Source organism: Aestuariibius sp. HNIBRBA575 (genome assembly GCF_040932005.1).
Classification (GTDB): domain Bacteria; phylum Pseudomonadota; class Alphaproteobacteria; order Rhodobacterales; family Rhodobacteraceae; genus CANLNM01.
In genome coordinates this window covers 560,432-791,117 of the sequence record NZ_CP162414.1, presented here as the reverse complement: position 1 = coordinate 791,117, position 230,686 = coordinate 560,432, and the positions used below count along the sequence as shown (strand labels likewise).

The window sequence follows — 230,686 nt, the reverse complement described above, 5'->3', positions numbered from 1 at the left end:
GCAGCCACCCCACTGTCCCACATCGCCGGAAACACCTCTCGCAATCGCCCACCCTCAAAGGCCGGATCGATGATCCGCCGTTGGCGGGCCCAGGTATCGCCGTTTGATATGAAAATAGACTCGCCCAGCAGCGGTTTTAACCCCACGCGAATGCGCTCAGACTTGGGGAAATCCGTTGCGCGTTTTTTCAAAACCAAATCAACGAGATCCGGATCATTGCAAAGGTATGATCGAAAAAACGGCGTGCGCATTTCCGCCATCCAAGCCCGATAAAGCCGTGCAGGCTGTGCTGACAGGATGTCGGTTTTGAACAACCGAAAATAGGTCCAGAGCGAAACCCTTTCTTCCCGTGAGGCAGGTTTTGGTGGCAATTCTGGCGCTGAATTGCGGGGGGCGTCAAACACGTGGAACTCCGTAGGATGGGAACATTTTATTGGTCCGCATTCCTTGCCCCCTGTCTGTCCCGCGTCATTGACGATCGTCAAAATTTGCCAAATTTCCGCACAATATCCGCAGGTAAGTGTTACCAAGCGCCGCAGTCGACAACGCGTCATAGCGCAGGGTATTCTGATGTCGTGCCCCCAAAGCACGTTTTGTGAATGGCCACCGAGGCATCAATGATCACCACACGCGACGCGCCACACCCTTGTGGGAAATGCGCCTTTTATTCCCAAAGTGTCTGGCAACCGGTCCATCCCGGATCGGTTTCTGTGCTTGCGCAGGGGTTTTCGCGCAAGGACCTGGAATCCGGGCAAATCCTATACCAACAAGGAAGCGAAAACCGGGGTGTTTTTTGTGTATCCAAAGGGTTGATTGCGCTCAGAGCACTTCATCTTGATGGGTCATCTACCCTTTTGAAACTGGTCTATCCCGGTGAAATATTCGGATACCGGTCCTTTCTGGGCAACGAATGTCACAAAACCGAAGCCCGCGCATTGCAACCGTCGCGTATTTGCACCGTTGCACATCGCGACGCAAACCGCGTCGTTCAAGGCAACCCATCGGTTCAGACACGGTTGACGCAACGCTGTATTTCCGAAATCGACAGCAGCCGCGCGCGGATTATCTCGGCGGCGACAACCTCTAATCGTGTGCGGCTTGCTGATGTGTTGCGCCGTTTAATGGAAACGCATGGCACCCGCATCGGCGACATGTTGCACATGCATTTGCCACTGTCGCGTTCCGACCTTGCGGATTTGATTGGGGTTCAGCCCGAAACGATGTCGCGGCTTTTCACACGACTAAAAGAAGACGGTGAATTTGTGATTTCTGGGCGTGTTATTCAAATGCCTGTTTCAGCGCTGAAACAGCGGGCAATGACGCCTTAACCGCGTAAATGTCGGGGTCGGCCAAAGTAGGCCTGCCATTTGGCACCTCGCCCGCATGCTCATCCGATTCCTTGCCATTGTTCACGCCCAAAAACCGCGTGTGTGTGACGCCCGAACCCCACATTTCGGGGATGTCGCTGCCTGTCATACCAAAATTTTTTTCACATCAAAGCCACGCCAAAACGCACAGTATCTTTGTGCAATTGCGCATAGTTAGGTCGCCCTGACAGCAAGATTGGTGCAATTGTATACCGCCGCATCCCGCTAAGTTATTAAAAACATTTGATTTTTTTGGCGGGGTAATTATAAGCCAAAACAACAGTTGCTTTTGAAAGAAAATTACCCATGCAAAATCCAGACGTCTCACAATGGACTGGACGCTGTGAAAAACAGCGCGGTGTGCTTGACCTGAGCGCCGCGCAAAAATTGGCAGCAACGCTTGGGGACCGGGCCGGGAAAATCGGGGACCCGATGCCGTTTCTTGCCCATTGGAGCGCCTTTGTACCGCAGAGTTTGACCTCAGAATTGTCCTGTGACGGACACCCCAAGCTCGGGGGGTTTATGCCACCAGTGCCGTTGGAACGTCGGATGTGGGCGGCGGGCGCATTGACGTTTCATTCCCCGCTGCACATCGGATCAGATATCACGCGCCAGTCAACGATCCGGTCTGTCAGCCAAAAAGAAGGGGCCGCAGGTCCAATGGTTTTTGTGACCATTGCCCATGAGTATTTTGAGGATGACACCCATGCGATCAGCGAAATTCAGGACATCGTTTACCTGAATATCCCACAGCAGTTTTCGCCCCCAAAGCCCAAACCAGTCCCTGTGGATGCGGATATCACAGAAGCTGTGCCAATGTCCGAAACGCTGCTGTTTCGGTATTCAGCCGCCACGTTTAACGCGCACCGTATCCATTACGATTTACCCTATGCGCAAGAGGTCGAAAAATATCCCGGGCTTGTTGTTCATGGCCCGCTACAGGCGACATTACTGATGCGCGCGGCGCTCAGACAGGGTGATCGCCAGCCAAAAAAATTCAGCTTTCGTGGCATTCATCCGATGTTTCATTTCGATGATCTGCACATTTTTGGCCACGACACTGACAACGGGATGACCCTGTGCACCGGCATCGTCGGTGGACATCAGGGCATGCAGGCAAATATTATTTGGGAGGAAAAACCATGAGCGGCATTCTAACAGGTATGCGCATCGTTGAAGGGTCCGCTTTTGTTGCGGTGCCGCTGGCGGGCATGACATTGGCGCAGATGGGGGCGGATGTCATTCGGTTTGACCGCTTGGGCGGTGGGCTGGACGCGACACGCTGGCCCGTTGCCCCCAATGGCAACAGCCATTTCTGGGCGGGGATGAACAAAGGCAAGCGGTCGATTGCACTGGATATGCGATCCCCCAGAGGGCGTGAATTGGTGACACAGATCATCACAGCCCCGGGCAAAGATGCGGGAATGTTTATGACCAACCTCAAGGTACGTGGGTGGATGGATCATGAAACCCTGTCCCAGCACCGCAAAGACCTGATCATGGTTTCGCTCAAGGGGGATCGCCATGGCCGTCCCGCGGTGGATTACACGGTCAATCCGGCGCTCGGCTTTCCGGCGATCACTGGTCCAGAAGGCTCGACCGATCCCGTCGCTCATGCGCTCCCTGCATGGGATTGTGTTGCCGGTCAGCTCATGGTGTCGGCATTGCTTGCTGCGGAACGACATCGTTTTAAAACGGGGCGCGGGCAGGATGTGGAGTTTTCCCTAAAGGATGTTGGTGCTGCAATGTTGGGCAATTTGGGCATCATTGGGGACACTGCGATGGGGGGGACCAAACGGCAGAAATCAGGAAACGCATTATATGGGGCCTATGGGCAGGATTTTATCTGCGCAGATGGGCAGCGCATTATGGTGATCGGGCTGACAGGTCGGCAATGGCGCGGGCTCATTTCTGCGACAGAAACACAGGCCCCTCTGGATGCGCTTTCGACATCTCTGGGCGTGGATTTTGACGACGAAGGAATGCGTTACATTCATCGCAATGCAATCACTGACCTCTTTAAACCTTGGTTTGCGGCGCGCGACGCTGCATCGATCGGCAAACAATTTGATGAACTGGGCCTGACATGGTCACTGTTTCGGGATTTCGAATCCGCATTATCAAATGATGATGATTTATCCACCGAAAACCCAATGTTTTCCGAGATTGAGAACCCCGGACTGGGCCGTTTCCTGGTTCCCGGTTCGCCATTGAATTTCTCAGACTATGATCGGGATGAACCCAGCCCAGCCCCCATCCTAGGGGCAAACACAGAAGAAATACTTGGGGATGTGGTGGGCTTACCGGATGTCGAAATCGCATCGCTCTTTGACGAAGGGGTGGTCAAAGGACCTGCAGGCAAAAACATGCGCCCAGCGGCCTGAAGTTGCGACAAAACCCACATACTATTTTCTGATTAGTTAGGTCACCAACATGCCCCCGTTCAAACCACTTGTGACGCCGCTTTTTGTCCCCGCGACGCGACCTGATCGCATTTCAAAGGCGGCGCGCAGTGGGGCCGACGCGATCATCGTCGACCTAGAAGACGCGGTGCCGCCATCTGAAAAAGTGAAGGCCCGATCAAATCTGGCAGACTATTTGCCTGATGCCACAATCCCAATCATTTTGCGGATAAATGCCGTAGATACAGATTGGTTTGAACAGGACGTACGATTTGCGCGCCATGCCGGGATCAGCGGCGTGATGCTGCCAAAGACAGAACACGCGGCCGATTGTGCAAAAATTGGGCTAGACCTGCCGGTGATTGGCCTGATTGAATCGGCCAAAGGTGTCGTGAACCTGCCTGATATCTGTCGGGCGACCAACCTGCGTCAACTGGCTTTTGGGTCCATTGATTATGCGTTTGACGTTGGCTGTGGCGAAACCCGTGATGCGCTGCTGCTTGCGCGTTTGGCTTTGGTGACGCATTCGCGGGCCCAAAACCTGCCACCGCCTGTGGATGGCGTGACAACATCCGTGACCGACGATGCTTTGATCCGTTCGGATGCGGACTATGCGGCCAATCTGGGATTTGCAGGTAAATTGGTCATTCATCCAAGCCAAGTGGATATCGTTCGCCGCGCAATGCGCCCAAGTGATGCTGAAAGGGCATGGGCTCAGGATGTTTGCGACGCAGATCAGGCCCATGGCGGGGCTGCCGTTTTAATCGATGGTCGAATGATTGACGCACCGATTGTCAAAAAAGCGAAACGTATCTTAGCCAGGGCTGGTCTGACCTAGGGGGTTATATGTTTCCAAATGCGCAATGTTATGAGCTGGCCAACGCTGCCAATTCCGTTTTGTTGCGACAATAATCCGGTGCAGCAGTGGCGCTGGGATTTTGATCCAACCAATGTTTACACCCTTGTGGATTATCACAGGTGCGACAGGCATTGATGATTTCTGCATAGCTGCGCTGGGTCAATTTACCATCGCGCAACGCATCCCCCAGATTGGCGCCAACGGCCTTTGACATACCGATGGTCAGCCAAAAATGATCACGTGGATTGCCCATTGGGTGCATGACTGGTCTCCTTTGTTGGGCGCAATATGATGCCAAACAAAGGGGGCCGTCTTTGCGTCAGATCAAACCTGATCGACGCTGCAATCAATCGCCGCCATTACAGGCGCGCAGCCACACGTTGCACCGCCGCGATACGGGCCGCATTGGGGGGATGGCTGCTTAGGAAATGGTCACCGGGATCGGGGATCCGGGTAAAGAACTGGGCCCCAATCAAGGGATCATACCCAGCGAGATGCGCAATCCGTGCGCCCATTTCATCGGCCTCTAGTTCAAATTCCTGACTAAAGGTGCGCGCGCCAACCAAAGCGCCAATTTCCTGCGCGGTTTCCAACGCTTCGGAGGAATCCGTGCCCAAGGTTCCGGCCAATTGGCCAAACACCTGTGCCCCGATGGCCGCATTGCGCCGCTGCACGTCCAGATGCCCCGCAATATGGTGAGCTGCCTCATGGGCCATGACAAATGCGATTTCTTCTTTGTTTTGAGTTTCCCTCAGCAAAGCCAAGGTAAACGCGATGATCGGCCGCCCGGTTTCATCCACCGTTTGAAACGCATTTGGCGGCGCGTTGGGGCTGTCGTCGACAACTATCAGAAAATCGCAATTGCCGCGTGACAATCGACGCCGGCATTCTGCCTCGGCCACAGGTTCCAGCTGGTTCACAACTTCGATGAAATCCCGCGCAAGTTGTCGGGCATCCCGACGCGGAACATTGGCACTGGCGCGCAATTGCGGTGTCTGCGGCTGGGTCGTCGGCGATGTTTGCGCAGGCGTATCGATCGGTTGTGTTGCATCAACACACGCCATCAAACCAAAGGCCATTCCCAGACCAAGAACCAAGTTACGCATATAAACTCTCCTGCGGGTTTGTCCCTATGTAACGAATGCAAAAGCATCGGGCCAGTCCCGATTGTGTGAACGCCCTTTGCACAACCCGGAATGCAGGCTAACATACAGATATGTTTACCATAGAACACGATTTCGACGCCTCGGTCATTACCCTCGTTGACGAAGGCGAAACCCCACTAAAAGAAGACGTGATCGTGAATGCATTTGCAGAAGTGATCACCGTGACCCAATACGATCCCCGCACGGATCGCGATGTGACAATTACGCTGTCTTTGTCGCAATTGCGGGATTTGGGCGCGGCGCTGGATCTACCAGAAGGTGTGTATCGCATCCGCCCCTTTCAGGACGGCGATCCCCCAGAGGACAGCGTCTAGCCCCCCGGCTGATTGCCCCCGGTTGGTTCCCTCGGCTGGATGACCTACCTTGTGGCAGGCGTCCAAACACAGATCGCAACCGCGAAATTCCCGCACGCCATCCGATTTGGGCGCAAAACGATGGCTTTTGCCGGGGCAAAGGGGTGGTATGCATGGCCAAGGACCCTTAAATCCGTTTCAACCTTTGAAACCGACAGGACATTTTATGCCCATCGCCAACCAAGCCGCACTTGAATTTTTGCTGTGTCGGCGGTCGCGCCCCGCCAAAACACTGACGACACCGGTTCCCGATCGCGCTGATCTGGACATTTTGCTGACCGCGGCCTGTCGCACACCGGATCACGGCAAACTGGAACCCTGGCGGTTCATCGTCCTGCAAAAGGCGGCCCTGTCGCGGTTGGGGGATGCCGTTGCGGCGCGCGGTGCGGCATTGGATATCGACCCTGACAAAATCGAAAAGGCGCAATTGCAATTTTCCAACGCAGATCTGGCCGTGGCAGTTGTCAGCGCACCGGTTGTGTCCCCTAAAATCCCTCAGATCGAACAGGTTTTATCGGCGGGGGCCGTGTGTGCCGCATTGTTGAACGCGGCTTTGGCTGCGGGTTGGGGGGCCAATTGGCTGTCAGGCTGGGCGTCCCATGATCGCGATTTTGTTGAACAAAATCTGGGATTAGCCCCAAATGAAACCATTGCGGGCTTTATCCATATCGGCACCGAACGCGTCGCACCACCAGAACGGCCCCGCCCTGATTTAGCCACCAAAGTCACATGGGTTCAGTCATGATCGTCACCGACTTTTTCAAGGCATTCGCCCAATTGCCCGATCCCCGCTTTCGGCGTGTATTGTGGCTGGGAATTGCGTTGACCATCGCGTTGCTGGTCGGGGCTTATGCCGTTTTGTTGTGGTTCATCAACAGCACGTCGGGCGAACCCATAACCATCCCCGGCATCGGTGAAATCTCATGGCTAGGCGACCTGCTGGGCTGGGGCAGTTTGTTGTTGATGTTCATCCTGTCGATATTCCTGATGGTGCCGGTTGCTTCGGCGATCACATCGATGTTTCTGGATGACGTCGCGCAGGCGGTTGAGGATGTGCACTATCCCCATTTGCCCGATATTCCCCGCACGCCATTTGGTGACGCGTTTCGCGACACTATCAATTTTCTCGGGGTTTTGATTGGCGCAAACCTACTGGCGATCATCGCATATGGGTTGCTGCCCTTTGCCGCGATTGTCATTTTCTGGGGGTTGAACGGCTATCTGCTGGGGCGGGAATATTTTCAGATCGCTGCCATGCGTCGGATCGGACGCCAAAATGCCAAAGCGCTGCGCAAACAGCATTCCGGTGAAATTTGGCTGGCAGGTTGTCTGATGGCAATCCCTCTGACGGTGCCGCTATTGAACCTGATCATCCCAATTTTGGGGGCCGCCACGTTCACGCATCTGTTTCATCGATTGAACAACAAGGCAGGCTAAGCCCGCGCTGCGATGGCCATTTGCAACACGTTCGCGACGTCTGCGCTCATGTTTAGATTGCCGTCCAGAACCTGTGATAGGGGCATCCAAGCCGCGTCAGAAACATCATCGGCAGCTTGGGGCGTGCCGCTGACATAATCGCAGTGAACCGCAGCCAGCAGGTAGTGATATTCCAGCGTGCCATCAGGGTGGTGACCGATGATGTCGAGGTTGGTTAAATACCCACCGGCGCGCACGGTCACACCGGTTTCTTCGGCCACTTCGCGCATAGCCGCCGCAAGTGCAGTTTCACCCGGATCAACATGCCCCCCCGGATAGCCCCACAGCCCGGCATCAGGTGGATTTTTGCGCCGCACAAGCAGGACGTGATCGCCCTGCACAACAACCGCAATGGCCGCAAGTTTTGGCCAATGCGTCATGTTTATTCAGCATCCAATACATCAGGGTGCATGGACGGGATATGCGGCGATGCCATCCGGTCAAACCAATCCATATCCCGAACAGAGATCACCCCAGACAGAATGGTGCCCGCAATGATGCCAAACACCCCCAACGAAACAACGCTGGTGATCTTGGCTTTGCGGGCGATATTCACGTCACTGGGCGCGGATTTATGGGTGCCGGGAACCACCTCTCCTGCTTCGCCTTGCGTTGTCAGACGCAAGGGCAGCACAATAAAGAACACCATGAACCAGATCACGGCAAATAATACCAACGCCGATGTGATTCCCATTGTTCGATCCTTTCACGTGCCGCGGATTGCGACGTTAAACCTGCTCTAATTCAACAAGACAGCCGTTGAAATCCTTGGGATGCAAAAACAGCACCGGTTTGCCATGCGCGCCGATTTTTGGCTCGCCAGATCCCAGCACACGTGCCCCGGTTTCCTGCAAATGGTCACGCGCAGCGATGATGTCATCCACTTCGTAACAGATATGATGGATGCCACCGGATGGGTTTTTCGCCAAAAAGCCGTTGATCGGGCTGTCTTCGCCCAGCGGATACAGCAATTCGATCTTGGTATTTGGCAATTCAATAAAAATCACCGTCACCCCGTGATCAGGTTCATCCTGTGGGGCGCCCACTTTGGCTCCCAATGCGTTGCGATATTGTGCGGCTGCGGCCTCCAAATTTGGGACAGCAATGGCGACATGGTTCAAACGACCGATCATGGCGGGCTCCTCTCTTTTGTTGCCTGCTTATCGCTGCTCTGGTCAGTCGGCGCAACGGGCCGCGCCTTTCGGTCGCGGTTACATGTTCGGCGATGAGTCCATTTTCTAGCGATGTGTCGCGGCCCGTTAACTTGGTCTTCACCATCAGGGTGCTTGTCTAGTCGCAGAACCAATACCTAACAGGAGGGGTAAAATGGACAATCTTGACGACTTTCTGATGACACGGCCACCAACGGCCAACCGTCCCTTGCTGGGGCATACGGTTCTGGCGGTTGAGGATAGCCGTTTCGCGTCTGAGGCTCTGCGCCTGTTATCGTTGCGATCTGGCGCACGGATTCGGCGCGCAGACAGCCTGCATCATGCGCGCCGCCATTTGCGGGTTTACCGCCCTTCGGTGATCATCATTGATCTGGGCCTGCCCGATGGCGCTGGCGAAGATCTGATTCAGGAATTGGCCAATACCAGCCCCCGCGTCGAGGTGATTCTAGGGATTTCAGGCGATGTGGACGCGGCTGAACGTGCGCTGAACGCTGGGGCTGATGGATTTATTGCCAAACCCATCGCATCCCTTGCGGCCTTTCAACAGGCGATTCTGGATCATTTACCCGCGGATAAACAACCGCCCATGCCCCGGAATGTGTCCGCCGAAATCATCCATCCAGATCGGCTGGCTTATCGGGATGATCTGGCGCATGTGGCTGAAATGCTGGGTGATGGGCAAACCGGTGAACAGGACCTGCCGCAAAAACTTGACTACGTGACACAGTTTTTGTCCGGGCTCGCCTTATCCGCCGATGATGCCGACCTGAGCGCGGCGTTGATCGATTTGGACCACGGCACATATAGCCGCGAACAACTCAGCACCGAAGCGATGCGCCTATCAAAATTGGTCCAAGACCGTATCGCGGCGCAAAGCCAGATTTAACAATATGGGGCGGTCTCGATTTTGCCCCATTTGGCCTGATTTTCACCATTCCGGCCCAAAAGCACCCTCTATTCGGCCTATTTGAGCCCCAATCCTTCGCCAAATTGATCCCATAGCTCGGGTGTGGAGTACGAAAGGATTAAAACATGGCGAATTTTATTGAACGCTTTTGGAGTGACGAAGACGGTAATACAACAATCGACTGGTTGGTTTTGACCGCTGGGATTGTGTTGCTGGGCGCGGCGATTATGGCGGCCGTTTCTCCGAGTACGCGCAATATGGCCGACAACACAGCCGATATTATCGAAGCTCGTCAAACCGACGGCGGCTGATCAATCTGCGGTCAACCGCACGACGTGCCGGGCCTTTCTTTCGTACAAAGGCCCGCCAAACCCTATTCGCCTTACAATATGATTCCAGGATTTTGCCCCAGTTCAACACCCGGAAACACGATATTTTCAATATTCGGCACCGACATCCCGATCATATCCCTCAGCGCCCAGCCGGCGATGGCCCGCACATCGCGTGTTGGCATCAAATCACGCCCGGCATATAAATCCGCGTCGGACAATCCCGGCCAATCCGTGACCACGCGCCCCCCCCGCACAGCGCCCCCGGCCAAAACCATCGCGCCACCGGTCCCATGATCGGTCCCATTGGTCCCATTTTCCCGGGCCGTGCGGCCAAATTCGGTCATGCAAATCACGGCCGTTTTGCCCCATTGCGCCCCCAGCCCCGCCTGCAAGGTCAAAATCGTTTCTGACAAGGCCCGCAATGCATTTCCGATGCCGCGTTTTTGCCCATTATGGGTATCCCACCCATTCAATGAAAACGAGGCGATACGCGTGTCGCCGCGCAGCCGGGACGCGGCAAATTCTGCCAGTTGAACATGTGCAATATTGGGGCGCACCGCCCCCATCATCGGATTGTCCGCCAGCATTTCTTCGGTTTCGCTGGCCAAATCCGCCTGCGCCGCCACGTCCCCCGCGATCAGCAACGCATCGCGCGATGCCTCTCTGAACAAGGGGTCGTCGTGATAGATCAGTTCCAATAAACGTTCGGCCTGCGGGCTCAGATCCAGCTCAGATCGCGGGGCCCAAGCCGAACTTGGTGCATCCCCTTCTAGGATCAGCATCCGTTCCCGCCCAACAGCAAAAGCGGTTTCCGTTTCGATCCCCGGCGTCACCTGCAGCAGCCGATTTAGCCACCCATCCCGCACGCCCTGTCCCAGATTTGTGATCCCTGCTTCTAGGATGTCCTGCCCGTCAAAATGGCTGCGTTTGTCGCGATAAGGCGTTGAAACTGCGTGCACAAATCCCAGCTGACCGGCCTGCCACAATGGATAAATAGGCGCCAGTGACGGATGCATCGCATAAAACCCATCCAGATCAAGCGCATCAGCCGCCTGTCCGGTTTTCAGGTTTGGCCGCAGCGCCGCCATTGCCGGATCACCATAGGGCTGCACGACGTCCAGCCCATCCATGCCACCGCGCAACACGATCACGACCAACCGCGTGTCCCATGGGGCATTGGCCAATGCGATCGGAGTGATCAACGGGCTGGCGGCCGCCGAACATCCAAGTGCTGCGCCGCGCATCAAAAATTTGCGTCTGCACACATCGTTTGTCATGCCATTTACCTTTTGTTGAACGCGGCTGACGCCAAAACAAGCCCGATCCCTTCGGATCGCGCTTCTGCGGAATTGGCTGCAAAAACAACCTCTTGGGGGGCGTATTTCCCAAGCGCCGTTTTCACAAAATCCCGTGGATCTGGCAGCGTGTTATTAAGGAATTGCGGCACGTTCATTGCCCAATTGATCCGGGCGGCCATGCCTCGTGGGGTGATCCAGGCCAGGGGCTCTTCTGGCCAGCCATCTGGTCCTAACGGGTGCTGCCAAGTTTGCCCCATCAGCTGCATCGGGTGATAGAATCCGCGCAAAATTTCCTGCCGGGTCAGGCCCAAAATCCGGTCTGCGGGCACCGCCAGCGCCCGCATGGATGCACAGATATATTCGAATGGCTGGCGGATTTTCACTGGATCGGGCGACCACGATTCAGGATGGTTGAGCATCGCTTCGTACATCTGCCCCATATCCCCGCCTGTTTGGTTAAACACGTGTTCCAATTCAGAAACCAACCGATCAGAGGGCGTGTCAGACACGAAATGCACCGCCAGTTTTTGGGCGATATGACGCGCGGTGGCCGGGTGGGTCGCCAGATCATCCAACACCTGCAAAATCGGGTCTAACGCGGCCGCGCCGCCCCCGTAATCCTGCCCCAAAACGGTTTCCGCGCCCGGTTCTGCAAAGGGCGGTCGAAACACGAAACCTTTGCTGGGATTGTAGCTAAGCCCGGTAAAAAGTTCGGCCAATTGGCGCACGTCATGCTGCGTATAGGGACCATCCACGCCCAATGTATGCAGTTCCAGCACTTCACGCGCGAGGTTTTCGTTCAGCCCCGCACCCCGTTCAAGTGCGGCTGGACTGTTGGGGCCCATCGATCGGATTTGATCCAGATATCGCAGCATCATCGGATGCAAAATGCAGGCGCGTAACATCTGCGAAAACGACCCCGTCAAATGCGGGCGAATTGCTTCTTCTATGTAGGGTTGCACCATATGGGCGGTTTGCCCATTGCGGGACACAACGGTGAAATGATCCCCCCAGAATGCGGCCAAACGTTCGCGAAATCCATCCGGGTTATGGGTCCAACGCGCCAGTGTCGCCCGAAAGTGACGTTCACGCACCGCCCGCCCTTGGGATCGCAATTCCTGAAACGCCTCTTGGGTGGCCTGTTCTTGGTCTGTGCCACGGGCCTGAACACGGGCGCGGTGCAGCCGCAAATAGGTGCTGACATGGGGCGTCACATCCGCAAATTTAGGGATTTCAAACGCTTGGGCCCCGTGATCTGGGCCGCGCAATTGCGTCATGATGTCAGAAACAGATGTCGGGGCCGCCAGATCAGGGGACAATCCGATCCCAAATCGGGTCGCGGCAAGTGTGGGATCAAAGGGCATCGTCGTTCCTATTCTGGATACGTATGGTGCCCTTATAACGTAATCCTGCAACAGGTCCGGCGCAAATTTTGCCAGAAATTCCCATCGGCTGATTTCCGCAAAAAGAAAGGCGAGCCATGGCCCGCCTTTGCTTGTTCATTGCGCAGTTGATTTAGGCCTCTGGTGGCAGGGACCGCAGGTTCAATTCGCGCATTTGTTCGTTTTGCGGCTCTGAGGGGGCGTTCATCATCAGATCCTCTGCGCGTTGGTTCATCGGGAACATCATCACTTCGCGGATGTTGGATTGTTCGGCCAGCAGCATCACAATCCGGTCGATCCCAGCGGCACAACCGCCGTGTGGTGGGGCGCCGTATTGGAACGCATTGACCAAAGCCCCAAAGCGGTTTTCGACCTCTTCTTTGCCGTAGCCTGCGATTTCAAACGCTTTGAACATGATTTCCGGGCGGTGGTTGCGGATCGCGCCCGATACCAATTCATAGCCGTTACAGGCCAGATCATATTGATAGCCCAGCACGTCCAGCGGATTGCCGTTCAGCGCCTCCATGCCACCTTGGGGCATGGAGAATGGGTTATGTTCAAAATCGATTTTGCCGGTTTCTTCGTCCTGTTCATAGATCGGGAAATCAACGATCCACGCAAAGGCAAACCGGTCTTTATCGGTCAGGCCCAGCTCTTCGCCGATCACATCACGGGCGCGCCCTGCAACTTTTTCGAATGCGTCAGGTTTACCGCCTAGGAAAAACGCCGCGTCCCCCACGCCCAGACCCAGCTGTTGGCGGATGGCTTCGGTGCGTTCGGGGCCGATGTTTTTGGCCAGCGGACCGGCGGCTTCCATGCCCTCGCCTTGGTCGCGCCAGAAAATATAGCCCATGCCCGGCAGACCTTCGCCTTGGGCAAATTTGTTCATGCGGTCACAGAATTTACGCGACCCACCTTTGGGGGCGGGAATGGCGCGGATTTGTGTGCCTTCGTTTTCCAGCAATTTGGCAAAAATCGCGAAACCAGACCCAGCGAAATGTTCGGACACAACCTGCATTTTGATCGGGTTACGCAGGTCGGGTTTGTCGGACCCATACCACAGCGCCGCGTCGCGATAGGAAATCTGCGGCCAGTCGGTGTCGACCTTTTTGCCGCCGCCGAACTCTTTGAACACACCGGCCAGAACCGGTTCGATTGTGTCGAAAATGTCCTGCTGCTCAACAAAGCTCATTTCCAGATCAAGCTGATAGAAATCAGTAGGCGAGCGGTCTGCGCGCGGATCTTCGTCGCGGAAACACGGCGCGATCTGGAAATATTTGTCGAAACCCGACATCATGATCAGCTGTTTGAACTGCTGAGGCGCTTGTGGCAGCGCGTAGAATTTGCCGGGATGCAGACGGGACGGCACCAGAAAATCGCGCGCACCTTCTGGGCTGGACGCTGTGATAATTGGCGTCTGATATTCGCGGAAACCCTTGTCCCACATCCGTTTGCGCATCGACGCCACAACGTCAGAACGCATTTTCATGTTGTCCTGCATCACCTGACGGCGCAGGTCCAGATAGCGGTATTTCAGGCGGGTTTCTTCTGGGTATTCCTGATCGCCAAACACCATCAAAGGCAGCTCTTCTGACGCGCCCAACACTTCCAATTCACGGGCGAACACTTCGATTTCGCCGGTGGGCAGGTTGGGGTTGATCAGGCTTTCGTCGCGCGCCAGCACATTGCCGTCGATGCGGATACACCATTCGCTGCGCACCTTTTCCAGATCGGCAAAGGCCGGGCTGTCGGCGTCGGCGATCACTTGGGTGATGCCAAAATGGTCGCGCAGATCGATGAACAGCACGCCGCCGTGATCGCGGACGCGATGCACCCAACCAGACAGACGAATATCATCGCCCACATTGGATTTGTTCAGGTCGGCACAGGTATGACTGCGATAGGCGTGCATGATAGGTCCCCTCGGGAAAAAACGGTCGTTGCGATAAAGGGCGATGGGCAGGGGAAGTCAAGCGCCGAGCAAGGCTTTGTTGCGCCAAATCACCTCTAAGGTGAGGAACATCGCCTCAAACTCGCCCGAATGCTTGCTCAAACCTTGGGAAACCGCCATCTTGGGTGAAATTTTTGCGCTTAGGTTGTCATATTGTCCACGGTTCGTTTGCCCATTTTATTGCTTTTGATTGCGTCTGTGACTGCGTTTGTCAGCCTGCAGGGGTTATGGCCCCCTGACCTCAGCGCGGTTTACTTTGGCGCGCGGGCCTATGGGCTTGGATTTGTGGATCACATTTACACCGCCCCCGAAGGTTTTTTCGGCCGATCCGTGGATGATCCGGTCTGGCGGCAAATGGCCACTGAATTGGGGCATGGCGATGAATTGATCCTGCCCTATATTTACCCACCGTTCACCGCAATGATCCTAAGTCCGATAGCAAAATTGGTGTCGCCAACGGCGTTTTTCACCGCGGCTTTGGTGTTCAACATTGCTTGTTCCGCCGCCACGTTTGTTTTGGCGTGGCGGATCGCGGCGCGTCGCCCGGATTTCATGACATGGACCAGCGTGAGTGTTGCGATCGCCTTGACCGCCTTTGCCTTTGTCTTTGCGCATTTTCAGCACCAGCCGCATATCTTTGTGACATTTCTGATCATGGCCGCGTTTGAACGATATAGTTTGGGCCGTATGGCCAGCGCGGGGGCGTTGCTGGCCTTTGCGGCGGCGATCAAACTCAGCCCGGCGTTTTTTGTGATCATATTCCTTGCGGATCGAAATTGGCGGGCGTTTTTTGCCTGTGCGCTGACAGGGGCGGTGCTATTGCTGGGCAGTATTCTGATTGGCGGTGTGGCGCTGCATCTGGATTTCGTCGCGCAGATTTCCCGTCTGGGTTCCGCGGATCAGGTGCTGAGCAATTCCAGCTATTCGATCGCAGGCGCGATCACGCAATTGCAGTATGTCATTGCCGGGATTGCGTTTGAAACGGGCCAGGAATTTCTATTGCTGCCCCATTCATCGGTCGGGCGTGGCGTGGCGTTGTTGCTGTTTGTGCCCGGTACTGCGCTGTTGCTGTGGCATACGCGCGATATCCCCGGTCGGCTGTTCATTCGTTTGCTGGGGCTTTGGCTTATTTTGGTGCTGGCGGATCCGCTGTCATGGGCGCTTTATGCGATTGGGCCGCTATCGCTGCTGCCGGGATTGATCACGCGCCTTCCCAAACACGTGGCGATTGGTGCAGTGGTGATCGCGGGCATTGGCCTGTCTTTTCAGCTGTTTCAACTGGATTTGGCCACGTCCCATATTCCTTTCCCTCAAAGCTTGATCGCGGTGATCACGCTGTTGGGGCTGTTGGGGCTGACGTTTAAACTAACGCCGCCGAAATAAACCCACGCAACGAATTGCCCATCATAAAGCCCCCATTCTGCAAATCTGACAGGGTCACAATCGCCTCTGAATACCCTTGTTCCAAGGCGATTTCCCGCTGGATCCCCGGCAAAACACCACATGTCAGCGCCGGTGTTCGTTTTTGATCCACCAGAAACAGGTTGGTGATGGTGCCTTCGCAAATCTCGTCGCGTTCATTGAGAAAAACCAGTTCGTCCACCCCGTCAGGGATATGCGCTCGCGCCGCGTCATAGATCGCACGGCGGCTGGTTTTATGGGCCAGCCAAGGGTCCTGTGAATGAAGCCGATTGGGGGCAATCGCGACACGCCAGATATCAGGATTGGCGGCCAGCGGAGCCTGTGTCAGATCGAACCGCCCATCAACCGTCAGTGTCAGACGGCAACGTGTCGGGCCATCCACATGCAATTCTACCAATTCTGCGATCCGGGCTTGGGCCGTGTTCAGATCAAACGGCAGGCCCAAAATCCCCGCCGACCGCGCCATACGTCGCAGATGCCGATCCAGATGGCGCGCACCGGAGTCGGGATAGATCCCAAAGGTTTCGATCAATCGAAAGTCTGGGTCGCCTTTTGGGCAAATCGGGTTTTCCATAGCGCCTCTTCGTATTCGCCAGCCGCCTGACTGTCATAGACCACGCCGCCGCCCACATTCAGCGTTGCGGTGCGATTATCCCCGTCACCTTCGACCATCAGCGTGCGAATGGCGACGTTAAATGTAGCCCGCCCATCCGGCGCAACCCAACCCACCGTGCCACAATAGGCATCGCGGGGCTGTGGCTCCAATTCGTCAATGATTTCCATCGCGCGAATTTTGGGCGCACCGGTGATGGACCCGCAGGGATAAATCGCGCGCAGCACATCCCCCAGCCCCAGATCGGGCATCAGCTGGGCGGTGACCCGACTGACCATTTGATGCACCGTTTCAAAGCTTTGCACCGTAAACAGGTCCGGCACTTTGACGCTGCCCAATTCAGAAACGCGGCTTAGATCATTGCGCAACAAATCCACGATCATCAGGTTTTCGGCCTGATTTTTTTCGTCACTTTGCAGGAATGCGATATTGTCCTGATCCTGCTGGGGCGTGTCGCCGCGCGGCTGCGTGCCCTTCATTGGCAGGGTTTCGATCTGGCCGTCCCGACCAAGGCGGAAAAACAATTCAGGGGATCGGCACAGTAAATCCGGCGCGCCGTCCTGTTCGATCAACACGCCGTAACCAACCGATTGCTGATCCATCAACCCCGTATAAAGCGCCTGTGACGTGCCCGTCACCGTGCAGCTCAGCGGGAAGGTCAGGTTCACCTGATAAATATCACCCGCCCGGATATAGGCATGCGCAGTGTCAAATGCGGCCCGGTACTGGGATTGGTCCCAATGGGGCTGCAACGGCCCAAATTGCCCAGGCCCATTTGCCAATTCCTGCATCTGCGGCGCGTCATAGACCCCAAACCGAATGAGGGGCACCTTGCGATTGTTTGGCATCAACCGGGTCAAACAGGATTCCAGCGCATATCCCAGTTCATAGGAACAATACCCCGCCAGCCAGTGCCCTTCCGCACGCGCGCGATCCAGCGCAGCCAAGGCATCAGGCACATCCGCCGCATCCCATGCCTCGATCAGGTGCAGGGGCGCGCGAAACCAATCGCCGGGGCCATTGGGGCCTATGTCAAACCGGATATCCAACGTCATTCATTCCTTGTTCTCGCCGACATATATTACGCCATGCGCCCAATGACAGGCCAAAGACGTAGCATCGGGTGGTTTTTCCGTCATTGCCAGCCTGCCCCCTGCCCCGGTATCAACATAAAAAAGAGGCCGCGCAGCTATGGCAAACCACACATTCCCCGCCCTGATCCTGATCGCAGCCTTTGCGGTCCTTAGTTTTATGGCCTCAGCACAGGCCCCGTCCTCTGATTTGTTGGCCACATGGTTGGCTGGCCATTTTTACGCAGAGGGCGCGCTGGATCAGATTTATCCCGCGGATAGTGGCCTATACACGATGTTGCCCCCTTCAGGCTGGGTGGAATTTATGACGGCCCAAGGATACAGCCATGATGTTTTTCCGTTTATTTACCCGCCTTTATGGGCGTGGGTTGCACAATTTTTCACCGACATTCTGCCCTTTCACAGCTTGGCGCGCGTGGCCAGCCTGATCAACCCAGCCTTGATCGGGGGAATGGTATTCATGGCGTGGCGCACCACCCGGTCAACCCTGCCCTCGGTGGTTTTTGTATCTGTCGGGATTGTCGCAATTGCCGCGACGAATATCGGCCAAGTGGCCCTGCGCGACAATCAACCGCAAATACTGGTCAGTTTTCTGACGGTTTGGGCCTTGTCGCGGCTTTATAATGAACAACCCCGATCAGGGGGCGCGGTGATGGCGTTGGCGGCGGCGTTGAAACTGACACCTGCCTTTTACGCGCTGCTCTGGGTGACGCGCCGAAAAACCCGCGCCTTGATTGGGTTCACAATCACCGGCGCTGCATTGGCAGGCCTGTCCGTTTTGGTGGCGGGCTGGCCGTTACATGCCACGTTCCTGCACCAGATCGGGGCGATTTCAGACACGGTTTTCCTCAGCAAATTGAACTTTTCCATAGATCCGGTGATCGCACAGCTTTGTTGCACGGATGCGTTCCTGTTTATCGACCCGGCCCTGTCCAATACGGCGCTTGTGGAGACACAAGCCGGTGGCTGGTACATCATGGCCAAGCCCCCCCTGTGGTCGGCCCTGTCGGGGTTGGCGTTGGTGATGGTACTGGCGGGCTGCACCTGGCTGGCGGCAAAATCGCAGGATGATCCACTGATCTGGCCCGTGCTGATGATCACCGTCAGCCTGATATCACCGCTGTCATGGGTCTATCACTACCTGGCCCCTGCCGCCTTTGCCCCGGTTTTGCTGGACCGATTCGGGCAAAAGGCCGGAACGTTGACCTTGTTGGCGGTGTTTGCCCCCCTTTCCTTGCCGATCATGGCGCAAATTGATGCCATTTCGCCCTCGCCTTTGCTGGTTCAGGGCACATCATTGGCCTGTCTGACCCTGCTTGCGACGGCGTTTGTCGTTGCAATCCTTCGCAAACAGGCAAAGATCAGCTAAAAACCCGCAAACCGGCGTCAACGCCCCCTTGCAACCGCCCGCGCCATCCCTATAACGCAGGACAATTTGGACACACGGGGGTGTCCGCCACAGACATCATAAAGGGGCCGCTGCCATGCCGAAGAGAACCGACATCAAGTCGATCATGATCATCGGAGCGGGGCCTATTGTCATCGGCCAAGCCTGCGAATTCGATTATTCCGGCGCCCAAGCCTGTAAGGCCCTGCGCGAAGAAGGGTTCCGGATCATTCTGGTCAACTCAAACCCGGCGACGATCATGACCGATCCGGGCCTTGCGGATGCGACCTATATCGAACCGATCACACCCGAAGTTGTGGCCAAAATCATCGAAAAAGAACGCCCAGATGCGTTGCTGCCCACCATGGGCGGCCAGACCGGGCTGAACACGTCCCTCGCGCTAGAAGAGATGGGCGTGTTGGAGAAATTCAACGTCGAAATGATCGGCGCGACCCGCGACGCCATCGAAATGGCCGAAGATCGCAAATTGTTCCGCGAAGCCATGGACCGTCTGGGGCTGGAAAACCCACGCGCGACCATTGTGACCGCGCCCAAATTCGATGACGGCAAAGCCAATCTGGACGAAGGTGTGAAAATCGCACTGGCTGAGCTGGACGATATCGGCCTGCCCGCCATTATCCGCCCGGCCTTTACCATGGGTGGGACCGGCGGGGGCGTGGCCTATAACCGCGAAGAATACATCCATTTCTGCCGCACAGGCATGGACGCATCCCCGGTGAACCAAATTCTGGTCGATGAATCCCTGCTGGGCTGGAAAGAATACGAAATGGAGGTTGTGCGCGACAAAGCCGACAACGCCATCATCGTGTGTTCCATCGAAAACATCGACCCAATGGGTGTGCATACCGGCGACAGTATCACCGTCGCCCCGGCCCTGACGCTGACGGACAAAGAATACCAAATGATGCGGACTGCCTCGATCGCAGTTTTGCGCGAAATCGGCGTAGAAACCGGCGGGTCAAACGTGCAATGGGCCGTGAACCCGGCCGATGGCCGCATGGTTGTGATCGAAATGAACCCGCGTGTGTCGCGCTCTTCTGCTTTGGCGTCCAAGGCGACGGGTTTCCCGATTGCAAAAATCGCCGCCAAACTGGCCGTTGGATTCACGCTGGACGAGCTGGACAATGACATCACCGGCGTCACACCCGCGTCGTTTGAACCCTCAATCGACTATGTCGTCACCAAGATCCCGAAATTTGCCTTTGAAAAATTCCCCGGTTCAGAACCGTATCTGACCACGGCGATGAAATCCGTCGGCGAAGCCATGGCCATCGGCCGCACATTCCACGAATCCATGCAAAAAGCGTTGGCCTCGATGGAATCTGGCCTGACCGGGTTTGACGAAATCGACATTCCGGGCGCGCCTGAAAAACCCGCCATCACCAAGGCATTGTCGCAGCAAACCCCCGACCGCATTCGCGTCATCGCCCAAGCCATGCGACTGGGCCTGAGCAATGATGAAATTCAGGCGGTAACGGCCTTTGACCCGTGGTTCCTGGACCGGTTCCGTGAAATCATCGACACCGAAGCCACGATCCGCAAAGACGGCCTGCCCGTCAGCGAAGAAGGTCTGCGCCACGTCAAAATGATGGGCTTTAGCGATGCACGTCTGGCCATTCTGACAGGCCGCGACGAAGGCCAAGTGCGCCGCGCGCGTCAGAACCTCGGCGTGAATGCTGTGTTCAAACGCATCGACACCTGTGCCGCCGAATTTGAGGCGCAAACCCCCTATATGTATTCCACCTACGAGGCGCCAATGATGGGCGAAGTGGAATGCGAAGCCCGCCCAAGCGATCGCAAAAAAGTGGTCATTCTGGGCGGTGGTCCAAACCGGATCGGCCAAGGGATCGAGTTCGATTATTGCTGCTGTCACGCCTGTTATGCCCTGACCGATCAGGGCTATGAAACGATCATGATCAACTGCAACCCGGAAACCGTGTCGACCGATTATGACACGTCTGACCGGCTGTATTTCGAGCCGCTGACCTATGAACATGTGATGGAAATCCTGCGGGTTGAGCAGGAAAACGGCACCCTGCATGGCGTCATCGTTCAGTTTGGCGGGCAGACCCCGCTGAAATTGGCCAACGCGCTAGAGGATGCAGGCATCCCGATCCTTGGCACGTCCCCAGACGCGATTGATCTGGCCGAAGACCGCGAGCGTTTTCAGGCACTTGTCAACGATCTGGGCCTGAAACAACCCAAGAACGGCATCGCATCCACCGACGCCGAAGCGCTGGAAATCGCTCAGGACATTGGCTTCCCACTGGTGATCCGCCCGTCCTATGTTCTGGGGGGGCGCGCTATGGAAATCGTGCGCGACATGCCTCAGCTGGAACGCTACATTTCCGAAGCGGTGGTTGTGTCCGGCGACAGCCCGGTCCTGCTGGACAGCTATCTGGCGGGTGCGGTGGAATGTGATGTTGATGCGCTCTCTGACGGCGAAAACGTCCATATTGCCGGCATCATGCAGCATATCGAAGAGGCCGGAGTGCATTCCGGCGACAGCGCCTGTTCGTTGCCGCCCTATTCCCTGCCCGACGACATCATCGCAGAACTGCATCGCCAAGGCGTCGCACTGGCCAAAGCGTTGAACGTGGTGGGCCTGATGAATGTGCAATTCGCGGTCAAAGACGGCGAAGTTTACCTGATCGAAGTGAACCCACGCGCATCCCGGACCGTTCCGTTTGTCGCCAAAGCCACCGACAGCGCCATCGCCTCGATCGCGGCGCGTTTGATGGCGGGGGAACCTTTGTCCAACTTCCCGATGCGCGCGCCTTATGCCGAGGCAAGCGATCCAATGGACGTCATGCCATTGGGCAATCCATTCACATTGGCCGATCCCAAAACACCTTGGTTCAGCGTCAAAGAGGCCGTCATGCCCTTTGCCCGGTTCCCCGGCGTCGATACGATTTTGGGGCCAGAAATGCGGTCCACCGGCGAAGTCATGGGCTGGGCGCGGTCATTTGATCGTGCCTTCCTAAAGGCGCAACTGGGCGCAAGCGTGGAATTGCCCACCAGCGGCACCGTGTTTATGTCCATCAAAGACGATGACAAAAACGCGCAAATGCTGGACGCATCCCGCATGGTCACCGATCTGGGCCTGTCCATTCTGGCGACCCGCGGCACGGCGACTTGGCTGGCTGAAAATGGCATCGACAGCGAAACGGTTAACAAAGTCTACGAAGGTGGCCGCACCATTGTGGATCGGTTGAAGGACGGCGATATTTCGTTGGTCTTCAACACCGTAGAAGGCGCGCAAGCGGTCGAAGATTCCCGTTCAATCCGCGCCGTCGCGCTATATGACAAGATCCCGTATTACACGACAGCGGCCGGATCTAACGCAGCGGCCATGGCCATGAAAGCCCAAGCAGAGGGCGACATGAAGGTCCGGTCCCTGCAAGGGGCCTAAATCCCTGTTTTACCAAATGAAAAGGCACCCAAACGGGTGCCTTTTTGTTTTAGCCCATCGTAAAGATACGGGCATCGCCGCCCGGTGGGGTGAAACTCACCTCAGATCCGTTGACGGAAACATCCTGACATTCATAAGGCAGTTCACGTTCGCCGATCGAACCGGACCGACAATATTGCCCATCCACGACGGTCCAAGTTCCCGCAAAAACAGCGCCGCCAAATTCCCCGGTAACGCGACCATCCGCATGCAACGTTGCATAACCCTGATCGTTTGAGAGCCGCTTGCCGACCAATGACTGAATGGTCGCCTCTTCGGGGCTGACCATGTCTTGTGTCATTTCAGTCTCGGTTTGCATACAGGCCGACAGGGTCAGCGCAGCGCAAGCCGCCACAATTGCTTTGTACATTATTCATTCCCCATTCTTACAATATGCAGAGCCTATTTATTTATTAGGTTGTTTTTCAAGGGAAAACCGCGCTGGCGGGTTAATCCAACGATTTAACCCGCTCTAGCCAATCACCTGCAAATGGTTCAAATGCACGCCAGGTTTGTGAACTTCCGGCATAGACTTGTTTGCGGACTTGCTGTGCTGAGGCGGTCCTGACCATATGATCCGCGCGTTCCGGGGTCAGGCAATTGTCATCCCAAGTTAGGCTCAAATCTTTGATCAAATTGCGCGTTGTTTTCTCTTGGTCGGCAACCAACGCTTCGTAATCCAACGTTACAATCCGATCCCCAAATCGATCCATCCAAAAATCCATCAGGTCCTTATACATATGATAATACTGAACAATGTCATCAGGATCATAGGCAAAGCCCATTCCCGTAGAACTAAAATAGTGATTGAAAATCGACCAGCAATTGGCCCGCGCATCGCGCTGGACATGGATAATCTGGGCTGTGGGCATCGCACTGGCGATGTAACCGATCAACCGAAAATTCAGCGGCATCTTATCGGTAAACATATCCGGCTTTTCATCGGTTTCTGGGATCGCAGCCAGGTATTCTGCGCGCAAATCTGCGCCTTGTTTGGCGCTCAAACCGGTCCGGTTTGTGTAGCAACGTCGCACCACCTGCGATAGCACACCCAATTCCCCCATCGGGGTCACGCGGGCATGTCGCGCCAAAATCGCTTCGGTTAAAGTGGTGCCGGATCGGGGTAACCCGGTGATAAAGATCGGCGTGGGATCGTCAGGGGATGATGTGGTGTTTGGGGTCACCTCGCCGTCAAATTGCGCCTTAATATCCTGAAATAGCGAGGCATCTTGGGAAATATCGTAGTTCAAATGAGCTTTGCGCAACCGATTTCCCGTTTTCAAAGCCTGATAAGCATCGGCATAATGCCCGTGTTGTTGCTCTATCTTGGCCAAGGCAAATTGCAGATAACCCAGGTCCGAGCTTTCTGGGTTCTGTTTCAACAGGGCACGCAGTCCAGCTTCGACCTTAAGGTATTCCTGTTGGGACGCGACATTTAGATAATTGTAAAATGCGCCCGAATTGTTTGGATCAAGCGAAATGGCGGTCAGATAAGCTATTTTTGCGGCCTCTTTTTGCCCCAGCGCCGCCAAAATCACCCCTTTGGCCGCTTGCAAAGACGCATCTTTTGGCCATTTTTCCTCGGCTTCGCTTAGGATTTCAAATCCGCGTGCCGCTTGGCCGATGCTATAGCAACTGCGGATCGAATTCAGGTAATGTACCACGTCATCAGGATCGAGCTGGCGAGCAATTTCGAAGCTGTTTAACGCCTGATCAGTCATCCCAGCATCCCGGAATGCCCGACCTAAACTGCTGAAATACTTTGGATTTGTGGGATCAATTTGCACCGCCTCGGCCAAGATAGTCAAAGCTTCCATGCGTTTGCCCGTTTGTGAAAGCACCTGCCCCAATCCATGACAGGCCCGTGCATCCTGTGGGGTTGTGCGCAAACGATCCGAAAAATGGGTGATGGCGGCGTCAAAGTCACCCATTTTGGCGTATAAATCAGCCAATTGGGTGGAATAAACGCCCCCTTTCCCTTGGATGGAAATCGCGGTTTTGTAGTGATTTATCGCCTCATCCACGTTGCCCACTTGAAACGCTGAATGGGCTGCAACCCCATGCAAATCCGGCCGTTCGGGCAAAAGTTTGAGCGCTTTTTTGCTTTGAAACAATGCCTTACGATATGACCCTTTTTCAAACAGCTTTTGAATATGAACCAGGTCAGGCTGGGATTTATGAAGCGATATCGGCGTGTTGGGCTGAGGCATAGTTCATCCTGCGAAAATCGGGGCAATCGCAGGATGTCGCATCTTGGCAAAGATTTCGTTAGCGGCTGTAACCGCCTATTCGACCCATTCCCATGGCCGGGTATAGGTGCCCAGCGCTTTGATCACATCTTCGTCGTTGACCGTGCCGGATTTCACCAATTGCGCGACCAATCCGCGCTTTTTATCATCGATGACGCCGCTGACTTCGGCGGCGACATCCGCATTGGCCAAGGCCTGACCATAAATCCGCGCGATCGCCAGTTTGCGCAGATCAGGTTTAAAGATTTTACCCACAGCGGTCTTGGGAAGTTCTGGTAGAATTTCCAGATACTTAGGATGTGCGGCACGTTCATGGATGCGATCCTTGGCAAAGGTGATCAGATCCTCAGAACTGACATTGCCCCCCTCGACCAGCTCAACATAGGCACATGGAATTTCGCCCGAATGGGCATCCGGCTGACCAATCGCGCCGGCAAAGGCGACCATCGGATGACCGGCCAGAGCCTCTTCTATTTCGGCGGGGTCGATATTGTGCCCCCCCCGGATAATCAAATCCTTGGCCCGCCCCGTGATCCACAAATAGCCATCCGCATCAATCCGGCCCAAATCGCCGGTGCGCAGATAGATATCGTGATGGAACAGATCGTGGTTTTTATCGACTTCGGTATAGGTGGAACCGGCGTAAACCCCCGGATTGTCGATACAAATTTCGCCGATTTCATCAGTTGGGCATTCTACGGGACCATCCGCAGTGTGCCGCAGAATTTTGACGTCGCAATACGGAAACGGAAGCCCAATAGAGCCGATTTTCTTTTCGCCATCGGGTGGGTTGATCGCCACCAGACAGGTTGCTTCTGTCAGGCCGTACCCTTCGCAGATTGTGACGCCTGCGCTTTCTTCGAACCGACGATATAGTTCAATTGGCAGTGGCGCTGACCCGGAAAAGGCCAGTCGCAGAGACGAAATATCAGCATCCACCGGGCGTTGCATCAGGGCCGAAATCGCGGTGGGCACTGTGATCATAAACGTCGCTTTGTAGCGTTCGATCAGTTTCCAGAAATTGTCAAAAACCCCATCGCCGCGATAGCCCTGCGGAGTTGGAAACACGACCTGCGCGCCCGATCCCAGCGATGCACCCAGCGACACAATCGTCGCAAAGACGTGGAAGATCGGCAAAGGGCACATTTGCACGTCTTTTTCGTCAAATAACAGCGTCGCACCCAGCCAAGCATTGTACACGATGCCGCTATAGCGGTGCTGTGCTACCTTGGGCATGCCGGTGGTGCCGCCGGTGTGGAAATAGGCCGCAACCCGGTCGCCGTCACTGTCTTTGAACGCCAGCTCTGATGGCTGTTTGACCATTTCTTTGTTGAAATCCAACACTTTGGCATTGTGCGTATGCGGGTTTTTGGGGCGGATCATTGGAACGATCAGTTTCTTCACCCCGGTCAAATACCGCAACAGGTCAACCTCGATCACGGTTTCCACATTGGGGGCCAGCGCAACCGCTTCGGCGGCTTTTTGGGGCACGTCGGTTTTTGGAAATGCCTTTAGCGTGACTAGAACCTTGGCGTTGGTTTCCCGCAGGATCGCGCCAATTTGTTCTGCATCCAGCAAGGGATTGATCGGGTTCACGATGCCGGCGATTGTGCCGCCCAAATAGGTCAGGATCGTTTCTGTGGAATTGGGCAACAGGAACGCCACAACGTCCGTTTCGCCAATGCCCAATGAGCGGAACAAGTTTGCGGTCTGCGTGGATTTGCGAAGCAATTCAGACCAGGTCAGGGTTTCGTCTTTGTCCTTTGGACCGGAAAACATCTGAAAGGTGACTGCTTTTCGGCCGCCAAATTTATGGGCCGTGCCGGACAACAGTTCATACATTGTGGATGGAACATCCCGTTCCTCCCAGCTCATTTCCTGCTCAAAGGCATTGCGGTCCGCGAGTGTTGCGTATGTCACTAAGATGTCCTCCCTAAAGTCGCAGCACCCAAAGATGCCACGGCAATTCCTGCCATAGACCTAAAGATCGAGCGAATTCTGACAAGTATGACGCAGCGATACATCATTCGCCAAGGGTGAATTACGCTGGGTCACTCAATTTAAAGATGTGGGGTTATTCTGCCGCCAAACCAGAGGTAAATTGCAGCCGCGCCAAACGGGCATATAACCCGCCCTCGGCAACCAGCGCGTCATGTGTGCCCTGAGCGACGATTTTACCGTCTTCAAAAACCACGATCCGGTCGGCCTTTTTGACGGTTGCCAATCGGTGCGCCACGATAATGGTGGTGCGATCTTTGGACATTTCATCAACGGCCTGCTGCACGGCCAGTTCGCTTTCTGCGTCCAGCGCAGATGTGGCTTCGTCCAGCAACAAGACCGGCGCATCGCGCAGGATCGCACGGGCAATGGCGATCCGTTGTTTCTGACCGCCTGATAACATCACCCCACGTTCGCCCACATAGGCGTCATATCCGTCGGGCAGCGCCATCAGGAAATCATGCGCAGCTGCGGCTTTGGCGGCCTGTTCAACCTCAGCATCGCTGGCATCGGGGCGTCCAAAACGGATGTTTTCACGGGCTGTATCGGCAAAGATCACCGGGTCTTGGGGCACCATGGCCAGATGGCGCCTAAAATCGGCCCGTTCCATGTGCCGCAGGTCAATACCATCCAACAAAACCGCCCCCTCTGACGGGTCATAGAACCGTTGCATCAGTTGAATAATCGTGGTTTTCCCAGCCCCCGACGGACCAACCAAGGCGATGGTTTCGCCGGGTTTTACGTGCAGATTGACATCCTGCAATGCCTGCGTGTCCGGGCGCGCCGGATAGCGAAACGACACGTTGTCAAAACGGATTTCCCCATGTCGGGTATCAGCCGAGGCCTGCGGGTTTTCCGGATCGTTAACCGCGTCTTGGGCATGGAGCAACTCAACCAGCCGTTCCGTGGCCCCAGAGGCCCGCTGCAATTCCCCCCAGATTTCCGTCAACGCCCCAACTGCGCCCGCGACCATCACCGAATAGATCACAAACTGAACCAAGGCCCCGATCGACATCAACCCGGCCTGAACATCCCGCGCGCCGATCCACAAAACCCCGACAACCCCTGAAAAAATCAGGAAAATAACGATGGCTGTCATCACCGCACGGGTCGAAATGCGCCGCCGCGCCGCATCAAAGCTTTTCTCGGTCAGATCCGCGAATTTATCACGGCTGCGGGCTTCGTGGGTAAAGGCCTGAACGGTTTGCGCAGACAACAATTGTTCGGAGGCATCACCAGATGAGGTGGCGATCCAATCCTGATTTTCGCGGCTCAGTTTGCGCAATTTGCGCCCCAAAACCACAATCGGCACGATAACGGCGGGAACAATCAGCAAAACCAACCCGGTCAATTTGGCCGATGTAAACAACATCAGCACCAAACCACCCAAGAAAATCAACACGTTGCGCAGCGCAACCGACACGGATGACCCGATGACAGACAGGATCAATGTGGTATCCGTTGTGATCCGGCTCAGCACTTCTCCGGTCATGATGTTTTCATAGAAACTGGGGCTCATGCCGATCATGCGGGTGAATACGGATTTGCGGATATCCGCGACAACCCGTTCGCCCAATCGTGTGACCAGATAATACCGGATCGCCGTGCCCACAGCCAAAGCCGCGGCAATCAGCAAGGCGGCGACAAAATATTGGTTCAACAGCCCCGATGCTGCGCCTTCGAAATTGTCGACAACCCGGCGCACGGCCAATGGCAGGATCAGCGAAATAAAGGCCGTGACGATCAACGCGATTAATGCGCCGCCCATCAAGCCTTTGTAGGGTTTCATAAATGGCCACAAGCCCCGCAAGGCACCAATGCGTTTTGACGACGCTCGGTCTTCGGTTGATTGGCGCGGGGTGTCGGTCATAGAGCGTCCTTTCAAGTCAGAAAGGCACATATAGGCGCGCGGCCCCGCAAACAAGCGTCGGGCCGTCGCAGATGCGGTTTATGCCGCTTGTTTTTGCCCCGCCCGACGTTCCAGAACCCGGTTCAGCCGGGTCTGCATCCGTTGATGGCGATTGGGCAGAATTTGCAGGCGACGCATTTCATCCAGCATATGCGACGACACATCCGGACGGCGCCATAGATTGGCAGAAAACATGGTCAGCAAATAGCCGGGCGTGTCGCGTTTTGCGCGGCGAAACTGCCCCATCAGATCCGCAACCCGTCGCCGGGCAATCAACCGCAACAACACCCGATCCAACAACCCGGTTTCCAGCAGGCAGCGCTGAATTCGTTGCGCGGTTCCGGAGGCTTTGTAATAGGCCGTGCGCGCGTCAGGCAGGTTCAGGATCTGGACATGGCGATGTTCGCAATCGGCTGAATCATACAGCACAGAATAGGCCTGTGCCTTGTGATCTGTCACGGCGTCTAATTCACCCAATTGTTTGAAATCTTTTGCGAAACGATTGTCCGCAGGCAGGGCATCGGGGTCCAATGCGGCCACAGGGGACATGGCGATCACGTGATCCGCGGCAATCCGTGTTGCGGCCTTTATCGCGCCATAGGCCCCCATGCCTGTGCCCACAAACGTCACATGTGTGAACCAGCCGCACATATGTTCCAACGCTTCTAGGCATTCGTCAAACGCCGCCCCCAGGAACCAATCGGCATTGTCCGATCGCACTGTGACGATGTTCAACCCAAATCTCGCACCAAAGGCCGTTTCAGCGGCCCGTTCGGTCGCCGCACCCGTTTCTGATTTGTTGGGAAAGAAGACAACAACCTGACGCGCATTCCGGCGTAGCTCTGCATGCAGAGAATAGCCATTATTGTCGAATAAAACTGCGTTTTCCATTTTGCCCACCTTGTCCATTTCCCAACGTGATTGTCGCTGATTTAGAAACTGACAGCTAAGAATGAAAGGAATTGGAAACGGATTGGCCCATTTCATGGCAAATTACGGCACAAATGTGGCGCACAAATGTGGCGATCGCCCCTGCGGGAATGACGGTTTGGTCTGTCTGGGAAATCTTGGAGCGGGCGGCGGGAATCGAACCCGCGTCATTAGCTTGGAAGGCTAAGGTCTTACCACTACACAACGCCCGCTCAAGAGAGTCTTCTACTATTTCATCGGATTTCTGGCGTCAAGACAGCCAACACCGATAAGCCGCCAAATATCAGAGAAAATTTTGCAACTAACACAGTGATTTCAATTTATTGTTTGGGTCCGCATTCACGTCCTGATCAACTGTGCATCCAATTTGGGATTGTGGTAAACGTCGCTAAACACCGATTTTGCCGCCCGCAAAAACACCCCTCATCGTGGCCGGGCGATGGCGGTGTCAATTTCCGACCTGATGGGTCGACAATTTGTCGCAACGTGACATACGATCCCCAAAACCAATCAGGAGAGATCGATGGCGCGTGTTATTCGATATTATGCCCATCCGGGTCATCGACATTCCAAGGTCAACGCTTTGATAGATCGGGCGGCCAATCAGGTCACCGGCGTCACGCATGTGGATCTTTATGCGCAATATCCACGGTTCAACATCGCCATCGACACAGAACAGGATCGGCTGCGGGATCACGATGTGATTGTGCTGCAATTCCCGGTTTTTTGGTATTCCTGCCCCGCTTTGGTCAAGGAATGGATCGATCTGGTGTTTGAACATGGTTTTGCATACGGCGCGGGTGGGGATGCCCTAAAGGGCAAAACCCTAATGCTGGCATTGACCACGGGCGGTGGTCAGGATGCCTATTCACCGCAGGGCTATCAGCATTATGACCTTAGAACGTTCCTCACGCCTTTTGAACGCACGGCCGGTTTGTCGCAAATGCAGTTCTGCGCGCCCTATACATTTTTCGGGGCCATAAATGCGGATGCACCCCAGATCGAGGCCCATATAGACGGGTTTTGCCAATTGCTGGGTGCATTGCGCGACGATCAATTTGACCTGACCCGCGCCGCACAAACCGACATCATAACCGCCGACACACTTCCTTTGCTAAGCGAGGCTTGATCCATGGGCTCTTTTCTTCTGACTGCCTTTTTGTTCCTCGCGGCGGGATGTCTGGCCGTTCCGATCGCGTCTGCATTGGGGCTTGGCTCGGTGCTTGGATATTTGATTGCCGGGATCGCATTAGGCCCTGTGCTTCTGAGCTTGGGCGTCGATGTGGTTGGCCTGCAGCATTTCGCGGAATTTGGTGTTGTGATGATGCTCTTTCTGGTGGGATTGGAACTGGAGCCCAAAATGCTCTGGGCGATGCGATCGCGATTGCTGGGACTTGGTGGGCTGCAAGTGGCCGGCACCACCGCATTGATCATGGGTGGGGCGATTCTGTTAGGGCAACCTTGGAATTTTGCGCTGGCTATCGGGTTGGTGCTGGCATTGTCCTCTACGGCGATTGTGCTGCAAACCGTGAATGAAAAGGGATTGATGCAAAGCGATGGGGGCCAGTCGAGCTTCTCTGTGTTGTTGTTTCAGGACATCGCCGTCATCCCCATGTTGGCGCTGATCCCGCTATTGGCGATCCCGGACATGGCCGATTTGGCACATGGGGGTGATATCAGCCACGCGGTTGAGGCAAGTCACACCGCTGTGGCGCATGCGGATCCACACGCCGCGCCACATGCGGATGATCACGGAAACGATCATGGACCGAACCTGAACCTAACCGAAAACCTGCCGGGTTGGGGCGTTGCCTTGGTGACACTAGCAGCCATCGGATTGGTGGTCGCAATTGGCTCTGTGTTAACGCGGCCCTTATTTGGGTTCATTGCGCGGGCGGGATTGCGCGAATTGTTCACCGCAACCGCCCTGATGATGGTGATCGGCATCGCGTTGCTAATGACGCTGGTGGGCCTGTCGCCCGCGCTTGGCACGTTTTTGGCCGGGGTGGTTTTGGCCAACAGCGAATACCGACACGAACTAGAAAGCGACATTGACCCGTTCCGAGGCCTGCTGCTGGGCCTGTTTTTTATGACCGTGGGCGCGTTGATCGATTTCAACCTGCTGTTTTCCCAATTCGGGACCATCATTGGGCTGACCTTGGCCGTGATTGCGGTTAAATCCTTGGTTTTGCTGGCGCTGGCCATCGTTTTCCGACTGCGCGGATCAGACCGGTGGCTGATGTCATTGGGGCTGGCCCAAGCCGGCGAATTTGGCTTTGTGTTGCTGTCCTTTACCGTTGCAAACAACGTGCTGCCCCAAGGTTTGGCAGATCAATTGTTGCTCGTTGTGGCATTGTCGATGTTGCTCACCCCCGGTTTGTTCATCTTTTATGATCGCATTATCGCGCCGCGCTTTGCCAATGATCAGGCCCGCGACCCCGATGAGATCGCCCCTGATGGCAAAATCATCATCGCTGGCCATGGCCGTTTTGGCGGCACAATCAACCGGATTTTGCGGGGTGCGGGCTATAAAACAACCGTGCTGGATCATTCATCGGCGCAATTGGATATGCTGCGCGCCTATGGGGTAAAGGTTTTCTACGGCGATGCGTCACGTCCTGATATGTTGCATGCGGCGGGCATTCACGATGCCAAGATGCTGATCATCGCAATCGATGACGAACACCAAGCCACCGAAATGGCGCGCCATGTCACGCAAAACCATCCGCATGTGCATATTGTGGCGCGCGCGGTGAACCGGCATCACGTTTACCACCTCTATGCGGCGGGTTGTCGGGATATCATTCGCGATACCTTTGACAGTTCAACCCGCGCGGGGCGCACCGCATTTGAAGCATTGGGAATGCACCCCCACGAAGCGGAAATGCGCATTCAGGACTTTATCGAACGTGACCGCAGCAATCTGGTTGAGATGGCGCAATTATACGATCCTGACATCCCCGCCCATGAAAACGAACCTTATGTGGCCCGCGCCAAAGAGCTGAATCAGGCGCAAGAGGCTGAAATTCGAGGGGATGCACGGCGTTTCACCAATCACACCGATCGTGGTTGGAACCCGCCCACCGACAAAGATGCCAAAGTGTTGAAGGATCAAAACACCGTTCCAGAAGGCAGCTAAGCTACACCCACTTCCCACCTTCGGGATCAAATTGGCCACCCTTTGCCAGATGGGCCATCAGATCAGCGTCTTTGGGATGTGATATTGCAAATCCCTGCAATTGGTCACATCCCAGATCGCGACACAGCCGAACGTGATCCTGGGTTTCGACCCCTTCGGCGACCACTTCGACATTTAGGGCGCGCCCGATATCAACGATTGCGCGGATCAAATCCTCATGCCCGGTGGCGGTCAGCGCTTGCATCACCAATGACCCATCAATTTTAATCGCCCGGGGACGCAGCCGCGTCACCGACAGGATCGACGCATGCCCCGATCCAAAATCGTCAATTTCCACACCGATGCCGAGGTTTTTGATCGCTTCAATCCGCTGCATGATATCGTCATTTGCATCATCCAAAAACGTAGATTCCAGCAATTCGAACCCAATGGAGCCAGGGGTGATGTTTTTTTGGATCAGGCTCGCTATTAGGTCCGGTTCCACCAAACGGCGATAGGAAACGTTGACGGTCACCCGTGAAATTCCGGAGCCAATCTTCTGCCATTTTGCCAAATCAGACAGGGATTGATCCAAAATCGCGTTGTCAATTTCCTCAATGACACCAATGTCTTCTGCGACACTGATGAAATGTTCCGGCGGCAAAACACCCAATTCGGGGTGATCCCAGCGCGCCAGGGCCTCAACACAGATCAAACGGCCGGTTTTGGCATCAATCCGGGGCTGATAAACAGGGCGAAACAGGTTCTGTTCCAACGCGGTCAAAATGTCATCGGCCAATTGTTTGCGATGCGACAGCTCTGCTTTCAATTCTGGGGAAAATACCTCTACCACACCTCGGCCAGCGTTTTTCGCACGGTAAAGCGCGATATCCGCGTCCACCAGCAACTGACCGGGATCGATATCTGCACCCTGATGATGCGCGATGCCGATACTGGCCCCGCACCGCATCACATTTTCCTCAAACACAATGGGTTTGGTCAATTTGCGTACAATCGACAGGCCAATTTCTACCGCAGGTCCAAAATCGCCGTCAATCGGCAATAGAATGACGAATTCATCCCCGCCGATACGGGCAACAAAACCGTCTTTACCCGCTTGTTTCGTCAGGATTTTCCCCACGTAAACGAGTAGGAAATCCCCTGCCGCATGGCCCAATGTATCATTGATCTGCTTAAAGCGATCTAAATCAATATGCAGCAATGCCAGCCCCATATCTTTTTGGGCCAATTCGGGCATGATTTTATCAAAATGCAGCCGCAAAAACCGTCGGTTTGGCAATCCTGTTAACGCATCATGCATCGATGCATGTTCAGAAACCTTTTTGGCCTTTTCTGCTGTATCCAACGCGGTTTGCAGCGCTTTGGTCCGGTTTTGAACTGTCTGTTCCAAATCATCATTCAGAGCAATCAGTGACGAATTTACTTTGAACAATTCCAGACTTTTTTCCTCCAGCAAACGCTCTGCCTCTTTGCGGGCGATGCGTTCGCGCGTCGCTTTGCGTTCCAGCCTAGATATTTTTTGCCGCAAATCGGAGTCAGAAGAAAAATTTGGGTCGGGCAGGTTCATTTTCGCCTAATTCCATTCACTTAGCAGATTGGACTATGCCGCGGCGGCCTGTTCACGCACGATCCGAATATCAAGCCCGTCTGCATGTGCGGTATGCGTGATCGACACGGTTTCATTGAAATGTGCAGCGCAACCTTCGATCATGCCAACACAAAGGTCCCCAAACGGACGGCAGGACGTGTAGCGAATGACCAGCACCCCGTCCCCATCTGGTCGGGTGTCCAGTTTTGGCAATTCCGCATCTGGATACAGTTTTTTCACTTCGACATGTATGTGATTTTCGACGGATTCCAGAAACGCAAACACGTCGTTTTGCCCCTCAAAAAAGGCGGGATATAGGGCAGAAAACCGGCCAAACAGGTGATGACCAAATGACGCCACCAAATCAGGGACCGGTTTTTGCGTGATGTGCGACAAGGCAACAACCATATCAACCAGTTCCTGCCAATCGTATTTCCCAACGGATGTATAGGCGCCGCCCGAACTGGGATTGGCATCCGTGATCATGTCATCGGCGACATCCTCGCCGAGCGCTTCTTCGACAAAATCGATGAATTCCCGAAAAACAATACCTTTCATCTGCGCCTCCGCGATTGGATTTGCATCTTGGGTAAGGGAAATTGATTGACAGGTCGTGAACCCGCCTATTGCGCGCCCGCATTTTTCAGAATTTCGGCCAGCACGGACACGGCAAGTGTGCGGGGATCGCGAACCGATGGGATCAGCCCAACGGGACCAAACAAACGGTCCAGATCAGCTTTCGAAACCCCCATTTCTAGAAGCGTTTTCAATCTGTTATCACGTGCACGCTGGCTGCCTTGGGACCCGATATAAAAGGCGGGCGTTGTCAAAGCGTCCTTTAATATTTGGGGTTCCCAATCGTGATCGTGAAAAAACAGAATGACAGCGCATTGATCATCGATGGTCATATCTGCCGGAATATGGGGGCGGGTCAGGTGGCGGGTCTGCACCCCAATATCATGTCCAAATTGCAGGGTTTCGTCATCTTGGGACAGCAGCACAATTGGATATCCCGCAGATTGCACCAACCCGGAAAAAGTGCTGGCTTCTGGACCTTTGCCAAAGACCAGAAACTTGAGCTGTGGCGGGAAGTGGACGTTAAAAACATCACCGTCCCAGCCGGTTTGCGCATGGTCGCTGGCGGACATCGTGCCGGTTTGTGCGTTCAGGGCCAGCGCCGTTGAAATACGACCACTGCGCGCGGTTTGGATATCGTTTATCGCTGATAAATCGGGCCGCGGGATCAGGGTAATCTGCAACCCACCACCGCAGGGCAGCTGAATGTCCACAAACGGCGATCCAACGCCATAAAGCACTGTTTTAGTTGCATTTTCCGCCGTGGCATTTTGTGCATGGATAGCAAGGTCGGCCTCGATGCATCCCGATGACAGGGTCCCGGCGCGGGTGCCATCGGGCAAAAAGGCCATCATCGCCCCCAATGGGCGATAGGAGGGGCCATCGACACCGGTGATCACGGCCAACACACCACCGCCAGACAGCAATATGGCCTCTAACGGGTCGCGGGTCGGGGCGGCGGGCGAAAACTGGGTCATGGGCGTTAATTAGGCGCTCGGGGATCGAATGCAACCACCCCTAGACAGGCGGCACCTTATTCCACAACCCGTTGCGCCACTTTTGCGCCATCCACCAGCCCGGCGGACGGGTAAAGAACCACGTTTTGACCAGCCATGACGCCATCTAGGACCTGGGCAGAAATCCCGTTCATTTTCCCAATGGAAACAAAGGTATGCCGGGCAATTCCATCCTCTACGACAAAGGTGGCCCAGCCGTCCTGATGCCGAAACAACGCGCTGGCTGGGATCGTTAACGTATTATCATTTTCCCAGACCACGATCCGGGCTTCGACGCGGAACCCGTGGCCCAACGCGGCGCGATCCGCCACATCGCTGTTTAGGTGAATGACGACACTGACGCGTTGCTTTTCTACGCCGAGCGCCGAATATTTCGTCACCCCAAAGGGATCAATCCGGCGCACAACCCCGGACAGATCAACCGGCCCGCCCCAATCCTGCACAATCACGCGATCCCCCACGCTCACTTGGACGGCATCGGACGAAATCAGATCGACGACCACCTCTAAGTCCGCCTGAACATTGCCGATTTCCATCACTGGCGCCCCTGCGGGTAGGATGGTTTCCGATTGTTGGATCACCCGCAAAATGGTGCCATTGATCGGCGAGAAAAGCGCAATCGTGTCCTGCGCCCCATCGCCCAGCGCATTGGCAAGCCCCTGATCATCAAACCCAATCAATTGCGCCTGCGCATTGGTGAGTTCCGCCTCGCGCATGGCAATCGCGGCCTGCGCCGTGTCGATCGCAGCCAAAGCCGCACGCGCCGCTGACTGAGCCCGATCCAAGGCCGCCTGCGACGCGGTGCCAGACCCAGCCAATTGACGTGTTCGGTCCAAATCTGATTGCGCTAAGTCATTGTTGGCCATTGCGGAATTCAAATTGGCCTGCGCCACCCGAAGCCCGGCCTGCGCGGCGGCAACCAGCGCCTGAGCCTGTTCACGGGTGCGCACATCCAGCACCGTTGGATTATGCGGACGCATATTGGCCACCACGGTTTCGCCGCGCGTCACCGGATCACCGGGCAAGCCTGTCACGCGTAACAATCGCCCGGCCACAGGCGTGGATACAATATAGGCGTCATGCACGCGCGTGCGCCCCTCTTCGTCGATGGTGACCATCATCGGGGCGCGGGTGATTTCGCCCAAATCCACCATGGTTGGGCGGGGCCAGAACGCCGCCGTCAGCGCCGCACCGATCAATCCGACCACCAGAATTGTCATCACGGCCCGTGACCGTTTTTTCGCCTTGGCCATATTCAAACCCCCATTTATTCGCGTGTTTTTAGGGCCAGAACCAATTCGGCCCGATCCAGATCACGTTTCACCAACACACCCGATACAATTGCAGCGACAATCACAACCAGCCCTGCAAATCCCAGACTTTCTGGGCTGAACAGCACCGGAATGTGGAACAAATCCCCCGAAAAGGCGCGCGCCAATAACAACGACAGGTAATGCCCGCCCAAGGCCCCAATCGGCAGGGCCATCGCGGTCACCAAGCCCAATTCGCCCAGCAAAACAAAGGCGGCTTCGCCTTTGGTAAACCCGATCACCCGCAAAGAGGCCAGATCGCGGGCCCGTTCCGCATAGGCGATGCGCGCGGCGTTATAGACAATGCCAAATGTGATGATAAACGCCATCGTCCCCATCACATAACGCACGGCCCCTGCCCCTTCGTTGAGCATTTTTTCAAACGCGGCCTGCGCCTGTGCATTCGGGCTGACCCCGGCCACAACCGGCAGATCCTTTAGCCAGCGATAAATGTCGTCGGCAAACGCGTCATCGATGCTCAGATACGCGCCCGACACATGCCCCGGTTCCCCCAAGGCCCGGCTGAGCGCGTCGATTTCCATATAGGCCGGCATGCCCAGGAATGCCTCGGCGATGCCAACGACAGGCAGGTCCAGCACGGGTTGGCGGCCTTCTCGGACCTCAACGGTTAACATATCGCCCGGCTCTATCGCCAATTTGCGCGCCAAAGTGGTCGACAGGATAATGCCGTCGCTGCGCGGCGCGATGGGCTGTTCATTCGCATCAATGGCGCGATACAGGTCCGCCCCCATCGATAGGCCCGTAATGGCGCCACGTTCGGAAAACCGCCCGTTGTGATGCACGACCGAAACGGACCGCATCGGTTCAACCGCGTGAATGCCCGGATGATTGCGCAGCTCAAACAGGGTTTTATCCGATACTGGCTGCACAAAGGCGACGGAAATGTCGGCGCGGTTTTCGACCGTGAATGTCAGATCAATTGTGTGGTTAAAGGCGGCAAAAATCGTCAACATCCCCGATGATAACGCCATCCCCGCCGCGATCCCAAACATCGCCCCCGCCATGCGCAGCGGCTGTCGGGTGATCCGGCGCAGCACCATGCGGGTGGGTTGATCCAGATAGCGCGCTAAAACGCCGCTTAGCTTTGAGGATCGGGAATAATCCGGCGGCGCAGGTGGGCGCATCGCCTGAGACGGGGTCAACGCAAAAACCTGCCGCAGCACCAAAATCCCCCCAGCAGAGGCGGCCAATACCGACACAGAGACGCCAATCACAAAGGATCGCGGATCAAGTTGAAACACCAAAAACGGGAATTTGAAATAGATCAGGTACTGCTCGACCATGCCGCGCCCGCCCGCAATACCCAGCAAACAACCCGCCAAGGCCCCTCCGATGGCGATGGTGAGGATCAGCTTGAAATAATGGGACCCAACTTCCCAATTTGTGTAGCCAAACGCCTTCATTAATCCGATTTCTTCGCGTTCGGCCTGCACCATGCGGGTGATGACAATGTTGAGCAGAAACGCCGCCACGGCCAAAAACACCGGCGGAACCCAAGTGGCGTTTTGTTCCAACTGGGTCAGTTCGTTTTGAATGAACATGTTGGAAAACTGATCCGCCACCCCATAGGCGCCCTGCCCGCCATAAGGGTCCAGCACATCATCCACCGCAGCCATCACCGCCTGTTCATCTGCACCGCGCGTCAAAGACAGCAACATTTCGTTAAACGCACCCTGCATGTCATAGGCAGCGGACAGCGCGGATCTGCTCATCCAGATGACACCAAACCGGGCATCATCGGGGACCATTTCACCGGGGGCCGTTGTGTATAAAAACTCTGGCGATTGTGCCAAGCCGACAACCACAAACGCGCGCTGTGCCCCGTTCATGGTGGCGCGCAACGTGTCGCCGGGGGACAGGTCATGGGCGTTTGCAAAACTTTCAAGCAACAGGATTTCGTCGCTATGACTAGGGTTTAGCAACCGGCCATCGGTCAGATACACATCGTTAAGCCGTGGCGCGCCGTGGTCAGGCAGGGACACAGCGCGCGCCTGAACCGGGACCGGCTGGCCGGGAATGTCGATCAGGGCCGCCCCTGTCACGCGGCCTTGGGCCCCTGCCACACCAGCAATTTCTGACATGCCCGCAATCAGCCGATCCGGCGCCCGCATCACCGGGGCAAACATATCCGCCAGACGATAGCGTTCATAATAGGCGCGGCGGGTTTCTTCGACCGAATTATACACCCCGCTCATCATCACTTGTAGGGCGACGCCAACGGCAATGACCAGACCAATGGCGATGGCTTGGCCTTTCATGCGCCATAGATCACGCAGCAATTTATGGGTCAGCGGACTTACCAATGGATGTCCTTGGGGTCGGTTTTTTCGGCGTTCACGACCACCTGTCGGATTTTACCATCCGCAAAGTGTATGACCCGATCCGCCATGGCCGCTGTGGCTGCGGCATGGGTCACGATCATGATGGTCGTCCCCAAGGTTTCATTGGTGCATTTCAGCACCTCTAACACGTCGCGGCCGGTTTTACTGTCTAGCGCGCCGGTTGGTTCGTCGCAAAACAACACGGTCGGCTGTTTGGCGATGGCGCGTGCGATGGCGACCCTTTGTTGTTCCCCACCCGACAATTGCGCCGGAAAATGATCAACCCGCTGAGACAGACCCACCAGCCCCAACGCCTGATCAGGGTCCATCGGATCGCGGGCAATTTCGGTGACCAATTCGACATTTTCACGCGCCGTCAGCGAAGGCATTAAATTGTAGAACTGAAACACAAACCCAACATGGTCGCGCCGATATTGGGTCAGCTGTGCATCGCTCATCGCGCTCAGTTCAACATCCTGAAACCATGCCTGACCGATACTGGGTTGATCCAGCCCGCCGAGGATATTCAACAACGTGGATTTGCCCGATCCAGACGCGCCCAACAGCACAACGATTTCGCCCTGCGGCACCACCAAATCCACGCCGCGCAACGCATGCACGGCAGCGTCGCCTTCGCCATAGATTTTCTTGATGCCTTGGGTTCGAAATGCGGGGGCTGGCATGATTACGCTCCTGTGCATAGCACAACAATTGCTATGTTTTAGCGGATGATAGCTAGCGTGCCCTTGATATGAATCAGGTTCTAGCGCGCCAAAATTTAGCGATACGCCTTGCGGGCCATATCTATTTTGGCCTCCATCATCGACATGTTTTTCATGATCTCGCGGCGTTTGGTGCGGTCATCCGTGTCGTTCAATTCGGCCCGCAACTTGGCCAATTCCCGCGACAGCGACACAAATTCGGGCGTGGCCCCGTTTTCTTTCATCAAACGATGGAACAGCGCGTTTTTTGGATCATCTGAGGGCGGCAATGGTTTGCCTGCGCCGGGCAGATTGTCAAATTCACCCGCCGCCTCGGCTGCGCGAATTTTAGCTGAAATCAGATCAATCAATGGATGGTCCATGCCCTATTTTAACAGACCAAGCGGCGGGATCAAATCGCCCTTTGGTCACACCCCATCCGCCAGCATCGCGCGGATTTTGAATGCTTTTTCAAAGTGATCCAATTGATGGGTTTCAATCCACCATTGCGCCACCTGCATCAGCGTCACCGGATCGTCGTTTTTGTTTTTGAAAAACGCATAAAAAGACAGGCCAACATTGTCGCCTTTCTGGGCGATTTTGGCGTCACAAATGGCAATGGCTTTGGCTCTGAAATCGGTATTCATATTCTTGCTTTAAATGAAAAAACCCCGACAAGATAGACACTTGCCGGGGAATTTGATCGCACTTTGAAACAGCTTATTTCAGCGTGATACGGCCGTCTGTATAGGGCTGATAGGGGCCCATTTCCGCCATGAATTCCGCTGTGACATCGGCCAGATCCGGCCCAAAGTCATAGGCGTTCATCGCGCTTTCAAACACGTCGTAGCCGTCGCCGCCATTGCGCACGTAATTGTTGGACACAACCCCGTAAACTTTGGCAGGATCGATGGCTTCGCCGCCGACCATCACATCAGAAATCCGCGCGCCTGCTTGGGCTGCGGGATCAACGGTGAACGTAATGCCTGCAACCTGCGGGAACCGCCCGGCGCCTTCTTCGATCTGGGACACACCATTTTCAAGCGCGACCACAACCTGTTCGCCGGTCACCTCGAAGGTGGACAATGTGTTCTGGAACGGCAGCACCGTCAGAACTTCGCCCATGGTCACTTCGCCTGCATCAATCGATGCACGAATGCCGCCGCCGTTTTGGATGGCAATCGACACGCCTTGGTCAGCCACACGGGCCAGCATCGCATCGGCGATCAGGTTGCCCATCGGGCATTCCATCGCACGACAGACCGACCGGTCGCCTTCGATTGCATCGCCGGATTCAGCCACCACGCGGTTGCGGATTTCTTCCAATGGGGCCGCCAGTTCTGCGATCCGCGCCACCACGGCTTCGTTTTCGGTGACGTTGCCATCCATCACAAGCGGTTCACCCGCGGCTTCGGTGATGACACCCTCATCATCAAATGTGACGTTCAACTCGCCCAGGAATTTCCCATAGGCATAGGCAGAAATGATCGCCGTATCACCAACCATGGTTGGATACGGACCTTCGGCACGGTCATTGGTGTTGGACAGCAACGTATTAGAATGCCCGCCCACGATCACGTCGACACCGGTGGTGTTCGCAGCCACCTGCTGATCCACAGCATAACCGGAATGAGAAAGCACAATAATTTTGTTCACACCTTCGGCAGTCAGACGATCGACCTCTTGCTGAACGGCCTCAGATGGATCGGTAAAGATCACGTTGGGTCCCGGGCTTGCCAGCTCATCGGTGTTTTGTGGTGTCAAACCAATCAGGCCCAGTTCTTCGCCGCCCCGTTCAATAATCACGGATTTCTGAATCGCATCGGCCAGCAACGCTTCGCCGGAATAATCGGCGTTGGACATCAGAACCGGGAAATCAACGCTGTCGACAAATCCGCGCAGCACTTCTGGTCCGTCGTCGAATTCGTGGTTGCCCACGGTCATTGCGTCATAGCCCAGCTGGTTCATGAACTCAGCAGCCATCGCGCCTTTGTAATAGGTGTAAAACAGCGTGCCCTGGAATTGGTCACCGCCATCCACAAGGATGGAATTGTTGCTGCGCGCGCGCGCCTCTTCTAGTGCGGTGGTCAGACGGGCCGTGCCCCCAAAACATTCGCCGGCGGCGTTGTCTTCGGATGAACATCCCGAATCGTATTTCGAAATCGGCTCAAACCGGGCATGGAAATCGTTGGTGTGCAGAATGGTCAGCGAATAATCAGCGGCGGCAGCGCCTGCTGTTAGGGCCAAAGCACATGTTGTTGTTAAAATACGGGCAATCATTTTCGTGTCTCCCTCGTTAGACCGGTTCACAGTGGCAACGGTTTGCCGTTTAGTCAAAGTTATCCTTCGGCATTGGGCCTAACTTTGCTGCGTGACAATAGCGTGACGCTTGAAAACAAAGCAGAAATACCCAAATGTGACGCTGGGTAAGCGAGGTTAATATGCACAGCCTGAATCGGATTTTTAGGGGACTCACCCTGATCAGCATCGCGGCAGGGCTGATGTATTTTGCCCTGCCCGGCCAACATCGCGCCTTAACGCCTCAGTTATTTGGCCTGACCCAAGTGCAGCCAAACCTGTTTATCGACGACGTTTCCCGCAGCGCTCAGGCGTTGGATTTGATCGCACAGGCCGACAGAACCAATCGCGCGTTCTTTGGTCCGTTAGAGGCAACGCCGACATTCCTTTTTTGCTATTCCGTCGAATGCGCGGATGATTTTGGCATCCACACCTCTGGCTTAACGCTGAGGGATCGGTTCATTTTACTGTCACCGCAGGGGATTAACCCGATGATTGTCACCCATGAACGCGCCCATGCGGAATTGCATGGATTTGGGTCATGGGTTGATTATTTCGACCCGATTTATCCCATGTGGTTCGACGAAGGTCTGGCATCGTTTATTTCGGCAGATTCCCGGCTGATGATCCCGCAGACCGTCGGGGAAGCGATCTGGACCACAGATTTACACACGTGGCGCGATTGGGGTGCGGTTGTGACGCGCGAAAACTGGCCGCAGGTTTATGGCGCGTCATTGGGTTTGGTGACCGATATCATCGATCAATCCGGGTGCTCTGGGCTATATAAACTGATCCAAGACGTCAGAAATGGTGCTGATTTTGATGTGGCTTTAGACGAATTACCGGGCACGGCGCTTGACCGCATGGACAGGAAACTGCATGTGAAGCCATGCTTATTTACAAGATCCTGACCGCCCCGCAATGGGCCCAATTTCAGGCGGATGGCCACTTTGACGGTGCCCCAATCGACCTGATCGACGGGTATATCCATTTTTCCGATGCAAATCAGGCCGCTGAAACGGCCGCCAAACATTTCACCGCTCAGACCGGATTGAAACTGGCCGCATGTGACGCGGATGGGTTTGGCGCTGATCTGAAATGGGAAAAATCGCGTGGCGATGCGCTGTTTCCGCATCTTTATCGACCGTCATTGACCATGGCGGATGTGGTGTGGTGCCGGGATTTGCCGTTTGAAAATGGCGCACATGTGTTTGGGGATCTGACATGAAGGTTTTGGAACGCATCGGCATGGCCGCAATGCATAAAATGGACCCCGAAGCCGCCCATGGCGCGGCGCTGACCGCGTTGCGCGCAGGATTGGGCCCCAAATCCGGGCCATTTACCAGCCCGCGTTTGGCCTGTTCGATTGCCGGTCTGGATCTGCCCAATCCGGTTGGGCTGGCCGCTGGGTTTGACAAAAACGCCGAGGCATTGCACCCGCTGGCCCGCTGCGGATTTGGCTTTGTTGAGGTCGGCGCTGCCACCCCACGCCCACAGCCGGGCAACCCGAAACCCCGCCTGTTCCGCCTGACCGAAGATCGCGCAGCGATCAACAGGTTTGGGTTTAATAACAAAGGGATGGAAGCCGTGGCCGACAAATTGTCAGCACGCCCTTCTGGCGGCGTGATTGGCCTGAACCTGGGGGCAAACAAAGACAGCGATGACCGCGCCGACGATTTCGCCCGTGTGCTGGCCCATTGCGGCGACTATTTGGATTTCGCAACGGTCAATGTGTCGTCCCCCAACACCGAAAAACTGCGCGACCTGCAAGGCAAAGCCGCGTTATCAGCGTTGCTGACCGGCGTCATGGACGCAAACTCAAAGCTGGCCAAACCGCTGCCAATTTTCCTGAAAATCGCCCCCGATTTGGACCCATCTGACCTGCAGGACATCGCCGACGTGGCCAGCCGAACCGGCCTGTCCGCGATCATCGCAACCAACACCACATTGGATCGCGTTGATTTGAAATCTGCAAACGGACCGGAAAAAGGCGGCCTATCGGGCGCGCCATTGTTCGAAAAATCCACGCGGGTTCTGGCGCAATTGTCCACGCTAACCGACCTGCCCTTGATTGGCGTCGGCGGTGTTGGCAGCGCCCAACAGGCCTATGAAAAAATCCGCGCCGGGGCCTCTGCTGTGCAGCTATATACGGCGCTGGTTTACGGGGGGATTTCGCTGGTGGATGACATCACGCGTGGTTTGGATGCGTTGTTGAAACGGGATGGATTTGCATCGGTTGCGGATGCGGTTGGCACCGGACGCGGGGATTGGCTATGATCCTTTGGCATAATCCACGTTGTTCTAAATCACGGGAAACACTGCAACTTTTGCAGGATAACGGCCATAACCCGGACATTCGCCTGTATCTAAAGGATGCGCCAAGTGCGGATGAAATCAACGCCGTGCGTGTGGCCTTGAACCTGCCCTTGGTGCAAATGACCCGGTCCAAAGACGCAGCCTTCAAAGAGGCGGGGCTGGCAAACGTATCTGAGGCGGAACTGTTGCAGGCCATGGCCGACAATTCCGCGCTGATTGAACGCCCGATCCTGATCAACGGCGACAAAGCCGCCATTGGCCGCCCGCCCGAAGCGGTTCTAGCCATCGTCTAAACCGGGCGAAGCGCTGCGTTTTCCAATGCACGATACCGCAGGCCCAGCGTGGCCCCGCGCACCACAAAGCTGATCAACAACGCGATCCACAGCCCATGATTGCCCCAATACAGCATTAAAATTGGGGCGATCCCAAAATAAATCACGGCGGAAATGATCATCATGTTGCGCATGTCGCGTGTGCGGGTCGCGCCGATAAATATCCCGTCCAACATCCATGCTGCACAGCCGAATATCGGCGCTAAGATCATATATATCAAATAGATACGACCGTGTTCGCGCACCTCAGCGGATGTGGCCATCACGTCGATCATCCACGGGCCGATCACCCAGAACACCGCGGATAATGCCAGACATAACACGATGCCCCATTGTGATGTGATGATGGCGGATCGGCGCAATAAACCAGGGCGGCGCGCGCCCATGGCTTGGCCAATCAATGTTTCCGCGGCAAAGGCAAACCCGTCCAGCGCATAGGCCGTGATGTGCAGGAATTGCATTAACACTTCGTTTGCTGCCAGCGTCACATCGCCCAGTTTCGCCCCCCAAAACAAGAAGCTGACAAACATTGCCTGCAATAACAGCGACCGGATCAGGATGTCGGAATTGACCAGCGCCATGACCCTAAGTCGGGCGACATCAAACACCCGCGCCACGTCACGCCAGGCCGGACCAACAAAGGCGGATCGGCATAGATAAAGGCCCAAGATCAGCCCCGACCATTCCGCCAAAAACGTCGCGATAGCAACGCCTTGAACGCCCCAACCCAGGTTCAGCACAAACACCAGATCCAACACGATGTTCAGCCCGTTCATCCACAATTGCAGCACCAAAACCGACTTGGTTTTTTCCAATGCAATCAGCCAGCCATTGATCCCATAAAGCGCAATCGCGGCGGGGGCGGACCAGACCCGAATTGCCAGATAATCCCGCGACAGATCTTCAACTTCGGCCGAGGCGGGCGAGATGTAGAAATAGGCGGTGAACAACGCCGCCTGAAACAGCAGGATCAACAGCCCCGCCACAAAACCGATCATCAGAACACGGGACAACAATGCGGACACTTCGGCGCTGTCGCCTGCCCCTTTGGCTTGGCTGGTCAATCCAACCGTGCCCATGCGCAAAAACCCAAAGATCCAGTAGATCGACGTCAGGATGATCGCACCCATGGCCACCGCGCCAATCGGCACGGCCTGCCCCATTTGACCGACCACGCCGGTATCCACCGCGCCCAAAATAGGCACCGTGGCGTTGGACAACACAATCGGAATGGCAATGGTGAGGACACGCCGATGGCTCAGATCGTCCTGAGGATGGTCCGTCGCGGTTTGTGTCACCCTTTGGGTTCGCGGCTTGGCATGAGGAAATGACCGGTGGCCTGCGCAAACAAGCGGGATCGGTTGTCTTGCCATGCTTCGACATGCACGCTGGCATAGCGGCGGCCAGATCGGTTCACCTTGGCACGGGCATAGGCATCACGCGGCAGGCCAGATCGCAGGTAATCCACTGTAAAATCGATAGTTTTGGGCATTCTAGGCGTTGGGATATCATCGTTGTGAACATCCGCATCAGCGCCTTCGATATCATCCCACAGACCGGCCCAAGCCAGTTCCATAATCGCAGTGATTTCCAAAAAGGCCGCCGTCGCGCCGCCATGAAGCGCGGGCAGCATCGGGTTGCCGATCAGTTTGTCATCATAGGGCAGCACCGCGGTTAATTCATCACCGCGACGGTCAATCTGGACCCCCAGAAACCGGATGAACGGCACCCCAGAAACAAGACTGCTGAGCGCGGCATCGCGACGCTGTTTGATTACTTGAACGGGTTCAGGACGTTTGCGCATCATTTGCCCCTGCTGATTGTAAAGGTTCCGGTGGCTGTGGCGACGGGTCGGTCGGTGTCTTCGTCCAGCGTGGTGGCGCGCACAAACGCCACCGTGCGGGTCACGTGATAGCATTCCGCAATGGCAGTGATGGCGTGCCCGGGCGTGGCGGATCGCATGTAATCAATGCGCAAATCCAGCGTCGCTGTGGAAAATGGCGTTTCGGGATGTGACATTACGGCCGCCCCGGCGCAGGTATCCATCAACGCAGAAACCGCACCGCCATGGATCACGCCGCTTTCGGGATCACCGATCAGGTCTTTGTTGTAAGCCATTGATATCACGGCGCGACCATCGCTGATCTCTTCTAGGTTCATCCCCAATTCCCGCGCATAGGGAATGGCTTCGATGAATTGGCGCGCAAGTTTGGTTGTGTCTTTGGGCACGGAATCAGTCATCACGTTTCTCCTTGGACACAAACTGGCACTTGCAGCTTTGTTGGCAAGTGGTATATCTGCAAATGAGAATAATTCGCAATTGCAGGTAGAGCCTCGTGGACAACACCATTAACCCGCCCAAAGCCATTTCGATTCCAGGAAATATCGGCCCGTTCCGCGGCCGACGTCTGCTGGTTGTGCTTGCTCTGTTGGCGCTGGCCATCTTTCCCGGTGGGCTGGGCACGCTGACCCGCGAATTGATGGTGGATGCCTATGTTCAGGTGTCCTCTTTTGTTGCGGCGACGTTGCTGTTGTTTTACGGCGCGGAAAAATTGTTCAAATTTGACATCGGCACGGCACTGGAAAATTCCAAAGGCTGGCAGGTGCCGATTGCATCCCTCATGGGGGCGACGCCGGGCTGCGGTGGTGCAGTTGTGGTCGTTGCGGCCTATTCATCCGGTCATGTTGGGTTTGGCGCGGTTGTGGCCACGTTGACGGCAACCATGGGCGATGCGGCGTTTCTGCTGATCGCGGTGCGGCCCGATGCGGCGGCGGTTGTGCTGCCTTTGTCCTTTGCGGTTGGCATCCTGTCGGGCTGGATCGTGGATATCTTGTCACGCGGCAAATTTGACGCAGACCCGTCACAACATTGCGAATTGGCCCCCCAGATCGGCAAAACCCGGATCAAAGACTACGCTTATTTTGCCTTTGCCGTTCCCGGTTTGGTGATCGGAGTGACCCAGATTTTAGGCAAAGATATCTTTGAAATTTACGGTGTTTTGCCCACCATTGTTGGGTTAGCGGGCACGGCTGTTGGGTTAATCGTGTGGTCCACATCCATCCTGCAGGCGATGACCAACCAAAAGGACAGTACCCTAACCCGGATGACCGAAGAAACGTCGTTTATCTCAATCTGGGTGATTGGGGCCTATCTGGCCTATGATTATCTGGCCGCCTATGCCGGGCTGGACCTGGAAACGATGTTTCAGTCCGTCGCGCCGTTGCTGCCATTGATTGCGATTGTGATTGGGTTTGTCCCCGGCTGCGGACCGCAGGTTTTGGTCGCAACGCTGTATATCAATGGCTTGATCCCGTTTTCTGCCCTGCTGGGGAATGCGATTTCCAATGATGGCGACGCGCTGTTCCCGGCCATCGCCCTCAACCCCAAAGCTGCATTCTGGGCCACTCTTATCTCGGCTGTGCCTGCATTGGTTCTGGCATATGGGTTCTACTTCTTTGCCCCTGCGTTCATGAATTGATCCTGTTGCTCGTCCTGCGCACACGCGCTAGGATTCGCAATAAGGGAGCAATCCATGACCGATACCACCAGATTGTCATTCAAAGAAATGTGCGCCAAGTACGACGTGACCCCGCGCACATTACGCTATTATGAATATATCGAACTGCTTTCCCCCGAAAAGGAAGGCCGGTCACGGTTTTATGGCAGCAAAGAACTGGCGCGGATGACCTTGATCCTGCGCGGGCGCCGCTGGGGATTTTCCCTAGAAGACATCCGCCAATGGCTATTGATCTATGAACACCAAGGCACCGAAGCCCAGATGCAGGCTTGGGTCGATATGGCCAGCACGCAATTGGTCGAACTCGAAGATCAGCGCCGCAATCTGAACGAAACCATCGAAGAATTGCGCAATATGCGCGATCAGGTGGCCACTGAGCTGGGCTAACGCACGGCCTGATTCTCTTTGACGGATTGCGGCGTCGGATTTGAATGGCCCGCGGATTTACGACCTCTCCTTAGGTAACTTTCTTGCGCTTGCCGCGGCGTCACCTTTCCTGACCTTTCGTCAGCTAAAAAATGACGCGGCGTTACATTTACGTTAACGTCACCTGTTCTTGTATGAATAGAACAACGCCCCTCATTTAGGTGCATCACGCACAACACGCGAAAGGACGAGGGATGACCACCGCAACGCTAACGATCCGAGAAATGTGCGACGCTTTTGATGTGACACCACGCACCCTGCGCTTTTACGAAGCAAAGGAGCTGTTGTTTCCCATTCGGGAAGGCCAGAAACGCCTGTTCACCAAACGCGATCGCGCCCGGCTTAAACTGATCTTAAGAGGAAAGCGCTTTGGCTTCAGCCTCGAAGAGATCCGCCAACTCTTGGACCTATACGATATGGGCGATCAGCAAGCGACACAGCTGGCCCGCACATTTGAACTGGCCAAAACACATCTGGCCGAAATGAAAGCGCAACGTGATGAGCTGTCCGAAGCCATTACCGAGCTCGAAGAACAGATGGATTGGGGCGCCAAGCGGCTCTCTGATTTGCAAACAGTCTAGGCGCGACGTCACAGCGTCCGCCGTTGAACACCACCGAGGAGGCCCACATGCCGAGCTACACCGCACCCGTTAAAGACATGCAATTTGTGTTGCACGAATTGTTGCAGATCAGCCAAAGCGATATCCCCGGATATAGCGATCTAGAGGCGGATTTCACCTCGGCGATCCTAGAAGAAGCGGGCAAGCTGACCTCTCAGGTTTTGGCGCCGTTGAATATCGTTGGCGATACCGAAGGCTGCCGGTTGGAAAACGGCATTGTCTATACGCCCACCGGGTTCAAGGATGCATTTGAGCAAGTCAAAGAAGGCGGATGGACAGGTCTGGACCTGCCCGAAGAGTTCGGCGGCCAGAACATGCCATATGTGATGGCCACGGCGGTGATGGAAATGTTCAGCGGCTCCAATCAGGCGTTTTCCATGTATCAGGGCCTGACGCATGGCGCGGTGTCGGCAATTTTGGTCCACGGAACCGACGCACAAAAAGCCACCTATGTGCCTAATATGACGTCCTGCGAATGGACCGGCACCATGAACCTGACCGAACCCCATTGCGGCACCGATCTGGGCCTGATGCGCACCAAAGCGGAACCTCAGGATGACGGGTCATATAAAATCAGCGGTCAGAAAATCTTTATTTCTGCGGGCGATCACGACATGTCCGAAAATGTCATCCATCTGGTGCTGGCCAAAATCCCCGGTGGCCCCGACGGCATCAAAGGTGTGTCGCTGTTCATCGTGCCCAAATTCAACATCAACGATGATGGCACTGTGGGCCACCGTAACGGCGTATCCGTCGGTAAAATCGAAGAGAAAATGGGCATTCACGGCAATTCCACCTGCGTGATGAACTATGACGACGCCAAAGGGTTTCTGCTGGGGGATATGCACAAAGGCATGCGCGCCATGTTCACCATGATGAACGAAGCGCGTCTGGGCGTCGGCATGCAGGGCATGGCCCAAGCCGAAGCCGCCTATCAGAACGCCGTGATCTATGCCAAGGACCGCCTGCAGGGCCGCGATGTGACCGGCGTGAAAAACCCCGATGGTCCGGCCGATCCGTTGATTGTTCACCCCGATATCCGCCGCAACCTGATGGAACAGAAAAGCTTTGTCGAAGGCGCGCGGGCCTTTCTTTATTGGGGCGCGCAACAAATTGATGCTGGCCACCGGGCCAAGGATGCAGATGCCGAAGGCCTGATTTCCCTGCTCACCCCCGTGATCAAAGGCTTTATGACCGACAAAGGGTTCGAATACGCCGTCGCCGCCCAACAAGTGTTCGGTGGACATGGCTATATCGAGGAATTTGGCATGTCCCAATTTGCCCGCGATGCCCGGATCACCCAAATCTACGAAGGCGCCAATGGCGTGCAGGCACTGGATCTGGTTGGTCGCAAACTGGCCACCGATGGCGGCAAACATGTCATGGCCTATTTCGACATGATCAAAACCTGGATCAAAGACAATTCCGGCGACGATGACTTTGATCAGGCGTTCATCAACCCGCTGAAAGACGCATCCAAAGCGCTGCAGGCGGCGGGAATGTATTTCATGCAAAACGGCATGAAAAACCCCAACAATGCGCTGTCTGGGTCCTATGATTTCATGCACATGATGGGTCATGTCACGCTGGGCCTAATGTGGGCAAAAATGGCCAAAGCCGCCCAAACCGCGCTGGATAATGGGGCGTCGGATCGTGAATTCTACGAAACCAAAATCGCCACGGGTAAATTCTATATGGCCCGCCAATTGCCCGCCTGCGCCATGCATCTGGCCCGGATCGAAACCGGGGCAGACACCGTTATGGCCCTAGACGCCGAGAGCTTTTAAGCTTCTGGTTGTTGGGCGCATCCCGCGCCCAACACACCCAAAGGAGAGCTAAATGCCCAAACGTTTCCGCCTCACCCGCCGCTTTCCGGTCGCCATGACCGAAGATGGCTATCGTCGCCTGCGCCGTTTTTCCCAAGAGGCCGGTCTGGACGAAGGCGAAGCCCTGTCATTTCTGTTCGAAAACTTCGACAGCATTCTGGACGAAGAAACCTTTGGCATCAAATTGCGCGCCTTTAATTCCGAGCTGGAGGCCCGCAAACGATGATTTCTACTGAGTACACCGCCCAGAAAGCAGCATCGGGCCCGCGATCCACACCGCGTTTATCACGCTTTGGTGGCCTACATCCTCAGCCGCGCTGCCTAAAATCATTTCTCAGCTCAAAGGTTATTCAATGATGAAACTCTATTGTTTTGGAGAAAGCGGCCATTCCTACAAAGTCGCCCTAGCGCTGACCCTATCCGGTACAAAATGGCAGGCCGAGCATGTTGATTTTTTCAACGGTGCCGCCCGCAGCGACGATTATAAGGAAAATATCAACGAAATGGGCGAATGCCCGGTTTTGGTAGATGGCGATCACACGTTGTCCCAATCCGGGGTCATTCTGGATTATCTGTCTGACAAAACCGGCAAATTTGGCGGCGAAACAGCCGATGACAAACGCGAAGTTTTGCGCTGGATTCTATGGGATAATCACAAGTTCAGTGCCATGATCGGCATGACCCGGTTTCTGTTAAATTTCCTGTCCGAAAAACACCGCCCCGCCGAAGTGATTGCATTCAATCAGGGCCGGATCAAATCCGCCATGGCGGTGCTGGATACCCATTTGACGGGACGTGACTTTGTGGTGGGCCGTAACGTCACCAATGCAGATATCAGCCTGTGTTCTTATCTGTATTACCCAGAGACCTGCGGTGTCGATGTCGCGCAATACCCCAATATTGTCGCGTGGTTAGACCGCATCAAAGCCCTGCCCAATTGGCAGGCCCCGTATGACCTAATGCAACCCGCGTTTCAGCGCGGGCAGTGAGGAGAGCATGTATGCAAGACGCCTATATCTATGACGCCCTACGCACCCCAAGGGGTAAGGGGCGCAAGGATGGATCGCTTCACGAAGTGACCAGCCTGCGGTTGTCAGCGGTGACGCTGAACGCCCTAAAAGAACGCAATGGTCTGGATGGCCATGCGGTCGAGGATGTGATCTGGGGCAATGCGACCCAAGTCATGGAACAAGGCGGCTGTCTGGCCCGCACGGCGGTGCTGGCGTCGGATTTGGACGAACGCATTCCGGGTCTGTCGATCAACCGGTTCTGCGCCTCTGGCATGGAGGCCGTCAATCTGGCCGCCAATCAGGTCCGCGGTGGCGCCGGTCAGGGCTATATCGCCGGTGGCGTCGAATGCATGAGCCGCGTGGCCATGGGATCAGACGGGGCGGCGGTGGCTGTGGATCCTACCGTGTCCATGGAACAAAACTTTGTTCCACAAGGTATTTCCGCCGATATCATCGCAACTGAGTACGGGATTTCGCGCGATGACGCCGATGCCTTTGCGGTCGAAAGCCAAAAACGCGCTGCGGCCGCATGGGACGCAGGCCATTTCAAGGATTCCGTGATTTCGGTCAAGGATGTGAACGGTCTGACCATTCTGGATCATGACGAATATATGCGTCCGGGCACCGATATGCAGACCTTGGGCGGGTTGAAACCTGCGTTTAAGGATCAGGGCGAAGTCATGCCCGGTTTCGACAAAATCGCCTTGATGAAATACCCCCATCTGGAATCGATCAATCACATTCACCACGCTGGCAACAGTTCTGGCATCGTGGATGGCGCGGCAGGCATCCTGATCGGGTCCAAGGAATTTGGCGACGCCCACGGGCTGAAACCCCGCGCTGTGATCCGTGCGACGGCGAAAATCGGCACTGATCCGACGATCATGCTGACCGGGCCAGTGCCCGTGACCGAAAAAATCCTGGCCGATTCAGACATGTCGATCAGCGACATTGACCTGTTTGAGGTCAACGAAGCGTTTTCATCCGTGGTTTTGCGGTTCATGCAGGCGTTCAACGTGGATCATTCCAAATTGAACGTGAATGGCGGCGCGATTGCCATGGGGCATCCTTTGGGCGCGTCGGGCGCGATCATCATCGGCACCCTATTGGATGAACTGGAACGCACCGGCAAAGGCACCGGGCTGGCGACGCTTTGTGTGGCATCCGGCATGGGTGCGGCCACGATCATCGAACGGGTGTAATCTAACATGCGCATCGCCTTTCCCTTCGTCTCTTTTCAGGATGCTGCGGATCTAAGATGCGATTTTATCAATAGAAAGGTGGGACTTCTTCAACAGCTCCGGCTAGTGTTAAGCAGAATGAAAACGGCTGAGGAAATATATCAAAGCGTGCTGGATGGCACGCGCACCCCTCTTTTGGAGGGGAATTTCCAAGCATTCCGTCGTTTCATTGCTCTGCCCCATTCCATTTCCACACGGATGGGCACGGTGACAATGCACACCGAAAAGCATCTGGAATCGACGTTCCAGACGTTTCACACATCCCTCAAAGATCAGCGGGTCACCGACTATATCCGCACAACGATCTGGGCGAAATTTGTGAATGACACGCTTATCCAAGGTGCACATTCCTGCTTGATGATCAGCGGATCTACCGAAGTTGCCCCGGCTTACGGCAATGAAATGTCACTGGAATTTGACGGGGAAACATGGCGTGTCGCCAGTTCCGTCAGTTCGGTTGCCAATATCCAATGGCCAACCATCGCCCCAGTGTCACCTAGGTAAACCGAATACGGGCTGCGGCCCGTTCAGCAAGGAAGAACACAAATTATGAGTGACTTCAGCTATGAAATGGACGGCGATGGCGTCGTAACCATCACGTGGGATACAGTCGGGAAATCGATGAATGTCATGTCTTTGCAGGGGTTTAGCGACCTGAGCGACATGATCGACCGCGCCTTGGCCGATGATGCCGCCAAAGGTGTGATCATCACATCCGGCAAAAAAGGGTCCTTTGCAGGCGGGATGGATTTGAACATCATCGCCAAAATGAAAGAAAGCGCAGGCGACGACCCGGCCCGCGGCCTGTTTGACGGCGTGATGGATATGCATGGTGTGCTGCGCAAAATCGAACGCGCGGGCATGGATCCCAAAACCAACAAAGGCGGCAAACCCATCGCCTGCGTGCTGCCGGGCACCGCGCTTGGCATCGGGCTTGAGGTGCCTTTGTCGTGCCATCGCATTTTTGCGGCCGACAATCCCAAGGCCAAAATCGGCCTGCCAGAAATCATGGTCGGGATTTTCCCCGGTGCCGGTGGGACCACACGTTTGGTGCGCAAAATGGGCGCCATGGCCGCGTCACCGTTTCTGTTGCAGGGCAAATTGTCCGATCCCAAGAAAGCCAAGGCCGCGGGCATCATCGACGAAGTGTCCGACGATCCGATGGCGGATGCGCGCGCCTGGGTTCTGTCAGAACCCAAAATCGTGAAACCATGGGACGAAAAGGGCTATAAAATGCCCGGTGGCGCGCCCTATCACCCGGCTGGATTCATGACCTTTGTTGGCGCATCCGCGATGGTCAATGGCAACACAATGGGCGTCTATCCCGCCGCCAAAGCGCTGCTGAGCGCCGTCTATGAAGGCGCGATGGTGCCGTTTGACACAGCTCTGAAAATTGAGGCGCGCTGGTTCACCAATGTGCTGATGAACCCATCATCCTCTGCGATGATCCGCAGCCTGTTCATCAACAAAGAGGCCTTGGAAAAAGGCGCAAATCGCCCGGCTATTGACGATCAATCCGTCAAAAAGGTCGGCGTTCTGGGCGCGGGCATGATGGGCGCTGGCATTGCGCTGGTTTCTGCTAAGGTTGGCATCGACGTGGTGCTGATCGACCAAACCCAAGAGGCCGCAGATCGCGGCAAAGCCTATTGCGAAACCTATTTTGACAAAGGCGTGGCACGCAAAAAAGTGACGTCCGAGCAAAAAGATAAGGCGCTAGGCCTGATCAATGCCACCTCTAATCTAGATGCGCTAAAGGGATGCGATCTGATCGTTGAGGCGGTGTTCGAAGACGTCACAGTCAAGGCGGAAATGACCCAAAAGGTCGAAGCGATTGTCGGTGAAGACTGTATTTTCGCCACCAACACATCGACTTTGCCGATCACCGAATTGGCCAAAGCGTCCAAACGTCCTGAGCAATTCATCGGCATTCATTTCTTTAGCCCTGTTGAAAAAATGATGCTGGTTGAAATCATCAAAGGCGCCGATAGCGGGGATCGGGCGGTGGCGAAATCGCTGGATTACGTCCGCCAGATCAAGAAAACCCCAATTGTTGTGAATGACGAACGGTTTTTCTATGCCAATCGCTGCATCATTCCCTACATCAACGAAGGCATTCGGATGGTGAAAGAGGGCGTGGAACCTGCGCTGATCGAAAACGCGGCCAAGCTGGTTGGCATGCCGTTGGGACCGCTGCAATTGACCGATGAAACCTCGATTGATCTGGGTGTGAAAATCGCCAAAGCCACAAAACTGGCGATGGGGGATGCCTATCCGAACGAACAAGTCGACGAAGTGCTGTTCTGGATGTTTGACGAAGGCCGGCTGGGTCGCAAATCCAAATCCGGGTTCTATGCCTATGATGACAAAGGCAAACGTCAGGGTCTATGGGACGGTTTGACCGCCAAATACCCCGTGGCGGACGATCAGCCTGACCTGACCGAAGTGCAGCATCGCCTGCTTTTTGCCCAAGTGTTGGAAGCGGTGCGCGCCCTAGAAGAAGGCGTGCTGGAAGACATCCGCGAAGGCGATGTGGGCGCTATTCTGGGCTGGGGTTTTGCCCCGTGGTCGGGTGGGCCGTTCAGCTGGCTTGATATACTGGGCACGCCTTATGCGGCGGAACGCTGTGATCAATTGGCTGCAACTTATGGCGACCGGTTTGCCTGTCCTGATCTGCTGCGCGACATGGCTGCCAAAGGCCAATCGTTCTACGGCCGCTTTGGTCCAGAGGCAAAATCAGCCGCCTAATCAGCGCGTAAACGTTTGAAAAAAAAGAAGGTCGCCTTTCGGGGCGGCCTTTTATTTTGGGGATCATGCCTGATCATATGCCGCGCGTGACTGGCGAATTTGGTCATGATTTGCCGCCGCCCAAAGGGTCAAATCTTTGATCCGTTGCATCAAATCCAGCCCCAATTCCGTCAATTCATAATGCACAGCGACGGGGGGGCCGGGGGTGACGGTGCGGGTTAAAAATCCGTCCCGTTCCAATCCACGCAGGTTTTCTGTCAGCACGCGCTGGGTGACTTCTCCGATGGTGCGTTTCAATTCACCAAATCGCAGCGCCCCATCTTCGAGCACCAGCAGGATCAACATTTGCCATTTGCCGGTCACCTTGGACAGGACCTGACGGATTGGGCAATTTTCGACCTCTTCTTTGGTCAAGGCGGTTACTGGAAGCATACCTGGTTCCTTTAAGGTGCGTAATTGATACTTGGTGCGTTTTTGATACCACTTATGCAGCACTGAAACAATCGATTCGAAAGATACTGATATGACCCCTACAGAACTTGTCCTGAACGCGGTTGCGGCTCTGTTCACAAACTTTGATCCAGAAGCAGCACAACAATTGCTGGCGCCCGATTACATCCAGCACAATCCAGTTGTGCCAACCGGCGCTGCGCCGATCATCGGGTTCATTCCCGCCTTGCAACAAAGCGGTCTCACCATGACAACCCACCGCGTGATCAGTGAAGGCGACTTGGTTGTACTGCACAATACCTTTGACAATGCGCAAGCCTTTGGCGCGCCCAGCATGGTCGCGTTCGACATTTTCCGCGTCGAGGACGGCAAAGTGGCGGAACATTGGGACAATCTGGCCCCCCTGACCGCGCCCAACCCGTCCGGGCGCACACAGACGGATGGCGCAACCCAAATCACCGATCTGGACGCCACGGCCGACAACAAGGCCTTGGTCACGGGGTTCATCCAAGACGTTCTGACAGATGGCAAAGTGGACCTAATCACCAACTACATTTCCACCGAAACCTACCTGCAGCATAACAGCCAGATCGCAGATGGGCTGGACGGTCTGGGCGTCGCACTGGGCGCCATGGCTGAACAAGGCATTTCGATGGTCTACACCGAAACCCATATCGTGGTGGCCGAAGGGAACTTTGTCTTTGCCGCATCCCAAGGCACATTGGGCGACACGCCTACGGCCTTTTATGATCTGTTTCGGGTGTCAGACGGATTGATCGTTGAACATTGGGATGTGGTGTCAGACATCCCCGCCGAAATGGCGCATGAGAATGGCAAATTCTAAGCTCATCCCCAAAGGAAAAGGTGCGCCGGGTTTCCCCGACGCACCCCCTGCGTATCTTCTCCGCGAGTGGTTAGGATACGCAGGATCCGGGGTCCCCTTTGGGGGAGGATACCCCGAATCCGGTCTCGTCCAGTTCCATCAGGCTCACTAAAATATCTGCCTGTGCGTCGCTCAAAGCAACATATCCATTAGTCTGTGGATCTATACCGACGAGTATATCGACAGCGGCTTGGCACAAAAACAAAGCCCCGCCATTGCTAAAGACGATCTGATCTTCGCTAAAATAAATGCACACCACATCTGTGCGACATGGGGGTGCAATACGTTCAATCCCACGGAAACCTTCCAATGCACTGGCTGCCATCAGCGCAAAGGCGTCTCCGTAAATGTTTTCTGCCGCATCGCTTTCGATCATCACAGGCTGATCGGGCAGAATGGTCATCCGGTCCTGATTGCCCAACGCACCAGCAGGAACATTCAGCGGCCAGCGGCTGGGATCTTTGTCGTGATGTGTGGACCAAACCGTAAACCGGCGCACTTCGACGACGGGTTGCATGCCACCATCAAATGTCAGCACCATATCCCCAGCCGCAATCGTTTCAACCGGGCGCCAGCCCATTTTAGTGGCAACTTTGGTGCCCGTCGCCAGCCCTACATTGACGTCAGCAAAGGATGTTTCCATCCGTTCAAAGCCTTCGTAGGTCCGTTCAGGTGCGGCAGCAGATTTAATCCAGTCGAACATTTTCTAAGTCCTTTTCACGTGGCAGCGGGCCTTTGACCCTCGCGATAGGACTAGATGCCGTGATTCTCTGGCCATGGATTGGGACATAAAAGGGCCGAATTGGGGCATTGGTGCGGCCGATTGGGTCAATTACGCCAATCCCAGCAGTTAATGCTTCGTTAAGAAACAATCAGGCAATTTTAATCGAAGGCATATCCAAATCGGTCGATGTCAGCAGCACAGATTTTGGCCACCAGATCCGCATCTGCTGTGGAATAATAGCTGCGCCAATCCGATATCCGCTTGGATTCGTTTGCTTTCCCTAAGGGCAGCTTGAACCCCAAATGGGTTTCCAGATCCGCCATATCCGCCACCAGATGTTCCAGTCGGATAAAATGGCAGGGATATTCCCGCCCCTGCGCATCACTGACATAGCGCCCATAGGGATGTGCATGCAGGCTGCGTCTGGTGTGGTCCGCATTCAGGAACCCGCTGAAATCCGTGGCTTTGGCCAGATGCACCGCCGGATGATCAAAGCGTTGATCCTGCAGCCAGTGATAATAGCTGACGATCCGGTCCCAGGGATTGCGCACCAATGTGAACACATAGGAATGTTCGATCTGATCGCGCCCTATCAGACCGATCACATCCGCCAAGGTCGAATGTTTCCACAACCGGCCCGCGGTTTGGGCATCTTTGATCCGATTGCGCCGCCGCACGGCCTTGGGGGTGTCGCCAATCAGGATGTCATCGGCCTTGGCCCGCTTTTCCAAGGCCAACGCCATCGACGTCCCGCCCGTTTTGGGGATATGCACAAAGATATAGCCGCGGCCCGGTGAAATGATCATCTGCCTAGTCTATCGCGACCTGAGCGCAATCACGACCCCCGAGGCGATGATCAACCCAACCCCCGCCACGGCCAGCATATTGGGCACAGCCCCAAACAGAACAAACGCCCACATCGCCGCGCAGATGATCATCCCATATTCCAGAATGGCAATATAAGACGCCTCGCCCAGCTGATAGCCACGGGTAATGCTGAACACGCCAATCGTGGCCCCCACCGCTTGGATCAGGCACAGCCCCAAAAACGTGTATGTGGGCGCCACATAGCCCAAGGTCACAAAATCCGGCACCGCAATGTCCGCAATCGTAAACCCGACCATGCCCAGCAGCCCCACCAATCCAAGCCCAATGAAGTTAAAGATCGTCAACACAATCGTACCTTCGCCTTCGCACCATTCGCGTGTCGCCAAATTGGCCACCGCATAAAAAGCCCCGGCCACCATCGGGATAAAGGATGTCAGGTTCAGGCTGTTTGGGTCAGGCTGTACCACCATGACCAATCCGGCAAAGCCAACCGCTGCTGCGATCCAACGGCGACGGCCGATTTGGCGTTTCAAAAATACCGCTGACAGGATCAGAACGAAAATCGGCGCGGTAAACAGCCCCGCCAGAACCACTTCGATTGGCATAAAGGCCAGTGACCCAAAATAGATCGTCATGGCCACTGTGACCGCCACAGTGCGCCCGATTACGGCCCAGAATTTGGTCGGCCAGACAGGCGCACCCGCAAAATAGCCGATTAACACCAGAGCCGGCAGAACCAGCGCGGCACGGGTCGCGTGGAACTGCCACAACCCTGCCTGTTGCGCGATGGCCGGGACCAAATTGTCGACAAACCCCAACGACATCATGCCCATCAACATGAACATCATCGCAGCAACCGGCCTTACATTCCTATCCACGGATTTTTCCTTTGAACATTTCTCTTCACAAGAATCGCAAACCGGCTACATACTCAACGCCATTCGCGACACAAAATGCGTTTCAGGGGGGAAAATCGACATGGGTTGGATGGCAGACGAGGCCGGGCTGGAAAAATGCGCCGCAAATCACGTAGCTTTGACGCCTTTGTCGCATCTTATACGGGCGGCGCGGGTTTTTCCCAACCACGAAGCGTTGGTCTATGGCACCATCCGCCACACCTATCGTCAATATTACCAACGCATCACCCAATTGGCGTCGGCCTTGGTCAATGCGGGGATCAAATCCGGTGATGTTGTGGCCACGGTTTTGCCCAATGTCCCCGCCCAAGCCGAAGCATCCTGGGCCATTCCCGCATGCGGGGCTGTTTTGAACACCATCAATGTGCGTTTGGATGTCGACACGATCGCCTATATTCTGGATCACGGCGGTGCAAAATTGGTGATCGTCGATTGCCAGTTTTTGCCCGTGGTGATGGATGCAATCGACCTGATGGACGGCCCCGCCCCCATCGTGATCGAGGTTCCCGATCCGCTTGCAGGCATTCCCCATATTGGTACCCAAACCGATTATGAGGATTTTCTGGCCACCGGTGATCCGGATTTTCAATGGATCCTACCCAAAGATGAATGGGAAAGTCTGGCGCTGAATTACACCTCTGGCACGACGGGTCGCCCCAAAGGGGTGGTTTATTCGCACCGTGGGGCCATGTTGATGACCTTGGGCACGCCGATTTCCTGGCAAATGGTGCGACATCCCAGATATCTGACCATTGTGCCGCTGTTTCACTGCAATGGCTGGAACCACACATGGATGATGCCTGCATTGGGGGGGACGGTGATTTGCTGTCGCGACATCAGTGCTGCGGCCATTTATAATGCCATCGCCGACGAAGCCGTGACCCATTTTGGCGGCGCTCCCATTGTTTTGAACATGCTTGTTAATGCGCCCGATGACGTGCGACGTCGCTTTGATCACGTGATCGAGGTGTTCACCGCAGGCGCCCCGCCCGCCCCGGCAACATTGGCGGCGGTTGGCAAATTGGGGTTCAACGTCACACAGGTCTATGGCCTGACAGAAACCTACGGCCATGTGACGGAATGCACGTGGGATGCGGGATGGGATGCTTTGCCAGCCGATGAACAGGCCGCCATCAAAGCCCGCCAAGGCGTGCCAATTCCGACGTTAGAATATTGCAGCGTGCAGGACGACCAAGGCCACCAGATATCTATGGATGGGAAAACGCAGGGTGAAATTGTCATGCGCGGGAATTGCGTCATGAAGGGCTATTACCGCAATCCCAAAGCCACAATTGAGGCGTTTCACGGCGGTTTCTTTCATTCCGGTGACATCGCCATTCAGCATCCTGACAGCTATGTGCAGATTGCCGACCGCGCCAAGGACATCATCATTTCGGGCGGCGAAAACATTTCTTCGGTCGAAGTCGAAGCCGCCTTGATGCACCACCCGGCCGTGAATCTATGTGCAATTGTCGCCAAACCTGATGACCGCTGGGGCGAAGTGCCCTGCGCCTTTGTTGAACTCAAAGACGGGGCCGATGCCGACGAAGCCGAATTGATCGCCTTTGCCCGCAGCCGTTTGGCCGGTTTCAAATGCCCCAAACAGGTTGTGTTTATGGATTTGCCAAAAACATCGACCGGCAAAATCCAGAAATTCGAATTGCGCACCCTTGCGCGCGGCCAGTCCGCTGATCTGACCTGAAACGGGGCTGTTGTCGCAACTCTTACAACCGCTCTATTCATTCCTGATTTGATCCCGTAAAGTTGCATAAAATTATCAGCTTAGATGACAGGCAATGCGTCCGCAAAAATGACGGCACTCAGGGAATATCAGCACCTCGAAAGCGGGGGATTGTGGCGCGCCGATACCGACGCCCAGCGTCGGGATGTGATTGTGTCCTTTGGGGATGCCACGCTGGTCATTTCTGACACTGCCAATCGTCCACTGTCGCATTGGTCCCTGCCCGCCGTCGCACGGCTGAATTCCGGCACCCGGCCCGCGCTGTATTCGCCGGACCCTAACGGCACAGAAACCCTTGAAATTGATGACGATTATATGATCGACGCAATTGAAAAGGTCCGGATCACATTGGGAAAACGCCAGCCACGTCAGGGGCGTTTGCGCTGGCTTAGCTTTGGGATTTCTACAGCGATTGTCCTGTCATTGATCCTGTTCTGGCTGCCAAATGCGCTGACACAGCACACGCTGACGGTGGTTCCCGCGGTCAAACGGGTCGAAATCGGCGCCAATCTGCTGGGCCATATTCAAAGCCTGACCGGCACGACCTGTCGCGCTCCGTTGGGCAATCAGGCGTTGCGCCGGTTGCAATTGCGCAGCCTTGGACCCGATGCGCCCGGTCAAATCGTGGTTTTACCGGCCGGACCCTCTGGGGCGTTATATCTGCCCGGCGGGATTATCACCCTCAACCGCGCCGTGGTCGAAGACCCCGAAGACCCCGCAACAGCAGCCGGTCACGTGGTTGCCGCTGCAGCGCGCATCATGGTGCAGGATCCGATCGAACCTATCTTGCGTCAGGCGGGCCTGCGCGCAACGCTTCGGTTCCTCACCACCGGGGATTTGCCGCCTGACACATTGCAATCTTATGCCGAAGTGTTGGTCGCCTCTTCGCCGGAACGGGTTTCTGATGATGTGTTGTTATCGGCCTTTGCAGCGGCCCGCATTCCCAGCACGCCTCTCGCCTATGACCTTGATATTACGGGCGAAAAAACAATCAGCCTGATCGAAGCGGACCCATTGCTGGGCCAGACTTTTCCTTTGATTTTGGCGGATGAAGACTGGATCAGTTTGCAGGGCATTTGCGGCAGCCGTTAATGCTGACCGCGCCACATTCCCCATCGCACACGAAGAAGACCCCGCCTAGCATCGCTATCGCAGAGCCTTCCCCGGGAGAACCCTATCGCCGGGTTGTTGCGTTGGTGTATCCAACGCCTCGTACCGTCTGAAGAGCACGGTTTAGCCGCGCCGCATCGTTGAACGGACCTGCCATCACAATCCGATATTCCTGCCCATTTCTGGTATAAACGCCGATCCGCATTGGCAATCCACGTGCCCGCAACTGGCGGGCCACGGTTTGCGCAGCTTCCCGCGTGTCAAACGTGGCCACATCAACATATGCATCTTCGATCACCGCAGGTGCAGATCGTGACGACATACGTGCATCCAGTTGCGCGGTTGGCTCTGGGCTGCGTTCCTGAGTGGCATAAGTCACCGAACCCCGTGGCAATCCCCGATTGGGGTTGATCCGCCCATCTTCCCAGACGCGCTGATACCCGGCGGGTGGATTGGGAATTGTGCGGTCATGACGTGGGTTTGACGCAGGCACTGGCGCAGGTCCAAAAACGTTGCGCGGCGCGGTTGCATAGGTTGTGCGTTCAGCACCGACCAGATTATACCCAGTTCCCCCCTGCATCCCCAGCGGCGCATGCGGCAGCTGCAATTGTGGCCCACAACGCACGGGATGCCGAGATTGGTTCAGATAATCATTTGCATAAGGTGTGTTCGCACAGGAATTGGCGGCAACCTGTTGCGCGCCTGTTTGGGTGCGATCTGTCCCCGGAAATCCAAGCGTCGGCGCATCCGCAGATGTCGCAATTTGTGTCACACGGGACGGTGCTGGTGCCGATTGCGGGGCGCAAACGATGGGCTGCCCGGTTGTGTGATTGATATAACTACGCCCGGTCTGCGCCATTTCTGCGCAGATTTCTGACAGGGTCACCCGGCGCAGATTGGACTGCTGGGGGGCGGGATTGGGGGCCAAGGCGGATAACGGCGCGGTCACTTGGGCGGTGGTTTGTGGCGCGGGCCCACAATCCAGCGCGCGACCAGTCCGCGCATCCCGATACCCACGTTGAATGCCAAACACACCGTCACAAGCTTCGGCGCGTGTAATCCGGCGGGGTTCGGCTACAGGTGGCACTGAGGGCGCTACTGGGGCAGATACCGGTTGCGGCGCAGGGCCACAATCAATCGGTTCGCCGGTTTGCGCGTTGCGATACCGACGTTGAATACCATAGACGCCGTCGCAGACATCCGCCCGCGTTAAACGCGGCGTTGCTGGCGCCGTTTGTGCAGGGGCGGCTGGTTCTGGCGTTGGCGCGGCAACAGGTGTCGGCGCAGGTGCTGGTGCGGGTGTGCGCACGATACGCGGCGACACAACTGGCGTTGGCCGTGGCGCGGGCTGTTCAGCCGGTGCTGCCGCAGTTTGCGGGGCCGGTTCGGGGGTCGAAATCACTGGTGCATCCCCTAGCGGGTTTGGGGCGGCGGCCAATTCAGACGCGCTGGCACGGGGGGACGCATTCGGGGCGGGGGCGTTGGCCTGTTCGGCGGCAACTTCTGCAGAAAGCGACGGCTGAAAGCCACACATCGCCCGGCGATCACGCGACACACGTGGCACCCAATTCACATTTCCACCGATCCCAGCACGGATGAAAACACAGCCATCGCTGTCCACATATTGGTTGCCCGTAAAGCTGGCAGGAGGCGTTTCCGCAGGTGGACCGATATCACGCAAATCCTGTGCCAAACCCATCTGGGATGACATGATCAAAGCTAAAACGGACGCGGACACTACCCGGGACATATCTGTATTCCCCCACAAGATATTGTGGGAGAATGCCGTACAATCTCAAAACTGTAAAGCTATTGTTGACGAAAACAGGGGATTTTGCCCCCTTATTTCGTACCAAACATGCGGTCACCCGCATCCCCTAGGCCCGGTACAATATATCCATGGTCATTCAGCCTTTCATCCACTGCTGCCGTGACAATTGGCACATCTGGATGGGCTTCTTTCATGCGTGCGATGCCCTCTGGGGCGGCCAAAAGACACAGGAATATGATGTTTTTCGCACCCGCCTCTTTCAGCAAATCAATGGCTGCTACGGACGAATTCCCGGTCGCCAACATCGGATCAACGGCGATGGTCAAACGATCCCCCAGCTCATCAGGCACCTTGAAATAGTACTGGACCGGCTTCAGGGTTTCTTCGTCACGATAAAGCCCGACAAACCCGACACGCGCAGCTGGGATCAGCTCTAAAATGCCGTCCAACAACCCGTTTCCGGCCCGCAGAATAGAAATCAAAGCCAGCTTTTTGCCATCAATCACCGGCGCATCCATTTTCTGCATCGGCGTGTCGATTTCACGGGTGGTCATCGGCAGGCCACGGGTCACTTCGTAGGCCAACAAATGGCTGATTTCACGCAGCAGACGTCGGAACGAATTGGTCGACGTATCTTTGTCACGCATGATGGTCAGTTTGTGCTGTACCAGAGGGTGATCAACCAGGGTCAGATGGGGATTCATGTTGTGGGCTCCAGTTTTTTTGCGATCATCGCACGTGTTGTGTCATCGCAAAATGCGGCATCAAGCGCCACCTTATTCAACGCGGCAAAATCGGTTTCATTCCAGCCAAAGGTTTTTTCCAGCATCTCGTATTCTTGGGTCATGGTGGTGTGGAAAAACGGGGGATCGTCGGTGGATACGGTGACTTTGACGCCCGCGTCGCGCAGCATTCGGATCGGGTGCGTGTCCCAACTGGGCACGGCCTTCAAAAACACGTTTGATCCCGGACAAACCTCTAATGTGATGCCTTTTTCGACGATTTCGTCGATCAAAGCAGGGTCTTTGGACGCGTTAATCCCATGGCCCAGCCGTTCGACTTTCAGGTCGCGGATTGTGTCCTGAACCATGTCCGCCCCACCCCATTCGCCGGCATGGCAGGTCAGCTGCAAACCTGCTTCGCGGGCCATATCATAGGAATAGGCAAAATCGCCCGGCCGGTGCATCATTTCGGCGCCACCCATGCCGAAACCCGTGATAAAATCGCCTTTGGTTTCCGCAGCGCAACGCGCGGCTGACTTTGCTTTCTCGGGTCCTTCGTGGCGAATACAGGTCACAATGCCCCGCAACGTGATGCCGTATTGGGCCTCACATTCGTCGGCGGCGGTTTTCATCGCGGCTACGTAGTCTTTCCATGCAGCCAGATCGCCATTTCCGCAAAAATCGGGACTGATAAAGGATTCTGTGTAAACCACCCCTTGATGGGCGCTGTTTTCCAGCACCGCGCGGGTCAAACGATAGAATTCCTCTGGTCCGGTCAACGTGGTGCAGGCGGCTTCGTACACTTCTAAAAAGTGGGTGAAGTCGCGATAGGCATAGCCCCCGTCTGGCGTGAATATCCCGCTGATATCCATACGTTTTTCCGCGGCAAGCTGATGGATAAATTCTGGTGGTGCGGCGCCTTCCAGATGCATATGCAGCTCAACTTTGGGAAGGTTCAGATAAGTCATAAAAACGTCTTTCCTGGTCCCTGTGACGGGATGTTTAGGTGGGATGCCACACTGGCCGCCACGTCGGGAAAGGCCACAAGGCCGAGATTTTTAGCACCAATTCCGTGGATCAGCACCGGAACGCGTTCGCGTGTGTGATCGGTCCCTACCCAGGTCGGGTCATTGCCGTGATCAGCGGTGATCAACAGCAAATCATCCGCGCACAGCTTTGGCAGTAGCTTGGATAGTTCAGCATTAAACCACTCTAGGTGTCGCGCATATCCTGACACGTCGCGTCGATGGCCATATAGGCTGTCAAATTCGACGAAATTGGCAAACACCAACGCGCCATCCTCTGCCTCTTCGACCAGGTCGTTCAGATGCTGCATCAAGGTAGCATCTGCCCCCTTGCGGTTTTCATAAATTCCGCGCATTGAGAAAATATCACCAATCTTTCCAACGGCATAGACGCGGCGGCCTGCCTCAGACACCCAATCACACAAGGTCGGGGCCGGGGGGGCAATGGCGTAATCATGGCGGTTCAATGTACGGGTAAACCCTGCCTCGGGCGTGCCAATAAAGGGGCGCGCAATAACGCGGCCAACCTTCATGTCATGCACATATGGCGCAAGGTCCTGACACAGCTTTAACAGGCGATCCAAGCCAAAGCTTTCTTCGTGGGCGGCGATCTGAAGCACGCTATCTGCCGAAGTATAGCAAATCGGATATCCGTTCTGAACGTGGCGCGCGCCCTCTTGTTCGATGATCGTCGTGCCGGATGAATGGCGGTTGCCCAAAATCCCGTCTGTGCCGGCCAATTCACAGATTTTGGCCACCAATTCAGGGGGAAAACAGGGGTCGTTGTCCGGGAATGTATGCCAATCCCACGGCACAGGCACGCCGGCCAATTCCCAGTGGCCTGTTGGCGTATCTTTGCCCGGTGACACCTCAGTTGCCGCCGCATAAGCCCCCATCGGTTGCGCGTTTAGCCCGATCACCGGATCCCCCGTTGCCAACCGGCAGGCTTCGCCCAGTCCCAACGCGTCCAGCACGGAGACATCCAGGGGACCGCTGCGCCCCTCTTGGGCGCGCCCAGCGGCGCATTCCGCCGCGATATGGCCGATTGTGTTGGCCCCGGAATCCGGTTCATCCCCGTTATAAAACAGGGCCGCATCCGGTGCCCCGCCGATCCCGACAGAGTCAATCACAACCATAAACGCGCGCGGCATCAATCGATCCTTTCGTGAACCAATGGCAGACTTTCCGGGGCGGTTTCCCCGATCGTGACGGCCTTTAGGATTGCATGGGCCGCCTGTGTGGCTTTGTCTTCGGTGCGGGCATGCAGGGTGCAAATTGGATCGCCCTTTTCCACCCATTGGCCGCGACCTACAACCTCTGACAGCCCAACGGCGGGGTCAATTTTGTCACTTTCGACCAAACGGCCGCCGCCCAGATGTACCACCGCCAGCCCAAGCGCTTCTCCGTCAATGTTGGACACGTAGCCGGACCGTGGGCTGGGGACGTCGCCCACAATGGGCGCTTTGGCCAAATGGGTGTGCCAATCGCGGTCCAGATCCGGAGGCCCGCCCATTTCCGACACCATTTTGGCGAAAATTTCCATCGCGCGACCCGATGCGATGGCCACATCCATGCGCTCTTCGCTTTCGCCTTCTGCTTCGCCGGACAGCGCCATCAAACGCCCGCCCAATGCGACGGTCAGGTCGTGCAAGCGCGGCGCTGCGGTGCGGTTGCCCGCCAGCACCTCCATGCAGATCGCCACCTCAAGCGCATTGCCAAGCGACGGCGCCAGCGGTTCGTTCATATCGGTGATCATCGCGGCTGTGCTGCACCCGGCCCCGTTTGCCGTATCCACCAAGGATCGGGCCAATGCGCGGGCTTCGTCGGGGGTTTTCATGAACGCGCCGGTGCCAACTTTGACGTCCAAAACCAGACCTTCCAGCCCGGCGGCCAGTTTTTTAGACAGGATAGAAGCGGTAATTAAATCAATGCTTTCCACGGTCGAGGTCACATCGCGCACGGCATATAGTTTCTTATCCGCCGGGGCGATCTGCCCCGTGGCACCTGCAATGATACAGCCCACATCGCGGGTAATCCGGCGCAGGCTGTCTTCGTCGGTTTGCGCGACCAATCCGGGGATGGATTCCATTTTATCCAGCGTGCCGCCCGTATGTCCCAGCCCACGGCCGGAAATCATCGGGACAAACACGCCACAGGCCGCCAATGCCGGCGCGAGGATCAGCGACACGCAATCGCCAATACCCCCCGTTGAATGTTTGTCCAGCACAGGCCCCGGCAAATCCCACGCCATCACATCACCGCTATCGCGCATCGCCATTGTCAGGCCCACCCGCGCGGCAGGCGTGATCCCATTCAGCAGCACCGCCATCGCAAAGGCACCGGCCTGTGCATCACTGACCTGACCATTGGCCAATCCCGCAGCGAACCAGCGCAGCTCTTCGGTGTCGGGGGTCTGCCCTTCGCGCACCTTGAGCAATATCGCGCGCGCATCCATTAGCTTCGCTCCATGTGGGCGGCGTCAAACACACCGGGCAGTAGGTCGGCGATTGTGGTCTCTTGGGTGACGCCATCAACCGTGGTCATGGTCACTTTGACCGATCCATCCGCAAATTCAGCCAGCTTTTGGCGGCATCCCCCGCAAGGTGACACAGGTTTGGGGCTGTCTGCGATCACCGCAACCTCTGCGATTGCGCTGTCTCCGGCGGCGATCATGGCCGCGATTGCCCCTGCTTCGGCGCAGGTTCCTTCGGGATAGGCCACGTTTTCGACGTTACAGCCTGCATAAACCACGCCAGATGTCGCGCGAATCGCCGCACCCACCTTAAAGTTGGAATAGGGCGCATAAGCATTTTCGCGCACAGTTCGCGCTGTTTGGACCAATGACATATCACTTCCTTTAAGCATATTTTACGCGGCGACGCGCAGATTCACGAACCTGTAACATCTAATATAATAGATGCAGCAGAGCCTGAGCAGCAGCAGTTTAAAAGACAGCCTGTCGGGCGCTAACGGGATTTGCAAGTGCTATGCGCCTTGGCTATGAGCGCATCAACCCTTCCCCCACGGCAGTAAAAATGGTTCAATATTGAACCAATCCAAAGGAGCGCCCCATGTCAGACACATCCAGAGAAGCCCTTCGTCAGGCGGCGCTTGATTACCACCGCCATCCAAAACCCGGCAAGCTGGAAATTCGCGCAACCAAACCTCTGGCCAATGGGCGGGATCTGGCGCGGGCTTATTCCCCGGGCGTGGCTGAGGCGTGTTTGGAAATCAAGGCAGACACAGCGACGGCGCAGGATTACACGTCGCGGGGCAATCTGGTTGGGGTTGTGACCAATGGCTCAGCCGTGCTGGGATTGGGCAATATCGGCGCGTTGGCATCCAAACCTGTCATGGAAGGTAAAGCCGTTCTGTTTAAGAAATTCGCCAATATCGACTGTTTTGACATCGAAGTGGACGAACCTGACCCGGAAAAGCTGGCCGAAATTGTCTGCGCATTAGAGCCGACCTTTGGGGCGATCAATCTAGAAGATATCAAAGCCCCGGATTGTTTCATCGTTGAGAAGATTTGCCGCGAACGCATGAATATCCCTGTGTTTCACGACGATCAGCACGGCACCGCGATTGTGGTGGGCGCGGCTGCCACCAATGCGCTGCATGTTGCGGGCAAGAAATTCGAAGACATTAAAATCGTGTCCACCGGGGGCGGTGCTGCGGGGATTGCCTGTTTGAACATGCTGCTCAAACTGGGGGTGAAACGCGAAAATGTCTGGCTGTGTGACATTCACGGTCTGGTCTACAAAGGCCGCACAGAGGATATGAACCCGCAAAAGGCCGAATATGCCCAAGACAGCGATCTGCGCAGTCTAGCAGACGTGATTGACGGCGCGGACATGTTTCTGGGCCTGTCCGGTCCCAATGTGTTGAAACCGGAAATGGTCGCCAAAATGACGCCTCAGCCGATCATTTTTGCGCTGGCCAACCCAAATCCCGAAATTTTGCCAGATATGGCACGCAGCGTGGCCCCGGATGCGATCATCGCCACGGGGCGCAGCGATTTTCCCAACCAAGTCAACAACGTGCTGTGTTTTCCGTTCATCTTCCGTGGGGCGCTGGATGTGGGGGCCACTGAGATTAACGACGAGATGCAGATCGCCTGTGTCGATGGTATCGCTGCCCTAGCCCGCGCCACCACCAGCGCCGAGGCCGCCGCCGCCTATCAGGGCGAACAGCTGACCTTTGGCGTTGATTATTTGATCCCCAAACCGTTTGATCCCCGCCTGATGGGTGTGGTCGCCAGCGCAGTGGCCAAGGCGGCGATGGAAACCGGGGTCGCCAAACGCCCCCTGCCCTCCATGGACATCTACAAAGAGCAACTCGACGGGTCGGTGTTCAAATCGGCGCTGTTGATGCGCCCCGTCTTTGAGGCAGCACGGTCCGTGTCCCGTCGCATTGTCTTTGCCGAGGGCGAAGATGAACGCGTGTTGCGCGCCGCCCAAGCCATGCTGGAAGAAACCACCGAACATCCCATTCTCATCGGCCGCCCCGACGTTATGGAAAAGCGCTGTGAACGGGCTGGGCTAAAGCTGAAACTGGGGGTCGATGTTCAGGTGGTGAACCCGGAAAACGACCACCGGTATCGCGATTATTGGGAAACATATCATCAGGTTATGGGGCGCCGCGGCGTTACCCCCGATCTGGCGCGTGCCATCATGCGCACCAACACCACCGCAATCGGCGCCATCATGGTCCACCGCAACGAAGCCGACAGCCTGATCTGTGGAACATTTGGCGAATTCCGCTGGCATTTGAACTATGTCACCCAATTGCTGGGCGATCAGGATTATTGCGCAACCGGGGCACTGTCCCTGATGATCATGGAAGACGGCCCCCTGTTTATCGCCGACACCCATGTCAATTCCCTGCCATCCCCAGAACAGCTGGCTGAATCCGCCATCGGTGCGGCTCGCCACGTGCGCCGTTTTGGTCTGGAACCCAACATCGCATTTTGTTCGCAATCCCAGTTCGGCAATCAGGCCGAAGGGTCCGGCAAACGCCTACGCGCCGCCATCGCATTGCTGGATCAGCAGCCGCGCGATTTCTGCTACGAAGGCGAAATGAACGTCGATGTGGCGCTGGATCCGGTGCTGCGGGATCGGATTTTTCCGGGCAACCGGATGAAAGGCGCAGCGAATGTGTTGATTTTTGCCCATGCGGATGCGGCATCTGGGGTGCGCAACATCCTGAAATCACGGGCTGGCGGGCTCGAAGTAGGGCCAATCCTGATGGGTATGGGCAATCGTGCCCATATCGTCACCCCGTCCATCACAGCGCGCGGTTTGCTCAACATGTCTGCCGTCGCGGGCACCCCCGTGACACATTACGGATAATTGATGGTTCCTTACGAATAGTTCACCATTTTCGGTCAATCCTTTTGCAACCTGCATGAGGAAACCCTCAAACATGCTCAAACGTGTGGCCCAATCACGATATGGCTCGTGGCTCAACCGGCGTGACGCTGCACCTGTTGACGTGGATGAAACGGAACTGGCTGATCCTGTGCCTGATCCGTTGGATGACGCGGCCCCGACAGAGGACAGCGATGCGTCCCAGCATCACGAACGGCTGCATCATCTGGCCCATAGCGCGTCGAAATTGGGCTACGAAGTCGTTGATATCGCAGGTTTTCTGGATGAACTCGAAAATCGGTCGGAACAGCAACTGGTCGTGCTGCGCGACGCCCGGCAATCGGCCGAACAGGTGGCCTCGGCCACCGATGCGGTCTGCGACACGGTGACAGAGGTTACCACTGCGGCCACGGATGCCCTCAACAAAGTTGAGGGGTCAGTCACCGCTGTTCGTGAAACCGCAACCCGATCCTCGGACGTGGCAGGCTGGGTTGAATCGGTCGCGGCTCAGGTGTCTGACGTCGTGGATTCCCTGATCGAAGTGCAAAGCAACAATGAACTGATCGGCGATATCGCGTCGCAGGTGAACATGTTGTCGATCAATGCGCGCATTGAGGCAAGCCGCGCCGGCGAAACTGGCAAAGGCTTTGCGGTGATCGCCCATTCCATCAATGAACTGGCCGCACGCACCAATGACGTGGCCGGGTGTATCCGCGAAAGTGTGACATCCCTGACCACCGCGATCACCGAACTCGCCAGTCAAAGCGAAGCCGTGCGCGGAAACGCAGAAAAAGTGATCCAAGACAATAAAGTGGCCGATGCCACCTTGGGCGAAATCGCCAGCCACATTCGGGACGTACACGCCAAGTCGGTGAAAATCGACACTGAATCCCAAAAGACCAAGTCGGCGACATCGCGGTTCATCCCTGCCTTTACCGATGTGGGCACCAGCATTAACGACACGTCCGAACGCATTCATGGCGTGACCAAACGCACATCCGATTTGGTCGACATGTCAGAAGAAATCGTTCAGTTTTCGGTTCAACTTGGCGGAGAGATTGAGGATTCAATCTATATTGATCGCGTTCAGTTGGATGCGGCCGCCCTGTCACAAGCGTTGGAACAGGCCGTTGCAACCAATAAAATTTCAGAAGACGACCTGTTTTCGCGGGAATATACGCCCATTCCCGGCTCTCGGCCGCAACAAGTTACCGCACCGTTCACCACGCTGACGGATGAATTGTTCACTTCGATCCAAGAAGACGCCATCGCGCAATCGCCCGACGCCGTGTTCTGCGCGGCCGTGAATGTTGACGGATATTTGCCCACCCATAATCTAAAGTTTTCCAAACCCCTCAGCAATGATGAGGTGTGGAACACAGCAAATTGTCGAAACCGGCGGATTTTTGACGACCGGGCGGGGCTGAAATCGGGCCGCAATACGCAGCCGTTTTTGTTGCAAGTTTACCGGCGCAACATGGGTGATGGTGTTTATAAACTTATGAAAGATGTGTCCGCCCCGATCTTTGTGAATGGGCGACATTGGGGTGGGTTGCGGCTTGCTTATGGCGCTTAGCGTGGGCACTGCGATTCTCCAAATTCGGTTTGCAACTTTGCAATTGCGACAAGCGCCTTGAATAATTTGCTTTAAATGTTGAGCTTTGCAAAAATTTGCAATCCATTTCGCCCGAAACTGCAAACAATACGCGGTAATCTGCCGCGCCTGATCCCAAGACGCTTGCCGTATCGCAGCCCGGCGCAATAGACATATCCTGACACAGAGGAGGAGCGTCACCATGGGATATAGCGACGTCTATGAAAATTGGAAATCCGACCCCGAAGCGTTTTGGATGGAGGCCGCTCAGGAAATCGACTGGATGCAGGCCCCGTCAAAGGCGCTGTTCGATGACGCGGCTCCTTTGTATGAATGGTTTGCCGACGCCAAGGTAAACACTTGCTGGAATGCGGTGGACCGGCATGTGGAAAACGGCCGCGGTGAACAGACGGCGATCATTTATGACAGCCCAATCACCCATACCAAACGCGAAATATCCTATGTCGAGCTGCGCAATCGGGTTGCCAATCTGGCCGGGGCGTTGCGGGCCAAAGGCGTCGAAAAAGGCGACCGCGTCATCATCTATATGCCGATGGTTCCCGAAGCGTTAGAAGCCATGCTGGCCTGCGCGCGCCTGGGGGCGGTGCATTCCGTCGTGTTTGGGGGCTTTGCTGCCCATGAATTGGCGGTGCGGATCGATGATGCCAAACCCAAATGTATCATCGCGGCATCCTGTGGTTTGGAACCGGGCCGGGTGGTGCATTACAAACCGCTGCTGGATGGTGCGATCGAACAATCCAGCCACAAACCAGATTTTTGCGTTATTTTTCAACGCGAACAAGAGGTTGCAGAACTGGTTGAGGGGCGCGATGTCAACTGGCATGGGTTCCAATATGGGGTAGAGCCCGCCGAATGTGTCCCGGTTGAGGGCAACCATCCGTCCTATATTCTGTACACGTCCGGCACCACTGGCCAACCCAAAGGCGTGATCCGCCACACGGCCGGGCAATTGGTGGCGCTGAACTGGACCATGAAAAACCTATATAATGTCGATCCCGGCGATGTGTTCTGGGCGGCCTCTGATGTGGGCTGGGTCGTTGGGCATTCCTACATTTGCTATGGCCCATTGATCGCCGGCAACACCACCATCGTGTTCGAAGGCAAACCCGTCGGCACCCCGGATGCGGGCACATTCTGGCGGGTGATTTCAGAACACAAAGTCAAAAGCTTCTTTACCGCGCCAACGGCATTTCGGGCCGTGAAACGGGACGATCCAACCGGTGAGTTCGTTAAAAAATATGATCTGTCAGGGCTGAAAGCCGTTTATCTGGCCGGGGAACGGGCCGATCCGGACACGATCAAATGGGCGCAGGATCAGCTGAACGTGCCAGTGATTGACCATTGGTGGCAGACAGAAACCGGTTGGGCGATTGCGGCAAACCCGTTGGGAATCGAAGAATTGCCGGTCAAGTTGGGCAGCCCTTCTGTGCCAATGCCCGGATATGACGTGCAAATTCTGGACGAAGCCGGGCACGAAGTGGCGGATGGCGACATGGGTGCGATTGCGATTAAATTGCCTTTGCCCCCCGGAACGTTGCCGAATCTGTGGAACGCCGAGGAACGCTACAAGAAGAGCTATCTAGACCATTTCCCCGGATATTACGAAACCGGAGATGCCGGGTACAAAGACGATGATGGCTATTTGTACATCATGGCGCGCACAGATGACGTGATCAACGTGGCCGGGCATCGCCTGTCCACTGGCGGCATGGAAGAAGTGCTGGCCAGCCATCCAGATGTGGCGGAATGCGCGGTGATTGGCGTGTCAGACAAGCTGAAGGGCCAAGCGCCGCTCGGGTTCCTGTGTCTGAATGCCGGAACGGATCGCCCACATGCCGATATCGTTAAGGAATGTGTCAAACTGGTCCGGGATCAGATTGGCCCCGTGGCGGCATTTAAACTGGCCTGTGTCGTGGATCGCCTGCCCAAAACGCGATCTGGGAAAATCCTGCGGGCCACCATGGTGAAAATCGCCGATGGTGAAACGTTTAAAATGCCAGCCACCATTGATGATCCGGCGATTTTGGATGAAATCAAGGATGCGCTACAGACGCTTGGCTTTGCAAAAACCTAAGCCAGACATGTGATCAAATTGAAAAACCGCGCAGGAAATTGCGCGGTTTTTTGCTGTACACTCACCCGTTTGGGTGATGCCATGCCCGGCACGTCCCGTCAGTATTTGCGACGACCAAATAGGGGACAGAAAGTGCTAAGAATAATTCAGAGAATAGCCGTTGTGATCACATTGGCCGTGGCGGGGTGCGGGATACCGGACATTTCACATCTGCCACCGGCGGAACAATTGGCCCAGTTAGATCAGTGGATAGCAGAGTCAGAAGCCTCTCTGCACGATCCCACCCCCGCGCCGTTTTATGTTTCCCCGGCGGAACAGGCGCTGTTGGATTTGGGGGAACAACAGCAGCGTCAAATCATCGATGATATGAAAGCCCAGCGCGCGCAATTGTTGGTGGCGCATCCGGAATTGGCCCCTGTGGGGACGTCATCTGGGCCATCTTCTGGTGCGGAGTTTGCAGGGGGGCGTTTGGGGGCAAATGTCAGCCGCGTGTCCCTGTCAGGCAATTGCGGATTTCCGGCCTCTGAGGTCAGCGAAGCCAATCGGCGACTGACCTATAACGATGCCGCATTGGGCACGTCTCAGCCTGCGTTTAACAGCCAATCCGCCCTGCGCGGAATGGCGACGGGCATTGCCTGTTCTGATGCCAACCTGCAAATGCAAGCCTATGAGGCGCCGCTAAACGGGGCGATCAATGCGGCGATCCAACTCAGAAACTCGACCGCGACCACCATTGATTTGCGCTGTGTTCCCGGGCCGGGATCCTGGAATGATAGCATATGCACCGCTGTTGCCCTGCTGCGCGAAGCACAGGATGTGGCGGTCGTCTGTCACCAAGCCTGTTCCGGCGGATAAGGATCAAAAACCCGGCGCGTTTGATCGCGCCGGGTTTCCAAATCAGAACCGCAGTGGTTTTGGAGAGGCCATAAATAGTGGAAATTGCACACCAAGCTCTTCGCCGGTATTGCCGTTGAAATCAACGATCAGGTAGCCGCCATTCGGGTTTCGATAATAGGCTTGGCAAGGTTTGAGAGCCTCATCAAAGATATCTTCGGCAAATGCGCTTTCCATTTCGGCCTGCAGCAATTCATTCATAAACTCACTGCCACCGATAAGTGAAAACTCAGTGTTTTCACGGTCAAAACAGACATGATCCCCTTCGATCAGCATCATCGTTTTGACCCGCAGGACCACATCTGAATCTTCTGCAACTCGTGTTCTTCCGACGGCATAATAGGACCCACGTGTGCGAACGATTTGTTCAACAAACCGACATGTATCCGACGCTGCTTCGTAATCCACACATTCGTAGGGTGTTGCGCTCAATTCCCGTAGATATTGTGCGGCTGGCACCTTTTCGCCTCTGGGGACGTCGGCAACCGGCGCAGCACAAGCTGTCAATCCAACCAAAGCCAGTGCAGCCGTGAATGCTTTGAAAATACGCATCGTTTTTCCTTACTTATACAAATTGCTCACTGATTAGCCGTTCCTCAAGCCCATGTCCCACATCAAATAACAATCGATGTCGAATTTCAGGCTCACTGCGGATTTCGACCGACACAACGTTTGACACCTGGCGGCTATCCGCATCGGCCATCACCGGGCGTTTTCGCGGTTCAGATACGTCAAACCGCACCACCGCGTTTTTAGGCAGCAACGCGCCGCGCCAACGCCGGGGGCGGAACGCAGCCATCGCCGTCAGGGCCAGCACATCGGACCCAACCGGCAGGATCGGACCATGGGCAGAATAATTATAGGCCGTGGACCCGGCTGGCGTGGCAACCAGCGCCCCGTCACAGACCAGTTCCTGCATCCGCAATTTTCCATCGACAGTGATGCGCAATTTCGCCGCCTGTGGACCGGCGCGCAGCAGGCTGACTTCGTTAATGGCCAGCGCTGTGTGGGATTCACCTGACACGGTCAATGCGGTCATCGACAACGGGTTGATCACCGTTTCTTCGGACAATGACAGACGTTCGATCAGGTTGTCTTCGTTATAGGCATTCATCAAAAACCCAACCGTGCCGCGATTCATCCCATAAACCGGCGCGGGCAAATGCTGGGTTCCGTGCAACGTCTGCAACATAAACCCATCCCCGCCCAATGCGATGATGATGTCCGCCTGTTCCAGCGGAACCTCGCCATATCTGGCGGTCAGGGTCGCGCGGGCAGTTTGCGCTATGGGGGCATCGCTGGCGACAAAGGCAAAAGTCAGGTCCGACATGACCGCTCCTTTTTGGTTTCCTTTTGGTTCTGGGCTGTCCCAATGCGAAACGCAAGTCACTGATGTCGACGCTAACAGGACGTCTTTGTCCCCAAACAGGTCGATTCAGGGGTTTTCCGATAGGAAACTTCCCTCTATTGAACCTCGGACTCTTACTGGACTGGAGCCCAAAATGACCAACGACATCCGTGACGCCGGTTTCTTTACCGAAGCCCTTGCCACCCGCGACCCCGAATTGTTCGGCTCAATCACCGGAGAGCTGGGCCGTCAACGCGACGAAATCGAACTGATCGCGTCTGAAAACATCGTGTCTGCCGCCGTCATGGAAGCGCAGGGCTCGGTCATGACCAACAAATACGCCGAAGGCTATCCCGGACGTCGGTATTATGGCGGCTGCGATTATGTCGACGTTGCTGAAAATCTGGCCATTGCCCGCGCCAAAGAATTGTTTGGCTGTGACTTTGCCAACGTTCAGCCCAATTCCGGCAGCCAAGCCAACCAAGGTGTGTTTCAGGCGCTGATCCAGCCGGGTGACACCATTCTGGGCATGAGCCTGGATGCAGGGGGGCACCTGACCCACGGCGCGCGTCCGAACCAATCCGGGAAATGGTTCAACGCGGTTCAGTATGGCGTGCGTCAGCAGGACAACACGCTGGATTATGATCAGGTCGAAGAACTGGCCAAGGAACATAAGCCCAAGATGATCATCGCTGGTGGCTCTGCCATTCCGCGCCAGATCGATTTCAAACGTATGCGTGAAATCGCCGACATGGTTGGGGCCTATCTGCACGTGGACATGGCGCATTTCGCTGGTCTGGTGGCCGCAGGTGAACATCCCAATCCGTTCCCTTATGCACATGTTGCGACAACCACGACCCACAAAACCCTGCGCGGTCCACGGGGCGGGATGATCCTGACCAATGACGAAGCCATCGCCAAAAAGATCAACTCTGCGATCTTCCCCGGCATTCAGGGCGGCCCGTTGATGCATGTGATCGCGGCCAAGGCTGTGGCCTTTGGCGAAGCGCTGCGCCCAGAGTTCAAAACCTATGCCAAACAGGTCATCACCAATGCCCAGGCCCTGTCTGATCAGCTGATCAAAGGTGGTCTGGACACGGTCACACATGGCACCGACACCCATGTTGTGCTGGTTGACCTGCGCCCCAAAGGCGTCAAAGGCAACGCCACCGAAAAGGCGCTGGGGCGCGCGCATATCACCTGTAACAAAAACGGCGTGCCATTTGATCCAGAAAAACCAACCATCACATCCGGTATCCGGCTGGGATCGCCTGCGGGCACAACCCGTGGCTTTGGCGACGCTGAATTCCGCCAGATCGCAGATTGGATCATCGAAGTTGTGGACGGTCTGGCCGCCAATGGCGAAGACGGCAATGCGGAAGTAGAAAGCAAGGTCAAAGCCGAAGTCGCCGCCATGTGCGCAAAGTTCCCGCTTTACCCAAATTTGTAAGGTAAACATTGCCTAAACGGGTTAAAACAAACCCGGAACAGAACCAGAATGCCGCCCCATCCGGGCGGCATTTATCGTTTTTAAACATGACTTTATGAATTCTAAATAGGACAATTTGAAATTTAAGACTCTGGTAAACTTCTGGGCGCAAATTCAGGGAAAGTTCATATTCCAGAGGTCCCCATGCTCAAGAAAATTCTCATCCCCGCAATCGCCGCTGTATCCCTGTCTGGCTGTGGCGCAGCCGTTGTTGAAATGACCGAAGGCATGGCCATCGGCCCCGTTCAAACCCTCAACAGCTTTCAATTGAACCGCGTATCACGTGACAGTTTTTCAGGCTCCGCCCCGGCATCTTGGAAACCCGCAGAAATTCAGCGACGCGCCCATGGCTATTATTGTGGTCCGTCCAGCCAAGTGACAAATTTCCGGATGCAGAATGCCGGTGGTGGTATGGTCAGCTTTTCTGGCAGCTGCATGTAATCACACCAAACCGCGCCAACGCAGCATGGCGATCACAATTATAAACACCAACAGCAAATTCAGCGCGATCCCGGCAAGCCAGTTCAGACGACGTGTCACCAACGCTTGTCGTGGATCGATCTGCTGAAGATATGCCACCACCCGTTGCTGGCCCATTTCGGTCATTTCCAGATTGACCATCCGGGCCAGTTTCGGGTTGCGCAGCAACAGATCCGCCTGTGCCAATGCATGTGCATCGCGCCGAATGTTTTTGGGCAATCTGCGCCCTGCCCGCGACAATTGGTGATCCAGATCCCGCCCGCGCACCCGCAGCTTTGCCTCTAGCAAATCGCGTACTTCCGTCACTTTTTCGTTTAGTTCATCCGGTCCCATTTTCACAGCTTACCCCCTGCCATCTGGGCTTTCAATCGACAGCATCGCCTCATAAACTGACCAAATGTTGAATGCGATACATCATGGCGAAGGCCATCCCGAAAACCTGCTGATTTGCCACGGACTTTATGGGTCGGCCCGCAATTGGGGGGTGATTGCCAAACGTCTATCCGACATCCGCAATGTCACCTGCGTGGACATGCGCAATCACGGCAACAGCCCGTGGTTTGACAGCCATTCCTATCCGGACATGGCGCAGGATTTGACCGATTTTGCTGATGGGGATGTGCTTGGGCATTCCATGGGCGGCAAGGCGGCGATGACCCTGGCGCTCACCCATCCGGATCGGGTGCGCCGGTTGATTGTCGCGGATATCGCACCGGTCAGCTACACCCATTCGCAACTGGAAAACATCCACGCGATGCGGGCGGTTGATCTGTCCAAAGTGGCCAAACGTTCCGACGCCAAAGCGTTGCTGGACGTTGATCCAGACATTAAGGACTTTTTACTACAAAGCCTTGATGTTGCGGGTAAAAAATGGCGTCTAAACATGGACGTTTTGGAACGCGAAATGCCCAAAGTCCTGTCTTTTCCGGACATAGAAGGCCAGTTTGATGGCCCGACATTGTTCCTGTCCGGGGCAGAATCCGACTATGTCAAACCCGAACATCGCGACCGGATCAAATCCATGTTCCCCAAGGCGCGGTTCGCCAAAATTCCCGGTGCAGGCCATTGGCTTCATGCCCAAAAGCCCCGCGAATTCGAAGCCACCGCCCGCGCCTTTTTGACCGCCTGACCCGCTATTGCGTGACGTTCAAATCAGCGACCACATCGGTGGCACAGCCCTGTTTCGCCAAGGATTGTGAGGTCGCAATTGTGCCAAGGCTGAGCCCGCCCAGCACAATCACAAAGACATAAGGTAGAAAACGCATCGAACCCTCCGTTGGTTGCCCGTCTTATACGGACGCCAACCGGGTTTCCGTCGCTCAGCCCATCAATGCTTTGGCCACGCCCCAAGACACGGGGATTCCCAGCGTGAAACCGATCAACGCCGCGATCAGGATCGGTTGCACGGTATCGTATCCCGTGACCAAGGCCACGACGATCAGGGCCCCGGCCAGCGAAGAGCCGATGATGGAATAAAGTGTGGATGCCAAACGAAGCATAAGCGCCCCCTATAGAAAGATTACATCGCGGTTTTGGCATATCCGACGCGGGGCAGGATTGATGTGGGTCAATCCCTATTTCTTTTTGACGAACTGAGTCAGGATCACGATGCGCTGCCCTTCGACGCGGCCCTCAATGTGGTTTGGGTTGTCCGCAACCAGCGAAATCCCTCGCACGGCCGTCCCCCGTTTGGCGGTGAACCCCGCACCTTTGACCGGCAGATCCTTGATCAGCACCACGTTGTCGCCCGCATTCAACGTCACGCCATTGCTGTCTTTGTGCTGACTTTGGGCGGCGACATTATCGGCCCAAGCTTGGGTGTCGTCGTCCAGATACATCTGATCGGCCAAATCCTGCGCCCAAGGCTGATCGCTCAGACGATTCAGCATCCGTGCAGCAATCACCTGAATGGCCGGAGTTTCGGACCACATCGCAGAGGCCAGCCCCCGCCAATGATTTGGGTCTGGTTCCCCGTCGATCTGATCCACACACGTGGCACAAATCGGCACGGATGCCGACGCAGCACCCCCCGGCACGTCATAGGCCGACAAAGGGGCATCAGCAGAGCAAAGCGGGCATGTCATGGCAACATCCTAAATCAGGTCCGCCGCGTATAGGTTGGTTATTCGGAAGGCACAACACAGGGCCACGCCCGACCCTGGGTGGGCATCCAACCGGTTTGTGCATCATAGGGCCGTACAAAGTGTGTGGCAGAGCGATCTATTGGTACGTTGCAAAACGCCCTCCCATGGGGAGGGTCGGGCGTGGCCCGTGCCGGGCATAAATTAACGAGCGTCTAATTCGCGGAAACGCAACTCAAACGAGTTTGAAGATAGTTCACATTTATACAAAGGAATTAGATCACCATACCTTTCGAATGCTTCATCTACCTGTTGTTGTTCGGCACGACAGCCAAAAATCAATCCTGAAGGCACCAAAGAACTAGACTTTAGATACTCCCCTTTTGCCTCATCTTTGCTAGCACCGAACAATCTCCACTCCTTTTCATGAGCCCAATCCGCAGATTTCTGAAGAAATAGCCTTTCCCCTTGCTGCATGATTTTCGCATCGTCAGGACCTACTTTATCGGATAACAACTCCTCCACTGAAAGGCTTGGTCTATTGGAACAGTATTCAACTGCCGAAACCAACCCTTCCCCTATGACATGTTCCTGCATAGCGACATCAAAGCAAATGCATATTCCCTTGTGGCTATTGCTGTATAGCCCCCACATTAAGATTGAATCATGCGCCTCTGAAAGACAAGCAATTTGAACTCGCTTTGCCAAGGATCTGTAAGATTTTGTAGCTTGTCTTGAATACTCTTCAACTAACTCAAAGTTATGTGCAGAGAAATGCTTGAATTCAGAGCGATACACTCGCCCTGAAATCTCTCGCCCAATTCTCTCTTCTATGATTTTTTTTGGAATTATTGGGCTTGAGCCGTGAATATCGATCAAAATTTCTTGAAGCCGAACTGGATCAACTTCGACAATACTGGGGCTACTTTCAAACGGATCATTTTGGATCGTAGCGGGTGTCATAAAAAACCGTCTTTCGAAAATAGCTTTATCTAGGTCATCCCAAAAGTATTCGGTTTCATTTGAGCGATATCTAAACAATTTCGACGGTGGTTTCCTGACATCATCTACCAATATTCAACTTCCTATCTTTAATCACCATTCTTAAACCTAACACTCGTGTGGGCCCGCCATTGGCTTTGCCAATCGCTTACGCCCACCGTCCCTAAAAATGGACTAGCTGTCCATTTTTAGGGCTGAAATAAACGCTTCTTGCGGGATATCCACCTTACCGAATTGGCGCATCTTTTTCTTACCGGCTTTTTGTTTGTCCAGCAGTTTGCGTTTGCGCGATGCGTCGCCGCCGTAACATTTGGCGGTTACGTCTTTGCGCAGGGCTGACAGGGTTTCGCGGGCGATGACTTTGCCGCCGATGGCTGCTTGGATCGGGATTTTGAACATGTGGCGCGGGATCAGATCCTTGAGCTTTTCGCACATGGCCCGGCCCCGCTGTTCGGCGCGATCCCGGTGCACCATCATCGACAGCGCATCCACCGGTTCGTCATTCACCAGCACGGACATTTTCACCAGATTATCCTGACGATAGCCGGTCATTTGGTAGTCAAAGGACGCATAGCCCTTGGTCACGGATTTCAGGCGATCGTAAAAATCAAACACCACTTCGTTCAGCGGCAGATCATAGACGGCCATGGCGCGCGACCCGGCATAGGTCAGGTCCATCTGAATACCGCGGCGGTCTTGGCACAGTTTCAGAACGTCGCCCAGATATTCGTCCGGCACCAGAATGGTCGCCTTGATCCGCGGCTCTTCCAAATGGTCAACCAGCGTCATGTCGGGCATGTCGGCGGGGTTGTGCAATTCTTCCATGCTGCCGTCTTTGGCATAGACGTGATAGACCACGGACGGGGCGGTCGTGATCAGTTCGATGTTGTATTCGCGTTCCACGCGGTCGCGGATCACCTCTAGGTGCAGCAGGCCCAGGAACCCGCAGCGAAAGCCAAAGCCCAGCGCCGCAGATGTTTCCATTTCAAAGCTAAACGACGCGTCATTCAGCGCCAGTTTTTCGATGGCGTCGCGCAGGTCTTCGAATTCGGCGCTGTCCACGGGGAACAGGCCACAGAACACCACCGGTTGCGCGGGTTTGAACCCGTCCAGCGCCACTTCTGTGCCGTTGCGATCATTGGTGATTGTGTCGCCAACGCGGGTGTCACGCACCTGTTTGATCGACGCGGTCAGGAACCCGATTTCGCCGGGGCCCAGCACATCAACCATATCCATTTCCGGGCGAAACACCCCAACGCGGTCCACGCTATGCAGGGTGCCATTGGACATGAATTTGACCCGCTGACCCTTTTTCAGGGTGCCGTCAATGATCCGCACCAGCACGATCACACCCAGATAGGCGTCATACCAACTGTCCACCAGCATCGCCTTGAGCGGCGCATCGCGGTCCCCGACGGGCGCGGGCAATTTATGCACAACCGCTTCGAGGGTGTCTTTGATCCCGACACCGGTTTTAGCGCTGACCCGAATGGCATCTGTCGCGTCGATGCCGATGACGTCTTCGATCTGTTCGGCCACACGGTCGCATTCAGACGCGGGCAAATCGATTTTGTTCAGTACCGGGACGATTTCATGATCCGCATCAATCGCCTGATACACATTGGCCAAGGTTTGCGCTTCGACGCCCTGGGTGCTGTCCACAACCAGCAGCGACCCCTCAACCGCGCGCATGGACCGGGACACTTCGTAGGCGAAATCCACGTGGCCGGGCGTGTCGATCAGGTTCAGAATATAGGTTTCGCCATTATTGGCGACATATTCGATCCGAACGGTGTTGGCTTTGATGGTAATCCCGCGCTCGCGCTCGATATCCATGCTGTCGAGCATCTGTTCCTTCATGTCGCGATCGGCAACCGTGTTGGTTTCCTGAATCAAGCGATCAGCAAGGGTGGATTTCCCGTGGTCAATATGGGCCACGATCGAAAAATTGCGGATATGAGCGAGGTCTGTCATGGATGAGGATATGTAAGGGTTTTGAAGCCCCGTCAATGGGGTGAAGGGCATTTGAGGCAGGTATGGTAGAGTTTACGGATCGAGAGAGTGTGGAAAGGTGGTTAGAGGAGCGACCACAGCGGGTTGCAATTGCACTGGCGTACCGGGCGGCGTTGCGGGTTGCGCCTGAACATTTGCAATTTCGTGACGAATTAGATGAGTTGTCTTTTTCAGAAAATGCACGACTTTCTGTTTTACGTGCAATTCTTATCTCGCAAGTCGCAGCGATTAGCCGGAGAAAGTCCGAATATCTTGCGAAAGCAGCTCGCAATGCGGCGCACAATGCCTATGTCGTGAAGGCAACGGTAGCGGCATATTCATCGGCGACCACAGCAACTTCGGACGTCGCTCAAGCTTCAGAGCTGTCAACCTATTTCATCGACTTTGCTGAAGGCCCCCTCGAGTTAGAAGCTTACATTAGCGATGCTACTTTTTTGGCCGGTCAAGATGTGACCATGGCAGAAAGCCGTGTCGCTTCGTTATTGAATAAGCCTGTGTACCTGAATGAGCAAAAAAAGAACGACAGAGTATTGTTACAATCCCTCTACAATTTAGCCATCCCTCCTAGATCTCAGTGGTCTTTTTGGGCGGGCTGGTTTGACAATGCTTGGAATGGAACGTCCTACTACCCAAGTACGCTTTTAGAGAAAATCGCTTCAATCCCAAATGAGCATTGGGAAGGTTCCGATGCTCCGGAAAAAATCGCAGCCAAAATTGAAGCTATACTCGGAGCGCATCGATTAGCTGAAGCCATCAACGCCCTCGAAGAACAGCTGATCACGTTGGCCAAGCAACCCATTTACCTTGGCAACAGCGACAATCATGACGGCCAACATCCCCTTGATGACACGGTGCCAATTCAGCGTGAACAATTGGCGCTATTGCGCGAAAAAATCGCAACGCTCAAAGAAGAGCTGCGCAAATTTGACGCCCCGGATGAAACGCCAGACCCGAGATTAATCGATCTGGTCGCCCACCAAATCTGGGACATCGCCAAAAAGATTGGCTTTTATTGTGGGCAAAAAATCGACATCGGCTTAGACGCTGCGGTTAAAACGGCCGCTGCCGCTGGCGCCACGATGGGCGTCGCCACATTAACTGTCGGACCAACAACAACGATTGAAACCGTCCAGAACGTCGCCAAAGCTGCGGCGCAATTCGCCAAAGCCTTGGCCGGAGGCTGACCTTGGGCCCAACGTTTTGCCAGCAATAATGATTATATGTCCCGCCGCCTTATCAGCCGGGATTTATACCATTTCTGATAGGGACGCTCGCCCAGTACATGGGCCGCACAAGACAGCACAATCGCCGCAACTGCCAACAGAGCCACCGACCATATATTCAGATATGGCGAGGTGCCGGTCACGATTTCATAGGTTTTTCCAACGACCAAAAACACCAGTAAGTGCACCAAATACAAGACATATGACCCATCCCCGAGCAACAGCACCCATTGCGGAAAACGTCTTTTAACCCCGAGCAAACCGTAAACGATCAACATCGCCGGCAGGCCGGTTGTTACCTCTCGACCGACGGGCCAGTTATGTCCTATTCCGGTCATGTTGAGGGTCAGCAAAAACAGCCCGACCCCAAGGGCGATGCGCCAAAAGCGTGTTCCAAAATGGACAAAGACGACCCCTAAGATCACGCCATAGAAAAATTCGAGCACCACCGAATTTAACACAAATGCCAACCATGGTGTGCGAAATGACAGGCCGTATGTGTAGCTGAGCGCGCAGATTGACCAAATACTCATCCCGGCCAACAGCATCTTGGTTCCGCCGCGAAAAAACGTTAGCGCAAAAATGCCGTAAAACAGAATTTCAAGTGACAACGTCCATGCAACAATCGGGACGTGACCGGGATAAGGGATCAACAACGCGGATCGCAGAACCGACATCCAGTCAGGCGATAGCGAAACATCCCCCAACACTTTTGCCCCAACAAAATAGACGATGACATACGCGAACAACACGGCCCAAAAAACGGGATAAACCCTTAGGAAACGGCCCTTTATGAATGTCCAGGCATCCCCGCCCGCCTGACGTTGTGACGCAAAATAAATGATGAAACCGCTGAGTACAAAAAACAGGTCGACACCGGCTTCGCCAAATTGGAAAACCCGCCAGATACTGTTTGGGTGCCCTTCAGACACCATCGCAGCCTGAAGGTGAAACCCGACGACCAATAGAGCTGCGATTGCACGAAGAACCTGTAGCGACGCCATAGATTTTTATCCAATGAGTAAATAAATGATCAAATCTACGATTTACGTGCTTTTTGCAATGGCGGTGCGGATCCCCCTAATATTTCTGCGGCACGTATAGCTCACGGGGCATTTTGGAGCGTTCATAATCCGAATTATACACCCGTTCGGGCAGGTCGATGTCTTCGTGGGGGACGTCGCCATAAGGGAACATCGTCAGCAGATGATCGATGCAATTCAGCCGGGCGCGTTTTTTGTCATTGCCGGGCACGATGTACCACGGGGCTTCGGGGATGTTGGTGCGGGCCATCATCTCTTCTTTGGCCAGGGTGTAATCTTCCCAGCGCACACGGCTTTGCAAATCCATCGGTGACAATTTCCACTGTTTTAGTGGATCGTGAATGCGCATCAGGAACCGCATTTGCTGTTCTTCGTCGGACACTGAAAACCAGTATTTCACAACCTTGATCCCAGAGCGTACCAACATGCGTTCAAATTCGGGAACATCGTTGAAAAACTCTTCGACTTGTTTTTCGGTGGCAAAGCCCATGACCCGTTCGACCCCGGCGCGATTATACCAACTGCGGTCAAACAGCACGATTTCACCGGCGGCGGGCAAATGCGGCACGTAGCGTTGAAAATACCATTGGGTTTTTTCCCGATCCGACGGCGCTGGCAGGGCCACGGTGCGCACAACCCGTGGGTTCAGGCGCTGATTGATCCGTTTGATCACCCCGCCTTTGCCCGCAGAATCGCGCCCCTCAAACAGGATCACAACCTTTTCGCCCGTATGCACAACCCAATCCTGAAGCCGGATCAATTCGGCCTGCAAACGCAGCAGATTGCGGAAATAATCGGGGCGCGGAATCGTGGGGCCGTGGTGGTCGCGGTAAATTTCGCGGATTTTCATCGACAGGATCGCGTCTTCAAGCTCGATTTCGTAGTCTTCGTCCAGCGTATCCGCCAGCTCCATTTCCAGCCAATCGCGCCCTTGTTCATCCTGTCCGAAATCCATCATCCGCTCCTTGTCGTCTTTGTCGTCAATCCGTCTGACACCGCATAATCCCCTTCTGTGACGGTTTTATTGACATGTCTCAAGGGGCTGCGGTGAAAGTTGAAAACATGTGAATTGCGTTAAGCTTAGGTTGCGGTCATACTGGGATCAACACTTGGCGCAGCACTGGGAAAACGGGCGGGCCAGTTCAACAGGTATAATTTCGAGACAGATCATGCGTATATGTATTGCCCTAATTGCCGCCCTTACTTTGACTGCATGTGGCAGTGGGGGGCGCGTTTCTGGGCCTTCTGGTCCGATTTCTCAGGCGTGTTTGGCGGCCAACCGCGATGCGGCTAATCGTCAGCTGTGTTCCTGTGTGCAACAGGCGGCCAATCAGACGCTGTCATCTTCCGAACAGGCCCGTGCGGCGACGTTTTTTGAAACACCGGATTTGGCACAGGCAGCGCGCACAGCAGATGGGCGTTCGGCAGAACGGTTCTGGCAGCGGTATCGCAATTTTAGCGACACAGCCCGCGGGATGTGCAGCTAAGCCAAATCGCGGATCAGCGCAGTGGCGCAGGTTTCAATCAGGTCCAGACATCCATCAAAGTCGCGCGTGTAATACGGGTCCGGCACATGGTCGGCCCCGGTTTCGGGCGCGTAATCGGTAAATACGCGCACGGGCGTGTCATTGCCGATCGGGCGCAACCCGTTGATGTCAGACAAGTTGGTCGCGTCCATCGCGATGATCAAATCAAAGCTGTCAAAATCCGCAGCCGTGAATTGCCGCGCCCGCAGCGGTGACAGGTCATACCCCCGTTTGAGGGCCGCCTCTTGCATCGGAGCATAGGGTGGATTGCCCACATGCCAGCCCGCAGTGCCGGCGCTGTCCAGCGTCAGACCAACGGTTTGCGCCATGGCGCGAGTCACGCCTTCGGCGGAGGGGGATCGGCAAATATTGCCCAGACAGACAAACAGAACCCGCATCAATAGCTCCGTTCGCCGCGCGACATGGCCATATGCATTTTGAACGACGGGAAAAAGAACAGGATCCAGCCCGCGAACACAAACAAGGCAATCATCGCCGGAATCCACAGGAAACAAAACACCAGCCCGACCTTGCCCGTGATGCGCAACGCCGCATCGGGGGGCAATATCCGCACCATCGCCAGATGAAACAGCCGCCCGCCATCAAGGGGCTGAACCGGCATCATATTAAACGCAAACAGCCAGATATTGACGACTTTGATCATCGCCAGCACCTTGAAGCTAAACGTCACAACCTCGGCCATGAATTGCGACGATACCCCGCCGCTCATGGCGAAACTAAACAGCGCCCATTGGGCAATCCCGGCCACGGCCCACAGGACCAGATTAACGATGGGCCCCATGGCCACGATCAGCTCCATCTGGCGGGGTTTGGCGCTGGCGGCCCCAAAACACAGCCCACCACCGCCATAAAGCAGGATCCGATCCACGGCCAAACCCTGAACGCGATATCCCCAGGCATGGCCGACCTCGTGCAGGTAGATTGATCCAAGGATCACAACCAAAAACAGAACGATCTGAAAAGGGTCACCAGAACTGGCGCCCAGCAAAAACATTATCAGCACAAACCCAAAGATGGATTGCCCGATTTCAACAGGGATGCCAAACATACCCCGGAACCGGAAGATCACGTTTTCCATCATAGTCGGCCTCCTTTGGGTGGCCCAAACGCCACCACGCCTGTCTAAGAAAGGATGCCCAGATGGACCAGAACAAAGCGGTGAAAAAGATCGTTATTTTAACCGGGGCTGGCATTTCTGCCGAAAGCGGGCTGGGCACGTTTCGTGACGAAGGCGGACTATGGGCGCAACACCGCATCGAAGACGTCGCCACCCCGGAAGGCTATGCCCGCAATCCGCAATTGGTGGTGGATTTCTACAATATGCGCCGCGCCGAGGCCGCGACAGCTCAGCCAAACGCCGCCCATCAGGCGATTGCCAAACTGCAGGCGGATCCGCGGTTTGACGTGATGCTGGTCACGCAGAATGTGGATGGCCTGCACGAGGCAGGCGGCAGTGACCCGGTGATCCACATGCACGGCGCGCTCAATTCCGCGCTATGTGCGGCCTGTGACCATCGCTGGGCCGCGCCGTTGGAAATGCATGTGGGACAGGCCTGTCCGTCCTGCAATCAACCGGCTGCGCGACCTGACATCGTATGGTTCGGGGAAATGCCCTATTTTATGGACGAAATCTATGATGCGCTGGCCGCGGCAGATCATTTTGTGGCGATTGGCACCAGCGGCGAAGTCTACCCAGCCGCCGGTTTTGTGCAGATCGCCAATCAATCCGGGGCGCAGACGTTAGAGCTGAACCTAGAGCCGTCCAGCGGTGTATCTGCCTTTGACGACGCTCGGTTTGGACCCGCCACCCAAGAGGTTCCCGCTTGGGTGGACGCGCTTCTGGCAACTTAGATCGGGCAGCAGACATAGCAAAAGGGAACGCAGCCCGATCCCGTTTCAGAATTCTCACACGGTGTTCTTAGTGGTCGTCGTGACCTTCGTCTTCTTTATCCATGTCCCCATGGTCCATCTCTCCATGGTCCATATCGCCGTGATCCATGCTGCCCATGGCGTCCCGCTCCAGATCAACAGGGACTTCGATCACCACCTCACCGGCATGTTCAAAAACCAAGGTCAGTTCAAAGGTTTCATCCTGTTCCATCGGGTCGTTTAACCCCATGAACATCACGTGTTTTCCGCCCCGTTCCATGACAATTTCACCCCCTGCTGGCAGTTCAAAACCGTCGGGCACATGGCGCATCAGCATAACACCGTCACCCGAATCGATATGTGTGTGCAGCTCGACGCGCGCAGAAACATCCGCATGTGCATCGATCAGGCGATCGTCGTGATCACCGTGATTGTGAATGGTCATAAACGCAGCGCCAGCCACGGCGGACATGCCAGACGAACGGGCATATTGATCGTGGACTTCGACGCCTTCGGCAAAGGCAGGAACGGCCAAAACGGTGGCAGAAAGGGCAGCGATAAGTGTAGATTTGAGCGACATTGGTCGTCTCCTATATGTATAATTTGATCCTTGTTTTATTTGAAAATCAAACGCTTACAGGAGGTGCGCGTGCGCGATAGCTAACGCGCGGCAGTGAAGTTTCTGATCGGGCAATTTCTGGCCAATTGAAAACGCCCCGCCCATCGGGTCGCGTTTGCAATGGGGCAAATTGCGCAACACAATCCAGCATCGCCAATGCGCAATCCGGGCAGATATGCGGCGCACCGGTTGGTTGGCCATTTTGGTCCATATACACAATCATGGGGCCGGTTCCGGTGCACAGAACCATTTCCCCAACCGCCGTGTTATGGCTGCGCAACATCGTCATCTGATATGTGGTCAAAACCATCACCAGCGACATCAACACAGCAAAAATGGGCGCAGTCCTATTCATGGGATTTGGCTAACACTGTCTGCAAAAAGTTAAAAGAGGGCCGCGACGTCGCAGGCAGAACCGGCCCAAAAGCGCCGTTTGTCAAACGAAAAAACCCCGGGCGCCGATGCGACCGAGGTCAATTCATTCGAAAGATCGAAAGCTTAAGCGGCTGCGGCTTGGGCTTTGGAGATTTCTTTTTTGATTTTCAGAGCTGTATCAGACAGTTCCGCGTCTTTGGCTTTGGCCATGAACGCATCCAGACCACCGCGGTGATCAACAGTCCGCAGCGCGGCATTGGAAATGCGCAGCTTGAACGAACGGCCCAAAACTTCGGATTGCAGGGTGATGTCCTGCAGGTTTGGCAAAAAGCGGCGCTTGGTCCGGTTTTTAGCATGGCTGACATTGTTGCCGCTCATTGGGCCTTTTCCAGTCAGTTCGCAACGACGCGACATAGTCTCTTCCTTGTCCAGCGGGGCCCTCGGACGGTGTCGGATGACACGGAGTGTCGGGGCGGCCCTTTCAAACGGCAAATACCCTGTCAAACAGGGTCTCGAATTCAGGTTCGGCGGGAATATTGGGATTCCCCGGCCACGTCAACCCGCATTCCCGGTTTGCGCCTCCAGTTTATCCAAATTTTCTTGGGCCTGCGCCGCCAATGCGGGCCAACGGGTCTTTAACGCATTTCTGCGCGTTGTCCAATAGCGCCGACTGGACCGCCGTGCCGCCCGATAGGCATGGATGATCTCCAGCGCCTCTGGATCATTGCGAAACGCTTGTTTTTGCAGCTGTGCAAAGCCGCCGCCCTGTCGCAGCACCAACCCAGCGGGATGATCCCCAAAGGACAACCGCACGATGTCCATGTTGGGATAAACCATTTGCAGCATGGTTGCGTGCATAAAGTCCAGTTTGTGAAAAGGATCCGTCAGAATCAGGCCGCGCAATTGATCATGTGGCACAGACAGCAAATTGCCCATGCTGTGATCCAATCCTTTGATGTCTGCACGATAGCGGTGATCAAAAGGAACCATAGCGGGATCGACGGAAAACTGCGGCGACACGGCGACCAGCGATGTCGCGTTTAGCGCCTTCGCAAACCGGAACCCGCCATAGGCCCCCATCGAAAACCCCATGATATGCACACTGTCATAGCGTTGCCCCAACCCGGTCAGGATGCGCTGCAAGTCCTGCGTGTCGTCGTTCAAATACCAATCATTTTGGCAGGTCGTGATCTTGAGATGGGCAAACCCATTTTTCAGCGCCTGTTTTGAGGGCGCATAAACCGCAAAATCGCGCGCGCCGACTTTTCGATGGTCAAACGTCACATATAATTTGGACCTGTCTGGATGGCTCAAATAAGCCCGCAGATGGGCGCCATCAAATATCCGCGTTTCGCTCACGGGGTTTCCTTAGGGGTTTCCTTGGCAAACAGCGCATCAATCACCTGCCGGGCGGCATCGGCTGGGGCTTGGTGCCCTTTTGAAACCTCATGCTCTAATTGGGCCATGCGATCATGCAAATCGCCCGCTTTTCCCAACCGCGACAAAAGCCCCATCCGGACCTCTTCGTGGAACCAATAGCGTGCCTGTTCTGACCGGCGTGTGTCCCAAATCCCGTTGGCTTTGCGCCACGCCACCAAGGTGTTGATTTCATCCCACGACGCGTCCAATCCCGCGCCCTCATAGGCCGAAACGGTCAACGCTTTGGGGAAATCATCCGGGTCCTGCGCCCGTTTGCGCAGCAACCGCAACGCGCCCGCGTAATCGGCGCAGGTGCGCGTGGCTTGGGATTTCAGCTCGCCATCAGCTTTGTTTACCAAAATCATATCGGCAATTTCCATGATGCCGCGTTTGACGCCCTGCAATTCGTCGCCCCCCGCCGGGGCCAACAGCAACAAAAACAAATCCGACATTTCCGACACTTGGGTTTCCGATTGCCCGACCCCAACGGTTTCGATCAAAACCACGTCAAACCCCGCCGCTTCGCATAGGGCCACCGCCTCGCGACTGCGCCGCGCCACACCGCCCAGTTGCGATTGGCTGGGGGATGGCCGGATAAAGGCGTTTGGATCGCGGCTTAGGCGTTCCATGCGGGTTTTGTCGCCCAGAATGGACCCGCCCGATCGCGCTGAGGATGGATCAACCGCCAGAACCGCAACCCGCAATCCCTGGCCCGTTAACATCAGGCCAAAGCTTTCGATGAACGTGGATTTCCCCACCCCCGGCGTGCCCGATAGGCCCACGCGCAGCGCCTGCCGTTGCGTGCCCAATATCGTCAGCAACTCTGAGGCTTGTGCGCGGTGATCGTCCCGGCTGCTTTCGACCAACGTGATCGCGCGCGCCAAGGCCCGTCGGTTTCCAGCGCGAATATCATCAGCAAGGGCGTGTAAATCCATAAAACTCTCGTGCGGCATCCGACATTTTTCTGTTCGAACCTGTTTACTGGCTCGCGCGGCCCTGTCTAGGGTCTTGACCCTTGCGATGATTTGCGAAACGACAAAACCATGGTCCAAACTCTGCCGATTGATCCGATCCTGCCCGATGTTGTTGCCGCGCTGCGTCAGCATGGTCGCGCTGTTTTACAGGCGCCTCCGGGGGCTGGGAAAACCACACGGGTGCCGCTGGCCCTGCTGGATGCGGATTTTGGCACCGGGCGTATCCTGATGTTGGAGCCGCGTCGTTTGGCCGCCCGGGCCGCGGCGGAACGGTTGGCGCAACAATTGGGCGAACCGGTGGGTGATCGAGTTGGCTATCGGATGCGCGGCGAATCTAAAACATCCGCAAAAACCCGGATCGAAGTGGTCACCGAGGGCATCCTGACCCGGATGATCCAGTCTGACCCGGAATTGACCGGCGTGGATGTGCTGATCTTTGATGAATTTCACGAACGCTCGTTGAATGCCGATTTGGGGCTGGCTTTGGCCTGGGAAGTGCGCGGCGCGTTGCGCGATGATCTGTCGATTTTGGTCATGTCGGCAACGCTGGACGCGGCCCCGGTTGCGGCGATGCTGGACGATGCCCCGATCCTGACCTCTCAGGGGCGGGCCTATCCGGTGGAAATCCGCCATTTAGACAGCCCAATCCGCACGCCCCAACGCGGTGCGGGGCGACGCCCGTTCAACGCATTTGAAACCAGCGTTGCCGATCTAGTGCGCCGCGCAGTCGGCGAAACCCAAGGTGGCGTGTTGGTGTTTCTACCGGGCGAAGGTGAAATTCGCCGGGTCGAAGCGTTGCTGGCAGGCACCTTGCCTGCGGATGTGGATATTCGCCCGCTCTATGGTGCCCTGCCCTTTGCTGCGCAGCGATCCGCCATCGCGCCGGTCACATCGGGCCGTAAGGTCGTGTTATCGACCTCTATCGCGGAAACATCCCTAACCATCGAAGATATCCGTGTGGTCATTGATGGGGGCCGCGCCCGACGCGCCCGGTTTGATCCCGGCAGCGGCATGTCGCGATTGGTCACCGAAAAAGTCACCCGCGCCGAGGCAACCCAGCGTGCAGGTCGCGCGGGCCGTGTCGCCGCGGGCACCACCTATCGTCTGTGGACCAAAGGCGAAGAAGGCGCGCTTTATGCCTTTCCGCCCGCCGAAATAGAAGCGGCCGATCTGACCGGGTTGGCATTGGAATTGGCCCTGTGGGGCAGCGACGAAGGTCTGGCGTTTTTGACACCGCCCCCCACCGGCACCTTAGCCGAGGCACGGGCATTGTTGCGCGATCTGGGTGCGCTGGATGACCTCAATCGCATCACCGCACATGGACGCAAATTGGCCGCGTTGCCCACCCATCCGCGATTGGGCCATATGGTGCTGACGGCGGGCGCGGATGCCAGTGATCTGGCGGCGCTTTTGGCGGATCGCGACCCGCTGCGCGGCGCGCCCAGCGATCTACAATTGCGGCTAAAGGCGTTGAAAACCCACTATTCCGGCCCCGGAGAGGCCAATAAAGGCGCGATTTCCCGGATCAAACAAGACGCCAAACGTCTGCGCAAAATGGCCGGTCCTGCGCAGGAATACACGCCTGCGCAGATGGCAGCGCTGGCCTATCCCGACCGGATCGGATTGCGGCGCAACGGCGATGAGCCGCGCTATGTTTTGTCAGGTGGCAAAGGCGCATACTTTGCCCCGACCGACCCGCTGGCCGGACAGCGATTGGTGGTGGCCTGCGATCTGGATGGCGACGCGCGAGAGGCAAAAATCAGACTGGCCCTGCCCCTGTCAGAGGCCGAATTACGCGGCGTTCATGGTGAACTGATTGCGTGGCGGGATGTCTGTGAATGGTCGCGCCGGGATCGCCGGGTTGTGACCCGGCGTCAGGAATGTCTGGGCGCGCTGGTGCTGGATGATCGCAGCTGGAAGGACGCGGATGATGCCGACATTGCCCGCGCCATGCTGACCGGTATTCGCGAATTGGGCCTGCGTCTGTCGCCCGCCGCATTGCGGTTTCGCGCGCGCGTTGACCTGATCCGTGACGCCCATCCCGATCTGCCGGACATGTCTGATGATGCGCTGTTACAGGGGCTGGAACATTGGCTGCTGCCCCATCTGAGCGGCGTGCGCGATGTGGATGGCTGGAAACGGTTTGATGCGCTGGACGCGTTACGCGGCATGCTGGATTGGACCCAGATGCAAGCCGTCGACAAAGCCGCGCCCGCCCATTTCACCACCCCGTTGGGGCGCAAAGTTCCGATTGATTATAGCGGTGATTTCCCCACTGCTGAACTGCGATTGCAGGAATTGTTTGGCCAATCCACCCATCCAATGATCGGCACCACTCCGCTGCGGCTAACGCTGTTGTCACCGGGGCGTAAACCGGTGCAGGTCACCATGGATTTGCCCGGTTTCTGGGCCAGCTCCTATGCGGATGTGCGCAAAGATATGCGGGGGCAATATCCCAAACATCCCTGGCCCGAAAACCCCACCGAAGCCGCCCCGACCCTGCGCGCAAAGCCCCGTAACAAACCACGCGAATAGCGCGACAGGTTGCGCGACGCCCCCCAGACCGCTAAAGCCATGCGCATGACAGATGAAGCCCCCAAAACACACCCGACTGGCGCGCCTTGGCGCAATTTCTATGGCCGTTTCAAAGGCAAGACTTTGCGCGGGACCCAACAGGAATATCTGGACGAAGATTTGGCCAAATTTTCGCCCGGCCCGGTGGAATGGGATGTGAATCCGGACCGCACCAATTTGGACCTAGAGGGTCTGTTTGACGACAAAGATGTCTGGCTGGAAATCGGCTTTGGGGGTGGGGAACATCTGGTGCATCAGGCGCAGCAGAACCCGGATGTGGGCATCATTGGCTGCGAACCTTATATCAATGGCGTGGCGATGCTTTTAGGCAAAATCCGCAAGGCCGGCGTTGATAATCTGCGCGTGCATCCCGGCGATGCACGGCATTTGTTTGACGTGTTGCCCGAGGCGTCCATTTCCAAAGCGTTCCTGTTATATCCCGATCCTTGGCCCAAAAAGCGTCACCACCGCCGCCGTTTTGTGACCCCAGATCACATCGCCCCCCTCGCGCGTGTGTTGAAACCCGGTGCGATTTTCCGTGTGGCAACGGATATTCCGGATTATGTGCGCCAAACGCTGGAAGTTGTGCCAAAACAAGGGTTTGAATGGCTGGCAGAGGGTCCAGAGGATTGGCGTGTGGCCTGGCCTGACTGGATTTCGACCCGCTATGAACAAAAGGCCCTGCGCGAAGATCGCACCCCCCATTACCTGACATTCCGTCGCTTGGCGGATTGAACCTGCCGCGACTGGCCCTTGAAATTGGGCGCGCCCTGCCCTTATGTGAGCGCAAACACATTCAGGAGCGCGCCCCATGACATCGCCCGAAACATCCCCGTCTTTTGGTCTGTTTGGACTTGGAACAATGGGCAGCGCGCTGGCGTTGAATATCGTAGATAACGGGTTTGAATTGCATGTGGCAAACCGGTCCGCTGCGCGGGTTGATGATTTCATCACTGAGGCAGGTGCGCTGGCGAACAAACTAACAGGTCACAACAGTTTGGTGGCCATGGCCCAAGCCATGCCAAACCCGCGTGTGATCATCCTGATGGTGCCTGCGGGTGCTGCTGTGGATGCATCCATCGCGGATTTGAAACCCCATTTGCAACCCGGTGACGTGGTGATTGATGCGGGCAATGCGGATTTCAACGAAACCCGCCGACGGACCGCCGAAATGGAACAGGCCGGGCTGGCATTCCTCGGGATGGGCGTGTCGGGCGGCGAAGACGGCGCGCGCAACGGGCCTTCCATCATGGTCGGCGGCACCCAATCCGTCTGGCAGGGCGTGCGCCCCTTGGTCGACGCGATTGCGGCCAAATTTGACGGCGCGCCCTGTGCGGACCGGCTGGGTACTGATGGGGCTGGGCATTTTGTAAAAACGGTTCACAACGGCATCGAATATGCCGATATGCAAGTGATCGCAGAGACTTACGGGCTCATGCGGCGCGGTAAATCCATGGACCCTGCCGCCATTGGTCAAGTGTTTGATCGCTGGAATACCGGCCCGTTGAAATCCTATCTGGTGGAAATCACTGGCGCGGTTTTGGGCGCCACAGACAGCGCCACAAACGCGCCTTTGGTCGATGTGATCGTCGATGCGGCCGGACAAAAAGGCACCGGGCGCTGGACCGTGATCGAAGCGTTGAAATTGGGCGTTGCGGCCTCAACCATCGAGGCAGCCGTGGGGGCGCGGGTCTGGTCTGCGGATCGGGACGGTCGGGCCGTGGGCGAGGCATTGTTTGCGCCAACACGCGGCGATGTTGACCTGTCAGAGGCGGATATCGAACAGGCGATGCTGGCCGCGCGCATCATCGGGCACAGCCAAGGCTTTGATCTGTTGACCGCCGCATCCGCGCAATTTGACTGGGCGCTGGACATGGCGCGGATTTCAGAAATCTGGCGGGCGGGCTGTATCATCCGATCCGCGTTGTTGGATGACATCGCCACAGCATTCCGCGCGGGCGCACCCGAGGGCAAACTGGCCTTTGCCCCTGCCATGGTGGATCAGCTGAACGCCACCATCCCCGCCCTACGCCGCCTGGTGGGTGCCGCCATCACAGCGGGGCATCCTGTGCCGGTCCTGTCCAATGCATTGCAGTGGTTTGACGGGATGACACAGGCGCGCGGGTCGGCGGATGTGATCCAAGGTCAGCGTGATTATTTCGGACGTCACGGATTTGACCGCGTGGACGGATTGCCCGGGCGGCATGGCCCATGGGCGGATTGATCAACGCGGCAAATGGGTGAAACGTCCGCTTAGGCCATTTTAAACGCGCGGCTAAGCAATTTATTGCACCGATAGGACAGATGCGACGACACCGCATCGGGCCCTAAATTGCGCCGTTGCAAAAACACCGATAACGCATAGGCGCGGGATTGCTGGCTCATGTAGCCTGACCAGCCCACATCATCGGCCGACTGCATTTGAAACACGCCAAATCCAGCGATGATACAACCCAAATCCGTGGCCAGTTCATGCGCCCCTTCACCACCGGGCACATCCTGCACATGCGGGGATAGGCGGGCATGCATCAATTCATGCGCCAGAGTATTGATAAACAAGCTGGGGCGTTTGATCAGGTCTGGATCAAAGCGGATAAATGGCACTCCTGCATCGTTCTGAAAAGTGCCAGATACCAATGACGTGGCCCGATAATCGATCCGGTACTCTTCTGAGACCTGATCCAATGGGGCCAGTTCAACTTGTTGATGGAATTCCATGTGGCGCTGGATGTCGTTTAGGACACCCCGGGCGGTTTCTATTCCGGTTCCGCCAGAGGCTTTGAAGAACGTTTTGGTCGGAAGGATGGGCTGTTTTGGGGGCTCAAAATGGTCATCAAACCACTCAAAACATTCCAAAATCCAGTCCTGCATATCCTCGGAAATCATTGGACGCGACCAAAACATAGCAAACTCCTTAACCCGATAGGGTTGAGATACGCGCCAACGCGCTCAAGTCAACACCTGTGGCACGTCAGATGACCTTGGCCTTTGCGTCAATAACCGGCCCTGACAACGAGAACCGGATGTTTGGGCAGAATGCAGCGAATGTCCGGTTAGCCCAGACCTTCCAGTTTGGTTGCCAGCAGCGAATGTCGGCAATTTGGCCTGCCGGGCCTGACAGATTGAATAGCGGACTAATCGTCTACCCAGAGTGGAGCACACGTTCCGTCGTCATTGTATGAGAACCGACGAACTTGACCAATGTTGACACTTACTATGCCAAACGAACGTGGAACCTTGGCGTCTACTTCAATAAAGGTTGGGGCTGCCAAGTCGTTTCGTTTTGCAAGTTGTGGGAGCACTTCTGGCGCGACCCCTTCGCAGATTTCCTGCGCCAGCTTGCTCAGTTGGTCTTCAGCAACCCATTCTGAAATATCGACTTTTATACCTAATCCGGGCACTTCATCCTCGAGAATGTACGTAATGTCCGTCACGTTTGTTTGGAGATCTTGGCCAAAAGCAAGTGAAGGCGCAAGGAATGAGAGGACAATGGCCAAACGACTCATATTGTTTTTTGATTTCCTATAACTAATTTTACGCCACTGATGGCAGCTTTTGAGGGCTACAACCAGCCGAGGAGTCAACGAACGCGCTCAGTTTTATCGTGGTGAACCTCATTTTTTGCCTTACCGAAGCAGACATCTAAGAGCAAATAGAGAACATCCGTTTTATCCCACAAAGCCGTCATTGAGTTTGAAATACCTAAGGATTGTGCCGGTATTGCTTAAAACGCGTCTCTGACACAATTCAGAAACTCTGCGGAGTCGCGTCAAACATTCGTGGCGTTTCACAATGCTCAACAAAAAAGCGCCCCAAAACCGGGGCGCTTTGTCGTCAATTTGGTCTGTTTAGACGGCTTTTTTCAGCGCCTCGACCAGATCGGTGTTTTCCCAGCTAAATCCGCCGTCCGCATCCGGTGTGCGGCCAAAATGGCCATAGGCCGCCGTGCGTTCATAGATCGGTTTGTTCAGACCCAGATGGGTGCGAATGCCGCGCGGTGTTAGGTCCATGACCTTTGGGATGGCCGCTTCGATTTCGGCGGCGCTGACGTTTGTTGCACCATGGGTGTCTACGTAGATCGACAATGGGCTGGCCACGCCGATCGCATAAGACAGCTGCACCGTGCACAGATCCGCCATGCCGGCTGCTACGATGTTTTTCGCCAGATAGCGCGCTGCATAGGCTGCGGAGCGGTCAACCTTGGTTGGGTCTTTGCCGGAAAACGCGCCGCCACCATGCGGGGCTGCGCCACCATAGGTGTCCACGATAATTTTGCGCCCGGTCAGGCCCGCATCCCCATCGGGACCGCCAATGACGAATTTACCGGTTGGGTTCACGTGCCACACCGTGTCGTCGGTCAGCCAGCCATCTGGCAGGACTTCGACAAAATAAGGTTCAACGATGGCGCGGATGTCGGCGCTGGTCAGGTTTTCGTCCAAATGCTGGGTCGACAGAACCAGTGAACTGACGCCAACCGGTTTGCCATCCACGTAATTCACAGATAGCTGCGATTTGGCATCCGGGCCCAGCGCAGGTTCTGTGCCGTTTTTGCGCACTTCGGCCAGACGACGCAGGATCGCGTGGGAATACTGGATCGGAGCAGGCATCAACGCGTCGGTTTCGTTGGTCGCATAGCCAAACATGATGCCCTGATCGCCAGCGCCTTCGTCTTTGTCTGCGGCCGCGTCCACGCCTTGGGCGATATGGGCGGATTGTTCGTGCAGCAGGTTGGTCACTTCCACGGTTTCGTGGTGGAATTTGTCCTGCGCATAGCCGATATCTTTGATACAGGCGCGTGTGATCGCGTCGATCCGGCCCATATAATCGGCCAACTTGTCCTGATCGGCCAGACCCACTTCGCCGCCAATCACAACCCGGTTGGTTGTGGCAAAGGTTTCACACGCAACGCGCGCCTCTGGTTCCTCAGCGATGAATGCGTCCAGAATGGCGTCTGAAATTCGGTCGCACACCTTGTCAGGGTGCCCTTCGGAAACGGATTCCGAAGTGAATGTGTAGTTCTTACGTGCCATGTATCGTGCTCCGTTGGTTTATTGTCCGCCACGTCAGGAAGCCGTTGTGGGGTGTTTTGCGGGTTTGGGTTACGCCGCAGGGGCGCGTGGGTCAATGATCATTCGGCGTCGCACTAAAACGGCACAACACAAGAGCCCGATCAGCAACAACGCGGGCTTATCGCCAAATCGTGCATAGATCGTCAACGGCGCGGGCGCAGGCAAGACAACATCGATCCAACCGGCCTGCCCCAACGGGATATGATCGCGGATCACACCATAGGGATCAATCAGCGCAGACACGCCCGTGTTGGCCACCCGGATCATCGGCAGCCCCTGTTCTACGGCGCGCAAGCGTGCCTGCGCCAGATGCTGAAAGGGACCAACAAATTCGCCGAACCAAGCATCATTTGTGATCATCAACAGGAAATCGGGGCGGGTGTCCCAGTTGTTCACTTCTTGCGCGAAAATGCCTTCGTAGCAGATCATCGGCAGGGCGTTTCCGACATTCGGCACCGACAGCACAGCCATTTGCCCCCTCGGCCCCTTGGCCCCGGCGCTGAACCCGCCGCCTTCGTTGGCAGCCAAACCGTGGATGCCAAACTGTCCCAGCAGGTCCGCAAACGGGACGTATTCGCCAAACGGCACCAAATGGGTTTTGTCATAGATATTCTGGACTTGCCCGCCGCGTCCCAACATCACCAAACTGTTGTAATACCGCGGTTCTTCTAGTCGCTGGATGCCAACGATCACCGGCACGCCTTGGGCGGCTTCGCCAATTTCTTCGAGTGCAGTGCCCGAATATTCAAGGAAATAGGGCACCGACGTTTCGGGCCAGACAATCAGATCGGGGGCAATGCCGGTTTCTGATTGGGCATTGGTAAAGCTCAATTGCCGTTCAAAAAACATCGGGGCCAGCTCTGGGTCCCATTTTTGGTCCTGCGGCGCATTGGGCTGGATCAACCGGATCACCGGCCCGTCCAATCGTGCTGTGTGGGCGGTTGTGGTCGTGGTCACCCCCCAAGCCAGCCCGACCCCGATCACCACAGCCCCCGTTTGCACAACCCAGCCAAGGCTGAACCGCACCTGCGCCAGCAAAACCGCCCCCGCCAAGGTCACAATCGTTAACCCATGTGGTCCGATCACCGACGCCAATTGCAGCAATGGCGTGTCAATCCAGATATGCCCCAGCAAAGCCCATGGAAACCCCGTGAAAATCACCGATCGCGTATATTCCAGAATGGCCAAACCCAGCGCCGCCCCCAGAATACCGGGCCCGATGAAACGGCGCGTGATCCCAAAGGCAATGGCCCAGAATAACCCCGCCCCCAGCGCCATAAAAAACAGGGCAAACGGGGCCATCCATCCATAGATTTCGGGCTGAACAAAAAACGGCTCTATGATCCAATTCAATGCAAGGGCGAAATATCCCCCGCCCAGCGCCCATCCCCATAACGCCGCCTGCCATGCTGTTTTTGCCGCCGGCACCATGGCCAGCGCCACCGCCAACGCCACCAACGTGATGGGCCATAAATCAAAAGGAGCCTGCCCCAATGCAGCCAGCGCACCAAGGACCGCAAATACAGTGATCCTAAGCCAGCCAGACCGCGCCGCCAGCCATGGGCCAAGCCCAGACATCAGATCGGCGCGCATCCTAGGCACGGCGCGGCAATTGAACCTTTAGGCGTTTGATCCGACGCGGATCCGCCTCAAGCACCTCAAATTCGATACCTGTGGGATGTTGCACAACTTCTCCGCGGGTGGGCACGTGACCGGCCAGCATAAACACCAAACCACCCAATGTTTCGATCTCTTCTTCGTCGATTTCTTCGTGTTCGGTCAGACCGGTGCCGATTTCCGCTTCGAATTCGTCCAACGGGGTTTTGGCCTGCGCAATATAACATCCCTGCCCTTCGCGCTGCCATAGATCCTCTTCGCCCAGATCGTGTTCATCCTCGATTTCACCGACGACCTGTTCCAGCAGGTCCTCAATCGTGACCAACCCGTCCGTGCCACCATATTCATCGATCACCAACGCCATATGGGTCCGTTCGGCCTGCATTTTCTGCAACAACACCCCAAGCGACATTGACGGTGGCACATAGATCAACGGCCGCAATGTTGCGCGTAAATCAAATGTGTTTTCGTCGCAGTGAAACCCATATTCCAGCGCGATGTCTTTGAGGTTCACAAAGCCGATTGGCGTATCCAGCGACCCATCAAAAACCGGCAAACGGGTTTTGCCGCTTTCGCGGAACAACTCGACCAGATCCGTCAGCGGCACATCCACTGGGGCGGCGACAATGTCAGGTTGCGGGACAGATACATCTTCGACGCGCATCCGGCGCAAATTCACAAGGCTGGGGGTTGGGGCGGCGGGCAAAACTTTGCCGTTCACATCTTCTGCGACGGCACCATTTACATCAGTCGGACTGAGGGCCTCTACGATGCGACTGAAAAAGCCGCGATTTGGTTCTTCTGTGTCTGGCCGCGCGCTTTGCGCAGCGTTAGACGACCCTTCTGTGGTCTCGCCCATGTTCTCCTACCGGTATGCAAAGGGCAAAAATGGCCCGCGCTTTCATTCTATGTCCTATATGGGTCCTTGATACCCAGTTTGCCAAGTATCTCTTGTTCCAACCGTTCCATCAGGGTGGCATCAAGGTCACGCTCATGGTCGTATCCCAGCAGATGTAGCACGCCGTGCACGATCAAATGCGTCACGTGATCATGCATGGATTTGTCTGCCTCGGCGGCTTCTCTCTGGCAGGTTTCAAACGCAATCGCGATATCCCCCAACTCAGAATCAGCGGCCGATGGCCAGTCTGGCTGCCCGCCATCCATCTCTGCGCCGCGTTCCGCACTGGGCCATGACAGCACATTGGTGGGCCTTGGCTTGCCCCTGAAATCAGAGTTCAGTTCGGCGATGCGGCTATCACTGCAGGCCAACACACTGACTTCAAACAGGTTTTCATCCAGTCCGATATGTGTCAACGCCGCGACGCATGCTTGGGTTGCGATGCTGTCTAGGTGTGCGTCCCGCCAACGCGGGTCTTCAATCAGAATATCTGCTGCCATGGCGCCGGTGTATCCCGCATCGCTGAATTACGAAAGGTATTGCGTTTATCAATTTGCATTCGGTAACACGACAACCGTTTAAAGAATGTGTTTAACACCCGTCAGGAAAATGATCGACGAATGTCAGGCATGACCCCGCCCAACAGCGAGATCACCAAAACAGCCAAAAATTATTTTTCGTCCGCCTCATAGGCATCAATGATTTTGGCGACCAAGGGATGGCGTACCACATCTTTGGAGGTGAAATAGTTAAAGCTGATCTTGTCGATATTCGACAAAAGCCGCTCTGCGTCACGCAGCCCCGATTGCACGCCGCGCGGCAAATCGATTTGCGACCGATCCCCGGTGATGACCATGCGCGATCCTTCGCCCAGACGGGTCAGGAACATCTTCATTTGCATGGTTGTGGCGTTTTGCGCCTCATCCAGAACAACAAAGGCATTGGCCAATGTCCGCCCGCGCATGAAAGCCAGCGGCGCGATTTCGATCTTTTTCTCTTCGATCAGTTTGGCCACTTGTTTTCCGGGCAAAAAATCATTCAGCGCATCATAAAGCGGCTGCATATACGGATCGACTTTATCCTTCATGTCGCCGGGCAGATAGCCCAGCTTCTCGCCCGCTTCGACGGCGGGTCGAGACAAGATAATCCGGTCCACATGCCCCCCCAGAAACAGGTTCACCCCTACAGCCACCGCCAAATAGGTTTTCCCGGTCCCCGCCGGCCCGATCCCAAAGGCCAGTTCATTGTCAAACAGCGACCGCACATAGGTTTTTTGCGCATCTGTGCGGGGCTCCACCAGCTTCTTGCGGGTCTTGATCTCAACCGAGCCGGGTTTGAACATCTCAATCTGGTCACCATCGCGGGTGCCGGTGCCTTTTTCGGATCCCCCCATGCGCAATTCGCGATCAATGTCAGCGTTTTCCACGGGGCGCCCCTGTTCCAACCGATTATACAGCGAATGCAATGTAGCTTCGGCGGCTTTGCAATCGTCTTCTTCGCCCATGACAATCAACAGATTGCCACGTCGCAAAATCTGAACAGACAATTTCTGTTCGATCTCTGCCAAATTGCGATCATGTTCACCGCAAAGGTCAATCAATAAGAAGTTATCGGGAAACTCGATCCGAATTTCAGAGCGAAGTTCAGTCCGCGTTTCTGTGTCATCCATCGGGGCGTCTTGGGGCGTGGTATTTGGGGCCAATCAGATCTCCTGAGTCTTGTGCCTAAAGGTATGGTGGCAACTTGTTGGCCTAACCGCAAGATGTCGTATGCGATTGTCACGCAATTGAGACGAAAAAGGCCGCAGCGTGGGGGCTGCGGCCTTAGATTGTCAGGATTTTCTTAACGTTTACAGAACGTCAGCAATCGGTGTGCCGTCTTTGAACGGGCCAACGGCTGTGTTGGGTTCTGCAACACCGGAACAAACCGGGGTCCCATCGGGTTGCAGGCGTTCTGACAGGTAACCTTCGACGCCATCGTCGATGATCCAGTGATCACAACCATTTGGATCAACCCAAACACCGGCAACCAAAGTCGACAAATGGTGGGCGTTGATGCCGCCATCAACAGATTTGTCAGGCCCGATGCGACGGATACCTTCGCCACCTTCACAGGCGGACAAGGCGAACCCAACAGAGACGAGGCAGAGAATTTTGATCGTTTTCATGGGTCGTCTCCTTAGCGCAGGCAATAGATTTCAACGCGACGGTTCTGCTGCATACCTTCGGCTGTGCCGTTGGTTGCGCGCGGCTGGCGTTCGCCAAAACCTTTCACGTCGACGATGCGTGCACCCGTTTGGGATGCAACAGATGCCACCATATTGGCGCGGCGATCGGACAATGCCATGTTGTATTCATCCGAAGCACGTGAATCTGTGTGCCCGTAGATGATGTAACCAAACGCATTGGTTTGATTAAAGAAATCCATCAGCCGGTTTTTGTTGGCATCCGAAATCCAGTGTTCATCCGTTACAAACAGCTGATCTGTTGGGATCACACCACAGATTTCGCTGCGTCGGCATACCGGGGATCCATCGCGGTTCCGGTGCGGGGTCATGAAACCCTCGGCGCCGTCATCCATCGCCCAATGTTCACAGCCATCTGGATCGATCCAGACAGTTGGTTCGTACCGCTCACCGTTTACAGTGCGCTGTTGGGCATTTGCCGCATCGCCCAGGACCGAAAGTCCCAGAACCGCTGCCATCAGGCCCCCCAGCGCGGTGCGTGCTGCATTATTAATCATGTTCGCCACCGCTTTCCTTACAAATATCATCCCGTGCCGGCGTCCAAACGCGCCAGCGATGCTATATCTTGCCAGTTTTAGACGAATTGTGCCAATTTAAAAGGGGTTTTGACCACATATTGTGGATCAACGGCAAACAATCCATAGTGATTTCCATGGATTGTTTCGCAGGTTAACGAAAATGAGCCATATTTTCGGGCCTTTATGTGGCGATCAATTGCCCGGCCAGAGAATTTGAGCTGCTGCTAACGATTCTTACCTTGGCGATTTTTCCGCGCAATTCAAGCGGCCCATCCACATGCACCGCGTGCAGATATTCGGATTTACCAACCATCTGCCCGGGCAAACGGCCTTCTTTTTCGAATAAAACATGCACATCGCGGCCAACCATCGCATCTTGTAGGTCACGTTGCTGTTGCACGATCTGTTGCTGCAACCGCGCCAGACGTTCCGATGCCACATCCGGGTCCACCATCAACGCTGTTTTCTCTGCGGCCGGGGTTCCGGGGCGCGGGGAATATTTGAACGAAAACGCCGTGCCATAGGCCGCTTCGCGGGTGATCGCCAATGTGTCTTCGAAATCCTGATCGGTTTCGCCGGGAAAGCCGACGATGAAATCACCCGACAGGTGCAAATCAGGGCGCACCGCGCGAATGCGTTCGATCAGTCGCAGATATTCCTCAGCGGTGTGTTTGCGGTTCATCGCCTTCAGAATGCGGTCGCTGCCCGATTGCACCGGCAAATGCAGATACGGCATCAGTTTTTCGCAATCCCCATGGGCGGCAATCAGGGCGTCATCCATGTCGTTGGGGTGGCTTGTCGTGAACCGGATCCGTTCCAGACCGTCGATTTTAGCCAGATCGCGGATCATACCCGCCAACCCGTTTTCGTGCCCATTATAAGCGTTCACATTCTGGCCCAGCAGGGTGATTTCCGCGACGCCCACCTCTACCAGATTGCGCGCCTCGGTCATGATGCGATCCGCCGGGCGGCTGACTTCGGCGCCGCGCGTATAGGGCACCACACAGAAGGCGCAGAATTTATCGCAGCCTTCTTGTACGGTCAAAAACGCCGTTGGGCCGCGCTTGGCCTTGGGGCGGGATTTCATCGCTTCGAACTTATCTTCCTCAGGAAAATCCGTATCCAGCGCCTTTTGGCCTTTACTCACGGCCTCTTCCATGGCGGGCAGGCGGTGATAGCTTTGCGGCCCCACAACCAGATCGACCATGGGCTGGCGTTTCATGATTTCCTCGCCCTCGGCCTGCGCAACACAGCCCGCAACCCCGATTTTCAGATCAGGATTGGCGGCCTTTAGACCTTTGTACCGTCCCAGTTCGGAATAAATCTTCTCAGCTGCTTTTTCGCGAATATGGCAGGTATTGAGCAGTATCATATCCGCCTCATCCGGCGATTTGACCTCTTCGTAGCCCTTACCGCCCAGCGTTTCTGCCATACGTTCACTGTCATAGACATTCATCTGACAGCCATAGGTTTTGATATAAAGCTTCTTTGGCGCGGACATGAGGATTCCTTGGGTTCACGGTCGATGGGTATCTAGCCCTTGCTTGGCTCTCTTGCAATGCACGCAGAATTAACCGACTTTGCGCCAAGCTGACGTGATGTGGCAAAGGGCAAGAACAAGATGCGGTATAACAGTCTGAACACGTTCAAAATGCAGGGCAAATCCAGCGTGTCTAAGGGACCCGTCGGACTGATCCTGATTGAGGATGACGTTGAGATTGACAGCACCATCCGCCATCATTTGGAATGTGGCTTTGCCCAGATCATCGTGTTTTCCGCGCCCCGCCACACAATTGATCCCGCGTTAGAGGCCAAAGTGATCCGTGTCGACCATGATATGCTGGCCGACAATGCCCTGACGGATGTCGTCAACACGGTCATCGATATGGCGCCCAAGGTTTGGCTTTATTATTGTTACAACACCGAATACCTGTTTTTCCCGTTCTCAGAACATCGCACAGTCGGTGAAATGGTGGCCTTTAGCACCGAAGAGCGGCGTTTTTCGATTCTGACCTATGTTGTTGATCTTTATGCCGGAAATCTGGATGAAAATCCCAATGCGGTATCAATCCAAGACGCGTATTTGGACAAATCCGGCTATTATTCGCTGGCACGTATGGATTCACAAAACAACGCGTTGGACCGTCAGTTGGATTTCTTTGGCGGCCTGCGTTGGCGGTTCGAAGAGCATATTCCAAAACCGCGCCGCCGTATTGATCGGATCGCGCTGTTTCGCGCCCAAGACGGGTTGCGCCTGAACGAAGATCACACCTTTAACGAGCCGGAATACAACACCTATTCCTGCCCATGGCACCACAATTTAACGGTGGCCATTTGTTCGTTCCGCACGGCCAAAGCGCTGAAACGTAACCCGGGCAGCACCTTTGAAATTCAATCCTTTCACTGGCACAATTCAGCGCCATTTTCCTGGCATTCCCAACAATTGCTGGATTTGGGTCTGATGGAACCGGGGCAATGGTTCTGATCCGCAATTAATGCAGGTCTGCCGTGTCCAGAATCACCTCTGATACAGGTCTAAAGCCGGGTTTCAGATGATCCCTATCGGATCGCGCAGCGCGTTGGGCGGATTGGGATCGGTTTCGCCGATAAAGGGATGAAAACGGCCAGTCGCCTGCACGTTTTGCCAGCCCTGCGGAAATAGGCGCGGTGATGGCCAGATGGCGATGCAATGCCAAATCGCCTTCGTCCTGGATCAGATGTTCCCAAAATCTCCGCTGCCAGATCGCATTTGCGCGCCCCTCGGATTGAGGCGTCACAGAATCAGGCAGGTTTCTGGAAAACGCAGATTTGATCAGCCGCCAGCGTTTGGCGTAATCCGCATCCTGATCCGGCAAATGCCAGATCATATGCATCCGATTTGGCAGGATCATCGCGGTATCAATCTCAAAGGCCCACCTTTTGCGGGCCAATGACACGGCTGACCGCAATATATCCACATGATCAACCAACAAAGTCGCATGTGGATCGCGCAGCCTGAGCGTAAAGAAATAGGTCCCCCCAGGGACCTTATGCCGGGATGGCATCTGGGATGAGGTCGTGAGCGAGCGTGACATAAGCTCAGCTTGGGCAAACTTAGTAAACAGGGCATTAACGCCCCATAAACCTTTGTGTATTCAGGTTTTTCTAAGCCGGATCACCACGTCAACCTTGGCGATTTCCATGCCATCAGGGGCATCTGGCAGCTGCGCGATCTTTAACTCGGCGGCCGGTGCATCGGTTAGACGTGCCTCGTCTTCCCAATAGAAATGCGGGTGATCGGACATGTTGGTGTCAAAATAGCTGCGCGACCCATCGACAACGATTTCACGCAGCAAACCGGCATCACAGAACGCACGCAACGTGTTATAAACCGTTGCCAAAGATACCTTTTCTTCGGTTTCAGAGGCCGCATCATACAGGCTTTCGGCGGTGACGTGACGGTCATTTCCATCCCCCACAAGCAACGCTGCAAGCGCCACACGCTGGCGCGTGGGACGAACACCGGCCTGATTAAGCCAAGCGCCTCCTCTGGTGGTTGCATCTGTGTTCATGGTCTGCCCTATAAAATGTCGCGCCACTTTACAGCGGTTTTGGGCCAGAATTCAAATGAATAGAAAATGACACGGTTTTGGGGTCACCAAGTCGGGCCAATTGCGCGGCAATTCTAAACAATTCTTACCCTTTATCCGCAATCGTGGCGCACTTGCCCTTGCAGCACCCCGAGTGATAGAGGGGATGAAGCAACCGAGATAAAAGGACCCAATGCCCATGGCCAACTTCCCAAGCAGTTTTGACCGCGACGACCTCTTGAAATGCGCCCGCGGCGAGCTTTTTGGCCCAGGCAATGCCCAGCTGCCAGAGCCGCCGATGTTGATGATGGATCGCATCACAGACATTTCCGAGGATGGCGGCGCACATGGCAAAGGCCATGTTCTGGCTGAGTTTGATATCAAGCCGGACCTGTGGTTTTTCGACTGCCATTTTCCGGGAAATCCAATCATGCCCGGCTGTCTGGGACTGGATGGATTGTGGCAGCTGACCGGGTTTAACCTGGGCTGGCGCGGCTGGACGGGACGCGGCTATGCCTTGGGTGTCGGAGAGATCAAGCTAAAGGCAATGGTACGCCCAGATGCGAAATTGCTGACCTATAAAATCGACTTTACCAAAGCGGTGCAAACCCGTCGTCTGACCATGGGCGTGGCCGATGGCATCGTCGAGGTGGACGGCGAATTGGCCTATGAAGTCAAAGACATGAAGGTCGCCCTGAGCGAAAGCTAAGGGCGCAGACCACCCCAGACTGTCGTAATACTTTCTTAACTCCTTTGCAGAATCGTTACGAAGGATTGGCAAAACCGCCTGAGCAATTTCGGTTGCTCAGCACACCCGCCACAAAGGCGGGCCACCGTTAGCATTTGCCAGCTTTAAGGAAGTACCCCCCATGTCTGACAAGACTTTGATCGATCTGTCCTGGGACGATTTCGACGAACATCGTGACCCACGTTCAAATAACAACCAGTTTGACGCCGTTGTAGAAAAAGCCATTTCCCGTCGCGGTTTTTTGGGCGGCGCATTGGCGTTTGGGTCAGGTGCAGCCGTGTTTGGCACGGGTCTGTTTTCAACCACAACATTGGCACAAGCGGCCGGTCATCAGAAATTCGCGTTTGAACCCGTAGATATCGCCACCGATTTTGATGTGCATGTGCCAGCGGGCTATGCCCATAACGTTCTGGTGCGCTGGGGCGATGCCCTGTGGTCCGAAGCCAACGGCGCCTATTCCGCAGAAACCGGTGTTTCCGTGGACATGTCAGACAAAGTCTTTGGCGAAAACACAGACGGCATGGAATTGTTCAACGTCGATGGCAAAGAAGTCATCACGGTGAACTCCGAATATGTGAACCCAAAGATCAACCTGCCCGACAGCTCTGAGGGTACGCCGCAAAACGCAGACGAAGTGAAACTGCTGAAAAACCTGCAAGGTGTGACCGTCATGGAAATCGCCCGTGGCGAAGCCGGTTATCAAGTGGTTGTCGACAGCCCGCTGAACCGCCGCATCACCCACGAAACCGAAATGGTGCTGGCAGGTCCTTTGGCCGGTCACGCACTGGTGCAAACCAATGCAGACCCTGATGGCATGACAGTCAAAGGCACCATGAACAATTGCGGGTCCGGGCGCACCCTTTGGAACACGTATCTGACCTGCGAAGAAAACTTTAACGGCTATTTCGGCGCAACCGGCGAAGAGCCAACCGGCGAAGGTTACAGCCGCTATGGCATCGGTGGCGAAGGCCGCTATGCCTATGAAAAGTTCGACACGCGCTTTGATATTTCGGTTGAACCAAATGAGCCGCACCGCCATGGTTTCATTACAGAAATCAACCCTGCGGACCCGACATCGACACCGATCAAACGCACCGCTTTGGGTCGTTTCAAACATGAAAACGCATCCATGGTTCACGCCAAAGACGGCCGTGTTGTGGTCTATATGGGCGATGATGAGCGTGGCGAATATCTGTACAAATTTGTGTCCAACGGCGTTTGGGAAATCGGTACGGATGGGGGCGACTTGCTGAATGACGGCACGTTGTTTGCGGCCAAATTCAACGATGACATGACCGGTGAATGGCTGGCACTGACACCAGAAACCACAGGCATGGACGCCGCTGAAATCCTTTGTTTCACCCGCATGGCGGCCTCGGCTGTTGGGGCCACAACGATGGATCGGCCGGAATGGGTTGCATCCAACCCGGTCAAAGTCGAAAGCTATTGCGCGCTGACCAACAACAAAAACCGCGGCGTAAAGCCAAATGCCGGTGGCGACGACACATCCGTGAACGCGCCAAACCCGCGTGAAACCAACCATTACGGCCAGATCGTGCGCTGGACCCCTGCGGATGAAAACCACGCTGCGGATGTGTTCGGCTGGGATCTGTATGTGATGGCGGGCAACCCGACCGTTTACGACAATGAATATGCCGGGTCTGACAACATCAATGCGGGCAACATGTTCAATTCGCCCGACGGGATGGTGTTTGATTCAACCGGCATGTTGTGGATCCAAACGGACGGCAACTACAAAAACGAAGGCGACTTTGAGGGCATGGGCAACAACCAGATGCTGGTTGGCGATCCTGAAAGCGGTGAAATCATCCGCTTTATGACCGTGCCAAACGGTGCCGAAGTGACCGGCCTGTGCTGGAACCTGGACAAAACCGTCGCCTTTGTCGGCGTGCAGCATCCCGGTGGGTCCTGGCCTGATGGCAACGGCAAACCCCGGTCGTCTGTGGTCGCCGTGTGGCGCGAAGACGGCGCCGTGATCGGCTAATCGGATCATCCGATTTATCTAGGGGGCATCGGCGCAATCCGGTGCCCTTTTTCTATTTGCGCCCATAAAGGTGGCGTTAATCGGATCGCATTGCAGGCAGAGGTCACTGTGTCTCATACCTATCTGCTTGCTGTTGTGCCCTCGCCTGCCTTACACAGGCAGTTAACAAACAGAGGAGAGCGCATGCGCCGCGTCGTCGTTACAGGTCTTGGCATTGTGTCCCCTATCGGGAACAACGCCGCCGAAGTCACCGCCGCCCTGAAGGCTGGCAAATCAGGCATCGAAGCCTGCGCGCCCATGGTCGAACACGGGTTTCGCAGTCAGATTGCGGGTACGCTGAAAATTGACGTCGCCGAACATGTGGACAAACGCACATTGCGGTTCATGGGGCCGGGTGCGGCCTATGCGCATATCGCCATGCAACAGGCGATCGCGGATTCCGGTCTGGAAGAAAGCGATATTCAAAATCCGCGCACAGGTCTGGTGGCCGGGTCCGGTGGACCATCCACATCCGCAATGCTGGCCGCGCATCAAACCGTACTGGAAAAAGGCGCGCCAAAACGCATCGGGCCATTTGCTGTGCCCAAATGCATGTCGTCGACCATTTCCGCCAACCTGTCGACAGCCTTTAAAATCAAAGGCATCAACTATTCCATCACATCCGCCTGTTCCACATCCCTGCACTGTATCGGCAACGCGGCCGAACAGATCATGATGGGCAAACAGGACGTGATGTTTGCCGGTGGCGGCGAAGAATTGGACTGGACCCTGTCCTGTCTGTTTGACGCCATGGGTGCGATGTCCAGCAAATATAACGACACGCCAGAACGCGCCTCGCGGGCGTTTGACGCGGATCGCGACGGGTTCGTGATCGCGGGTGGCGGCGGTATTGTGGTCCTAGAAGATCTGGAACATGCCCAAGCGCGCGGCGCAAAAATCTATGCCGAAGTCACAGGTTACGCCGCCACATCTGACGGTCATGACATGGTGGCCCCATCAGGCGAAGGCGGCGAACGCGCCATGCGTCTGGCGCTGCAGACCATCCCAGAGGGTCGCAAAGTCAGCTATATCAACGCCCATGGCACATCCACCCCCGTCGGGGATGTGGGCGAAGTCGAAGCGGTGCGTCGCGTATTTGGCGAAGGTCAGACCCCGCCGATCAGTTCGACCAAATCCATGACCGGTCACAGCCAAGGCGCCACCGGCGCCCAAGAAGCGATCTATTGTCTGTTGGCCTTGGAAAACGACTTTATCATTCCGTCGATCAATGTCGAAAATCTGGACCCGGCCCTGAACCCCGCTGAAATCGCCACGGATCTGGTGGAAAATGCAGGTTTGGACACGGTCATGACCAATTCATTTGGGTTTGGCGGCACCAACGGGTCGATGTTGTTGTCCAAATTCCGCGGCTAATTGGTTTCAAAAAACCTTTGAAATAAGTCTTAACACAGTTTAACGCCACGACATCCCCACGGGTTTCGTGGCGTTATGATTTAAAACAGGAGCATAACCATGACCCTTTCGATGGCAGGCAAAAGAGGCCTGATCATGGGCGTTGCCAATGAACGGTCTATTGCATGGGGCGTCGCCCGTGAAATGCACAAAGCCGGGGCCGAGCTGGCCTTTTCCTACCAAGGTGAAGCGTTCAAAAAACGACTGGAACCTTTGGCACAAAGCGCTGGCAGCGATTTTCTGGTCGACTGCGATGTGACGGATGATGCATCGATGGATACGTTGTTTGATGAACTGAAAACCCGCTGGGGCAGCATCGATTTTGTGGTCCACGCCATCGCCTATTCGGACAAAAACGAATTGACAGGTGATATCCGGGACACAACCCGCGACAATTTCAAAAACTCGTTGGATATCAGCTGTTTTTCATTGATTGACGTGTCACGCCGTGCGGCGGAAATCATGCCAAATGGCGGGACAATCCTGACCATGACCTATCAGGGCGCCAACCGCGTGACCCCCTATTACAACGTGATGGGTGTGGCCAAAGCGGCGCTGGAAAGTGCGACCCGTTATCTGGCCAACGATCTGGGACGCCAAGGTATCCGCGTGAACGCGATTTCACCCGGCCCGATGAAAACGCTGGCCGGTGCGGCGATTGGCGGCGCGCGACGCACGTTCAAACACACCGAACAAAACGCCCCAATGAAGGCCAATGCAACACTGGCCGCCGTGGGTGGCACGGCTGTTTATCTGGCGTCTGATGCGGGGGCCTGCACAACCGGTGAAATCATCCGCGTGGATGGTGGGTATCATGTGCTGGGCATGCCTCAGATTGAGAACATGTAATCACATGGGCCGCGCAACACGCGGCCCATTTTTCACACGCATTTATGCGGTGATTTCAACCATTTCGATGGCAAAGGTCAGGTCCTGACCTGCCAGCGGGTGGTTTGCATCCAAAACGATTTCTGTTTCGTTGGCTTCGACGATGGTCACAGGAATAGCTTGGCCATTTGGGGCCTGCATCTGCAATTGTGTGCCCGGCTCGGTTGGGATTTCGTCGGGAATATCGGCGCGTGGCACGGCTTGGCGCGCCTCTGGGTTCACTTGGCCATAGGCTTCGTCACAGGGCACCTGCACGGTTTTCTTGTCACCAACCACCATGCCGGGGATCGCTTTGTCCAAGCCGGGAATGATCTGACCAGATCCAACAGCGAATTCCAGCGGATCGCGGCCCTCTGAGCTGTCGAAAACGTCGCCATTGTTCAGGGTGCCGGTGTAATGAATGCGTACGGTATCACCCGCTTTGGCTTGGGTCATGATTGTCTACCTTATGGTGAAAATTTGATGCGGCACCTTAATTGGCAGGGGTGCAAAACGCAAACCGCGTTAACACCTTGTGCCAAAACGCCCCAATGCGCGCATTGTGCGGTTACAATTTTCGGCTTTCCCCGCCACTTGGCCCATGCCAAGCTCTGGCCAAAGGAGACCCCGAATGCCGATCACGACCTGTATTTTTGACGCCTATGGCACGTTGCTGGATGTCAATGCCGCCGCCCGCGAAGCCGCCGGCGAGCCGGGCCATCAGAAACTGGCCGAGGTCTGGCCAAAACTGGCTGCAGATTGGCGCGCCAAGCAGTTGCAATACACGTGGCTGCGCGCTGTGGCGGATCAGCATTGCGATTTTTGGCAGGTCACGCAGGACGGGCTGGATTGGGCGATGGAGGCATCCAATCTGGACGATCCGGAACTGCGCGAACGTCTGTTGGCGCTGTATTATGAATTGGCCGCCTATCCCGAAGTGCCCGATATGTTAGCAACCCTGAAATCGCGTGGGTTGAACACGGCGATCCTGACCAATGGCACACCAGATATGGTATCAGCCGCCTGCGGATCGGCCGGGATCGATGAATTGCTGGACGATGTCCTAAGCGTGCAATCCGTCGGCGTTTATAAACCCCATGACAGCGTTTATGCACTGGTGGAACAGCGGTTCAACTGCACACGCGACGAGGTTCTGTTTGTGTCATCCAATGGTTGGGACGCCGCCGGGGCCGCCGGGTTTGGGTTCGACACCGTTTGGGTCAACCGCGCAGGCGACCCGCTGGATCGGCTTTATGCCACGCCAGACCACATTCTGACTGACCTGACCACAATCCCGGATTTTGCCTGATGCCCACATTTATCACCAGCGACGGCCTGACCTTGCATTATGAGGATCAAGGTTCCGGCTCCGTTCTTTTGTGTCTTGCTGGACTGACCCGCAATGCGCGGGATTTTGAACCGCTACTGCCCCATCTGCCACATCACCGGATCATCCGTTTGGATTATCGCGGCCGGGGCAACAGCGACTATGACCCTGATTTCACCCATTATTCCGTCCCCCGCGAAGCCGAGGACGTGATCGAATTGCTGGATCATCTGGCATTGGACCGGGTCACGCTGTTGGGCACGTCGCGGGGCGGGCTGATCGCCATGATGCTGGGCGCGACCCATGTGCACCGACTAAATGGTGTGATCCTGAACGATATCGGCCCGGTGATCGACATGCCCGGCCTGTCGCGGATCATGGCCTATGTGGGCAATAAACCCGTGGCAAAAACTTATGACGACGCAGCGCTGGGGCTGGCCAAATTTTACGGCGACGAATTCCCCGGTGTCAGCGTTGAAACATGGCGTCGTCAGGCGGTTGCGATGTATCTGGAAACCGAAACCGGGTTGGAATTGCGATACGATCCGGCGCTCAAGGATGCGTTTAACGCACAGGCTTCTTCTAACGAAGAGGTCGATTTATGGCCGTTGTTTGAAACGTTAAATGCCGTTCCCGTGGCTGTGATCCGGGGCGGGAACTCAGATCTTTTGTCGGCAAAAACCTTGTCCGATATGCAGGCCCGTCATCCCAATCTGATCGCGGCTACAGTGCCGGATCGCGGCCATGTGCCGTTTTTAGATGAACCCGAAAGCCTGACCATGATCCACACCCTATTGGAGCGCACAGCATGAGCAATATCGACATGATCCGCGCCGCGCAGCAGCGGCTAAAGGGACGCGCGCGCCATACGCCGCTATTGTCGTCCCCGTTTCTGGACGACATTGCCGGGCGTCGGGTTCTGCTGAAACCAGAATGCCTGCAACATACCGGATCGTTCAAATTTCGCGGGGCTTGGTCGGCTCTGTCTGCCCTGCCTGATGATGTGCGCAAACACGGGGTGATCGCGTTTTCATCCGGCAATCATGCCCAAGGCGTGGCCTATGCCGCCGCCCAGCATGGCGTGGCGTCGGTGATTGTCATGCCCAATGACGCGCCGCAACTGAAAATCGACAATACCCGCGCGCTGGGGGCCGAAGTGGTTCTCTATGATCGCCCCGGCGGTGAAAGCCGCGAAGCCTTGGGTGACAAAATCGCGACCGAGCGGGGCCTGACATTGGTGCGCCCGTTTGATGACCCCCAGGTGATCGCGGGCCAAGGCACGGCTGGTCTGGAAATCGCCCAAGATGCCAATGCGCTAGGGATCAAGGATGCCGACGTTCTGGTACCCTGTGGCGGTGGCGGCCTGACCTCTGGGATCGCGATGGCGCTGGCCGCGGATGCGCCGGGGTTGCGGGCACGGCCCTGTGAACCAGTCGGGTTTGACGACGTGAAACGATCCCTCAGCTGCGGGGAAATTCAACGCAACAGCGCGCAATCCGGGTCGATCTGTGACGCCATCATCACACCGCAACCAGGCAACATCACATTTCCGATAATGTCCGATCTGTGTGGCCCCGGCATAACCGTGTCTGACGACGATTGCCAGCGCGCCATGGCGGCGGCGTTCACCCGATTAAAGGTCGTGATCGAACCGGGCGGCGCTGTGGCTTTGGCGGCCGCACTCTATCGCCCTGATACAATATCGGGCGACACCGTGATTGCCGTGGCGTCAGGTGGAAATGTAGATTCCAAAATGTTTCAACAAGCCTTGGAGAAATACGCGTGACCGACTTTACCATTGCCAGCTTTAACGTGAAAAACCTGATCGGCGCCGGGCAGGAATATTACAAATATCAGGAATACACGCCCGAAGAATTTGCCTGGAAACAGGATTGGATGGCGGATCAGCTGTTGACGATGGACGCGGATATCGTTGGGTTCCAAGAGATCTTTGAAGAAAGTGCGCTGGCTTCGGTCATCGCCGAGGCCGACAAACGTGGGATCGCAACAAATGAAATCACCATCCCCGACCGGTCCAAACGCTATCATAAACGCGCGATTTTTCGCAAACTGGCCTATCGTCCCTATACGGATGCGCAACTGGCCTTTGCCTCCAATGCCAATGATGGCGGCCCCGGTCAGCGCCGCCCCGGTTTGGCGGTTCTGTCACGGTTTGGGTTCAAAGGCGCGCCCGAAATCATCCAAAAACTGGATGAACCGCTGGATATCCCATTGCAGGCCTTGGGTGGGGGCGATGCGGGATCATATCGCGTTGAACGTCTGTCGCGCCCGATCCTAAAGGTGCGCGTTCCTGTGGGCGGCGAAGTCATCACCGTGTTCAACTGTCATCTGAAATCCAAACTGGGGGAATTTGTCCGTCCCGAAGGCGCAGAATTTGCCCCAGAATCCGACCTGACCGCCTATGATCCGGTGGGCCGCGCATTGGGCGCGATGCGGGCGGCGTTGCGCCGGATGGCCGAAGCCTGGGTTCTGCGTCGCGAAATTGTCAAAGAAATCGAACTGGGGCGCCCGGTGATGGTGCTGGGGGATTTTAACGACGGCGAACATGCGGTCAGTTCGGAAATCATTTCCGGCGAGGCCCCGTTCAAGAATTACAGCTGGATGTTGCGGCACAATGCCAAACACGCCAATGATCGTTACAGCCGTCAGGAAAACGAACAAATCACCGAAGGCGTTGAATCTGTGCGCCTGCATTCCGCCGAAAAACTGTTTGTACGCAAAAGCTTGCGGGACATGGTCTATACCTCGGCCTTTGGCGGCGTGTTTGAAAGCATCGACCAGATTTTCCTGTCCCGCCATTTCCACCCCGATTACGCCGATCGCATCGCGGATATGGAATATTTCAGCGTGCTCAACGATCATCTGACCGACGGTTCCCACCCCGAAGCGCCCTATAACAAACTCGCTTCGGATCATGGTCAGATCATTGCCCATATGCGTTTGAAACAGGATGACCAAGACAATTGACATTGTAACAGATTCTTGATCAAGTTCGCATCGGGAGGAGCATAACACGGTCATGAGGTTCATTCGGAACCGGAGGCTGTAGAGTGCTAGCTGGTTCGGGCCACGTTTCTACGTCGGCCCGAACCGCAAATTTTCCCGCTTCATTTAGGCCGCCACGGACAGAGGAAACTTTGATGCTCGTTCATAAAATTGATCGCGCTGGCGTCACGCTGCATGCCACGGAACAGGGGGCGGGGCGCGATGTGGTTTTGGTGCATGCGTTGGGGCTAGACCATCATGTCTGGGATGAAATGATCGCCCACATGCCCGACAATATCCGCATCATTCGCGCCGATATGCGTGGGCATGGTCAATCTGACGTGCCCGATGGCCCCTATTCGATGGGGGCTTTGATTGCCGATCTAGAAGCAATCTGTGTCGCGCTAAACGTCAAAGACGCCATTGTGGTTGGCCTGTCGATTGGCGGCATGATTGCGCAGGGTCTGGCGGTCAAACGGCTTGATCTGGTGCGAGGGTTGGTCCTGTCTAATACGGCGGCAAAAATTGCGCAGCCTTCTGTGTGGCGCAAACGGATCGAAGCGATCCAAGACAACGGGTTAGGCGACATTGCCGACGACACAATTCAGCGTTGGTTTTCAAAGGATTTCCTGCGGGACGGGGATGTCGCCCATTGGCGAAACCAAATTATGCAAACCAACGTGACCGGATATGCCGCCTGTTGCGCGGCCATTGCGGGCACTGATTTTTTCACCCCCACCAGCAGTTTGCGCTTGCCCACCTTGGGCATCGCCGGATCCGAAGACGGATCAACACCCCCGGATTTGGTGCGCGAAACCATCAATCTGATCCCGGGATCGCGATTTGAACTGATGCGCCGTGTTGGGCATTTGCCTTGTGTTGAAAAACCTGCTGAAGTCGCCGCATTACTGACTGAATTTTTGACCGATACCGGACATATTTAACGGGTTTCCCGTCCAAGGATGACATGCACGCCTCAGACCAACCCTCAGCGCAAAGCAGCGGCCAGAAAAAGCGCGCTTTTTCGTTTATTGTCATCACCTTGGTTCTGGACGCGATGGGGTTTGGTCTGGTCATTCCGGTGATGCCTGACCTGATCAAAGGCATTCAGGGCGGCACATTGGGCGATGCGGCCGTGTGGGCCGGAATCATGACCACTGTCTTTGCGGTGATGCAATTTCTGTTCGGCCCCACCATCGGGTCGCTGTCAGACAGGTTCGGGCGTCGCCCGGTTTTGCTGATGTCGTTATTTGTCATGAGCCTGGATTATCTGGTTCTGGCGCTGGCGCAAAACCTGTGGCTGTTGCTGGTCATCCGCATGATCGGTGGGATCACCGCCGCGACCCATTCCACCGCTAGTGCCTATGTGGCGGATATTTCTGATCCAGATGACAAGGCGGCTAACTTTGGCATTCTGGGGGCCGCCTTTGGGGTTGGTTTTGTGCTGGGACCGGTGATCGGCGGTTTGCTGGCCGAATTTGGGGTGCGCGCCCCGTTTTACGCTGCGGCGGCTTTGGCCTTTGCCAATATGGTGTTTGGCTATTTTGTGCTGCCCGAAACCGTCACCGACCGCATTCGTCGCCCGTTTGAATGGCGCCGTGCCAATCCTGTCGGAGCGTTTCGCAAAATCGTGGAATTACCCCAAATCCGGGTGCTGTTGGCGCTGTTTTTCATCTATGAATTTGCGCTGATGGTCTATTCGGTCACTTGGGCGTTTTTCACTCAAGAACGACTGGGCTGGGACAGCCGAATGGTGGGCTGGTCGTTGGGGGCCTATGGTATTTCGATCGCGGTGGTGCAGGCCGTGTTGCTGCGATACGTGCTACGCTGGCTGGGCAACCGGTTGACGATCATCTGGGGCATCGTGTTTGAACTGACTGCCATGGTATTTCTGGTCTTCGTAACCCAAGGCTGGATGGTCATGGCCTTTATTCCGATCATGGGGTTGGGCGCGGTGGTCCACCCTGCCCTGACCGGCGTCATGAGCCGCATGACCGACGACAACCAACAGGGCGAATTACAGGGCGTGCTCAGTTCAATCCGCTCGGTCGCCCATATCTTTGCGCCGATGGTGATGGGCTATATTTTCTGGTTCTATACCCGCGAAACCGGGCTTTACCTGCCCGGTGCGCCCTTTGCCTTTGCGGCGATATTAACCTTGATCGGCTTGGTCATTTTTGTAGGCTTTACCCAACGGGATCGGCCAAGACCGACATCAAACCGTCGCTAAAGGAATAGCGCAGGCAGATGTGGGACGATGAACTGATTGAACCGATCAGGCGCACCCACAGGAGCCCGCTATGACATTGATAAAAGCCGCCGTTTGCCATGACTTTGGGCAACCATTGCAGATCCAAGACGTCGCATTGCGTAACGCCCAAGCAGGTGAACTGGGCATAACCCTAGAAGCCGTCGCCATCTGCCATTCCGATATTTCATATGCGGATGGGGCATGGGGCGGATCATTGCCTGCGGTTTATGGCCACGAAGCCGCCGGTCGTGTGACCCAGATTGGCGATGGTGTCACCGGGATTAATCTAGGGGATCGCGTTGTTGTGACCTTGATCCGGTCCTGCGGCACCTGCCCGACCTGTAGTTCCGGCAAACCTGTGATTTGTGAAACGCCCTATGATGGCGACACCGGCCCGTTAACCATGGCCGACGGATCCAAGCTGCATCAGGCGATGGCCTGTGGCGCCTTCGCAGAAAAGGTGGTGGTGCATCAAAGTCAGGTCGTGCGTGTGGCCGATACCCTTTCCCCCGAATCCGCCGCTTTGTTGGCCTGTGGGGTGATCACGGGTGTTGGCGCAGTGGTGAACGCGGCGCAATTGCGCGCAGGTCAGGATGTGGTTGTGATCGGCGCGGGCGGCGTCGGGCTAAACGCAATCCAAGGCGCGCGGATCGCCGGGGCGCGGCGCATCATCGCCGTGGACATGACCCAAGACAAACTGAATGTCGCGCGGGATTTTGGCGCAACGGATGGCGTTTTGATCGATGATCCGGCTGTGGGCGGCAAACCGTGGCGCGCCGCAAAACAGGCCATGGGTCGGGGCGCGGATGCGGTTTTTGTCACCGTGGGGGTCAGCGCCGCCTATGATGACGCGCCGCGCTATCTGGCCCCGGCGGGTCGGGTTTATATGGTTGGCATGCCGCATGTGGGGGCAAAATCCACCTATGAGCCCGTGATGATGGCCGCCGTCGGCCAAGGCATGATCGGCACCAAAATGGGCGATACGGTGATCCGCCGCGATATTCCTTGGATGGTTGATATGTATGAACAGGGCCGCCTGAAACTGGATGAACTGATCGCAAAACGCTGGCGATTGGATCAAATCAACGACGCGATTGCCGATACCAAATCCGGCGTTGCAGGGCGCAATATCATCATGTTCTGATCCCCAAACAAGAGGACCAAGATGAAACTGCAAGACCTTGAAATCTTTGTTGTTGCACCGCCTGCCCCCGGCTGGGGTGGGCGGTATTGGATCATTCCCAAACTGACGACCGATACCGGGATCGTTGGGTATGGGGAATGTTACGCCTCTTCGGTTGGGCCTGATGCCATGCGGGCTGTGATTGCGGATGTGTTTGAACGGCATATGCTGGGGGAAAACCCTGAAAACATCGAATTGATGTTCCGTCGGGCCTATTCGTCTGGGTTTACGCAGCGCCCGGATCTGACGGTGATGGGGGCGTTTTCCGGGCTGGAAATCGCCTGTTGGGACATTCTGGGCAAAGATCGGGATCGCCCTGTGCATGCGCTGATTGGGGGACGCGTGAATGACCGAATTCGCGCCTATACCTACCTTTATCCGCTGGCTGATCACCCGTTGCCAGAGTTTTGGGCATCGGCGGACATGGCGGCGCAATCGGCGCTGGCCTGCGTAGATGCGGGCTATACGGCGGTTAAATTTGACCCAGCTGGCCCCTACACAATCCGATCTGGCCACAGCCCCGCGATGGATGACATCGCCCAATCCGTCGCATTCTGCAAAACGATCCGCGAAGCGGTGGGCGACAAATCCGACCTGCTGTTTGGCACCCATGGTCAGTTTTCCACCGGCGGCGCGATCCGGGTTGCTCAGGCCATTGCACCCTATCACCCCCTTTGGTTCGAAGAGCCGATCCCCCCCGATAACGTCCATGAAATGGCCAAAGTCGCGCAGAAATCCCCGGTGCCGGTCGCGACCGGTGAACGTCTGACCACAAAGGCCGAATTTGCCCCGATCCTGCGATCTGGTGCTGCAACCATCCTGCAACCTGCATTGGGCCGCGCGGGTGGCCTCTGGGAGGCGAAAAAAATCGCCACCTTGGCCGAGGTTTACAATGCCCAGATCGCACCGCACCTTTATGCAGGTCCCGTGGAATGGGCGGCCAATATCCAACTGGCCGCCGCGATCCCGAATTGTCTGATGGCCGAAACCATCGAAACCCCGTTTCATGACGCGTTGATCAAAGGTTCAATCAAGGTCGAACAGGGCTATGTGCCTGTGCCCAGCGCACCCGGATTGGGCATCGACTTTGACGAAGATCTGGCCCGCGCGCATCCCTATACGGGTACTGGCCTGCATCTGGAAATGCAGGAATCCCCCTGCAATTACAGCCAACGCAACGTGTTTGCCGGGGGCGCACCGGTCAAATCCTAGGGCGCGTCGGCGGCGGGGAACCGGTCGCCTTGTTGTGCTTCGATCATGCCTGCGCGGGCAAAGGCCGGGCGCGATTGCAGGCGCGTGACATAACCCTGAACGGGACCCTCAGTGGGGATGATGCCCAGCATTTGCCCCACAAACAAATTAGAACCGACCAAGACATCCGCCGCCGAAAACCTATCGCCCAGCAGCCATGTGTTTTCACCAATCGCCTGCGTCAGCGTTTCAAACATCAACTCAAACGAACCCCAAGCCACGCTGGCGGGTGGCAAATCCCAGTTGAACATTTTCTCACCAAAGCTGGGCTCCATGATGGCGCTGGAAAAGAACACCCAACGCAGGAATGCCGGGCGTTTGGGGTCGTCTAAACCGGGGCTAAGCTGAGCCTTGGGAAACCGATCCGACAGATAGATCGCGATCGCGCCCAATTCAGAAACGGGCCTTTCCCCGTCCATCACCAATGGCACTTTGCCCATTGGGTTCAGCGCCAGATAATCGGCCTGTTTATGGCGGTTGGACGCCAGGTCAAAGCTTTCCAGGTGATAGGCTTCGCCCAGCTCTTCGAGCAGCCAAAGCGCGGTGAATGACCGGCTTCTGGGGGCGTAAAACAGGGTGAGGTTCGCGGAATTTGTGTCGCTCATGTCAAGTTCCTTTGATGTGCTGGCACAGGGTTTATTGCAAAACATGACATTTTATGGCGTATTTGTTCGATGGCACGCACAAAGACATATGATCGACTAAAACGGCTGGATTTACTGGCTGCGCAGTTAAAACAAGATAGCCATTGCACAATCAAAGATCTGGCCGCACAGCACAATGTCAGCGAACGCACGATCTGTCGTGATTTGCAGCTGATGCGCGATCAGGGCCTGCCGATTGATGCGGATCGTGGCCGGGGCGGCGGTGTGCGGCTGGATCAGAACTGGGGTGTGGGCCGGTTGAACCTAAACTATACCCAAGCCGTTGATTTATTGATCAGTATCGCCGTTGCCGAACAGATGAATTCAGCCATTTTTCTGGCCAATCTGGGATCAATCCGCCGGCAATTGGTCGCGTCATTTGCCCCGGATAAACGCCGCCAAGTGGACCGTATCAAGTCGCGCATTCTGATCGGCCCCACCGCATCAACCCCGGTGCAAAACACCAACGCCCCTGCACCCAGCCGGGTCATTCAGACCTTGCATCAGTGCTTTTTGACCCAGAAAAACATCGCGATCACCTATTGCGACGAAGCAAAACGAACCACGGACCGACATATTGAACCGCATTACCTGCTGCTGAATTACCCGGTTTGGTACGTGTTGGCGGTGGATCATCTGCGCTGTGATCTGCGCACATTTCGATGTGATCGCATCCTCAGCGCCATGGCCACCGAAGATCGATTTCAGCTGCATCCCAAACAGGCCTTTGTTCAATTGTTGGAACAAAAGGGCCTGCTTAGATTACCCTCAGACCATACCCAAAGTTTGGCTTGAATGTCCCTTGTGACGCTTTAATGTGAACGCGGTTCAGCCGATCATAGAAGGCAAAGACATGGCAGGAAAAGTTCAGGAACGTCGCAAAGCATTGCGGGAATCTTTGACGCTGATCGCGCAACGTCACATTGCCCAAAATGGACTGGGCGCATTGCGTGCCCGCGATCTGGCCAAAGAGGCCGGCTGCGCCTTGGGGGCCATTTATAACGTGTTTGGCGACCTGACCGATTTGGTCCTAGAGGTAAACGCCCGCACATTTAAACAACTGGGTGCGGATGTGGCCGAAGCACTGGCCAGCGCAGATCAAACACCGTTGGATCAATTGACCACGATGGGCCAGGCCTATGCCCATTTTGCCGCGGATCATCACCATTTGTGGCGTGCCCTATTTGACGTAGACCGGCCCGACGGCGAAACGGCGCCGGATTGGTATCTGGCAGAAATGGGTCGATTACTGGCCTATATTGATGCGCCGTTGCGGGTGGCATTTCGGGACATGTCCGATGTGGAACGCGACCTGTTTACCCGCACTTTGTTTTCGTCGGTCCATGGCATTGTCCTGTTGGGATTGGAAAATGCCAGCGCTGGTGTGCCCACCGGCCAAGTCGATCAAATGATCGCTCTTTTGCTCAAACGATTGGTTCCTGCTGAATAGCCCCCCTGAACAACGTTCAAATTTTTCTTGACGCGCTCGAATTGCCTCCCTATACCAAATTTATGAACAACGTTCATGAAAGGGAAGCCAGATGTTTAGAACATTATCGACATTGCTTGCAGGCGCTTCGGCCCGTTCCGAAGATCGGGTCCGTGATGCCTTTGCGATTGAGTTGATCGACCAGAAAATTCGCGAAGCTGATAACAGCTTGAAGGCCGCCAAAGCCACATTGGCCACGATAATTCAGCGTCAACGCGCCGAAGACCGTCAGGCCAACACGTTGAAATCACGTATTTCTGACATGACGGCCCGCGCCCAAGACGCGTTGCGTGCAGATCGAGAAGATTTGGCCGCCGAGGCGGCAGAGGCCATTGCCAATATGGAAAACGAGTTAACGATCCGATTGGAAACGCTGGATCGACTGGATCAGAAAGGTATGCGTTTGCGCAGCTCGATCGAAGCCGGGCATCGACGGATTATCGACCTGAAACAGGGCGCCATCCAAGCCCGCGCCGTGCGTCGCGAACACCATATTCAGCGGCGTTTGAATGCCACGGCCGGCACCAATACCGCCGTCGACGAAGCAGAAGAGCTGATCCAGCGTGTCATCGGGGCCGATGATCCGTTTGAACAATCTGAAATCCTACGCGGAATCGAAAACGATCTAAGCCACGACACATTGGCCGACCGGATGGCAGACCATGGTTTTGGCGCGGCGACACGTAAAACCGGGCAGGATGTATTGGCCCAGCTAAAAGCCAAAAAACCAAATAAATCCAAGCATTAATCGAAAAGGAAATAACATGTCTCAATTCAATCGTTCCGATAATACGCTGATTATGTCGCTGAATGGGCTGGGGGTGGCCGTGTCATATGGCATGTTGGGCCTGTCGCTATGGCTGTCGCCCGACGTGCCCCTGGCCACCAAAGGCTATTGGGGGATCTCAGTTCTGATGCTGACCCTCGCATTGGTGAATTTCGTGAAATACCGGTTTGATGATCGTCTGAGCGAAGACCGCATTCAGCGTATAGAAGACGCGCGAAACGAAAAGCTGCTCGAAGATTACGTCGGTGAAAACGCCAGCTAACCGAACGGCCTGCCCCTGCCGGGCGGGCCTTTTCCATCGACGCGCATAGTTCAACGGATTTGAAACTTAGAATAATATCGGAACCCACGCATACCAAAACAAGCATCGCGTTCGGGTTGCACCGCTGAAATGTCGCTTTTCTTGGTGTTGTGATGGCCAAACATATGATCTGACTACCGCATAGATTGGCGCCACTTTTCATCGCGCCACAGGGGGATTGAAATGTCAGATTTATGGGATGGCCTGTCCCAAGCATTCTGGCTTTTGCTGACACTGGACGCGGATCTGGTGAGTATCACGTTGCGATCATTGCGCGTGACCCTGACAGCTTTGCTGATCGCATCCTGCATCGGGTTTCCACTGGGTGCGTTGCTGGCAGTGCGCCGGTTTCGGTTTCGCCGCTTTACCATTGCAATCCTCAATGCCTTGATGGGATTGCCGCCTGTTGTGGTCGGGTTGATTGTCTATGTTCTGTTATCGCGATCCGGCCCGTTTGGGGTATTTGGGTTGTTGTTCACCCCAACGGCCATGGTCATCGCCCAAGTGATCATCATTGTGCCGCTCATTGCATCCATCGCGCACCAAGCGTTACGCGATTTATGGTCGGAATATCACGACCTGCTGATTTCGATGAACACCACCCCCCTTCAGCGGATGCAGGTCCTGATCTGGGACGGCAGGCGCGCGCTGATGACCGCGGCGCTGGCCGGGTTTGGCCGCGCCATTGGCGAAGTGGGCGCCATTATGATTGTTGGCGGCAATATCGATCACCATACCCGTGTTTTGACCACGGCCATCGCGCTGGAAACCGGCAAAGGTGACTTTGCACGCGCATTGGGGCTGGGCTTTATTCTGATATTCATGGCCATCCTTGTGAACCTGATGATCCACGTCGTTAGCCGCACAGAACGAGGGGGCCGATGGTGAGCGAATTGTTCCCTCTGGTGGCGACAGGTGCCAGCACCAAACGGCGTGGAAAAACCTTGGTCGGGCCGGTGGATTTCACCCTGTTGGGCACGGGCGCCACAATGGTGATCGGCCCCAATGGGTCAGGCAAAACATCCCTGTTGCGCATGCTGCATGGGATCGCGCGTCTGGGGTCAGGCACAATCGACTGGGCCTGCCCAACCAGCGATGCGCAATCCCAACAAGCGTTTGTTTTTCAGCATCCCGTGATGATGCGCAGATCGGTTTTGGCCAACCTGACCTATCCGCTGCAGCTGAATAAAACCCCGCGAAAACAGGCCCGTGACCTGGCGGCTCAATGGGCACAACGTATCGGTCTGGACATGGCATTGGATCAATCCGCCACGTCCCTATCAGGGGGGGAACGTCAAAAACTGGCGCTGGCCCGCGCGCTGATCCGCAACCCCAAAGTGCTGTTTCTGGACGAACCCTGTGCCTCTCTTGATGGGCGGGCCACCCGCGAAATTGAAACCATCCTCATAGAGGCAATGGAAAACGGCACCCGGTTGATCATGTCGACCCATGACATGGGCCAAGCCGCCCGTCTGGCCAATGATGTCCTGTTTTTGCTGCATGGAAACGTGCTTGAACATAGCGCCGCCAAAGATTTTTTCGCGGCCCCCAAAACAGATGCGGCCCGCGCATTTTTGAAAGGAGATATCGTCGAATGAAACGTTTTGTAATCGGGATTGCCGCTTTGATGGCGCAGGCTGGCTTTGCTTTGGCGGATGACATGCGGTTGGCGGTGACAACGTCGTTTCACAATTCCGGCCTGTCTGACGTTTTGCTGCCCGCCATCGCCGCGGATACAGGTATCAACGTTCAGCTGCTTGTTGTGGGCACCGGTCAGGCAATCCGATTGGGTCAGGCCGGGGATGTGGATGCGATTCTGGTTCATTCCCGCCCCGCCGAAGATCGTTTTCTGGCCGAGGGATATGGCACATATCGCCGTGAAATCATGTATAATGATTTTGTGTTTATCGGCCCAAGTTCTGACCCGGCTCAGGTGGCCCAAGCCGACACCGCCGCCGACGCGCTGACGCGCATCGCCACCCAACAGGCCCCGTTTGTCAGTCGGGGCGATGACAGCGGCACTCACAAAAAAGAACTGTCGTTATGGGCGGAAACCGATCTGAACGTCGTGGATTTTGGCCAATGGTATAACGCTGTGGGCGCTGGAATGGGCGCTGCGCTGAACACGGCGGCGGGGCTGGATGCCTATATCATGTCAGATCGCGCCAGCTGGCTAAACTTTGGCAATCCCGCAGATCTAGAGCTGCTGTTTGCCGGGGATGACATCCTGTTTAACCAATACGCCTATTTGCCCGTCAACCCAGAGCGACACCCCCATACAAAGCACGATCTGGCGCTGGAACTGGAACAATGGCTGGTATCAGACAAGGCCGCAGCGTTGATCAATGGCTATATGATCAACGGGGAAACCCTGTTTGTGTTCAACGCAGTGACAGATTAGGGCCGATCAGCGCGTCCCTGCTCGATTGGGACCTGCAAAAACAGCAACGCGCCACCGGCAAGGGACGCGATTGCGCTTCACTTCAATCGATCGCCCAGCAGGCCGGAAAAGTCGAAGCCATCATCGTCGTCGTCAGACGGATCTTCGGCGTCGATTGGAGCGGGAGTGACCATGTTGATCAGCAGTGGATTTGGTAAATGGCGATCCCTGAAGGACTCGAACCCTCAACCTGCTGATTAGAAGTCAGCTGCTCTATCCAGTTGAGCTAAGGGACCGCTGTGGGAGTGGTAGCGGAGGCATGGCCCCGCGACCAGAGGTTTTTGAACCGATTAGTGGGTCCAGACGCGGCGGCGATTGGTGGCAAAGTTTTCGCCGTAGCCGCCATTGCGGATATTAGCTTTGCGTTTGTGGGGTTCTTGGACCAGAAATTCGATATCGTTGGATTTGGCATAATCCATCGCCGCTTCTTTGGTGTCGAATTTCAAACGCACCTGACTGTTCATGTCGGTCGAGGATGTCCACCCCATCAGCGGGTCAACCGAACGCGCGGCTTCTGGTGAATATTCCAGAACCCACTGGTGGGTCTTCGCGGTGCCAGATTGCATGGCATTGCGGGCGGGCTGATAAATGCGTGCGCGCATGGGCTTTCTCCTGAAACTAGGGGCGTTATGGGGCGAATCTGATCCTGTTGCAAGGGATCGCATCGCCGCAATGCCCGGTTACGGACAACGTGTTGTCAGTATGTATAGCCTGCAAGGGTTGCAGAGGAACAAAAAAGGAACCACATTGCTGAACGCAAGGTTAAGGACACCCCCCATGTCAGACGTTCAAACAGATCAAACCGATGTCTTTATGAACATCCCAGCGGATGACGTGCGCACCCGTGAAAAACTAGAGGGCGGCAAGGCGTTTGTGCTGCACACCGAATTTGATCCAGCCGGGGACCAACCCACGGCGATTGCGGAACTATGCGCTGGGGTCGAAAGCGGCGAACGCGATCAGGTGCTGTTGGGGGCAACCGGGACCGGTAAAACATTCACGATGGCCAAGATCATCGAACAGACCCAGCGACCTGCGATCATTCTGGCCCCAAACAAGACCTTGGCCGCGCAATTGTTCGGTGAATTCAAAGGCTTCTTTCCGGACAACTCCGTCGAATATTTCGTGTCCTTCTATGATTATTATCAGCCCGAAGCCTATGTGGCGCGGTCGGATACGTTCATCGAAAAAGAAAGCCAGATCAACGAACAGATCGACCGGATGCGCCATTCGGCGACACGCGCCCTGTTGGAACGGGACGACGTGATCATCATCGCATCGGTGTCGTGTATCTATGGGATCGGGTCGGTGGAAACCTACGGCGCGATGACGCTGGACCTAAAGGTGGGCGGCCAATACGACCAACGAAAAGTCATGGCCGATCTGATCGCGCAGCAATATAAACGCAACGATCAGGCCTTTGCCCGAGGCACATTCCGGGTACGCGGCGATTCACTCGAAATTTTTCCGGCCCACCTAGAAGACCGCGCCTGGCGGTTGTCGTTTTTTGGCGAAGAGCTGGAATCGGTGACAGAATTTGATCCCCTGACCGGGGAAAAAACCGATACGTTCGACAAAATTCGGGTCTATGCGAATTCACACTATGTGACGCCAAAACCGACGATGCAGCAGGCGATCATCAGCATCAAAAAAGAACAGAAAATCCGGTTGGATCAACTGGTTAGCGAAGGCAAATTGCTGGAAGCACAGCGATTGGAACAGCGCACGAATTTCGATCTGGAAATGCTGGAAGCAACCGGCGTTTGCAACGGGATCGAAAACTATTCGCGATATCTGACGGGGCGTGCACCGGGTGAACCGCCCCCCACCCTGTTTGAGTTTATCCCCGACAATGCCATTGTTTTTGCAGACGAATCCCACGTGTCCGTGCCCCAAATCGGCGGCATGTACAAAGGCGACTACCGCCGCAAATTCACGCTGGCCGAACACGGGTTCCGGCTGCCATCTTGTATGGATAACCGGCCGCTGAAATTCGAAGAATGGGACGCGATGCGCCCGCAATCGGTGTTTGTATCCGCCACGCCGTCGTCATGGGAATTGGACCAGACGGGCGGCGTATTTACCGAACAAATCATTCGCCCCACGGGCCTGTTGGATCCCGAGGTCGAAATCAGACCGGTGGACATGCAGGTCGATGATTTGCTGGACGAAGTGCGCCGAGTGACCGCCGACGGGTTTCGCACATTGGTCACCACATTGACCAAACGCATGTCCGAGGATCTGACCGAATATATGCACGAACAGGGGATCAAGGTCCGCTATATGCATTCGGACATCGACACGCTGGAACGCATTGAAATCCTTCGTGATTTACGGCTGGGCGCCTTTGATGTTCTGATCGGGATCAACCTATTACGAGAAGGGTTGGACATCCCAGAATGTGGGCTGGTCGCCATTCTGGACGCCGACAAAGAGGGGTTCCTGCGGTCCGAAACATCCCTGGTTCAGACCATCGGCCGTGCGGCGCGTAACGCCGAAGGCCGGGTGATCATGTATGCGGATCGCATCACCGGCAGCATGGAGCGCGCGCTAAAAGAAACCGATCGTCGCCGCGCCAAACAGCACGCCTACAATGTGAAACACGGGATAACGCCGGAAACGGTCAAAAAGAACGTCGAGGATGTTTTGGCCGGGCTATATCAAGGCGACACCGACATGTCGCGCGTCACCGCCAAGATCGACAAGCCCCTACATGGCGCCAATCTAGAAGCCGTTCTGGACGGGCTGCGCGATGATATGCGCAAAGCCGCTGAGAATTTGGAATTCGAAGAAGCCGCCCGTCTACGCGACGAAGTCAAACGGTTGGAAGCCGTCGATCTGGCGGTTTCAGACGACCCAATGGCGCGGCAATACGCCGTCGAAAAAGCCGTACAGGACAGCGCCAAAGCGTCTGGGCGGTCGTCAGCAGGCAAGGCAGGCCAACGGGGCGGAAATGTAAAACGTCGGGGGCGGTAAACTCTAAATGAGTGCATCCAAAAATCACCACTATATCCCGCGATCGTTGCTTAAGAATTTTACGGTACGAGGAGATCAGACCTTTCATTTGAGTAGAGATAGTGCCACCCAAGAAGCCGTGGCACGAAATATAAAATCTATATTCAAACGCAGATCGTATAATACTTTGATTGAAGAAGATGGAAAGCGAAACGATGATCTAGAAGTATTTTTTGGGAAGCAATTTGACAACTACATCCCTGAATTTACATCTATTTTCAATGAATCGATCGCCACTTCCAAACTTACCTTCCCCTCACCAGATCTTCGAGCGCGATTTGTGCAGTTTTTTTATAATCATAGAACTCGCACTCCTGATTTTTCTGATCCGATTGTCGAGAGTTCCATTCGAGAAGTTTTTACTGACGAACAGCTCAACAGATTTGAAAGCGAGAACCGCGAAATATGTCAGGAAGAGAGAGTCCAATTCTTCAACAGCGAATGGCAGAAGTTTGTGGCTGGGCAGGCTCGAGTGATCAACTTTTCCAGGCAATCAGGGCACATTCTCAATATTTTAAACAAAATGGAAATTATTGTAGCTACTCCCATTTCCGTAGCAAAAAAATTTATAATTGGCAGTAACCCCGTAGTGAGGTTTGAAAACTATCCAGAGCAAGAGTTAGGTGATGAAGGCGTTGAGTTATGGACTACATTTTCCCCTGAAATCGCTGTTGGGTTTGTAGTTGGTCCAAAACATCCAAACGTAATAGCCCTTCCCAACCAAGAAGTGCTGAAACTCAATCGCACTCTGGCAAGAAATAGTAAGTCCATTGCCGGAACTTCCTCTAAGCTACTAAAAACCCTATCCAAAACCGAATGGAGTTCGGAGCACAGTTTATTTTATTAGCCCCAAAAAGCTGGATCACAATCCTTCTAAATCCGAAGATGACGCTTTAAATAATCGGCACAAACGGCACGCCACCGCAATTTGCGAGGGCTATGAGTGCAAGTGTCGCGAGGGCTAGGCGCATCTAAAATACCTCGGCGACGTCGTACATGACGGGTTCAAAGCTTTTGCACAATTCGTTGATTTTGCGATTGCGATCCCGCATTTCGGGGGTGCGCAGCATCGCTTGAAAATCCTCGCGGCGTTGCCATTGGGAATAATTTGCGATGCGGGTTTGGGCATCATTGACGTGCAACCCTGCCGCAATAAACCCGTGTTGTTTGGAAATGCAGTCGGCATAGGCCGCTTGCAGCGCTTCGAGCAGGTCCTGGCACATGCCGGGGGTGGTATCAAACGTGGTCAGGACGGTTTGCACCGGTTTTGCACCGGGGGCGTTGACTGTGATCTGGGGCATTGGATCCTCCTTTGCCCCAGCTTGCCAAGAAAAGTCGCCCCCGTGAAGGGGTTAGATCGAAACCTTAGCGGGTGACATGCACTGCGCATTGGGCGTGCCGCACCACACGGGCGGCGGTGGACCCTAGGAAATAATCCGAAAAGCCCGGACGGTGAGATGCCACAACAATCAGGTCTGCCCCTTTTTCATTGGCATATTCCACGATGGATGTGCCGGGATGACCTTCGATGACGTCACTTTTGCCACCCGGAACACTGTCGGCGGTGGCGTTTAATTCGCTGATGATCCCATCACGCGCCGTGGTGCGATACCCAGCGGGCAAATAGGACACGGCGTAGGTCGGTACGGCGTCCATGACGTGCAGCAGGGTGATGGTGCCCCCTTCATCGACCAATGCACGCGCGGCATTCAGGGCGCTGGAATTATCATGCGTGTCGTCAAAGGCGACGGGGACGAGGATGTTTTTGTACATATCAGGCCTCCTTTCAGGCTGAGGAATTGGCAGGACAGTGCCCCGGTTGTAGCTTCGGCGCCTTGATCTGTGTCAGCAAAGCCGTAGGTTGATGCCATGACATCCCCGATCCGCCCCACCGAAGAATCCGCCAGACAGTTGGCCCGTGATTTGATTGGCCAAGCCCGGTTTGGGGCGATCGCCACCCTTGATCCGGTGACCAAAGCCCCAATGGTGACCCGAATTGCGGTCGGATTGACCCCGACGGGCCTGCATATCCTGATCTCGGACCTGTCGCTACATACCCAAGCCATCAAGGCCGATCCCGCCTGTTCCCTGTTAATCGGAGAGCCGGGACCAAAGGGGGATCCGTTGACCCATCCCCGTCTGACACTGCAATGCCGCGCCATCCTCACCCCCAAAACCGGCCAAAGGGACGCCTGGTTGCAAACCCATCCCAAGGCGGCGCTTTATGTGGATTTCACGGATTTTGACTTTTATCGGTTGGATGTGGGGCAGGGATTTCTAAACGGCGGATTTGGCAAAGCGTTCCATCTGACGCCTCAGGACATGGCCCTGACATCCGCCCGCTTAAACCCGTATCCAACACCAGAGTTTTATCAATTTCCCGTAAGCGCCGTTGCAGCCCATGTGATGGTCGGTCTAATGTCCGCGCATGTCTGTGACCCTTACCCGCCGCGCGCTGTTAACCGGTGCTTTATCCGCTGTTGCCACGGCGACGTTTGCTGATGCGCCAGCGCGATCGCTGCGCCCACGTGAACGCGCCCGCGATCTGGGCCTAAGCCGGATTCGCCCACAAGCGCGCACTTCGCTGCAGGACATTCTGGAAAATTCCGGATTGGGGGGGGATATGTCGGTGGCGATTGCAAATATGCGATCCGGGCAAATGCTGGAATCCCATCAGGGCGATGTGTTTTTGCCCCCTGCTTCGGTGACCAAATCTGTGACCGCGCTTTATGCGTTGGATGCGTTGGGGGCCAATTATCGGTTTTCCACCCGGATATTGGCCACCGGTCCGATCCGCGATGGGATCATTCAGGGTGATCTGATCTTGGCGGGTGGCGGCGATCCTGTTTTGACGACCGACCATTTGGCCGATCTGGCGGCGGCGCTGAAATCCGCCGGTATTCTGGGGGTGACAGGCGGGTTCAAGGTCTATGGAAACGCCCTACCCTACGAAGAAGAAATTGATCCCGGTCAGCTGGATCATCTGGGATATAATCCTGCCCTTTCCGGGCTGAATTTGAATTTCAACCGCGTGCATTTTGAATGGGCGCGCGCGGGTGGGTCCTATCGGGTGTCGATGGATGCGCGCACGGAGTTGTACCGCCCCGATGTCACAATCGCGCGGATGCGCGTCGCCGATCGTAGCCGCCCGATCTATGCCTATGAAAGCGCGGAAAACACCGACAATTGGAGCGTCGCACGGGGGGCTCTGGGGGATCGCGGATCACGCTGGTTGCCGGTGCGCAAACCCGCGCTGTATGCGGGGGATGTGTTTCGGACCTTGGCCCGTGCACAGGGCGTGACATTGCCGCAGGCACAGCGCATGACGCAAACCCCGTCGGGCACCGAACTGGCCTTGCACAACAGCGCCCCCCTACAAGACATCCTGCGGGATATGTTGAAATATTCGACCAATCTCACCGCTGAGATCGTCGGGCTGGCAGCGTCTAAGCGGCGCAGCGGGACTGTTCCGACTGATCTACAGGGGTCCGCCCAGCAAATGACCCAGTGGATCAATCAGACCTTTGGTGTAAATGCCTCTTTTGTCGATCATTCCGGATTGGGTGACCTGACCCGGATCAACGCGGACCAAATGATCAAAATCCTGACCTCTGAGGGCAGTTTCGACGCGCTGCACCCGATTTTGAAACATATCGCGCTACGCGACGCAGAAGGCAATGTGTTGCGGGATCACCCGGCGGATGTGCGCGCCAAAACCGGCACGCTTAATTTTGTATCCGCATTGGCAGGATATGTTCAGGTGTCAGGTGGCGATCATTTGGCATTTGCGATCATCAGCGGCGATCTGGAACAACGGGAAATCGGCAAAGCCAGCCCAGATGAAATGCCCCACGGCGCGCGCACATATAATACACGCGCCAAACGGTTGCAGCAGCGTCTGTTGCAGCGCTGGGGGCAAATCTATGCCCCCGCGCAGGTGGTCGCACAGGTTGCGGTGACCGATTAAAGCGTCATGTGACGCGCGCGCGCCCCGCGTTCAATGGCGGCGGCGTGCAGGCGATCAATATTCAGCTCATAGCGGATTTCTTCGAGCATCCGACCCTCAGAATCTGCAATCGACCCATCGGCAGCCGCCACATCACAAGACAGTGCATAAGCCGTTTCAAACAGACGTTCGGGCAACGCGTCCCGGATCAAACCAAACAGCGCGTCCAATCCGTCCTCTTGTTCCAGCAGGTCAAACACCGATTGGGACACATTGGTCAGTTTGGTTTCGTCATAATCACCAAAAACTGGCAACATGTTGATCGCATTGGTGATTTTCACCAACTCAGACGTGCGGATATTCGCATCAGCCGCAGATACGGCGATCATCAGGGCGCAAAGGCTGTCCTGAGCAGAGAAAAGGGGCGTTTCGGACATGGATTACCTCATTGCTTTTAGGGCGTGTTCCCCCAACATTTATTGACGTGGACGCGTCGTCGCAATAGGTAGTCGCGCGGTCTGTTCATTGGGAACGGTCGAAAAAGTCGAAATGAGGAAGATATGTCTGATCTGCGCGACGCTGCGATGAGCTCCAAAGCATGGCCCTTTGAAGAGGCGCGCCGCCTGCTCAAACGCTTTGAGAAGACGCCGCCAGAAAAGGGATATGTGTTGTTTGAAACGGGGTATGGCCCGTCTGGACTGCCTCATATCGGCACCTTTGGCGAGGTGCTGCGCACCACAATGATCCGCCGCGCCTTTGAGGTGATCAGCGATATTCCGACCCGTCTGATTTCTTTTTCTGACGATCTGGACGGCATGCGCAAAGTGCCGGGCAAATTGCCTCAGCAGGATATGTTGAACGATCATTTGCAAATGCCACTGACATCCGTGCCCGATCCATTTGGCACCCATGACAGTTTTGGCGCGCATAACAATGCAATGCTGTGCCGGTTTTTGGATACGTTCGGGTTTGAATATGATTTTTATTCTTCCACCGAATTCTACCGCTCTGGCCAATTCGACGATGTGCTGAAACGCTGTGTTGAAAAATACGATGACATCATGAAAGTGATGCTGAAATCCCTGCGCGAAGAACGTGCGGCGACCTATTCGATTTTCCTACCGATCCACCCGGAAACCGGGCGGGTTCTGTATGTGCCGATGAAATCGGTCGATCCGGTCAATCACACGGTGACATTTGACGACGAAGAAGGTCGCGAATGGACCCTGCCCGTCACGGGTGGCAATGTGAAACTGCAATGGAAGCCGGATTTTGGTGCGCGTTGGGCGGCGCTGGAAGTCGACTTTGAAATGTATGGCAAAGATCATTCGACCAACACGCATATCTACGATCGGATCTGCACAATTTTGGGTCAGAAAGCCCCCGAACATTTTGTCTATGAGCTGTTTCTGGACGAAGGCGGGCAGAAGATTTCGAAATCATCTGGCAACGGGATCAGCATTGATGAATGGCTGACCTATGCCAGCGCGGAATCGCTGTCGTATTTCATGTATCAAAAGCCAAAAACCGCCAAACGGTTGCATTTTGATGTGATCCCCAAAGCGGTGGACGAATATCACCAGCAGTTGCGCGCCTATGCGGATCAGGACGCGACCAAACGGTTGGCCAATCCGGTGTTTCACATTCACGGTCACAACGTGCCAGCATCCAACATGATTGTGCCATTTTCGATGCTGTTGAACCTGGCCAGCGTCGCCATGGCCGAAGAGAAAGAACAGCTTTGGGGCTTTATTCAGCGGTATGCACCAGAGGCCAGCGCCGAAACCCACCCTGATCTGGATGCGGCGGCTGGGTTTGCCGTGCGGTATTACAATGATTTTGTGAAACCCAAGAAAGTGTATCGCGCGCCGACGGATCTGGAACGCGAAGCCCTTGAGGAATTGCGCGACAAGTTGAAAGCCTATGATGGGCCGATTGACGGGGATGAGCTGCAATCGGTTGTGTTTTCTGTGGGTCGTGAACGGTTTGATCCGATGCGCGACTGGTTTAAGGCGCTCTATGAAGTGCTGCTGGGCGCGTCTCAAGGGCCGCGATTTGGCGGTTTCATCGCCCTTTATGGGATCGACGAATCCATCGCGTTGATTGAACAGGGCCTGAACGGCGATCTGATCTGATCCCGCATATCATCCCAAACGACCAGCCCCGTGCGGAGAAATCCATACGGGGCTTTTGTTTTTCGCGGCTCAATGTTCTGCGTCATTAACCTGATCGCAATCTTTGCGCCCCCCACCGTCACGGTGGGATCAGCCCCTCTTTACAGCTTGTTGGTATCTCTTCCGCCCGAGCCGGACCCTGTGCCCGGTTTTACGGTCAAGGATCTGACGGGTGGTATGGTGTGATGGGCAAGGCGTGGGGCCAAGCTCCACCATTCCACCCCGTGAAAGGGGATATTATGAACAAGGCGATTACTGACGGGCTGGTCTTTATGCCGCCAGCGTTTTCTGGCGGTCTGGACGTTTGGTCAAGCCAGAATGGCACACCGGGCTCAGACACCTATGACGGGTCTGGCAATGGGGCCTTTGTGCCTGCTGATGCCAATTTCGCGGGATGTCTGGAAGTGGTGAAAACCCAATCGGTCACCAAGGTCCGCTATATGGGTGAAACGCCGATTTTGCCGGGGTGCTATTTGCGTGTCACAGCGCGCGTCAAAGCGGTTGCCGGGGCATTCCCCGCTGTGCGTATCGCCGGTTGGGCCGGTCAAAGCGGTGGTGGTCATGCCACTGTCGATAGTGAAACAGGCCCGTCGACCCAATTGACGACCTATGGCGAAGTTGTTGAAATTTCGGCCATTATCGGCACAGGGGATCGCACCGGTGTGGATATGATCTGGAACGGGGCGATCTACGGCCATATTGGTCTGGATCTAACAGGATCAAATGGCGGCGTTATTCGCATCGATGACATCCAAATCGAAGATGTGACCAATGTGTTTATCCGCGACATGATGGGTGTTGTGGACGTGCGCGACTATGGCGCGATTGGGGATGGGGTTACCAATGATTCAGCGGCATTCGAAGCCGCAGATGCAGCGGCCGGTGGTCGCAAAGTCCTGATTTCCGAAGGCGTCTATCATTTGGCCAATAACGTGACCTTTCAAAATGAGGTCAAATTCGAAGGCACGATTACAATGCCTGCGGACAGATACCTGATCTTGCAGCGTAATTTTGACTATCAGACCTATTTGGATGCGTTTGCCAACGAAGAGCTGGCGCTGAAAAAGTCGTTTCAGGCGTTGTTGAATTATTCGGATCATGAATCGCTTGACTTGGGGGGGCGCCGCATTGGCCTGACCGAACCGCTGGATTTGCAAGCGGCAGAAGGCACAAAAACTTCTTTTGCGTCACGCCGTGTCATTCGCAATGGCCAGCTTGCGCCGATTTCTGGCCCGGCCTGGGACCCGGATGTGTTTGCATCACAAGGGACCTATTCCACGTCCACGCCATTGACGCTGACGAATGTGACAGGTGTGGCCAATATTCCGGTCGGTAGTTTGATCACGGGCAATGGTGTGGGGCGCGAAATTTACGTACGCGCCAAAAACGAAGCCGCGCAGACGATCACGTTGAGCCAACCTTTGTTTGACGCAGAAGGCACCCAAGTCTTTACCTTTACCCGGTTTAAGTACCTGCTGGATTTTTCAGGATTCACCAAGATCAGCCTGTTCATCCTGTCTGACATTGAGTTCCAGTGTAACAACATGGCCAGCGGTGTGATTCTGGCAAATTCTGGCACGGCATTTCATGTCCGCGATTGTTTCTTTACCAAACCGTCGGATCGGGCCATCACATCGCATGGCTCCGGGTGTCAGGGTCTGATGATTGACCGGTGCAACATCCAATCAAGCGAAAGCACGGTGCGCGTTCAGGACCGCACAACAATTGCGATCAACACCAACGCAAATGACCTAAAGGTCCGCGACAACCGTGGCACCTATTTCCGCCACTTTGTTGTTGTTGGCGGCTCTGGTTCGACGATTGTGGGCAATCACTGGTTCCAAGGGGACGAGGAAACAGACGGAGTCCGTCTGGGCGGTCTGGTTTTTGCCACTTCGAATGTGAAATCCATCGTGACCGGGAATTACATCGATAACAATTTTATCGAATGGACCAATGAATATGATGCGACACCTGATCAGGGGTCTGACTTTTCGTTTGGCGGTCTAACCATCACTGGCAACACATTCACAGCCAATGATGTCGCGCGGTGGTTCAACTGGATTGTGGTCAAACCACATGGCAGCGACCATTTCATCAACGGGTTGTCCGTCACCGGGAACGTGTTTCGGACTTTGAACGGGAATATTGACCGGATCGAACATGTGGACACGACATTTGCGGATCTGAAATATAACAGCATGCGCAACATCACCTTTACCGGAAATGTGTTCAACGCGATCAACGAACCTATTGAAAATCCACGCATTATTACCGCGACGGAATCGACAGCGTCACAGACCTGGATCATCGACACGGATACCAAACTGCCTTTCCGAGGGTTTGCACGCACCGTCGAAAGCTATAGCGCAAACGGACAATTGCGTAATTCAGGCAGCACCACGATTTATGATGCGCCGTGGTTCGACACGGAATATGGCGCCGACAAACGCGAAGTGCGTGTCGTTTGGCGCGAACCCACGCGTGGCTCTATCCGCTGTCGTCTGCGCATGGACAATCCTTTATAATCGACATTGGGGCGCCTGTTTGGCGCCCTTTTTTACGTCCGATCATATCGTCAAGGTCTGACAGACCGGACTTGACGCATTGGCCCCCAAAAGACGAAGCTTGGCTAAGCCGATGTGACATTGCCTTCGGTATCGCTGAATTTTCAATTGGGTATCCCATGACCTTTTCTAACACGCCTTTCGTTTTCGCCACAGCTGTCGCCGCTTGCACCTTGATCGGGGGGATGGCGGTGGCTTGCCCGATTGCCTCTGATTTGCAACGCGGCATTCAGTTGAATTTCACCGATGGCACCCAAGAAGTGTATACCAGCATGAAAGAAGGGCTGGTGCGGGCGGTTGGCGGCAATCCCGGCGATGATCAATATCAGTTGGATCTGGCCTATGGGGTCTATTTGCTGGTGTCACAGGACATCATTGATGGTCAGCCTGATTTTGGCTCGCGTTTGACCACGGCCTTTCCGATGTCCATCGCGCAAATGCCAATCCCCCAAGCTGGCGCCAGATGGCAGGCGGACGTGACCCTCACCGATGCGGATGGCACATCCCCGGAAACACAAACCTTTGCGATGGGCGGTCCACGCACCCAGATCATCGGCGACTGCAGCTACGAAGCCATTGATATCATGGTGCATTATGACGGGGCCGAACAATTGGTCGACGGGCTTGTTTTGTTGCCAGAACTGGGGTTCGCCTATCTGTCATGGTTTGAAGACAATGACGGGGCACGATCAGATTACCCCGTCGCCAGCATTTCAGCACGCTAAGGCACATGCGCCTGCAGATTATTCGCGGGCGCGCAAAATTTGCGCAGGCCGTGCCGCCAAGGGGCGCAGTGCAAACAACAAACCCGCCAACAATGTCGCCACAATGCCGCCGACGACAATGGCCAATGCGGACCCCCAGATGATGGTAAAATCACTCTCCATCACAAACTTGCTGACGGCCCAGCCCCCCAATATCCCGGCAAACAGCGACACAATCCCGGCCGCCGCCCCAAGCAACGCGGCACGCAATGCAAAGCTGCCCAAAATGCGTGCGCGTGATGCGCCCAAGGTTTTCAGCACCGCGCTTTCATAGGTACGCGCCCGTTCACCCGCCGCAGCCGCCCCCATCAGCACCAGAAATCCGGTCAGCAATGTTGCGCCTGCTCCGTAGCGCGTCGCTGTTGCGATCCCGCTCAGGACTTCTACCACGCGGTCAATGCCATCCCGTACACGGATGGCCGTGATATTGGGATAGGCCTGCGCTAGATCCCGCAAAATCGCGGCTTCTGCGTCCTCTTGTGCGTAAACGGTGGCGATCCAGCTATGAGGCGCCCCCGCCAAGGCCCCGGGATTCATCGAAATCACAAACCCAATTCCTGCGGTTTCAAAATGCACTTCGCGAAAACTGGCAAGGGTGGCGACGATGTCGCGTCCCAAAATGTTAATCGTGATTTCATCCCCGATAGAGAGCCCCATTTCGCGGGCCTCTTCGTCAGAAAAACTGATCAACGGAGGTCCGGCATAATCTTCGCCCCACCACGCACCTTCGGTTAGGGTTGTCCCATCGGGCAATGCCCCGGCATAGGTCACGCCGCGATCCCCCTGGATCACCCAATGATCCCCCACCACATCGGCGGCCGGTTGGCCATTGATGCGGGTGATAATACCCCGCAGCATCGGTGCCGCCTCAACCTGTGAAACGCCTGTATCGCCGTTCAGCCGCTCATGAAATCCATCAATTTGGCCGGGCTGAATATCAACAAAGAAATAAGACGGCGCGACATCCGGCAATTCATCCGCAATTGAGTTTCGCAAATTTCCGTCGATCTGCCCAACAGCGGCCAGCACCGCCAATCCCAATCCGAGCGATAAGACAACCGATGTGGTTTCCCCGCCCGGATCACCAATCGCCGCCAGAGCGGAACGCAGCGATGGACGCCCCCGTGCCCAGACGCGGGACCGACGTGCGACAGCCCGCGCCAGCATCGCCGCCAGCACCAATAGGATGAGCGCCCCCGTGATGCCGCCTGCGGTCCACAATGTCAGAAACATCGTCCCCGAAAACCAGATCGCCGCCGCCAGCAGCAGACCGACCAAGCCCAGCGTCGCAATAACATAGCGTAGCGCAGGCAGGCCGCGCACGGACCCAAATGCGTCCCGAAACAAGGTGGCGGCCTTGATTTCCTCTGCGCGGGCCAAGGGCCACAATGTGAATATCAGCGCGGTCAAAACCCCGTAAATCGCCGCCTCGATCAGGACCGAGGGATAGACCGCAAACAAGGCCGGGATCGGCAATTGCGCCGCGATCACAGGGGCCAAGGCCAAAGGGATCACAACGCCAAGGATCAACCCCAACGCCACCCCAACCAAGGTCAAAACGCCGATTTGGATGAAATAGGTCTGAAAGATGATGTTGCGCGTCGCCCCGAGGGTCTTCAACGTGGCAATGACACCGGTTTTGCCGGCCAAATAGGCGCGCACAGCGGCGGACACACCGACCCCACCGACGGCCAACCCTGATAGGCCGACCAAGATCAGAAACGCGCCGATCCGATCCACAAACCGAGTCATGCCCGGCGCGCCGTTGCGCGCATCCTGCCAGCGCAGTCCAGTATCACGATAACGGTGTTCTGCTTCGGCTTCTAATGCGGCCAGATCCGCACCATCGGGCAGATCAAGCCGGTAATTGCTTTCAAACAGGGTCCCGTCGGCCAGCAACCCGGACTGCGCCAGATCAACCCTGCGCACGATGCTGCGCGGTCCAAGGCTGAACCCGCCGCCCGCATCATCCGGATACCGTTCTAGCACCGCCCCCAGCACAAAATCCTGCACGCCTAGCCGAAACACATCACCGGGTTTCAATCCCAGCCGGTCCGCCAGTACCCGTTGCATCACCCCACCGGGCAGCCCATCTGTGCCATTTAGCGCAACGTCCAGATCAATGTCAGGGTCCAGTTGCACCCGCCCAATCAACGGATAGGGATCATCCACACCCATCACTTGGGTCAGGGCGCGTTCCGCATCCCCGTCTGGATTTGGAACCACGGCCATGGACCGGAAATCGACCGTTTCGGACACCGTTTCAGCGATTGAGTTCATCCAGTTGCGTTCGTCTTCGCTTGCGTAGCGATAGGTGAACCGCACCTCAGCGTCGCCGCCCAACAATGCGGCCCCTTCGGCGGCCAATCCGGCGGCGATGGACGCGCGCACCGTGCCCACGGCGGCGATGGCCGCCACGCCCAAGGCCAGACAAGCCAGAAAAATCCGAAATCCGCGCAGGCCCCCGCGCAATTCGCGCCGGGCGATGCGCGCCGCCTGTGCGACGCTCATTCTGCGGCCTGCTGCAGGGTGTCTACCCGGCCGTCACGCAGCCGCACAACGCGGTCACATCGCGCCGCCAATTCGCCCGAATGGGTCACCAAGATCAGTGTTGCCCCGTGCCGGTCCCGCAATCCCATCAACAAATCAACGATCGCCGCGCCATTGGTTTCGTCCAAATTCCCCGTCGGTTCATCCGCCAGCAAAATCGCAGGACGCGGGGCCGCTGCACGGGCCAGCGCAACCCGTTGCTGTTCACCGCCCGACATTTGACCGGGATAATGATCCGCCCGATGAGACAGGCCCACCGCATCCAATTCTGCCGCCGCGCGCGCAAATGCGTCCTTTTCCCCCGCCAATTCTAACGGAGTTGCAACATTTTCCAGTGCAGTCATTGTGGGAATAAGGTGGAAGCTTTGGAACACCACCCCCATATGATCCCTGCGGAACCTCGCCAAGGCGTCTTCGTCCATGGCGGTCAGGTCCTGCCCCAACGCGGTTATTTTCCCGGCGCTGGCCTGTTCCAGCCCGCCCATAAGCATAAGGAGTGACGATTTGCCCGACCCGCTAGGCCCGATCAATCCCAGCGTTTCCCCCGCTGAAACATCCATCGAAATGGAATGCAAAATATCGACCTGCCCAGCATTGGATCGCAGCGACAAGGACACATCGTTCAGGGACAAAATCGGATCAGTCATAAATCTGGCTTTCACTAAATGTCGGTCTTTTGCATATGGGCGCGTATTCAAAATCAGCAAGACAGCAACCGCATTGATTTTGAGCCTAAATATCCTGCCTTTGTTTGCAAATGCTGAACCGATCACAATTGCCGCTTTGGGCGACAGCCTGACGCAGGGCTATGGCCTGCCTGAAAGGGACGGATTTGTACCACAGATGCAGGCTTGGCTGACCGAAAACGGCGCGGATGTGGTGATGATCAATGCAGGTGTTTCGGGCGACACCACGGCAGGCGGATTGTCGCGTGCGGCCTGGACATTGACGCCAGATGTGGATGTGTTGATCGTGGCGCTGGGGGGCAATGACGTGTTGCGCGGCATTGACCCGGCCAATTCCGCAGCCAATTTGGACGGTATATTGCAAGCGGCCCAAATGGCCGAGGTGCAGGTGCTATTGGTGGGCATGCAGGCCCCGTCCAATTACGGCCCGGATTACAAATCGGCCTTTGATCAGATGTATCCCGATCTGGCCGCGCAATATGGCACCGGATATTTCCCCAGCTTTTTCGAGGGCTTACGCAGCATTGGCGAAACGCCCGCCGAATTGCGCGACGTGATGCAGGCCGATGGGATCCACCCCAATGCGACCGGCGTCACCCTGATTGTCGACGCTATGGGGCCCGCGATATTGGATGTGATCACGCCCTAAACTGGCTAATTTCCCGCCCGTTTATAAAGCGCGCGTAGCGAATAACTCTCGCGGATGCGCCCTTTGGGTTCATCAATGAAATTGGGATCCGCAGGCAAACACCCCACGCCGCAAATCTGAGACACGCGTTCGGCGTCGGTATCAATATACCAAAGCCGCCCGCCCGGTGTGGCCACATATCCATCAATGCCCGACGCTTCGTCAGATTCATAATCGGTCAGCGACGGTATTTCGGAATCATATTCCGGCGAATAGGTCGAATGGGTGTGATAGCTGGCCACAACCACCATTTTGGTGGGCCATTGCGGCAACCAACAACTGGCCTCTTCGCCAATCATATTGCGCGTATGAACCAATTCGCCCAAGCGGTTATAACCAATATAGCCGCAGATTTCTTTGTTAATTTCAATGGATTGCGGGTTCAGTTCCCCCAGGATTTCCATGATGAAATCCAGCTCTTCTCCGGCGCCGGTCGCTTCGCGTGTTCCGCCCAGATCATGCACAACCGCCTCTTGGGCGATCGCGCTGGTCGCCATACAGGCGATGGTCGTTAATGCATAAGTAAAATGTTTCATGGGGGCAGTATTGTGCCCCGCATGAGTCTTTTCAAGACGTGGTTTAGTCAACCAGTGTCAGATTAACCGCAGATTCACGACCGTCACGGCCAGCTTGCAGTTCAAATTCTACTTTCTGGTTGTCAGCCAGGCCGGTCAGGCCGGAACGCTCAACAGCAGAAATGTGTACGAAAACGTCTTTGCCGCCTTCGTCTGGTGCAATAAAGCCGAAGCCTTTGGTTGTGTTGAACCATTTTACGGTGCCAGTAGCCATCCGTATTCTCCTTACAAATTTCGCTCGCGACGTGCAGCGATTTGGCTCGTCAGGTCTGGATCGAAGAACTGGGCCTTAGAAGGATACAGTGGTCGATAGCAGTAACTCGCGTGCTCGCAGATATAGCTATTTTCGAAAAATGCAAGAAATATCGACTTTTCAGCCCTAAAATTGGACCTTTAACCTTGCAATTTCCCGCTTATGAGGGAAACGCGACAGCTTTCCCCTACACACCCACTATCTAGGGATTATATGTTGGCATAACCCCAGAATCAAAAGGCCAGTTCCCATGTTCAAATTCCTTTTCGGACGTAAAAACAACAAAGTAGAAGCCGTCATTGAAACCCAGCGCCAAACTGTTGAACGCGCTTTGGGCGAAGTGAATGACGTGCTGAGCACATTGGAGTCGATGCCGCTGATCACAATTGATGCGGCCAATAGCACCATTTTGGTGAATTTGCCCGAACACATGCCCGACGAAGCCCTGGCCCTGCCCGCCCCAAGCGAAGAAGCGACCGCTCAAGACACGCCAGAGACGGCGGTAGAGGAGACCGCAGAAGCCGAAGCGGAACCAGTAGCAGACCTTGCGCCAGAAACGGAAGCGGCGGACGCTGATCAGTCAGAAGAAAAACCTGCGGAAAAAACCGCGGCCTGATCACGTTTGCATCACGTGATCTGCTTGACCTTGTCCGGGGCGGTTTCCCAACATATTTGAAGCATCACATATGAAGGAGCCGCCCGGTGACCCAGCTAAAATTAACCTGTTTTGAATGCGGCCAAGTGAACCGTGCGCCCAGTGACCGACTGGCCTCGGCCAAATGCGCCACCTGCGGTTCGCGTCTGGTCACCGGCAAAGCCCCCGAAATCGATCTGGCCACATTGCAAAAGGCCGCGCGCAATGACGACCTGCCATTGATCGTCGATTTTTGGGCACCTTGGTGTGGTCCCTGTCGCCAAATGGCTCCGGAATTTTCCAAAGCGGCCAACAGCTTAAACGGCAAGGCCCGTCTGGTAAAGCTCAACACAGAGGCCCATCAAAAGGCCAGCACGAAATATGGCATTCGCGGCATTCCCACGATGATCAAATTCAAAAGTGGCAAAGAAGTGAAACGCCAATCTGGCGCTATGCCAGCAAGTGCGATCCAGAAATGGGGCGGCTCTTAGGCCATTTCAATCGCGCCTGATCATCACAAGCGCGGCCATCAGACCTGAAAAGGCGGCGCAAAATCCGATCCAGCCGAAAAACCATCTTTGGCCTGCGGCAATGTCTTCTGCATAGGATGCGGCAAACTGGATTTTTCCGGAATACGCCACCCAAAACGCGCCAATCATCAGCACAGCAAACACAGCCGATAGCCATTTTTCCCGCCCCAATATCCGCACAAGCCCCAAAGCAAATGCCAGCCCGATTGGTGTGCCAAAAAGGATGGCTTTTGTCGCCCAAAACGGGTGCGCGCCCAATGTGATATGAAACTTGCCCAAATGGGCGGCAATCGAGACGCCGATCACCAAAACAGTTGCGATCAAATACCGGTTTACTTGCATAATTGGCTCCTTTGGGCTGCGCAGACCATGCCGGATTTGCAGCCATTCCGGTATTCACTTTCGGCCACTTCACTCAGGTTTGAACGGCTTCAGGTTCAAATTCACAAAAAAGCGGGGCCTAATCTAAGCCCCGCATTTGATCGTCAAAATCGGTATGATTAGCGCGCAAATTTCTTGTGTTTCAGGCGCTTAGGTTCCAATGCATCGGCACCAAGACGACGTTTTTTGTCCTCTTCGTAATCTTCAAAGTTGCCTTCGAACCATTCCACATGCGCGTCGCCTTCGAAGGCCAGGATATGCGTACAAATCCGATCCAAGAAGAAACGATCGTGCGAAATCACGACCGCGCAACCGGCGAAATCGACCAGCGCATCTTCGAGGGCTCGTAGGGTTTCGACGTCCAGATCGTTGGTCGGTTCATCGAGCAACAGAACGTTTCCGCCCGCTTTTAGCAACTTGGCCAGATGCACGCGATTGCGTTCACCACCTGACAGGATACCAACTTTTTTCTGCTGATCGCCGCCTTTGAAATTAAACGCGGAACAATAGGCGCGGCTGTTCATTTGGGCATCGCCAAGCTGGATAACTTCGCCGCCGTCAGAAATCTCTTCCCAAACGGTTGCGTTTGGATCCAGAGCGTCACGGGATTGATCGACATAAGACAGTTGCACCGTGTCGCCCATCGAAATTTCCCCGCCATCGGGCTTTTCCTGACCGGTCAACATCCGGAACAAGGTAGATTTACCCGCGCCGTTTGGCCCGATCACCCCGACAATCCCACCGGGTGGCAGGCTGAATTCAAGGTTTTCGATCAACAGCTTATCGCCCATCGCCTTGGTCATGTTTTCGACGTCGATCACTTTGCTGCCCAAGCGTTGACCATTGGGGATAATGATCTGCGCACGCGACAGTTTTTCACGCTCAGATTGGCTTGCCAGATCATTATAAGCCGAGATACGCGCCTTGGATTTTGCCTGACGCGCCTTTTGCCCCTGTCGCATCCATTCCAGTTCGCGTTCCAGCGTTTTCTGTTTGGATTTGTCTTCGCGGGCTTCTTGTTCCAGACGTTTTGCTTTTTGTTCCAGCCAGCTGGAATAATTGCCTTCGTAAGGGATGCCTGACCCCCGGTCCAATTCCAAAATCCAGCCTGTAATGTCGTCCAGGAAATAGCGATCATGGGTGACAACCAAAATTGTGCCTTTGTAATCAATCAGATGCTGCTGCAACCAAGCAATGGTTTCCGCGTCCAAATGGTTGGTCGGTTCATCGAGCAACAACATATCTGGCGCTTCTAACAGCAATTGACACAGAGCAACCCGGCGTTTTTCACCACCCGACAAGGTTGACACATCCGCGTCATCTGCCGGGCAGCGCAATGCCTCCATCGAGACGTCGATTTGCGCATCCAGATCCCATAGGTTCTGGCTGTCGATTTCATCCTGAAGCTTGGCCATTTCATCGGCTGTTTCATCAGAATAATTCATCGCCAATTCGTTATAGCGATCCAGAATGTCTTTCTTGGCCTTCACGCCCAGCATGACATTTTCACGCACATTCAGGCTTTCATCCAATTGCGGCTCTTGGGGCAGATAGCCAACTTTGGCACCTTCTGCGGCCCAGGCTTCGCCGGTGAAATCTTTGTCGATTCCGGCCATGATCCGCATCAACGTCGATTTACCGGCCCCGTTGGTGCCAACCACGCCGATTTTCACCCCCGGCAAGAAGCTTAGCCGGATGTTTTCAAAGGTTTTCTTTCCACCGGGATAGGTTTTTGAAACCCCGTCCATGTGATAGACATATTGATAGGCTGCCATTGGTTCGGCTCCGCAGAATTCAAATTTCACCCTTCCTAATCTGCAAGGCGCTTGTATTCAATGGGGGCTGGCTGGGTTGACGGCTTAACCGGCCACTTCTTGGACGGAAACATCTTCGGGCATGCCGGTTTCCAGCCAATTGCTGACCTGTTCCGTGGGCATGGGGCGTGACACCCAGTAGCCTTGCAAAATCGGGCATCCCAGTTCATGCAATCGGCCCGCCATATCGTGGCTTTCTACGCCTTCGGCGATCAGTTCAAGTTCTAGATTCTCGCACAGTTCGATGATCGTCGCGACGATTTTTGCGCTGGTTTCATCATGCATCATATTACGCACCAAACTCTGGTCGATTTTGACGCCCGTCACCGCCAATTGCGCCAGATGCGCCAGCCCGGCATAACCCACACCAAAGTCGTCCAGCATCACCCGGAACCCGGCATCCCGCAGCTCAGCAATCACCCGCGCAGGGGCGTTTTCATCCTGAACGTCGCCAATAACCGTGGTTTCCAGCACTTCGATCACTACTTGGCTTGGATCAATGCCACGTCCCAGCACCCCTCGCATCAATCGGTCAATAAATTCGGGATGCGCCAGTAATTCGCCCGAAGCGTTAAACGCAAATTTCAGGCCCGGCATCTGCGATCGATCCATCAGCGCCTTCATCGACAGGGCTGCGTCCATCGACAGGAAATCCAGCTCGGCCATCAGGCCCAGCTCTTCTGCCATGGGTAAAAAGTGGATCGGAGGGATTAATCCGTCTTCTGGATGCTGCCATCGTACCAGCGTTTCGAACCCTTCAATGGCCCCGGTTTCAAGGTTCAATGTGGGTTGGAAATAATGGATCAATTTATGCTCAAGCACCGCCTCTCGCAGCTCGGTACCGCGCCTCAATTCCAACGTGTGGCGCTGGTGTAGCACTTCGTCATATGACGCAACCTGATCCCGTCCTTCCCGCTTGGCCTCATACAGAGCGAAATCGGCACGAAGCAGCAATTCTTCGGAATCTAGCCCATCATTTTCCGACAGCGCGGCCCCAATACTGGCCCGGCAAACCAATGTGCGTTCACGCCATTCAAACGGGACTGAAATCGCGTTTGCCAGCGACTGACCCAGCTCTTCTAGATCCTCAAGCGCATTCACGCCGGGGCAAACAACAACAAATTCATCCCCGCCAACCCGGGCCACCATATCCGACGAACGCACATTTTCACGCAGCGCATCTGCCACATGTTTCAGTGTCGCATCCCCGGCAGAATGCCCATGCGTATCATTGATTTCTTTGAATTTATCCAAATCCATATGCAACAAACCCACATTCCCACTGCGATGGGCGGTCAGAGATAGCATATCTTCGGTAAAACGCAGCAGCGCCCCGCGATTTGCCAATCCGGTCAGGGAATCATGGGTCGCCGCGATTTCAAGCTTGTTGCGGGCCTCATGCAGTTTCTCTTCGTGTTCAATCTGTTCTGTTACATCCCGACACACCAGAATGGCGTGTTCGTTTCCATCTGCTGATTGACGGATGGATACGTTAATCTGGTTCCAGAACATCGTGCCGTCACCGCGCACATTGCGAAACAGGTGCAACCCCGTGGAATTGTTCGACCCACGCTGATATCGAAATTTTTCGATCGCTTCCGGCGGTGGTTTGTCCTCATTGGGCAAGGCAAATTCAAGCGGATTACGGCCAATAATATCTTCGGCTTTGCGTTTCATGATACGACAATAGGCGGGGTTGGGCCAAACAACGCTGCCATCCATATCCTGAATGACGATCCCATCATTTGCATGTTCAGCAACCATGCGGAAATGTTCCGCTTCACGCAATTGCCGAATTAGATCCAACCGCGTGCCATCCAGAACCTTTTGGGTGTCGCGCAATTGCCGTGCCTTGCCGCGCCCCCAAAAATATACGAGGGGCAGCACACAAAAAATGGTCACAATGATCAACGTCACAAAATACACGTTGCGGCTTTCAACTAATAGTAGATACGCTTGTTCAACACCTAAACCGGTAGCCTTGGTAACGTATTAATGCACAACAGCGCAAAAATTACAATTTAACGGGCTTTCTTGGCATTTGGAATTTTCCTTTTAAATTCGCAACTAACGATCGGTTTGCTGTGATATCTGACCAAACTACTTTACATCCTTGTCGGTTATCCCTTTTTTGGCATAAGCAAGTCCAAGCAAGGCATCACGTGATAAATCCTATGACCTCTCATCCTCAGGCCCGATCGGGACAAGTGGTTGGTTTATTGGGTGGATCTTTTGATCCTGCTCATGATGGGCATGTGCATATTACGCAAAATGCGTTGAAACGCTTTGGCTTGGATCAAGTTTGGTGGCTGGTCAGCCCCGGTAATCCATTAAAGCAAACGGGCCCTGCCCCCATGGCACGACGCCTGCAAATCGCCCAAACCATCATGGCCCATCCAAAGGTGCAGATAACCGACATCGAAACCCGTCTGGGCACCCGGTACACGGCGCAAACCCTGTCAAAGCTTCACGCGATTTACCCTGGGGTGCGGTTTGTCTGGCTCATGGGGGCGGATAATCTGGCGCAGTTTCATCTGTGGCAGGATTGGCGGTCGATCATGGACCATGTGCCTGTTGGCGTTCTGGCCCGACCCGGCCAACGTATTTCTGCGCGCATGTCACCGGCCGCGCAGATTTACCGGCATTACCGGCTGCAAGGGCGGCAATCGCAGCTGTTGGCCCGTGTCGGCACACCGGCTTGGTGTTTTGTGAATTTGCCTATGTCGAACGCATCTTCAACGGCGATCCGCGCTCTGGGTGGCTGGACATGAGCCGCCATTTCTTTGGCTATGGCTCATTGGTCAATCTGGACACACACACCTATCCGTCCCCTAAGCCAGCCACCCTGTCTGGGTGGCGACGTGTCTGGCGTTTTTCGCCGCATCGCACACTTGGATATCTCAGCGTGGAACCCCATGCTGACAGCACCATTCACGGTATGGTCGCGCAGGTCCCGGATCAGGATTGGGCGGCATTGGACGAACGTGAACGCGCCTACCGCCGGGTCGATATTTCGCACGCACTGCCCCAGACCATGATCTACGAAGTGGACCCGGACACCACTGTTCGCACCAATCAATCGCACCGGATTTTGCTGTCTTATCCGGATGTTGTCATTCAGGGCTATCTGCGTTTGATGGGTCCCGACGGGGCGCAGCATTTTGCCGACACCACGGCCGGTTGGGATGTTCCTGTGTTGAACGATCGCGCATGCCCGATCTATCCGCGCGCGCAGACATTGACCGCGCAGGAAACCAAAACGGTCGATGATCTGTTGGACGGATTAGCGACGCCGTTGGAGGTTCCCAAACAGAGTGAGATGACGGTGGAATGGTTCACGCGTATCCGCGGCGCCGCCTGACGAAATCACCCGCCAGGCCAGCCAAATGGCGACAATCCCGAACACAACACCGCCCAGATATTGCCCGATGATCACGCCCGGCGCACCCAGCCATGCGGACCCTAGCATCACAAACGGCACCGTGCCCAAAGTGTGGCGGCCCCAGTTGATCCAAGTGGAATAAAACGGATGGCCCAGATTGTTAAACGCAGCATTGGCCACAAAAATCGCCCCGTTGAAAAAGAACAACAACGACAGTGGGCCGGCAAACAGGAACACCAATTGGCGCGCCTCGCCGTCCAGTGCAAACAGCAATTCCAGCGGGCTGCGCAAGGCAAAGAAGATCGCGGAAACAACCACGACAATGCCTGCGGTGAACAGCAATCCCTCTTTGAAGGATTGGCGCACGCGGTCCATCTGCCCTGCGCCAAAGTTCTGACCGATGATCGGCCCAATCGCCCCCGACAGTGCAAAGATCACCGCAAAGCCAACCGGGATCAATCGACCGATGATGGCCATCCCAGCGACGGCTTGTTCACCATAGGTCGCCATTGCGCGGGTCACATAGGCCTGTCCGATTGGGGTGGCCAATTGCGTCAGAATCGCCGGGATCGCCAATGCCATGACCGGGGATAAATCGCTGGCCAATTCTTTGGCTTTGGGCCGCCCAAGCCCGCCATAATAGCGGAAAATTGGCAGAATTGACGCGGTTGCGATCACGATCCGCGCCGCCACCGATGCCATGGCCGCACCGGTCAATTCCAGATCAAAGCCAAAGATCAGGATCGGGTCCAACACAGCGTTCACAATCGCGCCCCAGAACGTGGCAAACATCGACCGGCGGGCATCCCCATGGGCGCGCAAAATTGCGCCGCCAACCATTCCCAACAATAGGATTGGCAGGGATGGGATGATGATTTGCAGATACCGCACCGCCAGATCCAGCGTGTCGCCCTGCGCGCCCAGCAATTGGGCTAGGGGTCTGATATTAAACCAAACCAAGGCTGAAAAAATGACGCCAAAAACAAAGCCGTAGATCAATGTATGGCTGGCTTTGGCCTGTGCCAATGCCGTGTCTCCCGCCCCCAAGGCCCGCGACACCAACGCCCCGGCAGAAATCGCCATGCCGATGCCAAACGAGCTGGTAAAAAACAGGATCGCACCCGCATATCCGATGGCGGCGGCCAGTTCTGCTTTGCCCAGCATTGAGATAAAGATCATGTCGACAAAATCGACGAGGAACACCGCCATCAGCCCAAAGCTGGAGGTCAGCGACATGATCGCGATATGCCGCATCAGCGACCCGTTCAGGAATTTTGCTTGTTCTGTCATGCCTGTGCATAACGCGGCAGGTCGATCAGGTCTTGGGTTTTTTGTGTGCGCACACGCACAGAGGACAAGCAGATGGCCCTCTGTACGGGTTTACGCGCGCTTACAGCTTGGGTTTTACCTGCATCAACTGCATCACATCCGACATATCCGGACCGCGATCCAGACCGGTCACCGCGCGGCGCAGGGGCATGAACAGGCCTTTGCCTTTGCGGCCTGTTTGGGCTTTGACGGCGCTGGTCCAGCTGGACCACGCATCCGCCGCATAAGGGGGTTCCCCCAACATATCAAAGGCTTGCGCGACAAATTCAGCGTCTTCTTCTGCCACTTTGGCGGTGGCGCCATCGCGGAACAATGCCCACCATTGCGGCAAATCATCCAAGGTTTCGATGTTTTCACGCACCACAGACCAAAACAGGTCAGCCTGCGCATCCGGCACTCCTGCGGCGGAAACTTGGTCGGCCACTTCGGCCAATGGCCGTGCCGCCAGCCAGCGCTGGGTCAGCGGCACCAGATCAGCCACATCAAATTTGGTTGGCGCAGCGCCGAATTTGGACAGGTTAAACCCGTCGACAATTTCCGCCACGGTTTCGCGCAGCTCCACCGGATCGGATGACCCCAGCCGCGCCATGTGGCTGAGGATCGCCATCGGGGCCAGCCCATTGGCCCGCTGATCGCGCAACGCCAATGTGCCCAGCCGTTTGGACAATGCTTCGCCCTGCGGGCCGGTCAGCAGGGAATGGTGTGCAAACCGTGGCACAGCCCCACCCAGCGCCTGAATGATCTGGATTTGCGTGGCGGTGTTGGTCACGTGATCCGATCCGCGCACAACATCGGTGATGCCCATTTCGGTGTCATCCACCACAGACGCGATTGTGTACAGAACCTGCCCGTCCCCCCGGATCAGAACCGGGTCGGACACGGATGCGGCATCAATGGAAATGTCGCCCAGTATGCCGTCGGTCCATTCGATCCGCTCCTGATCCAGCTTGAACCGCCAATGGCCTTTGCGCCCTTCGGCGCGATAGGCGTCTTTTTGGGCATCCGTCAGGTCCAGAGCACCGCGATCATAAACCGGCGGTTTGCCCATGTTCAGCTGTTTCTTACGCTTCAGGTCCAGCTCAGTCGGGGTTTCGAAACACTCATACAGTCGCCCCATATCGATCAGGCGCTGCTTGGCGGCGTCGTACCGATCCAGCCGTTCGGACTGCCGTTCGATCCGATCCCAGCTGATGCCAAGCCATGTCAGGTCTTCTTTGATGGCATCGACATATTCTTCTTTGGAGCGTTCCGGATCGGTGTCATCAATCCGCAGCACAAATGTTCCACCTGCCTGTCGCGCGATGGCATAATTGAACAAAGCGGCGCGCAGATTGCCGATATGCAGATATCCGGTGGGCGATGGGGCAAAACGTGTGGTTGTCATGTGGGTCTCCTGTTATGCAGGCCTTTTCATAATGTGCCCGGTTTGTCCATATGTCGTTACTGGATTGGCCGCTTGTGATGGGCACCCGTTCGGGCGAAACTGCCCCAGACAAACCAGAGGGCCAAGATGCGCGAAATTCTGACCATTACGTTAAACCCCGCCCTCGATATTGCCACTTCGGTTGCCCAAGTCGCGCCGGGCGTAAAACTGCGCTGTACCCCACCAGAAACCGATCCCGGCGGTGGTGGCATCAATGTCAGTCGCGCGATTGATCAACTGGGTGGCCAATCGAAATGTTTCGTCGCATTGGGGGGCGATACCGGTCAGCGATTGCGCGCTCAGTTGCAGCAGGCCAATCTGGACCTGATCATCCATGACGCCCCCAGCGAAACCCGTCAGAGCCTTGCGGTGACGGACCTGTCGATCAACGCGCAGTTCCGTTTCATGCTGCCCGGCCCGGATTGGGGGGCGGTTGACATCAAAGATGCGCGCAGTGCCATTCGCGCGGCCGCGCCTGACACTGGGCTGGTGGTGTTGTCCGGGTCGGGACCAGCCGGCGCAGCGCCTGATTTATATGCCGACATTTGCCGTGATTTCGCCGATGATGCGACAGATATCATTCTGGACACATCCGGGCCGCTCTTGGCGCATCTGGCCGCGGGTCAGGACAGCCTGCCTTTGGTGTTGCGTATGGATCAACACGAAGCCGAAACACTGGCGCGCCGTCCCCTGCCGACCCGACAGGACAGCGCCAATTTCGCTGAAACGCTGGTGAAACGGGGCGCAGCACGGATGGTGATTGTCGCGCGTGGTGCGGATGGGTCGGTCTGGGCCGATGCTGATCGCCGTCTGCATGTGGCCGCCGCTGACGTGCCGGTGCGCAGCAAAGTTGGCGCGGGCGACAGCTTTGTTGGTGGGTTCACTTACGCCATGGCGCGGGGGCTGGGGATTGAACAGGCCTTGGCCCATGGCGCTGCCGCGGCCAGTGCTGCGGTCATGACCGAAGGCACGCAATTGTGTCGTGCTGAGGATGCCCAGAATAATCTGGCGGAATGTGTGGTGACGCCGCTTTAACGCTCAGGTCGGCACGACCGGCCAATGGCTGTTTAGGTCTTTCAGACCTGCACGCACCAGCTCTTCGAGCACGTCCATATCAATATCCGCCAGCTTGTTCACATACAGACAGGCCCGCCCGGTTTTATGTTTGCCAAGCCGGGCCATGATGTCGGCGAAATTGGCGTATCCGGGCATGATATAGATCGACTGGCTGGCCTTGCGTGGACTAAACCCGGTGGCCAGTGAATCCCCCTGGCGACCGGTTTTATAGGTATAGTGATACTGGCCATAGCCGATAATGGTCGGGCCCCACATGCGCGGCGTATATCCCGTGACCCGTCGAAACATCTGATCCAGCACAATCGCATCCGCGCGGCGCGTGGGATGGTCAATGCTGGCGATAAAATCCTCAACCGATTGGGCTGTGATCTGGGTTTTATTGTCTGCCATTGCGCGCTCCTTTGTGGGATCCCAATCCGAGTATATCACAGGTTCGCGCAATCCTCAGCTTTGATCGCGCCAGCGGTTCACAATCGGATAGCGCCGGTCCAGCCAGAACGCATGCATCGTCAGACGGGCACCGGGGGCGGACTGAAACCGTTTGTATTCACTGATATACAGCAGATGTTCGACCCGTTTCACCACATCCCGATCATAGCCCGCCGCCACGCATTCCGCCACGCTGGCATCGCCATCCACCAACATGGTCAGGATGCCGTCCAGAATGTCATAGGGTGGCAGGCTGTCTTCGTCTTTTTGATCGGGGCGCAGTTCGGCGCTGGGGGGTTTGTCGATGATCGCCACCGGGATCACTTCGCCGCTGGGGCCAGCCATCCAATCGCGGTGATTGTCATTGCGCCAGCGACACAGATCAAACACCCGTGTTTTATAGACGTCTTTGATCGGGTTATATCCGCCCGCCATATCGCCATAAATCGTGGCATAGCCCACGGCCACCTCAGATTTATTGCCCGTGGTCAGCAGCATTTCGCCAAATTTGTTGGACATGGCCATCAACAGCAATCCGCGCAGGCGGGATTGGATGTTTTCCTCGGCCAGACCGGGTTCATGTCCTTCAAATAGCGGGGCCAATGTGTTGGTGATCGCGGCGCGCCCTTCGGCGATGGGCACAAAATCATAGTGACAGCCCAGCCGCGTGGCGATGTCTTTGGCATCATCCAGCGACCCTTGGGATGTATATTCGGACGGCAGCATCACACAGCGCACATTATCCGCGCCCAGCGCATCCACGGCGATGGTGGCCACAATCGCGGAATCGATCCCGCCAGACAGGCCCAACAGCACCTTTTTGAACCCGGTTTTGCGCATGTAATCGCCCAGCGCGATAACCATGGCCCGGTAATCCTGTTCCAGATCATCAGGGAACGTCGCCTTGTCCCCGTCCTGCGCAACCCAGCCGGTATCCTCGCGGACAAAATCCACATGGGCGATCACGCGGTCAAACACAGGCATCTGCAACGCCAAGTCCCCACCCCGGTTCAGAACAAAGGACCCGCCGTCGAAGATCTGATCATCCTGACCGCCAATCATGTTCAAATAGACCAGCGGCACGTCATTTTCGACCACACGCGACACCATATTGGTCATGCGGATTGGGAATTTATTGCGGAAATAGGGCGACCCGTTGGGCACCATCAGAATCTCGGCCCCGGATTCGACCATGGCTTCGCAAACATCTTCGTACCATGCATCTTCGCAGATCGGCGATCCAATGCGCATCCCGTCGATTTCATAGGGGCCTTGGATTGGGCCGGGTTCGAACAGGCGCTGTTCGTCAAAGACGGTGTAGTTTGGCAGAAAATGCTTCAGCATCCGGGCGTGGATTTTGCCGCCTTTCAGGATGAAATAGGCGTTGTACAGCACGTCATCTTCATAGACGGGTCCGCCAATGCCCAGCGCGGGTCCATCGGCGCAATCCGCCGCCAGCGCATGGATATGCGCCATGCAATCCGCCACAAAAGCCCGTTTCAGAACAAGGTCTTGGGTCTGATACCCGGAAATAAACATTTCCGGCAGGGCCACCAGATTGGCCCGCGCATCGCGCCCTTCGCGCCATGCGGCACGGGCCTGATCTGCGTTCTCAGCAAGTGCGCCCACGGCGGGGTTCAATTGGGCCAAAGTCAGGCGAAACTGGTCTGTGGTCTGGGCCATGTTCCGGCACCCTTTCTGTCGTCTGTTGGCGCCAGATGTAGCCGCATCAGACGTCAAGTAAAAGCCGATTGACCAAATCACGCGCAACCAACCCACAGCAAAGCTGCGCAAACCCGTTGCCCCGCCCCCATTGCTGAACTACCTTACGGCCAAGAAACGTGAGGGAGCTGTTCATATGTCACGCCAAAGCCTGCCAATCTGGATCCTTGCCGCCACGCTTGCGCTGTCTGCGCCGGTTGGGGCGCAAACCGTTCAGACCAAGCAATATGACGATGGCGGCGTGTACGAAGGCACGTTCCTGAACGGACGTCAGCATGGGCAAGGCACCTATCGTTTGCCCAATGGCTATGAATATACCGGCGAATGGTTCGAAGGCGAAATTCGCGGTCAGGGCATTGCGCGGTTTCCCAATGGATCGGTCTATCAGGGCGCGTTTTCATCCGGCAAACCCGAAGGGTTCGGCAATATCACCTTTGCCGATGGCGGCACCTATGAAGGCGACTGGGTGGATGGCAAAATCAACGGTCAAGGCGTGGCCAGCTATGCCAATGGCGTGACCTATGAAGGCGAATTTCGCAACGCCATGCATCACGGCGAAGGCAAAATGCAGAGCCCGAACGGCTATATCTACGAAGGTACATGGGTCAATGGCGTCAAAGATGGCCAAGGCATGGTGACCTACCCTGATGGCGCCCTATATGAGGGCACGTTGGCCAATGGCGAACGCGAAGGCCAAGGCACGCTGACCCTGCCCGATGGCATGACCTATGTGGGCACTTGGGTAAACGGCCAAATTCAGGGTCAAGGTCGGTTGATCCAGCCCAATGGCGACATTTACGAAGGTGACCTGGCCGCAGGACGGCGCGAAGGCACCGGGACAGTGACCTATGCCAATGGCGACGTCTATCAGGGCGGATTTGCCAATGATAAACGCCACGGCCAAGGCAGCTTTACCGGGGCGGATGGCTATACCTATGTCGGATCATGGGCCAATGGCCAAATCGAAGGCCAAGGCGAAGTGACCTATCCAGATGGATCGGTCTATGTGGGGCAATTTCGCGCTGATTTGGCCGATGGGATGGGCAAAATCACCTATCCGGATGGGTCCACTTATGACGGAGCTTGGTCCGCGGGCGTAATCAATGGAACCGGAGTTGCAACCTATGCCAATGGATTGGTTTATGAGGGCGAATTCCAGAACGCGCAAAACCACGGCATGGGCAAAATGACCTATGCGGATGGCTATACCTACGAGGGCGCTTGGGAAAATGGTCAGCGGTCCGGTGTGGGCGTGGCCACCTATGCGGATGGCACGCTGTATGAGGGGCAATTTGCCGCCGGACAGCGCCATGGCAATGGTAAAATCACCATGACGGATGGGTTTACCTACCAAGGTCAGTGGCAAAACGGTCAGATCACCGGCATGGGGGTTGCGACCTATACCAATGGCGCGATTTACGAAGGCGCGTTTCGCAATGGTCGTCGTCAGGGCGAAGGCACGATGCGCTACGCCTCTGGCGAGGTTGAAACCGGGGCTTGGGATGATGGGGCATTGGTCACCCGCGCTGATGTGGCCCCTGCAACAGATGCCGTCACAGACCAAGGGTCCAACAGCCAAGAAGCGGCATCAACAGAAGCCGCTTCTCAGTAATCGTTACCCTAACCACTCGCGGTAAACACTAGCCTCGGATCAAACGGGCCTCATGGGATTTGAGGCACCGGCGCGCTGTGCGGCCATAGCCGTTTGGATCGCTGCGCAGTTCTGGGAACAGGGCAAACAATTCCTCGCGGGCTTCGTCGCTGACGGCCGTCAGGCCAATGTCACCGGGGTGGAAGCTTTCGGATGGGGCGCCTTCGGCAAAGATGATTTCGTGTTCATCAAACATCATATGGATGTAAGTGACTTCGCCGCCTTCTTCGCGGGTGACGTCAACGCCATCCACCAGATGGGTCGCGGCCACCAGAACTTCGCTTTCGCCAAACAGCAATTCCGCAGAATAGCCCTGGAACAACATCCGGTGCTGCGGGGATACCAGCAGATCGGATTGCTGACCTGTCAGCACGCCTTCGCGGATGCGGATCGGGGCGAACCGGTCCAATGCGGGCACGGTGCGGGCTTCGATCCAGCGCACAGGCTGCATGCCATGATCGCGGGTCAGCACCAGATCCCCAACCTTTAGGTCCTGGATCATCCGCGCGCCACGGGGCGTCGCGATCCGGGTGTTAGGCGTGAAACAGATGATGTTTTCAATCTCGCTAAAGTTCAGCAACGTGCCGTCATTCAGTGTGACCGACCCGGTCAGACCACCGGTTGCATCGCTTGGATCCGTGATCACGAGGGTCGACATGTCGGCCAAACCACCCAGCTGCAGTGTATCGCCGCCGGTTTCATCGCCTTCGCCACCTGTGACGGTGATTGTGCCGTTTGAGCCATCGCCCAGATCGGCCAGCACAAAGGTATCGTCCCCGTCGCCACCTGTGACCACATCGCCATGGGCAAATGTAATCGTGTCGTCGCCAGCGCCACCGATAATGGTATCTGCGCCCAGCCCACCAGCAATAGTGTCATCACCGGCGCCACCATCCAGCGTGTCGTCACCCGACCCGCCAATCATGGTATCCGCGCCGTCACCTGCATCGACGTTCACGCCAACACTGTCGGCGGAAGCGTCCAAAACATCGTTGCTGCCGGTCAGCACCAACTCTTCGATATCGCTAAAGATTGCGTCATCTGCGCCGTTGGCCATCAAACCCGCTTCGTCGCCGAAATAGGTCGCGGTCACGCCGGTTGACAGGGCGGATGCATCCAACACATCCTGATCCACACCTGTGCCGCCGCCATCAATCGTGTCACTGCCGAACCCATCGACCAGATTGACCTGATCCTGATCCGCGCCGCCATTGATCACATCATCTCCGGACCCGCCGATGATTATGTCGTCGCCAGCACCAGCCGTGATCGTCACACCAGCGCTGTCTGCGGCTGCATCAACCGTGTCGTCGCTATCGGTCAGAACCAGTTCTTCGATTTCTGAGAAGTCCGCCGTGTCAGCACCGCCAACCAACTGGCCAGCCTCATCGGCGGAATATGTAACGTCAACGCCAGATGTCAGATCGGATGCGTCCAAGATGTCATGATCCGTGCCGGTTTCACCGCCAACAATGGTGTCATCGCCAAAGCCGTCGATCAGTTCGACCTGATCCTGATCCGCACCGCCAGCAATCACATCATCGCCGGTCCCGACCGTAATGGTGTCATCACCCGCACCAGCAGTGATGGTCGCGCCGGCGCTATCGGCGGATGCATCCACCGTGTCGTTGCTATCGGTCAGAACCAGTTCTTCGATATCGGCGAATGTGATGGAATCTGCGCCGTTGTTCAGAACACCAGCTTCGTCACCGGAATAGGTGACATCCACGCCGCTGGTCAGGGCAGAGGCATCAATCGCGTCTTGGTCGGTGCCGGTGGCACCCCCATCCACGATGTCGTCGCCAAAGCCGTCTTCGACCAGAATATCGTCCTGATCCGCCCCACCAAAGATGGTGTCGTCGCCCGCCCCACCGGTGATAATATCTGCGCCTGCTTCGCCATAGATCGTATCGTCGCCAGCCCCGGCCAGAACGGTATCGCCGCCTGCGCCTGCTTCGATCAGATCGTCATTGGCCGCATGGCCCGACAGGATGGCGTCGCCTGCATCCACCAGATCATAATCAGGATCACCTGTGTAGGACCCATCAATCACGTCCGCACCGGCCGTGCCGCTGACGGTGCCGTCGGAAATCGGAATGCCCATGGCGTTCAGCGCATAAGGATCGTCGATGGCCGCAACAGAAATCCCGACCAGTGTCAGGGTTTCACCATTCGGGAAATTCAGCACTGCATTGCCGGACCCATCTTCGGTCACGGTCACGTCGGACACATAAACCGGATCGCCCAGCGCATCCGTCAGGTTGGTCACATCCACCAAATCATTGCCGGTGAATGTGCCATTGCCGTTGTCGGTTGGCGCTTCGAAATTGGTGATCACATCCTGACCAAAGCCGTCTTCTAGGATCAGCGTGTCCTCATCCGTGTCGTTGCCCACATCAATGATGTCGTTGCCGGCGCCGCCTGTGATCGTGTCCGCACCTGTGCCCAGATCAACGTTATCCACGCCATTTGAGCCGGTGATTGTGTCATCACCGCTGCCCAGAATGACATTTTCGATCTCGGTAAATGTCGCCGTATTGCCGCCGGTGACCAATGTGCCGCTTTCGGGATCATTGGCATCAACCGCACTGAGATCCAGCACAATGTCAGAAGTGATCGTGCTGGCATCCAACGTGTCGCCATTGGTTTCGCCGGTTTCACCCCCGGTGATCGTATCCGTGCCAAAGCCATTGTCCAACGCAAAGGTATCGTCACCCGATCCCCCGAATTGCACATCATCACCGGTGCCGCCGGTCAATGTGTCGGCACCATCTCCACCATAAAGCGTGTCATTGCCCGCGCCGCCAAACAGATCATCCGCGCCCGCATTCCCCGACACGGTGTCATTGCCGCCATCGCCATGCACTTCGTCATCATCCGCGCCGCCAGAGACGTCATCCGCACCCGCGCCACCATAAACGGTATCAGCCCCGGTGCCGCCGTCGATTTCGTCCGCGTCATTGCCCCCATAAAGCTGATCGTCGCCCGATCCGCCCAGAATGCTGTCGACGCCGTCATAGCCATATACGGTGTCGTTGCCCGCACCTGCATCAATGGTGTCGTCATTGTCCGCATCCACATAGGTGGTGAAATGAACGTCCGTGACCCACAGATATTGGTTGGTTGTGCCACCATTGGAATAGACGATTTCAACCGAATGCACGGGGCCTGCGATTTCAACCAATGCCGACCCAGCTGCGTCTCCGGCGTCATCACTGCTGGTGCCCGCGGTGATGGTATTGCCATTGACGATGTCATCGCCCGCCGCCGTGATCAAGACGGTGACGGCATTGCCATCGGCATCATAGGCGTTGATCGTCACATCATCATGCCATGTGCTGTGATCGATATCGTTGATGCGAAACGCCACATCGACCACTTCGTTGGCCAGACCTGTGCCATCTACCGCATCAAAATCCAGTGTTGTGGTTGAGGTTGGCCCGCCATCCCCGCCCAGTTGCAGCGATGAATTGGTCGCAAAGGTTTCATTGCCAGTTGAGTATTGGCCGGTCGCGGTGTCGACCTGATAGAGGTTGCCATTCCCGTCATTGGAAAAACTAACGGTGACATCCATATCGCCGGTATTCTGGGTGAAACCGCCAAAGATATTTGTGCCTTCGGTGCCTTCGTCGGACCAGTTCAGGGTTTCATCCCCAGTGGCCGGAGGCGTCGCATCATCGCCGTGAATGGTATCATTGCCAGCGCCGCCAAGGATGCTGTCATCGCCGCCACCTGCATTGATCACATCATTGCCATCACCGGATGTGATCGTGTCATCGCCAGATCCTGCATTGATCGTGTCTGCCCCGGTCCCGGTTTCAGACGTTGTATCGCCGCCGTAAATCGTATCGTCACCAGCCGTGCCTTCGATATCGGCATCATTGCCCGTTGTGCCATAAATATTCGGATCAGCGGTATATGCAGGGGCCGCGGTTGCGCTGGACCCGTTATTTGCTGTGATGTTCCAAGTATCAGGGACAAAATAGACACTGCCATCCGTGGCCAGATAATACGACCCCGTATCTGTGATGTTGTTATATGTATTGCCGTCGCCGTCCCAGACGCCGCTCCAGGTCCAAGACCCCGTGCCCAACACTTGATCGGTTGTGAACGTGATTTGCGTTCCAACGATCTGATCGCCTGCGTCCAGCGTTCCGTTACCTAAATTTACCAAATAACCTGATGGCATTAACTTGTCCCTTCAATTTCGCACTGGCAATCTCGCATTGGCGAACGCATGCGATTTCACCTGCCTTGAACGTAATCTCGCATTCAATCATGGACAGTTTCGGGCGATCAGATGGATTTGTGATGTTACTGAACACAATCCGGGATTTTCTGCTAAGATCGCAAAACCCAAAAAAATGCAGCCAAATCAATTAAGTAAATGAAAATCAATTTTCAATCGCGTCACAATTGTGGACGTTTTCGATTTTCCCGACACAATGCCGCCTCAATCCGCCACAGATTGCCCCCAATGATGAACGGCAATCGTATCTTACGTCAACTTGGTGATTTTTGGCGCGGATTGCCCCTGGAGATGTTTGGTTGCATGTCACATTCAAACACTGCAAATTGGCTCTTTCCAATTGGCAATCTGTGTTTATAGTGGCGGCATGATTAGTCAGACCCATATCCCATCATTGCCGTGCAATTCTGCACGTGCCTTTGGTCTGCTTCTTCTCCTTAGCCGCTTCTGAGCGTGCCTTTTGGCGCGACCGCTCAGAAGGGATCAGCGCCAAACACCTCTCAGTCTTCTATCTGCCAACGCTAAGGGCACACATATGCAAAAGATTAACCTAACGGACAAACTGGGTTTGTTTGACACCCACTGGGACCCCAAAGTGGTCGCAACCTATAACAATAACGACGTGATGGTTGTGAAGTTTCAGGGGGAATTTCCCTATCACAAACATGACGATACCGATGATTTCTTTCTGGTGATTGAGGGTCAGGTCACGATGGATTATCAGGACCACGATCCTGTGACCTTTGGGCCCGGTGAACTGGTGATTGTCCCCAAAGGCATCGTTCATCGCCCCCGCGCCGAAAAAGAAGCCAAAGTCCTGCTGATCGAACCGATCGGTGAAGCCAATTCCGGCGATAGCGGTGTCCCCGCCGCCGCCAAAGCCCATATCTAAGGAAGTCGAAATGTCCGATAAAAACCGTGTTTTGATCTTTGACACCACATTGCGCGATGGCGAACAAAGCCCCGGCGCGACCATGACCCATGACGAAAAGCTGGAAATCGCAGAAATGCTGGACGAGATGGGCGTCGACATCATCGAAGCTGGCTTTCCCATCGCATCCGAAGGCGATTTTCGCGCAGTCAGCGAAATCGCCACCCGGTCCAAACAATCGGTGATCTGTGGATTGGCGCGCGCCAATATCAAAGACATCGATCGTTGCGCCGAAGCTGTGCGCAATTCTGAACGTCCCCGCATCCACACCTTTATCGGAACGTCACCGCTGCACCGCGCCATTCCGAATCTGACCATGGATGAAATGGCGGATAAAATCCACGAAACGGTCACCCATGCCCGCAATCTGGTGGACAATGTGCAATGGTCCCCCATGGATGCGACCCGCACCGAATGGGATTACCTGTGTCGCGTGATTGAAATCGCCATCAAGGCCGGCGCCAGCACCATCAATATCCCCGACACTGTCGGCTATACCGCCCCAATGGAAAGCGCGGATTTGATCAAGCGCCTGATCGAAACCGTGCCGGGTGCGGATGACGTGATCTTTGCCACCCATTGCCACAATGATCTGGGCATGGCGACCGCCAACTCGCTGGCTGCCGTGGCCGGTGGCGCGCGCCAAATTGAATGCACAATCAATGGCTTGGGCGAACGCGCGGGCAACACCGCATTAGAAGAAGTGGTGATGGCGCTGAAAATCCGCAACGATATCATGCCGTTCAGCACCGGCATCGACACTAAAAAAATCATGGCCATTTCGCGCCGGGTTGCCACTGTGTCGGGCTTTGCGGTGCAGTTCAACAAGGCGATCGTCGGCAAAAACGCCTTTGCCCATGAAAGCGGCATCCATCAGGATGGCATGCTGAAAAACAAAGAAACCTTTGAAATCATGCGCCCCGAAGATGTGGGCCTGTCGGGCACATCCCTGCCTTTGGGCAAACATTCCGGACGTGCGGCGCTGCGCGATAAACTGGAACAATTGGGGTTTGAGGTTGGGGACAATCAGTTGAAAGACATCTTTGTGCGGTTCAAGGATCTGGCCGACCGCAAAAAAGAGGTGTTTGACGACGACATCATCGCGTTGACCCATATCGGCGGCGACACCGAGGATGATCAGCTGAAACTGGTCACGCTGCGTGTGGCTTGTGGCACCGGTGGTCCAGCCGAGGCAACGCTGGTTCTGGATATCGACGGCAAGGAACACACCGCCATTGAACGCGGCGACGGTCCGGTTGATGCCAGTTTCAAAGCGATCCGCGCGCTGCATCCCAACACAGCCAACCTGCAATTGTATCAGGTGAACGCCGTGACCGAAGGCACCGATGCGCAGGCCACCGTGTCTGTCCGTTTGGAAGAGGACGGAAACATCGCCACCGGCCAATCCGCGGACACAGATACGGTTGTTGCCTCGGCCAAGGCTTATTTGCATGCGTTGAACCGTCTGTTGGTCCGTCGGGGCCGCACCGGCGAAGACACCAAAGAAATCCGCTATACGGACGCAAATTAACTCAGCGCGGGGCGGTTTATGCCGCCCCGTTCGCTCCAAACGCGGCGTCAAACAGCGCTGAAATCCGCGTTGCTTCGTCCGACAGACCCCATGGCGCATTGACCACAAACATCCCTGACCCAATCATCCGATGGCCTTCGCGCGCAGGTGGAAACCGCACTTCGTGGTGGACCACTTTGGGCAGGTCTTCGGCCAGCAGGGTTTTGATCATGGACTGATGCGGCCCATCCGTCAAAATCGGATACCACAGGGCAATCACCCCTACATTCCATTTGCGATGCAGCTGCGTGATGATGCCGGGCATACGCACGTAATCGGATTTCACCTCATAAGACGGATCAATCAGCATCAGCCCGCGCCGTGGATCAGGCGGACAGATCGCATGGGCCATGGAAAACCCGTCTTGGGCATAGACTTTGGCGCGACGGCCCATCACATCCTGCAACGCATCGCGTTCACGTGGATGCAATTCCGCCAAATGCATCGGATCATCGCCCCGCAGCAGCGACGCCGCCACGGCGGGCGATCCGGGATAGGCGGTTTCGCCGCGCGCATTGCGAATAAAATCCAAGGCCCGCATATAGGGATGATCCGCGTCAAACCAATCCTCGGCCACGGCAATACCGGCCGCCGCTTCGCCGGTTTTCACGGCCTCAGCCGCATCCAGATGATACAGGCCCCGCCCCGCATGGGTTTCGATATAGGAAACCGGTTTGGGCTTTTGGGTCAGATAATCCAGCATCCACGCCAACAGGCTGTGTTTCTGGACATCGGCCAGATTCCCGGCGTGAAAAATATGTTGATATGACAGCATGGCCTTCCCTAACGCTGCGTCGGCACAAAAGAAACGCGATTCTGTTCTGATTCTGGCGACTTGCCGCCGATTGTCCCCCCTATTTGGTCTTTCGCCCATGTGCGCCGCTGCTTATACAACATTGGTCCGCACCCCTCACAGAGTCGCGGACCGGCGACGTTTGGCAAAGGGCTCCACTCTATGGGACTATTCGGAAATCTTGGCGGCATGTTTTCATCAGACATGGCGATTGATCTGGGCACAGCAAACACGCTGGTTTACGTCAAAGGTCGCGGTGTGATCCTGAGCGAACCGTCCGTGGTGGCCTATCACGTCAAGGATGGCGTCAAAAAAGTGCTGGCCGTGGGCGAAGACGCCAAGCTGATGTTGGGGCGCACGCCCGGCAGCATCGAAGCGATCCGCCCCATGCGCGAAGGCGTGATTGCCGATTTTGACGTCGCCGAGGAAATGATCAAACATTTCATCCGCAAGGTTCACAAACGCACAACATTTTCTAAACCGAAAATCATCGTCTGTGTGCCCCACGGGGCGACGCCGGTTGAAAAACGCGCCATTCGCCAATCGGTTTTGTCCGCTGGTGCGCGCCGTGCCGGGCTGATCGCAGAACCGATTGCTGCGGCGATTGGTGCGGGCATGCCGATCACCGATCCGACCGGGAACATGGTTGTTGATATTGGCGGCGGCACCACCGAAGTGGCGGTTCTGTCACTGGGTGACATCGTTTATGCGCGCTCCGTGCGCGTCGGTGGGGATCGCATGGACGAAGCGATCATTTCCTATCTGCGACGCCAGCATAACCTGCTGATCGGGGAATCCACCGCTGAGCGGATCAAAACATCCATCGGCGCGGCACGTATGCCCGATGATGGCCGTGGCCAGTCGATGCATATCCGGGGCCGTGATTTGTTGAATGGTGTGCCCAAAGAAACCGAAATTTCCCAAGCCCAAGTCGCCGAAGCCTTGGCCGAACCGGTCCAGCAAATCTGCGAAGCGGTGATGACCGCGCTGGAAGCCACCCCACCCGATCTGGCCGCAGACATTGTCGATCGCGGCGTGATGCTGACCGGCGGTGGCGCGTTGCTGGGTGAATTGGATCTGGCGTTGCGCGAACAGACCGGGCTAGCCATTTCCGTGGCCGACGAAAGCTTGAACTGCGTGGCATTGGGCACCGGCAAAGCGCTGGAATACGAAAAACAACTGCGCCATGTAATTGACTACGACAGCTGAGCGCACGCAAGATACCGCGCAAATCGCCCACTGACAGAAAGGGACGCACGGACCCTTGGCCAATGACAGAAACAGAGAAGATTTTGTAGCCCCGATCCGGCGTTTGCTGGTTGGGGTTCTGGTGCTGTTGATGTTCGCGGTTTTCCTGATCTGGCGGATCGATTCCCCACGTGTGGAACGGTTCCGCGCCGACATTATCAACCGGTTTGTGCCCAGTTTTGAATGGGCCATGGCCCCTGTGACCGGGATGATCAATCTGGTGTCGGATTTCCAATCCTACCAACGTCTGTCGGATCAAAATCAGGAATTGCGGCGCGAATTACAACAGATGAAGGCCTGGCGCGAAGCTGCGATCCGGTTGGGGCAGGAAAATGCCAAACTGCGTGATTTGAACAATGTACAGCTGGATTTACAGCTGACCTATGTGACCGGCGTGGTGTTGGCGGATAGCGGGTCGCCGTTTCACCAATCCTTGCTACTGAATATCGGCGCGCGTGATGGCATCGTTGATGGCTGGGCGGCGATGGATGGGCTGGGTCTGGTGGGGCGGATCAGCGGTGTGGGCAATGACACAGCCCGCGTGATCCTGTTGACCGACACGTCCAGCCGCATCCCCGTCAATATCCAAGACGCAGGCCAACGCGCCATTCTGTCAGGGGATAACACCCTGCACCCGCCCTTGGAATTCATCGAAAACGCCGATTTGGTGCGTCCCGGTGACCGGGTTGTGACATCGGGCGATGGCGGTGTTTTCCCGGCGGGTTTGCAGGTGGGCGAAGTGGCATTGGGCGTGGATCGTCGATTACGCGTGCGTTTGTCGGCGGATTACGAGCGGCTTGAATTTCTGCGGGTTTTGCGCAGCCACGGCACCGAAAACATCACCGATCCCGGCGGGTTAATCGCCCCCGGTCTGCTGCCCGTCTTTGAGGACGAAACAACAGGGGCCAACGATGGTTGAAGCCCCAGCAAGCCGGATATGGATCGCACGCGGCACCTATATCACCATCGCGATCCTATTGATATTCCTGCAACTTTTGCCGCTCAACACATTGCCCCCACGCTGGGCACCGCCGGATTTAATCCTAGCTGTGACATTGGCTTGGGTGGCACGACGCCCGGATTTTATGCCCATTCTGTCCGTCGCATTCGTTTTTTTGTTGTGTGATTTTTTGTTCCAGCGCCCGCCGGGACTATATACTGCATTGATGTTGATTCTGACGGAAACCTTGCGGGCCCGATCCCGAAATCTGCGCAATTCTGCCTTTTCGGTGGAATGGGCGACCATTGCGTTGGGTATCGTGGCGATCACGTTTGGCTATCGGTTGGTGCAATCTGTCGCGCTGCTGCATCAGGCGCCGTTTTGGTTGACGATGGTGCAGATGGTGCTGACGATCCTGATCTATCCGGTGGTGGCCGTGTTGTCGCAAATTCTGTTTGGCATTGCCCGCCCGGCTCCGGGGCAGGTTGATTCATTGGGACATCGGCTATGAAACGGTCTGGCGCAGATACCAGCGAAAGCGCGCGCCGCATTTCGCGACGGGGCCTGCTGGTGGGTGGGTTTCAGTTGGGCATCATGGGGGTGCTGACCTGGCGGATGCGATCCATGCAATTGGACGCGGGGGAAACTTATCGCGCCTTGGCCGAAGAAAATCGGGTGAATATCCTGACTTTGGCCCCGCCTCGCGGCCTGATTTTTGATCGCAACGGGGTCAAGCTGGCGGAAAACGAACAGAACCTACGCATTGTTATGGTGCGCGAACGCGCCGGTGATATTGGCGAAGTTCTGGCCCGGTTGACGCAATTGGTGCCCATTCCCCCCGAAAATCTAACCCGCGCCATCGAAGAAATGACATCCCGCCCGGGCAACACCAAAATCCCGATCGTGGATCGCATCACTTGGGAAGAATTCGCACGCGTTGCCGCCAACACCCCCGCCCTGCCCGGTGTCATCCCAGAGGTCGGCCTGTCGCGGCATTATCCCATGCAAGAAGACATGGCGCATGTGGTTGGCTATGTGGGCCCGGTCAGCGATTATGATCTCAGTCGGATCGACGACAAAGACCCGCTGCTAAACATTCCCCGGTTCCAAATTGGCAAAACCGGCGTTGAAAACAAGATGGAACGCCCATTGCGCGGCTCTGCGGGCAATCAACAGGTCGAAGTAAACTCGGCCGGGCGGATCATGCGTGAACTGGACCGCCAAGAGGGCCAAGCCGGGACCGATCTGCAACTGACCGTAGATGCCGGATTACAGAATTACATGCAGGCGCGTCTGGGAAATGAAAGCGCCAGCGCCGTTGTGATGGATCTGGAACATGGCAATATTCTGGGGATCACTTCGGCGCCCAGTTTTGATCCAAACCTGTTTGTGCGTGGGATTTCTGTGTCTGATTGGCAGGGCTTGAATGAAAACACATTCCGCCCTTTGGCCGCCAAAGCGGTACAGGGCACCTATCCCCCCGGTTCAACCTTTAAAATGGTGACCGCTCTGGCCGCGCTTGAGGCTGGTATCGTCGATCCTGAGGAAACGGTTTATTGCCCCGGTCACCTGGATGTGGCGGATGTGAAATTCCATTGCTGGAAACGCGCGGGCCATGGCAACGTCAACCTGCATGAAAGCCTGAAACAAAGTTGCGACGTCTATTATTATGACATTTGCCAACGGGTGGGCATCGACAAAATTGCTGAAATGGCCCGCAAACTGGGGCTGGGTATTCGCCATGATCTGCCATTGTCAGCCGTCGCGCGCGGGCTGGCACCGGACAAAGCATGGAAAACCGAAACCCGCGGCGAAGATTGGCGGATTGGGGACACAGTGAATGCCTCAATCGGACAAGGTTACGTACTGGCGTCGCCCATGCAATTGGCGGTGATGACGGCGCGGATCGCAACCGGCCGGTCGATTTCACCCCGGTTGATCCAATCCATCGATGGGGTCGAAACACCGTCGGGGGCTGGGGAAACGCTGGGGCTGAACGAAAATATGCTGCGCCGTGTGCGCCAGGCCATGTATGCGGTCAGCAATCATTCGCGCGGCACAGCGCGTGGATCGCGTATCGTCGAAGATGCGTTTCGTATGGCCGGAAAAACCGGCACATCCCAAGTGCGCCGCATCACCGCCGCCGAACGTGCCGCGGGGATCATCCGCAATGCCGATCTGCCATGGGAACGACGCGATCACGCGCTGTTTGTCGATTTTGCCCCCTTTGATAACCCCAAAATTGCGGTGTCCGTTGTTGTGGAACATGGGGGGGGTGGATCAACTGCGGCCGCCCCGATCGCCCGTGATATCACGCTTCAGGCGCTTTATAATGGCACGCCACCCTTGTCTGCCTATCCTGCGGATCAACGGGGCCGTATCCGCACACAACAGCAAAATATGGTACTGCGTGACATTGTGCCGCCAGCGACAAATGACAGGGCTTAACAATGTCCTATCTAGAATATCAGGTAAAATACACGCCCACGGGTTTTCGGAAATTGTTGTTCCTGAACTGGCCCGTCATCCTGTTGCTGACGGCGATTTCCTGCATCGGGTTTCTGATGCTGTTTTCCGTGGCGGGCGGGGATATTGACCGCTGGGCCACCCCTCAGATTAAACGGTTTGGCATCGGCATGGCCCTGATGATGATCGTGGCTCTGGTGCCTATCTATTTTTGGCGCAATGTCGCGGCGGTGGGATATATAGTGTCTATTTTGCTGTTGGTCGCGGTGGATTTGATTGGATTTGAACGCAACGGTGCGCAACGCTGGGTTCAACTTGGCCCGGTTCAATTGCAACCCTCAGAGCTGGCGAAAATCACCGTGGTGATGATGTTGGCGGCCTATTACGACTGGCTCCCGGTGAAAAAGACATCCCGCCCGCTATGGGTTTTATTGCCGGTTCTGATCATCCTGTTGCCCACGTTTTTTGTGCTCAAACAGCCCGATCTGGGCACGTCGTTGTTGCTGATGATGGGCGGCGGGGCGATCATGTTTTTCGCAGGTGTGCATTGGGCCTATTTCATGACCGTTATTTCGGCGGGGATTGGGCTTATTTTTGCGGTGTTCAAAACGCGCGGCACAGATTTGCAATTCTTGGCCGATTATCAATACCGGCGGATTGATACATTTCTGGACCCGTCTCGGGACCCGCTGGGGGATGGATATAACATCGCCCAAGCCAAAATCGCACTGGGGTCAGGTGGCTTTACCGGGCGTGGTTTCATGCAAGGTACGCAATCGCGCCTGAATTTCCTGCCTGAAAAACACACCGATTTCATTTTCACCATTCTCGCCGAAGAGTTTGGGTTTCTGGGCTCGTTTGGGCTGTTGTGCCTTTATGGTTTGGTTCTGTTTTTCTGCATCACATCTGCGCTGCAAAACCGGGATCGGTTTGCGTCATTGGTGACTTTGGGCGTGGGCACGACGTTCTTCTTGTTCTTTGCGATCAATATGTCGATGGTCATGGGATTGGCGCCGGTTGTGGGCGTTCCATTGCCGTTGGTCAGCTATGGCGGCACGGCGATGATGATCCTGTTGATGGCGTTTGGGCTGGTGCAATCCGCCCATGTTCACCGCCCGCGCTAACCCAAAGGGGCTGCTTATGTCGATCTTTCACCTTGCTTATAATGTTGATGATCTGGATGCGGCACGCGCGTTTTATGGCGGCGTTTTGGGCTGCATTGAGGGGCGGTTTACCGACACTTGGGTTGATTTCAATTTCTTTGGCCATCAAATTTCCCTGCATCTGGGCACGCCATTTGCGACCCAAGCGACAGGTCATGTGGGCGATCACATGGTGCCCATGCCGCATCTGGGTGTGATCCTGCCTTTGGCTGACTGGTTGGATCTGGCGGAACGACTGGATGGACAGGTCCAGTTTGAAATTCCGCCCATCATCCGGTTTGCCGGAAAACCGGGCGAACAGCGCACGATGTTTTTCCGGGACCCATCCGGAAACCCGATAGAAATCAAAGGCTTTGCCGATATGACACAGGTATTTGCATCATGATCCAGATTTTAAATGCCACGGCAGTTCACAACCGCGATGCCTATGGGGCCGCGTTGAAAACCGCCCTGTCGGCGCGGGATTTAACCGCGAATATTTCCAGCGACATCCCCGGCGATCAGGTCGATTACATCATCTATGCCCCAAACGGGACGATCACCGATTTCACCCCCTTCACCAATTGCAAAGCCGTGCTCAGCACGTGGGCCGGGGTTGATAAAATCACCAGCAACCAAACCCTGACCCAGCCACTGACACGTATGGTCGATGATGGGCTGAAATTTGGTATGGTCGAATGGGTCAGCGCCCATGTGTTGCGCTATCATCTGGGGATTGATGCACAGATCGTGAACCCGGATCACATCTGGGATCAGACCACACCCCCTTTGGCGTGCGAACGGGCTGTGACCATCCTTGGATTGGGCGAATTGGGTCAGGCCTGCGGTCAGATGCTGGCGCAGCTGGGGTTCAACGTCACCGGTTGGAGCCGGTCGCAGAAAAACATCGACAATATCACCTGCCTGTTCGGCCCTGATGGGTTAAAACAGGCGTTGGCCACGGCTGAAATACTGGTGCTGCTGCTGCCCAACACGCCGCAGACCGATGGATTGATCAATGCCGACCGGCTGGCGCAATTGCCACGCGGCGCGTTCCTGTTGAACCCCGGTCGTGGCCCGCTGATTGACGATGCAGCCCTGATTGAGGCGCTGGATCGCGGCCATCTGGCCCATGCAACGCTGGATGTGTTTCGCATTGAACCCTTGCCTCAGGACGACCCGTTCTGGTCCCACCCAAAGGTCACCGTCACCGCGCATGTGGCGTCAGAAACGCGGGTGAACACAGCCGTCGAAGTTCTGGCGGACAACATCAAACGCAGCGAAGCCGGGCAAAGCCTGAATTTCCTCGTGGATCGTGATTTGGGGTATTAAAAACCAAAGGTCACAGATCACCGGCGTTTACAAATTGTGATTTCATCGCTGTCAGACCTAGCGCTTTTGAATTCAACTGATCCCCGCAAACGTCGATTATCGACGGATAGCCACTGCTTCAGAATGCAAGCACCATTGGGAGCGGCGCTATCAACTCGCGGGTTAAGCAAAAGCTTTGACGACGCCATGGCCTGCTAGGCACAATATATGTCGCGTCCAAACTTACCTTAGCTTTGGTGGCACGTTCGGATCCATGCCGGGGCCGGTGCGTTGGGCTTCGGGGATGTGGGGTTCGGCGGGCACAGGCAGATCGAACCGCAGCCCGTGACGTGCTAGTCCTGATGCCAGTGGATCGCTGGCGCGGAAAAACGCCACATCAATCGCGCCGGCCTCAACGCCTGAAAACGTCAAAGCTTCGCCCACTGCGCTGGCTAGGGCCGGTTCCGCCCCCGGCACTGCATCAATGAACGCCAGCAAATGCCCGCGTGTGCCAATCGCGTATTTGACTTCGACCAGATAGGCCATGCGCGCCAACCCGGTGGCCGTGGCCAATTTGCGATCCACACCTTCGATCACCGCTTCGGGCAGACCGGCGGGCGGGGCGATTTCTTCGATCTGGGCCTCTTCTTCGGCGGGGCCTTGGTCCAAAGTATCCACCAGCCAGCCCAGCGCATCGGCGGGGATCAGCATCGCGGATGGGGCCACGTCCAAATTCAGACCCAACCCGATCTGCAATCCCGCCAACATCTGCGCCAACATCCGCCCTGACAGGGCCGCGTAGGGGGCTGGTGCGCCGGTGAATTCCGTCAGCCGTTCGCTGCGATCAAACACCAGCACAAAGCTTTGGCCTTCGACGTCAAAAACATCCGGGTCGATTTGGTCGCCTTCGGGTTCGGCGGTCAGCAACATGAACAATTCCGTGTCGGCCAGCCGTTCAAAAAACCGCAGCCGTGCGGCGTCATCACCGGGGGCGGCTTCCATTTTGGCGTGGGCGTTGTCCAGATCGGTCATTGGGGCACCTTGGGGTCGGATTACATTGGCCCTGTGATGTCATTTCTGGCGACGACCCGCAATCAATCGGTCTGGGTTTCGCCAATCATCGTGACGCGGGCCTGTCCAATAAATGCCGAACACGGGCCTGAATTTGTGGGATCACGTCCAACTCAAACCACGGATTCTGTTTCAGCCAACGATTGTTGCGCGGGCTGGGATGGGGCAACACATAAATCCCGTTCTGCCCCTTTGCGCTGTATTTCACCGCCTCTGTCACGGATTTCCCTTTTAGCTGCGGCAGATGCCAACCAATCGCATAGGCCCCCAGAACCAGCGTCAATTCGACCTGTTTTAACGCATCCATCACCGGCGCGCGCCATGTAGCGGCGCATTCCGGGCGGGGCGGCTGATCCCCGGCCTTGCCTGATCCAGGAAAACACAGCCCCATCGGGAATATCCCCATCCGATTGTCCGCATAAAACGTCGCTTCGTCCACGCCCAGCCAGCTGCGCAACCGCTGTCCGGATGGATCATCAAAGGGGCGGTTTTTTGCATGTGTGATCCGCCCGGGCGCCTGCCCTGCGATCAGAATTTTGGCCTCTGCATCCAGCTGAAAAATCGGATTGGGTCCAAGTTCCAGCCCCTGACAAATCCGACAGGTTTGCATTTTGGGAATCAGCGTCGCCAAGTCGTCAATCATCGGTCTGCCTCGTAGGAACGGGTGAACGGGCCGGGCAGGATTCGCAATCAGCCCCTGATTTGGCTGAACTTGCGTGACATCAAACGCCAATCCCAGACAAATCGCCCAACTTTGCGATAACTTTTGCGCCAAACCTCATGATCTAGTTCAGCTTTGCTTGTTCCTCCGCTTTCAAACCGCTATTTGACGTCAAAACAAGGGAAATGGGGGAAGCATGTACCGCGTCTGGAATTTCGTTACCAACTACTCACTGCTTTTGATCATCGGGGCCATTCTGGCGCTGATCTGGGCAAATACCAATCCACAAACCTATCATGACTTTGTCGAGTTTGTGATCGTCGATGATTTTTTCATCGGTCATCTGCACGATGATGGCCACGGTCACGTGGTCCGCACGCTGACGCTGCATTATCTGGTGAATGACGTTTTGATGGCGTTCTTCTTTGCGATTGCCGCAAAAGAAGTCTGGGAAGCGATCATCCTAAAAGAAGGCTCTTTGCGTGGTAAAAAAGCCGCGACGCCGTTGGTTGCGACCTTTGGTGGGATGGCTGGCCCAATCGCTGTTTATCTGGGCATGGCCTATTTCCTTGGCTCAGACACCTATGACGCCGTTGCCAAAGGTTGGGCGATCCCAACTGCGACAGACATCGCGTTTTCCTATCTGGTTGGTCGTCTGGTGTTCGGCGCAAGCCACCCTGCGGTTCGGTTCCTGTTGTTGTTGGCGATTGCCGATGATGCGGCGGGCCTGATCATTCTGGCGATTTTCTATCCATCAGGCGAATTGGCGCCGGAATGGTTGCTGATTTCGGTTGCGGCGGCTGTGGGCGTTTATGTTCTGTTCAACTGGCTGCCCCGCCGGATGGATCGCGGCAACGAAGCCCGCCCCCGTTCGACTTGGGTGCGCAACAAATTGTCTTGGTGGCCTTATCTGATCGCTGGCGCCATCAGCTGGTACGGGTTCCAAGAAGCGGGCATTCACCCCGCTTTGGGTCTGTTGCCAATCGTGCCAACCCTGCCCCATGCGGACCGCGCATTTGGCATCTTCTCTGAGGCGGAAACCCACCTCAAAGATTTGCTCAACCACACCGAACACCTGCTGGCCCACCCGGTCGAAGTGGTGCTGTTCTTCTTTGGTTTGTTGAATGCCGGGGTTGAGTTTAGCTCAATCGGGTCGCCGACTTGGCTGGTGTTGGCAGGTCTGCTGATCGGTAAACCGCTTGGGGTTCTGCTCATGGGCTGGCTGGCGGCCGGACCGATGAAACTGGGATTGCCAGAAGGGATGCGAACGGTGGATCTGTTTGTGATCGGCTGTGTGGCAGCGATCGGGTTTACCGTGTCGCTGTTTGTCGCATCCGTGGCGTTTAGTCCCGACGATATGCTGGGCAATGTTCCGGTTCAGGACGCTGCGAAAATGGGCGCATTGTTCAGTTTCTTTGCTGCTGTAGTGTCCATCATCGCCGGCAAAGTGACCCGCGTTCAGAAACAAGACTAAGCTAACAAACGCGTTTAGGGGGCCAATTGGCCCCCTTTTCACCCCAAATTTATTGTATTTTTGCCATTCAATCCGACATAATGAGTGAAAAAACATGTGGTGCCCTTTGGGTCACCCTGTGTTAACCAAGCCCTTGCACAATGGGGCACATGTTACAGGCGCCCCAGAACGGGCTGAGCGGAAACCGGATGCTGGAATTTCGAAATGTCAGCAAGTCCTTTTGGACAGGAAAGCAGCGCAAGGTGATCCTTGATGGCGCGTCCTTTCGGGTTGATCTGGGCAATTCTCTGGGCATTCTGGCCCCCAATGGCACCGGTAAAACCACGCTGATCAATATGATGGCCGGTCTGGAAAAACCCGACGAAGGCGAAATTTCCCGTACGTCGCGTATTTCATTCCCGTTAGGATTTATGGGCGGTGTTGTGAACCGGCATTCGGCCATGGAAAACAGCCGCTATATTGCCCGGCTCTACGGTCTGGACCCCGACTATGTCGAGGCATTCTGCCGCTGGATGGCCGGGATCAAGGAATATTTCGACATGCCAGTGGGCACCTATTCCCAAGGGATGCGGGCGCGATTTACGTTCTCTTTGATGTTGGCGCTGGATTTCGACATTTACCTGATCGACGAAGGCATGCCACAAACCACAGATGCCGAATTTAATCGCAAAGCAGGCGAAGTGCTGCGCGAAAGACTGGAAACAACAACGGTGGTGATTGTGTCTCACCAGGCGACAACGTTGGAACGTTATGCCCGATCCGCGGGCGTGTTAATGGATGGTCGTATCCACATGTTTGACACCTTGGAAGAAGCGAAACAGTTGTATGACTACGAAACCCAAGGCTAGAAAATACCGCATTCGCCGCAGCGAACCGCTTGCTGCGGCCCCCACTTCGGTTCCCGAGGATGGGACAGCTGCGTCAGCGGCCCAACCCGCGATCACGTTCCCAGACCTGTCAGATGGGTCGGTTTCGTCGCCGCAGCCCGTCCGCGAGGGTCAGGTCGACAGCACTGCGTCCGTTGCGTCGGAAACCGATATCAATGCGATCCGCAAAGAGGGGCTGACGGGCCGACAATTGCGCATGGCGCGGCGTGTGGCCCAGAAACAGGGGCTTGCTGTTACGTCAGATTTCGACGCAGTCCGGCAATTGCGCGCCAAAGGCATCGATCCGTTTCAGCGTGCCAATATCCTTGAACTCGTTTCTCCTGAAGATCCGACGGGGCCGCAAATGGCCGACGGTGGCCCGCCTACGGGCAAACCACCACAATTGCCCCAAACCGTTCCCGGCAACGCCAACAAAGGCAAACAACTGGCGCGGATCAAACCAGAACAGGTTCCGTCGACTGATGTAAACAAGCCCTCTTCTGCGGATCGTCGTGCTGGGGAAATTCGCGAAATTCAACGTGATATCGCCAAGCGTCGCCGCAAAAAACTGGTCATGCTTGCCTCGCGGCTGGCTGTGTTTGTCATGCTGCCCACATTTATTGTTGGTTGGTATTTTGCCTTTGCCGCCGCGCCGATGTACGCCACATTCGCCGAATTCACCGTCCAAAAGGCCGAAGGGTCATCCAGCGGGATCGGCGATCTGTTTGGCGGCAGCGGCTTTGGATCACAGCAGGATTCATCCGGCGTTCAGAGTTTCCTAACGTCGCGCGATGCGATGATCCGACTGGACGAAGAACACGGGTATGTGGCCCATTTCAGCAATCCTGACATCGACGCCATCCAACGCCTGTCCGAAAATGCCACCTACGAAGAGGCTTATGGTCTTTATTCTGACAACGTCAAAGTGGGCTATGATCCAACATCAGGCGGGTTGTTGAAAATGGAAGTTGTGGCCGCGTCACCAGAGGCCGCCCAGCAATTTTCCGAAGCGTTGATTTCTTATGCCGAAGAAATGGTCGACGCCCAAACCGAACGGTTGCGCCGGGATCAGATGGCCGATGCCCGCACCGCCTATCAAGAGGCCGAAGAGCGTCGTTCTGAAGCGCTTGCGCAGTTGGTTGAAGCACAACAAGCCACGTCTGCCACCGATGCGGCCTCAGAAAACTCTTTGATTTTGGGGCAGTTACAGCAATTGAACACGGCCCTGTTGGATAAAAGGCTGACCTTGGATTCATTCCTGACCCGTGCGCGCCCCAATCAGGCCCGCGTCGATGCGCTGCGCACTGAAATTGCCAGTATCGAACGTCAGATTTCCGTCATCCGGCAGGAAATCGGCAGTTCGCGTGCGACCGATAATACCGCCCTGCGAATTTCCGAGGAAAACTATACATTCCAGACACTTATGGTCCAACAAAGCCTGCAATCACTGGAAGCGTCCCGCATAGAAGCCAATCGTCAGATCACTTATCTGACGCTGAATGTGCGCCCGGTTGCCCCTGACAAAGCGACCTATCCAAGGGTTTTTGAAAACACGATGGTGGCGTTTTTGATTTTTGCGGGTATTTACCTGATGATCTCTTTGACGGCGTCGATTTTGCGCGAACAGGTATCTTCGTAATGAAAAACATCCAAGTTGGGTCACTGACCCTGTCCAATGACGCGCCACTGACCGTCATCGCTGGCCCGTGCCAGTTGGAATCAGAGGCGCACGCCCTAATGATCGCCACCGCGATGGCGCAGGCCTGTGCTGATGCGGGTGCGCAATTTGTGTTCAAGGGCAGCTTTGACAAAGCCAATCGCACATCCCTATCGGGCAAACGCGGATTGGGGATCGAGGCAGGCCTAGCGGTCATGCAAACGGTCAAGGACGCGCTTGGCTGTCCGGTTTTGACCGACATCCACACGCCAGAACAATGCGCCAGCGTCGCCGAAGTGGTTGATATCATACAGATCCCGGCCTTTTTGTGCCGCCAGACCGATTTGCTGATCGCGGCCGGAAAAACCGGCGCCGTGATCAATGTAAAAAAGGGACAGTTTTTGGCGCCCTGGGACATGGTCAATGTCGTGTCCAAAATCGAAAGCACCGGAAATCACAACATTCTGTTGACCGAACGCGGTGCGTCATTTGGCTATAACACCTTGGTGGCTGACATGCGGTCCCTGCCCGAAATGGCCAAAACCGGCTATCCCGTGGTGATGGACGCAACCCATTCGGTGCAACAACCCGGCGGTCAGGGCGGATCATCCGGCGGGCAACGCGAATTTGCCCCGGTTATGGCCCGTGCGGCGGTCAGTTTGGGGATCGCGGCGGTGTTTATCGAAACACACGAAGCGCCAGATACGGCGCCATCTGATGGGCCCAACATGATCCCGCTGGATCAGATGCCGGCCTTGGTAAACACTTTGATGGCGCTAGACAAAATCGCCAAGGCGGACCCAATCCGACTGTAATCCTGTCGGGAAATCCTGACTTGGACATTGGGCAGCTCCTGCTTATGGTCGCGATAACTGATCCATAAAAGCGATTTATCATGTCCATATTCCGCCGCCTCGCCTTTGTTTTTGCTTTGTTGTTTGTCGCGTTGCCTGCAACCGGCCCCACCCTGGCCCAAGACGCGACAGACACAGCGCCGATGGGGGCGATCACCCCGCAGGATAGCGCGCAATTGGACGCGGATATCGCGGTGCGACTGCGTGAAATTCTAGAAGAAATGGCCAATTACCCCGACGTCACCGTCGCCGTCAGCGAAGGCATCGTGACCTTTCGCGGCACGGCGACAACGCAAGCCGATGCCGATGCTCTCAGCGAATTGGCCGCCCGCATCGAAGGTGTGGTGACTGTGCGCAACGACGTGACAGAAACATCTGACATTGTTGAACGCCTCAACCCTGCCATCGAACGGTTCAAAGAACGCGCCGCGCAATTCCTGAACTTTTTGCCCATCGCCGTGATCGCGGCACTGGTTTTTGGGTTGATCGTCTGGATTGGGTTTCGCATCGCACGCGCGCATCAACCTTGGGAACGGTTAGCCCCAAATGCGTTTATCGCTGACCTCTACCGGCACATTCTGCGCATCGCGTTTGTGATTGTCGGGGTTGTTCTGGCGCTTGATATCATGAACGCCACGGCCCTGCTGTCGACGATCCTTGGCGCGGCTGGGATCATCGGTTTGGCCATTGGTTTTGCGGTGCGCGATACGGTCGAAAACTTTATCGCCTCTGTCATGTTGTCGATTCGCCAGCCCTTTGCCCCCAATGACACGATTGAAATCAATGGGGACGAAGGCAAAGTCATCCGTTTGACCAGCCGTGCGACCATCCTGCTCAGCTTTGATGGCAATCATATCCGCATTCCGAATGCGACCGTGTTCAAAAGCCGGATCGTGAACTATTCGCGCAACCCGGAACGCCGGTTCAAACTAACCCTTTGTGTGGATTCGTCCGCCGACCTCGCAGAAATGCGGAATTTGGCCATTAAAACCGTCCAAGAGCTTCCTTTTACGCTGGAACACCCCGCATCCAATGCATGGCTGGGCGACATTACTGACGGTGGCACGCAGATCACCATTGTCGGCTGGATCGATCAGCGCGAAACATCCCTTGTGCGGGCCCGCGGCGAAGCGTTGCGATTCGTTAAACATGCAATCGAGGCCGCCGGTGTCGAAATCCCCGACACGACCTATCGGATTGTGATGAACCATCCTGATTCGGTGGAGTTGACCCCTGCACCGGTTCACAGCACCGCCCCGGCCCCTCAGGCAGAGGACGTAAAAGCCTCTTCTGAAGAGGAATTGGACCGGATTGTGCAGGCAGAACGCGACACAGGCGAAGGCGAAGACCTGCTGCGCAATGATGCTCTGAAAGAATAACATTTTTTTGTCAAAACTCTCTTGAACACTTCGCCAGTTCTCAGTATCAACCGCTTCGCTGATGGGGTGTAGCCAAGTGGTAAGGCAACGCTTTTTGGTAGCGTGCACCGTAGGTTCGAATCCTACCACCCCAGCCAGCCTTTCTCTTTGTGTGCCGTCCGGCGTGAATCGCAACCTGTCCGGCGAGAAACGCAACTTATGTCGGGTAAGAACGCGACTTTGTGCATTTTCTACTGATTTTCCGACTTTTGTTTGGTCTAGCAAGCGCGTACCGAATTTTCGAAAGACGCCCCGAGTAATGGCCCCTTACAGCCCTTATTGGTCATACACACTTGCAATTCGATGCTACGACCGACTCCCATAGCGGACCTTCATCAATGAAATCGTAGGGCAGTACGTCTCCTGCACCAGTCTTGTAATAAATCAGCCCCACCACTACATATTGTTAGCAGCAACTAACCCAGCGCGAGGTGTAGACTATTGGTCGATGAAGATTTCAAAATCAATAGCACCAATTCTTTGAACGAACTGTCGGAACTCAGGTTCGACATTGAAGAGCTTGACCAAGATTTTGGCCTCAATTGTCGGTTACGTTTCGGAACCATGATCTATCAACACAATGACCGCGAATATGAAGTTGGCGTCAGTCGTGCATTCTTACGCCTCAACCTTGAGGGTTGTGAAACCACCCTTGATGCCACTTTCGGTGAAAGCGAATTAAAGGTCGTTGAAGAGTTACAAACCTCAGAAACAGAGACCGACATTGGGGTGTCTGGCTATGGCGGAGTCGATGGAAGCGGTGGTTTGGACGGATCAGCAGCAGTTTATGGAAAGGCCGGCGCTAAAACAAAAAGAACACGTGCTCAATCAAGGACACTCCTTCCAGTTGTCGCCAAGCCAAACGACAGTTGGGAAGTAAGGCCCCATACGGTTGTTGGCAAGACAAACAATAGTATAGAGGGGACAGCCATCCCAAGCGCACGGCTATGCGTCTTGCGTAGAAAGAGAGGCGGAAACCGTATGTCGGTGATTGCAGAGGTCCAAGTATCTAAGAGCGCAATCAAAGTTGCTGCCAGTCATGGCAATAAGATGGGTAAGACCCTTAGCGAATGGCGAAGTAAGGACGTAATTGTCTCCCAGATTTTGAAACGAGCAATTCAGCGCGAAGCGGCAATGGCCAATGCCACAAAATCAAGTGCCGTCGTGGCTATATCTCGCTGCGAAATAGAAGAAGAATAATGCGGCTTGTTGAAGACATTCTTACCCCTGCTGAACTTGAGGCAATTCAACTTGTATCAAATAGCGAGACGCCACGTTTTGACATTCTGGTAGAGCTTTCAGGCTTGGATCCACGGCGAGATTTCACTTACTCCGATTTACGGCGGCTCAATCTTTGCGGTGCCGATCTGCGCGGTTACAATTTTACCGGGTCGGACTTACGCCTTTGCGCACGCAATGATAGGACGATAATCGATGACACCACGGTCTTAACAGACGCGCAGACCGATTGGATTGAGCTAGAAGCGCTGCCTATTGTTATGAAGATGCAAGAAGTCGAAACGGCATCTGGATCAGACCGTAGGCTTGTAGTGTTGAATGAACTGATCGCTGAGTTTGGCAAATCGGCTCACGTGGTGACCTATATGGTGTCGGCGGCGTCAAAAGCGGACTCGTTGGATGAATTCATTGATTTTGCGCTGTTCCTCCCACAAAATCTGTCAAAGGGGCACGCCAGAATGCTGCAAACTGCGGCGGCTAAACTGCTCAAGAAAAAACTGTCTCGCAGTAAGAGCCGAACACGACGAGACACCACCATAGTATTTGCACTAGAAGCCATTTCTGCAAGATTGCAAGAAAGCAAAGGTACGCTTGCGGCAAAGATATTCGGCTATTTGGCAGAAATTGCTGACACGAAAAACCAGTCTGTTCAACTTGGCGGAACTTACAATATCGAACGGGCTGACCTTGAAAAGGCATTCGCCCGGATTGGGCAGTAGATGGCGCAAAGCAAAAGGGGCCATTAGGCCCCTTTTTGAACTTAGATTATCTCTGGCGGATCATTGCTGATTTTCGTACGCATCTGCCGCCAACTACCAATGCTCCAGAGGTTATCGATATTGCGAATGTACGTATCAACTTTCTTCTCTCTGTCTGCAATTAAACCTATCAAGTCTGTTTGATGCGGATTGCCATCGACGAGAGCTTTGTCAAACATCCCAAATTCTGTTGACCACCAATCCCCATCAACTTCGCCAGCGATCTTTTCGAACTTCGCTTTGTAGTTTTCAAAGTCTTTTTGCGAGTTGGCAAAGCAATGCTTCGCCGCAAGGATTGCGGTTATACCACCCTTTCGTTCGCCTACGAATTGGAGTGGGTACAACAACCCCGCGAAGTATAGGTTTTCGAGTACAGGAATAATTCGTGTGTCGTGATCTTCATCCCAAATGACAGCAAAGTCATGCTGTAAGGCTTGCTTGACAGGTTGTCCCGTCACATCAAACCACTCTGGCACGCGAAATACGGAGTAGTGCGAACCACGCCCAATACTGCCAGATTCAGTGGATTCATCATAGATGCAGTGAAGAATAGTAGAATACGTAGGTGTATTGGCCATTTTCATTCCTTTCAAGAATGGGTTGCGGGTTCCCCCAGCTGCGATCAGACTTTCGGTCGTCTCACGGTTGCATGATGCAGGTAGCTGACTGGCGTGTGCTTTTCAAGTGTTGGTTTCCCGGATCGTGGACGAAACCTAGAAAGAATGGCGGTTTTGGATAACCAACCACTAGCGGCCGTTGGCAGGTCAACGACTTGTTGCGCTGCAGCTTCCTTAAAGCAGCCATCCGAATGAGGCCATGAGATCTGATTCCTAAGTCCGGAACCCTATTCGATGGGGCCGTTCGCCGTAGCGAACAACTCTGCAGACGCTTTACCCTCGATCGCTTTGTCAAAGTGATCACCGATCACCCTCACAAATATGTCGATAACAGCGTCGAGCGTGGTGGAAACTGGAGACTGAAAAAGTATTGCGTCATGCATCGGCAAAAGAAGCTCGATGTCTTCTAAACCATTTACTTCGATCAATGCCTTTTTGAAAATCAGCGAACCCTCTCCTTGAACCACCTGACTAATCGCGGATAGGCGTTCTTTTCTTGTTGCCTTAGGGCCCTTAATAAAAAAGCGATTTCCGAGGCTGGTAGATACAAAACCAACCTTGTCAAAACCCCGAAGGGTTTCTTGCTTCCATTCCTCATAGCGCCCGAATTTTTTGAAAGCACTGCGGACCACTTTTCGCGAGATTCCAAACTTTGCTCCAATAATTGGTAAGTTGTTTAGCTTCATTCCATACGCATAAGCCAAAAACATGATCTTCGCTGCTTTACGATCACCTTCACCATTCAGGCAATCAATCCGAAAACTCTCATACATATCGGCCTGAGAAAATAGACGGTGCAACTCAGCATCCCCCGAAAGCGCGGCCATAATCCCGACCTCAAACTGATCGAAATCAACATAACCAAGCTCGTATCCAGGATCGGCAACCAGTATCGATCGTTACCTCTTCGCCAAGCTTTGCAAGTAAGGACTACGAGCGGAAATTCTAGAAGTTCTTGACCCTTGAGTATCCAGTATCGGATGAACTCGTCCGCCCCTTACAGCAAGACTATCCAAAACACCTCTAGTACGATCCAGCTCTCGAACGTCCTGTACCGCTTCGGAAAAATCGCGAACCTGAGGCATAAAATTTAGTACAAAATCGAAGCCATACTCTTCTGTATCAATGCCTTTAGAAGTCGCATAGAAGAGGATATCTTCCTTTGACGGTATCTCTAGCGGAACATCAAACCTATCAGAAAGCTCCCTCAAGGACGTATAATAATCATGGCGGGCGTTGAGCCGAAACTCGGCAATTTTACGTGCTTGAATTCTGATGCCGCGCGACGACATCGTTGAGCAAATATTCTGACAGGGTACTTCAATTTCAAAAAATCTTTGAAATTCTCCATTCTGATGGGCAACCCGACACAACTCAATGTAGTAGGTCAAAAGGATTCCATGAAAGGCCGAAATAGCCTCTAGGTCTGGCTCCGTTTCACCATAAAAGTTGCCTTTGTATGTCTGTGCGATATCAAAATTTAGAGGGAATATTCGGTTTATTCTTCGGATTGCATCAACTTTTTCACGCCTTTTGCGTTCGTCACCATCACGCGATGTAAGGATGTGGAAATCATCTAGATCGATTACCTTTGGAGGCAAGCAGCCCGCTTCCTCATAGATATCTTGGCAAATCATCCAGTAGTCATGTGTCACCATATAGCCCTGAACCGAGCAAACTTCGTTCGCGGTCACTTCGCGGAAACCATTGTTATCGGTTAAGTAATATTTTGAACTTCTTGGTTTCGAATAGCTCTTTATGAACGAAAGGATCACAATGCTCATGAGTAATCCCTGATATCTTCATAGAGCGCTGAAAACGAGGCTTGTTCTCGTTCGGCAATCGCAACCCCGTCACTTCGATATTTTTTCGGAGCCCTTGTCATAGTCCCAATGAGCTTTGTTGACACATTGCCGCGCATTACTTTCTTCTGGTCGGCTGGTAACGAACTTGCTGCAAAAAGGAAGAACCGTTGGTTTTGGAATGGCCAACTATCATTCAGCTTTTCCAAGAGCGTCGCAATTGGGCCTAAGAAACCAATGGATTGAAGCCAAATGAATATTCCGGCAGCTTCGCCAGTGGTGGGGTCATCGCTCACGACCGTGCTCGCTAAGGCCTTTAGTTCATCGCTTTCAAATCTCAATGAGGCGAGGAGAATCCACAGACGATGGTTTTGCCAATCGTGGATGCAGGCGGCTCGGTCAGTGAGAAACGATTGTACTTCAATAAGGCGCTCAGCGGGCGGTCGAAGGACGAAGAGAAGCCTGCAGATTTGATCGCTTGATACCGGGTCGGTTCGAAGCGCTGCGAGTGCATATGCCAAGAGTTGATCTGCTTCTCCGCTGTCGACGTCAAAGAGCCCTGCTTCGATGAGTTGACTGAGCCTGTTGACACCAAACCGGAACGCTCGAGACTGAGTATCATTTGCGGCCAAAGCCGTTTGGATAACTTGGACGACATAGTCGATTGAACGAATAAAAACCCGGCGACTCTTGGATTTCCACATGCTGTCTATGGCCAGCACCATAGGATTCTGGGACGGAAAAAGTTCAATGATTTCCTGATCAGTACTGTTGGGACTTAGGATCGTTGTCTTGCTTGAATTAATATTCATTCCAACATTTCGAAGTAATCCAATTGTTTTCTGCATCGCTTGGCGCGCTTCATGCTCCGACGTGCAGACGATTCGGATGTCGTCGACATACCTGTAGTAGTCATACCCCGACTTCTGCATTTCAAAGTCGAATCTCGATAGCAAAACATTTGAAAGAAACGATGAGCAATCACGGTTTTGCGGGAGGCCAAAGTCTCCTGAAAACGACCATTGCTCTAGCACTTCTCCAAGAACTCTGATGGCAGCTCGAATCTGCCCTTTTTCGTAGCCACTGCAGTCGCATTTAGTCGCCAGGTCAGAAACTTCCTTGGTCAGTTGTGCTGATGAAACATTCTCAAAGAAGTTCCCAATATCTGTGGCCGCTAAGAAGGTTCCATCCGCCTTAAACCTATAGGTAAGCCCTTCGTAATCTAACCACTTCCCAATCTTGCTCCGAAAGAGATATTTCTTGTCCGTTCCGCCACGATTGAACCGGTAACTAAGAACCCGATGAGAAAGCAAAGGGTCAAGTTTAGGCATCAAGAATGTGCAAATTGCCTGATAGACAAACCGGTCAAAGAAATCGATCTCTAGGGAATAGCGTTCTGCGTACGCTTTTTTAGGAATAGCGCGCAATACGCGCTTGGTTCCGATGTACTGGCCAGCGCCCTCATTCAGACACTTTAGAAGCGTCTCGGCGGCATAAGAGTGGTCAGCAAATATGTCAGCGTACCCGAGGGTATCCGCATACCAATCGTCTCGCATATCTTGCTGTAGATGTTGCATGACAAGTTTGAAATCTACCGGGAAGCCAAAGACCTGCCCTGTCTGAAATAGCTCTAAATTCCCGTCCAAGACACAGCACCCAAACTTATAAAAATTCAACTATCGTTGAGCTTAGCGCTCATGACAAGGGCACAATCTATGATTGAGGCGTCAAACTTTACATTTGAAGCGGACGTTTCTGGAAACCGCAAAAAAATGAGTTCATACCTTTCACAAAAGTCGCGGCAATGTTTGTAAAGTGACGGGAGAGGTCCACTTTTGACGCTCATTCGACAAGAGTTCGCTGTTGCCGCAAATGTCTTCTTCCCGCCCGTTTTGACCGTTACGCTTTAGCTACGATGACCGGAGTCTCGAAATAGTCGTATGAGCTACCCCAAAGTCCTTCGCGATGGCTCGCGCGCTTTCGCCTTTTGACATGCGATCAGTGGCTATCTGTCTTTGATGCTCAGTCAACTTGGGCTTCCGGCCAAATTTGACACCCTTTGCCTTAGCGGCCTCTCGGCCTTCATTCGCGCGCCTTGTAATCCGCAGTCGTTCATCCTCCGCAAGCGCTGAAAGGAAGGCCAGTATTCCTTTCCCCATTGGCGTGGTGAGATCGAGCCACGGCCTGTCCAACACCTTAACCAGAGCTTCTCTATCGGCCACACGTTGGATGATACTGATACCGTCGAGCATAGACCGCGTCGCTCGATCCCACTCTGCAATGACCAGGACATCTCCATGCCCCAGTGCGTCAATGGCAAGTTCAAGCTGTGGTCGCCCTTTGAGGGATTTTCCACTCGCTCTTTCACGGAATATCTCATCACATTTTGCCGCGCGTAGCGCCCCGATCTGGCGGTCTAAATTCTGAGCCGTTGTTGAGACGCGTGCGTAGCCGATTTTCATCTTCACATCGTACAATCTTTGTACTTAAAAACGCACCTGATTTATGCACCAACCTATCACCTTACAGGGCAAGGCTTCAACGAATTGGTGCAAATATCATGAATTCCGCTCCGGTGATGGAACCCGGACGTTCGAGCACGGCGCAGCGAAGGTTCCAAGAGAGCCCTACCTTTCAAATGCAGCGCAACACTTGAATGTCCGCATTCGCGCAGTGTTGCTATACCAGAATTACCCAATGCGCTTCCCACAACTGCGGCGGCTCAGTCTTTTTGGACAGATGCGCAATCACTGCTTCCGGCACGGCATCTGGTCGATCCCTGTTCTGACGCCGCAGTTGGACTGGGCCGGGTTCGAGATAGACAATCTCGACACGTGCTCCGTAGTCACGCAGTAGCCGCAGAACCCTGGATCGGTTCTGTCGGGTCACATTGGTAGCGTTCCAAACAAAATCACGCTTGGCCCGCAGGTGCTCTCGCGCCCGTTCTTGCGCAGCCTGGATGACCTGGCCTTGATTGTCAGTTGCAGAGACGCCGAGTTCGTCTCGGATCAAATCAAGGCTGACGACAGGATGTTCTGGGCGGTGTTTCTCGATCCAGGTATCCTTCCCTGCGCCGGGCAAACCGGACATGACGGTAACCGTACAAGGGAACGCCTCGTGCGCCTCATAGTGCGGGTCTCGGTCTTCCAACTCAAAGAAGGCAACCCGGCTTTCATCATTGGCGAAGGCAAATTGGTGATCCCAACAGTTGGCCTCTTGGAACATCAATGCGGCGGGGCTGACACTCTCCAAGATGGATTGCTGGTCCTCACATTTGCGACCTAAGGCGTCGGCTTTGGCTTGAAGGCAAAGGTGATCCGGCCTGCACCGCCATGATGTCTCAATAGCCATACGGTTTGGATCAGGCCGCTCGATCAGCCAGAACGGCAGTTGGTGGTGGGAGATGATCCCGCACAGGGCTTCACGCCATGCAAACGGAGACCCCGCATACCACAGTAGTTCCCGTGCAATGGATGCACCGACACGGGAATGGCCACGGGAAGATATGCGTCCGTCATCTTCATGCTTTGTGACGGCAGGCTTGCCGACATCATGCAAGACGGCGGCCCAGAATAAGTTACTCCGGTCCACATCGGGAAGACCTTGCCAGTCTGGGTCCGCCACCAGAGCCTCGACCACCATTCGTGTGTGCGTCCCAACATCGCCCTCAGCATGATGGATTGGGTCCTGCGGGCAGGTGTCGAGGGTAGTAAGCTCCGGCCAAAGCGACCAAATCTCGTCCCAATCCACCTGCAAGAAGGGACTGGAGGGGACCAGGGCCAGTAGGTTTTCATGGGTGACCGCGTGTTTGATGGGCCTACGCATCATAAGCCCCTTCCACACCCAAAGTGGACGCAAAGATATCGACGCCATCGTCCAAGCCATTTGGCAGGATAGGACGGTCCTGCCAATGTCCGTCAGCCGCTTCAATCGCCTGTAAGAAGTCAGCCCGGACGAACTTGAACCGATCCTCCACGTGGTCCGCATTTTCTTGCTTAAGGTACAACCCTTCGGCTAGGTCGCTATCCTCTGTTTGCTGGTCAACCATGTCAGGACGGCTGCCGGACCGCTCTGCTGCCACCGACAGTGCATCACGCCATTCTTCCGATTTGTACGGTGAAGGTCGGGTAAGGCTGACCAATTGTTCAACTGACTTGATTTCGCCCGTATGCACGACAGGCACCGGCATGATCGGTAACCCGGTGAGCAGAGACTTACGGGCAGCCGTGCTAAGGAATACGCTGGCATCCCGGTCAAGCACATCGAACTCCACAAAGTAATGCGGTAGCCGGTCATAGAACACGGTGTGTTTGGCATACATCCATTCGCCATACATAACGAAACGATGGCCCAGCACCGGGTGCAGGACATGTGCATGGGCCGCCGCCCAGGTCTTGAGCAAAGAGAAGTGACGTTCGCGGCCACCGCCGGTCAAATAATGCCCACGGCTTTGCAGCAGCAGGTTGCCATCCGCGTCGAAGGATACGGCGGAATTGGCCCCGTCGAGCTTTTCTTCGACAATCAAGGGCTGGCCTGAAAGTTCTTTGATTGGTTTGTCATCCGCCATATCGCCCAACTGAAGGCGCGAGCCTTCAACGTGCCGCGTACGCGGGTATTTCTGGATATTCATAACAGTCTCATGATGTATCAATTGGTCGCACAAAAACACCCGGCAGGACTTACCAAAGTGTTGGTTTGATTTTGTGCGTTGCGATTACATCGGACTTCCATGGGGCTCGGGGTTGAGACAGGCGACCCGCTTAACGTTGACAAGCGCAAAAATCAACAGCGGACATTGCCGACCTCGATTTGAAAGTCAGCTTTGCGAACTCCGGAAATCGACAGTCTTTGCTTTGTTGCAAGAAATCCATCTTCCGAACAGTCTACGACACGCAACATAAGGCTCTTAGCCTTGATCTAGACAGTCAGCTGCAGCGCTTACTTTTTCCCAGAAGGTCAAAGCCTTCTGGCGCCCAACATTAAAGCCTTGGGTCAAGGACGTGCTGTCGTCCGTCTCGGGAGACATTCCGATATGCGACTTGGCGGAACGATGCCACGCAGGTGGTCGGGCCTTTCGCCCGATCGTGAGGGGCCTTTTTGAAGGCGAACTTCAGAAAGTCAGCGGTGGGCGTATCAACCTCTTCACGATGGTGCGGCGACTCCAATGATACCGAAGATCAACTTCAGCACCATTGATCTCTATTTCTTGGACCGGGTTCCATACCATTTCATCATGGGTGACGACCATTCCGCATATTTCCGGCGGGAGGATGGATCCAAAGCGATCGAGCGCTTTGGTTGGGAGGAATTGGACCACATCGTTGGAAGCGACCGCTGGGAATTCAAAAGGCGGCAAGCAACAATTCAAGATGCACAAATTGCCCGGGATCCATACGTATTCATATGGGAGCTGACAAAGAAGCAGCGGAAATTGCTACTGTTTCGCTGGTTCTTCGTCTGCGCCGTAAACAAACTGCGCGAAGAGCAGAGTTTGAGCCTCACTACCAAGGACGTTGCTGAAAAGTACCTACTCATTCACCGAGAAGCTACGAAGGAGTGGCGGGCATTCTGCGGAGAATTCGGCAAGCAATATTATAGCTCAAAGGATACAAGTCTTGGCGCAACGCCAGGTGCCTCCACAATTCTCAAGTGGCGGCGCAAAGTAGATAAGGCTGGCGGACGCCTATATGTTCTCCAAGATCAGCGCGGTCGAAGTTCCAACATAGATATTGATCAAGAAAGCTATAAATTCATTATCCAGCACCTTCGCGAATACTTGCTCGAACAACAACACAACGGCAACGAAATTGCTGAGAAAACAATCGCTGCGCTCAAGATAGAAAACATTAGACGCAAAGAGCTCGGCGAACCGCTGCTCGAAGGAAGGTGCAGATCTGCGCTCCATGAATGGATTGCAAATTTCAGTGACTTAGAAATCGATTTTGGCCGTAAGGGTTCGGAGTTCGCTGAGCGCAAGTACTCAGCCGCGGGCAAGACTGAGCGCGCAACGCGGCCGGGTCAGACGTTCCCAGTCGATGAATGGGAAGTTGATGCACGAAACATCATCATGTCGGGCCCGATGCGTGAAGGGCTTGATCAGGCAACGATAAATTCACTCCCGCGTGGACGGCGCTGGATGTACATCGTGATCGATGTCGCCACCAGATACATAGTTGGATTTGGGCTTTCGTCTTCACAGCAATCGGAGGCAGCGATACGTGCTTTGCATTCAGCGACTCGAGACAAGGCGGAACTGGCTCAAGCAGCTGGTGCAGAATGTGATTGGAAAGGTTTCTATTTTGAGAGCTTAGAAAGCGATACAGGCAGCGCATTCAAGGCTGAAGCGACGCCGCGCGCGGTGAGCGTGTCGGGCGCAACATATGTTTATGGTAAAACTGGGCAGCCAGAGTTTCGGGCAATCATAGAGCGGCTTTTCAGAACGTTCGCGCTTCGCGCAATGCCATACATTCCGGGTCGGACTTTCAGTAATCCTCGCGAAACGGGCAATTATGAAACCGAACGGCAAGCAGTGCTGACTGACGACCAGCTGGCGCTCATCTTCATCAGATTCATTGTCGACGTTTACCATCAGTCACCTCATGCCGGGCTACTCAAAGAAACGCCAGCAGACGCTCTGGTTAGACTGTCCGGGCAAGTGGGACTGCCTGAAAAGAGATCGCCGCGAACACGTCGAAGAGCATTCGGCATCCGCGCAGGTATGAGCGCGGGGAAGAAATTTGGATCGATGCCGGAAGCTCTGCTTACGAATTTAGTCGCACTCGTGAGTTTGCCTCAGTCCTCCAATTAGAGACAATTTTTCGTCGTTTGGGTGTGATCCGGGGGATCCGCGTGCTTCTCCAACGAAAACCGGATGGTGTTGAGATTGATATGGAGCACGCAAGTTTTGGCCAGCTTGCTTTGATTTCGTCCATGTTATTCTTGGCAACCAATGTCGGACGTGATCCGCTGATAATTATCGATGAACCTGAGAACAGCCTTCATCCCAGTTGGCAGTGGGACTACGTTGAGAAAAATTTGGTTGCGATGAACTTTCGTAATGCGAGTGTGATAAGCTGACATTGACTAAGGGTTCTTTTAGCAAGACTGGGAGTCTCGCAAACTGCGTTGAGCCCTCCGGCTCGTTCCCCATAAATCGACATATTTTTGGAAAAATTGTTCACGATAAAACACGGTAGGCCAGTTTCCGAATAAGAGCGAACAAAGTTTGCATTCTCATCGATCGTTGAGCCAAAACCTTGGTATGCCATATCAAACACGACGATATGTTCTTTTTCGCCCATCAAATCCGTGAGTTGTGTTTTCTGCTCTTTAGACAAATCCAAGCCCGTTGGGTTGTGGCACAAAGTCAACTTTAGCCTGTAAAAGACGGTAACTCTTAAATTGACAGACCTTGTTTAAGCGCTCAGATTTCACCATTGCTATTCAAAGTTCCTCGGTGAGACTCTCAATCCAGTCCCAGAATACTCTTGGGTTGTATCTTTCGTTGCGTTATCGACTTAAGAATTAGCTAGTCGTTTTTGAGGAAGAGCAGTGCGTGAAATTATCTCCAGCCTTTTGAAAATCCCGAAAATTTCCAACGCTATTTCCAAAGATCTACAACGCTTAGATGTGGTCGAACGCGGCTTGGGAGATAAGGCCGTAGCCTATGTTATGAAGGATAAAGATGGCAGTGTTCTATCAACACTCGCCAATGTCGACGCCTCAAAAATCCTAGGACTCGACAGCAATTATTCCGACGAACCGGGCGACAAGGCACGCAGGCTTTTCTTGGCCCGACACGCACAGGATGCCGCGATCCTGGCCCGTTATGGCGAGGTACTGGCGGCGGCTATGGGCAGCGAGAAGGATTATCTAGCAGGCTCAAAACATGTCCCGCTCCCCCTGCGCATCCTTTTTACCAAGGCCGGAACGGGGCTGGTGAAATCTATCAATTCCTGGCCTCGACAAGTTGTTGGCGCCGAGTCCTGTGTGCTGTCTCCCAACTTCTGCGTTGAAATCTGCGAGGTTGGCGGCGGCAGTGCCGAAGACCTTTTCGATATTCTCTGCAATGATGACGGACGCTGGCGGACCAGTGATGACATCCGCCGCCTTATTGAAATCTTCGACTTTGCCCCGCTAGCGCAAAGCCACAAGACGGCGTTGCTGGCCGCAGGTCGCCGCATGGGTGCGGGTGGCAAGGTCAACCTGATCACGCAGATGCGTAAATGGCAGATGTTCGATGGTCCGGATTCACGTGCCTATCTGGTGGATATGAGCGCCGACAGCGCGAAATCCGTACACCAAGAGGCGGTGCAAGCGATGATGACCTTACCCGAAGAACAGATACTTCTCATCGCCAAAGACAAACTTAGTTCTGGCACCGCCACCATTCGCTCTGCAATGGTGGAACTTCTCGCTGGGATACGGTCAGCGGCCGGGTTTGACCTGCTGCGAAGCCATCTCTCATCTGAGAAAACCGCCCGAATTAAGGCCGCCATCGAAAGCGCTCTGACCGTCGAAGAGGTTTCTCAAGCGGAAGAGGAAAATGAGAGCGACGACACCTCATATCTGGCGCTCGATGGAAGCCGGGTCGACATTCCACCCCTGATCCCCCTATCGACCGATCCACAGGTCAAATTTGGCGCGCAAGACGAAGAGAAACTGGCCAAAATCATCGCGATTGAAAACGCAGAGATCGACCGCCGCAACGAGGCGCGCAAAGGCAAATACAAGTTTGTTGAGCCGCGTCTGAAACCCGCCATGGCTGGACAGATCATCAAACTGTTCAACAACCCCAACGCGGATCTGGAACACAATGACAGCACCACGATGTGGCGTTTCGTGAGTTTCACCGCGCGGGATAAATGGACTCTTGACGCTCTGTTACGAATGTCCCCGGATCTTGCGCTACGGTTTTTCACCGCCACACAGCGGGATTTCCATGCTGCATTCCATCTGAGCGACTCGGATGCTGTAAAGGCCTGGCTGGTACGATATTTAAACGGTGACGACGCAGATTACCGCAATCTTGAAGCGCTGAATGTGGAAATGGGCCAGATCCGGTTCGGCTCGTGGAACAATCGAAAAGTCCGCAAGGCGGTGTCCGGCGATCTGATCCGGGGCGAACTGGGGCGCGAATGGGTTAATTACGATATATTGGACCTCAACCGTGATGCGCTTTGGCCGCTGCTAGCCGAGAGTTTTGATGTATTTGACGAGGCGTTTGGCTTGCGGGCAGCCGGCGAACCCACGCCGCGCAGGCTGCGGGCGATCCGATTTCTGCAGCTTCTTCCCAAAACCCCACAACGCTATTATGGCCCACTGCTTGAAGTCGCCACCGGAACCACCAAATCTGGCCGAGCCGAGGCCCGCGCGATGCTGGAGGGCGCGCCCGGATTGGAAGAACGCGTCATAGCGCTATTGCAAGACACGCGGCAGGACGTGCGCGCTGGAGCCGCTGAATGGCTAGCCGATCTGGGTGTAGAGAATGCGATAAAACCGCTAAAGGCACGTCTCAAGAAGGAAAAATCCGATCTGGCCAAGGCGGCGATCCTCACGGCGTTGTCGCGTCTGGGGGTGGAGCTGTCTGACTATGTTGGCCCCAAGGCGCTGCTGGCTGAGTCGGAGTTGATCCTGAAAAAGGCCAAGTTCGACAAGCTCGACTGGATGGTCAGCGACCACATGCCCGCACTGAAATATAAGGGCGGGCAGAAGGTACCGCCAGAGGTGATCAAATCGTGGATATTCCTTGCAAACAAGCTTAAACAGCCTGGAGGCAATACGCTTTTCGACATTTATTTGGCACAGCTGGCACCAGAAAGCGCCAAGATCCTGTCCACCTGGATTTTTGACGCTTGGGTTAATTACGACACGGTGCGCCCCGGTGACGATGAGGCCAACGCCCATGCCGAGAAACACGCCGATCAGAATTGGAAAACTTATCTGCGATGGGATAAAAGCTACACCCGCGAACGGGCTTATCGTGATCTATATAACGGAATCAAAAGTCAGTATCGAAACTCTGGCGCGGCCACCAAGGGCGTGTTGGCATTGGGAAAACATGTGGACCCGGCCCATGCCGCGGCTATGGTGCGCAACTACCTGAAACAGCATGGATCACGCACCTCGCAGGCGTCATCGCTTCTTGAACTATTGTCCGCGAAGGGTGATCCGCTTTCGCTGCAAATCGTGATTTCAGCCGCCACGCGATTAAAGCAAAAAGGTGTGCAGGCTCATGCCGGAAAACTGATTGAAACGGTGGCCGAGGCACGCAACTGGTCGATGGATGAACTGGCAGACCGCACCATCCCTACCGCTGGGCTTAATGATGATGGCGTGCTGGAACTACCCATCGGCAATGAGGAAAAACCCTATTCCGCGCGGATGGATGATCATTTCAAACTCGTGGTGCTGAACCCGGATGGCAAACAGATCAAAGGCCTGCCGACAGGCGATGATGACAATACCAAGGCCAGCAAGAAACAACTTTCCACCTCCAAGCGCGAACTGAAACAGGTAATCACCCTACAAGGTGAACGACTTTACGAAGCGCTTTGTGCCGAACGCCATTGGCCGGTGGCTGACTGGTTGCGCGATTTCCGTGATCACCCGCTGATGGGGCGACTGACAGAACGGGTGATCTGGTTGGGTGAGGATGCGGAGGGCAAGATCATCACCGCGTTTCGCCCCACCGCCGAAGGGGACTATGTGGATGCGCAGGATAGTGAGGTGACGCTCGACAACTTTAACACCATCCGCCTCGCCCACGGTGCGCTTCTGTCGGATAGTGCGGCGAAGACCTGGGTCCGCCATCTGAAGGATTACGAGGTCACGCCCCTCTTTGCCCAGTTTGGCCGCCCGCTTCTGGCGCTGGATGGCAAGATGGGCAAAGCGACCCGGATCGAGGACCGCAAAGGATGGATCACCGACACATTCACCTTCCGCGGTGCCAGCACCAAGCTGGGATATGAACGCGGCGAAGCGTTGGATGGCGGCTATTTCAACGAATTCATCAAGACGTTCCGAAGCGCGGGTCTTTGTGCGGTGATCGAGTTTTCCGGCAACTGCCTGCCCGAAGAAAACGTCGCCGCCGCGCAGATTCATCTGGAGTTTGTCAAGCTGCATGGCGCAGGACGGCGGGGCCGTGCAGTGCCCTTGTCGGAGGTGCCGCCTGTGCTTCTTTCGGAATGCTGGAACGATTACCGGGATATGGTTGCCAAAGGCAGCTTTGATCCTGAATGGGAAAAGAAAATGCCATGGATGTAACCGTAGATACACCTCAAAAACAGCCCGCCGAATTGCGCTATGAGGCCGAGCTTGCTCGTCTACACGATGCCGATCAGGATCCAAAACCCGCGGGCTGGGCTCTCTCGCCTCGTGCGGTGCGGCGGTTCATCCTCGGCGACAAGGCGCTGGAGGTCAGTCGCAAGTTTTACGGTGACGACCCGCTGGTGGATCGCTGTATTGTTGCTCTGATGGGCCATCAGGGATTGATGCTGGTGGGTGAACCCGGCACCGCCAAATCGCTGCTGTCCGAACTGCTTGCTGCAGCGATCAGTGACAACTCGCGGTTGGTGGTGCAGGGCAGCGCCGGAGTGATCGAAGATCACCTGCGCTATGGCTGGAACTATGCGCTGTTGCTGGCCGAAGGGCCCAGCGAACGTGCTCTGATCCCCTCGCCCGTGTTGACCGCCATGCAGCGTGGTCAGATCGCCCGGATCGAAGAACTAACGCGCTGCGCTCCCGAGGTGCAGGATGCGATGATCTCGCTCTTGTCGGAAAAAACCGTTGCGATGCCCGAACTTGGCGCAGGGCGCGAGGTACGGGCCGAACGCGGCTTCAACATGATCGCCACTGCCAATTTACGTGACCTCGGCGTAAACGAAATGTCCAGCGCGCTCAAACGCCGATTCAACTTTGAAACCGTGGCACCGATTGCAGATGCCGCCTTTGAAAAAGAACTGATCGCGCGACAGGTGAGTGAGCGGATGGCGGACTATGACCTGAAGGCCGATCTGCCCGAAGATGTGCTCGACGTGGTCGTCTCGGTTTTTCGCGACCTGCGCACTGGGCGAGCCGAAGATGGCGCGGTGGTCGCCCAACCCAAATCCGTCATGTCGACAGCAGAGGCGGTGAACGTGGCCCACGGCGCACTGCTTGACGCGAGCTACCTGGCGGGGGACGCCCCCTCTGGCGCCCATGTGGCGCGGCAATTGCGGGGGGTGGTGTTCAAGGATGATGCCGACGATGCCCGCAAACTGCGCGCTTATGTCGACACGATTGCCCGTGCGAGAGGTCGTAAAAGCCGTACCTGGGCGGCGTTTCACAAGGCGGCCAAGGATGATGACTGACGACAGGCGCGTGGGGTGACCATGCGGGACGAGGCGCTGATCCATCAGGTGCATGACCGGCTATTTCAACCGGAAACGGGGGTGTATCTGGCCCCGATCCGCCACCATTCGCCCGCGTGCGCCTGGGCGGTGCGGGCCATGATCCGCGAGCTGAAGCCGTCACGCGTACTGATCGAAGCTCCTCATGATCTGTCGCATCTGATCCCACATCTTTTAGATCCCGACACCGTGCCACCCGTAGCCGCAGCCAGCCTTCTGGACCAGAATGACGGCCCACGTCTGACTGCTTATTACCCGTTCTGTGCCCATTCTCCTGAATGGGTCGCCCTTCGCGAGGGTGCGGCAGTTGGCGCGGATCTACGATTCATCGACCTCAGTTCTGGTGCCAAGATGACAAGAGGTGGTGAGGACCAGACCAGCCCCCGTGCGCTGATGCGCGAACAGGGATTTGACAGTGGCGATTACGTGCGCGCGCTTTGTGACCGGCTGGGCTGCCGCGATGGGTATGAACTTTGGGACCACCTGTTTGAAACCCGGCTTGGTGAGGCGGATTGGCGCAAGTTTCTAGGTGACGTCGGGGCCTATTGCGCCGCGCTGCGCGCCGCCACACCAGAAGATGAGATCGCCAGCGGCGACGACCCGGCGCGAGAGGCACATATGGCCGCCTGCCTGCGTGATGCCCTGACTGAGGGGGTCGCAGACGGCCCCGTGGTCTGCGTGATCGGAGGATTTCATGCTGGTCCGCTGCTGTCGCCGTCCGATACAGCGGGAAAGACCAAAGCAGGTGGCAGATCCGAGGCAGCGTCCTACCTGATCCGCTATGGGTATAAAGAACTGGACGCGTTGATGGGATACAGCGCAGGCCTGCCACAGCCCGCCTATTATCAGGCACTTTGGGATCATGCCGAGGCTAGCGGCGGCCCCCCCAACTGGCCCCGACTTGCCCATGACATCGTCGCGGAATTTGCGTCCCAGATGCGTGGTTCAGGCCATGGTATTTCGGTCCCCCTACAGGTTGAGCTTCTGCGCAGCGCCGAAACGCTTGCACGTCTGCGCGGTCGCCCCGGCGCGTTGCGGCATGATCTTTTTGACGGGCTGACATCCTCGCTTCTGAAGGGTGAGGCTAGCAGCGCGGATGTCTGGCGCGAACGCTTTACGCAGTTTTTGCGTGGCCACGCTTTGGGTGAGGTGAGTAACGCCGCAGGCCAGCCGCCAATTGTGACCGATGCCCGCGCTCGTGCCCGGCGTCACCGCTTTGATGTTTCAGACGGGCTGCGACGCGCACGCAGCCTGGATATTCGTCGCAAATCCACCCATTTGGCCGCGTCCCGCTTTGCTCATGCAATGACGCTTCTGAACACTGAGTTTGCCATACGGCAAGGTGGCCCGGATTTTTTGAATACGGTGCGAACGGGGCTGTTGTTTGAACATTGGGAATATGCCTGGTCTCCTCGCGTGGAAGGGCGGCTGATCGAGGCAGCCATCCACGGCGACACCCTGCCGGCGGCCTGTCTGGGCAAGCTTTTTGCGGCCCGCGATGCGCTAGCCGATGAGGGACGGGCCGACGATCTTAGCGCTCTGATTTCACTTTTCAAAAAGGGGCTTCTGGCTGGATTGGGCGCAGACCTGGATGGATTTTTGGTGGAGATCTCTGACGCGATCACACGCTCCGCAGACTTCCCCGATACGGCGCAGGCGATAGTGGCGCTGCACGCGATTGAAACCTCACGCGGACCATTGTCGTTGCCCGACGGGTTGGAAATTGCGCCCGCGATGCAGCAAGCCTATGCGCGCATGGTCTACCTGTGTGACGACCTGCCAAAGATGCGCGAACAGGCGATACCGCCTTGTCTGGATGCGCTGCGGTTACTGTCCGAAATGATGCGCGGTCGGGGCGGCATCGACTTCGACGCCAAACTGTTCGAAGACGCTCTGGATCGGGTGGCCGAGGCAGACACCGCGCCCGAACTTCTGGGAGCGATCACCGCGATTGCCGTTGAAGGCGGACGCAAGCCAGATCACAGCCTGCCCGACCTAATCACCGCGCAGCTGACCGGCAGCGCCCCCGACCTGCCCACCCGCCTTGCCGGGTTGCGGGGGGTTCTGGCGGTTGCGCCTTCGCTACTCTGGACGGTTGAGGGGATGCTTGATCCATTAGACGCATTTCTGACCGGGTTGGAGGATGACGGGTTTCTAGAAGTTCTGCCACATCTGCGTTTGGCCCTGTCGGCCCTCTCGCCGCGCGAAGCTGATCAGGTGGCTGTAGCGCTGACTCGACGACATGGGGGAACGGTGGGCGAATTCACCGCACATCATCACGACGTTGATGCCACCGATGCCACGCAAGGCGCTCAGATGGATGTCACCCTACGCGAGACCTTGCATGCGGATGGTTTGACCGATTGGATCACCGGGGGCATCGCATGAGCCCGCGCGATTCTGACCAAGCCAAACGCCGCTGGCGCCTTACACTTGGGCGCTATGCCGATCGACAGATGGGCGAACTTTCCGGAACAGATGCCCGTGTCGATCGGGCGTTGGATTATCTGTACGGACGCGAATACGAACAGCGAGGGCTGCATCGCCCTTCCGGGCCGGGATCGCTCGACCCAACCCAGATGAAGGCGCTGGACTGGCTGGGTGAGGCGCGCAAGCTGTTCCCACAATCGGTGTTTGAGGTAATGCAGGACCATGCACTGGATCGTTATGGGCTATCTGACCTTCTGGATGATCCCAAAACACTGGACAATCTGGAACCCAATCAGGACCTGCTGAAAACTCTGCTCAGTTTCCACGGACGCGCCAAACCGGAGATCAAAGACAAGCTGCAGCAGGTGGCGGATGCCGTTATTCAAGACATTATGCGGCGACTGAAATCCGATATGCAGCGGGCGTTTTCCGGGCGGCGCAACCCGTTCAAACGGTCCCATGTCGCGTCGGCAGCGAACTTCGACTGGCGCGGGACCTTACGGCGCAACCTGAAGAATTACGACCCCGAAAGTGGCCGGATCATCGCCGATGACCTGCGCTTCATAGCGCGGGAACGGCGGCGATTGCCATGGTCGGTGGTGCTCTGCGTAGACCAGTCAGGATCGATGACCGACAGCATCATCCACTCGGCCGTCATGGCGGCGATCCTGTCAGGCCTGCCCGGCGTGAACGTGTCGATGGTCCTGTTTGACACCTCAATCCTTGATGTGACCGACCGACTGACCGACCCGCTAGAGACGCTTTTGTCGGTACAATTAGGCGGTGGCACCGACATTGGCCGCGCGGTGGAATATTGTGAAGGCTTTGTAGACACACCCGAGCGCACCGTCTTTGTGCTGATCTCGGATTTTGCCGAAGGGGCCAGCCCGAGCAGGCTCTATCGCGCGGTGGCGAAGATGAACGAAGCCAAAGTACGAATGATTGGCCTGTCGGCGCTAGATGATCTGGGGGATTCGTATATGGACAAGCAGATTGCCGAGCGACTGGCGGGGCTGGGCATGAAAATCGGTGCGATGACACCGGATCGCCTGGCGCTTTGGCTGGCCGAGGTAATGCGATGAGCCTGCGCGATTTGATTGCCTCTTTTGACGATGACGCGCTGGTGGCGCTGGCCAACAAAGGTTTGTTGCGCCGCGCGATGAAGACGACGGGAGAGGCGAACATTCTGCGCTTTGACGAGGATGACGCCGACCTCACCGTATGCGGGCAGGCCGTTTCAATCCCGCCTGCCGGACCGCAATCTGCCAGATGTGATTGCCCCGCGCCGGGCATATGCAGCCATATTCTGACCGCAATGCTTGTGCTGCGAGAGGCTTCGGCGGACACGCGCGCGCCTTCCGCGAATGATGCACCTGAAAACGACGCCCCGCCGGAACTGACCCATGCCCCGTCGGCCAGTGACGGACTGACAGGGTTGGCGGCAGAGGATTTGCGCAAATTTGCGGGTGCCGATTATGACGGGGCGCAGGTTTTGGCCGGATCAGCCCAGATCGAGGCGCTCGGGCAAAATGCGCAGGTCTCGTTTGTGACGCCCGATGCCTCTGTAACATTTGTGGCAGGGCAACCCCTGACATCAGCGCTTTATAAGGGGCCGTCTACTCGGAAACGGTTGGTGGTGACCGCTGGGGCCATTGCTGTTCGAGACCAAGCGGGAGTGGCACGGAACGTGGTTGACCCCCCAGCCAACAGCGTCAACACGACCGGACCGGATGCGACCATGCTCGCCGAGATTTCCAACGCGATCGAAGCCGCCATTTCGCAGGTTTTTCATGGCTCTGCCCAACTGGCACAGGAACGTTTCCTCGACCTGGCGATCTCCGCCAGGGTGCAATCCGCCCCGCGCCTGACCGGGCAGCTTCTGACCCTGTCCACCCAATGCGGTTGGGCGGAAACAGGTGATATTCGCTTTGAACACGGGCGATTTCTGGCGGCTTTGGCGCAGGCCTATGCGCTGGTCAAAGCATTAACACAAACCCCGAACGATCCCGCGATTCTGGGTGTGGTGCGGCGCAGTTTTGCCCAGGCCCCGACGATGGATCTGTGGGCTTTGGGCGCAAAAGGCTGGAACAGCCCCAATGGCGCACGCGGCCTAACGCTTTATCTGCTGAACCACGAAACCGGAGTGTTTCACGCCGCAACCGTAGCGCGGGGCGCCGGGATGGATGCCAATTTCACCCCGGCTCGTGCCTATGCTAGCCCGTTCTGGGGCATCCCTTCGGTGCCGGGTTTGACGGGGAACATGGTGACACTTGATCAACCGCTTTTGTCGCCGGAGGGGCAGCTTTCGACGGCGGGCAAGGTGACGGCAAATGTTAACGGCGCCATTCCCAGTGCCCAATTGCAGGATCACGCGTGTTGTTTTCAACGCTGGGATCAATTGCGCGAGATGCTGCGCTGCGAGATTGGGCAGGGATTGAAACGGAGTGCGGCGCCACTGCCCGCACTGATCGCACCCACCCGCATAGAAGAGCCGTATTTCGACGACATCAGTCAGCGCTATCGCTGGCGGGTGCTGGATGCGACGGGCGACATTTTTGAACTTTCGGCCAGCCCGCAAGAGATTGACCATCTGACCTACATGCATCTGCAATTCCCCGGCGCAACTGCTTTGTTGATCGTGACCTCGTTGGTCGGAGATGAGCTACAGCATGAGCCGGTGACCCTTTTACATCCAGAAGGAACAGGATTGACGGCCATTAATCTCAAGTTCCAGCCAGCCCCCCAAGGCAGGATCCTAACACGGGCCAAAGGTGAACTTCTGCGCGGATGGAAGCGGCTACGGGGAACAGAAATCGCGCCTCAAGACAACGGGTTTGCCGCTCAGGTACTGTGCCACCTTGCCGAACAATGTCGGCATATGCAGCCAGATCACCTGGCCCATCTGGCCGCGGGGGCCGAAGCGCGGCAGCTTCTGCTTCTGGCGGATGCGCTGGAGCGGGTGCGTCAGGGCCTGCGTCCGGTCGACGTTCTTGCTGCTGCCTATCTGTGCCACGAGATAATCGTTCTGACCGCGTTGAGAAGATGAGTGATCTAACTCGGGTTACATGAAGTCCATTCTGCGGTAAGCGCTACCGAGCACGACTTTTTGCCATATCGCGGCACAAGCGCAAGACCCAGAAATATGCTGTTGGCTTGGGAAAGTATCCTGCAACACCACGTTTCGCATACCAGTTTCTAGCACGATAGAGTCATCGCATGTCGCCCACCATATTCTCAATAAGAGGGTATCTTTGGACATTTCTAACGGAATTCAAACGTTGAATCGCCGAACTTTCGTTTTCAAATCGCTTGGAAAAAACGGCCCATTCTGGATGTAACCTGCCATCAAGGTAGCTGCGACGCAGTCCAAACCCGCGATCTCAATCAGGGCTATCGCCTCGACGACCTTTTTCGTGGGGGCACCAGATAAGAAAGACATTTCCGATGTCCTTCTGCAATTCTCCTCCACCATGGACAGCGAAGATTGACCTTTAACCCAATTCTCGGGCGTGGCCATACAACATGAGCGCGGCGCTTTTGCTACAATGCATATATATGCTGCTCAACAGGGTGTCTGGCGTTAGGTGGTCTTTGATTTCAGCACCCAGATCAGCGTGCCGACAACGACACCCCAAAACGCGCCGCTAATTCCCCAAAGTGTCATGCCGCTGGCGGCGATCAGAAATGTCAGCGCTGGGGCCTCTGACTGGGTGGGGTCAGCGAATGCCGCTGAGATCGCACCAACCAAAGCCGGAATGAGCGCGAGCCCGGCAACGGCGGTGATCAGCGCCAATGGCGCAAGACCAACCAGCGACGTCACCAAAGCGGCGGCAAAGGCCAACAGCACATACACGATCCCCGCAGTGATTGCGGCCCAATATCGGCTTGCGGGATCGCGCCCTGCATCTTGGCCTGCCATCATGGCTGCGGTGATAGCGGACATGTTGACCGGGATCGATCCAAATGGTGCAAAGGCGATGCTAACAATGCCCGTTTTGCGGATCAACGGCTGGCGATCAACCGGGTAGCCGTTCAATTCCAGCACCGCAAATCCGGGGATGTTTTGCCCTGCCATTGTCACCAGATAAAGCGGCAGAGCGATGGAAAAGAAGGACGATAATGTGAAGCTAGGCGGCACGGGATCAAAGGCCGGAAGCCGCAGCGTGACAGATTGCGCATCACTGCCGGACATGTCGACGACAAAAAACAGCACCACAACAAACGCACAGACCGCAAAGGGCATGGCGGCCAATCGGTTCCAGACCAACCCAATCAACCACGCGACCAGAACCGGTAAAACCAGCACTGGAATTGTCCCCAGCGCCAATGCGGGCGCCAAACAGAGTTTCAACAAAACACCGGCCAGCAAACCGTTTGCGATTGGCTTTGGAATGGCCGCCACGACCCGCCCAAGTGCGGGCACAAACCCGGTTATGACAATCAGCCCCGCACAGAGGATCAACGCGCCGACGGCTTCGCCAAACCCGCCAGGTAAAACGGCCGTCGCCGCCAAAAATGCGGCCCCCGGCGTGGACCATGCCACAGCCGCCGGGATGCGCGTCACAGCGGGCAGCCAAATGCTGCAAATCCCCATGCCGATGGATGCAAAAAACAAACCCGTCGCCGCCTGTGCGTCGCTGGCCCCCATGGCCGTTAGCCCCGCCAGCACAATCGCAAAAGATGCCGAATACCCCACAAAGGCCGCGAGCAAACCCATGGAAATCGCTTGAACCGAAAGACGACGAAACATTGAATAAATACACTTTTCCAGTTTGCAGCACCTTTGCAGAGCGGGCCTAAATCCGCCAGTGCATTTCGAACTGGTGGTCAAATCAGACGCAAACCGCAGGCATCTGCCCGCTAAAGCACGGTACGCAATTGATGGCCCGGCCCGTAAATCAACCGCACCTTTGTGACCGAAACTGTGCTGTCCCAGGTCAGCCGATCGATGGCAAACAATGCAGCATTTGCCGGGCAATTCAGGATATCGCTCTGTTGTTGGGATGCTGAAATTGCTGAAAACGCAATATCCCCATGGGTATAAGGCGCGTTGATCAGCAGCCATTCATTGGCGCTGATATCGGCAAAGGGTTCATCGGATGCAGCGGGCACCGCGGCAATGTTGATCCAGCGATCCTCTAGCGCATAGGGCATGTCATCCGCCAAATGCAGGGCGCGAATGTGCAACAAATGTTGGGATGCGTCGGTCTGCATGGCGGCGCTGACTAAAACAGGCGGCACCACCTGCGCGCGCTCAATCAGGTGATAGCCGTATTTTTGACCGCGATCTTCGATTTCACTGCGAATGACGGCAATATCCAGCGTGGCCTTGGCGATGGGTTGCATCGCGACGCGGGTTCCTGCTTTGCGGCGGCGATCCAGCAGCCCTGCTTCGGCCAATGAACGCAATGCACGGTTGACGGTTGTGCGCGCACAGCCGAATTCCGCAGCCAGATCGGCTTCGTTCGGGATCAGATCACCGGGTTTCCATTCACGCGCATGAATGCGCCGCAGCACTTCATCTTGGATGCTTTGCCAATTTCGAAATGTGGATGCGGTCATAAAGCGTCTTTCAGGGCCTCAAGCGTGTGTTTATATGCGGTGATAATGGCTGACCGCGCAACATGCCGCCCATCGCTTACCATATGGCGCCCGGCGGACCAAACGTCTTTGACCAGCCGATCATCCCCGGCAAAAACCCAAGCGTCCAGCGCTTTGTCCCCTGTAAGGGTCCACAGGTGATGGGACTGGGTGTTAAGCGTCATCAAATCCGCCCAATACCCGGTTTCAATGCGCCCTGTTTGCCGGGCCGCAGCCTGTGCCCCGCCCTGTAACATCGCCGAAAACAGCCGCCGCGCAGTCGAATGCTGGGACGTGGCCAAAGCCGCGCGGGTGCCGTCACGCAACCGTTGGGAATAGTCCAACTGCCGCAGTTCTTCGCACAGGGAAATGCGAATGTTGCTGTCTGACCCAATGGCCATCGCACCGCCATGACCCAACCATGACACGCCGTCAAAAATCCCATCGCCCAGACTGCTTTCGGTGATGGGACACAGCCCGGCAACTGCACCCGAGGATGCCAAGGCACGGGTTTCATCCGGGGTCATCTGCGTGCAATGGATCAAGCACCACCGCGCGTCGATGTCCAAATTGTCCAGCGCCCAAGCGACCGGCCGTTGGCCCCAATGATGTTTGACCTCGTCAACTTCGGCCTGTTGTTCGGCCAAATGCATGTGGATCGGGCCCGTGGGAAACAGGGATGCATATTGGGCTAGATCGCTGGGTCCCACGGCTCTTAGGGAATGGGGGGCGACGCCGATGCCCGTATCCGCAGGCAATTCGGCGATCGCCTTTGTTGTGGCTTGGTGTAAATCCATGAACTGCGTCATGGAGTTGCCAAACCGAATTTGCCCGGCCGTTAAATCCCTTTGATCGCAACCGCCAAATTCATAATGCACCGGCAACAAACACAGCCCGATCCCTGTCTGATCCGCCGCCGCCGCAACCCGCTCTGACAGTTCCGCAATGTTGTCATAAGGCACGCCGCCCGGTTGGTGATGCACGTAATGAAATTCAACATTCGTGGCATAGCCTGCCTCAAGCATTTCCATCTGAACCATCGCGGTGATGGCCTGAATATGGTCAGGCGTGAGGCGATCCATGAACCGAAACATCAGGTGGCGCCACGTCCAAAAACTGTCCTTGGCATCTGGGCCGCGATGTTCTGTCAGTCCGGCCATGGCACGCTGAAAACCGTGACTATGCACATTCACGGGCGCGGGCAGCAGCATGGGCACCTGCATTCCGCATGGATCAGCACCGACCTGCACGTCCTCGATCCGCCCCGATACGGCAATATCAACCCGAACGTTTGACGCCCATCCAGACGGCAACAGCGCCGTTTCAGCCCATAATCTTTGCATAAGTGACTCGCTTGACAGGATTATTATGTCTGCACATAAAGACATTATAACCCGATTAATGAAAGTGAGTCGCATGATGCTTTTGACCAATGCCACAATTGCGAGCCTAGAGGACAATGACGATTTTGGCCTTATCCACGCGGGGGCCATCGCGTTGGGTCACGACCGGATCGTCTGGGTCGGAACCATGCAGGATATCCCGCAAGCCTATGAAAAATTGACAAAATTTGACGTTGAAGGTCGACTGATCACACCGGGGTTGATCGATTGTCATACCCATATCGTTTTTGGCGGCAATCGCGCCCGCGAATTTGAAATGCGGTTGAATGGCGCAAGTTACGAAGATTTGGCCAAAGCCGGTGGCGGCATCATGTCAACCGTCACAGCCACCCGGCAGGCCAGCCACGAAACATTATTGGCCCAAGCATTGACGCGGGTGGATGCATTGATCGCCCAAGGCGTCTGCCTGATCGAAGTGAAATCAGGTTACGGGCTTGATCAGGAAACCGAATTAAAAATGCTGCGCATCGCCAAACAGATCGCGGCAGAGCGGCCCATCGATGTCAAAACAACGTTTCTGGGCGCCCATGCGGTGCCTGCAGAATATGCCGGACGCGCGGATGCCTATATCGACGATGTCTGCATCCCGACATTGCGCCAAGCCCATGCCGAAAACCTGGTCGATGCGGTGGACGGGTTCTGCGAAGGGATCGCATTTAACGTGGATCAGATCGCCCGTGTGTTTGACGTCGCGGTTGACCTCGGCCTGCCTGTGAAACTGCATACGGAACAATTGTCCAATATCGGCGGGTCGCAATTGGCGGCAAAATACGGTGCGCTCAGCGCGGATCACGTGGAATATGCCACCGATGCAGATGCACAGGCATTGGCGCAATCCGGGTCCGTCGCCGTGGTTTTGCCCGGCGCGTTTTACACATTATCCGAAACGCAATTGCCGCCCATCCAATCCTTTCGCGATCACAATGTCCCCATCGCCGTGGCCACAGATTGCAATCCCGGCTCGTCCCCGCTTGCGTCAATTTTATTGGCGATGAACATGGCCTGCACACTTTTTCGGCTCACGCCGCATGAGGCATTGCTGGGCATAACCGCCCACGGCGCGCGTGCGCTCGGTGTTCAGGACCAAGGCCGGATCAAGCCCGGCATGTTGGCCAATCTGTGTGTGTGGGATGTCCACCACCCGTCAGAGCTGGCGTATCGCATTGGGTTCAACCCAATTCACACACGTATTTTTAGGGGATCACGATGATTGTCACCCTCACCCCCGGCGCGGCCACATTGGCGCAATTGCGCGACATCTGGACCAATGCCAAAGCCGTTATCCTGCATCCAACAGCACAGGACGGGATCAATGCCGCCGCCGCGCTGGTCGCTGCTGCGGCCAATGACGACGCCGCCGTTTACGGGATCAATACCGGATTTGGAAAACTGGCAAATGTTAAGATCGCACCGCAGGATGTCGCGACGTTGCAGCGCAACTTGATCCTGTCCCATTGCTGCGGCGTGGGCCTGCCTCTTGATGTTGCCACCACCCGTTTGATGATGGTTCTCAAACTGTTATCCCTTGGGCGTGGCGCGTCCGGCGTGTCCATGTCCACCATTCGCCTGATCGAGGATATGCTGGCCAAAGGCGTGACACCTGTGGTCCCACAGCAAGGGTCCGTGGGCGCATCTGGCGATCTGGCCCCGCTTGCTCATATGGCGGCCGCGATGATCGGCGAAGGCGACGCAATCCTGAACGGCCACCAGATGCAGGCGGCCAAGGCCCTGCGCAAGGTTGGACTAACTCCGATCACTTTGGGCCCCAAAGAAGGGCTGGCCCTGATTAACGGTACCCAGTTTTCAACCGCTTGCGCCTTGGTTGGGCTATGGGCGGCGTGGGACAATGCGGCGACATCGGTTTTGACCGGCGCGCTTTCTACGGATGCCATTATGGGGTCCACCGCCCCGCTGCAGGGTGCCATTCACACGTTGCGCGGTCACCCCGGCCAAATTGCGCTGGCGCGGGCCCAACGCGCATTGATGGCTGGGTCACTAATCCGCGAAAGCCATCGGGACGGCGACGCCCGGGTCCAAGACCCCTATTGCATCCGGTGCCAGCCTCAGGTCACCGGCGCGGCCATGGACCTGCTGCATTTTGCCGGCCGCACCTTGGAAATCGAAGCCAACGCCGTCACGGACAACCCGCTGGTTTTGGTGGACCAAGGTCTGATCGTATCAGGCGGGAATTTCCACGCTGAACCGGTGGGATTTGCTGCGGATCAGATCGCGGTGGCCCTGTCTGAAATCGGCGCAATTGCCCAGCGCCGCGTGGCCTTGATGGTGGATCCGACCCTGTCCTTTGATCTGCCACCGTTTTTGACCCCAAATCCCGGTTTGAATTCCGGGCTTATGATTGCCGAAGTCACAACGGCCGCATTGATGAGTGAAAACAAACACCTAGCGAACCCCTGCACCACAGACAGCACCCCGACATCCGCCAACCAAGAGGACCATGTCAGCATGGCGGCCCATGCAGCGGTGCGTTTGATCCGGATGAATGCCAACCTGAACGTGATCTTGGGCGTAGAGGCAATGTGCGGCGCGCAGGGCGTCGAATTTCGCGCGCCCCTGATGACCAGTGACGCGTTGCAAACGGCGATCAAAACGTTGCGCGCGCAGGTCCCGGCACTCGCCGATGACCGCTTTATGGCGCCGTCGATCAAAGCGGCCGCGGCGTTGGTTTCCACGGGCGCCTTGGCAGATGCGGTTGGGTTGTCTGGATACATCCGCGGACAGGTCACATGACGCCGGTTCACGTCCAATCCGGGACTGGCCCGATTGTTTTGGGCCTGCCACATGCGGGCACGTTTGTGCCGCCTGATATCGCTCAGAACCTGAATGAAAACGGGCAAAAGCTGGCTGATACGGATTGGCATGTGGACCAGCTTTATGCCGATCTGATCCCTGATCTGACCTTTGTGCGTGCCAATTTTCATCGATACGTGATTGACGCAAATCGCGACCCATTGGGTGCAAGCCTTTATCCCGGTCAAAACACCACCACATTGGTGCCCCTGACCGATTTTGATGGGCTCAGTATCTGGAACGCCCCCCCATCCCAATCCGACATCAAAACCCGGCTGCGCCGCTATCACGCGCCCTATCACGCCGCCCTTAGGGGCGAACTGAACCGCGTGCGTGATCTGCACGGCGTGGCGATCCTGTTTGATTGCCATTCGATCCGATCTGGCATTCCCTTTCTGTTCTCAGGCCCCTTGCCTGACTTTAACATCGGCACCAATCTGGGATCGACATGCGCCCCCCAAATCGAAGCCCAAACCACTGAGATTTGCACGATGGCCGCTGGGTATTCCACAATCGTCAATGGCCGGTTCAAAGGGGGCTGGACCACGCGACACTATGGACAACCATCTGAAAACATACATGCAATTCAGATGGAGCTGGCGCAATCAACCTATCTGACCCAAGAGGCCGCACCATGGAACTTTGATGTGACCAAGGCAGCCAAGCTGCGCCCCTATCTGGCATCCATTCTGTCCACATTGGCCCAACTGGCCCCGACCCTAAGAGGTAAATCATGACGCAGTCCCGCCACAACATCCGTGATGTATTCCCCGCCACCGGATCGGACATCACCGCCAAAAGCTGGCTCACCGAAGCGCCGATGCGCATGTTGATGAATAACCTACATCCGGACGTCGCTGAAAACCCGCATGAATTGGTGGTTTATGGCGGCATTGGCCGCGCCGCCCGCACATGGGAGGATTTCGATGCCATCGTCGCCGCGTTGACAGAACTAGAAGACACGCAAACCCTGCTGGTGCAATCGGGCAAACCGGTCGGCGTGTTCAACACCCACAAAGACGCGCCCCGCGTGCTGATCGCCAATTCCAACATTGTGCCGCATTGGGCCAATTGGGACCATTTCAACGAACTGGATAAAAAAGGGTTGGCCATGTACGGCCAAATGACGGCCGGATCGTGGATCTATATCGGGACCCAAGGCATCGTTCAGGGCACCTATGAAACCTTTATGGAGGCAGGGCGCCAGCATTATGATGGAAACCTGAAAGGCCGCTGGATTTTGACCGGTGGATTGGGTGGCATGGGCGGTGCCCAACCGTTGGCCGCTGTGATGGCCGGGGCCTGTTGTCTGGCGGTGGAATGCGATGAAACCCGTGCTGATTTTCGGCTGCGCACCCGCTATGTCGATGAAAAGACGGACAATCTGGATGATGCATTGGCGATGATCGATCAGTGGACCAAATCCGGTCAGGCAAAATCTGTGGCCCTGATTGGCAATGCTGCGGACGTGTTTCCTGAATTGATCAAACGCGGGATCAAACCCGATTTGGTCACAGATCAAACCTCGGCGCATGATCCTGTGCATGGATATCTGCCCCAAGGATGGAGCGTTTCAAAGTGGCGTCAAATGCAGGAAACGGATCCCAAAGCCGTCGAAAAAGCCGCGCGTGCATCCATGAAGATACAAGTCGCCGCCATGGTCGATTTCTGGGATTCAGGCGTGCCGACGCTGGATTACGGCAACAATATCCGGCAGGTCGCATTAGAAGAAGGGCTGGAAAATGCCTTTGCGTTTCCGGGGTTTGTTCCGGCTTATATTCGCCCGTTATTCTGCCGGGGCATTGGCCCGTTTCGATGGGCCGCATTGTCGGGTGATCCCGAAGACATCTATAAAACCGACGCCAAGGTCAAAGAATTGATCGACGACCCGCATTTGCACAATTGGCTGGATATGGCCCGCGAACGGATCGAATTTCAGGGCCTGCCCGCGCGCATCTGTTGGGTCGGGTTGGGATTGCGGCACAAACTGGGATTGGCGTTCAACGAAATGGTGCGCAATGGCGAATTGTCCGCCCCGGTTGTGATTGGCCGCGATCATCTGGACAGTGGATCGGTGGCGTCCCCCAACCGCGAAACCGAAGCGATGAAGGATGGATCAGACGCAGTTTCGGACTGGCCTTTGCTGAACGCAATGCTGAACGTGGCTGGTGGGGCGACGTGGGTGTCGTTGCATCATGGCGGCGGGGTTGGCATGGGGTTTTCCCAGCATTCCGGTATGGTCATTTGCTGTGATGGCACGGAGGATGCAGATCGCCGTCTGGCCAATGTTTTGTGGAACGATCCGGCAACCGGCGTGATGCGTCACGCGGATGCTGGCTATGACATTGCGCTGGATTGCGCGCGCGAAAACGGGCTGAACCTGCCCGGTATCCTGCGCGCGCCCTAACGGCAGAAAATTGCCCCGGATCAAGGCTTGCATCCGGGGCCGTCACGCGAAAAAATAGGCCCATGACAGTTGGACCTATGGATGACATTGCTACGCTCGCGTTTGAGTTTTCGCCGGTTGGGCTGATCTATTCAGAAAACCGGATGATCGTGCGATGCAATCCGCAGTTTTGCGATATGTTTGCGCTGCCCAAACAACAGCTCGAAGGGATGTCGTTGTCGGTGTTATATCCGTCGTCAGATGAATTTAACCGCATCGGTATTGTCGGACCCAAGGTGCTGGCACAAAAGGGAATTTACGCAGACGAACGCATTATGAAACGCGGTGATGGCGCGTTATTCTGGTGTCGTGTGCGGGGGAAATCGCTGGATCGTGACGCGCCTTTTGCCCGCGCAGTCTGGAGCTTTGCCGACATTTCTAACGCCCGCCCGGTGACCGAAATGACCCCCCGCGAACGCCAAGTGGCCCAAGGATTGGCCGAAGGGCGCACCAGCAAGGAAATCGCCCGAGAGTTGGACATTTCCCCCCGCACGGTTGAGGTGCATCGCGCAAAATTGTTGGAAAAATTCAACGCCCGCAATTCCATGGAACTGGTGGCACAATTGGCGGGCATCCCATTGTAGCCCGCCAAACGTTGCGTGGTTATCCTGCGACCACCTGACCGGGATGCGCCGCCGCCCAGTCGATCAAAAAGGCCGCCATTTCCGGCATGCCCGCCAAATCACCCATGCGTTTGGGCAAGGCAACGCCGTGATCCAACACAATGCGCGCGCATTCAATATGGTCGCGATTTGCCCGTTCGGGACAGTTTTCCGACCCATGCACGATGGTTGACAACAATGTGCCGCCATAGCCGTTCACATGGGTTAAATCCGGCCCCAATGAGAGGAAATATTGCACCAATTCTGGTCGCCCTTCCCAGCCTGCGATCTGAATTGGCGTCAGCCCCTGATCATCCGGTTTGTCCCATTCTGCACCCGCTGCGACCAGCGCCCTTAGATGCGCATCTTTGCCCGGAAGGTGCAGAATTTCACGAATGATATCGCGGTAAACTGTCGGCATTTTTGCGGGGTCCAGAAATCCGCCGGGGGGTTTTTGCTGCGCCGCTGCGCTGAGGATCTGTTCCTGATCCGTCAAGGCTGGCGTGATACCCAGGGCGGTCAACCGATCCACCAAATCCGTATTGCCATAGACACAGGCGGCGGAATACACGGTCACGCCTTTGAACATCGCGCGGGGGTCCGCCCCAGCCGCCAATAACAGGTCGATCATCGCGCCATCGTTCATGCGCCGCGCCGCCTGATGCAGGGCCGGGAACACGTGCGGGGCCTCTCCGCCTTGCGGTTCACCGTTAAAGTCATCCGCCCGCGCCCCGGCCTTTAGCAACATGTCGACGGCCACATGATCGTTAAAATCCATCGCCCGATAAAGCGCATTTGTCCCCGCCGGATCCGCCCCATGCGCCAGCAACATCGCCAACCCGTCGTGGTGGCCCAATTCGGTCGCATGATAGAGGCTCTCTTTGTCGTTTGGGTTCGCGCCGTGATCCAATAACCATTGCCCTAAAACCATGTTATTGGCATGTCCGATCGCCCCATATAGCGCCGACAATGCCCTGCCCTGTTCCGGCGTCGCGGGGGTGGCGTCATTCACATCCGCCCCCGCCTTTAGCAGCATGTCGGCGATGTCGATCATGGCATCGCGCCTGTCGGGCCATTGGTGGATCATTTTAGAAAATGCCAGATGCAGCATTGGCGTACGCGGCCCGGCCATTTTGGTTGCCAAAGTAGGATCATCCCACAACGCTGAACGCACCGCGTCGACGTCATACATGGCCACTTGCAGACCAAACAAACCTTCGGCCAAATCCGGGGTTTCCTGCATCAATGTATCCACCACCCAGCCTTGGCCATGGAACAATGCGATTTTCAATCGTTGCTGTTTTTGGGCACGATCCATGCCTTGGGTTTCCACCGCCAATTTCAATTGCGGCCAAGAGGCAAAACTGTTTTCCAGCGCAATAACATGCAGATAATCCGCATGTTTTAACTCGCTTAGCTCTGATCTGGGGGGATGGGCGCGCAGACGTGCAACCGCCTGATGGTCGCCCATTAAATGGGATTTTCGCAGGGCTTTTGCCGCACGTCGAAACGGGTCCAGATGATCTGTCATCGGCTTCCTCATGTATGTTCCCGCGGATCCGCTAGCCGGGAAAAATGAGAAAGACCGCAATGGTCATTTCAACGTCAAAGGGTGCTGATACAGCTTTCCGCGGATCTGGATGCCCCCCAATGGGCCATTCAACCCTAGCGGCTGACATTTGCGCATGCAACCGCGGTATTCAATCAGGACAATCAATCAGGGGCATTCAATCGGGCGGCAATTGGTGGACGCGACGGTCTGCGCGGAATAGGTTAGCGCAGACCAATGGATCCAGACGCGATTCCGTGACCCTGACCAAACAAAGGCCATTATGACCGACGAAACCCAACCCGCTTATCAGGTGCTGGCCCGGAAATACCGGCCAGAAACGTTTGTCGATCTTGTTGGACAGGACGCGATGGTGCGCACATTGCGCAATGCCTTTGCCGCCGATCGCATCGCCCAAGCCTTTATTATGACAGGGATTCGTGGCACCGGCAAAACCACAACCGCGCGGATCATCGCCAAGGGCATGAACTGTATCGGGGTGGATGGTACGGGTGGGCCGACCACCGATCCCTGTGGGCAATGCGAACATTGCACCGCCATCATGGAAGGTCGCCATGTCGATGTGATGGAAATGGATGCGGCGTCACGCACCGGTGTGGGCGACATCCGTGAAATCATCGACAGCGTACATTATCGGGCCGCCTCGGCGCGCTATAAAATCTATATCATCGACGAAGTGCACATGCTGTCGACCAGCGCGTTTAACGCGTTGCTCAAAACGCTCGAAGAGCCGCCCGCGCATGTGAAATTCATCTTTGCGACCACCGAAATCCGCAAGGTGCCGGTGACGGTCCTGTCCCGCTGTCAGCGCTATGATTTGCGCCGGATCGAACCCGAAGTGATGATCGCGATGTTGCGGCGCATTTCGGACGCAGAAGGCGCGGAAATCACCGACGACGCATTGGCGCTGATCACCCGCGCCGCCGAAGGGTCCGCACGGGATGCGCAATCGCTGCTGGATCAGGCGATCAGCCATGGCGCCGGGGAAACATCCGCCGATCAGGTGCGTGCCATGCTGGGTCTGGCCGATCGGGGGCGGGTTCTGGATCTGTTTGACATGATCCTAAAAGGCCAAGCCGCCGAGGCCCTGACCGAGCTGTCATCCCAATATGCGGATGGCGCTGATCCGATGGCCGTTCTGCGTGATCTCGCGGAAATTTCCCACTGGATCAGCGTGATCAAAATCACACCCGAAGCCGCCGAAGACCCGACCATCAACCCGGATGAACGGGTGCGCGGATTGGCGATGGCGGAAAATCTGCCGATGCGGGTTCTGTCGCGGATGTGGCAGATGCTGTTGAAATCCTTAGAAGAAGTGGCCACCGCCCCCAATGCGATGATGGCCGCCGAAATGGCTGTGATCCGGTTGACCCATGTGTCCGACCTGCCCACGCCCGAGGATCTGATCAAGAAATTACAATCCGATCCCCCCGGCCCCAATGGCGGTGGCGGCACAGCCCCGCGTGCGCCAAATGGGTCAAATGGCACGATGGCTGGCGGACCCGCTGGTCCATCTGGGGGCGGCAGTGGCGCACCCACTGCGCATCACACCCCCGCCGATGCGGTGTCATCTGCGCAAACCGGACCCACGACACATGGATCGCTGGCCGTTCAAACCGAAACTGCGTTGGCGCGGTTTGCCCGGTTCGAAGATGTGGTTGAACTGATCCGCCATCACCGCGACGTCAAATTGCTGATCGACGTGGAAACCGGGCTGCATCTGGTGAACTATGCGCCGGGCCGGATCGAAGTGAACCCCACCGAAAAAGCCCCTGCCGATCTGGTCGGTCGGTTGGGCAGCCGCCTGCAGGCCTGGACCGGCAACCGCTGGGCGATCACCGTCGTCAACGAAGGCGGCGCGCCCACCATTGCGCAGGTCCGCGATGCGGCCGAACTGGAACTGCGCGCACAGGCCGAAAGCCACCCGATGGTTTTGGCCGTGATGGCCCAGTTTCCCAAGGCCAAGATCACCGAAATCCGCACCGCCAAAGACATCGAGCAAGACGCCTATGCGGATGCCCTGCCCGAAGTCGAAGGCGAATGGGATCCATTTGACGACGACTAAACCCGACAATTTCAACCGACGCCTGAGGCCATAATCCAACGTTAGTGTGGCTTGTGCCTCACTGTGAAACGCTTATCTTAGCGGCAACGCGAACAAAGGATATGAACATGCTCAAAGGACTAGGCCAGCTTGGCGATATGGCCAAGATGATGAAGCAGGCGCAGGACATGCAGTCCAAAATGACCGAACTTCAGGACAGTCTGGAAACGATGACGATTGTCGGTGAATCCGGCGCAGGTTTGGTCAAAGCGACAGCCACCGCCAAAGGCGTGTTGACCAGCCTTGATATCGATCCGTCCATCTTTGATCCCAACGAAAAAGAAGTGGTCGAGGACCTGATTTTGGCCGCGATCAAAGACGCCCAAGCCAAAGCGCAGGACCGGGCCCAATCCGAAATGGCCCGCCTGACCGAAGGTTTGGGCCTGCCTGCGGATTTCAAACTGCCGTTTTGATCTAACAATTCGGGCCGGGCGACGCATCACGTTTCCGGCCCAAAGAGGCCCCCATGAGCAGCACAAGTGACATCCAAGACCTGATAGATCTGATGGCCAAGCTGCCCGGGCTTGGGCCGCGATCCGCACGCCGTGCGGTGCTGCATCTGATCAAAAAACGCGGGGTTTTGATGACCCCACTGGCCGATGCGATGGGTCGGGTGGCCACAACTGCGCGGGAATGTTTGAACTGCGGCAATGTTGGCACCACCGATATTTGTGACATTTGCAGCAGCGAAAAACGCATCGGGTCGCAGATTTGTGTGGTCGAAGACGTGTCTGACCTTTGGGCGATGGAACGCGCCAATATTTTCAAAGGCCGCTATCACGTTTTGGGTGGCACATTGTCCGCGCTCGATGCAATCGGCCCTGATGAGCTTCGTATTCCGAAATTGTTGGACCGGATCACGTCGGAAAGCGTCACCGAAGTGATTTTGGCCCTGTCTGCCACCATCGACGGGCAAACCACGGCGCATTACATCGCAGATCAATTGCCCAACGTCACCGTCACCACGCTGGCCCAAGGCGTGCCTGTTGGCGGCGAACTGGACTATCTGGATGATGGCACCATCACCGCTGCGCTGAATGCGCGGCGTCAGCTCTAGGTTAATCCGGGTTCGACAGTTCTTGGGCAATTGCATCAAACACAACGCGAATGCGTTTGCTGGTATGTAATTCGCGGTGGGTGATCAGCCAGACCGGAAATTCGATCGGGGGGAAATCCGGCGCTGCCCGTTCAAATTCGGGGTCCTGATCGCCGATTTGTTCTGGCAAAACCGTCACCCCCAACCCGGACCGAGCCAAATTTTCGGTCACCAATCCACTGTTGCAGGCATATTTGAACTGATCCGCATGCAGCGTCACCCCTTTGGCAGCGACCATGTCGATGAATTCTTGCATGTCGACGCCGCCAATAATGGTATAGCGTTCCAGATCCCGAAATGAACGTGCCCGCCCGACGCGATCCAGATAGTGCGGCGTGGCATAGAAATTCGCCCGAAGCGTCGCAACCAGCTTGGCATAAAGCTCTGGCTGGTTGGGGCGCACATGCCGCAGGGCAATGTCGGCTTCGCGACGTGATAGGTTCTGGACCTCGTTTGATGCAATGATCCGGATGCTCACCCCCGGTGCGGTTCGTTGCAATTCATGCAGAACCGGCGTCAATAAATGCACCGCAAACAGGTCGACCGCGGTGATAGACACCTCGCCTGTGACGTCTTGGGATTGCCCGGACGCCACAAGAGACACGCGATTGGCCGCTTCGCCCATGGCGCGGACATGGTCCAACAATTCATGGCCCGGCTGGGTCAGGATTGGGCCGCGCGCGCCCCGTTCAAACAACGTCACTCCTAACGCCTCTTCTAGGCCGGCAACCTGCCGCCCCAACGTGGGTTGGGTTGAATTCAGCGCCCGCGCGGCGGCACTGAATGACCCTTCCTCGGCCGTGGCCAGAAACGCCCGGATCTGGTTCCAGTCAAAAGAAATCGCCTGCCAATTCATGCAAATATGTATACCTGATGTGCAAATTACCACAATTTCCATATGCTATGTGCATAGGTACCGTCTTGGCAAGCCACCCAGATGACAACTAGGATCCAATAGATGAGTGACACCGCATTTTGGAACAAAATAGCGCAGAAATACGCCGCGAGCCCGATTGAGGATGTTCCGGCATATGAGGCATCGTTAAAGCGGGTTTTTGCGCGTCTTTCGCCAAATGATCACGTTCTGGAACTGGGCTGTGGCACTGGCAGCACGGCGTTGCGTTTATCCGAATATGCGGCCAAAATCACCGCTACTGATTTTTCCTCCGAAATGATCCGCATAGCCAAATCCAAACAAAGCGACACACAATTCACCAATGTTGATTTTCAGGTGGTCGATGCGCAATCGCCCTCTGATGGGCACACCTACGATGTGGTTTGCGCCTTTAATTTGGTGCATTTGTTGCCGGATTTTGACGCTGGAATGCAGCATATCAAATCACAAATCAAACCCGGTGGTTTGTTTATCAGTAAAACGCCTTGTCTTGGGGAAATGAGCCGGTTCATGCCGGTCGTGATCTGGCTGATGCAGCGGGTCGGCAAGGCGCCATTTGTGTCAAATTTCACAATTACACAGCTAGAAGCAAAGCTACGCGACGCGGGGTTTGAGCTGATCGAAAGCGAAACCTACGGCAAAGCTGGGCGCAGCCGGTTTATCGTGGCCCGACCTCTGTAGGCTGACAGATTGAAACGTGCCCAGACAGCCGGGCACGTTTGGCTAAGTGAATTACTGCGCGGTTAGTTTAAACCCAAGCGCCTGATCCCAATGGATAAAGCTGCCCGTGCAGACAAATCCGTTTTTGCGATAAGACCGCATTTGCAAACGGAAATCATCAAAGGAGGCTTTGTAATCCTCCTTGGCGCGGAATTCCGGGATCAACCGGTTCAGCATCACAAACACGGTTTTGCGGCTGATGCGGCAGAACTCATCGACAATGCTCATCCAATCGTCGGGATGGCAGTAATGTTCGATCGCCTGAAAACACATGGTGACATCCATGCTTTTGTCCGCAAACGGATAAGGCGCGATGCCCGCATCAAAAACCGTCATTGGCAAATCAACGCTTTCGACGATGTGGCGATAGGGCCAGTCAGGTTTTTCGCCGGTGATTTCGTTGCCAAAATCATCTACGTCGCGCTGGAAATTTTCATCGTTTAGCGCACGGAATTGCGCCATGGCGCCGCCGTCTTTGGACCAAACCATATTGGCATAATCAGTGCCCATCACGTTATGACCGAAATGGCGCAGCACCTCTAGCATACCGCCATGCGCGGTCGACATTTCCAGCACGTCCTGTGGTTCTGCACCGATCAATTCAGGGAAATAGAGCTGAACCCGGTTCCAGCACCGTTGAATATTTTTGGCCCGGTTGGCGTATTTCTGTTGGATTTTTTCGTTCCGCGCCAACCCATCATCATCCAGCGGATACGGGGTTAACAATTCTGCGGGGGCGTTTTCCCCAAAAAGATCAAGCGTATCTGCCTTGATCCGTTCTTGCCGGACAAGCTTGCGCACTTTGGGATCTTTGAAATCCCGAACATCCATTAACATCAGACTACTCCTTGCACCCTTATGGGTGTCTATTTGCCTCGGGTTAAAGAATAGCAAAAACTGGGGCAGAAATGTGGCCGTAGTTAACCTCTTGTTAATTTTAGTTAACGCCTGAGTCAAAAAGGCCCCACCAATTGGCAGGGCCTTTTAAGATACGTGAATCAAAGATTACTCTTCGTCTTCGTCATCTTTGCTATCGGGCAAGTTAAAGAAGCTGTCCGCATCAGGGATTGCCTCTTCTTTGTCACTTGGATCGACATCTGTGTTCAGCGTGAACGTTTCCAGACCGGAAATCGCAGATGGCATTTTTGGCTCAGCGTCCATGCCAAGGCTCTGCTCAGTCGACACCAGTTTACGGCGCTCATCATCCGACATCACGCTGCCTTCAGCCTTTTTGGCAGCAGCTTTTTGAACAGCCAGATCCAATTCGGTCTGTTTACACAGGCCCAGCGCAACTGGGTCGATCGGCTCCATGTTGGAAATGTTCCAATGGGTGCGTTCACGGATCGACTGAATTGTCGGCTTGGTGGTGCCCACCAGTTTCGCAATCTGGCCATCGGACAATTCGGGATGAAACTTCACCAGCCATAGGATCGAATTCGGGCGATCCTGACGTTTGGACAGCGGTGTGTAACGCGGGCCACGGCGTTTTTCTTCGCCAACAGCTGCGGCGTTAAACTTCAGCTTCATCCGGTACAGTTTGTTTTCCTGCGCCTTGTCGATTTCTTCTTGGACCAGCTGGTTGTTGGTGATCGGGTCAAACCCTTTGACGCCTTGTGCCACGTCGCCATCAGCGATGCCCTGAACTTCTAGCTCGTGCATGCCTACAAATTCGGCGATCTGGCGAAAGCTGATTGTGGTATTGTCCACCAGCCAAACGGCAGTTGCCTTGGCCATGATTGGTTTGTCAGCCATGTAAGCCTCCTGAATTAGATACATTTTCCCCGTGCCCTGAAAGGGGCGGCCCATAGGGACCAGTTCGTATTGTCGGGGAACTTATCCTGTATATAGTGCCCGCAACCCATTTAGGAAAGGTCAAAATGCGTCACCTTCTTGCAGCTTTGCTGATCTCTGCTTCGCCTGTTGCTGCCGATGGGACGGCGGGTGAATTTGATTATTACGTTTTGGCCCTGTCTTGGTCCGCAAATTGGTGCACCCTGGAAGGGGATGATCGCAATTCGCCGCAATGTGAACCGGACGCCGAATTTGGCTGGGTTTTGCACGGGTTATGGCCGCAATATGAACGTGGCTGGCCATCCTATTGCAACACAAACCACCGCAATCCGTCCCGCGCAGACACGGGCGAACAGGCCGATTTATATGGGTCATCAGGGTCTGCGTGGCATCAGTGGAACAAACACGGACAATGCACAGGATTGTCGTCTGACGATTATTATGCGCTCGCGGGCGAAGCCTATGATCGCGTCACCCGGCCCAGCGTATTCCGCCGCCTGTCCAGCGCGGTCACACTGCCTGCATCCGTTGTGGAACAGGCGTTTACCACCGAAAACGAAGGGCTGGACGCAGATGAAATCACCATCACCTGCCGGTCTGGCTACATCCAAGAGGCGCGGATCTGCCTGACCCGCGATCTGGAATTTCGCCAATGCGGCGCGGATGTGATCCGGGATTGCACGCTGGATGATGCGTTGTTTGAACCCATGCGCTAACGCGCACGTCCGTCAGGGTATTCCCCCGGACCTTTGATTTCCAACAGGTTGCCAAACGGGTCGCGGATGTAAAACGAATGGCCCATGCCGCGCGCGCCGCCATGCATGGCTTCGCGTTCGATTGGGACGTTGTGATGGGCCAAATGGGCGCGCAACGCGTCGTGGTCAAATGCCGATGTGGCGATGCAAACATGATCCACATTGCGCCCACCGGGCACGGGTGGCACCGCGCTGGCGCCGCCGGGATGGGTTGTGTCCCACAGCACGATCAACGACGCCCCGGCCCAGACTTGCTCCATCCCGAGATCGGGATAAGAATACCCAATCGGGCAGCCCAAAACGTCGCGATACCAATCCACAGCGCGCCGCAGGTCGTCGACCAGAAACACAACGTGATCGATGCCTGTCAGGCTAAACGGGATGTCGCGATGGGGCATCACACATCCCATTTCGGGCACCACGGCCCGTTGACCAATCGCAGACCGCGATCCATGGACCGCAAGGTTTCGATCTGATCCGTGGTCAATGACACATCCTGTGCGGCAAAATTTTCCGCGATCCGGCCCGGATTAGACGAGGACGGGATCACCACATGCCCCTCGGCCATCAAAAACGCTAGCGCCAATTGCGCAGGCGTAATACCCAAATCAGACGCCATCGCCACAAAGGGGGCGTCGTCCAGAATGGCACCACGCGCCAAAGGCGAAAAGGCGGTAATGGGGATGTTTTTATGGGCGCAATGATCCACAATCGGGTGGTTCTGCATAAAGGGGTGCATTTCAACCTGATTGGTTAAAATCACACGATCCCCCAGCAATTCCAACGCCTTATCAATGTAGTGAATGGTGAAATTCGACACGCCAATATGCCGTGTTAGCCCGGCATCATACACGTCCGCCAATTGGGCCATGTAATCCTGAATGTCATATTCGTCGCCAATGGATGGGTAATGCAACAGCAGCAAATCCACCGGACCAACGCCCAGTTTTTCTAACGACGCCTCGACATGCGGGCGCACTTGACCGGGGCCAAAGCTTTCTGGGGCGACTTTGGTGGTCACCCACAGATCAGCGCGCGCAATGCCAGAATCCGCAATCGCACGGCCCACGAATTCTTCGTTCTCATAACCTTCGGCCCCGTCAATGTGACGATAGCCGGTTTCCAATGCGGTCAATGTGCTTTGATAGGCCTCTTGGTCGGGGCGGTTCCACGTCCCAAAGCCCATCTGAGGCATTTTTTCCAATGCTGACATGTGACATCCTCCCAAATGTTAGCGGAAACCTAAAACGATTTCGCCACCGCCGCAAGGATGCCCCGCCCAATGGCAGGATCGCCAGATTACCCCACTTTGAGGACGATTTTGCCGATATGTTGGCTGCTTTCCATGCGGGTATGTGCGTCGGCTGCGTGGTCCAGCGTGAATTCCTGATCCATCACCGGCGCAATCCGCCCCGTGGCCAGCAATGGCCAGACTTTTTCATATAGGTCAGCCGCGATCCGGGCCTTGGCCAGATCGCTCTGGGGGCGCAGGGTCGATCCGGTCATGGTCAACCGGCGCATCATCAGATGAGCAAAGTTTATTTCGGCTTTGGGGCCTTGCAAAAACGCGATCTGCACCAAGCGGCCATCATCGGCCAGCGCCTTGATATTGCGGGCAATATAAGACCCGCCAACCATGTCCAAAATCACATCCGCCCCGCCCTGTTCGCGCAGAACATCGACAAAATCCGCGTCACGATAATTGATCGCCTGTTCTGCGCCCAGCGCCAGACAGGCGGCGCATTTTTCGTCAGACCCGGCCGTGGTGAACACCCGCGCGCCCAGCACATTGGCCAGTTGGATCGCCGTTGTGCCAATCCCTGATGATCCGCCATGGACCAAAAACCGTTCACCGGCCTTCAATCCGCCGCGTTGAAACACGTTGGACCAGACGGTGAAAAATGTTTCCGGCAAACACGCGGCCTGTTTCAAATCCATCCCATCCGGAACAGGCAAACAATGGGCGGCGGGCGTGACCACCTGCTCAGCATAGCCGCCACCGGGCAGCAATGCGCAGACCGGGTCCCCCACGGCCCAATCCGTGACCCCATCCCCGATTGCAGCAATGGTTCCGGATGCTTCTAGCCCCGGCAGATCACTGGCCCCTTTGGGCGGATTATACAGTCCCGCCCGTTGCAACGCATCCGGCCGGTTGACCCCCGCATAAGCCACCTGAATGCGCACTTCGCCATGGCCCGGTTCGGGGATATCCCGCAAGGCTGGTTTCAACACATCCGGGCCGCCGGGGGTGGAAATTTCCACCACACGCATTTGTTCGCTCATCTCGGGATCCTATTTGTTATCTGTCCAACGGCCGGGCACATCGTCGCGTACGCCAGTGCGGGCATTGGGGGCTTTGACTTGGCCAAATAAGGCATCCAATGGCCCCAAAAACGGTTTCACCAAAGGATTGCCACGCATGTGACCCTTTAGCTTTTCGAATTGCATGACGTTGTCGATACGCCGGTCAATAAAGGCATCCGTGGCCTGCCCGTCCAGACTGTCATCGCCCAACCAATACAGTACAACCGACGAATACACCGCCGATAATGTCGCGCGTTTGGAATAGTAATTCACGTCCTCTGACGTGTCGCCCAGCAGGGTCCAGATCGCATCGGATGTGCCCCAGATCAGACGCGCCCCTTCGGCGGCCAGATGGGGCATGGCAAACAGGATTGTGCCACGCCGCACGGCCTCTTTGTCGGCGCAAACCTGCAATCGCAGCCGGATCGCGAGGCTGATTTTGTCGCGAATGCGCATGTCGGTCAGGTCGTGATCCGCCATGGCGGCGCGCATGTCGATGTCGCCCTGTTTGTGGAATTCCATGGCTAGATCCACCGCCCCGCGCGGGCAGGTTTGGCGCGCCGCATCGGGGTCAATGTCCGAATCGCCCACCGCCGCGTCAAACGCCACATCCCCCCATCCATCAAAGGCCACATGCGGCAGGATTGCCTCTAATAATGCGGTTTTGATGGGGTCATGGGCTGTTTCAGCGGATGAATACGACATGGGGGCTCCTTGGTCTGTCTCTACTCTAGACAAGTTCCGACCCCTTTGCTATACGCGCGGTTCCTGCAAATCCTTGCAATTTCAACCTAGAAAGGTGGTGACAACCACATGCAGGTAAGTGTTCGCGATAACAACGTCGATCAGGCGCTCCGTGCCCTGAAGAAAAAGCTACAGCGCGAAGGCGTTTTCCGTGAAATGAAGCTGAAGCAACATTTCGAGAAGCCGTCCGAGAAAAAAGCACGCGAGAAGGCCGAGGCCATCCGCCGTCAGCGCAAGCTCGCTCGTAAAAAGGCACAGCGCGAAGGTATGCTCTAAGCAGCCCTTGAACGCTATGTAAGAATTCTAAACCCCCGAGGCCCAGCCGCGGGGGTTTGTTTTTGTGCGGATGTCAGCGGCTGGACAGGGTATGCATCGCGTCAAATTGCGACAGAAATACCTGCCCGGTCAAATCACCCAAAAAATGTTCCTTTTGCAGGCGATCCATCACCGGGCCTTTGACTTCGGACAGATGCAATTGCACCTCCATTTCGCGCAGGCGTGTGTTGATCATTTCCAAGGATTCCAGCGCGCTTAGATCAATGTCGTTGATCGCAGAACATTGCAGGATCACATGGCGAATACCGGGGTCATTGGCCACACGATTGTGAATTTTATCCTCTAAAAACCGGGCATTGGCGAAGTATAAGCTTTCGTCCACGCGCAGCGAAACGATGCTGGGATCGGTCTGGACTTTATGGCGCAGGATATTGCGAAAATGTTCGGTGCCCGGCACCAACCCCACTTCGGCAATATGCGGTCGCGACGTTTTATAGAGATGCAGCAAAATCGACAGGCCGACCCCTGCCGATACGCCGATTTCCACGCCCATCCCCAACGTCAGCAGGATGGTGATCAACACGGCGGCAAAATCAGCCTTTGAATAGCCCCAGCTGCGTTTGAGGATGCTGAAATCCACCAAACTGAGGACAGCGACGATGATGGTCGCGGCCAGCGTTGCCTTGGGCAGGAAATAGATCAATGGTGTTAAAAACAACGCCGCAAACGCCAATCCGAGGGCCGTAAACGCCCCGGCGGCGGGGGTTTCTGCCCCGGCGTCAAAATTAACCACCGACCGGGAAAACCCGCCCGTCACTGGAAAACCACCGGTCAAGGATGCGCCGATATTGGCGGCCCCCAATCCGATCAATTCCTGATCCGGATCAATACGTTGGCGTTTTTTAGCGGCCAATGTTTGGGCCACGGATATCGATTCAACAAAGCCGATGATCGAAATCAGAAACGCCGGTAGCAGCAATTGACCGATCAAGCTGGGGGACAGCGACGGGAATGTCAGCGGTGGCAAGCTTTGAGGAACGTCGCCGACGATTTTGACACCCTGCCCCGCCAGTCCAAACCCCCAAACCACCAAGGTTGACACCACAACCACCACCACCGGCCCGGTTTTCACCGCGATCCCGGTCAGACCCCCACCGATGCCTAGTCGGGTCAGCAATGGTTTTAACCCTTTGCGGACCCAAAACAAAAACGCAGTCCCCAAGATGCCGATTGCGGCTGTGAACAAGTTCGTTTCTCTCAGATGTGCCAACAGCGACACGACAATTTCCAACAGTGTGTGTCCATGCGCGTCAATGCCCAGAATGTGTTTCAATTGGCTGGCTGCAATGATGATCCCCGATGCGGTGATGAACCCGGCAATCACCGGATGGGACAGGAAATTGGCGATAAACCCTAATCGCAACACCCCCATCATCAGCAAAATACCCCCCGACAGCCCGGCCAAGGTCAGGGCCGCCACGGCATATCCCATGCTGCCTTGGTCGGTGATGTCAGCCAATGCCGCGGCCG

General features: G+C 55.6%; 219 protein-coding genes, 3 tRNA genes and 1 riboswitch (2 of these 223 cut by a window edge). Of the genes, 112 read left to right on the top strand and 110 right to left on the bottom strand.

Annotation, left to right across the window (positions count from 1 at the left end; all coding sequences use genetic code 11):
- Positions 1 to 404, bottom strand: the 5' portion of a protein-coding gene (locus AB1F12_RS04075; protein WP_368186773.1) for a cytochrome P450. 1,018 nt of this gene lie to the left of the window's left edge; the window shows 404 of its 1,422 coding nt (coding positions 1-404); its start codon is at positions 402 to 404; its stop codon lies beyond the left edge, outside the window.
- 213 nt (positions 405 to 617) lie between these two features.
- On the opposite strand from AB1F12_RS04075, the gene AB1F12_RS04070 reads away from it, so the two are divergent.
- The 4 genes from AB1F12_RS04070 (at position 618) to AB1F12_RS04055 (ending at position 4,607) form a co-directional block, all read left to right on the top strand.
- A complete protein-coding gene (locus AB1F12_RS04070; RefSeq protein WP_368186772.1) occupies positions 618 to 1,328 on the top strand; it encodes a Crp/Fnr family transcriptional regulator in 711 nt (236 codons plus the stop codon).
- Positions 1,329 to 1,673: 345 nt separating this feature from the next.
- Positions 1,674 to 2,513 carry a MaoC family dehydratase N-terminal domain-containing protein gene (locus tag AB1F12_RS04065; RefSeq protein ID WP_368186770.1) on the top strand — a complete coding sequence of 280 codons (840 nt, stop codon included), beginning with the start codon at positions 1,674 to 1,676 and terminating at the stop codon, positions 2,511 to 2,513.
- The gene (locus AB1F12_RS04060) at positions 2,510 to 3,751 is read left to right on the top strand and encodes a CoA transferase (protein ID WP_368186768.1); all 1,242 of its coding nucleotides are present in this window, start codon (positions 2,510 to 2,512) and stop codon (positions 3,749 to 3,751) included. Before AB1F12_RS04065 ends, AB1F12_RS04060 begins: the two co-directional genes overlap by 4 nt.
- A gap of 49 nt (positions 3,752 to 3,800) precedes the next feature.
- Positions 3,801 to 4,607 carry a CoA ester lyase gene (locus AB1F12_RS04055; RefSeq protein WP_368186767.1) on the top strand — a complete coding sequence of 269 codons (807 nt, stop codon included), beginning with the start codon at positions 3,801 to 3,803 and terminating at the stop codon, positions 4,605 to 4,607.
- A gap of 28 nt (positions 4,608 to 4,635) precedes the next feature.
- Here AB1F12_RS04055 and AB1F12_RS04050 read toward each other — a convergent pair whose 3' ends face one another.
- Both AB1F12_RS04050 and AB1F12_RS04045 read right to left on the bottom strand, forming a co-directional pair.
- On the bottom strand, positions 4,636 to 4,890 hold the full coding sequence (locus AB1F12_RS04050) for a DUF6455 family protein (protein ID WP_368186765.1): 255 nt from the start codon (positions 4,888 to 4,890) through the stop codon (positions 4,636 to 4,638).
- Positions 4,891 to 4,987: 97 nt separating this feature from the next.
- A complete protein-coding gene (locus AB1F12_RS04045) occupies positions 4,988 to 5,734 on the bottom strand; it encodes a M48 family metalloprotease (RefSeq protein WP_368186764.1) in 747 nt (248 codons plus the stop codon).
- A gap of 110 nt (positions 5,735 to 5,844) precedes the next feature.
- On the opposite strand from AB1F12_RS04045, the gene AB1F12_RS04040 reads away from it, so the two are divergent.
- The 3 genes from AB1F12_RS04040 (at position 5,845) to AB1F12_RS04030 (ending at position 7,584) form a co-directional block, all read left to right on the top strand.
- A complete protein-coding gene (locus AB1F12_RS04040) occupies positions 5,845 to 6,108 on the top strand; it encodes a hypothetical protein (RefSeq protein WP_368186763.1) in 264 nt (87 codons plus the stop codon).
- Between the two features lie 205 nt (positions 6,109 to 6,313).
- Positions 6,314 to 6,892 carry a nitroreductase family protein gene (locus AB1F12_RS04035; RefSeq protein ID WP_368186762.1) on the top strand — a complete coding sequence of 193 codons (579 nt, stop codon included), beginning with the start codon at positions 6,314 to 6,316 and terminating at the stop codon, positions 6,890 to 6,892.
- A complete protein-coding gene (locus tag AB1F12_RS04030) occupies positions 6,889 to 7,584 on the top strand; it encodes an EI24 domain-containing protein (protein ID WP_368186761.1) in 696 nt (231 codons plus the stop codon). Before AB1F12_RS04035 ends, AB1F12_RS04030 begins: the two co-directional genes overlap by 4 nt.
- On the opposite strand, the gene AB1F12_RS04025 is transcribed toward AB1F12_RS04030, so the two are convergent.
- The 3 genes from AB1F12_RS04025 to mce are packed head-to-tail and all read right to left on the bottom strand — an operon-like array spanning position 7,581 to position 8,756.
- Positions 7,581 to 8,003 carry an NUDIX hydrolase gene (locus AB1F12_RS04025; RefSeq protein WP_368186759.1) on the bottom strand — a complete coding sequence of 141 codons (423 nt, stop codon included), beginning with the start codon at positions 8,001 to 8,003 and terminating at the stop codon, positions 7,581 to 7,583. The two genes, AB1F12_RS04030 and AB1F12_RS04025, sit on opposite strands and share 4 nt — an antisense overlap.
- Positions 8,004 to 8,005: 2 nt before the next feature.
- Positions 8,006 to 8,317, bottom strand: coding sequence for a DUF1467 family protein (locus AB1F12_RS04020; protein WP_368186758.1), 312 nt, complete (start codon positions 8,315 to 8,317; stop codon positions 8,006 to 8,008).
- Positions 8,318 to 8,351: 34 nt separating this feature from the next.
- Positions 8,352 to 8,756 (bottom strand): methylmalonyl-CoA epimerase, encoded by a 405-nt coding sequence (gene mce, locus AB1F12_RS04015; protein ID WP_368186756.1) that lies wholly within the window; start codon positions 8,754 to 8,756, stop codon positions 8,352 to 8,354.
- A 193-nt stretch (positions 8,757 to 8,949) separates the two neighbouring features.
- On the opposite strand from mce, the gene AB1F12_RS04010 reads away from it, so the two are divergent.
- Complete coding sequence (locus tag AB1F12_RS04010) at positions 8,950 to 9,681, top strand: response regulator (RefSeq protein WP_368186755.1); 732 nt, start codon at positions 8,950 to 8,952, stop codon at positions 9,679 to 9,681.
- A 146-nt stretch (positions 9,682 to 9,827) separates the two neighbouring features.
- A complete protein-coding gene (locus tag AB1F12_RS04005) occupies positions 9,828 to 10,013 on the top strand; it encodes a Flp family type IVb pilin (RefSeq protein ID WP_368186754.1) in 186 nt (61 codons plus the stop codon).
- Positions 10,014 to 10,084: 71 nt separating this feature from the next.
- On the opposite strand, the gene AB1F12_RS04000 is transcribed toward AB1F12_RS04005, so the two are convergent.
- The 3 genes from AB1F12_RS04000 to aspS form a co-directional block, all read right to left on the bottom strand.
- Positions 10,085 to 11,311 carry a DUF1501 domain-containing protein gene (locus AB1F12_RS04000; protein WP_368186752.1) on the bottom strand — a complete coding sequence of 409 codons (1,227 nt, stop codon included), beginning with the start codon at positions 11,309 to 11,311 and terminating at the stop codon, positions 10,085 to 10,087.
- Positions 11,312 to 11,316: 5 nt separating this feature from the next.
- On the bottom strand, positions 11,317 to 12,696 hold the full coding sequence (locus AB1F12_RS03995; protein WP_368186751.1) for a DUF1800 family protein: 1,380 nt from the start codon (positions 12,694 to 12,696) through the stop codon (positions 11,317 to 11,319).
- Positions 12,697 to 12,847: 151 nt separating this feature from the next.
- Positions 12,848 to 14,626 carry an aspartate--tRNA ligase gene (gene aspS / locus AB1F12_RS03990; RefSeq protein ID WP_368186750.1) on the bottom strand — a complete coding sequence of 593 codons (1,779 nt, stop codon included), beginning with the start codon at positions 14,624 to 14,626 and terminating at the stop codon, positions 12,848 to 12,850.
- A 192-nt stretch (positions 14,627 to 14,818) separates the two neighbouring features.
- Between aspS and AB1F12_RS03985 the strand changes: the two genes are divergently transcribed.
- Positions 14,819 to 16,048, top strand: a complete 1,230-nt coding sequence (locus tag AB1F12_RS03985) for a glycosyltransferase family 87 protein (RefSeq protein WP_368186748.1) — start codon at positions 14,819 to 14,821, stop codon at positions 16,046 to 16,048.
- Here AB1F12_RS03985 and AB1F12_RS03980 read toward each other — a convergent pair.
- Together AB1F12_RS03980 and AB1F12_RS03975 are read right to left on the bottom strand one after the other, a co-directional pair.
- Entirely contained in the window at positions 16,026 to 16,661 is a 636-nt protein-coding gene (locus AB1F12_RS03980; RefSeq protein WP_368186747.1) for an aminotransferase class IV family protein, read from the bottom strand. The two genes, AB1F12_RS03985 and AB1F12_RS03980, sit on opposite strands and share 23 nt — an antisense overlap.
- Entirely contained in the window at positions 16,616 to 17,755 is a 1,140-nt protein-coding gene (locus AB1F12_RS03975; RefSeq protein WP_368186746.1) for an aminodeoxychorismate synthase component I, read from the bottom strand. Before AB1F12_RS03975 ends, AB1F12_RS03980 begins: the two co-directional genes overlap by 46 nt.
- 136 nt (positions 17,756 to 17,891) lie before the next feature.
- Between AB1F12_RS03975 and AB1F12_RS03970 the strand changes: the two genes are divergently transcribed.
- Both AB1F12_RS03970 and carB read left to right on the top strand, forming a co-directional pair.
- Positions 17,892 to 19,160 (top strand): glycosyltransferase family 87 protein, encoded by a 1,269-nt coding sequence (locus AB1F12_RS03970; RefSeq protein WP_368186745.1) that lies wholly within the window; start codon positions 17,892 to 17,894, stop codon positions 19,158 to 19,160.
- Between the two features lie 115 nt (positions 19,161 to 19,275).
- Positions 19,276 to 22,611, top strand: coding sequence for a carbamoyl-phosphate synthase large subunit (carB, locus tag AB1F12_RS03965; protein ID WP_368186743.1), 3,336 nt, complete (start codon positions 19,276 to 19,278; stop codon positions 22,609 to 22,611).
- Positions 22,612 to 22,660: 49 nt separating this feature from the next.
- Here carB and AB1F12_RS03960 read toward each other — a convergent pair whose 3' ends face one another.
- From AB1F12_RS03960 to AB1F12_RS03935, 6 genes are all read right to left on the bottom strand, one after another.
- Positions 22,661 to 23,020 (bottom strand): hypothetical protein, encoded by a 360-nt coding sequence (locus AB1F12_RS03960; protein ID WP_368186742.1) that lies wholly within the window; start codon positions 23,018 to 23,020, stop codon positions 22,661 to 22,663.
- A 79-nt stretch (positions 23,021 to 23,099) separates the two neighbouring features.
- Positions 23,100 to 24,860: a sulfotransferase gene (locus tag AB1F12_RS03955; RefSeq protein WP_368186740.1), complete on the bottom strand. Its 1,761-nt coding sequence runs from the start codon at positions 24,858 to 24,860 to the stop codon at positions 23,100 to 23,102.
- Positions 24,861 to 24,935: 75 nt separating this feature from the next.
- Positions 24,936 to 26,819 (bottom strand): acyl-CoA synthetase, encoded by a 1,884-nt coding sequence (locus AB1F12_RS03950; RefSeq protein ID WP_368186738.1) that lies wholly within the window; start codon positions 26,817 to 26,819, stop codon positions 24,936 to 24,938.
- A 154-nt stretch (positions 26,820 to 26,973) separates the two neighbouring features.
- Complete coding sequence (locus tag AB1F12_RS03945; protein ID WP_368186736.1) at positions 26,974 to 28,767, bottom strand: ABC transporter transmembrane domain-containing protein; 1,794 nt, start codon at positions 28,765 to 28,767, stop codon at positions 26,974 to 26,976.
- A 78-nt stretch (positions 28,768 to 28,845) separates the two neighbouring features.
- A complete protein-coding gene (locus tag AB1F12_RS03940) occupies positions 28,846 to 29,697 on the bottom strand; it encodes a hypothetical protein (RefSeq protein WP_368186734.1) in 852 nt (283 codons plus the stop codon).
- A gap of 177 nt (positions 29,698 to 29,874) precedes the next feature.
- Positions 29,875 to 29,948 (bottom strand) — tRNA-Gly (locus AB1F12_RS03935).
- 311 nt (positions 29,949 to 30,259) lie between these two features.
- Between AB1F12_RS03935 and AB1F12_RS03930 the strand changes: the two genes are divergently transcribed.
- Both AB1F12_RS03930 and AB1F12_RS03925 read left to right on the top strand, forming a co-directional pair.
- Positions 30,260 to 30,865 (top strand): NAD(P)H-dependent oxidoreductase, encoded by a 606-nt coding sequence (locus AB1F12_RS03930; protein WP_368186732.1) that lies wholly within the window; start codon positions 30,260 to 30,262, stop codon positions 30,863 to 30,865.
- Between the two features lie 3 nt (positions 30,866 to 30,868).
- Positions 30,869 to 32,875, top strand: a complete 2,007-nt coding sequence (locus AB1F12_RS03925; protein ID WP_368186731.1) for a cation:proton antiporter — start codon at positions 30,869 to 30,871, stop codon at positions 32,873 to 32,875.
- A 1-nt stretch (position 32,876) separates the two neighbouring features.
- Here AB1F12_RS03925 and AB1F12_RS03920 read toward each other — a convergent pair whose 3' ends face one another.
- The 9 genes from AB1F12_RS03920 to AB1F12_RS03880 all read right to left on the bottom strand — a co-directional run bounded on the left by AB1F12_RS03920 (position 32,877) and on the right by AB1F12_RS03880 (position 42,688).
- Positions 32,877 to 34,442 carry a putative bifunctional diguanylate cyclase/phosphodiesterase gene (locus tag AB1F12_RS03920; RefSeq protein ID WP_368186730.1) on the bottom strand — a complete coding sequence of 522 codons (1,566 nt, stop codon included), beginning with the start codon at positions 34,440 to 34,442 and terminating at the stop codon, positions 32,877 to 32,879.
- Positions 34,443 to 34,475: 33 nt separating this feature from the next.
- On the bottom strand, positions 34,476 to 35,021 hold the full coding sequence (locus AB1F12_RS03915) for a heme NO-binding domain-containing protein (protein WP_368186729.1): 546 nt from the start codon (positions 35,019 to 35,021) through the stop codon (positions 34,476 to 34,478).
- A gap of 65 nt (positions 35,022 to 35,086) precedes the next feature.
- Positions 35,087 to 36,016, bottom strand: a complete 930-nt coding sequence (locus tag AB1F12_RS03910; RefSeq protein WP_368186727.1) for an XdhC family protein — start codon at positions 36,014 to 36,016, stop codon at positions 35,087 to 35,089.
- Between the two features lie 56 nt (positions 36,017 to 36,072).
- The gene (locus tag AB1F12_RS03905) at positions 36,073 to 37,308 is read right to left on the bottom strand and encodes an efflux RND transporter periplasmic adaptor subunit (protein WP_368186725.1); all 1,236 of its coding nucleotides are present in this window, start codon (positions 37,306 to 37,308) and stop codon (positions 36,073 to 36,075) included.
- A gap of 14 nt (positions 37,309 to 37,322) precedes the next feature.
- Positions 37,323 to 39,689: an ABC transporter permease gene (locus AB1F12_RS03900; protein ID WP_368186724.1), complete on the bottom strand. Its 2,367-nt coding sequence runs from the start codon at positions 39,687 to 39,689 to the stop codon at positions 37,323 to 37,325.
- Positions 39,683 to 40,390 carry an ABC transporter ATP-binding protein gene (locus AB1F12_RS03895; protein ID WP_368186722.1) on the bottom strand — a complete coding sequence of 236 codons (708 nt, stop codon included), beginning with the start codon at positions 40,388 to 40,390 and terminating at the stop codon, positions 39,683 to 39,685. The genes AB1F12_RS03900 and AB1F12_RS03895 overlap by 7 nt, the downstream gene beginning before the upstream one ends.
- 95 nt (positions 40,391 to 40,485) lie before the next feature.
- A complete protein-coding gene (locus tag AB1F12_RS03890) occupies positions 40,486 to 40,791 on the bottom strand; it encodes a DUF1992 domain-containing protein (protein WP_368186721.1) in 306 nt (101 codons plus the stop codon).
- A gap of 45 nt (positions 40,792 to 40,836) precedes the next feature.
- On the bottom strand, positions 40,837 to 41,055 hold the full coding sequence (locus tag AB1F12_RS03885) for a DUF6500 family protein (protein ID WP_368186720.1): 219 nt from the start codon (positions 41,053 to 41,055) through the stop codon (positions 40,837 to 40,839).
- A gap of 73 nt (positions 41,056 to 41,128) precedes the next feature.
- On the bottom strand, positions 41,129 to 42,688 hold the full coding sequence (locus AB1F12_RS03880; protein WP_368186718.1) for a bifunctional UDP-sugar hydrolase/5'-nucleotidase: 1,560 nt from the start codon (positions 42,686 to 42,688) through the stop codon (positions 41,129 to 41,131).
- A 161-nt stretch (positions 42,689 to 42,849) separates the two neighbouring features.
- On the opposite strand from AB1F12_RS03880, the gene AB1F12_RS03875 reads away from it, so the two are divergent.
- Genes AB1F12_RS03875 through arsC form a run of 4 tightly spaced genes read left to right on the top strand, consistent with a single transcriptional unit; the run spans position 42,850 to position 45,315 of the window.
- Positions 42,850 to 43,617 (top strand): hypothetical protein, encoded by a 768-nt coding sequence (locus tag AB1F12_RS03875; protein ID WP_368186716.1) that lies wholly within the window; start codon positions 42,850 to 42,852, stop codon positions 43,615 to 43,617.
- A complete protein-coding gene (locus tag AB1F12_RS03870; RefSeq protein WP_368186715.1) occupies positions 43,596 to 43,934 on the top strand; it encodes a DUF952 domain-containing protein in 339 nt (112 codons plus the stop codon). The genes AB1F12_RS03875 and AB1F12_RS03870 overlap by 22 nt, the downstream gene beginning before the upstream one ends.
- Positions 43,931 to 44,983, top strand: a complete 1,053-nt coding sequence (locus AB1F12_RS03865; RefSeq protein ID WP_368186713.1) for a quinone-dependent dihydroorotate dehydrogenase — start codon at positions 43,931 to 43,933, stop codon at positions 44,981 to 44,983. The genes AB1F12_RS03870 and AB1F12_RS03865 overlap by 4 nt, the downstream gene beginning before the upstream one ends.
- Positions 44,980 to 45,315 carry an arsenate reductase (glutaredoxin) gene (gene arsC, locus AB1F12_RS03860; protein WP_368186712.1) on the top strand — a complete coding sequence of 112 codons (336 nt, stop codon included), beginning with the start codon at positions 44,980 to 44,982 and terminating at the stop codon, positions 45,313 to 45,315. Before AB1F12_RS03865 ends, arsC begins: the two co-directional genes overlap by 4 nt.
- Here arsC and AB1F12_RS03855 read toward each other — a convergent pair.
- Genes AB1F12_RS03855 through AB1F12_RS03845 form a run of 3 tightly spaced genes read right to left on the bottom strand, consistent with a single transcriptional unit; the run spans position 45,312 to position 47,595 of the window.
- A complete protein-coding gene (locus AB1F12_RS03855) occupies positions 45,312 to 46,652 on the bottom strand; it encodes an MATE family efflux transporter (protein WP_368186710.1) in 1,341 nt (446 codons plus the stop codon). The two genes, arsC and AB1F12_RS03855, sit on opposite strands and share 4 nt — an antisense overlap.
- Positions 46,649 to 47,161 carry a PaaI family thioesterase gene (locus AB1F12_RS03850; RefSeq protein ID WP_368186708.1) on the bottom strand — a complete coding sequence of 171 codons (513 nt, stop codon included), beginning with the start codon at positions 47,159 to 47,161 and terminating at the stop codon, positions 46,649 to 46,651. Before AB1F12_RS03850 ends, AB1F12_RS03855 begins: the two co-directional genes overlap by 4 nt.
- Positions 47,158 to 47,595: a PaaI family thioesterase gene (locus tag AB1F12_RS03845; protein WP_368186707.1), complete on the bottom strand. Its 438-nt coding sequence runs from the start codon at positions 47,593 to 47,595 to the stop codon at positions 47,158 to 47,160. Before AB1F12_RS03845 ends, AB1F12_RS03850 begins: the two co-directional genes overlap by 4 nt.
- 95 nt (positions 47,596 to 47,690) lie before the next feature.
- Here AB1F12_RS03845 and AB1F12_RS03840 point away from each other — a divergent pair, with 95 nt between their 5' ends.
- The 9 genes from AB1F12_RS03840 to AB1F12_RS03800 all read left to right on the top strand — a co-directional run bounded on the left by AB1F12_RS03840 (position 47,691) and on the right by AB1F12_RS03800 (position 56,740).
- Entirely contained in the window at positions 47,691 to 48,833 is a 1,143-nt protein-coding gene (locus AB1F12_RS03840; RefSeq protein WP_368186705.1) for a putative manganese transporter, read from the top strand.
- A gap of 54 nt (positions 48,834 to 48,887) precedes the next feature.
- On the top strand, positions 48,888 to 49,259 hold the full coding sequence (locus AB1F12_RS03835) for a MerR family DNA-binding transcriptional regulator (protein WP_368186704.1): 372 nt from the start codon (positions 48,888 to 48,890) through the stop codon (positions 49,257 to 49,259).
- Positions 49,260 to 49,492: 233 nt separating this feature from the next.
- The gene (locus AB1F12_RS03830) at positions 49,493 to 49,879 is read left to right on the top strand and encodes a MerR family DNA-binding transcriptional regulator (RefSeq protein ID WP_368186702.1); all 387 of its coding nucleotides are present in this window, start codon (positions 49,493 to 49,495) and stop codon (positions 49,877 to 49,879) included.
- Positions 49,880 to 49,926: 47 nt separating this feature from the next.
- Positions 49,927 to 51,705 (top strand): acyl-CoA dehydrogenase C-terminal domain-containing protein, encoded by a 1,779-nt coding sequence (locus AB1F12_RS03825; RefSeq protein ID WP_368186701.1) that lies wholly within the window; start codon positions 49,927 to 49,929, stop codon positions 51,703 to 51,705.
- A gap of 52 nt (positions 51,706 to 51,757) precedes the next feature.
- Positions 51,758 to 51,970, top strand: coding sequence for a hypothetical protein (locus tag AB1F12_RS03820; RefSeq protein ID WP_368186700.1), 213 nt, complete (start codon positions 51,758 to 51,760; stop codon positions 51,968 to 51,970).
- Between the two features lie 130 nt (positions 51,971 to 52,100).
- Positions 52,101 to 52,733 (top strand): glutathione S-transferase family protein, encoded by a 633-nt coding sequence (locus AB1F12_RS03815; protein ID WP_368188260.1) that lies wholly within the window; start codon positions 52,101 to 52,103, stop codon positions 52,731 to 52,733.
- Positions 52,734 to 52,744: 11 nt separating this feature from the next.
- The gene (locus AB1F12_RS03810) at positions 52,745 to 53,956 is read left to right on the top strand and encodes an acetyl-CoA C-acetyltransferase (RefSeq protein WP_368186699.1); all 1,212 of its coding nucleotides are present in this window, start codon (positions 52,745 to 52,747) and stop codon (positions 53,954 to 53,956) included.
- Positions 53,957 to 54,073: 117 nt separating this feature from the next.
- The gene (locus AB1F12_RS03805; protein WP_368186697.1) at positions 54,074 to 54,499 is read left to right on the top strand and encodes a hypothetical protein; all 426 of its coding nucleotides are present in this window, start codon (positions 54,074 to 54,076) and stop codon (positions 54,497 to 54,499) included.
- A gap of 45 nt (positions 54,500 to 54,544) precedes the next feature.
- Positions 54,545 to 56,740, top strand: coding sequence for a 3-hydroxyacyl-CoA dehydrogenase NAD-binding domain-containing protein (locus tag AB1F12_RS03800; protein ID WP_368186696.1), 2,196 nt, complete (start codon positions 54,545 to 54,547; stop codon positions 56,738 to 56,740).
- A gap of 63 nt (positions 56,741 to 56,803) precedes the next feature.
- Here the strand turns inward: AB1F12_RS03800 and AB1F12_RS03795 are convergent, their stop codons facing one another.
- Positions 56,804 to 57,172, bottom strand: a complete 369-nt coding sequence (locus AB1F12_RS03795) for a winged helix-turn-helix transcriptional regulator (protein WP_368186695.1) — start codon at positions 57,170 to 57,172, stop codon at positions 56,804 to 56,806.
- A 91-nt stretch (positions 57,173 to 57,263) separates the two neighbouring features.
- On the opposite strand from AB1F12_RS03795, the gene AB1F12_RS03790 reads away from it, so the two are divergent.
- Positions 57,264 to 58,034: a nuclear transport factor 2 family protein gene (locus AB1F12_RS03790; RefSeq protein WP_368186694.1), complete on the top strand. Its 771-nt coding sequence runs from the start codon at positions 57,264 to 57,266 to the stop codon at positions 58,032 to 58,034.
- 70 nt (positions 58,035 to 58,104) lie between these two features.
- On the opposite strand, the gene AB1F12_RS03785 is transcribed toward AB1F12_RS03790, so the two are convergent.
- From AB1F12_RS03785 to AB1F12_RS03775, 3 genes are all read right to left on the bottom strand, one after another.
- Positions 58,105 to 58,776: a Hint domain-containing protein gene (locus AB1F12_RS03785; protein WP_368186692.1), complete on the bottom strand. Its 672-nt coding sequence runs from the start codon at positions 58,774 to 58,776 to the stop codon at positions 58,105 to 58,107.
- 179 nt (positions 58,777 to 58,955) lie between these two features.
- Positions 58,956 to 59,603 carry a sulfotransferase family 2 domain-containing protein gene (locus AB1F12_RS03780; RefSeq protein ID WP_368186690.1) on the bottom strand — a complete coding sequence of 216 codons (648 nt, stop codon included), beginning with the start codon at positions 59,601 to 59,603 and terminating at the stop codon, positions 58,956 to 58,958.
- A 9-nt stretch (positions 59,604 to 59,612) separates the two neighbouring features.
- Positions 59,613 to 60,503 (bottom strand): DMT family transporter, encoded by an 891-nt coding sequence (locus AB1F12_RS03775; RefSeq protein ID WP_368186689.1) that lies wholly within the window; start codon positions 60,501 to 60,503, stop codon positions 59,613 to 59,615.
- A 100-nt stretch (positions 60,504 to 60,603) separates the two neighbouring features.
- Between AB1F12_RS03775 and AB1F12_RS03770 the strand changes: the two genes are divergently transcribed.
- Positions 60,604 to 62,244, top strand: a complete 1,641-nt coding sequence (locus AB1F12_RS03770) for an AMP-binding protein (RefSeq protein WP_368186687.1) — start codon at positions 60,604 to 60,606, stop codon at positions 62,242 to 62,244.
- 108 nt (positions 62,245 to 62,352) lie between these two features.
- The gene (locus tag AB1F12_RS03765; protein WP_368186686.1) at positions 62,353 to 63,375 is read left to right on the top strand and encodes a hypothetical protein; all 1,023 of its coding nucleotides are present in this window, start codon (positions 62,353 to 62,355) and stop codon (positions 63,373 to 63,375) included.
- An 82-nt stretch (positions 63,376 to 63,457) separates the two neighbouring features.
- Here the strand turns inward: AB1F12_RS03765 and AB1F12_RS03760 are convergent, their stop codons facing one another.
- The 6 genes from AB1F12_RS03760 to AB1F12_RS03735 form a co-directional block, all read right to left on the bottom strand.
- The gene (locus AB1F12_RS03760; RefSeq protein ID WP_368186685.1) at positions 63,458 to 65,143 is read right to left on the bottom strand and encodes an SPOR domain-containing protein; all 1,686 of its coding nucleotides are present in this window, start codon (positions 65,141 to 65,143) and stop codon (positions 63,458 to 63,460) included.
- A gap of 92 nt (positions 65,144 to 65,235) precedes the next feature.
- A complete protein-coding gene (upp, locus tag AB1F12_RS03755; protein WP_368186683.1) occupies positions 65,236 to 65,868 on the bottom strand; it encodes a uracil phosphoribosyltransferase in 633 nt (210 codons plus the stop codon).
- Entirely contained in the window at positions 65,865 to 66,854 is a 990-nt protein-coding gene (locus AB1F12_RS03750) for an adenosine deaminase (RefSeq protein WP_368186681.1), read from the bottom strand. Before AB1F12_RS03750 ends, upp begins: the two co-directional genes overlap by 4 nt.
- Positions 66,851 to 68,062, bottom strand: coding sequence for a phosphopentomutase (locus AB1F12_RS03745; protein ID WP_368186680.1), 1,212 nt, complete (start codon positions 68,060 to 68,062; stop codon positions 66,851 to 66,853). The genes AB1F12_RS03750 and AB1F12_RS03745 overlap by 4 nt, the downstream gene beginning before the upstream one ends.
- Complete coding sequence (locus AB1F12_RS03740; protein WP_368186678.1) at positions 68,062 to 69,366, bottom strand: thymidine phosphorylase; 1,305 nt, start codon at positions 69,364 to 69,366, stop codon at positions 68,062 to 68,064. Before AB1F12_RS03740 ends, AB1F12_RS03745 begins: the two co-directional genes overlap by 1 nt.
- Entirely contained in the window at positions 69,366 to 69,758 is a 393-nt protein-coding gene (locus tag AB1F12_RS03735; protein WP_368186677.1) for a cytidine deaminase, read from the bottom strand. The genes AB1F12_RS03740 and AB1F12_RS03735 overlap by 1 nt, the downstream gene beginning before the upstream one ends.
- Before the next feature lie 224 nt (positions 69,759 to 69,982).
- On the opposite strand from AB1F12_RS03735, the gene AB1F12_RS03730 reads away from it, so the two are divergent.
- From AB1F12_RS03730 to AB1F12_RS03715, 4 genes are all read left to right on the top strand, one after another.
- Positions 69,983 to 72,262, top strand: coding sequence for an NADP-dependent malic enzyme (locus AB1F12_RS03730; RefSeq protein ID WP_368186676.1), 2,280 nt, complete (start codon positions 69,983 to 69,985; stop codon positions 72,260 to 72,262).
- A 73-nt stretch (positions 72,263 to 72,335) separates the two neighbouring features.
- Positions 72,336 to 73,856: a methyl-accepting chemotaxis protein gene (locus AB1F12_RS03725; protein WP_368186675.1), complete on the top strand. Its 1,521-nt coding sequence runs from the start codon at positions 72,336 to 72,338 to the stop codon at positions 73,854 to 73,856.
- Positions 73,857 to 74,076: 220 nt separating this feature from the next.
- A complete protein-coding gene (gene prpE, locus AB1F12_RS03720) occupies positions 74,077 to 75,969 on the top strand; it encodes a propionate-CoA ligase PrpE (protein ID WP_368186674.1) in 1,893 nt (630 codons plus the stop codon).
- Positions 75,970 to 76,101: 132 nt separating this feature from the next.
- The gene (locus AB1F12_RS03715) at positions 76,102 to 76,824 is read left to right on the top strand and encodes a hypothetical protein (protein ID WP_368186672.1); all 723 of its coding nucleotides are present in this window, start codon (positions 76,102 to 76,104) and stop codon (positions 76,822 to 76,824) included.
- Between the two features lie 42 nt (positions 76,825 to 76,866).
- Here AB1F12_RS03715 and AB1F12_RS03710 read toward each other — a convergent pair whose 3' ends face one another.
- The gene (locus AB1F12_RS03710; protein ID WP_368186671.1) at positions 76,867 to 77,415 is read right to left on the bottom strand and encodes a hypothetical protein; all 549 of its coding nucleotides are present in this window, start codon (positions 77,413 to 77,415) and stop codon (positions 76,867 to 76,869) included.
- 13 nt (positions 77,416 to 77,428) lie between these two features.
- Positions 77,429 to 78,193 carry an NAD kinase gene (locus AB1F12_RS03705; RefSeq protein ID WP_368186670.1) on the bottom strand — a complete coding sequence of 255 codons (765 nt, stop codon included), beginning with the start codon at positions 78,191 to 78,193 and terminating at the stop codon, positions 77,429 to 77,431.
- A 172-nt stretch (positions 78,194 to 78,365) separates the two neighbouring features.
- On the opposite strand from AB1F12_RS03705, the gene glyA reads away from it, so the two are divergent.
- Both glyA and AB1F12_RS03695 read left to right on the top strand, forming a co-directional pair.
- Positions 78,366 to 79,661, top strand: a complete 1,296-nt coding sequence (glyA, locus tag AB1F12_RS03700; RefSeq protein WP_368186668.1) for a serine hydroxymethyltransferase — start codon at positions 78,366 to 78,368, stop codon at positions 79,659 to 79,661.
- Positions 79,662 to 79,844: 183 nt separating this feature from the next.
- On the top strand, positions 79,845 to 80,141 hold the full coding sequence (locus AB1F12_RS03695) for a hypothetical protein (RefSeq protein WP_368186667.1): 297 nt from the start codon (positions 79,845 to 79,847) through the stop codon (positions 80,139 to 80,141).
- Here the strand turns inward: AB1F12_RS03695 and AB1F12_RS03690 are convergent, their stop codons facing one another.
- Positions 80,142 to 80,519 carry a hypothetical protein gene (locus AB1F12_RS03690; protein ID WP_368186665.1) on the bottom strand — a complete coding sequence of 126 codons (378 nt, stop codon included), beginning with the start codon at positions 80,517 to 80,519 and terminating at the stop codon, positions 80,142 to 80,144.
- A 58-nt stretch (positions 80,520 to 80,577) separates the two neighbouring features.
- Here AB1F12_RS03690 and AB1F12_RS03685 point away from each other — a divergent pair, with 58 nt between their 5' ends.
- Entirely contained in the window at positions 80,578 to 81,309 is a 732-nt protein-coding gene (locus AB1F12_RS03685; protein ID WP_368186663.1) for an alpha/beta fold hydrolase, read from the top strand.
- Between the two features lie 4 nt (positions 81,310 to 81,313).
- Here the strand turns inward: AB1F12_RS03685 and AB1F12_RS03680 are convergent, their stop codons facing one another.
- The 5 genes from AB1F12_RS03680 to lepA form a co-directional block, all read right to left on the bottom strand.
- Positions 81,314 to 81,445, bottom strand: coding sequence for a hypothetical protein (locus AB1F12_RS03680; RefSeq protein ID WP_368186661.1), 132 nt, complete (start codon positions 81,443 to 81,445; stop codon positions 81,314 to 81,316).
- A gap of 54 nt (positions 81,446 to 81,499) precedes the next feature.
- On the bottom strand, positions 81,500 to 81,679 hold the full coding sequence (locus AB1F12_RS03675) for a CTP synthetase (RefSeq protein WP_368186660.1): 180 nt from the start codon (positions 81,677 to 81,679) through the stop codon (positions 81,500 to 81,502).
- Between the two features lie 75 nt (positions 81,680 to 81,754).
- Positions 81,755 to 82,264, bottom strand: coding sequence for a PhnA domain-containing protein (locus AB1F12_RS03670; protein WP_368186659.1), 510 nt, complete (start codon positions 82,262 to 82,264; stop codon positions 81,755 to 81,757).
- A gap of 201 nt (positions 82,265 to 82,465) precedes the next feature.
- Positions 82,466 to 83,335: a DUF2971 domain-containing protein gene (locus tag AB1F12_RS03665; protein ID WP_368186657.1), complete on the bottom strand. Its 870-nt coding sequence runs from the start codon at positions 83,333 to 83,335 to the stop codon at positions 82,466 to 82,468.
- Positions 83,336 to 83,437: 102 nt separating this feature from the next.
- Positions 83,438 to 85,237, bottom strand: coding sequence for a translation elongation factor 4 (gene lepA, locus AB1F12_RS03660; RefSeq protein WP_368186656.1), 1,800 nt, complete (start codon positions 85,235 to 85,237; stop codon positions 83,438 to 83,440).
- Positions 85,238 to 85,299: 62 nt separating this feature from the next.
- Between lepA and AB1F12_RS03655 the strand changes: the two genes are divergently transcribed.
- Entirely contained in the window at positions 85,300 to 86,460 is a 1,161-nt protein-coding gene (locus tag AB1F12_RS03655) for a hypothetical protein (protein ID WP_368186655.1), read from the top strand.
- Between the two features lie 32 nt (positions 86,461 to 86,492).
- On the opposite strand, the gene AB1F12_RS03650 is transcribed toward AB1F12_RS03655, so the two are convergent.
- Together AB1F12_RS03650 and ppk2 are read right to left on the bottom strand one after the other, a co-directional pair.
- The gene (locus AB1F12_RS03650; RefSeq protein ID WP_368186653.1) at positions 86,493 to 87,503 is read right to left on the bottom strand and encodes an acyltransferase family protein; all 1,011 of its coding nucleotides are present in this window, start codon (positions 87,501 to 87,503) and stop codon (positions 86,493 to 86,495) included.
- Positions 87,504 to 87,579: 76 nt separating this feature from the next.
- Positions 87,580 to 88,497, bottom strand: a complete 918-nt coding sequence (gene ppk2 / locus AB1F12_RS03645) for a polyphosphate kinase 2 (protein WP_368188257.1) — start codon at positions 88,495 to 88,497, stop codon at positions 87,580 to 87,582.
- A gap of 214 nt (positions 88,498 to 88,711) precedes the next feature.
- Here ppk2 and AB1F12_RS03640 point away from each other — a divergent pair, with 214 nt between their 5' ends.
- Positions 88,712 to 89,029: an arginine transporter gene (locus AB1F12_RS03640; RefSeq protein WP_368186652.1), complete on the top strand. Its 318-nt coding sequence runs from the start codon at positions 88,712 to 88,714 to the stop codon at positions 89,027 to 89,029.
- Here the strand turns inward: AB1F12_RS03640 and AB1F12_RS03635 are convergent.
- Entirely contained in the window at positions 89,026 to 89,466 is a 441-nt protein-coding gene (locus tag AB1F12_RS03635; RefSeq protein ID WP_368186651.1) for a low molecular weight protein-tyrosine-phosphatase, read from the bottom strand. The two genes, AB1F12_RS03640 and AB1F12_RS03635, sit on opposite strands and share 4 nt — an antisense overlap.
- Entirely contained in the window at positions 89,466 to 90,170 is a 705-nt protein-coding gene (locus AB1F12_RS03630) for a site-2 protease family protein (protein WP_368186650.1), read from the bottom strand. The genes AB1F12_RS03635 and AB1F12_RS03630 overlap by 1 nt, the downstream gene beginning before the upstream one ends.
- Before the next feature lie 77 nt (positions 90,171 to 90,247).
- Here AB1F12_RS03630 and AB1F12_RS03625 point away from each other — a divergent pair, with 77 nt between their 5' ends.
- A complete protein-coding gene (locus AB1F12_RS03625; protein WP_368188255.1) occupies positions 90,248 to 90,940 on the top strand; it encodes an NAD-dependent deacylase in 693 nt (230 codons plus the stop codon).
- A gap of 67 nt (positions 90,941 to 91,007) precedes the next feature.
- Here AB1F12_RS03625 and AB1F12_RS03620 read toward each other — a convergent pair whose 3' ends face one another.
- The 5 genes from AB1F12_RS03620 to meaB form a co-directional block, all read right to left on the bottom strand.
- Positions 91,008 to 91,538, bottom strand: coding sequence for a copper chaperone PCu(A)C (locus AB1F12_RS03620; RefSeq protein WP_368186649.1), 531 nt, complete (start codon positions 91,536 to 91,538; stop codon positions 91,008 to 91,010).
- A gap of 46 nt (positions 91,539 to 91,584) precedes the next feature.
- Positions 91,585 to 91,932: a hypothetical protein gene (locus AB1F12_RS03615; RefSeq protein WP_368186648.1), complete on the bottom strand. Its 348-nt coding sequence runs from the start codon at positions 91,930 to 91,932 to the stop codon at positions 91,585 to 91,587.
- A 143-nt stretch (positions 91,933 to 92,075) separates the two neighbouring features.
- A complete protein-coding gene (gene rpmB, locus AB1F12_RS03610) occupies positions 92,076 to 92,366 on the bottom strand; it encodes a 50S ribosomal protein L28 (RefSeq protein WP_368186647.1) in 291 nt (96 codons plus the stop codon).
- A 141-nt stretch (positions 92,367 to 92,507) separates the two neighbouring features.
- Positions 92,508 to 93,311, bottom strand: coding sequence for an alpha/beta hydrolase (locus tag AB1F12_RS03605; protein WP_368186646.1), 804 nt, complete (start codon positions 93,309 to 93,311; stop codon positions 92,508 to 92,510).
- Complete coding sequence (meaB, locus tag AB1F12_RS03600; RefSeq protein WP_368186644.1) at positions 93,308 to 94,306, bottom strand: methylmalonyl Co-A mutase-associated GTPase MeaB; 999 nt, start codon at positions 94,304 to 94,306, stop codon at positions 93,308 to 93,310. The genes AB1F12_RS03605 and meaB overlap by 4 nt, the downstream gene beginning before the upstream one ends.
- 108 nt (positions 94,307 to 94,414) lie before the next feature.
- Here meaB and hrpB point away from each other — a divergent pair, with 108 nt between their 5' ends.
- From hrpB to gndA, 3 genes are all read left to right on the top strand, one after another.
- Complete coding sequence (hrpB, locus tag AB1F12_RS03595; RefSeq protein WP_368186643.1) at positions 94,415 to 96,880, top strand: ATP-dependent helicase HrpB; 2,466 nt, start codon at positions 94,415 to 94,417, stop codon at positions 96,878 to 96,880.
- Positions 96,881 to 96,925: 45 nt separating this feature from the next.
- A complete protein-coding gene (gene trmB, locus AB1F12_RS03590; protein WP_368186641.1) occupies positions 96,926 to 97,654 on the top strand; it encodes a tRNA (guanosine(46)-N7)-methyltransferase TrmB in 729 nt (242 codons plus the stop codon).
- A gap of 76 nt (positions 97,655 to 97,730) precedes the next feature.
- A complete protein-coding gene (gndA, locus tag AB1F12_RS03585) occupies positions 97,731 to 99,143 on the top strand; it encodes an NADP-dependent phosphogluconate dehydrogenase (protein WP_368186640.1) in 1,413 nt (470 codons plus the stop codon).
- A 29-nt stretch (positions 99,144 to 99,172) separates the two neighbouring features.
- Here gndA and AB1F12_RS03580 read toward each other — a convergent pair whose 3' ends face one another.
- The 10 genes from AB1F12_RS03580 to miaB form a co-directional block, all read right to left on the bottom strand.
- Entirely contained in the window at positions 99,173 to 99,823 is a 651-nt protein-coding gene (locus AB1F12_RS03580; protein ID WP_368186638.1) for a hypothetical protein, read from the bottom strand.
- A gap of 230 nt (positions 99,824 to 100,053) precedes the next feature.
- Positions 100,054 to 100,425 carry a hypothetical protein gene (locus AB1F12_RS03575; RefSeq protein ID WP_368186636.1) on the bottom strand — a complete coding sequence of 124 codons (372 nt, stop codon included), beginning with the start codon at positions 100,423 to 100,425 and terminating at the stop codon, positions 100,054 to 100,056.
- Between the two features lie 342 nt (positions 100,426 to 100,767).
- The gene (metK, locus tag AB1F12_RS03570; protein WP_368186634.1) at positions 100,768 to 101,949 is read right to left on the bottom strand and encodes a methionine adenosyltransferase; all 1,182 of its coding nucleotides are present in this window, start codon (positions 101,947 to 101,949) and stop codon (positions 100,768 to 100,770) included.
- A gap of 6 nt (positions 101,950 to 101,955) precedes the next feature.
- Positions 101,956 to 102,005, bottom strand: a riboswitch (SAM-SAH riboswitch).
- A gap of 13 nt (positions 102,006 to 102,018) precedes the next feature.
- A complete protein-coding gene (lnt, locus tag AB1F12_RS03565) occupies positions 102,019 to 103,581 on the bottom strand; it encodes an apolipoprotein N-acyltransferase (protein WP_368186633.1) in 1,563 nt (520 codons plus the stop codon).
- Position 103,582: 1 nt separating this feature from the next.
- Entirely contained in the window at positions 103,583 to 104,464 is an 882-nt protein-coding gene (locus AB1F12_RS03560) for a hemolysin family protein (protein WP_368186632.1), read from the bottom strand.
- 47 nt (positions 104,465 to 104,511) lie between these two features.
- Complete coding sequence (ybeY, locus tag AB1F12_RS03555; RefSeq protein WP_368186630.1) at positions 104,512 to 105,003, bottom strand: rRNA maturation RNase YbeY; 492 nt, start codon at positions 105,001 to 105,003, stop codon at positions 104,512 to 104,514.
- 170 nt (positions 105,004 to 105,173) lie between these two features.
- Positions 105,174 to 106,172, bottom strand: a complete 999-nt coding sequence (locus AB1F12_RS03550; protein WP_368188253.1) for a PhoH family protein — start codon at positions 106,170 to 106,172, stop codon at positions 105,174 to 105,176.
- 180 nt (positions 106,173 to 106,352) lie between these two features.
- Complete coding sequence (locus AB1F12_RS03545) at positions 106,353 to 106,670, bottom strand: hypothetical protein (protein WP_368186628.1); 318 nt, start codon at positions 106,668 to 106,670, stop codon at positions 106,353 to 106,355.
- Between the two features lie 11 nt (positions 106,671 to 106,681).
- Complete coding sequence (locus AB1F12_RS03540; protein WP_368186626.1) at positions 106,682 to 107,245, bottom strand: OmpA family protein; 564 nt, start codon at positions 107,243 to 107,245, stop codon at positions 106,682 to 106,684.
- Between the two features lie 202 nt (positions 107,246 to 107,447).
- Positions 107,448 to 108,767, bottom strand: coding sequence for a tRNA (N6-isopentenyl adenosine(37)-C2)-methylthiotransferase MiaB (gene miaB, locus AB1F12_RS03535; protein WP_368186625.1), 1,320 nt, complete (start codon positions 108,765 to 108,767; stop codon positions 107,448 to 107,450).
- 120 nt (positions 108,768 to 108,887) lie between these two features.
- On the opposite strand from miaB, the gene AB1F12_RS03530 reads away from it, so the two are divergent.
- Positions 108,888 to 109,751 carry a hypothetical protein gene (locus AB1F12_RS03530; RefSeq protein WP_368186623.1) on the top strand — a complete coding sequence of 288 codons (864 nt, stop codon included), beginning with the start codon at positions 108,888 to 108,890 and terminating at the stop codon, positions 109,749 to 109,751.
- A gap of 7 nt (positions 109,752 to 109,758) precedes the next feature.
- Here AB1F12_RS03530 and AB1F12_RS03525 read toward each other — a convergent pair whose 3' ends face one another.
- Together AB1F12_RS03525 and irr are read right to left on the bottom strand one after the other, a co-directional pair.
- Positions 109,759 to 110,340, bottom strand: a complete 582-nt coding sequence (locus AB1F12_RS03525; protein ID WP_368186622.1) for a transposase — start codon at positions 110,338 to 110,340, stop codon at positions 109,759 to 109,761.
- 60 nt (positions 110,341 to 110,400) lie between these two features.
- Entirely contained in the window at positions 110,401 to 110,817 is a 417-nt protein-coding gene (gene irr / locus AB1F12_RS03520) for a Fur family transcriptional regulator Irr (RefSeq protein WP_368186620.1), read from the bottom strand.
- A gap of 217 nt (positions 110,818 to 111,034) precedes the next feature.
- Between irr and fabA the strand changes: the two genes are divergently transcribed.
- From fabA to AB1F12_RS03500, 4 genes are all read left to right on the top strand, one after another.
- Positions 111,035 to 111,544 carry a bifunctional 3-hydroxydecanoyl-ACP dehydratase/trans-2-decenoyl-ACP isomerase gene (gene fabA / locus AB1F12_RS03515; RefSeq protein WP_368186618.1) on the top strand — a complete coding sequence of 170 codons (510 nt, stop codon included), beginning with the start codon at positions 111,035 to 111,037 and terminating at the stop codon, positions 111,542 to 111,544.
- Positions 111,545 to 111,704: 160 nt separating this feature from the next.
- Positions 111,705 to 113,588 (top strand): PhoX family phosphatase, encoded by a 1,884-nt coding sequence (locus tag AB1F12_RS03510; protein ID WP_368186617.1) that lies wholly within the window; start codon positions 111,705 to 111,707, stop codon positions 113,586 to 113,588.
- 183 nt (positions 113,589 to 113,771) lie between these two features.
- Positions 113,772 to 115,001: a beta-ketoacyl-ACP synthase I gene (gene fabB, locus AB1F12_RS03505; RefSeq protein ID WP_368186616.1), complete on the top strand. Its 1,230-nt coding sequence runs from the start codon at positions 113,772 to 113,774 to the stop codon at positions 114,999 to 115,001.
- Between the two features lie 99 nt (positions 115,002 to 115,100).
- A complete protein-coding gene (locus AB1F12_RS03500; protein ID WP_368186615.1) occupies positions 115,101 to 115,889 on the top strand; it encodes an enoyl-ACP reductase in 789 nt (262 codons plus the stop codon).
- Positions 115,890 to 115,931: 42 nt separating this feature from the next.
- On the opposite strand, the gene AB1F12_RS03495 is transcribed toward AB1F12_RS03500, so the two are convergent.
- Positions 115,932 to 116,363: a peptidylprolyl isomerase gene (locus tag AB1F12_RS03495; RefSeq protein ID WP_368186613.1), complete on the bottom strand. Its 432-nt coding sequence runs from the start codon at positions 116,361 to 116,363 to the stop codon at positions 115,932 to 115,934.
- A 175-nt stretch (positions 116,364 to 116,538) separates the two neighbouring features.
- On the opposite strand from AB1F12_RS03495, the gene AB1F12_RS03490 reads away from it, so the two are divergent.
- From AB1F12_RS03490 to AB1F12_RS03455, 8 genes are all read left to right on the top strand, one after another.
- Positions 116,539 to 117,216: a haloacid dehalogenase type II gene (locus tag AB1F12_RS03490; protein WP_368186611.1), complete on the top strand. Its 678-nt coding sequence runs from the start codon at positions 116,539 to 116,541 to the stop codon at positions 117,214 to 117,216.
- Entirely contained in the window at positions 117,216 to 118,046 is an 831-nt protein-coding gene (locus AB1F12_RS03485) for an alpha/beta fold hydrolase (RefSeq protein ID WP_368186609.1), read from the top strand. The genes AB1F12_RS03490 and AB1F12_RS03485 overlap by 1 nt, the downstream gene beginning before the upstream one ends.
- Positions 118,043 to 119,020: a threonine/serine dehydratase gene (locus AB1F12_RS03480; RefSeq protein ID WP_368186607.1), complete on the top strand. Its 978-nt coding sequence runs from the start codon at positions 118,043 to 118,045 to the stop codon at positions 119,018 to 119,020. Before AB1F12_RS03485 ends, AB1F12_RS03480 begins: the two co-directional genes overlap by 4 nt.
- Positions 119,017 to 120,222 carry an endonuclease/exonuclease/phosphatase family protein gene (locus AB1F12_RS03475; RefSeq protein WP_368186606.1) on the top strand — a complete coding sequence of 402 codons (1,206 nt, stop codon included), beginning with the start codon at positions 119,017 to 119,019 and terminating at the stop codon, positions 120,220 to 120,222. The genes AB1F12_RS03480 and AB1F12_RS03475 overlap by 4 nt, the downstream gene beginning before the upstream one ends.
- A gap of 173 nt (positions 120,223 to 120,395) precedes the next feature.
- Positions 120,396 to 121,184 (top strand): 3-oxoadipate enol-lactonase, encoded by a 789-nt coding sequence (pcaD, locus tag AB1F12_RS03470; protein WP_368186604.1) that lies wholly within the window; start codon positions 120,396 to 120,398, stop codon positions 121,182 to 121,184.
- A gap of 23 nt (positions 121,185 to 121,207) precedes the next feature.
- Positions 121,208 to 122,470 carry a TCR/Tet family MFS transporter gene (locus AB1F12_RS03465; protein ID WP_368186603.1) on the top strand — a complete coding sequence of 421 codons (1,263 nt, stop codon included), beginning with the start codon at positions 121,208 to 121,210 and terminating at the stop codon, positions 122,468 to 122,470.
- A gap of 70 nt (positions 122,471 to 122,540) precedes the next feature.
- A complete protein-coding gene (locus AB1F12_RS03460) occupies positions 122,541 to 123,635 on the top strand; it encodes an alcohol dehydrogenase catalytic domain-containing protein (protein WP_368186601.1) in 1,095 nt (364 codons plus the stop codon).
- Between the two features lie 21 nt (positions 123,636 to 123,656).
- A complete protein-coding gene (locus AB1F12_RS03455) occupies positions 123,657 to 124,886 on the top strand; it encodes a mandelate racemase/muconate lactonizing enzyme family protein (RefSeq protein WP_368186600.1) in 1,230 nt (409 codons plus the stop codon).
- On the opposite strand, the gene AB1F12_RS03450 is transcribed toward AB1F12_RS03455, so the two are convergent.
- Positions 124,883 to 125,530 (bottom strand): glutathione S-transferase family protein, encoded by a 648-nt coding sequence (locus tag AB1F12_RS03450; protein ID WP_368186598.1) that lies wholly within the window; start codon positions 125,528 to 125,530, stop codon positions 124,883 to 124,885. The genes AB1F12_RS03455 and AB1F12_RS03450 overlap by 4 nt on opposite strands.
- 69 nt (positions 125,531 to 125,599) lie before the next feature.
- Here AB1F12_RS03450 and AB1F12_RS03445 point away from each other — a divergent pair, with 69 nt between their 5' ends.
- From AB1F12_RS03445 to AB1F12_RS03415, 7 genes are all read left to right on the top strand, one after another.
- Positions 125,600 to 126,364 (top strand): helix-turn-helix transcriptional regulator, encoded by a 765-nt coding sequence (locus AB1F12_RS03445; RefSeq protein WP_368186596.1) that lies wholly within the window; start codon positions 125,600 to 125,602, stop codon positions 126,362 to 126,364.
- Between the two features lie 58 nt (positions 126,365 to 126,422).
- Positions 126,423 to 127,019, top strand: coding sequence for a TetR/AcrR family transcriptional regulator (locus AB1F12_RS03440; protein ID WP_368186595.1), 597 nt, complete (start codon positions 126,423 to 126,425; stop codon positions 127,017 to 127,019).
- 91 nt (positions 127,020 to 127,110) lie between these two features.
- Positions 127,111 to 127,806 carry a PspA/IM30 family protein gene (locus AB1F12_RS03435; RefSeq protein WP_368186594.1) on the top strand — a complete coding sequence of 232 codons (696 nt, stop codon included), beginning with the start codon at positions 127,111 to 127,113 and terminating at the stop codon, positions 127,804 to 127,806.
- A 16-nt stretch (positions 127,807 to 127,822) separates the two neighbouring features.
- Positions 127,823 to 128,107, top strand: coding sequence for a hypothetical protein (locus tag AB1F12_RS03430; RefSeq protein WP_368186593.1), 285 nt, complete (start codon positions 127,823 to 127,825; stop codon positions 128,105 to 128,107).
- 222 nt (positions 128,108 to 128,329) lie between these two features.
- Positions 128,330 to 129,034 carry an ABC transporter permease gene (locus tag AB1F12_RS03425; RefSeq protein ID WP_368186591.1) on the top strand — a complete coding sequence of 235 codons (705 nt, stop codon included), beginning with the start codon at positions 128,330 to 128,332 and terminating at the stop codon, positions 129,032 to 129,034.
- Positions 129,028 to 129,744, top strand: a complete 717-nt coding sequence (locus tag AB1F12_RS03420) for an ATP-binding cassette domain-containing protein (RefSeq protein WP_368186589.1) — start codon at positions 129,028 to 129,030, stop codon at positions 129,742 to 129,744. Before AB1F12_RS03425 ends, AB1F12_RS03420 begins: the two co-directional genes overlap by 7 nt.
- Complete coding sequence (locus AB1F12_RS03415; protein WP_368186588.1) at positions 129,741 to 130,547, top strand: substrate-binding domain-containing protein; 807 nt, start codon at positions 129,741 to 129,743, stop codon at positions 130,545 to 130,547. The genes AB1F12_RS03420 and AB1F12_RS03415 overlap by 4 nt, the downstream gene beginning before the upstream one ends.
- 198 nt (positions 130,548 to 130,745) lie before the next feature.
- Here AB1F12_RS03415 and AB1F12_RS03410 read toward each other — a convergent pair.
- Together AB1F12_RS03410 and AB1F12_RS03405 are read right to left on the bottom strand one after the other, a co-directional pair.
- Positions 130,746 to 130,822 (bottom strand) — tRNA-Arg (locus AB1F12_RS03410).
- Positions 130,823 to 130,876: 54 nt separating this feature from the next.
- Positions 130,877 to 131,188: an ETC complex I subunit gene (locus tag AB1F12_RS03405; RefSeq protein ID WP_368186587.1), complete on the bottom strand. Its 312-nt coding sequence runs from the start codon at positions 131,186 to 131,188 to the stop codon at positions 130,877 to 130,879.
- A gap of 175 nt (positions 131,189 to 131,363) precedes the next feature.
- Between AB1F12_RS03405 and uvrB the strand changes: the two genes are divergently transcribed.
- Together uvrB and AB1F12_RS03395 are read left to right on the top strand one after the other, a co-directional pair.
- Positions 131,364 to 133,562 carry an excinuclease ABC subunit UvrB gene (gene uvrB, locus AB1F12_RS03400; RefSeq protein WP_368186586.1) on the top strand — a complete coding sequence of 733 codons (2,199 nt, stop codon included), beginning with the start codon at positions 131,364 to 131,366 and terminating at the stop codon, positions 133,560 to 133,562.
- Between the two features lie 7 nt (positions 133,563 to 133,569).
- Complete coding sequence (locus tag AB1F12_RS03395; protein ID WP_368186584.1) at positions 133,570 to 134,448, top strand: DUF4238 domain-containing protein; 879 nt, start codon at positions 133,570 to 133,572, stop codon at positions 134,446 to 134,448.
- A 124-nt stretch (positions 134,449 to 134,572) separates the two neighbouring features.
- On the opposite strand, the gene AB1F12_RS03390 is transcribed toward AB1F12_RS03395, so the two are convergent.
- The gene (locus tag AB1F12_RS03390; protein WP_368186582.1) at positions 134,573 to 134,902 is read right to left on the bottom strand and encodes an antibiotic biosynthesis monooxygenase; all 330 of its coding nucleotides are present in this window, start codon (positions 134,900 to 134,902) and stop codon (positions 134,573 to 134,575) included.
- Positions 134,903 to 134,966: 64 nt separating this feature from the next.
- Positions 134,967 to 135,374, bottom strand: a complete 408-nt coding sequence (locus tag AB1F12_RS03385) for a universal stress protein (RefSeq protein WP_368186581.1) — start codon at positions 135,372 to 135,374, stop codon at positions 134,967 to 134,969.
- Positions 135,375 to 135,470: 96 nt separating this feature from the next.
- On the opposite strand from AB1F12_RS03385, the gene AB1F12_RS03380 reads away from it, so the two are divergent.
- Positions 135,471 to 136,103 carry a HugZ family protein gene (locus AB1F12_RS03380; protein WP_368186579.1) on the top strand — a complete coding sequence of 211 codons (633 nt, stop codon included), beginning with the start codon at positions 135,471 to 135,473 and terminating at the stop codon, positions 136,101 to 136,103.
- Positions 136,030 to 137,568 (top strand): D-alanyl-D-alanine carboxypeptidase/D-alanyl-D-alanine-endopeptidase, encoded by a 1,539-nt coding sequence (gene dacB / locus AB1F12_RS03375; protein ID WP_368186577.1) that lies wholly within the window; start codon positions 136,030 to 136,032, stop codon positions 137,566 to 137,568. Before AB1F12_RS03380 ends, dacB begins: the two co-directional genes overlap by 74 nt.
- On the opposite strand, the gene AB1F12_RS03370 is transcribed toward dacB, so the two are convergent.
- Positions 137,565 to 137,984, bottom strand: a complete 420-nt coding sequence (locus AB1F12_RS03370) for a tellurite resistance TerB family protein (protein WP_368186576.1) — start codon at positions 137,982 to 137,984, stop codon at positions 137,565 to 137,567. The two genes, dacB and AB1F12_RS03370, sit on opposite strands and share 4 nt — an antisense overlap.
- A gap of 123 nt (positions 137,985 to 138,107) precedes the next feature.
- Here AB1F12_RS03370 and AB1F12_RS03365 point away from each other — a divergent pair, with 123 nt between their 5' ends.
- From AB1F12_RS03365 to AB1F12_RS03355, 3 genes are all read left to right on the top strand, one after another.
- A complete protein-coding gene (locus AB1F12_RS03365; RefSeq protein WP_368186574.1) occupies positions 138,108 to 139,682 on the top strand; it encodes a lysine--tRNA ligase in 1,575 nt (524 codons plus the stop codon).
- A gap of 278 nt (positions 139,683 to 139,960) precedes the next feature.
- Entirely contained in the window at positions 139,961 to 142,249 is a 2,289-nt protein-coding gene (locus tag AB1F12_RS03360) for a right-handed parallel beta-helix repeat-containing protein (RefSeq protein WP_368186573.1), read from the top strand.
- A gap of 158 nt (positions 142,250 to 142,407) precedes the next feature.
- Complete coding sequence (locus AB1F12_RS03355; protein ID WP_368186571.1) at positions 142,408 to 143,013, top strand: hypothetical protein; 606 nt, start codon at positions 142,408 to 142,410, stop codon at positions 143,011 to 143,013.
- Between the two features lie 18 nt (positions 143,014 to 143,031).
- On the opposite strand, the gene AB1F12_RS03350 is transcribed toward AB1F12_RS03355, so the two are convergent.
- Together AB1F12_RS03350 and AB1F12_RS03345 are read right to left on the bottom strand one after the other, a co-directional pair.
- Positions 143,032 to 145,563: an ABC transporter permease gene (locus tag AB1F12_RS03350; protein WP_368186570.1), complete on the bottom strand. Its 2,532-nt coding sequence runs from the start codon at positions 145,561 to 145,563 to the stop codon at positions 143,032 to 143,034.
- Positions 145,560 to 146,249, bottom strand: a complete 690-nt coding sequence (locus AB1F12_RS03345) for an ABC transporter ATP-binding protein (RefSeq protein ID WP_368186569.1) — start codon at positions 146,247 to 146,249, stop codon at positions 145,560 to 145,562. The genes AB1F12_RS03350 and AB1F12_RS03345 overlap by 4 nt, the downstream gene beginning before the upstream one ends.
- A 79-nt stretch (positions 146,250 to 146,328) precedes the next feature.
- Here AB1F12_RS03345 and AB1F12_RS03340 point away from each other — a divergent pair, with 79 nt between their 5' ends.
- Positions 146,329 to 146,937, top strand: a complete 609-nt coding sequence (locus AB1F12_RS03340; protein ID WP_368186567.1) for an arylesterase — start codon at positions 146,329 to 146,331, stop codon at positions 146,935 to 146,937.
- A gap of 5 nt (positions 146,938 to 146,942) precedes the next feature.
- Here the strand turns inward: AB1F12_RS03340 and AB1F12_RS03335 are convergent, their stop codons facing one another.
- Both AB1F12_RS03335 and AB1F12_RS03330 read right to left on the bottom strand, forming a co-directional pair.
- Positions 146,943 to 147,512: a DUF4329 domain-containing protein gene (locus AB1F12_RS03335; RefSeq protein WP_368186566.1), complete on the bottom strand. Its 570-nt coding sequence runs from the start codon at positions 147,510 to 147,512 to the stop codon at positions 146,943 to 146,945.
- Positions 147,513 to 147,555: 43 nt separating this feature from the next.
- Positions 147,556 to 147,765, bottom strand: coding sequence for a cold-shock protein (locus AB1F12_RS03330; protein WP_368186564.1), 210 nt, complete (start codon positions 147,763 to 147,765; stop codon positions 147,556 to 147,558).
- A gap of 289 nt (positions 147,766 to 148,054) precedes the next feature.
- On the opposite strand from AB1F12_RS03330, the gene AB1F12_RS03325 reads away from it, so the two are divergent.
- Together AB1F12_RS03325 and trxC are read left to right on the top strand one after the other, a co-directional pair.
- Positions 148,055 to 148,420 carry a hypothetical protein gene (locus AB1F12_RS03325; protein WP_368186562.1) on the top strand — a complete coding sequence of 122 codons (366 nt, stop codon included), beginning with the start codon at positions 148,055 to 148,057 and terminating at the stop codon, positions 148,418 to 148,420.
- Between the two features lie 86 nt (positions 148,421 to 148,506).
- Positions 148,507 to 148,929 carry a thioredoxin TrxC gene (trxC, locus tag AB1F12_RS03320; protein WP_368186560.1) on the top strand — a complete coding sequence of 141 codons (423 nt, stop codon included), beginning with the start codon at positions 148,507 to 148,509 and terminating at the stop codon, positions 148,927 to 148,929.
- Between the two features lie 6 nt (positions 148,930 to 148,935).
- Here the strand turns inward: trxC and AB1F12_RS03315 are convergent, their stop codons facing one another.
- The 3 genes from AB1F12_RS03315 to AB1F12_RS03305 all read right to left on the bottom strand — a co-directional run bounded on the left by AB1F12_RS03315 (position 148,936) and on the right by AB1F12_RS03305 (position 153,005).
- Positions 148,936 to 149,310: a hypothetical protein gene (locus AB1F12_RS03315; protein WP_368186559.1), complete on the bottom strand. Its 375-nt coding sequence runs from the start codon at positions 149,308 to 149,310 to the stop codon at positions 148,936 to 148,938.
- 158 nt (positions 149,311 to 149,468) lie between these two features.
- Positions 149,469 to 151,124 carry an energy-dependent translational throttle protein EttA gene (ettA, locus tag AB1F12_RS03310; RefSeq protein ID WP_368186557.1) on the bottom strand — a complete coding sequence of 552 codons (1,656 nt, stop codon included), beginning with the start codon at positions 151,122 to 151,124 and terminating at the stop codon, positions 149,469 to 149,471.
- Positions 151,125 to 151,208: 84 nt separating this feature from the next.
- Entirely contained in the window at positions 151,209 to 153,005 is a 1,797-nt protein-coding gene (locus tag AB1F12_RS03305; RefSeq protein WP_368186555.1) for a putative bifunctional diguanylate cyclase/phosphodiesterase, read from the bottom strand.
- Between the two features lie 332 nt (positions 153,006 to 153,337).
- Between AB1F12_RS03305 and AB1F12_RS03300 the strand changes: the two genes are divergently transcribed.
- Both AB1F12_RS03300 and AB1F12_RS03295 read left to right on the top strand, forming a co-directional pair.
- Entirely contained in the window at positions 153,338 to 153,934 is a 597-nt protein-coding gene (locus AB1F12_RS03300; protein ID WP_368186553.1) for a nicotinate-nucleotide adenylyltransferase, read from the top strand.
- Positions 153,931 to 154,524: a gamma-glutamylcyclotransferase family protein gene (locus AB1F12_RS03295; protein ID WP_368186551.1), complete on the top strand. Its 594-nt coding sequence runs from the start codon at positions 153,931 to 153,933 to the stop codon at positions 154,522 to 154,524. The genes AB1F12_RS03300 and AB1F12_RS03295 overlap by 4 nt, the downstream gene beginning before the upstream one ends.
- Here the strand turns inward: AB1F12_RS03295 and AB1F12_RS03290 are convergent.
- Positions 154,447 to 155,835 (bottom strand): MATE family efflux transporter, encoded by a 1,389-nt coding sequence (locus tag AB1F12_RS03290; protein WP_368186550.1) that lies wholly within the window; start codon positions 155,833 to 155,835, stop codon positions 154,447 to 154,449. The genes AB1F12_RS03295 and AB1F12_RS03290 overlap by 78 nt on opposite strands.
- Positions 155,836 to 155,935: 100 nt before the next feature.
- On the bottom strand, positions 155,936 to 157,258 hold the full coding sequence (gene gltX, locus AB1F12_RS03285) for a glutamate--tRNA ligase (protein WP_368186548.1): 1,323 nt from the start codon (positions 157,256 to 157,258) through the stop codon (positions 155,936 to 155,938).
- A 126-nt stretch (positions 157,259 to 157,384) separates the two neighbouring features.
- Here gltX and AB1F12_RS03280 point away from each other — a divergent pair, with 126 nt between their 5' ends.
- The gene (locus AB1F12_RS03280; RefSeq protein WP_368186546.1) at positions 157,385 to 158,332 is read left to right on the top strand and encodes a 1-phosphofructokinase family hexose kinase; all 948 of its coding nucleotides are present in this window, start codon (positions 157,385 to 157,387) and stop codon (positions 158,330 to 158,332) included.
- A gap of 3 nt (positions 158,333 to 158,335) precedes the next feature.
- On the opposite strand, the gene AB1F12_RS03275 is transcribed toward AB1F12_RS03280, so the two are convergent.
- Positions 158,336 to 158,764 (bottom strand): DUF1801 domain-containing protein, encoded by a 429-nt coding sequence (locus tag AB1F12_RS03275; protein ID WP_368186545.1) that lies wholly within the window; start codon positions 158,762 to 158,764, stop codon positions 158,336 to 158,338.
- Positions 158,765 to 158,818: 54 nt separating this feature from the next.
- Entirely contained in the window at positions 158,819 to 160,486 is a 1,668-nt protein-coding gene (locus AB1F12_RS03270; RefSeq protein WP_368186544.1) for an NAD+ synthase, read from the bottom strand.
- Positions 160,487 to 160,661: 175 nt separating this feature from the next.
- On the opposite strand from AB1F12_RS03270, the gene AB1F12_RS03265 reads away from it, so the two are divergent.
- The gene (locus tag AB1F12_RS03265; protein ID WP_368186542.1) at positions 160,662 to 162,137 is read left to right on the top strand and encodes an MORN repeat-containing protein; all 1,476 of its coding nucleotides are present in this window, start codon (positions 160,662 to 160,664) and stop codon (positions 162,135 to 162,137) included.
- 28 nt (positions 162,138 to 162,165) lie between these two features.
- Here the strand turns inward: AB1F12_RS03265 and AB1F12_RS03260 are convergent, their stop codons facing one another.
- The gene (locus tag AB1F12_RS03260; protein ID WP_368186541.1) at positions 162,166 to 166,365 is read right to left on the bottom strand and encodes a Hint domain-containing protein; all 4,200 of its coding nucleotides are present in this window, start codon (positions 166,363 to 166,365) and stop codon (positions 162,166 to 162,168) included.
- Positions 166,366 to 166,960: 595 nt separating this feature from the next.
- On the opposite strand from AB1F12_RS03260, the gene AB1F12_RS03255 reads away from it, so the two are divergent.
- Positions 166,961 to 167,317: a cupin domain-containing protein gene (locus AB1F12_RS03255; RefSeq protein WP_368186540.1), complete on the top strand. Its 357-nt coding sequence runs from the start codon at positions 166,961 to 166,963 to the stop codon at positions 167,315 to 167,317.
- A gap of 10 nt (positions 167,318 to 167,327) precedes the next feature.
- A complete protein-coding gene (locus AB1F12_RS03250) occupies positions 167,328 to 168,887 on the top strand; it encodes a 2-isopropylmalate synthase (RefSeq protein WP_368186538.1) in 1,560 nt (519 codons plus the stop codon).
- Between the two features lie 16 nt (positions 168,888 to 168,903).
- Here AB1F12_RS03250 and rlmJ read toward each other — a convergent pair whose 3' ends face one another.
- Complete coding sequence (gene rlmJ, locus AB1F12_RS03245) at positions 168,904 to 169,701, bottom strand: 23S rRNA (adenine(2030)-N(6))-methyltransferase RlmJ (RefSeq protein ID WP_368186536.1); 798 nt, start codon at positions 169,699 to 169,701, stop codon at positions 168,904 to 168,906.
- A gap of 180 nt (positions 169,702 to 169,881) precedes the next feature.
- Between rlmJ and AB1F12_RS03240 the strand changes: the two genes are divergently transcribed.
- From AB1F12_RS03240 to AB1F12_RS03210, 7 genes are read left to right on the top strand one after another with little or no spacing between them, the layout of a single operon-like run.
- Positions 169,882 to 170,928 (top strand): rod shape-determining protein, encoded by a 1,047-nt coding sequence (locus AB1F12_RS03240; RefSeq protein WP_368186535.1) that lies wholly within the window; start codon positions 169,882 to 169,884, stop codon positions 170,926 to 170,928.
- 55 nt (positions 170,929 to 170,983) lie between these two features.
- Positions 170,984 to 171,886: a rod shape-determining protein MreC gene (gene mreC, locus AB1F12_RS03235; protein ID WP_368186533.1), complete on the top strand. Its 903-nt coding sequence runs from the start codon at positions 170,984 to 170,986 to the stop codon at positions 171,884 to 171,886.
- The gene (locus AB1F12_RS03230) at positions 171,879 to 172,418 is read left to right on the top strand and encodes a rod shape-determining protein MreD (RefSeq protein WP_368186532.1); all 540 of its coding nucleotides are present in this window, start codon (positions 171,879 to 171,881) and stop codon (positions 172,416 to 172,418) included. Before mreC ends, AB1F12_RS03230 begins: the two co-directional genes overlap by 8 nt.
- The gene (mrdA, locus tag AB1F12_RS03225; protein WP_368186530.1) at positions 172,415 to 174,355 is read left to right on the top strand and encodes a penicillin-binding protein 2; all 1,941 of its coding nucleotides are present in this window, start codon (positions 172,415 to 172,417) and stop codon (positions 174,353 to 174,355) included. The genes AB1F12_RS03230 and mrdA overlap by 4 nt, the downstream gene beginning before the upstream one ends.
- Positions 174,356 to 174,357: 2 nt before the next feature.
- Positions 174,358 to 175,497 (top strand): rod shape-determining protein RodA, encoded by a 1,140-nt coding sequence (rodA, locus tag AB1F12_RS03220; RefSeq protein ID WP_368186528.1) that lies wholly within the window; start codon positions 174,358 to 174,360, stop codon positions 175,495 to 175,497.
- A gap of 16 nt (positions 175,498 to 175,513) precedes the next feature.
- Positions 175,514 to 175,921 (top strand): VOC family protein, encoded by a 408-nt coding sequence (locus tag AB1F12_RS03215; RefSeq protein WP_368186527.1) that lies wholly within the window; start codon positions 175,514 to 175,516, stop codon positions 175,919 to 175,921.
- Entirely contained in the window at positions 175,918 to 176,847 is a 930-nt protein-coding gene (locus AB1F12_RS03210) for a 2-hydroxyacid dehydrogenase (protein WP_368186525.1), read from the top strand. Before AB1F12_RS03215 ends, AB1F12_RS03210 begins: the two co-directional genes overlap by 4 nt.
- A 222-nt stretch (positions 176,848 to 177,069) precedes the next feature.
- Here AB1F12_RS03210 and AB1F12_RS03205 read toward each other — a convergent pair whose 3' ends face one another.
- Together AB1F12_RS03205 and AB1F12_RS03200 are read right to left on the bottom strand one after the other, a co-directional pair.
- On the bottom strand, positions 177,070 to 177,858 hold the full coding sequence (locus AB1F12_RS03205; RefSeq protein WP_368186523.1) for an SseB family protein: 789 nt from the start codon (positions 177,856 to 177,858) through the stop codon (positions 177,070 to 177,072).
- Positions 177,859 to 177,943: 85 nt separating this feature from the next.
- On the bottom strand, positions 177,944 to 178,540 hold the full coding sequence (locus AB1F12_RS03200; RefSeq protein WP_368186521.1) for a uracil-DNA glycosylase family protein: 597 nt from the start codon (positions 178,538 to 178,540) through the stop codon (positions 177,944 to 177,946).
- 214 nt (positions 178,541 to 178,754) lie between these two features.
- Between AB1F12_RS03200 and AB1F12_RS03195 the strand changes: the two genes are divergently transcribed.
- From AB1F12_RS03195 to AB1F12_RS03160, 8 genes are all read left to right on the top strand, one after another.
- A complete protein-coding gene (locus tag AB1F12_RS03195) occupies positions 178,755 to 180,032 on the top strand; it encodes a Na+/H+ antiporter NhaA (protein ID WP_368186520.1) in 1,278 nt (425 codons plus the stop codon).
- A gap of 188 nt (positions 180,033 to 180,220) precedes the next feature.
- Positions 180,221 to 180,880, top strand: a complete 660-nt coding sequence (locus AB1F12_RS03190; RefSeq protein ID WP_368188250.1) for an ABC transporter ATP-binding protein — start codon at positions 180,221 to 180,223, stop codon at positions 180,878 to 180,880.
- On the top strand, positions 180,858 to 182,537 hold the full coding sequence (locus AB1F12_RS03185) for a capsule biosynthesis protein (protein WP_368186518.1): 1,680 nt from the start codon (positions 180,858 to 180,860) through the stop codon (positions 182,535 to 182,537). The genes AB1F12_RS03190 and AB1F12_RS03185 overlap by 23 nt, the downstream gene beginning before the upstream one ends.
- Entirely contained in the window at positions 182,537 to 183,370 is an 834-nt protein-coding gene (gene kdsA, locus AB1F12_RS03180) for a 3-deoxy-8-phosphooctulonate synthase (RefSeq protein ID WP_368186516.1), read from the top strand. Before AB1F12_RS03185 ends, kdsA begins: the two co-directional genes overlap by 1 nt.
- Positions 183,371 to 183,450: 80 nt before the next feature.
- A complete protein-coding gene (locus tag AB1F12_RS03175; protein WP_368186515.1) occupies positions 183,451 to 184,788 on the top strand; it encodes a mechanosensitive ion channel family protein in 1,338 nt (445 codons plus the stop codon).
- 62 nt (positions 184,789 to 184,850) lie between these two features.
- A tRNA-Gln gene (locus tag AB1F12_RS03170) sits at positions 184,851 to 184,925 on the top strand.
- 343 nt (positions 184,926 to 185,268) lie between these two features.
- Positions 185,269 to 186,027 carry a hypothetical protein gene (locus AB1F12_RS03165; protein ID WP_368186513.1) on the top strand — a complete coding sequence of 253 codons (759 nt, stop codon included), beginning with the start codon at positions 185,269 to 185,271 and terminating at the stop codon, positions 186,025 to 186,027.
- The gene (locus AB1F12_RS03160; protein ID WP_368186512.1) at positions 186,027 to 186,785 is read left to right on the top strand and encodes a pentapeptide repeat-containing protein; all 759 of its coding nucleotides are present in this window, start codon (positions 186,027 to 186,029) and stop codon (positions 186,783 to 186,785) included. The genes AB1F12_RS03165 and AB1F12_RS03160 overlap by 1 nt, the downstream gene beginning before the upstream one ends.
- Positions 186,786 to 186,826: 41 nt before the next feature.
- Here AB1F12_RS03160 and AB1F12_RS03155 read toward each other — a convergent pair whose 3' ends face one another.
- From AB1F12_RS03155 to AB1F12_RS03125, 7 genes are all read right to left on the bottom strand, one after another.
- Positions 186,827 to 187,402, bottom strand: a complete 576-nt coding sequence (locus tag AB1F12_RS03155; protein WP_368186511.1) for a hypothetical protein — start codon at positions 187,400 to 187,402, stop codon at positions 186,827 to 186,829.
- A 266-nt stretch (positions 187,403 to 187,668) separates the two neighbouring features.
- A complete protein-coding gene (locus AB1F12_RS03150) occupies positions 187,669 to 188,331 on the bottom strand; it encodes a DNA polymerase (protein WP_368188248.1) in 663 nt (220 codons plus the stop codon).
- A gap of 9 nt (positions 188,332 to 188,340) precedes the next feature.
- Positions 188,341 to 189,225, bottom strand: coding sequence for a hypothetical protein (locus AB1F12_RS03145; RefSeq protein WP_368186509.1), 885 nt, complete (start codon positions 189,223 to 189,225; stop codon positions 188,341 to 188,343).
- Positions 189,222 to 190,889: an RNA-directed DNA polymerase gene (locus AB1F12_RS03140; RefSeq protein ID WP_368186508.1), complete on the bottom strand. Its 1,668-nt coding sequence runs from the start codon at positions 190,887 to 190,889 to the stop codon at positions 189,222 to 189,224. The genes AB1F12_RS03145 and AB1F12_RS03140 overlap by 4 nt, the downstream gene beginning before the upstream one ends.
- A gap of 264 nt (positions 190,890 to 191,153) precedes the next feature.
- Positions 191,154 to 191,705 (bottom strand): recombinase family protein, encoded by a 552-nt coding sequence (locus tag AB1F12_RS03135; protein WP_368186506.1) that lies wholly within the window; start codon positions 191,703 to 191,705, stop codon positions 191,154 to 191,156.
- A 217-nt stretch (positions 191,706 to 191,922) separates the two neighbouring features.
- On the bottom strand, positions 191,923 to 193,071 hold the full coding sequence (locus AB1F12_RS03130) for an AAA family ATPase (protein WP_368186504.1): 1,149 nt from the start codon (positions 193,069 to 193,071) through the stop codon (positions 191,923 to 191,925).
- Positions 193,061 to 193,873 (bottom strand): RNA ligase family protein, encoded by an 813-nt coding sequence (locus AB1F12_RS03125; protein ID WP_368186503.1) that lies wholly within the window; start codon positions 193,871 to 193,873, stop codon positions 193,061 to 193,063. The genes AB1F12_RS03130 and AB1F12_RS03125 overlap by 11 nt, the downstream gene beginning before the upstream one ends.
- 534 nt (positions 193,874 to 194,407) lie before the next feature.
- Between AB1F12_RS03125 and AB1F12_RS03120 the strand changes: the two genes are divergently transcribed.
- Both AB1F12_RS03120 and AB1F12_RS03115 read left to right on the top strand, forming a co-directional pair.
- Positions 194,408 to 196,051 (top strand): hypothetical protein, encoded by a 1,644-nt coding sequence (locus AB1F12_RS03120; RefSeq protein ID WP_368186502.1) that lies wholly within the window; start codon positions 194,408 to 194,410, stop codon positions 196,049 to 196,051.
- Positions 196,052 to 196,092: 41 nt separating this feature from the next.
- Entirely contained in the window at positions 196,093 to 196,320 is a 228-nt protein-coding gene (locus tag AB1F12_RS03115; RefSeq protein WP_368186501.1) for an AAA family ATPase, read from the top strand.
- Here AB1F12_RS03115 and AB1F12_RS03110 read toward each other — a convergent pair.
- On the bottom strand, positions 196,263 to 196,580 hold the full coding sequence (locus AB1F12_RS03110; protein ID WP_368186500.1) for an aminotransferase class I/II-fold pyridoxal phosphate-dependent enzyme: 318 nt from the start codon (positions 196,578 to 196,580) through the stop codon (positions 196,263 to 196,265). The genes AB1F12_RS03115 and AB1F12_RS03110 overlap by 58 nt on opposite strands.
- Before the next feature lie 214 nt (positions 196,581 to 196,794).
- Here AB1F12_RS03110 and AB1F12_RS03105 point away from each other — a divergent pair, with 214 nt between their 5' ends.
- From AB1F12_RS03105 to AB1F12_RS03085, 5 genes are read left to right on the top strand one after another with little or no spacing between them, the layout of a single operon-like run.
- Positions 196,795 to 200,508 (top strand): DUF4132 domain-containing protein, encoded by a 3,714-nt coding sequence (locus tag AB1F12_RS03105; protein WP_368186499.1) that lies wholly within the window; start codon positions 196,795 to 196,797, stop codon positions 200,506 to 200,508.
- The gene (locus AB1F12_RS03100; RefSeq protein WP_368186498.1) at positions 200,499 to 201,593 is read left to right on the top strand and encodes an AAA family ATPase; all 1,095 of its coding nucleotides are present in this window, start codon (positions 200,499 to 200,501) and stop codon (positions 201,591 to 201,593) included. The genes AB1F12_RS03105 and AB1F12_RS03100 overlap by 10 nt, the downstream gene beginning before the upstream one ends.
- Positions 201,594 to 201,614: 21 nt before the next feature.
- A complete protein-coding gene (locus AB1F12_RS03095; protein WP_368188246.1) occupies positions 201,615 to 204,020 on the top strand; it encodes a DUF5682 family protein in 2,406 nt (801 codons plus the stop codon).
- The gene (locus tag AB1F12_RS03090) at positions 204,017 to 205,144 is read left to right on the top strand and encodes a VWA domain-containing protein (RefSeq protein ID WP_368186497.1); all 1,128 of its coding nucleotides are present in this window, start codon (positions 204,017 to 204,019) and stop codon (positions 205,142 to 205,144) included. Before AB1F12_RS03095 ends, AB1F12_RS03090 begins: the two co-directional genes overlap by 4 nt.
- Complete coding sequence (locus tag AB1F12_RS03085; RefSeq protein ID WP_368186496.1) at positions 205,141 to 207,108, top strand: hypothetical protein; 1,968 nt, start codon at positions 205,141 to 205,143, stop codon at positions 207,106 to 207,108. The genes AB1F12_RS03090 and AB1F12_RS03085 overlap by 4 nt, the downstream gene beginning before the upstream one ends.
- A gap of 534 nt (positions 207,109 to 207,642) precedes the next feature.
- Here AB1F12_RS03085 and AB1F12_RS03080 read toward each other — a convergent pair.
- The 3 genes from AB1F12_RS03080 to AB1F12_RS03070 all read right to left on the bottom strand — a co-directional run bounded on the left by AB1F12_RS03080 (position 207,643) and on the right by AB1F12_RS03070 (position 210,985).
- Positions 207,643 to 208,779, bottom strand: coding sequence for a benzoate/H(+) symporter BenE family transporter (locus AB1F12_RS03080; protein WP_368186494.1), 1,137 nt, complete (start codon positions 208,777 to 208,779; stop codon positions 207,643 to 207,645).
- Between the two features lie 143 nt (positions 208,780 to 208,922).
- Positions 208,923 to 209,624 (bottom strand): GntR family transcriptional regulator, encoded by a 702-nt coding sequence (locus tag AB1F12_RS03075; protein WP_368186492.1) that lies wholly within the window; start codon positions 209,622 to 209,624, stop codon positions 208,923 to 208,925.
- A complete protein-coding gene (locus AB1F12_RS03070) occupies positions 209,621 to 210,985 on the bottom strand; it encodes a formimidoylglutamate deiminase (RefSeq protein ID WP_368186490.1) in 1,365 nt (454 codons plus the stop codon). The genes AB1F12_RS03075 and AB1F12_RS03070 overlap by 4 nt, the downstream gene beginning before the upstream one ends.
- A gap of 76 nt (positions 210,986 to 211,061) precedes the next feature.
- On the opposite strand from AB1F12_RS03070, the gene hutI reads away from it, so the two are divergent.
- From hutI to AB1F12_RS03045, 5 genes are all read left to right on the top strand, one after another.
- Positions 211,062 to 212,255, top strand: coding sequence for an imidazolonepropionase (hutI, locus tag AB1F12_RS03065; protein WP_368188244.1), 1,194 nt, complete (start codon positions 211,062 to 211,064; stop codon positions 212,253 to 212,255).
- Positions 212,252 to 213,793 carry a histidine ammonia-lyase gene (gene hutH / locus AB1F12_RS03060; protein ID WP_368186489.1) on the top strand — a complete coding sequence of 514 codons (1,542 nt, stop codon included), beginning with the start codon at positions 212,252 to 212,254 and terminating at the stop codon, positions 213,791 to 213,793. Before hutI ends, hutH begins: the two co-directional genes overlap by 4 nt.
- Positions 213,790 to 214,590, top strand: a complete 801-nt coding sequence (gene hutG / locus AB1F12_RS03055; RefSeq protein ID WP_368186487.1) for an N-formylglutamate deformylase — start codon at positions 213,790 to 213,792, stop codon at positions 214,588 to 214,590. Before hutH ends, hutG begins: the two co-directional genes overlap by 4 nt.
- Complete coding sequence (gene hutU / locus AB1F12_RS03050; protein ID WP_368186486.1) at positions 214,587 to 216,260, top strand: urocanate hydratase; 1,674 nt, start codon at positions 214,587 to 214,589, stop codon at positions 216,258 to 216,260. Before hutG ends, hutU begins: the two co-directional genes overlap by 4 nt.
- Before the next feature lie 62 nt (positions 216,261 to 216,322).
- Entirely contained in the window at positions 216,323 to 216,883 is a 561-nt protein-coding gene (locus AB1F12_RS03045; protein ID WP_368186485.1) for a LuxR C-terminal-related transcriptional regulator, read from the top strand.
- Positions 216,884 to 216,902: 19 nt separating this feature from the next.
- On the opposite strand, the gene AB1F12_RS03040 is transcribed toward AB1F12_RS03045, so the two are convergent.
- Positions 216,903 to 218,432, bottom strand: coding sequence for an ankyrin repeat domain-containing protein (locus tag AB1F12_RS03040; RefSeq protein ID WP_368186483.1), 1,530 nt, complete (start codon positions 218,430 to 218,432; stop codon positions 216,903 to 216,905).
- Positions 218,433 to 218,733: 301 nt separating this feature from the next.
- On the opposite strand from AB1F12_RS03040, the gene AB1F12_RS03035 reads away from it, so the two are divergent.
- The 3 genes from AB1F12_RS03035 to recR all read left to right on the top strand — a co-directional run bounded on the left by AB1F12_RS03035 (position 218,734) and on the right by recR (position 221,632).
- Complete coding sequence (locus AB1F12_RS03035; protein WP_368186481.1) at positions 218,734 to 220,536, top strand: DNA polymerase III subunit gamma/tau; 1,803 nt, start codon at positions 218,734 to 218,736, stop codon at positions 220,534 to 220,536.
- 107 nt (positions 220,537 to 220,643) lie between these two features.
- On the top strand, positions 220,644 to 220,988 hold the full coding sequence (locus AB1F12_RS03030; RefSeq protein WP_368186480.1) for a YbaB/EbfC family nucleoid-associated protein: 345 nt from the start codon (positions 220,644 to 220,646) through the stop codon (positions 220,986 to 220,988).
- 53 nt (positions 220,989 to 221,041) lie between these two features.
- Positions 221,042 to 221,632: a recombination mediator RecR gene (gene recR, locus AB1F12_RS03025; protein WP_368186479.1), complete on the top strand. Its 591-nt coding sequence runs from the start codon at positions 221,042 to 221,044 to the stop codon at positions 221,630 to 221,632.
- Position 221,633: 1 nt separating this feature from the next.
- On the opposite strand, the gene AB1F12_RS03020 is transcribed toward recR, so the two are convergent.
- Complete coding sequence (locus AB1F12_RS03020) at positions 221,634 to 222,527, bottom strand: LysR family transcriptional regulator (protein ID WP_368186477.1); 894 nt, start codon at positions 222,525 to 222,527, stop codon at positions 221,634 to 221,636.
- 102 nt (positions 222,528 to 222,629) lie between these two features.
- Here AB1F12_RS03020 and AB1F12_RS03015 point away from each other — a divergent pair, with 102 nt between their 5' ends.
- Positions 222,630 to 223,247, top strand: coding sequence for a class I SAM-dependent methyltransferase (locus tag AB1F12_RS03015; RefSeq protein WP_368186476.1), 618 nt, complete (start codon positions 222,630 to 222,632; stop codon positions 223,245 to 223,247).
- A gap of 51 nt (positions 223,248 to 223,298) precedes the next feature.
- Here the strand turns inward: AB1F12_RS03015 and AB1F12_RS03010 are convergent, their stop codons facing one another.
- Together AB1F12_RS03010 and AB1F12_RS03005 are read right to left on the bottom strand one after the other, a co-directional pair.
- A complete protein-coding gene (locus tag AB1F12_RS03010; protein WP_368186475.1) occupies positions 223,299 to 224,123 on the bottom strand; it encodes a hypothetical protein in 825 nt (274 codons plus the stop codon).
- 168 nt (positions 224,124 to 224,291) lie between these two features.
- A complete protein-coding gene (locus AB1F12_RS03005) occupies positions 224,292 to 225,038 on the bottom strand; it encodes a DUF1013 domain-containing protein (RefSeq protein WP_368186473.1) in 747 nt (248 codons plus the stop codon).
- 125 nt (positions 225,039 to 225,163) lie between these two features.
- On the opposite strand from AB1F12_RS03005, the gene AB1F12_RS03000 reads away from it, so the two are divergent.
- Positions 225,164 to 225,793, top strand: a complete 630-nt coding sequence (locus AB1F12_RS03000; protein WP_368186471.1) for a ribonuclease T — start codon at positions 225,164 to 225,166, stop codon at positions 225,791 to 225,793.
- Here AB1F12_RS03000 and AB1F12_RS02995 read toward each other — a convergent pair.
- The 4 genes from AB1F12_RS02995 to AB1F12_RS02980 form a co-directional block, all read right to left on the bottom strand.
- Positions 225,790 to 226,230, bottom strand: a complete 441-nt coding sequence (locus AB1F12_RS02995) for a VOC family protein (protein ID WP_368186469.1) — start codon at positions 226,228 to 226,230, stop codon at positions 225,790 to 225,792. The genes AB1F12_RS03000 and AB1F12_RS02995 overlap by 4 nt on opposite strands.
- On the bottom strand, positions 226,230 to 227,045 hold the full coding sequence (locus AB1F12_RS02990; RefSeq protein WP_368186468.1) for an aldo/keto reductase: 816 nt from the start codon (positions 227,043 to 227,045) through the stop codon (positions 226,230 to 226,232). The genes AB1F12_RS02995 and AB1F12_RS02990 overlap by 1 nt, the downstream gene beginning before the upstream one ends.
- Positions 227,046 to 227,131: 86 nt before the next feature.
- Positions 227,132 to 228,115 (bottom strand): NAD(P)H-quinone oxidoreductase, encoded by a 984-nt coding sequence (locus AB1F12_RS02985; protein ID WP_368186466.1) that lies wholly within the window; start codon positions 228,113 to 228,115, stop codon positions 227,132 to 227,134.
- 9 nt (positions 228,116 to 228,124) lie between these two features.
- Positions 228,125 to 228,841 (bottom strand): COQ9 family protein, encoded by a 717-nt coding sequence (locus tag AB1F12_RS02980; protein ID WP_368186465.1) that lies wholly within the window; start codon positions 228,839 to 228,841, stop codon positions 228,125 to 228,127.
- Between the two features lie 108 nt (positions 228,842 to 228,949).
- On the opposite strand from AB1F12_RS02980, the gene rpsU reads away from it, so the two are divergent.
- Positions 228,950 to 229,156: a 30S ribosomal protein S21 gene (gene rpsU, locus AB1F12_RS02975; RefSeq protein WP_009159816.1), complete on the top strand. Its 207-nt coding sequence runs from the start codon at positions 228,950 to 228,952 to the stop codon at positions 229,154 to 229,156.
- A gap of 73 nt (positions 229,157 to 229,229) precedes the next feature.
- On the opposite strand, the gene AB1F12_RS02970 is transcribed toward rpsU, so the two are convergent.
- Positions 229,230 to 230,686, bottom strand: the 3' portion of a protein-coding gene (locus AB1F12_RS02970) for a SulP family inorganic anion transporter (RefSeq protein ID WP_368188242.1). It continues 259 nt past the right edge of the window; 1,457 of the gene's 1,716 nt are visible here — the last part of the coding sequence; its start codon lies beyond the right edge, outside the window; the stop codon is at positions 229,230 to 229,232.

Coding starts and splice junctions, on each gene's coding strand:
- AB1F12_RS04070 (WP_368186772.1), top strand. CDS start 618: ATGATCACCACACGCGACGCGCCACACCCTTGTGGGAAATGCGCCTTT.
- AB1F12_RS04065 (WP_368186770.1), top strand. CDS start 1,674: ATGCAAAATCCAGACGTCTCACAATGGACTGGACGCTGTGAAAAACAG.
- AB1F12_RS04060 (WP_368186768.1), top strand. CDS start 2,510: ATGAGCGGCATTCTAACAGGTATGCGCATCGTTGAAGGGTCCGCTTTT.
- AB1F12_RS04055 (WP_368186767.1), top strand. CDS start 3,801: ATGCCCCCGTTCAAACCACTTGTGACGCCGCTTTTTGTCCCCGCGACG.
- AB1F12_RS04050 (WP_368186765.1), bottom strand. CDS start 4,890: ATGCACCCAATGGGCAATCCACGTGATCATTTTTGGCTGACCATCGGT.
- AB1F12_RS04045 (WP_368186764.1), bottom strand. CDS start 5,734: ATGCGTAACTTGGTTCTTGGTCTGGGAATGGCCTTTGGTTTGATGGCG.
- AB1F12_RS04040 (WP_368186763.1), top strand. CDS start 5,845: ATGTTTACCATAGAACACGATTTCGACGCCTCGGTCATTACCCTCGTT.
- AB1F12_RS04035 (WP_368186762.1), top strand. CDS start 6,314: ATGCCCATCGCCAACCAAGCCGCACTTGAATTTTTGCTGTGTCGGCGG.
- AB1F12_RS04030 (WP_368186761.1), top strand. CDS start 6,889: ATGATCGTCACCGACTTTTTCAAGGCATTCGCCCAATTGCCCGATCCC.
- AB1F12_RS04025 (WP_368186759.1), bottom strand. CDS start 8,003: ATGACGCATTGGCCAAAACTTGCGGCCATTGCGGTTGTTGTGCAGGGC.
- AB1F12_RS04020 (WP_368186758.1), bottom strand. CDS start 8,317: ATGGGAATCACATCGGCGTTGGTATTATTTGCCGTGATCTGGTTCATG.
- mce (WP_368186756.1), bottom strand. CDS start 8,756: ATGATCGGTCGTTTGAACCATGTCGCCATTGCTGTCCCAAATTTGGAG.
- AB1F12_RS04010 (WP_368186755.1), top strand. CDS start 8,950: ATGGACAATCTTGACGACTTTCTGATGACACGGCCACCAACGGCCAAC.
- AB1F12_RS04005 (WP_368186754.1), top strand. CDS start 9,828: ATGGCGAATTTTATTGAACGCTTTTGGAGTGACGAAGACGGTAATACA.
- AB1F12_RS04000 (WP_368186752.1), bottom strand. CDS start 11,311: ATGACAAACGATGTGTGCAGACGCAAATTTTTGATGCGCGGCGCAGCA.
- AB1F12_RS03995 (WP_368186751.1), bottom strand. CDS start 12,696: ATGCCCTTTGATCCCACACTTGCCGCGACCCGATTTGGGATCGGATTG.
- aspS (WP_368186750.1), bottom strand. CDS start 14,626: ATGCACGCCTATCGCAGTCATACCTGTGCCGACCTGAACAAATCCAAT.
- AB1F12_RS03980 (WP_368186747.1), bottom strand. CDS start 16,661: ATGGAAAACCCGATTTGCCCAAAAGGCGACCCAGACTTTCGATTGATC.
- AB1F12_RS03975 (WP_368186746.1), bottom strand. CDS start 17,755: ATGACGTTGGATATCCGGTTTGACATAGGCCCCAATGGCCCCGGCGAT.
- AB1F12_RS03970 (WP_368186745.1), top strand. CDS start 17,892: ATGGCAAACCACACATTCCCCGCCCTGATCCTGATCGCAGCCTTTGCG.
- carB (WP_368186743.1), top strand. CDS start 19,276: ATGCCGAAGAGAACCGACATCAAGTCGATCATGATCATCGGAGCGGGG.
- AB1F12_RS03960 (WP_368186742.1), bottom strand. CDS start 23,020: ATGTACAAAGCAATTGTGGCGGCTTGCGCTGCGCTGACCCTGTCGGCC.
- AB1F12_RS03955 (WP_368186740.1), bottom strand. CDS start 24,860: ATGCCTCAGCCCAACACGCCGATATCGCTTCATAAATCCCAGCCTGAC.
- AB1F12_RS03945 (WP_368186736.1), bottom strand. CDS start 28,767: ATGACCGACACCCCGCGCCAATCAACCGAAGACCGAGCGTCGTCAAAA.
- AB1F12_RS03940 (WP_368186734.1), bottom strand. CDS start 29,697: ATGGAAAACGCAGTTTTATTCGACAATAATGGCTATTCTCTGCATGCA.
- AB1F12_RS03930 (WP_368186732.1), top strand. CDS start 30,260: ATGGCGCGTGTTATTCGATATTATGCCCATCCGGGTCATCGACATTCC.
- AB1F12_RS03925 (WP_368186731.1), top strand. CDS start 30,869: ATGGGCTCTTTTCTTCTGACTGCCTTTTTGTTCCTCGCGGCGGGATGT.
- AB1F12_RS03920 (WP_368186730.1), bottom strand. CDS start 34,442: ATGAACCTGCCCGACCCAAATTTTTCTTCTGACTCCGATTTGCGGCAA.
- AB1F12_RS03915 (WP_368186729.1), bottom strand. CDS start 35,021: ATGAAAGGTATTGTTTTTCGGGAATTCATCGATTTTGTCGAAGAAGCG.
- AB1F12_RS03910 (WP_368186727.1), bottom strand. CDS start 36,016: ATGACCCAGTTTTCGCCCGCCGCCCCGACCCGCGACCCGTTAGAGGCC.
- AB1F12_RS03905 (WP_368186725.1), bottom strand. CDS start 37,308: ATGGCCAAGGCGAAAAAACGGTCACGGGCCGTGATGACAATTCTGGTG.
- AB1F12_RS03895 (WP_368186722.1), bottom strand. CDS start 40,390: ATGCCAGCCCCCGCATTTCGAACCCAAGGCATCAAGAAAATCTATGGC.
- AB1F12_RS03890 (WP_368186721.1), bottom strand. CDS start 40,791: ATGGACCATCCATTGATTGATCTGATTTCAGCTAAAATTCGCGCAGCC.
- AB1F12_RS03885 (WP_368186720.1), bottom strand. CDS start 41,055: ATGAATACCGATTTCAGAGCCAAAGCCATTGCCATTTGTGACGCCAAA.
- AB1F12_RS03880 (WP_368186718.1), bottom strand. CDS start 42,688: ATGATTGCCCGTATTTTAACAACAACATGTGCTTTGGCCCTAACAGCA.
- AB1F12_RS03875 (WP_368186716.1), top strand. CDS start 42,850: ATGCACAGCCTGAATCGGATTTTTAGGGGACTCACCCTGATCAGCATC.
- AB1F12_RS03870 (WP_368186715.1), top strand. CDS start 43,596: ATGCTTATTTACAAGATCCTGACCGCCCCGCAATGGGCCCAATTTCAG.
- AB1F12_RS03865 (WP_368186713.1), top strand. CDS start 43,931: ATGAAGGTTTTGGAACGCATCGGCATGGCCGCAATGCATAAAATGGAC.
- arsC (WP_368186712.1), top strand. CDS start 44,980: ATGATCCTTTGGCATAATCCACGTTGTTCTAAATCACGGGAAACACTG.
- AB1F12_RS03850 (WP_368186708.1), bottom strand. CDS start 47,161: ATGATGCGCAAACGTCCTGAACCCGTTCAAGTAATCAAACAGCGTCGC.
- AB1F12_RS03845 (WP_368186707.1), bottom strand. CDS start 47,595: ATGACTGATTCCGTGCCCAAAGACACAACCAAACTTGCGCGCCAATTC.
- AB1F12_RS03835 (WP_368186704.1), top strand. CDS start 48,888: ATGACCGATACCACCAGATTGTCATTCAAAGAAATGTGCGCCAAGTAC.
- AB1F12_RS03830 (WP_368186702.1), top strand. CDS start 49,493: ATGACCACCGCAACGCTAACGATCCGAGAAATGTGCGACGCTTTTGAT.
- AB1F12_RS03825 (WP_368186701.1), top strand. CDS start 49,927: ATGCCGAGCTACACCGCACCCGTTAAAGACATGCAATTTGTGTTGCAC.
- AB1F12_RS03820 (WP_368186700.1), top strand. CDS start 51,758: ATGCCCAAACGTTTCCGCCTCACCCGCCGCTTTCCGGTCGCCATGACC.
- AB1F12_RS03815 (WP_368188260.1), top strand. CDS start 52,101: ATGAAACTCTATTGTTTTGGAGAAAGCGGCCATTCCTACAAAGTCGCC.
- AB1F12_RS03810 (WP_368186699.1), top strand. CDS start 52,745: ATGCAAGACGCCTATATCTATGACGCCCTACGCACCCCAAGGGGTAAG.
- AB1F12_RS03805 (WP_368186697.1), top strand. CDS start 54,074: ATGAAAACGGCTGAGGAAATATATCAAAGCGTGCTGGATGGCACGCGC.
- AB1F12_RS03800 (WP_368186696.1), top strand. CDS start 54,545: ATGAGTGACTTCAGCTATGAAATGGACGGCGATGGCGTCGTAACCATC.
- AB1F12_RS03795 (WP_368186695.1), bottom strand. CDS start 57,172: ATGCTTCCAGTAACCGCCTTGACCAAAGAAGAGGTCGAAAATTGCCCA.
- AB1F12_RS03790 (WP_368186694.1), top strand. CDS start 57,264: ATGACCCCTACAGAACTTGTCCTGAACGCGGTTGCGGCTCTGTTCACA.
- AB1F12_RS03785 (WP_368186692.1), bottom strand. CDS start 58,776: ATGTTCGACTGGATTAAATCTGCTGCCGCACCTGAACGGACCTACGAA.
- AB1F12_RS03780 (WP_368186690.1), bottom strand. CDS start 59,603: ATGATCATTTCACCGGGCCGCGGCTATATCTTTGTGCATATCCCCAAA.
- AB1F12_RS03770 (WP_368186687.1), top strand. CDS start 60,604: ATGGGTTGGATGGCAGACGAGGCCGGGCTGGAAAAATGCGCCGCAAAT.
- AB1F12_RS03765 (WP_368186686.1), top strand. CDS start 62,353: ATGACGGCACTCAGGGAATATCAGCACCTCGAAAGCGGGGGATTGTGG.
- AB1F12_RS03760 (WP_368186685.1), bottom strand. CDS start 65,143: ATGTCCCGGGTAGTGTCCGCGTCCGTTTTAGCTTTGATCATGTCATCC.
- upp (WP_368186683.1), bottom strand. CDS start 65,868: ATGAATCCCCATCTGACCCTGGTTGATCACCCTCTGGTACAGCACAAA.
- AB1F12_RS03750 (WP_368186681.1), bottom strand. CDS start 66,854: ATGACTTATCTGAACCTTCCCAAAGTTGAGCTGCATATGCATCTGGAA.
- AB1F12_RS03745 (WP_368186680.1), bottom strand. CDS start 68,062: ATGCCGCGCGCGTTTATGGTTGTGATTGACTCTGTCGGGATCGGCGGG.
- AB1F12_RS03740 (WP_368186678.1), bottom strand. CDS start 69,366: ATGGATGCGCGCGCGATATTGCTCAAGGTGCGCGAAGGGCAGACCCCC.
- AB1F12_RS03735 (WP_368186677.1), bottom strand. CDS start 69,758: ATGTCATTGGTCCAAACAGCGCGAACTGTGCGCGAAAATGCTTATGCG.
- AB1F12_RS03730 (WP_368186676.1), top strand. CDS start 69,983: ATGTCAGACACATCCAGAGAAGCCCTTCGTCAGGCGGCGCTTGATTAC.
- AB1F12_RS03725 (WP_368186675.1), top strand. CDS start 72,336: ATGCTCAAACGTGTGGCCCAATCACGATATGGCTCGTGGCTCAACCGG.
- prpE (WP_368186674.1), top strand. CDS start 74,077: ATGGGATATAGCGACGTCTATGAAAATTGGAAATCCGACCCCGAAGCG.
- AB1F12_RS03710 (WP_368186671.1), bottom strand. CDS start 77,415: ATGCGTATTTTCAAAGCATTCACGGCTGCACTGGCTTTGGTTGGATTG.
- AB1F12_RS03705 (WP_368186670.1), bottom strand. CDS start 78,193: ATGTCGGACCTGACTTTTGCCTTTGTCGCCAGCGATGCCCCCATAGCG.
- glyA (WP_368186668.1), top strand. CDS start 78,366: ATGACCAACGACATCCGTGACGCCGGTTTCTTTACCGAAGCCCTTGCC.
- AB1F12_RS03695 (WP_368186667.1), top strand. CDS start 79,845: ATGCTCAAGAAAATTCTCATCCCCGCAATCGCCGCTGTATCCCTGTCT.
- AB1F12_RS03685 (WP_368186663.1), top strand. CDS start 80,578: ATGTTGAATGCGATACATCATGGCGAAGGCCATCCCGAAAACCTGCTG.
- AB1F12_RS03680 (WP_368186661.1), bottom strand. CDS start 81,445: ATGCGTTTTCTACCTTATGTCTTTGTGATTGTGCTGGGCGGGCTCAGC.
- AB1F12_RS03675 (WP_368186660.1), bottom strand. CDS start 81,679: ATGCTTCGTTTGGCATCCACACTTTATTCCATCATCGGCTCTTCGCTG.
- AB1F12_RS03670 (WP_368186659.1), bottom strand. CDS start 82,264: ATGACATGCCCGCTTTGCTCTGCTGATGCCCCTTTGTCGGCCTATGAC.
- lepA (WP_368186656.1), bottom strand. CDS start 85,237: ATGACAGACCTCGCTCATATCCGCAATTTTTCGATCGTGGCCCATATT.
- AB1F12_RS03655 (WP_368186655.1), top strand. CDS start 85,300: ATGGTAGAGTTTACGGATCGAGAGAGTGTGGAAAGGTGGTTAGAGGAG.
- AB1F12_RS03650 (WP_368186653.1), bottom strand. CDS start 87,503: ATGGCGTCGCTACAGGTTCTTCGTGCAATCGCAGCTCTATTGGTCGTC.
- ppk2 (WP_368188257.1), bottom strand. CDS start 88,497: ATGGATTTCGGACAGGATGAACAAGGGCGCGATTGGCTGGAAATGGAG.
- AB1F12_RS03640 (WP_368186652.1), top strand. CDS start 88,712: ATGCGTATATGTATTGCCCTAATTGCCGCCCTTACTTTGACTGCATGT.
- AB1F12_RS03635 (WP_368186651.1), bottom strand. CDS start 89,466: ATGCGGGTTCTGTTTGTCTGTCTGGGCAATATTTGCCGATCCCCCTCC.
- AB1F12_RS03630 (WP_368186650.1), bottom strand. CDS start 90,170: ATGATGGAAAACGTGATCTTCCGGTTCCGGGGTATGTTTGGCATCCCT.
- AB1F12_RS03620 (WP_368186649.1), bottom strand. CDS start 91,538: ATGTCGCTCAAATCTACACTTATCGCTGCCCTTTCTGCCACCGTTTTG.
- AB1F12_RS03615 (WP_368186648.1), bottom strand. CDS start 91,932: ATGAATAGGACTGCGCCCATTTTTGCTGTGTTGATGTCGCTGGTGATG.
- rpmB (WP_368186647.1), bottom strand. CDS start 92,366: ATGTCGCGTCGTTGCGAACTGACTGGAAAAGGCCCAATGAGCGGCAAC.
- meaB (WP_368186644.1), bottom strand. CDS start 94,306: ATGGATTTACACGCCCTTGCTGATGATATTCGCGCTGGAAACCGACGG.
- hrpB (WP_368186643.1), top strand. CDS start 94,415: ATGGTCCAAACTCTGCCGATTGATCCGATCCTGCCCGATGTTGTTGCC.
- trmB (WP_368186641.1), top strand. CDS start 96,926: ATGACAGATGAAGCCCCCAAAACACACCCGACTGGCGCGCCTTGGCGC.
- gndA (WP_368186640.1), top strand. CDS start 97,731: ATGACATCGCCCGAAACATCCCCGTCTTTTGGTCTGTTTGGACTTGGA.
- AB1F12_RS03580 (WP_368186638.1), bottom strand. CDS start 99,823: ATGTTTTGGTCGCGTCCAATGATTTCCGAGGATATGCAGGACTGGATT.
- AB1F12_RS03575 (WP_368186636.1), bottom strand. CDS start 100,425: ATGAGTCGTTTGGCCATTGTCCTCTCATTCCTTGCGCCTTCACTTGCT.
- metK (WP_368186634.1), bottom strand. CDS start 101,949: ATGGCACGTAAGAACTACACATTCACTTCGGAATCCGTTTCCGAAGGG.
- lnt (WP_368186633.1), bottom strand. CDS start 103,581: ATGCGCGCCGATCTGATGTCTGGGCTTGGCCCATGGCTGGCGGCGCGG.
- AB1F12_RS03560 (WP_368186632.1), bottom strand. CDS start 104,464: ATGGGCGAGACCACAGAAGGGTCGTCTAACGCTGCGCAAAGCGCGCGG.
- ybeY (WP_368186630.1), bottom strand. CDS start 105,003: ATGGCAGCAGATATTCTGATTGAAGACCCGCGTTGGCGGGACGCACAC.
- AB1F12_RS03550 (WP_368188253.1), bottom strand. CDS start 106,172: ATGGATGACACAGAAACGCGGACTGAACTTCGCTCTGAAATTCGGATC.
- AB1F12_RS03545 (WP_368186628.1), bottom strand. CDS start 106,670: ATGAAAACGATCAAAATTCTCTGCCTCGTCTCTGTTGGGTTCGCCTTG.
- AB1F12_RS03540 (WP_368186626.1), bottom strand. CDS start 107,245: ATGATTAATAATGCAGCACGCACCGCGCTGGGGGGCCTGATGGCAGCG.
- miaB (WP_368186625.1), bottom strand. CDS start 108,767: ATGTCCGCGCCAAAGAAGCTTTATATCAAAACCTATGGCTGTCAGATG.
- AB1F12_RS03530 (WP_368186623.1), top strand. CDS start 108,888: ATGCGGTATAACAGTCTGAACACGTTCAAAATGCAGGGCAAATCCAGC.
- AB1F12_RS03525 (WP_368186622.1), bottom strand. CDS start 110,340: ATGTCACGCTCGCTCACGACCTCATCCCAGATGCCATCCCGGCATAAG.
- irr (WP_368186620.1), bottom strand. CDS start 110,817: ATGAACACAGATGCAACCACCAGAGGAGGCGCTTGGCTTAATCAGGCC.
- fabA (WP_368186618.1), top strand. CDS start 111,035: ATGGCCAACTTCCCAAGCAGTTTTGACCGCGACGACCTCTTGAAATGC.
- AB1F12_RS03510 (WP_368186617.1), top strand. CDS start 111,705: ATGTCTGACAAGACTTTGATCGATCTGTCCTGGGACGATTTCGACGAA.
- fabB (WP_368186616.1), top strand. CDS start 113,772: ATGCGCCGCGTCGTCGTTACAGGTCTTGGCATTGTGTCCCCTATCGGG.
- AB1F12_RS03500 (WP_368186615.1), top strand. CDS start 115,101: ATGACCCTTTCGATGGCAGGCAAAAGAGGCCTGATCATGGGCGTTGCC.
- AB1F12_RS03495 (WP_368186613.1), bottom strand. CDS start 116,363: ATGACCCAAGCCAAAGCGGGTGATACCGTACGCATTCATTACACCGGC.
- AB1F12_RS03490 (WP_368186611.1), top strand. CDS start 116,539: ATGCCGATCACGACCTGTATTTTTGACGCCTATGGCACGTTGCTGGAT.
- AB1F12_RS03485 (WP_368186609.1), top strand. CDS start 117,216: ATGCCCACATTTATCACCAGCGACGGCCTGACCTTGCATTATGAGGAT.
- AB1F12_RS03480 (WP_368186607.1), top strand. CDS start 118,043: ATGAGCAATATCGACATGATCCGCGCCGCGCAGCAGCGGCTAAAGGGA.
- pcaD (WP_368186604.1), top strand. CDS start 120,396: ATGCTCGTTCATAAAATTGATCGCGCTGGCGTCACGCTGCATGCCACG.
- AB1F12_RS03465 (WP_368186603.1), top strand. CDS start 121,208: ATGCACGCCTCAGACCAACCCTCAGCGCAAAGCAGCGGCCAGAAAAAG.
- AB1F12_RS03460 (WP_368186601.1), top strand. CDS start 122,541: ATGACATTGATAAAAGCCGCCGTTTGCCATGACTTTGGGCAACCATTG.
- AB1F12_RS03455 (WP_368186600.1), top strand. CDS start 123,657: ATGAAACTGCAAGACCTTGAAATCTTTGTTGTTGCACCGCCTGCCCCC.
- AB1F12_RS03450 (WP_368186598.1), bottom strand. CDS start 125,530: ATGAGCGACACAAATTCCGCGAACCTCACCCTGTTTTACGCCCCCAGA.
- AB1F12_RS03445 (WP_368186596.1), top strand. CDS start 125,600: ATGGCACGCACAAAGACATATGATCGACTAAAACGGCTGGATTTACTG.
- AB1F12_RS03440 (WP_368186595.1), top strand. CDS start 126,423: ATGGCAGGAAAAGTTCAGGAACGTCGCAAAGCATTGCGGGAATCTTTG.
- AB1F12_RS03435 (WP_368186594.1), top strand. CDS start 127,111: ATGTTTAGAACATTATCGACATTGCTTGCAGGCGCTTCGGCCCGTTCC.
- AB1F12_RS03430 (WP_368186593.1), top strand. CDS start 127,823: ATGTCTCAATTCAATCGTTCCGATAATACGCTGATTATGTCGCTGAAT.
- AB1F12_RS03425 (WP_368186591.1), top strand. CDS start 128,330: ATGTCAGATTTATGGGATGGCCTGTCCCAAGCATTCTGGCTTTTGCTG.
- AB1F12_RS03420 (WP_368186589.1), top strand. CDS start 129,028: ATGGTGAGCGAATTGTTCCCTCTGGTGGCGACAGGTGCCAGCACCAAA.
- AB1F12_RS03415 (WP_368186588.1), top strand. CDS start 129,741: ATGAAACGTTTTGTAATCGGGATTGCCGCTTTGATGGCGCAGGCTGGC.
- AB1F12_RS03405 (WP_368186587.1), bottom strand. CDS start 131,188: ATGCGCGCACGCATTTATCAGCCCGCCCGCAATGCCATGCAATCTGGC.
- uvrB (WP_368186586.1), top strand. CDS start 131,364: ATGTCAGACGTTCAAACAGATCAAACCGATGTCTTTATGAACATCCCA.
- AB1F12_RS03395 (WP_368186584.1), top strand. CDS start 133,570: ATGAGTGCATCCAAAAATCACCACTATATCCCGCGATCGTTGCTTAAG.
- AB1F12_RS03390 (WP_368186582.1), bottom strand. CDS start 134,902: ATGCCCCAGATCACAGTCAACGCCCCCGGTGCAAAACCGGTGCAAACC.
- AB1F12_RS03385 (WP_368186581.1), bottom strand. CDS start 135,374: ATGTACAAAAACATCCTCGTCCCCGTCGCCTTTGACGACACGCATGAT.
- AB1F12_RS03380 (WP_368186579.1), top strand. CDS start 135,471: ATGACATCCCCGATCCGCCCCACCGAAGAATCCGCCAGACAGTTGGCC.
- dacB (WP_368186577.1), top strand. CDS start 136,030: ATGTCTGTGACCCTTACCCGCCGCGCGCTGTTAACCGGTGCTTTATCC.
- AB1F12_RS03370 (WP_368186576.1), bottom strand. CDS start 137,984: ATGTCCGAAACGCCCCTTTTCTCTGCTCAGGACAGCCTTTGCGCCCTG.
- AB1F12_RS03365 (WP_368186574.1), top strand. CDS start 138,108: ATGTCTGATCTGCGCGACGCTGCGATGAGCTCCAAAGCATGGCCCTTT.
- AB1F12_RS03360 (WP_368186573.1), top strand. CDS start 139,961: ATGAACAAGGCGATTACTGACGGGCTGGTCTTTATGCCGCCAGCGTTT.
- AB1F12_RS03355 (WP_368186571.1), top strand. CDS start 142,408: ATGACCTTTTCTAACACGCCTTTCGTTTTCGCCACAGCTGTCGCCGCT.
- AB1F12_RS03350 (WP_368186570.1), bottom strand. CDS start 145,563: ATGAGCGTCGCACAGGCGGCGCGCATCGCCCGGCGCGAATTGCGCGGG.
- AB1F12_RS03345 (WP_368186569.1), bottom strand. CDS start 146,249: ATGACTGATCCGATTTTGTCCCTGAACGATGTGTCCTTGTCGCTGCGA.
- AB1F12_RS03335 (WP_368186566.1), bottom strand. CDS start 147,512: ATGAAACATTTTACTTATGCATTAACGACCATCGCCTGTATGGCGACC.
- AB1F12_RS03330 (WP_368186564.1), bottom strand. CDS start 147,765: ATGGCTACTGGCACCGTAAAATGGTTCAACACAACCAAAGGCTTCGGC.
- AB1F12_RS03325 (WP_368186562.1), top strand. CDS start 148,055: ATGTTCAAATTCCTTTTCGGACGTAAAAACAACAAAGTAGAAGCCGTC.
- AB1F12_RS03315 (WP_368186559.1), bottom strand. CDS start 149,310: ATGCAAGTAAACCGGTATTTGATCGCAACTGTTTTGGTGATCGGCGTC.
- ettA (WP_368186557.1), bottom strand. CDS start 151,124: ATGGCAGCCTATCAATATGTCTATCACATGGACGGGGTTTCAAAAACC.
- AB1F12_RS03300 (WP_368186553.1), top strand. CDS start 153,338: ATGACCTCTCATCCTCAGGCCCGATCGGGACAAGTGGTTGGTTTATTG.
- AB1F12_RS03295 (WP_368186551.1), top strand. CDS start 153,931: ATGAGCCGCCATTTCTTTGGCTATGGCTCATTGGTCAATCTGGACACA.
- AB1F12_RS03290 (WP_368186550.1), bottom strand. CDS start 155,835: ATGACAGAACAAGCAAAATTCCTGAACGGGTCGCTGATGCGGCATATC.
- gltX (WP_368186548.1), bottom strand. CDS start 157,258: ATGACAACCACACGTTTTGCCCCATCGCCCACCGGATATCTGCATATC.
- AB1F12_RS03280 (WP_368186546.1), top strand. CDS start 157,385: ATGCGCGAAATTCTGACCATTACGTTAAACCCCGCCCTCGATATTGCC.
- AB1F12_RS03275 (WP_368186545.1), bottom strand. CDS start 158,764: ATGGCAGACAATAAAACCCAGATCACAGCCCAATCGGTTGAGGATTTT.
- AB1F12_RS03270 (WP_368186544.1), bottom strand. CDS start 160,486: ATGGCCCAGACCACAGACCAGTTTCGCCTGACTTTGGCCCAATTGAAC.
- AB1F12_RS03265 (WP_368186542.1), top strand. CDS start 160,662: ATGTCACGCCAAAGCCTGCCAATCTGGATCCTTGCCGCCACGCTTGCG.
- AB1F12_RS03260 (WP_368186541.1), bottom strand. CDS start 166,365: ATGCCATCAGGTTATTTGGTAAATTTAGGTAACGGAACGCTGGACGCA.
- AB1F12_RS03255 (WP_368186540.1), top strand. CDS start 166,961: ATGCAAAAGATTAACCTAACGGACAAACTGGGTTTGTTTGACACCCAC.
- AB1F12_RS03250 (WP_368186538.1), top strand. CDS start 167,328: ATGTCCGATAAAAACCGTGTTTTGATCTTTGACACCACATTGCGCGAT.
- rlmJ (WP_368186536.1), bottom strand. CDS start 169,701: ATGCTGTCATATCAACATATTTTTCACGCCGGGAATCTGGCCGATGTC.
- AB1F12_RS03240 (WP_368186535.1), top strand. CDS start 169,882: ATGGGACTATTCGGAAATCTTGGCGGCATGTTTTCATCAGACATGGCG.
- AB1F12_RS03230 (WP_368186532.1), top strand. CDS start 171,879: ATGGTTGAAGCCCCAGCAAGCCGGATATGGATCGCACGCGGCACCTAT.
- mrdA (WP_368186530.1), top strand. CDS start 172,415: ATGAAACGGTCTGGCGCAGATACCAGCGAAAGCGCGCGCCGCATTTCG.
- rodA (WP_368186528.1), top strand. CDS start 174,358: ATGTCCTATCTAGAATATCAGGTAAAATACACGCCCACGGGTTTTCGG.
- AB1F12_RS03215 (WP_368186527.1), top strand. CDS start 175,514: ATGTCGATCTTTCACCTTGCTTATAATGTTGATGATCTGGATGCGGCA.
- AB1F12_RS03210 (WP_368186525.1), top strand. CDS start 175,918: ATGATCCAGATTTTAAATGCCACGGCAGTTCACAACCGCGATGCCTAT.
- AB1F12_RS03205 (WP_368186523.1), bottom strand. CDS start 177,858: ATGACCGATCTGGACAACGCCCACGCCAAAATGGAAGCCGCCCCCGGT.
- AB1F12_RS03200 (WP_368186521.1), bottom strand. CDS start 178,540: ATGATTGACGACTTGGCGACGCTGATTCCCAAAATGCAAACCTGTCGG.
- AB1F12_RS03195 (WP_368186520.1), top strand. CDS start 178,755: ATGTACCGCGTCTGGAATTTCGTTACCAACTACTCACTGCTTTTGATC.
- AB1F12_RS03190 (WP_368188250.1), top strand. CDS start 180,221: ATGCTGGAATTTCGAAATGTCAGCAAGTCCTTTTGGACAGGAAAGCAG.
- AB1F12_RS03185 (WP_368186518.1), top strand. CDS start 180,858: ATGACTACGAAACCCAAGGCTAGAAAATACCGCATTCGCCGCAGCGAA.
- kdsA (WP_368186516.1), top strand. CDS start 182,537: ATGAAAAACATCCAAGTTGGGTCACTGACCCTGTCCAATGACGCGCCA.
- AB1F12_RS03175 (WP_368186515.1), top strand. CDS start 183,451: ATGTCCATATTCCGCCGCCTCGCCTTTGTTTTTGCTTTGTTGTTTGTC.
- AB1F12_RS03160 (WP_368186512.1), top strand. CDS start 186,027: ATGCGGCTTGTTGAAGACATTCTTACCCCTGCTGAACTTGAGGCAATT.
- AB1F12_RS03155 (WP_368186511.1), bottom strand. CDS start 187,402: ATGGCCAATACACCTACGTATTCTACTATTCTTCACTGCATCTATGAT.
- AB1F12_RS03145 (WP_368186509.1), bottom strand. CDS start 189,225: ATGAGCATTGTGATCCTTTCGTTCATAAAGAGCTATTCGAAACCAAGA.
- AB1F12_RS03135 (WP_368186506.1), bottom strand. CDS start 191,705: ATGAAAATCGGCTACGCACGCGTCTCAACAACGGCTCAGAATTTAGAC.
- AB1F12_RS03130 (WP_368186504.1), bottom strand. CDS start 193,071: ATGATGCGTAGGCCCATCAAACACGCGGTCACCCATGAAAACCTACTG.
- AB1F12_RS03125 (WP_368186503.1), bottom strand. CDS start 193,873: ATGAATATCCAGAAATACCCGCGTACGCGGCACGTTGAAGGCTCGCGC.
- AB1F12_RS03120 (WP_368186502.1), top strand. CDS start 194,408: ATGATACCGAAGATCAACTTCAGCACCATTGATCTCTATTTCTTGGAC.
- AB1F12_RS03100 (WP_368186498.1), top strand. CDS start 200,499: ATGGATGTAACCGTAGATACACCTCAAAAACAGCCCGCCGAATTGCGC.
- AB1F12_RS03095 (WP_368188246.1), top strand. CDS start 201,615: ATGCGGGACGAGGCGCTGATCCATCAGGTGCATGACCGGCTATTTCAA.
- AB1F12_RS03090 (WP_368186497.1), top strand. CDS start 204,017: ATGAGCCCGCGCGATTCTGACCAAGCCAAACGCCGCTGGCGCCTTACA.
- AB1F12_RS03085 (WP_368186496.1), top strand. CDS start 205,141: ATGAGCCTGCGCGATTTGATTGCCTCTTTTGACGATGACGCGCTGGTG.
- AB1F12_RS03080 (WP_368186494.1), bottom strand. CDS start 208,779: ATGGGTTTGCTCGCGGCCTTTGTGGGGTATTCGGCATCTTTTGCGATT.
- AB1F12_RS03075 (WP_368186492.1), bottom strand. CDS start 209,624: ATGACCGCATCCACATTTCGAAATTGGCAAAGCATCCAAGATGAAGTG.
- AB1F12_RS03070 (WP_368186490.1), bottom strand. CDS start 210,985: ATGCAAAGATTATGGGCTGAAACGGCGCTGTTGCCGTCTGGATGGGCG.
- hutI (WP_368188244.1), top strand. CDS start 211,062: ATGCTTTTGACCAATGCCACAATTGCGAGCCTAGAGGACAATGACGAT.
- hutH (WP_368186489.1), top strand. CDS start 212,252: ATGATTGTCACCCTCACCCCCGGCGCGGCCACATTGGCGCAATTGCGC.
- hutG (WP_368186487.1), top strand. CDS start 213,790: ATGACGCCGGTTCACGTCCAATCCGGGACTGGCCCGATTGTTTTGGGC.
- hutU (WP_368186486.1), top strand. CDS start 214,587: ATGACGCAGTCCCGCCACAACATCCGTGATGTATTCCCCGCCACCGGA.
- AB1F12_RS03045 (WP_368186485.1), top strand. CDS start 216,323: ATGACAGTTGGACCTATGGATGACATTGCTACGCTCGCGTTTGAGTTT.
- AB1F12_RS03040 (WP_368186483.1), bottom strand. CDS start 218,432: ATGACAGATCATCTGGACCCGTTTCGACGTGCGGCAAAAGCCCTGCGA.
- AB1F12_RS03035 (WP_368186481.1), top strand. CDS start 218,734: ATGACCGACGAAACCCAACCCGCTTATCAGGTGCTGGCCCGGAAATAC.
- AB1F12_RS03030 (WP_368186480.1), top strand. CDS start 220,644: ATGCTCAAAGGACTAGGCCAGCTTGGCGATATGGCCAAGATGATGAAG.
- recR (WP_368186479.1), top strand. CDS start 221,042: ATGAGCAGCACAAGTGACATCCAAGACCTGATAGATCTGATGGCCAAG.
- AB1F12_RS03020 (WP_368186477.1), bottom strand. CDS start 222,527: ATGAATTGGCAGGCGATTTCTTTTGACTGGAACCAGATCCGGGCGTTT.
- AB1F12_RS03015 (WP_368186476.1), top strand. CDS start 222,630: ATGAGTGACACCGCATTTTGGAACAAAATAGCGCAGAAATACGCCGCG.
- AB1F12_RS03010 (WP_368186475.1), bottom strand. CDS start 224,123: ATGTTAATGGATGTTCGGGATTTCAAAGATCCCAAAGTGCGCAAGCTT.
- AB1F12_RS03005 (WP_368186473.1), bottom strand. CDS start 225,038: ATGGCTGACAAACCAATCATGGCCAAGGCAACTGCCGTTTGGCTGGTG.
- AB1F12_RS03000 (WP_368186471.1), top strand. CDS start 225,164: ATGCGTCACCTTCTTGCAGCTTTGCTGATCTCTGCTTCGCCTGTTGCT.
- AB1F12_RS02995 (WP_368186469.1), bottom strand. CDS start 226,230: ATGCCCCATCGCGACATCCCGTTTAGCCTGACAGGCATCGATCACGTT.
- AB1F12_RS02990 (WP_368186468.1), bottom strand. CDS start 227,045: ATGTCAGCATTGGAAAAAATGCCTCAGATGGGCTTTGGGACGTGGAAC.
- AB1F12_RS02985 (WP_368186466.1), bottom strand. CDS start 228,115: ATGAGCGAACAAATGCGTGTGGTGGAAATTTCCACCCCCGGCGGCCCG.
- AB1F12_RS02980 (WP_368186465.1), bottom strand. CDS start 228,841: ATGTCGTATTCATCCGCTGAAACAGCCCATGACCCCATCAAAACCGCA.
- rpsU (WP_009159816.1), top strand. CDS start 228,950: ATGCAGGTAAGTGTTCGCGATAACAACGTCGATCAGGCGCTCCGTGCC.